The sequence below is a fragment of the Streptomyces sp. NPDC002324 genome, from assembly GCF_053593335.1.
This window is the reverse complement of the sequence record NZ_JBSFCF010000002.1, coordinates 449,462-678,945: the sequence shown is the minus strand read 5'-3', so window position 1 is coordinate 678,945 and position 229,484 is coordinate 449,462. Positions and strand designations below refer to the sequence as shown.

The window sequence follows — 229,484 nt, the reverse complement described above, 5'->3', positions numbered from 1 at the left end:
ACCCGGGAGCGGATCATCGAAGCCGCGCTGCACGTCCTCGAGACCGAGGGCATCGCGGCCCTGACGATCCGGCGCATCGCCACCGACGTCGAATATTCCGCGCCCGTCGTCTACCAGCACTTCGCCAACAAGGACGCGCTCGTACTGGAGCTGGTCGCGCACGGTCACCGCCTGATGCTGACCGAGTTCCGCCAAGCCGCGCAGGAGCCCGATACGGACCGGCGCATGACGCGCATCGCGTCGCAGTACGTCCGGTTCGCCGGCGAGCACCCTCACCTCTTCCAGGTCATGAACGACCCGATGGTCGACGCGGACGAACGCCGGCGCGTCGCGGGACCGGTCATCGACGTCCTCAAAGAGCTGCTCACCTCCTGGTCGGCTGCACACGACGTGGTCCTGGCCGATTTCGACCAGGCCTGTGAGATTCTCTGGGGCACGCTGTACGGCATCGCGTCGCTCAGTCACCTCGGCAGCGTCGGCGACGATCGCGCCCGCTACCTCGCCGAACAGGCGCTTCGCGCGATCCTCCTCGGCTGGCGAACCGAGACGTCGGCGAACGGTCGACCGGCGAGCAGCCAGGCGCTCTGACCGCTGTGGTTCGCCGGGTTCAGAGGGAGGACCGGAGTGTTCGTCGAGATCGTCTTCGGGGCTGCCGAGCGATCGTGACGACGTCGAGGAGGCTCTGGAGACGGAGTTCGAGCTCGACGGCGAGGTCACCGGCGCGGGCAGCGGCATGGGTCGTTGCCATCTTGACGTCGGGGTGGCCGGCGTCGGCGTTGCGCCAGCGGAGACAGGCGTGGAGGGCCCGGGTCTGTGTGGTGTGGTTGCGGTGGCTGGAGTTGGCGATGGTGCTGTCGCAACGGCCCGAAGTGGGCTTCGATCGGGTTGGCCCAGGACGCGTAGGTCGGCGTGAAGCACGGCTCGACCCTGTTCTTCTTCGCCCAGCGGCGGATGGTGTCGCCCTTGTGGGCCGCCAGGTTGTCCAGGATGACGCGGATCGGGGCGCCGTCCGGGCGAGCGGCCCGGATCGACCTGAGCGCGGCCAGGGTGTTCGCGGCGCCTTCTTGCGACGGTTGACGCCCCACAGGGTGACGTCGCCGATCGAGTAGCAGCCGTGGAATTACCTCACTCCGTGAGTGCGGTGGTACGTCGCGGGATGGCGCTCGCGGTGACCAGCAGCAGCCCAGCACGCGCCGGCGGCGGGCCGGATACCAGCGGGCCGAACTCGGGCCGGATACCAAGCGGGCCGAACTCGTCGAACGCGAACACCCGGTCAGGGAAGCGTTCCAGCACGTGCTCGATGCAGTCGAGCTTGGCGTCGCGCTCGGGGTCCGGTGACTCCTTCCAGGTCTTGGTGCGCCGGAAGGTGATGCCGCGGCGAGCGAGCAGGCACCGTCATGCCTCGCGGCCGATCCGGATCACGCGGCCGTGCACTTTCCGCAGGCAGGCGGCGAGTTTGCGGACGGACCAGCGGGTGAAGGGCCGGCCGAGCCTGGTGGGGCGGGTGGTGGCCGTCCGGATGACGAAGTCCTCGTCGTCAGGACTGAGCAGGCGGGGACGGCCTCCCGCCCGCTCCCGATCGGTCGATCCGCGCACACGGACAGGCTCTGCCACCCCACCCCAGCGGTCGGGCCGGACGTCAGTGCACATCCAACCGCCACGACCACCAACCCGGCGAACCTACGCGGTCAGAGCACTGGCGAGCCGGCGAACTCGGGGCCGATGCGACGGACTGTGCCCTTTGCGCACCCCTCGTTCATCTCCTCCGAGCGAGGTGGTTAGCATATGAGCGCCGCCTAGCTCGAAAGATAAATCTGTGACTGTCAACGAGGACTCGTTCACCCAATGGAAGAACCGCGAGGAGATCGCGGAGTCGATGATCCCGATCATCGGGAAGCTGCACCGTGAGCGGGACGTGACGGTCCTGCTGCACAGCCGCTCCTTGGTGAACAAGTCGGTGGTCAGCATTCTGAAGACCCACCGGTTCGCCCGCCAGATCGCCGGTGTGGAACTCTCGGTCACCGACACTCTGCCGTTCCTGGAGGCGCTCACCAGCCTCGACCTCGGCCCCTCCCAGATCGACATCGGCCTGCTCGCCGAGGCGCACCGGGTCGACGACCGGGGACTGTCGGTCGCGGAGTTCACGGCCGATGCCGTCGCCGGCGCGACGGGCGCCAACAAGATCGAGGGCGGCGAGGGACGCGACGTCGTCCTGTACGGCTTCGGCCGCATCGGCCGCCTCGTGGCCCGTCTGCTGATCGAGAAGGCCGGCTCCGGCAACGGTCTGCGGCTGCGCGCCATCGTGGTGCGCGGCGGGGGTGAGCGGGCCGGCGAGGACATCGTCAAGCGAGCGTCACTGCTGCGCCGGGACTCCATCCACGGCCAGTTCCAGGGCACGATCACCGTCGACGAGTCGACCAGCACGATCAACGCCAACGGCAACGAGATCAAGGTGATCTACGCCGGCGACCCGTCCGAGGTCGACTACACCGAGTACGGCATCAAGAACGCCATCCTCATCGACAACACCGGCAAGTGGCGCGACCGCGCGGGGCTGTCGAACCACCTGCGCCCCGGAATCGACAAGGTCGTGCTGACCGCGCCCGGCAAGGGCGACGTCCCGAACATCGTGCACGGCGTCAACCACCACACGATCAAGCCGGACGAGCGGATCCTGTCCTGCGCGTCCTGCACCACCAACGCGATCGTGCCGCCGCTGAAGGCGATGGCGGACGAGTTCGGTGTGCTGCGCGGTCACGTGGAGACCGTCCACTCGTTCACCAACGACCAGAACCTGCTGGACAATTACCACAAGTCGGACCGCCGGGGCCGTTCCGCGCCGCTCAACATGGTCATCACCGAGACGGGCGCCGCCTCGGCCGTCGCCAAGGCGCTGCCCGACCTGAAGGCGCCGATCACCGGCAGCTCGATCCGCGTGCCCGTCCCGAACGTCTCGATCGCGATCCTCAGTTTGCGTCTGGGCCGGGAGACCGACCGCGAGGAGGTCCTCGACCACCTCCGCGGCGTCTCGCTGACCTCGCCGCTCAAGCGGCAGATCGACTTCACCAACGCCCCCGACTCGGTCTCCAGCGACTTCATCGGCTCCCGCCACGCCTCCATCGTCGACGCGGGTGCCACCAAGGTCGACGGCGACAACGCGATCCTCTACCTCTGGTACGACAACGAGTTCGGCTACTCCTGCCAGGTCATCCGGGTCGTCCAGCACGTCTCCGGGGTGGAGTACCCGACGTACCCGTCCGCGGCGGTCTGATCCACCGGGCGGGCCCCTTCGCACCACGGGCCCCCCTCGCAGCACGGGCCGGGCAAATCATCCACTCGTCCGGCCCGTGCTGCGTCCATGGTGTGATGGCGCCGTGAGCCGAGCTTCCGAAGAGTCCAACCGCCGTCTGCTGCGGGCCCGGGACGCCATGGACCGGGCGTACGCGCAGCCGCTGGACGTGCCCACGCTGGCCCGGATCGCCCATGTCTCCGAGGCGCACTTCACCCGCACGTTCCGGGCCACGTTCGGCGAGACCCCGCACCGCTATCTGCAACGCCGCCGGGTGGAGCGAGCGATGTTCCTCCTGCGGGAGACCGACCGGGCCGTGACCGACATCTGCTTCGAGGTGGGCTTCGCCAGCCCGGGCACCTTCAGTCGGACGTTCCGCGACATCGTGGGCAGATCACCGCGGGAGTACCGCGGGGCGGCGGTGTCCGTGGCCGTACCGACGTGCTTCGCGAAGGCGTGGATGCGCCCGAGCGACTGAGCAGTTTCGGATAAGTTTCCGCCCGTCCGGCTCGCTAGCGTGGTCCCCATGTTCAACGCCATCACGCACTCGCAGATCTACGTCCTCGACCAGGACGACGCCCTCGACTTCTACGTCGGCAAGCTCGGCCTGGAGGTCCACACCGATGCCGACCTCGGCTTCATGCGCTGGCTGACCGTCCAGGTGCCCGGCCACCCGGAACGCCAGATCCTCCTGGAGAAGCCCGGCCCCCCGGCGCTCTCCGAGGAGACCGCGGCACAGGTCCGCGACCTCCTCACCAAGGGCGCCACGGGCGGCCATCTCATCTTCAGCACGGACGACTGCCGCAAGACGTACGAGACGCTGCGGGCCTGCGGTGTCGAGTTCACCGAGGAACCCACCGAGCGCCCGTACGGCATCGACTGCGGCCTGCGCGACCCCTTCGGCAACAGCATCCGCTTCACCCAGCCGACGGGCTGAGCACGGCCCGGCCACGCACGACGCCGGGGCATTGTCAGTGGTGGGAGGCAGGATGACTCCCATGACGACATCAGTTGCAGTGATCGTGGATGCCGCCGCCTACGCCCAGGCCGTCGAGGACGCGGTCCGGGCCTCGGCCGCCTATTACACCGGTGGCACGTCGGTGCTGGACGACGACACCTACGACCGGCTCGTGCGCGGCATCGCGGCTTGGGAGGCGGAGCACCCCGAGCAGGTCCTGCCGGAGTCGCCCACCGGGAAGGTGGCCGGCGGGGCCGTCGAGGGGGACGTGCCCCACACGATCGCGATGCTGAGCCTGGACAACGTGTTCTCCGCCGAGGAGTTCACGGCGTGGACGGCGTCGCTGGCCCGGCGGATCGGGCACGAGGTGGAGCGGTTCGGCGTGGAGCCGAAGCTCGACGGGCTGGCGGTCGCCGCCCGGTACACCCGGGGCCGGCTCACGCGGTTGATCACGCGTGGCGACGGGACGGCCGGGGAGGACGTCTCGCACGCCATCGGCACCATCGAAGGGCTGCCCGAGGAGCTGGCCGAGCCGGTGACGGTCGAGGTGCGGGGCGAAGTCCTCATGACGACCGCCCAGTTCGAGCACGCCAACGAGGTGCGCACCGCACACGGCGGACAGCCGTTCGCCAACCCGCGCAACGCGGCGGCGGGCACACTGCGCGCCAGGGAGCGGGCCTACACCGTGCCGATGACGTTCTTCGGGTACGGGCTGCTGGCACTGCCCGGCACCGACGCCGACTCCGCGGCGCGGCTGGCCGAGTCGGCCCACAGCGAGCTGATGGCGCGGGCCGCCGAACTGGGGGTCAACACCACCGCGAGCACGGCCGTGCCGGGTGTCACCGCCGCCACGGTCGAGGAGGTCCTGGACCGGGTGAAGGAGATCGCCGCGCTGCGGGCGGAGCTGCCGTTCGGGATCGACGGGATCGTGATCAGGGCCGACCTGGCCGCCGACCAGCGCGCCGCCGGATCCGGTTCACGCGCCCCGCGCTGGGCGATCGCCTACAAGCTGCCCGCCGTCGAGAAGATCACGCGGCTGCTGGAGGTGCAGTGGAACGTGGGCCGCACCGGCATCATCGCGCCGCGCGGAGTGCTGGAGCCCGTCGAGATCGACGGCTCCACCATCACGTACGCCACCCTTCACAACCCGGCCGACATCACCCGCCGCGACCTGCGCCTGGGCGACCATGTCATGGTGCACCGCGCCGGTGACGTCATTCCCCGTGTGGAGGCTCCCGTCGCCCATCTGCGCACCGGCGACGAACAACCCATCGTCTTCCCCGAGGTCTGTCCGAGATGCGGCTCCGGCATCGACAGGGGCGAACAGCGCTGGCGCTGCGAGAACGGCCGCAACTGCCATCTGGTGGCCTCCCTCTCGTACGCCGTGGGCCGCGACCAGCTCGACGTGGAGGGGCTCGGGCACACCCGGGTCGTCCAGCTCGTCGAGGCGGGCCTGGTCGCCGATCTCGCCGACCTGTTCGCCCTCACCCGGGAGCAGCTGCTGGGCCTGGACCGCATGGGCGAGACCAGCACCGACAACCTCCTCGCCGCGCTCGACACGGCCCGGGGGCGCCCGCTGTCCCGGGTGCTGTGCGCGCTGGGGGTGCGGGGCACCGGACGCTCCATGTCCCGCCGTATCGCCCGGTACTTCGCCACCATGGACGACATCCGCGCCGCGGACGCCGAGGCGATCCAGCGGGTCGAGGGCATCGGCACCGAGAAGGCCCCGGCCATCGTGGCCGAGCTGGTCGAACTCGCCCCGCTCATCGACAAGCTGGTGGCGGCCGGGGTGAACATGACGGAGCCGGGCGCGACTCCGCCCGCCCCGGCCGACGACACGGCCGCCCCGGAGGAGGCCGCCGAGTCCGCGGACGGGCCGCTCGCGGGGATGGCCGTGGTGGTCACGGGCGCGATGACCGGCGTACTGGAGAAGCTCAGCCGCAACCAGATGAACGAGCTCATCGAGCGTGCCGGAGGGCGCGCCTCCTCCAGTGTCTCCAAGAAGACCTCCCTGGTCGTCGCGGGGGAGAACGCCGGCTCCAAGCGTGCCAAGGCCGAGAGCCTCGGCATCCGGCTGGCCGGCCCGGACGAGTTCGCCGCTCTCGTCGCCGACTTCCTCGACTGACCGCCGCGGGCCGACCGCCGCCCGGATCAGAGCTGGATGATGACGAGGGCCGCGTCGTCGGTGGCGCCGGAGGGGAGGAGGTCGAGCAGGAGGGCGTCGGCGAGGGGCTCGGGGCCGGCCTCGCGGTGGCGCGTGAGCGCGTCGGCGAGGCGGGCGAGGCTGCGGTCGATGTCCTCGTCACGGCGTTCGACGAGACCGTCCGTGTAGAGGACGAGCAGGTCGCCGTCGGTGAAGGAGACGGTGGCTTCGGGGCGGAGCGTGTGTTCCGGGCGGGCGCCGAGCGGTGGATCGGTGGCCCCGTCGAGGAAGACGACCTGGCCGTCACGGCACACCAGCGCGGGCGGCAGATGCCCGGCGCTGCTGTAGGTGATCGTGCGGGTGTCCCAGTCGACGCAGGTCTGCACGGCGGTGGTGTTCTCGGCGCCGTCGACGGAGCGGGCGTACAGGCCGAGCGCGTCGAGTGCCTGGGCGGGGCCGTCCGCCACCAGGGACGCGGCGCTCAGCGCGCTGCGCAGCTTGCCCATGACGCAGGCGGCGGCCAGGCCGTGTCCGACCACGTCACCGACGGCGACACCGACGCGGTCGACGCCGGTCAGGTCGACCATGTCGTACCAGTCGCCGCACACGTTCAGCGCGTCGGTCGCCGGCTGGTAGCGCACCGCCGCGCGGTGGTGGCCGAGCGGGTTGGGCGCGGGCAGCATCGCCGTCTGCAGGGCGAGCGCGACCTCCCGTTCGTGGGCGTGCGCCTCACGCAGCCGCTCGTTGATCTCCTGCAGCTCCCGGGCGCGGGTGTACAGCTCGGCCTCCAGCACGCTGGCCCGGTCGCTCGGCGAGCGTTCACGGGCCCGGATCAGCTCGGTGACCTCCTCGACCTTGTGGATCAGGAGCACCACCTTCCCGTCGGGGCCGAGGATCGGCGCGTTCACCGGGCTCCAGTACCGCTCCTCCCACTCCCCCGGCCGCTCCACGGACTCCACGTCGTAGCGCTGCAGCGCCATCGCGTCCCGCTCACCGGTCTCCGCCACCCGGCGGAGGGAGGCGGCCAGATTGCGCATCCCGTTCGCGGACGGGTCGGTGGGGTTGTCGGGGAACACGTCGAAGAGGTACCGGCCGACCACCTGCTCGCGGGTGCGGCCCGACAGCCGCAGGAACTCCTCGTTCGCGTCCGCGTACACCAGCCCGGGTGTCAGCAGCGCCACCATGCCCGGCAGTGCCTGGAACACCGCCGCGTAGTCGTTCGCCGTCTCCGTCATGGTCGCCGCCTCAGCGTCCGTCGCCTTCCCGTGATCTCCACCATAGGAGCCCATGGCCGCCGGAGCGCGGTCCTGTTCCAGGAAAACGGGCAGGTCACGCACGCTTGTGCGATATAGGGACGCAGCGTCCGAGGACGGTCACCGTACGGCACGGAGCAGGATGTCCGCGGGAGCGGACCGACGCCGAGGCCCGCCGCGCCCGGACGCCCGCCTCGTCCATCGCGGCCGGCCGCTGCCCTGTCCTCCGCTCCCCGCCGGGATCGGCGAGGTCCACCGGCGCCTCGGCGAGCGGCCGCAGCGCCGCCTCCACCCGGGCGACCCGCCCCTCGGCCCCGGCCGGCCACTCCGTGGTGATCCCCCTTCCTCCACGGCATCGCTGCGGAGGGTGAGCGCGCCCGGCGACACGGCACCGACACCGGTGACTGGCCGGTAATACGTACCCCGGTTACGTAGGTCTACGGACGCGGCGGCACTCTCGCTTCGGTTGGCTTGCCGGACGCCGGAGGGATCGTCCCGCGGGCCTGCTCGCCGTCGGGGGCTCCCGGCACGTCGCGGGAGGCTCGTCGGGAGGGGCCCCGCGCCGATTGTCAGTGGCTGCCGCTAGCGTTCCGCACATGGTCGCACTCGGGCCGGGATTCCCCGGCTGAACTGTGCTTTCTTCCTGTGCAATTGACGCTAGGGGCTGGGGTTCGTGGGTTGGCTGGCAGCGGGCGACGGGTATGAAGTCGCTCTTGTGGAGGGGCGGGTGGCGGCGCGAGCCACCTCGGGCCGGGCGGCGGGACGGCAGTTGAAGTCGCTGCCGAAGGCGCTGAAGGACCACCCGGAGGTGGACCGGCTGCGGCGGTTCGCCGAATGGCTGGATCGGCACGCGGCGGCGTGCGTCACGCAGGTGGACGCCTGGATGGTGTCGTCACTGCCCGTGCCCACCGGTCTGCTGGCCCGGGTGTGGCCGGACGAGGCGTGGCAGGCCGCGCTGCGCGACCTCGCGATCGTCGGCGACGACCCGGACGAGGTCGGCTTCCTGCGGGGCGCCACCGACTCCGGGGAACTGCGGGTGGTGAACCTGGACGGTGAGACGGTCCGCCTCTCCCCGCGCACGGTCACCCTGCCGCACCCGGTGCTGCTGCCGGACCTCGACGACATCCGGGAGTTCGCGGCGGAACTGGGCATCGTCCAGCGCGTCGAGCAGATACACCGGGCCATCTGGCGGCGGCCGGACGGTCTCGCCGCCAAGGCCACCCAGGTCCGGGACTTCACCGGGGGCCGGTTCCGTTCCCGTTTCGCCCTCGCCGCCCGTGCCACCTCTCTCGGGTACCGCGTCTCCGGTGGTTACGCCACCGCCCGCGTCCGGGACGGCGAGCGCACCGTCGAGGCCTCCGTGTGGATCGGGGAGCCCTACTGGGACGACGAGGTGGACACCGGCAGCCTGACCTGGCAGGACCAGGACGGCCGCGCCCTGCCACTGGCCGAAGTGGGCCCGGTGGCGTGGTCGGAGGGGATGCGGATGGCCGCGGCGCTGTACGCCGGGCGCGTGATCGAGGAGGGCAAGGACGCATGAGCGGGGGGACAGCGGTGTCGTACGAGGACGTGCTGGCGGCGGGCGGGGTACTGCCGGCGGACACCGAGGGGGCCGGGGAGCGGGCGGTGCCGCTGACGGCGCGGACGTACCGTCATCCGGGTCTGGACGACCGGGTGGTGGTGCGGCTGGTCGCCGGGGAGCTGGGCGCGGCGGAGGATCTGGCCGCCGGGTTCCTCGGTCTGGAGCAGGACGCGGAGCCGGCGGTCGTGGGGCTGGGGCTGCGGCAGTCGCTGGGCTTCCCCGAGTGGGTGCTGGTGCATCACCCGGCGGACGGACACCACGCGCTGGGTGTCGTGCCGGACCTGGAGCGCGCGGCCCGGCAGGCGAAGACCAAGCCCAAGGCGGCCATGGACGCCTATGTGGAGCTGGGCGAGCGGCTCGCGGCGTCGGTGCCGCACTTCCTGCCCACGTTCTACGAACAGGCGGGGCGGGTGTTCCTCGCGGAGGAGAACGCCACGTACGCGGCCCAGTTGTTCACCCGCGCCCGCAAGGCCGAGGCGGAGCACGGGCTGGTCGTCGAGGAGGAGCGCCTCGACGCCGTGTTCCTGGAGTTCGCCCTGGCCGGCGCCCTCCCGGTGAAGGTCCTGTCGGCGTACGCGAAGGAGCTGGCCGCACGGGTACCGGCCGAGGAGGCGCTGCGGCGCTTCACCAAGCTGTGCCTGCGCCGCACGGCGGGCGGTCTGCCGCCGTCGGCGCAGATGGCGAACGACCTGCGCAGGCTGGCCCGCGCCGCCGGCCGCGACGCGGACCTGACCGAGCAGGACTACCTGGCCGAGCTGCTGGTCCTGCCGTCCACGCTGCGCGCGGCGGCGGGCTGGTGGAAGGGCCACCGCACGGCGCTCGTGGCACTGGCGGCGCGCGAGCCGAAGGTGCGCGGCACCCTGCTCGACACGCTTCCCTCGTCCTCCGACGACGACCTGCCCACGATGTGGCTGGACATCCTGGAGGTCTCCGGCGCCACGACCGCGCTGTGGGACGGTTCCCTGCCCGCGGAGCAGCGGCCGCACGACGGCACGGCGGGCTGGCTGGAGCGGTTCCTGGTGTTCCGGGAGCGCGCGCGGTCCTGGCGCGGCTCCACGCGGATGCCCGAGCTGTACCCGCTGGTGGAGCGGGCGGCGGACCAGCTGCGGAGCGAACTGACGGCTTCCGCACGCGAGTTGACGGTCACGCACGACATCGACCTGATGGACCTGTTGCTGTCCCTGGACGTGCCCGTGGCGGCCCCGGGGAAGGGCAACGCCCTCCCGCTGGAACAGTGGGCCCCGGGTGAGGGCCACCGCGAACTGCTGTCGCTGACCGCGGACTCCCGTTTCCACGACGCCTTCCGGCAGGGCGCGGACCGGTTCAGCGACGACGACTCCGGGCGGCGGGCGATCCGCGTGCTGGCCTCCTCGCCGGGCGGCCGCCCGCTGCTGGCGCGGTGGGTGAGCGAGGTCGTCCGGCGGTTCACCGCCGTGGGCCTGCCCCAGCTGCCCGACGCGCTCGCCCGGCTGAAGTGGCTGCCCGCCGAGGCGCTGGCGCTCGCCGAGGACGAGGTCCGCGCGGCCGTCGCCACCGACCTGGCACCGGTGCTGACGCGCACCCTGCGCGCCGGCCTCTTCGACGAACTGGGCTGGCCCGCCTGGGAGGACGCCACCGCCACCCTCGTCCCGAAGAACGACGTCGAGGACATCATCGTCGCCGACGCCTGGCCGCACCTCGTCGTCGCCGGCGCCGCCCAGGCCCGGGTGATCGGCGCGGAGGGCACGCTCCTCGCCCACGACCTGCGCATCCCGGCGAACGACAGCTGGGGCGACCCGGGCTTCCACCACGTGGACGGCGAACTGCTCGTCTACTGGCGGTCGCGCGACGACGGACTGCGCGGCTACTGGCACACCCGCGCCGACAGCCCCCGCACCATGGAGGGCCCGGGCGGCACCCGGGGCACCGAGATGGACTGGTACAAGGGCGACCTGAGGCTCACCCTGCCCCTGCCGGGCGGCGGCCGCACCACCGGCGCGGGCGTCCTGCACGCGGGGGACACCACCGTCCCCGAGGAGCGGTGGCTGATCTTCGACGGCGCGTCGTACTGGGTGTGGCACGCGGAGGGCGAGCAGGAGACCCACGGGTTCCACGAGTACGACCCGGCCACGAACACGCGCGGACGCATGAGCACGCCCGCGTTCCTCTCCGACGCGCTGCGTGACGCCCCCGAGGGCAGCACCTACGACAGCGGCTGGCTCGGCCCCTCCCCGACCGTCGGCCGTACGCCCGCCTCCGCTCCCGTGGACGGCGTGGTCGGCATCCGCACGGTCCGGTTGCCCGACGGCTCCTGGCGCACCCAGGACCTCGCCGGACACACCGTCACCCTGGCCGCCGAGCGGGGCCGGCCGTCGGCGCTCGTGGTGTTCCCGGGCGACGACCGGGCCCGTGCCGTCGTGCGCAACGGCTGGCAGCTGGAGATCGTCGACACCGACGGCGTCGTCACGTCCGTAGCGAAGACCGACCGTACGCCGGGAGTTTTCGGCGAGGGCACGCTGCTGCTGCCGCCGGTGCAGTTCTGGGAGTGCATGACCGCCCGCGACCCGGAGGGCTCCGCCGCACTGCGCCGCATCGACGGGGCGACCGCGGCGGCGCTGCTGACGGCCGCCGCCGAGAAGGACAAGGAGGCCCTGCCCGCCGCGATCCGCTCGCTCCTTCCGGTCACCCATGACGCGCTCGTCGCGGGTGTCGCGGGAGTCGTGCGTCACGCCGCCGGCCAGCAGGCCGTCCTCGACGGCGCGGCGGCGCGGCTCACCCGGGCGCTCGACGGAGGCCTGGAGGAGTCGGAGGGACCCGCCGGGCCGGCGGACACCGTGCTCCAGCAGGCCCTGAGCGGTGTCGGCGGGTCGGCCGGCTACTGGTGGAACCGTGACGACCAGGCCGACACCGTCTTCCGTGCCCTGCGCGCCCTGACCAGGGCCGCCGGGCATGCCGGGACCGCCGTGCCGCGGGAGCGCAGCGTACGCCTCCACCTCGACGGGACCGGGCTGCCGACCGGGCGCCCGGAGCTGTCGACGCTGATCGACCGGGTGGGTGCCTTGGCGTTCCGGGCCGCGGCCCTCACCACCACACGGGAGCACCGCGCGGTGCTGCGGACGCTGCTCGAACGACTCGACGCCCTCGGGCTGGGCAACGACGGCGCGTCCACCCGGTGGCGCGAGGTGACCCTCAGGCTGGGAGCCGACCAGCTGCGCACCCCGTCGGGCTCCTGGCGCGAGGGTTCGTGGGACGGACTTCTGCCCCTGGGCGGGGGCGCGTTCCTGGCGATCGTGGAGCACGGCTCGCCGGACGACGACGGCTGCGTCTTCCGGGGCTACTTCCACGACCCGGCGGAGCGGTTCGAGACCCCGGAACCGTACACACTCCAGAAGTCGGCCCCGCTGGGCGTCGCGGGGGACGCCCCCTGGATCGGCGGGTTCCTGGCGGAGCTCGCCGCGCGCGGACCGGCGCCCTGGGTCCCGGAGGCGGCCGAGGAGTTCGCCCGCCTGACCGGGGTCACCGAGACGGTGGCCCGGCTGATCGTGGCCGGTCTTCCGGGGGTCGACGTCCACCAGCGCACGTTCCTGACCACGGAGGCCCGCAACGCCCTCGGGGTCAAGGCCGCCCCCGCGGCCGTCGCCAAGGACGAGCTCCAGGGCGTCGACAACGCGGTCCGCGCGGCCGTGGTCGGCGCGCTGCTGCCCGACGACCCCGCCGGCCTGTGGACCGACGGGCCGAACGTGGCCGCCGCGGCCGAGCTGTGGAACAGCGAGGTCGGCAGGCGGACGGCCGTCCCCGAGGACGTGCTCGCCGACGCCCTGCGCGCGGTCAAGCACGCGCGATGGAACGTACGCGAGGCCCTGCCCGCCCTGCTGCACCCGGCAGGTGAGCCCCGGCTCAGCCAGGACCTGGAGTGGGCCGTCAAGGGCGACCGGGTCAGGCCGGTGACGGACGACGCGGTCGGGTTCACGGCGGACACGCTGGTCGGCTCGGTCGGGCTGGCCGCCTGGCTCGCCCACCGCCTGCCCGCCGGCGACCCGCTCCGGGCCGCGCTGCCCGCCGCGCTCACCGCCGTACGGGAGCGGCTCGCCCACCCCGGGCTGGTGCTCGACCTCGGGCAGTACATCAGCATCACCCAGTTCCGGAAGACGGCGGGCACCCCGACCGAGACCGGCCAGGGCTTCGAGCGGTACGGCGCCGTCGTCCTCGCCACCCACGACGACCAGCCGGCGCCGGGCATCCGGGTCGCGCTGCTCGACGAGGCCGGCCAGGACCCGTACCTGCCCGCGCTGCGCGTCGACAACCAGCGGCCCTACGCGGCCGAGGTGGCGCTGCGCCTGGCCCGTTCCGCCCCGTACGCGGCCCTGATGGCCGACCCGGGGGACCCGGTCGCGGGCGAGCTCGCCCAGGACGGCACCTGGTGGCCGCAGGACCCGAGTCGTTCGGTGCCCGAGCTGGTGACCGAGGTGGCGAAGGAGTACGGCATCGGCGAGGACGCGGCCACGCTCTATCTGATGCTGCTCGCCATGCCCGACCCCACCGACCGTACGACGGCCCGCTGGACGGGATGGAAGCCGGCCCGGCTCAGGGCGGCCCGTGCCGAGCTGGCCGCGGGCGAGCTGGTGGTGGAGGCCAGCCGGACCAGGGCCGGGCGTTCGCTCTTCCTGCCCGGCGCCTGGGTCGACCCGAAGGCACCGCGGCTGCCGCTGGAGCGTTGGAAGCTGCCGCTGTTCGGCGAGCTGATGACCGACGAGCACGCGACGTTCGGCGTGATCGTGCCGGCCGAACCGGCCGCCGAGCTGTACCGCAGGGCCTGGCAGCGCGTCCAGGACGGCGACGCGCCCCGGTTCGAGGAACTGAAGGTACGGCGGGGCCGCCGCCGCTGACCGAACCGGGGGCGCCCCCGCACCGGGCGCCCCCGGCACCCGTCCACCACAACGACCCACAGACCTGACGAGCAAGGACATTCATGACCCCGACCGACACGGCGACGGCCCTCCCGGCCCGGCAGACCCTGCCCGCCGAGGAACGCCACGCCACCGAACTCGACTTCCTCGCCGCCCACGACCAGGGCCCCCGCCCGCCCGGCTGGCGTCTGACCCCGCGTTCCGTGGTGACCTTCGTCTGCGGCAGCGGAGGCGACGCCCTGAAGCTGGCCGAGCCGCACGAGACGCTACCCGACAAGATGGTGATCGCCCCCAAGTTCGTCGGCGAACGCGCCCTGGTCGAGCGGTGCGTGGTGACCCTCGCCGGAGAGCGGGGCCTGCTGCTGGTCGGCGAGCCCGGTACGGCCAAGTCGATGCTCTCCGAGCTGCTGTCGGCCGCCGTGTGCGGCACCAGCGCGCTCACCGTGCAGGGCACCGCCGGCACCACCGAGGACGCCTTCCGCTACGGCTGGAACTACGCCCTGCTGCTCGCCCAGGGCCCGACCCCGCAGGCGCTGGTCGACTCGCCGGTGCTCGGGGCCATGCGTGCGGGCCGGGTGGCGCGGGTCGAGGAGATCACCCGCTGTCTGCCCGAGGTGCAGGACGCCCTGGTGTCGATCCTGTCCGACCGCCGGGTGAGCGTGCCCGAGCTGTCCGGGACGGACGACGCCCAGGTCCCGGCGGCGCCCGGGTTCACCGTCATCGCCACCGCCAACCTGCGCGACCGGGGTGTCTCGGAGATGTCGGCCGCGCTCAAGCGGCGCTTCAACTTCGAGACCGTGCACCCGATCGCGGACGTCGACGCCGAGACCGCCCTCGTCCGGCGGCAGGCGGAGGCGGCCGTTCAGCGGGCGGGCGCGGCCTTCGGCGTCGACGACGCCGTGCTCGACGTGCTGGTGACCGTCTTCCGTGATCTGCGCGCAGGGCGCTCCGCCGAGGGCTGGGACGTGGAGCGGCCCGGCACGGTGATGTCCACCGCCGAGGCCGTGCAGGTCGCGGCCTCGCTCGGGGTGGCCACCGCGTACCTGCCCGGTGGGGACGCCCTCGACCTCGTCCCCGGACACCTGCTGGGCGTGGTCCGCAAGGACGACCCGGCCGACCACGCCCGGCTGCTCGGCTACTGGGACGGCCCGGTGCGCCGCCGCGCCGAGGACGGCTCGGCGATGTGGCGCCGCCTCTGGGACCTGCGGGAGAACCTTCGGTGACGACCACTCAGGACCCGCGGGAGGCCGTCACGGCCCTCGCCGACTCCGCCGCGCCGTACCTGCTGGGGGTACGGCACCACAGCCCGGCCCTCGCCGCGGCCGTACCCGCCCTGCTGGACGCCTCCGGCGCCGAGGTCGTCTGTGTGGAGCTGCCGGCCGACTTCCAGCACTGGCTCCCCCACCTCGCCGCCCCCGGCACCCTGGCCCCGGTCGCCCTGGCCGGGGCGAGCGAGGGCGGACGGCTCGGCTTCTACCCGTTCGCCGACTTCTCCCCCGAACTCGCCGCGCTCCGCTGGGCGCGGGAGCGAGGGGTGGAGGTGGTGTGCTGCGACCTGCCGATGTCGGATCCTGCGTGGAGCGCGGACGGGTTCGGTGTGCGCGTGGGAGAGTCCGGTCCGGGCACGGACGGCCCGGCACCGGGCACCGACGGCCCGGCGTCGGACATGGGTGGGGCCAGGTCGGCGGCAGCGGGCCCGAGCCCGGCCACGGACACGCGGAGCGCGGTCGCCGAGGCCGCGCCCCTCGCCTCGCCCACCGCCTTCGCGGCCGCGCTCACCGCCGCCGGGACGGGCCGCGACGGCGACGACCTGTGGGACCGGTGCGTGGAGGTGCTCGCCCCCGGCTGCGCCCCCGAGGCGATCCGCCGTGCCGCCCTCGGCGTGGGGTGGGCGCTGCGCCGCGACGCCGAGTCGGCGGGCGGCGTGCCGTCGGTGGACCTGGCCCGCGAAACCCATATGCGGGACACGATCGCCCGCGCGGCGGCGGACGGCCGCCGGGTCGCGGCCGTGATCGGCGCGTTCCACGCCCCGGCGCTCACGGCCGCGTCCGCGACCGGCCCCGCCGAGGCGGAGAAGGGGGCGCGGACCCTGAGCACGACCGGAGCCGGGGCCACGGCGGGATCCCGGGGAGCGGGCCTCGACGCGGACCACCCGTCCGTCGTCACCTCCCTCGTTCCGTACGCCTTCGACCTGCTGGACTCCCGTTCCGGGTACCCGGCGGGCATCCGGGACCCGCGCTGGCAGCAGGCGGTCTTCACGGCCGCCGGTGATCCCGGGCAGCTGCGGGACGCCGCCGCGCGGGCGATCACCGATGTGTGCCGGGAGCTGCGCGCCGCCGGGCACACGGCGGGCACGGGCGAGGCCGCGGAAACCCTGCGGATGGCGTGCGACCTGGCCAGTATCCGGGGGCTCTCGGCCCCCGGCCGGGGCGAGGTCCTGGAGGCGCTGACGACCGTGATGGGCCAGGGCGAGCCGCTCGGCCGGGGCCGGGCTCTCGCCCGGGCCCTCGAAGTGGTCCTGGTCGGCACCGACCGGGGCCGGACCGCGCCGGGCACCCCGCGTTCCGGGCTCGGTCCCTCCGTGGAGGCGGAGCTGGCCGCGCTGCGGCTGCCCGGCCCGGACGACCCCGCCGCGCGCGAACTCCGCCTCGACCCGCTCCGCTCCGCGCTCGACAGCCGTCGCGAGACCCTGCTTCAGCGCCTGGCGGTGTGCGGCGCGGGCTACGGCGAGGCCGTGGAGGTGGCCGGCACGGGCGACGGGACGGCCCTCACGACCCGGTGGCGGCTGTCGTGGACGCCCGCCGTCCCCGTACGGCTCGACCTGGCCGGGATACGGGGCGTGACCTCGGCGCTGGCCGCCGAGGGCACCCTGCGGGAGACCTTCCGCCGGGAGTCGGCGGACGGCGGACCCACCTGCGCGCTGGTGCTCGCCGGGCTGCGCGCGGCGGCCCGCTGCGACCTGCCCGCGCTGGTCGCCGACCGGCTGGCCGACGCCGCCGCCGTACTCCCGGCGGCGGCCACCCTCCCCGAACTCCTCGAAGCGCTCGACCTGTTGGAGGCCCTGCGCCGGGGCCATCTGCCCGGCACCACCGCCGAGGGCAGGCGGTCGGCCGCCGAACTGGCCGTCGACCTCCTGGAGGCAGCCGTCCGCGCGCTGCCCGGCCTCGCGGGCAGCGACCAGCCGGAGGACGCGGCCGCGCTCGTCGCCCTCGCCTCGCGGGCCGGTGAACACCGCCTCGGCCTGCGCATGGACGACGCCCTGGGCACCCTCGCGCGCACCGGCTCCCCGCTGATCCAGGGCGCGGCGCTGGCCGCCCGCGTCCTGCTCGACCTCGACTCCGCCGACACCCTCGGGGCACGTGCCGCCGGCTGGATCGACACGGCCACCGGGCCCGACAGCCGGCTGGCGCTGGCCCGCCGCCTCAGCGGCCTGCTCAGCGGCGCGGCCCCGCTGCTGCAGTCCGCGCCGACCGCGCTGGACCCGCTGCTCGACCGTATCGACACGCTGACCGACCAGGGGTTTCTGGACCGGCTGCCCGCCCTGCGCGGCGGCTTCGACACGCTCACCCCGGCCGGCCGCGACCGCCTTCTCGCCACGGTCACCGAACGCCTCGGCGACCGCCTGGACCTGTCGCTCGGCGCCTCACCGGCACTCCTCGCCCTGTGGACGGCGGCGGACAGGGCGGGCCTTGCGGCCGTCGACTCGCTGCGGCTGACGGCCGGTACGGCCCCGGTGGGGGTGGTCGAGGACGCCGAGAGTGCCGCCGTCCCCCGCACCATCGCCGCCCCCGCCGACCCCGTGGTCACCGGGACCGCCGAAGCCGCGGTACCCACCCCCGCGGCGTCCGGCCTCCCGCACCTCACCCCCACCGACCGCTGGCGGCTGCTCCTCGGCCGGGAGAGCGAGAAGCTGCCGCGGGGTGCCCGCCGTTACGCGCACGCGCTGGACGAGCTGTACGGCACCGGCCGGGGCGAGGGTTCCTCCGATCTGGGACGGGAGGGCGGCCCGGGCCGGGCCGGCGGTCAGGACACGTCGTTCCCCACGGCCCGGGAGTGGGCCGAGGAGCTGGACGCGCTGTTCGGCGCGGAGGTCCGCGAGGAGGTGCTGGCACGGGCCGCCGACCAGGGCCGTACGGACGTCCTGGCCGAGCTGGACCCCAAGGCCGTGCGTCCTTCGGTCGACCTGCTGACCTCCGTGCTGTCCCTCGCCGGGGGAATGCCCGAGCAGCAACTGGCCAGGCTGCGCCCGCTGGTACGACGTCTGGTCGAGGAACTGGCGAAGGAACTCGCCACCCGCATGCGCCCCGCGCTGACGGGTCTGGCCACGCCGCGCCCGACCCGCCGCCCCGGCGGCCGGCTCGACCTGCCGCGCACCCTGCGGGCGAACCTGGCCCACACCCGCCGGACGGCGGACGGCCGGACCGTGGTGGTACCGGAGCGGCCGGTGTTCAGCACCCGGTCCCGCAAGGAGGCGGACTGGCGGCTGATCCTCGTCGTCGACGTGTCGGGGTCCATGGAGGCCTCGGTCATCTGGTCGGCGCTGACCGCTGCCGTGCTGGGCGGTGTGCCCACGCTGTCGACGCACTTCCTGGCCTTCTCGACCGACGTGATCGACCTGACCGACAGGGTCGACGACCCGTTGTCGCTGCTGCTGGAGGTGCGGGTCGGCGGCGGCACCCATATCGCGGCGGGGCTGGCCCACGCCCGTTCCCTGGTGACCGCGCCCAGCCGCACCCTGGTGGTGGTGGTGAGCGACTTCGAGGAGGGCTATCCGCTGGGCGGGCTCCTCGGCGAGGTACGGGCCCTCGCGGGTTCCGGGGTGCATCTGATGGGCTGCGCCGCCCTGGACGACACCGGCACCCCGCGCTACTCGGTGCCCGTCGCCCAGCAGCTCGTCGCGGCCGGGATGCCCGTCGCCGCCCTCAGCCCCCTCGCCCTCGCCCGCTGGGTGGGCGACCGCCTCCGCGGAGAGAGCCGATGAACGCCGAACTGCCCCCGGCGGCCCCCGATGTGGTCGCCGCCGCCGTCGAGAGTCTGACCTCACGGCTGCGCAAGAAGCTGGACGCCGCGATCGAGACGTACGCGGCGGTGCCGGTCACGACCGACGGCGGCGCCCTGCGCGTCCGCTGCGGCGAGGACGCCGAGGTGACGCTCACGCCCGGACCCTCCGGTGCGGTGACCGACGCCGAGGCAGCGGTGTGCAGCTGCCTGCTCGCACCCCGCTGTCTGCACCGCGCCGCCGTGCTGAGCGCCTGCCCGGTGGCCGACGCCACCGCCGACGGCCCGAGCGGGGAGACGGCCGGCGAAGTCACCGGAGCCACCGGCGCGGCCGACTCCGAAGCGACCGTGCCGGCCCGCGTCGCGGTCCCGCTGGGCACCGCGGACCCCGACGGCACCGAGGGCGGAGACAGCACGGTCCCGCCCCCCGCCCCCGAGGCCACGCCCCCCACCCCCGCCCAGGCCGCCGCCGCGGCCGGCCTCTGGGCCGCCACCGCGGCCGTGCTCGCCGCCGGGGTCCCGGCCGCGGGCGCGGTGCCCCAGGCGGAGTTGCTGCGGGCCGCGCACACCGCGCGGCTCGCGGGGCTGCACCGCGCCGAGGCGGCCGCGCTGCGGGTGGTGCGCGGGCTGCGCGGTGCCCGCGCCCGGCACGAGGGCCACCGGCTGGCCGACCTGGTCGCAGGCGTGCGCGAACTGCTGCTCACCACCAGCCTGTTGACGGCGGCGGATCCGGATCCGGCCCTCGTCGGCACGGCCCGCCGCGCCTACCGGCCGGGCGGCAGTCTGCGGGTGCACGGGGTGTGCCGGGAGCCGGTGATCTCGGCCACCGGTTACGGCGGAGTCGTCACCCATCTCGTCTCCGACGACGGGCGCTGGTTCTCGATCGCCGACGTCAAACCGGGCGGCCCGGCGCGCGCCCGGGGCGCCGGCACGGCCACCGTAGCCCTCGGCTCGGGCACCGTCGACCACGCCGGGCTCTCCCGTGGCGGGCTGCTGATCTCCGGGGCCACGCTCTCCCCGGACGGCCGCCTCGGCTCCGGCAAAGGTGTGCGTGCCACTCCGCTCACCGGCCTGTCCTGGACGTCGGGACCGCTCGCCGCCCTCTTCGCCCGCCCCTTGGCGGAGGCGGTGGCCGAACGGCTCACGGTCACCCCCGGCACGGATCCGGAGCAGGCCGAGCAGGCGGCCCGCAGGCTGATCGGCTGCGACCTGGTTCTCGTCGGCGCGGTCGGCGACCAGCTGCTCGCCCGCGAGGTGTCCCCCGTCGGGACATCGGCCGGTGAGGGCCTGCTCGTCCGGCTGACTCCGGCGAACAGCCATCCGGACCTCGCGCACACCGCCAACTTCCGTCAGCTCGCCGCCCGGCCCGGCCTGCGGCTGCGTGTGCTCGGCCGCCTCGAACCGGACCGCGCCGCCACGCTCCGCCCCCTCGCGATCGGCCCGGCTCCGGGCACGGAGGCCACCGTGCGGCTGCCGGACGACTGGCACGGCCACGCCGATCTGGGCTACGACCGTCTCCAGGGCGCGCACTTCCCGCCGCCGGACGCCCTTTCGGCCCCGGACGGCCTCGTCGGCGTCCCGGCCGACCCGCTCGCCGAGGCTCCGTTGTGGCGGCTGCGCCGACTGGTGGAGGTCGCCGTCTCCGGGGGCCGCCGCGCGGTGGCCGAGCCGGCCCGCGACGGCGACCGCGACGGAGCGGGCGCGGCCCTGCGACGGGGCGGCTTCCATGCGGCCGCGGGCCTGTCGGCCGCGCTCACCGCCGAGGCCGACCGCCGCTCCCGCGATGTCTTCGGCCGCATCACCGATCCCGACCCGGCCCCCTACGCCCGGGCCTGGCTCGCCACCGCGGTCTACCTGGCCGCCACCGAACGCGCCCTGATCCAGGCCACCTGGCAGCCGACCGCCCCCGGCTCCTGACCCCGTTCCGCCCCGCCCGACGCGCCCGTCCCGGTCCCCCGACCGGGACGGGCGCGTCGCTCAGACCCGGGCCGCCGGCCGCGGTACCGGTTCCTGCGCCTCCCCGTGGGGGGGTGGGCGGCCGGTGCTGGTGCAGGCTTGCCTCGAGAGCGTCGAGGGCCTGCCGGGCGGCCAGGATACGGACGCGGAGTTCGTCCTCGGGGGCAGTGGTCCGCCCTTCGCCGGCCAGGGGCGCCGGACCCGGTGTACCCAGCGCCTCTTCCTGCGCACGACCCCGTTCCGCCCGCGCACGCGCCCCCTCCTCCTCTTCCCGTTCCATCTCACGGGCCTCGTCGAGGGAGCTGATGACGACACCGATGAGGACGTTGACGAGGACGAAGGAGGCGAAGAGGACGTAGGAGGCGTAGTAGACGATGCTCCAGCGGGAGATCTCCAGGCCGGCGCGGACGGCGTCGCCGAGGCCGTCCAGGGTCATCAGGAGGAAGAGGGTGAGGACGGCGCGGCCGAGGGAGCCGAAGTGTTCGGGGTCGTGGTCGGCGAAGAACACCCAGCCGACCATGGCGTAGACGTACAGCAGCAGGGCGCCGACGAGGAGGAAGCTGAAGGTGCCGGGCAGGCTGCGGCCCACGGCGACCATGAAGACGCGCAACTGGGGCAGGAAGCGGGCGGTGCGCAGGACACGGGCCAGGCGCAGCAGCCGCAGGACGGTGCCGTTCTCGCGGGCGAAGGGGAGAAGCGCGGAGGCCACGACGGCCAGGTCGAACAGGTTCCACGGGTCGCGCAGGAAGTCGCGGGGGCGGTCGGCGTGCGCACAGGCACGCAGGAGTATCTCCGCGGTGAAGGCGACCAGGACGGCGTGCTCGGCGAGGCGTAACCACACACCCCAGCCCGCCACCAGCGCGCTGTACGTCTCCACGCCCAGCAGCGTCGCGTTGGCGAGGATCAGGGCGAACACGGTGACGCCGAACCAGCGGGCCTCCGTGACGGCGCGGGCCCATTCCGCGAGCGCCCGGCGCAGGGGCCGCCGGCTCGTGGGCGTGGGGTCGTGCGGGTCGTGCGGGTCGGTCATCCTGCTGTACCTGCTCCTTCGCGCAGCGCGATGTCCCGTCGGCCGCGATGGCCGGCGGGACAGTTCGAGCGATCATGCTCCAGGAGACTTCTACAGCACTGTCGATGCGCGGTGTGCCGGGACGGCCGGTCAGGCCGCCCGGGGTTGCAGATAGCGCGCCAGCAGGTCGTCCAGGGTGACCAGGCCGGCCAGGCGGCCCGTGTCGTCGTGGACGACGGCGAGGGTGGCGCGGTGCCGGCGCAGGACATCGATCGCGTCGGCCACGGTCGCCTCGTCCGGCAGCTCCGGTACGGGCCGGGCGAGGGCCCGTGCCGTGACCGTCCGGCCCCTCGTGCGGGCGACCAGGGCGTCACGGGCGTGGATCGAGCCGAGGACGGTGGTGTCCCCGGCGCGGACGAGGAGGCGGGTGCGGTCGTGCGCGGCGGCGGCGCGGAGTACGGCCTCGACGTCGGCGTCCGCGTCGACCGCGCTGATCTCGGCGGCCGGGATCACGAGGTCGCGGACCGGGGTCGCGGGCTCCGTCAGCGAGCGGGTGATCAGTGCGGAGTCGGTCGCGCTGATCAGGCCGAGGCGCTGCGACTCCTCGACGAGGTGCGTGAGCTGCTCGCGGTTGTGCACGGACGCCAGCTCGTCGCGCGGGGTGACCCTGCACAGTCGTACGAGGGCGTTGCTGACCCGGTTGAGCACCCCGATCAGCGGCCGTACGGCCCTGACCACGGCCCGGAAGGGCGGGGACAGCAGCATCGCGGAGCGCTCGGGGTGGGCGATGGCCCAGGACTTGGGGGCCATCTCACCGACCACCATGTGCAGGAACACCACGACGACCATGGCGACGGCGAACGCGACACCGTAGCTGAGGGCGCTGGGCAGGCCCAGGTCGTGCAGCAGGGGGTCGAGTTCGTGGGAGATGGCGGGCTTGGAGACGGAGCCTAGGCCCAGGGTGCAGACGGTGATGCCGAGTTGGGCGCCGGCCAGCATCAGGGACAGCTCGCGCATTCCGGCGAGGGCCGCCTTGGCGCCGCGCTGTCCGGTGGCCGCCGCCTGTTCCATGCGGTGGCGTCTGGCCGCGACGAGCGCGAACTCGGCGGCGACGAAGAACCCGCTGCCGATCAGCAGCAGGACGGTGACGAAGAGCGCCACGGGGAAGCTCATGCCTGTTCCTCCTCGCGCTCGCGCGCGGGCAGCCGCTCCAGGCGGACCCGGGCCGGTACGTGCCGGTCGAGCTTGGTGACGTCGATGACCACGCGCCCGCCCTCGGGCAGGTCCACGGCGAGCCGGTCGCCGATGGCGGGGAAGCGGCCGAGGCGGTCCACGACCAGTCCGGCGACGGTGTCGTAGTCCTCCTCCTCGGGCAGGTGCAGACCCGTGGCGTCGGCGACCTCGTCGAGGCGGCGCCCGGCGTCCACCAGCCAGCCCGTGCCGTCGGCGACGGCGAGTTCGGTGACGGTGTCGGACTCGTCGGCGATGTCGCCCACCAGCTCCTCGGCGATGTCCTCGTAGGTGACGATGCCGGCGACTCCGCCGTGCTCGTCCAGGACCACCGCGAACTCGTCGTCCTGCTCACGCATCCGGGTCACGGCGTCCGGCAGCGGCAGGGTGTCCGGCAGGAGCAGCGGGCGGCGGGCCAGGGCGCCCGCGGTGGTGGCGGTCAGGGGCCCGGCGGGCAGTCGCATCAGCTCGCGTACGCCGAGCACGCCGGTGACGTCGTCCGGGTGGTCGCCGAGCACCGGGTAGTTGGAGTGGCCGTGCTTCGCGATCAGTTCGACCGCCTCGGCGGCGGAGGCGCCCTCGCGGACGAAGACGGCGGTCACGCGCGGCACCATCACCTCGTCGAGGGTCCGCTCGGAGAACTCCAGGGCGTGGTCGAGCAGTTCGGCGGTGTCCCTCGGCAGTTCGCCCTGCTGGTGGGACTCACCGATGAGGTGGCCCAGCTCCTCCAGGGTCGCGCCGTGGTGCAGTTCCTCGACGGGCTCGATGCCCACCTTGCGCAGCAGCCGGTTGGCCACGCCGTCGAAGACGTGCACCACCGGGCCCACGACCTTCAGATAGGCGAGCGTGGAGGCGGCCAGCGACTTCGCGAGGCGCTCGGGGACGGCGAGCGCGAGGTTCTTCGGTGCCAGTTCGCCGAGCACCATCTGGACGACGGTGGCCGCCACGAAGGCCAGGACGACGGAGATCGGGCCGACCGCGCCCTGCGGGACACCGATGCCGGTCAGGGCCGGTTCGAGCAGCGCGGAGACGGACGGCTCTGCGATGAAGCCGACGACCAGGCCGGTGACGGTGATGCCCAGCTGGGCGCCGGACAGCATGAACGACAGCCGCTCCAGCACGGTCAGGGCGCGGGCGGCCCGCCGGTCGCCCGCCGCCGCGTCGCGCGCGAGCGCGAGCCGGTCGGCGGAGACGTACGCGAACTCCTGGGCGACGAAATAGCCCGTACCGGCGGTGAGGACGAGGACGGCCAGCAGCCCCAGTACAGCGTTCACGGCACTCATCGAGCACCACCCCGTCGCGTGCCGCGATCGCTTCGGTCAGCCGAGTTTCGGCGAGGTGGTCGGGGACTGTGCCCCGGGGAGTCCGTCGGTCTGGCGGACACGGGCTTGCTCCTTCAGTAGGTGTGCAGCACGTGAACGATTCTGACCCGATCCTCGTTCCCGACCGCGATCGCCCCCGACCGGCGCGGCGCTCCCCCGCTGCCTCAGGAGCCGCCGGCCCTGACCGGACCCTTCTCGTACGCGATGACGACGGCCTGGGCGCGGTCGCGCAGGCCGAGCCTGGAGAAGATGCGGGCCACGTGGGACTTCACGGTGGCCTCGCACGGACGGACAGATGGCAACTTAGGGCGACCTTACCGCGCTTCCCGGCCGGATCGAAGACCTCACGGCCGCCGGGGCGACAACGCACCCCTCACCCGGCCGGAAGTGCTCGCCGCAGGATCGCGTCCAGGTCGGCCGAGCCGGGAAGCGTGCCGTAGGTGTGCCCCCACTCACCGCCGAGCCGGGTCGCGCAGAACGCGTCGGCGACCGCGGGCGGGGCGTGCCGGACCAGCAGGGCGGCCTGCAAGGTGAGCGCCATGCGCTCCACCAGACGGCGGGCACCGGACGGGTCGGCCTCGCGGACCGCGTCCTTCAGCCGGGCGGCGGCCGCGTCGAGCCGGGCGTCCGCCCCGCGGGCCGGCGCGAGTTCGGCGAACAGTGCCTCCGCGGTGTCGGGCTCACGGGTCAACGCCCGTAGTACGTCGAGGGCGTTGACGTTCCCCGAGCCCTCCCAGATCGACAGCAGGGGTGCCTCGCGGTAGTGCCGGGGCATGCCTGAGTCTTCCACGTAGCCGTTGCCGCCCAGACACTCCAGCGCCTCGGCGGCGAAGGCCGGGCCCCGCTTGGTCACCCAGTACTTGCCGACGCCGGTGGCGATCCGGCGGAACATCCGCTCGCCCTCGTCCCCGCGCACCGACCGGTCGGCGGCGCCCGCCAGCCGCAGGGTGAGCGCCGTGGCCGCCTCGGACTCCAGCGCGAGATCGGCCAGGACGTTGCGCATCAGGGGCTGATCGAGGAGCCGCGCGCCGAAGGCGGAGCGGTGCCGCGTGTGGTGGCCCGCCTCGACGAGCGTCCTGCGCATCAGCGCCGCAGAGCCCATCACACAGTCCAGCCGGGTGCAGTTGACCATCTCGATGATGGTCTTGACCCCCTGCCCCTCGGGTCCGACCCGCCAGGCCACGGTGCCGTCGAACTCCGGCTCCGAGGACGCGTTGGAGCGGTTTCCCAGCTTGTCCTTGAGCCGCTGGATGCGGAAGGTGTTGCGGCTGCCGTCCGGCAGGACACGCGGCACCAGGAAACAGGTCAGCCCGGCCGGGGCCTGGGCCAGCACCAGGAACAGATCGCACATCGGCGCCGACGTGAACCACTTGTGCCCCCGCAGGGTGTACACCCCGGGCTCTGAACTCGCCGTCGCCGCCGTGGTGTTGGCCCTCACGTCGCTGCCGCCCTGTTTCTCGGTCATCCCCATCCCGGCGAGCAGCCCGCGCTTGCCGGTGGGCACACCCAGGCCCGGGTCGTACTCCCGGCCGGTCAGCAGCGGTTCGTACACGGCGGCCAGCTCCGGCTGCCGGCGCAGCGCGGGCACGACGGCGTACGTCATCGAGGTCGGGCAGGTGTGCCCGGCCTCGGTGTGGCCCCACACCAGCGCGCCCGCGATACGCGCGACATGGGCGCCGGGCCGGTCGTCCGCCCACGCGGCGCCCGCCAGGCCCTCGGTCACCGCGGTGCGCATCAGGTGGTGCCAGGCGGGGTGGAAGTCGACCTCGTCGACACGGTTGCCGTAGCGGTCGTGGGTGCGCAGCTCCGGCTCGTACCGGTTGGCCTGCTCGGCCCACTCCTGCGCCTCGGCGCCACCGGCGACGAGCCCCAGCCGCCGGACGTCCTTCTCGGCCCACTCCGCGCCCTCCCTGCGCAGCCCCTCCAACAGGGCCACGTCCTCGGAGGCGTCGTACGGGACGAGGGGCGGGGGCTGGTTGGTGACGTCGTGCGTGGCGTACTGCGGCTGCGTGTGCGCGCGTGTCGAGACCATGCGGCGAGTATTACACCATTGCTGCGGCTGTAGCTATGGCGTAATAAAGATCCGGTGCCCCGTACAGTACGGAGTCATGCAGACGAACGTGCCGGGGCGGCCCACCGAGCTGGAACTGCGGCCACTGTCCGCTCGGTCGGTCGTCCTCAGCCTGCTGCTGGGCATGCATCCGCCGGAGCTGCCCGTGAAGGATCTCGTGCGCCATGTGGAGCCCTTCGGGGTGGCCGGTTCCGCGCTGCGGGCCGCGCTCAGCCGGATGGTGTCGGCCGGGGACCTGCGGCGCGCGGACGCCGTCTACGGCCTCAGCGACCGGCTCCTGGACCGTCAGCGCCGCCAGGACGAGTCGGTGCACCCCGAGACCCGGCCCTGGAACGGCGACTGGGAGATGGTCGTCGTCACCACGACCGGCCGCCGCCCCGCCGACCGCGCCGACCTCCGCGCACGGCTGACCGCCCTCCGGCTCGCCGAGCTGCGGGAGGGCGTGTGGCTGCGCCCCGCCAACCTGCGACGAGCCCGGACACCGGAGTTCGGCCCGACGGTCGCGTACTTCACCGGCCGCCCGGAACAGCCGGCCGCGACCGCGACCGGCAACGACCCGAGGCCGGCCGACGGCCCGACCGCGCGGGACTCGGCGGCCGGGGCAGACCGCCCGACCGCCGGGGACCTGCCCGCCAGGCATCTCGCGGCGAGCCTGTGGCCACTAGAGGACTGGGCCGCCACCGCCGGGACCCTGCTCGCGCACATCGAGCGGACCCGCCGTCCCGCCGACCGCTTCACCGCCCTCGCGGCCGCCGTACGGCATCTGCTGGCCGACCCCGTGCTGCCCCCGGAACTCCTGCCGAAGGGCTGGCCCGGCCCCGAACTGCGGGCCGCGTACACGACGCATCGGCGAGAGCTGGTCGAGACGATCCTGGGGCACACCCCGGACCAGGAGCCGCGAGCCTGACCGCAGCCGACGGCCGATGACCGGCGAGCTGCGAGCTGCGAACAGCGATCAGGGCCGCCCCTCACCCCACCCCTGCGTCAGCCCCGCCCCTCGACCGCCCCCGCGATCAGCGCCACCAACTGCTCCCCCACCTGGTCGAGCGGCCGGGTGTTGCGCTTGGCGCGGCACATGGCGGTGGCGCCCTCGACCGAGGCCACGACCAGGGCGCCGAGGGCGGACGCCCGCTCCGGGTCGACGCCGTGCTCGCGCAGCGCGTCGGTGAGCAGTCGCTCCCAGCCGTCGAACGCCTCGGCGGCAGCGGTGAGGGCCGCCGGGATCTCACCGTCCGGTGGTTCCTCCACGGACACCGCGAGCACCGGGCAGCCGACACGGAAATCGCTGTCGACGACGATGCCGCGCCACAGCGCCAGGAACGCACGGACCCCCTCGACCGGCCCCTGCTTCAGCGCCTTGCCGAGGGCGCGGACGATGGCCGTGTCCGCGTACCGCACGGCCTCGGTGGCCAGTTGCGCCTTGCCGTCGGGGAAGTAGTGGTAGGTCGAGCCGAGCGGCGCCTTGGCGTGCTTAGCCAGGTTCCGGATGCTCGCGGCGTGCAGGCCGCGTCTGCTGATCAGGTCGGCCGCCCCGGCCACGATGCGTTCACGGGACGGCGTGCCGCCGTGGATCAAGACCGTGCTCCCCTCTGGTTATATCGCCTGTCATAGTCTAACGTGATCTCCGCTTATGGCGACCGTCATAGACCGTGCGCAGGTCGCCGATCCGCCTCCACGACCCGCACGCCCGAAGGGACCCCTCCATGCCGATGATCCGGCTCACCGCTCCCGCCGGTTCACTGACCGAGGAGGGCCGCGCGAGCGTCCAGCGCGAGCTGGCCGCCGCGATGCAGCGCTGGGAGGGTGCGCCCGATGCCCCCTTCTTCCGCGCCCAGGCGTGGAGCTATCTGATCGAGCTGCCCGAGGGGGCGCAGACCACGGCCGAGGACGACGCGCCGCGCTTCCTCGTGGAGGTGACGGTCCCACAGGGGGCACTGTCGGAGCGGCGCAGGGCCGGCCTGGTCGAAGAGGCCACCAAGATCGTCCTCGAAGCGGCCGGGCTCTCCCAGGACGACGCCATGCGCGTGTGGGTGCTGGTGAACGACCAGCCCGAGGGCACCTGGGGCGCGGGCGGTTCCCTCATCCGCTTCGCCGACCTCGTGGCCCTTGCCGAGAAGCAACGCGAAGGTGCGTGAACCGGGGCCGCGAACCGCGCCGGAGGCGGCTCCCTCGACCCGCGCTTCCCCGACCCGCGCCTCCTCGACCCGAGCTTCCGCGTCGACGCCAGCCCCTCCCCGCCCGAAGCCCCACCACCGCTCACCGATGTCCGACGGGGACCCGAGATGAACGCACCCCTCACCGGCCCGCCGCACGGCGGCGCCTCCCGGCCCACGGACGGAGAGCTGGAACACCGGCGGACTGCCACGGCCGAGCTGGGCCGTGAACTGCGGGCCCTGGTGGACGCGACCGTCCGTACGACTGCTTCGGCGGAGGTCCTGCACGGCGTGACGGACGGCGTCCGCCGTATCACCGGGCGGCTGACCGGCCGGCTGCGGACCAGGGCGGAGATCCCGGACCTGGACGAGTTCCCCGGCGGGACGAGGATGTTCAGCCCCGTCACCGGCCTCGGCAGTCCCCTCGCCCCGCCCGTGCGCGTGACACCGGCGGACGGTGGCGGCGTCCTCGGCCGGTGCACGCTCGGCATGGCGCACGAAGGACCGCCCGGCTACGCGCACGGCGGGGCGAGCGCGATGCTGCTCGACGAACTGATGGGCCGGGCCTGCGGCGCGGCCGGTCTGCACGGCATGACCGTCTCCCTCCAGGTCCACTACCACCGGCCCGTCCCCGTGGAGACGGCCCTGCGCCTGTTCGCCCGGGTCACGGGCACCGACGGCCGCAAGATCTTCGTGCACGGCTCGATCGACACCGAGCAGGACCGGTCCAGCCCAGCGGCCCCCGCCGTCACGGCGGACGGCGTCTTCGTCTCCCCCGACCCGGACCGCCTTCGCACCCTGTTCCCGCATCTGGGAGACACCCCGTGACGAACTCCCCGCGTGCGTGCCGTCCTTCGGACAGGCCGACGCACCCCTGTGACCCCTCGGTGATCAGCACGCCGTAGCCTCCCTGTCGGCCCGGGAGTCCACAGGATCGACGATCGATCAGGGGACGGCATACGTGACAGTGAGAGCGCGCTGCGGCTGCGGGGCGCCACCGACGACGTACTGGGCGCACAGGCCGCCGATTTCGAACGCCGGCTCACCCCCTGGTCGTACGACCCACGGGCCTCCTCACAGCTCGGCGCGGCGGTGGTGGCCACCCCCGGGCCGTAGGGCCGAGGCCGGTGACCTTGCCTCAGGCCGTGGGATCGAACCAGGTGACCGTGTCGGACATCGTCTGCTTGATGCGGAACAGCGCGAACTCGCTCAGGACCGGCAGGGCGTCCAGCGAGAACCAGCCGACCTCCAGGGACTCGTCGTCGTTGACGCGTGCCTCGCCGCCGACGGCACGGCAGTGGAAGGTGATGTCCATGTACTGGCAGACGTCCCCGTTGTCGTACCGCACAGGGTCCAGGGCCTGGACGAGGACGACCCGCTCGGCCACGCACCGGACCGCCGTCTCCTCGTAGACCTCCCGCACGGCGCAGGCCGCCGGTTGCTCCCCCGGGTCCGGGATGCCGCCGATGAGCGACCACTTGCCGTTGTCGGAACGGCGGCCCAGCAGCACTCTGCCCTCGTCGTCGAAGACGAGGGCGGTGACTCCGGGAAGCCAGAGCAGCTGGTTGCCGGCGGAAGCACGGAGTGTGCGGATGAAGTCAGGGGTAGCCATGGAGCCGACCCTAACGGGCCGGTTCCCTCACTCCCGCCGTTCCGCCACGCGCACACGAGGCGTACGGCTACACGCCACCGGCGCGCCTCCCGCGCACGCCCGCCGCGATCGCCCAGCCGAGCCCACCGGCCGCGACCAGCACCAGAAGCATCTCGGGCGCGATGCCGAGCTTGGTGGCGGGCGTCTCCGAGGAGCGCAGCGGCACCTTCTGCACCAGCGAGTCGGGGACGAACATGCCCGTCTTCTGGGTGATCCTGCCGTCCGGCATGATGATCGCACTGACGCCGCTGGTCACCGGCACGGTGACGGTACGGCTGTGCTCGACGGCGCGGACCCGGGACATGGCGAGCTGCTGGTAGGTCATCTCGCTGCGATCGAAGGTGGCGTTGTTGCTCGGCACCGAGATCAGCTGGGCGCCGTCGACGACCTCGGAGCGCACGGCCCAGTCGAAGGCCGCCTCGTAGCAGGTGACGAGACCGACCTTGGCCCCGTCCATGGTGAAGACACCTGGCTCGGTGCCCCGGCTGAAGTCCTGGCGGACCATGGACGTCCACTCGCTGTTGATGGCACCGATGAGCGACCGTAGGGGCAGGTACTCGCCGAACGGCTGGATCTGCCGCTTGTCGTACGTGTCGACGGGGCCCTTCTCGGGGTCCCAGAGGATCTGCTCGTTGTAGAGCCTGCCGTCCCGCTCGACGACACCACCGACGGAGATGGGGGCGCCGATGGCGGCGGCCGCCTTGTCGATCACCGCGCGGGCGTCGGAGTTGGCGAAGGGGTCGATGTCGGAGGAGTTCTCCGGCCAGAGCACGAAGTCGGGCCGGGCGACCTTGCCCGCCCGGACGTCGGCGGCCAGCCGCTCGGTCTCCTTGGCGTGGTAGTCGAGCACGGCCCGCCGCTGGGCGTTGAAGTCGAGCCCCAGGCGCGGCACGTTGCCCTGGATGACCGCCACCGTCGCGGTGCCGTCCTCCGCCGTGTCGCTCACCAGGGCGCGGGACGCGAGGGCGCCGGCCAGGGGGACGGCCACGGAGAGCGCGGCCACGGCCGCGGTGCCCCGGCGCAGGGCCGCACCGGTCCGGCGGTGGTGGACCACCAGCCGGACCGCTTCGTACAGGCCGAACCCGCACAGGACGACGGCGAAGCCGAGCACGGGGGTGCCGCCGAGCGCGGCCAGCGGCAGGAAGACGCCGTCCGCCTGACCGAAGGCGATCTTGCCCCAGGGGAAGCCGCTGAACGGGGCACGCGCGCGTGCCGCCTCACCGGCGACCCACACCGCGGCGGCCCACACCGGCCAGCCCGGCAGCTTCGACACGGCGGCGACACCCGCGCCGACGAGCGCCACGAACACCGCCTCGATCACGACGAGCGCGAGCCACGGTCCGGGGCCCACCTCCACACCGGTCCACACCAGCAGCGGGAGCAGGAAGCCGAGACCGAAGAGGTAGCCGAGACCGAGGCCCGCCTTCCAACCGCGTCCGCGCAGCACCCAGCCGAAGACCGCGAAGGCCGGCAGGGCCAGCCACCACAGGGTCCGGGGCGGGAAGCTGACGTAGAGCAGCACTCCGGAGAGCGCCGCGGCGGCGGCCGGAAGGAGCCGGCCGGCCCATCGGGAGACCCGGGAGACGGGCGCGGCCTGGGGTTCGAGCTGTTCCGGCTCGTCTACGGGAGTGGCGGTGACGGTCACTCGGGGAGTGTACGGCGCGTCACCCCGGCGCCGACAGCGCGGCCCGGGCGTCCGGGGTGAGGCTTTTGTCGTACCCCTGCCGCAACGTTCCTGCGCAACTCGTCCACAAACCGGCGCATCACCCGTTACGGTGTGCGCGAGCCTCTGACGTGCGGCCGGACCACATCCGGGCGGTCGAGGCCCGGCACAGGTGCGAGGCGTCGGGGGGCGACGGGTTGGGGTCCACGAGGACGCGGTCCGCTGCCGGAGCGGCGGCCGCGCACGAGAGACGGAACGTCTCCGATGTCACGGGTGTGCTCCTGCTCGGGGCGTGCGCCGCCTGGTCGCTGACCACGGCGGCGGCGCGGGGCGGCCGTCCGGAGGGCGTGCTGCTGGCGGTGCTCGCCGTGGCGGCCGGCTACGCGGCGGGCCGGATCTGCGGGGCGCTGCTGCCGGTGCTGGCACCGTCCGTCGGCGCGCTGGCCGGTTTCGGTCTGGCGGTCACCGCCCCGCACACCGGGGCGGCCTCGCCGCTGATCTCGCCGCTCGGGCACACCGGGGCGACAGCCGCGCTGCTGGCCCTGTCCGCGGGCGCCGCCTGCTGTGCCGCCTGGGCGGCCCGCTCCCCCAGGCGGCGGCTGGCCCTGCGGCTGCTGGCCTGCGGCATGGCGGTGACGGCGGCCGTGCTGGGCTCGACCACCGGCTTCGCCGCGTGCGTCGGGGTGCTGCTGTGCTCGCTCGCGGCGGCCCGGATGCGACACCGGGGCCTCGGACTCGCGGGGCTCGCGCTCGCCACGGCCCTGGTGACGGCGACGGTCTGGGCGACCGCCGAGAACGCGCTGCCGGCCGGACTGACCGACTCGCTGGAGGGGCAGCTCACCGGGCACCGAATCCTGCTGTGGCACGACGCGCTCGGCCTGGCCCACGACGAACCGCTGCTGGGCACGGGGCCGGGCCGCTTCGGGGAACTGAGCCCGACGGTCGCCCTGTCGCTGCCGTCCGACGACAAACCCCATTCGGCGCCGTTGCAGCTGGCGGCCGAGCAGGGGCTCGTCGGGGTCGCGCTGCTCGCCGCGGTGTTCGGCTGGATCCTGTACGTACTGTGGCGGGCCCCGCGCTCCACCCCGGTCGTCCTCACCGCCGGGGCGGCCCTGACCGCGCTGGCCGCGATCTCCTCGCTCGGCAACGCGCTGAGTTTCACGACGGTGACGGCGGGCGCGGGCCTGCTGGCGGGCATGGCGACGGCCCGGCCCCTGACCGACGAGGACGACGGCACCGGCCCGTCCGGCTCCGACGACCGCTAGCGCAGCGGCGGCCGGGACGAAGGTCGTCAGCGCGCGGCGCCGGACGCCTTCGGGCTCAGCCGGGCGCGAATGACACGCACGGCCGTCTCGGCGTTGTCCACGGTGATCGTGAAGGTGTGGCCGTCCCAGAGGCGCAGCACCACCGCCTCCCCCCGTCGCACGACGACGGCGGTGCCCTTCTCGGGCCGCCAGCGGTAGCCCCAGCCGCCCCACTGGTGGGGGGTGACACAGGCGGCGAAGTCGGCGTCGGCGACCTGGGACAGGGGGATGCGGCGACGGGGCACGCCGATGTGACCGCAGCGGACCTCCAGGCACTCGTCGTCGACCTTCACGGAGACGTGCACGAAGGCGAGCGTGCCGAAAAGGACGAGCAGTCCGGCCGCGATGCAGCCGACGACCGCCATGACGAGCGGGGCGGTACCGGACGTCCACGCCGAGTCGACGGCGAGTTCGATGCCCAGTGCCATGCAGGCGGCGCCGCCGAGTGCCAGCAGCCATTGGCCGCGGTTGGTCGCGCGGCCGGTCCATACCTCGGGGTGCGGGTCCGCGGGGGTACCCGTCTCGCCGTGGGGGTGGTCCCTCATGACTTTGAGACTACTCAGATTCCGCAGCGCGGGCACCTGGTCGCGGAGCGTCACTGCTCCGGGTGGACGGCCGGCACGGGAGCGGTCGTGCGGAGCAGACTGCCCTCCGCGTAGGCCAGCGCGGGGGCGGGCAGCGAGCCCTCACGGCCGCTGAGGATGACGGTCAGCGTCGACCCGGTCCAGTCGGCCTCGGGCTTCGGCAGCTCGCCGATGCGGCGCAGCGCCTGCGCGGCCACGGCGCCGGCGGAACCGTGCAGGACCAGCGGCGGCCGGCCGGGCTGCTGGACGGCCGCGCGAATGCGTTCGGCGACCAGCTCGTAATGGGTGCAGCCCAGGACGACGGTCGTCACGTCCTCGGGCGTGAGGGCGGCGGCCGCGGCGATCGCGGCGTCGATCGCCGCGTCGTCCGCGTGCTCCACTGCTTCGGCCAGGCCCCAGCAGGGCACTTCGGTCACCGCCACCCCGTCGGCGAACTCCTCGATGAGGCCGCGCTGGTAGGGGCTGCCGGTGGTGGCGGGCGTGGCCCAGATGGTGAAGGGGCCGCCGCCGGACGCGGCGGGCTTGATCGCCGGGACGGTGCCGATGACCGGCAGGCCGGGTTCGAGGAGAGCGCGCAGGGCGGGCAGGGCGTGCACGGACGCGGTGTTGCAGCCGACGATCAGGGCGTCGGGCCCGTGGGCGGCGGCGGCCGCCGCGACGGCGAGGGCACGTTCGGTGAGGTCCTGCGGAGTGCGCGGGCCCCAGGGCATGCCGTCGGGGTCGGAGGAGATCACGAGGTCCGCGTCGGGCCGCAGCCGCCGTACCGCGGCGGCGGCGGGGAGCAGACCGATACCGGAGTCCATGAGCGCGATCTTCACCCGGCCACGATAGACGATGGCCTCGGTACGGCCGCCGCCGTGGGGCAGACTGCGGACGTGAGCGCCATCGCGTGGACCGCCGCCGGATCACTCGCCGCCTGGTTGTGGCTGCTGCTCGGCCAGGGCTTCTTCTGGCGCACGGACGTGCGTCTGCCACCCCGCCGGGATCCCGACGACTGGCCGTACGTCTGCGTCGTCGTCCCCGCCCGCGACGAGGCTGCCGTGCTGCCCGAGAGCCTGCCGTCGCTGCTGGCCCAGGACTACCCCGGCCGGGCGGAGATCTTCCTGGTGGACGACGGCAGTTCGGACGGCACCGGTGACCTGGCCCGCGACCTGGCCCGACGGCACGGCGGACCGGCCCTGACGGTGTCCTCGCCCGGCGAGCCGCCCCCCGGCTGGACGGGCAAGCTCTGGGCCGTGCGGCACGGGATCGAGCTGGCACGCGCGCGGGGACCGGAGTTCCTGCTGCTGACGGACGCGGACATCGCGCATCGGCCGGACAGCCTGCGCGCACTGGTGGCGGCCGCGCGCACCGGCGGCTTCGACCTCGTCTCCCAGATGGCCCGGCTGCGCGCCGAGAGCCCGTGGGAACGGCTCGTCGTGCCGGCCTTCGTCTACTTCTTCGCCCAGCTGTACCCGTTCCGGCGGATCGGCGTACGGGGTTCGCGCACGGCGGCGGCGGCGGGTGGCTGTGTGCTGCTGAGCGCCGAGGCCGCCGAGCGGGCGCGGATCCCGGACGCGATCCGGCAGGCGGTCATCGACGACGTGGCCCTGGCCAGGGCGGTCAAGAGGAGCGGCGGCCGCATCTGGCTGGGGCTGGCGGAGCGGGTCGACAGCGTGCGGCCCTACCCCCGGCTGCGCGACCTGTGGCACATGATCGCGCGCAGCGCCTACGCCCAGCTCCTGCACAACCCGCTGCTGCTGGCCGGCACGGTCCTCGGCCTCACCCTGGTCTACCTGGTGCCGCCCGTCGCGCTCCTGACAGGGCTGCTCGCCCGGGACCCGGCCGCGGCGCTCCTCGGCGGGCTCGCCTGGCTGCTGATGACGGCGACGTACCTGCCGATGCTCCGTTATTACGGTCAGCCCCTGCGGCTCGCTCCGCTGCTGCCGTTCACCGCCTCGCTGTATCTGCTGATGACGGTGGACTCCGCGGTGCGGCACTACCAGGGGCGCGGCGCGGCCTGGAAGGGCCGCACCTACGCACGCCCGGACGCGGTCCCGGACGAGGGCTAGCCCCCGGTCCGCGCCCCTCCTCCGATGAGAGGGGCGCGATGGGGGCTATTTCCTGCCCGGGGTCCAGTTCATTCCCCACCCATAGGCGTAGTCGACCGTACGCTGCGGGCTCACGCCGCGTTCGGGGACGAGGTAGCGGGCCTCGCGCTGGACGATGAGGTCGCCGCCCTGGTTGGTGATGAGGGCGAGCGCGCAGACGGTGGAGGGGACCGTGCACTCGTCGAGGGAGAAGTCGATGGGTGCGCCGTGCTGCGGCTGGAGGGTGACCGTCGCGTGCAGGTCGGCGAAGGAGCGGGCGCCCTCGTAGATGGTGACGAAGATGAGGATGCGCCGGAAGTACTGCTTGTGGTCGAGGTTGACGGTGAGGTTCTCGCCGCTGCTGACGGCGCCGGTGCGGTCGTCGCCGTCCAGGTGGATGAAGGGCGGCTGATGCAGCGACCCGAAGGCGTTGCCGAGCGCCTGGACGACGCCCTTGCTGCCGTCGGACAGTTCGAACAGGGCGCACAGGTCGAGATCGAGGTCCGCGTGCATGGCGACGGCCCGGCCCAGTTTGCTGCCCCACCCCTTGAACTGCTTGCGCACCTCCCAGTTGAGGTTCACGCGCATGGCGCCGGATGTGCCGCCCTGCTTGGCCAGGGAGACCGCCGGGGCCTCCTTGGTGAGCGTCACCTTGGTGAGGCGGACCGGGGCGGGGGGCACGGTGGGAGGGGCGGGCGGCGGGGGCGGGGCGGTCGTCACCGGCGGCGGCACGGTGACGGCAGGAGCGACGGGCCTGGGCGCGGCCACGGGAGCGGGGGCCGCCGCCTGCTGCGGTTCGTCCACGCTGATGCCGAAGTCGGTGGCGAGCCCCTCCAGTCCGCTGCTGTAGCCCTGGCCGACGGCGCGGAACTTCCAGGCGCCCTGTCTGCGGTAGAACTCCCCGAGCACGAAAGCGGTTTCGGCGCCGGCGTCCGCGCTGTCGTAGCGCGCGATCTCGGTGCCCGCCCGCTCGTCGAGCACCCGGATGTGGAGCCCGGGCACCTGCCCGAAGGTGCCACCGTCCGCGGAGGCGGCCACCACCACGGTCTCGACGGCGGGCTCCACGCGCGCCAGGTCGACGACGAGCGACTCGGTCACCTGGCCGCCGGCGTCCCGCTTGCCCTCGTGCCGGACCGCGCCGGAGGAGTGCGCGGGCTGGTTGTAGAAGACGAAGTCGGCGTCCGAGCGCACCTTTCCACCGACGAGCAACAGCGCCGAGGCGTCCGTGTCGGGTACACCCGGTCCGGAGTGCCGGCCAAGTTCCACGCGCAGCGCGGTCGTCGGCACCGCGGTGTTCGATCCTTTCGGCATTGACATGTCCGCCCCCATCAGAAGGTCATCCAGAAGGTCGTCACCAGACCGCGTCACACGCGGACCGTCGGATCCGGCCGGATCCGTTGTGGGGGCCAAACCTATTCCCCCGGGGCCCGCAACCCCCAGAACCCGTACCGAAAGACCGGTGGCCAACCGCCGGTAACCCGCGAGGAACTCGCCCTTTACACGATCAGTACGCGCTTTGCTGCCCTTTTTCGCCGAGTTCGCTCGCATTGGGGGTCCGGCGTCACTGCCGACACGGAAAACAACCCTCTTATCGGTCTCCCCAACCAGCACATCGTGGGCTTAACTTATGTGCCATGACCTCCCCCCGCTCCACCTACGGCGGCGGTTACTACTCCGCCTCGTCCTTCGCGGACACCCCGATCTACGACTCTCTCGTCGCCGAGCGGGGAACTCCTCAGATCGCCCCGATCCGGGTACCCGCGCAGTACGACACCCCGGGCAGCAACCTGCCCGCACTGCCGTCGGCGCTGCCCGCGCTCCCGGCCGGTCCCTCCCAGTCCGCCTACGGCTATCCGCAGGCCCAGCAGCCCTCGCCGCTGCAGCAGGCACCCAACGCGTACATCCCGCAGCAGGTCGCGGGTCCGCGTGGCTATCCGGGCGCCCAGCCGCAGCAGCAGCAACAACGGCCCATGGCCGGATACGAGGCCATGCGCCCGGCGGCTCCGCGCCCGGCCCCGTCGGCCCCGTACCAGCAGGATCCCTACAACGGCCAGCAGTACCGGGGGTACTGAGGCACTCGGAACATTTCGCGTGGGGTTGTCACGATCTGCTGGCAGGATGGCCCCATGGGGAATCCGTCGCTGCACTCGATCCACGTCCACCCGCTGAAGGCGGCCCGGGGCTTCGCCCCCGACGAGGCCGTCGTGGAGCCCTGGGGGCTGGCGGGCGACCGTCGCTGGGTGCTGGTCGACGGCTCGGGCAAGGTCATCACTCAACGTCCGCATCCGCGTATGACGTTGGCCGCCGCCGGGCTGCTGCCCGGCGGCGGTCTCGTGCTGTCCGCGTCCGGCCGCGCGCCGCTCACCGTCCCCGTGCCCGAGCCCACCGGCGGCACGGTGACCGTGGAGATCTGGCGGGACAAGGTGGAGGCGGTGCCCGCCGACGCGGCGGCGCACGCCTGGTTCAGCGACCACCTGGGCGTGCCCGTACGGCTCGTGCACCTCGACGACCCGGCGACCCGCCGCCCGCTCGACCCCGAGTACGCCCGCCCCGGCGAGACCGTCAGCTTCGCCGACGGCTACCCGCTGCTGCTCACCACCCTCGCCTCGCTGGACGCGCTCAACGTGCTGGTCGCACGGGGCGACCACCCCGACGAGGGCCCGCTGCCCATGAGCCGCTTCCGGCCGAACGTGGTCGTCGACGGCTCGGACGCCTGGGCCGAGGACGACTGGCGGCGCGTCGCGATCGGCGAGGTGACCTTCCGGGTCGCCAAGATGTGCGGGCGGTGCGTGGTGACCACCACCGACCAGGACACCGGCGAGCGCGGACGCGAACCCTTGCGCACTCTCGCCCGTCACCGCCGGTTCGGCGACAAACTGGTCTTCGGGCAGAACCTCGTTCCGGAATCCGGCGGCACGGTACGGATCGGCGATCCGGTACGGGTACTCGAATAGGCAGTTCCCTCTCTTGCGGAACGGGCCTTGTCGAACTCCGGCGGCGGCCAACCCCCCTTCTCCTCTTGAAAATTCAATCTCCTACGATTCGGTTCACGTGTAGGGAACACACGCCCCGGGTCCGTCCGTTGGGTGTTTGTGAGAAGTTCATGAGAAGGCCCGGTGGGAGGGTGATGTCGCTCTCTCTCGACCGGGACCGCGCGTGGACGGCTCCGCCCCGGGTTATCACGGACGCGGAAGGGGGTGTGGCGCGGTGCGGGCAATCGGTGGACTACGGGCGTTCGTCGGGCTGTGGCGCTGGCGGCACAATCCGCTGCGGCGGGCGACCGATCTGGTCGAGGCGTGGCTGGCGTTCGCGGCCCTTCTGCTGATCGTCGTCGCCGCGCCCCTCATCGGCGCCGCCGCCGGGACCACCGCCCAGGGGGCGCTGCAGCAGTCCGTGCGCGACCAGCAGCAGAGCCGGCACCGGGTGACGGCCACCGTCGTCAAGAAGGTCGACGGCTCTCCGCTGGACCCCGATCCGGAGACCTCCACGACCCGCGACCGGCAGAGCCGCGTGGTCGCCGACTGGACCGGCCCGGACGGCACCGACCGGCACGGCACGGTCATGGCCAGTCTCAGGACCCCCCGGCCCGGCGACCACTTCACGCTGTGGACGGACGGCCGGGGCCGCATCGTCGGCCGTCCCCTGGACACGGCCACCGCGACGACCCACGCGGTGCTGGCCGGCTTCGGCGCCACCGTGCTCGCCGCGGGGCTCTTCGAGGGCGCCAGACGCCTGATCGTCTGGCGCATGGTCCGCCGCCGCTACGCCCGCTGGGACCAGGCATGGGACAAGGCGGGGCCGGACTGGGGCAGGACGGGCACGGGCAACTGACGGCGTTCCCACTCCGGTCAACTGCCCCTGCCCGCGCACGCTACGGTGGACCGACCAAGCAGCCGAACTGTTCGGCATCGACCCGCGTTCCACGAGGTGGGGGCACAGCAACGCCATGGCACAGGGCACGGTCCAGGTGACGCACACCGGTACATCGCGGTGGCGGCGCCGCACGGGTGAGTACGCATCGCTCGCCGCAGCCCTGGAGGCCGCGAGCGACGGCGACGTGCTCGTCGTCGCTCCCGGCACGTACCGGGAGAACCTCGTCGTGCGGCGCGGGGTCACGCTGCGCGGCCCGGAGGGTTCGCCCGGCTCGGTCCGCATCGCGCCCGTGGACGGGGTGCCGCTGACCGTGTCCGCCTCGGCCGTCGTACAGGACCTGCATGTGGAGGGCCAGGACGCGGCGGCGCCCGCGCTGCTCGTCGAGGACGGCACACCCGAGCTTCTGGACCTGCGGATCGTCACCCGCTCCGCGGCCGGCATCGAGGTGCGCGGCGGCGCCCGCCCCACGGTCCGGCGCTGCACGGTCGACAACCCGGCCGGTATCGGTATCGCCGTGGTCGACGGCGGCGGTGGCGTGTTCGAGGAGTGCGAGGTCGTCGCGGCCGGCCAGGCCGGTGTCGCGGTGCGCGGTGGCGGCCACCCGCGTCTGGAGCGCTGCCGGGTGCACCACACCTCGGGCTCGGGTCTGACGGCGACCGGGGAGAACTCCGCGCTGGAGGCCGTCGGTTGCGAGGTCTACGAGGTCCGCGGCAGCGGCGTGCAGATCACCGGCCGGGCCACGGCCCACCTCACCGACTGCGATGTGCACCGGACGACGGCCGACGGGATCACCCTCGACACGGACGCCGTGGTCACCCTCGCGGACTGCCGGATCCACGACATCCCGGAGAACGCGGTGGACCTCCGCTCGCGCTCCGTCCTCACCCTGACGCGCACGTCGGTGCGGCAGTTCGGGCGCAACGGACTGTCGGTGTGGGACCCGGGCACCCGCGTGGACGCCAACCAGTGCGAGATCTTCGACAGCACCGGTGACTACCCGGCCGTCTGGGTCAGCGACGGCGCGACGGCGGTACTGGAGTCCTGCCGCGTGCACGACGTGCCGGACGCGCTGTTCGTACTGGACCGGGGCTCGCGCGCGGACGTCGTCGACAGCGATCTGTCGCAGGTGCGGAACACGGCGGTGTCGGTGAGCGACGGGGCGACCGCGCAGCTCGACGACTGCCGGATCAGGGACGCCGCCACGGGCGCCTGGTTCCGCGACCACGGCAGCGGCGGCACCCTCAACGGCTGCACGGTCGACGGTACCCAGACCGGCGTGATCGTCACCAAGGGCGCCGACCCGACCATCGAACGCTGCACCGTCACCTCACCCGCCGAGGCCGGCTTCTACGTCTCGGCAGGGGGCCGCGGCAGCTTCCTCAACTGCCGGGTGACCGGCAGCGGCGGCTACGGCTTCCACATCATCGACGGCTGCCGGGCCACGCTGCGCAAGTGCCGCACGGAGCGCTGCGCGCGCGGCGGCTACGAGTTCGCGGAGGGCGGTCCCGCAACCGCGGGCGGCGGTCCGGTGGTCGAGGACTGCACCAGCGACGAGAGCGCGGGGGTCCGTCCCCCGGCCGCGCAGGAGACCGCCACGCAGACCACGGCCCCGTCGGCCGGCCTGCTGGGCTCGATCCCCGGTCAGCGCACCTCCGAGCAGCCGCCGGCCGTCGCCCCTCCCGTCATGGAGCCCGAGACCCCGGTACGGGCCTCCAAGGCCGTGCTCGGTGAGCTGGACGCGCTGGTCGGCCTGGACAGCGTCAAGCGCGAGGTCCGCGCCCTCACCGACATGATCGAGGTGGGCCGCCGCCGTCAGCAGGCCGGTCTCAAGGCGGCCTCCGTCAAACGGCACCTGGTGTTCACGGGCTCCCCCGGCACCGGCAAGACCACGGTCGCCCGTCTCTACGGCGAGATCCTGGCCTCGCTCGGTGTCCTGGAGAAGGGGCATCTGGTCGAGGTGTCCCGTGTCGACCTGGTCGGCGAGCACATCGGCTCCACCGCGATCCGCACCCAGGAGGCCTTCCAACGGGCGCATGGCGGTGTGCTGTTCATCGACGAGGCGTACGCGCTGTCGCCGGAGGACTCGGGGAGGGACTTCGGCAAGGAGGCCATCGACACGCTGGTGAAGCTGATGGAGGACCACCGGGACTCGGTGGTCGTGATCGTCGCGGGCTACACGGCCGAGATGGAGCGCTTCCTCACCGTCAACCCCGGTGTGGCGTCCCGCTTCTCCCGCACCATCACCTTCGACGACTACGTCCCCGACGAGCTGCTGCGCATCGTGGAGCAGCAGGCCGAGGAGCACGAGTACCGGCTGGCGCCGGGCACGGGCGAGGCCCTGCTCGACTACTTCACCGCGATCCCCAAGGGCGCGGCCTTCGGCAACGGCCGTACCGCCCGGCAGACCTTCGAGGCGATGGTCGAGCGGCACGCGAGCCGGGTGGCCCAGGTCGACGAACCGGACAAGGACGACCTGACGTTGCTCTACGCGGAGGATCTGCCGGAGCTGCCGTAGCGGGAGTCGTGGGGGCATGCCCCCGGGGGAGAACCCCACCACGGGGATGCTGTCCGCCGGATGGAACCGGAGTGATCCGCCGGACAGCATGATCCCCATGAGAACACGCACCCGACGAACCCTGGTCCTGACCCTCTCCGTCGCGGCGACCGCGACCGCGCTGACCGGCGTCACCGCCCCGGCGTCCGCCACCACGGCCCCCTCCTCCCCCACCCTCACCTGGCGCCCCTGCGAACGGCCCGACGGCCCCACCGGCCAGGAGTGCGCGCACATGCCCGTCCCGATCGACTACCGAGACCCGGACGGCCCGCACCTCACCCTCGCCGTCTCCCGGTTACGGGCCGAGAACCCCGAGGCGCGGCGGGGCACCCTGCTGGTGATCCCGGGCGGGCCGGGCGGCTCGGGTGTCAGGCGACTCACACAGAGGGGAGAGGCGCTGCGGCGGGAGCTCGGCGACACCTACGACATCGTCGGCCTGGACCCGCGCGGCACGGGCGGCAGCACGCGGGCGAGCTGTGGGCTCTCGGCCGACGACCGGCACCTGGTGACCCTGCGGTCCTGGCCGGCGGCCGACGGCGGCATCGCCGAGAACGTGGCGCGCTCCCGGCGTATCGCCGAGGCCTGCGCGACGAACGGCGGCGCGGTGCTGCGCAGCCTCAGCACCGCCAACGAGGTACGGGACATCGAGCGCCTCCGGCAGGCCCTGGGCGAGGAGCGGCTGTCGGCGTACGGGGTGTCGTACGGCACCTATGTGGGTGCCGTCTACGCGCAGAAGTACCCGGAGCGGACCGACCGCCTGGTGCTGGACAGCAATGACGACCCCGATCCCCGGCGGGTGGCGCGGGGGTGGCTGGCGAACATGGCGCGGGGCGCGGAGGACCGGTTCCCGGACTTCGCGGCCTTCGCCTCCGACCCCGCCCAGGAGCCGACGGGCCTGCGGCTCGCCGAACGCCCGGAGGATGTACGGCCGTTGTTCCTGTCCCTGGCGGCCGGCCTGGACCGTGCGCCCAGGGAGACGACCACCGAGGGCGTCCCCCTGACCGGCAACCGGCTGCGGCAGGTGATGCAGAACGCCCTGTACTCCGACGACTCGTTCGACGACCTGGCCCGGCTCCTCCAGCAGGTGCGGGACCCGAAGGCGACGCCGGTCCTGCCGCCCGACGTGGCCGGACCGCTGAGCGACGAGGAAGCGGCGGTGATCATGGCGGTGGTCTGCAACGACGTCCGCTGGCCGACCTCGGTGGGCGGACACGCGCGGGCGGTGGCCGACAGCCGGACGCGGTATCCGCTCACGGCCGGGATGCCGGTGAACATCACGCCGTGTTCCTTCTGGAAGGACCGCCCGGCGGAGCGGCCGACCCGGATCACCGACCGAGGACCGTCCAACATCCTCATGGTCCAGAACCGGCGGGACCCGGCCACCCCCTACTCCGGCGCCCTGAAGCTGCGGGCCGCGCTGGGCGAGCGGGCCCGGCTCGTCACGGTGGAGAGCGGCGGGCACGGCTCGTATCTGGGAACGGGCAACGCGTGCGGCGACCGTGCGGTGACGGCTTTCCTCCGCACGGGACAGCGGCCGGAGCGGGACGTCTCCTGCCCGGACGACTGAGCCGGGCCCGGCCCCGTGGGCCGTGGGCCGTGGGCCGTGGGCCGTGGGCCGTGGGCCGTGGGCCGTGGGCCGTGGGCCGTGGGCCGTGGGCCGTGGGCCGTGGGTCACGAATGCCGGGGCCCCGGCAGCTCCGGGCCGATGCGCGCGAGCAGTTCCTGGCGCTCGTGGGCGAAGGCCGGGTCCGCCTGGTAGTCGGAGTGGCCGAGGATCGGGGCGGGCAGGGGGTGGACGCCGGTGCGGCCGTAGGCGAGCGGGTCGGTGAGGGGTTCGGCGTCGACCTGCGGTCCGTTCCGGCTCGTCAGGCGTACGGGGCCGCCGATGGGGTCGGTGAGGCGGTACAGGTTGCGCCAGCAGTCGATCTCGCGGTGCAGGGAGGCCAGCGGCTCGGGGCCGAAGTGGGCGGGGAACCAGCGTCCGTAAAGGCGCTCCAGCGGGGAGCCGTAGGTGAGGAGCGCGACCCGTCCGCGCACCGACGGGGTCAGCTGCCAGGCCGCGGCCGCCGCGAGGACGCTGCCCTGGGAGTGGCCGGAGATGACGAGCCGGCCGCCTGTGGCGCGGGTCCAGGTGGCCATGCGCCAGGTCAGGTCGGGTACGGCCCGCTCGGCGTAGCAGGGTGGCGCGAACGGGTGCGCGGCGCGCGGCCAGAACGTGCCGACGTCCCAGAGGATGCCGATCGTGCGGCGCGCGGAGGCGTCCTTGTAGGCCCGCCGCCCCCAGGTGACGAACAGCAGGAAGCCCACACCGATCAGCCACGACCCCAGCGCCTGGGCGGCCTGGGCGGCGCCCGCGACGAAGTCGGAGGACCCGAGCGCCGCCCGGGCCGGTGTCTCGCCCGTCGCCAGGGCACCGGTCAGGGCGCCCGCGCCGAGCAGCAGGGTCACGGTGGAGGTGATGCCGACGAGGCGGGGCGCCCGGTCGGTGAGCGCGGCCATGGCCCGGGTGCGGGCGATACGGCGGGTGCGTCCCGCGTCCCGGGACTCGTGCTCCTCGCCGGGCCGCTCCTCGTGCGGCCGCTCCCGCGTCAGGTCGTACTCCCGCTCCACCGCCGCCGTCTCCGTCCTCCGCAGGACCCGGGTGCGGTGGGCCAGCCAGCCGAGGAGGCCGAGGACGACCAGGAGGAAGGGCGGGATGACGGAGGCCTGCCAGGTGAGAAGGACGGGCGGCCCGGGCAGGGCGTCGTCGGTGCCGCCCAGCCAGTCGGCGACACGCTGGGCGACCCCGGCGGACATCACACCGCCGAGCGCGCAGGCGAGCATCGCGACGGCGGGGCCGGCCAGACCGTACAGGGCGGTGCGCGAGTCGGGACGGGAGCGGTACAGGAGGTGCGCGACGACGCCGAGTGCGGAGACCAGCAGACCCTGCACCAGGGTGATACCGCCGAAGGTCATGTCACCCGGCAGCCGCCCCGCCGACCGCCAGCCGGGGCGTGACCACCCGGCGTACACCAGGGCGAGGACGAGCACGGCGATCGAGCAGCCCGGCAGACCGCGTACCAGCCGCTCGTCCAGGCGCTTGTCGAGGCGCCGCTCGCTGCGGCCCCGGCGGCACACCACCCACACCACGACGACGGCGAGCACGACGAGCGCCGCGTACAGCAGCCAGCCGAGCAGTTCCAGGACGGCGGGGCCGCCCGCCCGGCGGTCCTGGCGGGCGGCGGACGTGCCCACGGCCGCCGCCACGGTCAGGAAGCCGGCCGCCCCATGGGCGGCGCGCAGCCTGGCCACGAGACGGCGTCCGTACCAGAAGCCGGGCCGGCCCAGGGCGACGCGTGCCGTCTCCTCGGCCTCGGACGCGGTGCGCGGCGCCTTCTCGTCCTGCGGGCGGGCCTCCCCGTGCTCCATGGGGCGCTGGGACTCGTACTCGCTCCAGGTGCGGTGGGAGAGGTACCACAGCAGGCCGGTCAGGGCGGTGGGGACCAGGGCCGCCAGGGCGAGCCGGCGGCCGGGCAGGCTCCACCAGCCGTCGTCGGAGACGGCCGGGGAGAGAAAACCGAGCCAGGTGTGCGCCCGCGCACAGCCGCGTGCGCCCGCGCACTGCCAGGCGGTCAGGTCGAGCGCGACCTCGCAGGCGGCCGCGACGAGCAGGACGGTCAGCGTCAGGCCGGTCAGCCGGACCAGGAGGCCGTAGAGGCGGACGGTCCGGCGGCGGTCGCGGGCGCCGGGCCGCATCCAGTGGGCGAGGTTGACGACCATGAACGGCAGCAGTAACAGCCACAGCGCGCGGGAGCCGTCGCCGGAGGTGAGGTTGCACCAGACGTAGGCCTCGGGGACGGGCTCGCCCCTGCGGTCGGCGGGCCGTTCCTCCGCGTCGGCGTCGTCGATGCGCCGGAAGACGGCGGCCGTGTCGTCGCCGGTGATCCGGACCGTGCGCGGGTCGTCGAGCATGCGGTCGGGGCTGGTTCCCCCGACGCCGTGGACGAGGAGTTCGAGAGCGGGACCGTCCGGCGTCGACCGGCCCGGGTCGGGGCGCTGCTCCGCCTCGGCGGGATCCGGATGTTCCCTGGGTTCCGTATGTGCCGTATGTTCCCTCGCACGATCCACTGTTCCGCTTCCCCCGTGACGCGCCGCAAGGCAGGTGATGTGCAGGCACTGATGATCGCCGCTGAGGGGGCCTCGTACACCTGTGGTCACCGAATCTCCTCGATCCGTGTGATAGTGACGGGCGCGAGAAACGGTGCGTGACGTGCACGTGACTGTGCAGGTAGTGGCGTCGCCCGTGGTGGGGCGTGCGAATATGGGACGTCCTCGGGACCGGGGACGGGGGAATGTCCTCGTCGGAGGGGGTAAGGAAGGCGTGTCGGGAGTGATGGGGCGAGAGGACCGGAGCGGGCGTGAGTGAGAACCAGAACCTCCTCGCGGAGCAGCGCCGAGCCCTGATCCTCGACGAGGTACGACGGCGGGGCGGGGTCCGGGTCAACGAGCTGACCCGCAGACTCGGTGTGTCGGACATGACGGTGCGCCGCGATCTGGACGCACTCGCCCGCCAGGGCGCGGTGGAGAAGGTGCACGGCGGCGCGGTGCCGGTGGCCGAGGCGAGCACGCACGAGCCCGGTTTCGAGGCGAAGTCCGGGCTGGAGCTGAACGCCAAGGAGGATATCGCGCGGTCCGCCGCGGAGCTGGTCGCTCCGGGGTCGGCGATCGCCCTGTCGGGTGGTACGACGACGTACGCGCTGGCCCACCGGCTCGTGGACGTGCCGGATCTGACCGTGGTCACCAATTCGGTGCGGGTCGCGGACGTCTTCCACGCCGCGCAGCGCACGACGGGCCCCCGGCAGGGAGCGGCGACCGTGGTGCTGACGGGCGGGGTGCGGACGCCGTCCGACTCCCTGGTGGGGCCGGTGGCGGATCAGGCGATCGCGGCGCTCCACTTCGATGTGCTGTTCCTCGGGGTGCACGGGATATCGGTCGAGGCGGGTCTGTCCACGCCGAATCTGGCGGAGGCCGAGACCAACCGGCGGCTGGTGCAGTCGGCGCGGCGGGTCGTCGTGGTGGCCGACCACACCAAGTGGGGGACGGTGGGCCTGAGTTCGTTCGCGGCGCTGGAGCAGGTCGACACGCTGGTGACCGACGCGGGGCTGGCCGCGCAGGCGCGGGCCGAGATCGCGGAGCATCTGCGACGGCTGGTGGTGGCCGGGGAGGACTCCGACGACGGCGTGGACATCTGAGCGCCGTTTCAGCGGGTAGGGGCGCGCTGCGGGCTGTCGGCCGGTCGCGGTCGCGCGGGGGGCCGTAGATCGACACGGCTCCCGCCCGGAAGGGTCCGGCTCCCGCAGGGACGAGTCCGGGCTCCTGCCCGGAGGAATCTAGCGGGGAGCCGACCACACCCCGGTGCGCAGGAGTGACTCGATGGCCGCCGTGTAGGGCGCGATGTCCAGGCCCTGCTCCCGCAGCCAACCGTCCGAGTAGTACTTGTCGAGGTAGCGGTCGCCCGGGTCGCAGAGCAGGGTCACCACACTGCCCTGGCGGCCCTCCGCCACCATCTCGGCGATGATCTTGAGGGCGCTCCACAGGCCCGTCCCCGTGGAGCCGCCGGCCTTGCGGCCGATGGCCTGCTCCAGGGCGCGCACGGCGGCGACGCTGGCGGCGTCGGGGACCTTCATCATGCGGTCGACGGCGCCGGGGACGAAGCTGGGCTCCATCCGGGGGCGGCCGATGCCCTCGATGCGGGAGCCGCAGTCGCAGGTGACGTCGGGGTCGCCGGTCGTCCAGCCCTCGAAGAAGCAGGAGTTCTCGGGGTCGGCGACACAGATCCGGGTGTCGTACTGCATGTAGTGGACGTACCGGGCGATGGTCGCGGAGGTGCCTCCGGTGCCGGCGGTGGCGACGATCCAGGCGGGCTCGGGAAAACGCTCCAACTGGAGCTGGCGGAAGACGGATTCGGCGATGTTGTTGTTGCCGCGCCAGTCCGTGGCCCGCTCGGCGTAGGTGAACTGGTCCATGTAGTGGCCCCCGGTCTCCCCCGCGAGGCGGGCCGACTCCTCGTACATCTTCCGTGAGTCGTCCACGAAGTGGCAGCGACCGCCGTGGAATTCGATGAGGCGGATCTTCTCCGCGCTGGTCGTGCGGGGCATGACGGCGATGAAGGGGACGCCGATCAGTTTGGCGAAGTACGCCTCGGAGACGGCGGTGGAGCCGCTGGACGCCTCGATGACGGGGCGGCCCGGCCGGACCCAGCCGTTGCACAGTCCGTAGAGGAACAGGGAACGGGCGAGGCGGTGCTTGAGGCTGCCGGTGGGGTGGGTCGACTCGTCCTTGAGGTACAGGTCGATGCCCCAGGTCTCGGGCAGCGGGAAGCGCAGCAGATGGGTGTCGGCGGAGCGGTTGGCGTCGGCCTGAACCTTGCGCACGGCCTCTTTGAGCCAGCCGCGGTACCCGTCGTCGCTGTGATCGACGTCGAGGGTGGCGCCCGGACGGGTGGGGTGGGGGGTGCTCACGGCGTGCTCCTCACGCATTGCGCCGACGGCGGATCGCGGCGTCGGACACCCCGATGATAGACATCTTCCGCACGCCCCTCACCTGCATAAACATCCCTTTGGGCACCTCAAAGGCACTCCTGTGGCAGGGATGCGCGGGGCGCATGGGGGGCGCATGCCGCGCATGCGCCGGAACCCCGCCCCCGGTCCACCGTGCGCACTGGTGCTCGACCCGCAGGACGGGCAGACTTCACCGCACGGACCGAGCCGACGCGACCGGGGCCGTTCAGGGGAAGGCGACCTCGGGCACACTGGATCACGGTCCGCGACGGATCACACGACGACACAGGACAGCCGACGCGCACTAGGGGGCGGGATACATGGCCGAGCCGGAGTTCAGGGCCACGGGCGTCCGGATCGGGAAGAGGCTGCGGCAGCTCACCCGGGCGGGGCAGGTCCGGATCGAGGACGGCCGGCTGCAGTTGCTGACCAGCTACGGCAGCGAGATCGACAGCGCCCCGGTGCAGGCGGTGCGCGCCTCGAAGCCTTGGTTCGCCAACGAGGACCGGGCGTTGGCCGACGTCAACGGCACCCGTTACACGCTCACACTGAACGAGCACGACCCGGCTCCGGGGAAGCCAGGTCCACCCTCGGCGCGCCGGTTCATAGAGGCGGTACGCAGGGCCGCGGGGCGGGGCTGACGCAACGGTCCTGCGCGGCGACCCTGCGCGGCGGTCCTACGCGGCGGTCCTGCGCGGCGCGCTGTGGACATGGTCCTACGCAGCGGGCCTTCGCAGCCGGTCGGCGAATCGCGAGTTGCGGGACCGGGTCCCCTGGGCCACTCTGGTCTCACGTCACTCTGGGTTTACCGGCGATCACGCTGCGAACCAGCCCGCCGGCCACGTCAGCGGGCGGCGGCCGTGCGCAGCCACCCCACGAGCAGGCGGCAGCCCCGGCTACCGTCACCAGGCGGCAGTCTCAGGCGGCCGCACCACAGCAGGCGGCGTTTTTCGCCCAGCCACCTCGCTGGATCCGTACTCCGATCTTCTTCCGGACTCAACTTCGGGGAGTCGCAGCCGTGATCAGCCAGCAAAGCAGGCACTGCACGGTGGAGCTCCAAGCCCTGCCGTCGCGGATCGGACAGGTCCGCAGAATCGTATCTGCGCAATTGCGCTACTGGCATCTGGATCCGTTGATAGAGCGGGCCGCGCTCGGGGTGACCGAGCTGCTGTCCAACGTCCACCGGCACGCGGAGCCGGACAAGATGTGCACCGTGGAGATGGAGTTGCTCCTCGGCCGGCTCACGGTCTCGGTGCATGACAACGACCCCCGCCTCCCGGTCGTCCAGGACGCGGAACCCTTCGCCACCTGCGGCCGCGGTCTCGCGATGGTCGCCGCGGTGAGCGAGAGCTGGGGTGTGCGGCCGCACGGCGAGTCGGGGAAGGTCGTGTGGTTCACGCTGCCCGCGTCCTCGGCGGCGGTGCCGAAGATCTCGCCGTACGACGCCGGGCTGACGGTGGAGGCCGCCCAGCCCTGCGACACCGGGCAGCCGTACGACACCGGACGCAGGCCCGCCGCACGCGGGCGCAGGTCCGAACACGCTCCCGCCCGGTCGGCCGTCGCAGGCTGACCGGGCGGTGACCATTCCGCCGTACGTCTACGAGGCGCTCGAACGCCGACGACCAGGGTTCGAGCGTGGGCTGATCCCGCACCCGGCGCACTCCTCGCGCTTGCGAGGAGGGCGCCGGGCACCGTGCGGTGGGTCGGCCGTGTTCGCGACGCGGTGACCTTGGCGATCGCCGCACCTGAGCACTCCCGCACGCGACCGGCCGCCACGGAGCAGACAGTGGTGACGTTCCTGGCCCGATCGTGTCGCTGTCTGACCCGCCGACGACTTTCGGCCACGCGGGGATTGGCCAGAATGGGAACCGACAGGTCCCGGCACCCCGATCCGAGAAAAGGCCCCACCCATGGCACTGGAGATGCGCGACCGCTGCGAGCGCTGCGAAACAACGGCCCTGCCCACCGACGCCCCGGCCCGCATCTGCTCCTACGAGTGCACGTTCTGCGTGCCCTGCGGCGAGGTGATGGGCGAGATCTGCCCCAACTGTGGCGGGGAACTGGTGGCCAGACCTCGCCGCCTTACGGACGCGTAGGCGGGGACGTGGGGTGTCGCGGGGCACCACACCCGTGCCGCGGCCCAGCGCGACGAGGCCGCTCTCCTTCGGCAACCGGCCGCTGCGTGCCGCCCTCCGCCTCGACCTCGGTCTGCCGGCGTGCGCCGCACCCGTCGACGCCGAGGAGACGCCGGGCTGTGTCACCATCCTTGGGGTGATCGGGGGTGCAGGGGCGCCCGCACTTCCTGGTGAAGGCGACCGATGTGGAGCAGACGGAGGGGCACGCGGCGTGCGGCACGACGAAGGACCTCATACGCTGACGCGAACGGCGACGCGGACGGAGACGCTCCCCGAGTCCCACCCCTTGCCGAAGCGCCGAGTATCGGGCCAGATCATCGCTTTCGCCCTGGTCGGAGTGGTCAACACCGCGGTCTACTACGGCCTTTATCTGCTGTTCCTCCAGCGGCTTCCTTATCTGGCCGCGCATGTTCTCGCTTTCGCCCTGAGTATGACGGGCTCATTCTTCCTGAACGCGAGATTCACCTATCGCACCCGTCCGACCTGGCGTAAGTTCCTGCTGTTCCCGCTGACCAACGCCACCAACTTCCTGCTCACGACGGCGGGTGTCTATGTGATCGTGGACGTCCTGCACGCGGGCCACCGGTTCGCTCCCCTGCTCGCGTCGGGGGCGGCGATCCCGGTGACGTTCGTGGTCTCCCGATCGATCATGCTGCGGGGCACGGGCAGCGGCTGAGAGAGGCGTCAGACCAGCGCGCCCAGCGGATCGTCCAGCACCGGCTGCCACGCCAACTCGGCCGCGCCGACCAGGCTGTTGTGGTCCAGGGTGCAGGCGAGGATCGGAGGGACCCCGCTCTGCCGCCCCCACAGGCTGCGGTCGGCGACGACCGCGCGCAGCCGGTCGGGGTCGGCATCGAGGAGGGAGCGGTGCATGCCGCCGAGGATGATGCGGTCGGGGTTGAGGATGTTGACCAGGCCCGCGAGCCCGAGGCCGAGGCGGTCGATGAGGGCCTCGGCGGCCGTGCGGACGCCCGGGTCGGCGTACTGCGTGCGGATGAGTTCGTTGGCCTGCTGAAGCAGGGAGCCCTCGGGTCCGGGGTCGCGGCCGACGGCGCTGAGGAAGGCCCGCGGGTCGGCCTCGACGTCGAGGCAGCCGCGGCTGCCGCAGTGGCAGGGGCGACCCTCGGGATTGACGGTGAGGTGACCGACTTCGAGGGCCAGGCCCGAACTGCCCGTGTGCAGACGGCCGTCGAGGACCAGCGCACCGCCGACGCCCCGGTGCCCGGTCGCCACACACAGCAGTTCGCGGGAGCCCCGCCCGGCGCCGTGCCGGTGTTCGGCGAGGGCGGCGAGGTTGACGTCGTTGGCCGCGAACGCGGGCCCCTCGATACCGGCCGCACGGACCCGCTCGGCGAAGATCTCCCGGACGGGCGCCCCGGCCGGCCAGGCCAGGTGCAGCGGGTTCAGCGCCAGCCCCGCCGGTTCGGCGACCGCGGACGGCACGGCGAGGCCCGCCCCCACACACCGCCGGCCGGTCTCGCGCAGCAGGGCGGCGCCCGCGTCGACGACCGAGCCGAGCACCTTCGCCGGATCGGCGTCGACGATCTCGCAGGCGGGCGCGGTGGTGACGATCCGGCCGCCGAGACCGACCAGCGCGGCGCGCCAGCCGTCGGCATGGATCTGGGCGGCGAGCGCGACGGGCCCCTCCTCGGCGACCTCCAGACGGTGCGAGGGACGGCCCTGCGAACCGGCGGCGGCGCCCGGGTGCGCGTCGACGCGGATCAGGCCGAGCGCCTCCAGTTCGGCGGCGACGGCGCCCGCGGTGGCCCGGGTGACACCCAGTTCGGCGGTGAGCACGGCCCGGGTCGGCGCCCGCCCCGTGTGCACCAGCTCCAGCGCCGGACCGAGCGCGCCCCTCCCCCGGTCCAGCCGAGTGCGTGTCGTCGGTGTCCCTTCGCCCGCCGCCTTGGGGGCCGCCTTCCCGTCCATGAGGGGGAGTCTCCCATGATCCGCTCGGCATCGGCCCCCCGCGTGGCCTGCCGCCCGGCGCGCCTCGGGCCTCGGGCCTCGGGCCTCGGGCCTCGGGCCTCGGGCCTCGGGCCTCGGGCCTCACCGAAGCCGCCGACCCGCAGGGTGACGCTCAGCCGGCCGGCCGGACCAGGAGGGCCGGTTCTGCGGTCACATCTCCGCAGATGCTCCCGCGCAGGAGCCGGCAGGCTCAGAGGTCCGCGCAGATCTTCCGCGACTGTGCGATGTCCTTCTTGACCTGGGCGTCGAACTCGAAGACCACTTGCTGACGGCGGGAAGCGCGGCGGAGCGCGTCCGCAAGGGGCTGGTACACCCGGTCGGCCGCGGCTGCCGCCTCGGACAGCACCACGGCCCCGTTCCACCGGTAGAGCGCCACCTTGCCCTCGTCACCCTTGGCCGTGTACTTGGAGGCGTCGAAGCCGGCGAGGGCGGCGCACGCGCCCTGTGCGTCGGCCGCCGGACCCGAGCTGGGGCCCGTCTCGTCAGAGCCGGTCAGCGCCCAGGCCGTGCCGACACCGCCGCCCCCCAGCAGCAGACCGATCAGCAGTACGGCCACCAGCGGCCCTCTGCCGCCGACCGGCGGGGCGGTCGGCGGCGCGGGCGAGGGCGGCGAGGCCGGCGGTCGAGTGGGCTGCTGAGGCTGCATGCGCATGACCATAGCGGGCCGCACGGAAGCCCCACCGGCGATCTCGGCAACGCCTGAACTCAGATGCTGCTGCGAGGCGCCGCACGACGTGGATCCGGCGGTGCGATGTCGGTCGGGAGGTGCTCGGCGAGACCCCGGGCGCCTTCGAGAACACGTCATTGTGACGCTCCAACCTCTACGCAGACCCCCGCCTCGGCCTGAAAGCGGTTCGTCCCGCTGGATGACCAGCGGGACGAAGCGGCAAGCGGCAGTGCCCGGAATGCCCGACAGCGTCACGGGGAGACGGAGGGCCCCTTCGCGCACTGCGCATGCTCATGCGGAGGTCGCGTGCGCACGCGGCGCCGCCGTCACTACCGGGCGGCCTTCTTCGCGCCGGAGAACGCGGCGAACGCGCCGATGGCGAGGAAGAGGAAGGTCATCGCGTCGGCCGTCTCGCTCCAGCCCTCGGTCAGCACGTCGAAGTGCTCGGTGAAGAGTGTGGTCGCGGAGACGCCGAGCTCGTCGGCGCCGATCATCGCCATGCCGATGAGCTGGCCGAGGTAGACCGCGCCCAGCGACAGCAGGGCGCTGACCACGGGCAGGACCGGGTTGGTGCCACCGATCTTGCCCGCCGCGAAGCCGATGAGGAAGCCGACGCCGACGGCTGCGTAGCCGATCTCGTACTCGGTCGCGCCGACGATCGCGCCGTAGACACCAGCGGTGACCAGCGCCGTGACAACAGCCACGACCAGGCCCAGGGCGAAGTTGTTGCGGGCCGGCGCCGGCGCGGGTGCGAACGGGGCCTGAGGAGGCAGGGCGGAACCGGGCTGCTGGGCGAACGGGTTGCCCCCGTTGGGCTGTTGGGCGTAGGGGTTGCCGTCGGACGGCTGCTGGGCGTAAGGGTTGCCGTCGGACGGCGATGGCGCTGACTGGGTCATGACAGGATTCCCCCAATGGAACTGCTGCAACGAGTGGTGTGGTGTGTGCGCACGCGTGTGCGACAAGACGCCGAAGAGTAACAGGCGTGGCGGCCCTGTCCACCAGGGATTTCGAGGGTGATTTCGGGTGGGGCCCACGGGACCCGAAGTCACCGTCGGTGGGGCAGAGGCGCGAGCCGTGGCTCGGTTAGCCTGGGCGCACGATGAGCGACCGTATGACCGCGCCCTGGGGCGAGTACACCCTGACCCGTTTTCCCGAGGACCCCCGGGAGCCGCTGCGCGCCTGGGACGCGTCCGACGCGTATCTGCTGCGCCATCTCGCGGAGAGCGGGACGCCGCTGGACGGGGCGGTCGTGGTCGTCGGGGACCGCTGGGGTGCGCTGACCACGGCACTGGGGCGGTACGGGCCGACGCAGATCACCGACTCGTACCTGAGCCGGGAGGCGACGCGGGCGAATCTGGAGCGCGGTGGCGTCGGGGCGGACGCCGTGCGGCTGCTCACCACCCGGGACACGCCTCCGGACCGCGTCGACGTGCTGCTCGTCCGGATCCCCAAGAGCCTCGCGCTCCTGGAGGACCAGCTGCACCGGCTGGCGCCCGCCGTGCACGAGGGCACGGTCGTGATCGGCACCGGGATGGTCAAGGAGATCCACACCTCCACGCTCCGCCTCTTCGAGCGGATCCTCGGCCCCACCCGCACCTCGCTGGCCCGGCAGAAGGCACGGCTGATCTTCTGCACCCCGGACAAGGGCGTGCTCGCGGCTCGGGGCGGCGATCCGTGGCCGTACACCTATCGACTGCCGGACGACGTCGGTGTGCTGGCCGGGCGGACGGTCGTCAACCACGCGGGTGTGTTCTGCGCCGACCGGCTCGACATCGGCACCCGGTTCTTCCTGCGGCACCTGCCGAAGGACCCCGGCGGCGGCCGGGTCGTGGACCTGGGGTGCGGCAACGGTGTGGTCGGCACGGCGGTCGCCATGGCCGATCCGGGCGCCGAGGTGGTGTTCGTCGACGAGTCGTACCAGGCGGTGGCCTCGGCGGAGGCCACGTACCGCGCGAACCGGCCCGGCGCGGACGACAGGGCCGAGTTCCGGGTCGGCGACGGGCTGGAGGAGTTCCCACCGGGAAGCGTCGATCTCGTCCTCAACAACCCGCCCTTCCACTCCCACCAGGCGACGACCGACGCCACGGCCCGGCGGATGTTCGCCGGGGCGCGGCGGGCGCTGCGGCCGGGCGGTGAGCTGTGGGTGGTCGGCAACCGCCATCTGGGCTATCACGTGACGCTGCGACGGATCTTCGGCAACAGTGAAGTCGTCGCCGGTGACGCCAAGTTCGTGGTGCTGAAGGCGGTCAGGCGGGGCTAGCGGTCCCTGCCGGCGAAGGGACTCCTCGCAGGGCGCGCGGTGAGGCGCCCAGCTCCCGGCGGCAGGCCTTGTTGAAGGCCTGAAGGTCGGGGATGCCGACGGAGGCGGCCACGGCGGGGATGGAGAGGGTCGTGGCGCGCAGCAGATGGTGGGCGCGTTCGAGTCTGCGGCGGCGGATGTAGGCGACGACCGTACCGCCGGTCTCGGCGCGGAAGAGGCGGGTCAGGTGGTTGTGGGAGACCCCGGCCGCCCGGGCCACCTCGGGGATGGTGAGCGGCGCGGCCAGGTGGGCCTCGATGTGGGCGATGGCGGCGGTGACCGCCGGGTGCGGGCCGGGGCCCGGCGCGGCGGGCGGGGTCAGTGTGGCGACGCGCCACAGGGTGGTCCAGATCTCGGCCCGGGTACGGTCCGGCTCGCTCGGGGCCGCGGCCACCGCCCGTAGCAACAGGCCGGTGAGCACCGGGAGTTCGGGGCCGGCGTCCTGCACAACCGGTACCGTGCGGGGCGGTCCGGCGGGGGTGATGCGCAGATGGGCGAAGAGGTGTTCGGAGCGGCCCCGGTAGCGATAGCGGACCGTGGTGCCGGGCGGTACGAGGCTGACCCGGCCGGGGCGGATGGTGTGGACCGTGCCGTCGACGGTCAGTTCCCCTTCGTACTGGTAGAGGTGCAGCTGCCACAGCTCCGGCAGCCGGAACACGTCCGTGCGGCTCGCGACGCCGTGCACGCCGACACCGATGAGGGCGACGACCGGCGGCTCACCGAGGTGGATCTCCGTCTCCCGCATGACCGGAAAATACCAGTGACGGGCGTCACATTCGGCTCCCGGGCGCCACACTTCGCGGGACGGTCGCATTCCCCTGCGGAACGGACACGTGCGGGCTGTCCGGAAGGCGCCCGTACGGACCCCCGCGGGCTCGCGCCGCCCGGCGCGTGCGGGACGGCTACGCGGAGGGGACGGCTACGCGGAGGGGACGGCCTCTTCCGTGCGCAGGACGCGGATGAGGCGGGCCACCGTGTCCGCCATCGCCGCGCGGCCCGCGGTGAGGTACGGGCGCGGGTCCACCGCCTCGGGGCGGGCGTCGAGGTACTCCCGGATCGCGCCGGTCAGGGCGATGTTGAGCGCGGTGCCGATGTTGACCTTGGCGATGCCTCCCGCGACGGCCCGGCGCAGTTCGTCGTCCGGGACGCCGGAGGAGCCGTGCAGGACGAGGGGAACGTCGAGGGCGCCGGCCAGCCGTCGCAGGAGGACGTGGTCGAGGGCCGCGGTGCGGGTGGTCATCGCGTGCGAGCTGCCGATGGCGACGGCGAGCGCGTCCACGCCCGAGTCGGCAACGAAGGCCCGCGCCTCGTCGGGGTCGGTACGGGCTCCGGGTGCGTGCGCGTCGAGCGGCGCCGCGCCGTTCTTGCCGCCCACCTGCCCCAACTCCGCCTCGATCCACAGCCCTTGGACGTGCGCCCACTGCACGGCGGCGTGGGTCGCGGCCAGGTTGTCGAGGTAGGGCAGGCGCGACGCGTCGTACATCACGGAGCTGAAGCCGGCATCCGCCGCCCGGCGCAGCAGGTCCTTGCTCCGGACGTGGTCGAGGTGGAGCGCGACGGGCACGGCCGCCCGCTCGGCGGCGGCGGAAGCGGCGCGGGCCAGCGGGAGGAGGTCGCCGTCGTGGAACCTGACCGCGTTCTCGCTGACCTGGAGGACGACGGGCGCGGCGGCGGTCTCGGCGCCCGCGACGACCGCCTCGACGTGCTCCAGGGTGATGACGTTGAACGAGGCCACCGCGACGTGCGTGGCGGCGGCCCCGGTGATCAGTGCACCGGTCGTCGTGAGGGGCACGACTCCTCCTGTTTCAGCGGTCGTTCGGGTCGAGGATCACCGAGCGCGTGAGATGGCGCGGCCGGTCGGGGTCGAGGCCGCGGGCGGCGGCCACGGCGACGGCGAGCCGCTGGGCACGGACCAGTTCGGCGAGCGGGTCCAGCCCGCCCGGCACCCAGGTCCCGCCGGTCGCCCGCACCTGTTCGGCGAGCCCCTCGGGCGCCTCGCCGAACATCCAGGTCGCCGTGGACCGCGTGGTGACGCTGATCGGGCCGTGCCGGTACTCCATCGCCGGATACGCCTCGCTCCACGCCAGCGCGGCCTCACGCATTTTCAGCGCCGCCTCGTTCGCGAGGCCCACGGTCCACCCCCGGCCCAGAAAGGTGAACTGGGTGGCGGCGACGAGCCCTTCGGGCAGCGGTGCCGCCAGCGCGGCGCGCGCGTCGGCGACGGCCGCCTCGGGGTGCAGGCCGAGGTGGGCGCGCAGGAGGGTGAGGGCGGTCGTGGCGAAACGGGTCTGGACGACGGACTTCTCGTCGGCGAAGCCGAGGACCACGACGTCGTCCGCGGCCGCCATCACCGGGGTGGCCGGGTCGGCGGTGATCGCGGTCGTACGGGTACGACCCCGCAGCACACCCAGCAGGTCCAGCACCTCGGTGGTGGTGCCGGAGCGGGTGAGGGCGACGACGCGGTCGTAGGTCCGCCCCCGGGGGAACTCCGAGGCGGCGAAGGCGTCCGTCTCCCCCTGCCCGGCCCGCTCACGCAGGCGGGCGGCGGCCTGGGCCATGAAGTACGACGTCCCGCAGCCGACGATCGCCACCCGCTCGCCGGGCGCCGACAGGACCCCGGCGTGTTCCACCGCCTCGGCGGCGACGCGGGCCCAGCACTCGGGCTGGCTGTTCAGCTCGTCCTCGACGTGGGTCATGCGGTCAGCCTCCCCAGAAGGCATCCGGTCGATGCGTGTTCCTGCACGATATAGTCGACTTTCAAGCATCTTCAAGCAAGAGATGGCACCAGGAGCAGCAGCAGGAGGAGACCCCATGTCCCGCGACGCCCGCTGGCGGACGCTACTCGAACTGCTCGTCGAGCGGGGGCGGTTGGACGTCGAGGAGGCCGCCGCCGAGCTGGGCGTGTCCCCCGCGACGATCCGGCGCGACTTCGACGGGCTCGCGGAGCAGCAGATGCTGGTCCGCACCCGGGGCGGAGCGGTCGTGCACGGCGTCTCGTACGAGCTGCCGCTGCGCTACAAGACGGCGCGTCGGGCCACGGAGAAACAGCGGATCGCGAACGCGGTGGCGGACCTCGTCGCCCCCGGCGAGGCGGTGGGCCTGACCGGCGGCACGACCACCACCGAGGTCGCTCGGGCCCTGGCCGTACGGGGAGATCTGTCGTCCGGCGTGCCCGCCCTGACCGTCGTCACCAACGCGCTCAACATCGCGGGCGAGCTGGCCGTGCGGCCGCAGTTCAAGATCGTGGTGACGGGCGGGGTGGCCCGCGCCCAGTCGTACGAACTCGTCGGCCCGCTCGCCGACGGTGTGCTCGACCGGATCACCCTGGACGTGACGGTCCTCGGCGTGGTCGCCCTGGACGTCGTCCACGGTGCCGCCGCGCACGACGAGGCGGAGGCCGCCGTCAACCGGCTGCTCTGCGAGCGTGCCGAACGGGTCGTCGTCGCGGCCGACTCCAGCAAGCTGGGGCGCCGGGCCTTCGCCTGGATCTGCGCGACCGAGTCGGTGAACACGCTGGTCACGGACACGGGGGCGGCACCGGAGACGGTCCGGCGGTTCGAGGAGGCCGGGGTGCGGGTCGTCATCGCGTGAGTCCGGGGGCTGAGGCAAGGATCCTGGGGCCCGCCGGGGGTCGGGCCGGTCGGGTGGCAGGGGGTCGCCGCGCCTTGCCGGTCAGGTGGCCGGCGCCCTGCGTCGGCCCCGCAGCCAGGGCGCCGGCATTCCGCCCGCTTCAGGGTCGTGAGGACGAGGGCGATGCCGATCGACGCCCCCTCGTGCGTCCATGCGGAGCGGGTGACGAAAGGCCTGGGTCACCGCTGCTCAGTGGGAGTGGTCGGCCGTACTTTCGGGCGTCTCCTCGGGTGTCTCCTCGGGCACGTCAGCGGCACCCGTGCGGACCGTGAACGCCGCCGTGTGGACCTTTCCCTCGTGCTTGAAGTCGAGGAACAGGCGGTAGGCGCCGGCGCTCGGCGCGGTGGCGGTGAAGGACACGTCCGGGCCGGGTGCGGTGGTGCCGTCGCCGGGCTCGCCGCCCGGGTGCACATGCAGGTAGGCGAGGTCGCCGGAGCGCAGGGCGACCAGGTGGCCGTAGGCGCCGAGGTAGGGCTGGAGGTCGGTGACGGGCCTGCCGTCGCGGGAGATCTTGAGCCTGAGTTCGCTCGCGGCGCCCGGGCGCAGGCCGCCGTCCAGCTCGACCTCGTAGCCGTTGACCTCGGCGGTGTCGCTCGGCGCGGGCAGCTTGTGCGGCTTGTAGGCGCCCGAGACGGCGAGGTCGGCGCCGAGCGTGAGGTTCGCGGCGCCCTTGCCGGCCGGGGTGAAGTCGGCGAACACCCGGTAGCCGCCCGCCTCGGGCAGGTCGACGGGGGTGCTCCAGGTGCCGTCGGTCGCGCGGGTGGGGTGCAGATGGCGGTAGGTGACCAGGTCGCGTGAGGCGACGATGAGGTGGAGTTCCTTGTCATGCTCGCGCTGGTAGGCGGTGACGGCGCGGCCGTGCTTGTCCCGGACCACGAACCGCAGGTCGGTGCGCTGCCCGGCGGTGACGCCGGGCGTCCGCAGGTCGAGGGTGTGGCCCCCCGCGGAGATCTGCAGTCCGCCGGCCGCGGCCGGGGCGTCGCCGCCCCCGCCCTTTCCGGGCCCCGGCGACTGCTCGGTGTGACCGCCGTGGCGGCCGGGCGCGCTCTCATGGCTCCCGGCGCCCTCCGCGGCGTCCGGGACGACACGGTCGACACCCCTGCCCACGCCGTAGGCGGTGCCGAACGTGGCGGCCAGCGCGGCGGCGAACGCGGTGATCCTCAGTCCGGTGTTCATGGCCGTCTCCTTCGAGGGGCGGGTCTTCACACAGTTCACGATACCCCTGGGGGGTATCAAGTCAAGCGGCGGGAGCGACTTGCCATCCATACCCTCCAGGGGTATACAAGGACGGCGCACAGAATACCCCCACCCCGTATATGATCCACAAGCCGCCCAGCGGTACGAGGAGCAGCCATGACCATCACCAGGACCGGGGCCGCCGCCGAGGTGGAGCTGACCATCGGCGGCATGACCTGTGCCTCCTGCGCTGCCCGCGTCGAGAAGAAGCTGAACCGCATGGACGGCGTCACGGCCACGGTCAACTACGCCACCGAGAAGGCGAAGGTCAGCTACGCGGACGACGTCTCGGTGCGGGACCTGATCGCCACCGTCGAGGCGACGGGGTACACGGCACGGGAGCCCGCGCCGGCCCCGCGGGCCGAGCCCGGGAGCGCCGTAGAGGCGGAGGACGACGAGTTGCTGCCGCTCCGGCAGCGGCTGGTCACGGCGGTGGTCCTCGCCGTCCCCGTCATCGCGATGGCCATGATTCCCGCGCTGCAGTTCGCGTACTGGCAGTGGCTGTCCCTGACCCTCGCGGCCCCCGTGGTGACGTACGCCGGGTGGCCCTTCCACCGCGCGGCGTGGACGAACGCCCGGCACGGTGCCGCCACCATGGACACGCTGATCTCCCTCGGCACCCTGGCCGCGTTCGGCTGGTCACTGTGGGCGCTGTTCTTCGGGACGGCGGGCACGCCGGGCATGACACACCCCTTCGAGCTGACCATCGTCCGGGGTGACGGCGCCGGGAGCATCTATCTGGAGGCCGCGGCCGGGGTGACCGCCTTCCTCCTCGCCGGACGCTACTTCGAGGCCCGCTCCAAGCGGAAGGCCGGCGCGGCCCTGCGGGCCCTGCTGGAGCTGGGCGCGAAGGAGGTCACCGTCCTCACTCCCGACGGCGGCGAACGGACGGTCCCTGTAGCCGAGTTGACCGTCGGCGACCGCTTCCTCGTGCGCCCCGGCGAGAAGATCGCCACCGACGGGACGGTGGTGGAGGGTTCGTCCGCGGTGGACGCGTCCCTGCTGACCGGTGAGTCCGTGCCCGTGGAGGTCGTGGCCGGTGACCCGGTCACCGGTGCCACCGTCAACGCCGGCGGCCGTCTCGTCGTCGAGGCCGGCCGGGTCGGCGCCGACACCCGACTGGCCCGGATGGCGAAGCTGGTGGAGGACGCGCAGAACGGGAAGGCCTCGGCCCAGCGGCTCGCGGACCGGATCTCCGCCGTCTTCGTACCGGTCGTGATCGCCCTCGCCCTGGGCACCGCCGGTTTCTGGCTCGGCGACGGCGCCGGGCTCACGGCCGCCTTCACCGCCGCCGTCGCCGTACTGATCATCGCCTGCCCCTGCGCCCTGGGGCTCGCCACGCCGACCGCGCTGCTGGTCGGGACCGGGCGCGGCGCCCAACTGGGCATCCTGATCAAGGGGCCCGAGGTGCTGGAGTCCACGCGCGCGGTCGACACCGTCGTCCTCGACAAGACCGGCACCGTCACCACCGGCCGCATGACCCTGCTGGCCGTGCACCCCTCCGACGGCACCGACGAGGCCGAAGTCCTGCGGCTGGCGGGCGCGTTGGAACACGCCTCCGAACACCCGGTGGCCCGTGCCGTCGCAGAGGCGGCGCTGACCCGGATCGGCTCACTGCCCGCGCCGGAGGACTTCGCGAACGTACCCGGCCTCGGTGTGCAAGGGATCGTCGACGGCCACGCGGTCCTCGTCGGCCGTGAGCGGCTTCTCGCCGACTGGGCCATGGAACTGCCCGACACCCTGGCACGGGCTCGGGCACAGGTCGAGGCGTCCGGGCGTACGGCCGTCGTGGCCGCCTGGGACGGTGAGGCCCGCGCGGTCCTCGAAGTCGCCGACGCGGTGAAGGAGACCAGCGCGGAGGCGATCACCCGGCTGCGCGCGCTAGGCCTCAGGCCGATCCTGCTGACCGGCGACAACCGGGCCGTGGCCGAGTCCGTCGCCCGCGAGGTCGGTATCGCCGACGAGGACGTGATCGCGGAGGTGCTGCCGCAGGACAAGGTCGACGTCGTCAAGCGCCTGCAGGGCCAGGGCCGTTCGGTGGCGATGGTCGGCGACGGCGTCAACGACGCGGCCGCACTCGCCCGGGCCGACCTCGGGCTGGCGATGGGCACGGGCACCGACGCCGCGATCGAGGCCGGCGACCTGACCCTCGTACGAGGCGATCTGCGTGCGGCGGCCGACGCCATCCGCCTCGCCCGCCGCACGCTCGGCACCATCCGGACCAACCTGTTCTGGGCCTTCGCCTACAACGTGGCCGCCCTGCCGCTCGCCGCGGCCGGGCTGTTGAACCCGATGTTCGCCGGGGCCGCCATGGCCTTCTCCTCGGTCTTCGTCGTGGGAAACTCCCTGCGACTGCGGACGTTCCGAGCGGCCGGCTAGGCAACACGCCTTATGCATAAGGACAGTTGTCTCGTGCTCCGGCGGCCGCGAGCGAAAATGCCTTGACGGGCCCAGGAGGATGGCGATTCGCGACGCGATGTCGCCGCACGCGGCGGAAATGGTGTCGAATTCCTGGTTCGATCGACCGGCACGGGGCCGGGCGGGACGAGAGTCCTTTGCCCACGGACTTCTTTGCCCACGGACAACGCCGCCCACGGACTCCTTTCACCCGTCCGGAGCCCGGCCCACCGCATTCCCTCTCCGGACGCGCGCATTCCGTCGTCGCGGCGAATGGCGGCGATGAGGGATTCGACGCGGCCGGTCGCCCGGGACGGATCAGCCCACGCGCCGACCGGCCGTCGTGGAGCGGTGGGTGAGAGGTCCACGCAGGCCCAGATGGTCACGCAGCGTGGTCCCCGTGTAGGCGGTCCGGTAGACGCCGCGCTCCTGCAGTTCGGGGACGAGCAGGTCGACGATGTCGTCGAGGCCGTCGGGGATCAGGTACGGCGTGACGTTGAAACCGTCGACCGCGCCGTGCCGTACCCAGTGGGCGAACCGGTCCGCGAGGCCCGACGGAGTGCCGACGTGGCCGCGCTGCGGGCCGAGGGCGATGACGGTCTCACGCAGCGACCAGCCGCCCGCCTCGGCCTTCTCGCGCCACTCGGCGACCACCTCGCGCGGGTCGGCGATACGGCGGGCACCGAAGGAACCGTCGTTCTCGGCGATGACCGGATCCTCCTTCGGCAGCGGCCCGTCGGCGTCACGGTCGGACAGGTCGCGGTTCCACAGGAGCCCCGCGATGCCCAACGCGGTCGCGGGGGTGACCTGTTGGAGGCGGATCCAGCGCTTCTTCTCCTGTGCCTCCTCCTCCGTGGCCCCGATGATGATCTCCGTACCGGGGAGGATGCGCAGGTCGTCCCCGGGCCGGCCGGCGGCCACCAGACGGCGTCGGACGTCCTCGGCGAAGGCCAGCGCGTCGTCGAAGTCGTTGCCGTGCGCGGAGAAGATGACATCGGCGTTGCGGGCGGCGAAGTCCCGGCCCTCACCCGAGTCGCCGGCCTGGAAGATCACCGGGTGGCCCTGCGGGGAGCGCGGCAGGGTGGGCGCGAGGTCCACGTCGAACTGCGGCCCCCGGTGGCGCACCTGGCGGACGGATCCGGGCGCCGCCCAAGCTGAGGCACGGGGCGAGCCGGAGACGGCACCGTCCTTCCAGCCGTCCCAGAGGGCGCGCGCCACGGTGAGGAACTCCTCGGCGCGCGTGTACCGGTCGGCGTGGTCGAGGTAGCCGCCGCGGCGGAAGTTCTCCCCGGTCCAGGCGTTGTCCGTGGTCACCACGTTCCAGCCGGCGCGGCCCTCGGAGAGGAGGTCGAGGCCGGACAGCCGACGGGCGAGGTCGGGGGCCTCGTTGAAGGTGGTGTTGGAGGTGGAGACCAGACCGATCCGGTCGGTGACGGCGGCCAGGGCGGCGAGCTGGGTGATGGCGTCCGGGCGCCCCGCGACGTCGAGATCATGGATCCTCCCGTCGACCTCGCGCAGCCGCAGCCCCTCTCCGAGGAAGAAGGCGTCGAACAGGCCCCGTTCGGCGGTCCGGGCCACCTGCCGGAAGCTGGCCGGATCGATCTGGCTGCCGCTGGCCGGGTCCGACCAGATGGTCCAGTGGTTGACGCCCTGGAAGAAGACCCCGAGGTGCAACCGCGCGTCGGGGCGGGGGACGTCGAGCGCATCGGTGCGGGTCATCGGGTCCCCTCCCCGGCCTGGACCGCCGTGGTGGCGTAGCGGTTGGCGGGCCGCTCCAGGCCCAGGTGGGTGCGCAGGGAGGCGCCGGGCAACGGACGGACCGCGTACCGCCGTTCGAAGAGGTGAGGCAGTACCAGCCGGGACAGCTCCGGAATGTCCTCGTCCAGCACCAGCGGACGCAGTCGTACGCCGTCCACGACGCCCCGCAGCCGCTCCAGCAGCGCGGCGAGTCCGGCGGCGGAGCCGATGTGGCGCAGCCGTCCGCGATCGGTCCAGGGCGCGTGCTGTTCGAGGTCGGCGACGCGTTCCTCGGCCGTGGCGTGCGCGGTGTCGAGGGCGACCTCGATCTCGGCGAAGGTCCGGGGCGTCCCGGCGCCGGCGGCGGCCGTGGAGACGGCGCCGAGGTCACGGCCCGACACGAGAGCCACGTCGAGCTGCTCGGCGGGCACCGTGCCGGGCCGGCCGAGCACGACGACCTGCCCCTGCGGGGGACGCGGCACGATCGCCGGTCCCTTCACCGTGAAGGTGTCGCCGGTGAAGTCGACGTAGTGGAGCCGGTCGCGGTCGAGATACCGGCTGGTGGCCACGGAACGGATGACGGCGTCGTCCTCCCACGAGTCCCACAGCGCGCGTACCGCCTCGACGCCGTCACGGGATTCGCGGGCCCGGGCGGCGGCCCCGTCGACGAGGGGGCGGCCCCAGGCGCGTGCCGCCTCGGGTCGCGTCTCCTCGCCGACCACCCACCCGGCGCGCCCGACGGAGACGTGGTCGAGGGACGCCAACTGGCTGGAGACGTGGAACGGTTCGGCGTATGTGAGGGCCACGACCGGCGCGACACCGACGACGCTCGTGGAGGCGGCGATGAACGCGGCCCGCTCCACCGCGCCGATCCGGCCGACCGTGTCGGGGGCGGCGGCGGGCGGGAGGGCCCCGTCGTCGAGGGTGAGGAGGGTGAACCCGGCGTTCTCCGCCGCGGCGGCGACACGGGCCACCCGGCGCGGGGTCAGCAGATGGTCGGGAGAGTGCGCGGCGCGGCGCCAGGCCGCGGGATGGGAGCCGTCGCCGTCGAGTTCGACGGCGAGGCGCAGGGCGGGGCCGGACATGGGGTGTTCCTTCCGAGGGCACGACGAGACGGCCGGCCCGATGGCCGACGGGAGTCAGACGCGTGCGGAAGGACAGACGGCGGAGGCGGTACGGCAGTAGTCGACATGCCGCCGGGTGATCAGCCACGTACCCGCGCCGGCACCGTGCGGTGCCGCGTCACGTACGCGCATCAGGGCCTCCACCCGTCCAGTGGTTACCGCTTCAACCTATGCCGTCGGCCCGGGAAGGTGTCAAGGACATTAGTTGTACGCGCATGTGAAATGAGCGCACACGAAGGCCGGGACGGCGGCCTTGGGTGTCGCCCTCAAGGCAGCGGGGTGGGCCCGCCGCGGCCGGGGTCGTCCGAGCCGTACGCTCGTCGGGCCCGCGCGGCCGGGCGGATCGAGCCGCCCGGAGCGCGCCCCCGCCGCTCCCCGCGCCGAGGCGCGGGCGCGCATGTTCGTGCGGCGGTACGGCCTTCCATCCCGGCGCGCCCCCACTCTCACCGCGCCCGGGTCCGGAGACTCCCCCACCCCAGGCAAAGGCGCCGCGACCCGGCACACCTTGCCCCAACCCCGGCCCCCACTTAGCCTCATTTTGTGCCGCGAATAAACAAAACCCGAACGCACGGTGCCGTGCCGGGTCACGACAGCGACCTCGCGCGCCTCCGCGACCTCCGCACCCTCCGCATCGCCATCACCGCCTTCTTCGCCCTCGACGGCTTCGTCTTCGCCGGCTGGGTGGTCAGAATCCCCGCGATCAAGGAGCAGACGGGCGCGTCGCCCGGCGCGCTGGGGCTGGCGCTGCTCGGCGTGTCCGCAGGAGCGGTGATCACGATGATGCTCACCGGCCGGCTCTGCCGCCGCTTCGGCAGCCACCGGGTGACGGTCGCCTGTGCCGTCCTGCTGTCCCTCAGCGTGGCCCTGCCCCCGCTCACCCACTCGGCGCTCGCCCTGGGCGCGGTACTGCTGGTCTTCGGCGCGGCCTTCGGCGGGATCAACGTGGCCTTCAACAGCGCCGCCGTGGATCTGGTGGCCGCGCTGGGGCGGCCCGTCATGCCCAGTTTCCACGCCGCGTTCAGCCTCGGCGGCATGTTCGGGGCGGGGCTCGGCAGCCTGGTCGCGGGCTCCCTGTCGCCCACCGGTCATCTGCTCAGCATCACCGTGGCCGGTCTGCTGGTCACCGCCGTCGCCGCGCCCACCCTGCTGCGCCACACGCCCCCGGCGCCGCCGGCTCGCACCCCCGGGCAGGCGTCCCGCGAGGCCGAGCCCTACGACTCACCCGGCGCGGGCCGCCCCGACCGCCGTACGCGCGGCCCGGTCGTCGTCCTCGGCCTGATCGCCGGGTGCACGGCCTACGGCGAGGGGGCGCTCGCCGACTGGGGCGCCCTGCACCTGGAGGCGGATCTGGACGCCTCGCCCGGGGTCGCGGCGATCGGCTACTCGTGCTTCGCGCTGGCCATGACGATCGGCCGGCTCACCGGGACGACCCTCCTGGAACGCCTGGGCCGGACCACGGTGCTCGTGGCCGGTGGCGCGACCGCGACGGCCGGCATGCTGCTCGGCTCCCTCGCACCGGCCGTGTGGGCGACCCTGCTCGGCTTCGCCGTCACCGGTCTGGGCCTCGCCAACATCTTCCCCGTCGCCATCGAACGCGCCGGCGCGCTGGCCGGTCCCGGCGGAGTCGCCACGGCCTCCACCCTCGGGTATCTCGGCATGCTCCTCGGCCCGCCCGCGATCGGTTTCATGGCCGAATGGTTCTCCCTGCCCGCCGCGCTCACGAGCGTCGCGGTACTCGCCGCGTTCGCCTCCGCCATCGCGTTCAACACCCGCCACTCGGCCGCGAAATGACCACTCACCGTTGCCTCGTGACACCGCGCGGTGCATGAAGTCAGCCCTCCGAGAACACGAGGCAACCATTCAGTCGTTCGATTCGTATAACTCCCTGGAGGCACTGCGACCCGGCCGAACAGAGAGCGGCCGGAGCGTCACCATCCGCTTTTCCGGATGGTCCCGAACAAGGAGAAACGATGCGACTGTTCGTGCTCAACTATGCTCGCAACGCTGAGCAGTTGGAGTTCAGCGCTCCGTACACCTACGACTCCGGGCTGCAGTTGAACGTGCTCGCCGACGGGCGGATAGCCGCACATGACCAGGGCTTGATGCGGGAATTGGGGGCGACCACCTCCACGGCGGGATCGAAGACCCATTTCGACGACTGAACGCGGATTCGCGACAATGACGGTATTGATCCTCACCTGCGAACAGGATGTGACGGCGGATCTGGTCGTGGCTCGCCTCAACAGGACCGGCGTGCCGGTGGTCCGGCTCGACCCCGCCGACCTGCCCGGCGCGGTGGCGCTCTCCGGCGAGTACGTGCACGGCTCGTTCCGCGGGCAACTGTCCGTCGGCGGGCGCCTGGTGAGCATGACCGGGCTGCGGTCCGTCTGGCTGCGCCGGCCGGGCGTTCCCGCCGCCGGGGTCGCCGAGCCGTCCCCCTGGCTCACCGAGGAGTCCTCGCAGGCCCTGTACGGCATGCTGCGCGGCACGGGCGCCCGCTGGATGAACGACCCGGACGCGGCCCGCAGAGCCCGCCACAAGCCGTGGCAGCTCCGGCACGCGCAGCGCTGCGGGCTCCCCGTGCCGGCCACGCTGATCACCACGTTCCCGCAGGCCGCCCGTGACTTCGCCGAACGCTTCCCGGACCTGGTGGTGAAGCCCGTCTCCGGCACCCACCCGCAGGCGCCCGCCAGTACGGTCCCCACCAGCCGTGTCGCGCCCGGCACGGACTTCACCGCCGTCGCGTTCGGCCCGACGTTGCTGCAGCGCCGGATCGCCAAGACCGCCGACATCCGGCTCACCGTCGTCGGCGACCGCATGCTGGCCGCCCGCAAGACGGTCGCCCCGGACGCGCACCCCGACGAGGTGGACGTCCGCTTCGCCCCCTCCACCGCGCCCTGGCAGCCGGCCGAGGTCCCGGCGCGCACCGCCACGGCCGTACGGGCCTACCTGCGTGACGCCGAACTCGCCTACGGGGCCTTCGACTTCGCGGAGGACGCGGACGGAATCTGGTGGTTCCTGGAGTGCAACCAGTCCGGCCAGTTCGGGTTCGTGGAGATGGACACCGGCCAGCCGATCGCCCACAGCGTCGCCGAATGGCTGGCGCGGGAGGAACCGGGGGCGGGAGCGCGCCGCGACGACCGGATCCGGGCGGCACCCGGACACTCCGGATACGTCCCGGACGACCTGACGTCCCGGCCGACCCGTAGCTGAACCGAGGCGCCCGCCCCGGCCGGGGCGGGCGCCTCGCGCGTGTGGTCGTCCGGCAGACTCGCCCCATGGAGACCGCCGAACACATCAGGGCCCTGGACGAAGAGGGCCGACGTCTCGCCACGGCCGCCCGGAAGGCCGGTACGGACGCCGAGGTGCCGACCTGCCCCGAGTGGCGGGTGCGGGATCTGGTCCGCCACACGGGGGCCGTGCACCGCTGGGCCACGGCGTTCCTCGTCGACCGGCACCCGTCGCCCCGGCCCCTCACCGACGGCCCGGAGCTGGACGGTGCCCCTCTGCTGACCTGGTTCGAGGAGGGGCACCGTCGCCTCGTAGAGACGCTGCGCACCACGCCCGCCGACGCCGACTGCTGGGGTTTTCTGCCCGCGCCCTCCCCGCGGGCCTTCTGGGCGCGCCGGCAGGCCCACGAGACCGCCGTGCACCGTGCCGACGCCGAGTCCGCTCTGGGCGGCGAACTCGGCCTGCCCACCGTGGACTTCGCCGTGGACGGCATCGACGAACTGCTGCTCGGCTTCCACGCCCGCGGCAGAAGCGTGGCGCGCACCTCGGCGCCGCGCGTCCTGCGGGTGCGGGCCACCGACACGGACGCCGTCTGGACCGTACGGCTGTCCTCGGAGCCGCCCGTGGCGCGGCGCGCGGAAGCGACGGGGGCGGGTGACGCCGACTGCGAGATCGCGGGCCCGGCGCCCCACCTGTACCTGTCCCTGTGGAACCGGCTCGCCCTCCCCTCCGTCACCGGCGACCCCGCGCTCGCGCGGCTGTGGCGGGAAACCTCGGGTATCGACTGATCCCGGCCCGGCGGGTGCGCCCGCCGCCTTGTCGGCCGGGCCCGCCGCCACCACACTCGGCTCATGGGGAGACGAACGCAGGCCGAACGGGACGCGATGACCACGGAGATGGTCTTCGCGTTCTGCGCGGGGGCGGTGCTGGCGGGCGCGGCCTTCTTCGGCGTGACGGAGTTCCTGCCGCATGTCTTCGGCTCCCTGCGCGACCGGTGGAGCCTGCTCGGCCCCCTCGCGCTGACGGTGAGCGTGGTGGTGTTCGTCGCGGTCGTCACGATCGTGCTGACCCGCTTCCGCCACGCCACGCGACGGCGCCGGCAGGCCGTCGGCCCCCTCGACGCACGACTCCCCGCTCAGCCCAGCCAGCCCGGCCGCACCAACCCCGACTCGTAGGCCAGGACGACGAGTTGGGCGCGGTCGCGGGCGCCCAGCTTCACCATCGTCCGGCTCACATGCGTCTTGGCGGTCAGCGGGCTGACGACCAGACGCCGGGCGATCTCGTCATTGGTCAGTCCCATGCCGACCAGGGCCATCACCTCCCGCTCCCGCTCGGTGAGTCCGGCGAGGGAGGCGACGGCCGCCGGCTGCTTGGAACGGGCCGCGAACTCGGCGATCAGCCTCCGGGTCACCCCCGGCGACAGCAGCGCGTCCCCCTCCACCACCGCCCGTACCGCGCGCAGGAGTTCATCCGGCTCGGTGTCCTTGACGAGGAAACCCGACGCACCGGAACGGATCGCCTCGAACACGTACTCGTCGAGCTCGAAGGTGGTCAGCATGACGACCCTGACATGGGCGAGTTCCGGGTCGCCGGTGATGCGCCGGGTCGCGGCGAGCCCGTCGAGCACGGGCATCCGGATGTCCATCAGGACCACGTCGGGCAGGAGTTGACGCACCCCGCGCAGCGTCTGCGCGCCGTCGGCGGCCTCCCCGGCCACCTCGATGTCGGGCTGTGCGTCGAGCAGGGCCCTGAACCCGGCCCGCACCAGGGCCTGGTCGTCGGCCAGCAGTACGCGGATCACCGGTCCTCCTCGACCTCGCGGGACACCCGCAGCGGCAGTACGGCGAGCACCCGGAACCCTCCGTCGGGACGCGGCCCCGCCTCGATCGTGCCACCGAGCCCGGCGGCCCGCTCCCGCATTCCCACGAGTCCGTTGCCGCCGCCGCCCACGTCGGTGCCGGTCGCGGGCCCGTCGTCGTCGATCCGCAGCCGCAGTTCTCCGCCGCCGTGCTCGATGCGCAGGCGCGCCCGCCGTGATCCCGAGTGCCGTACGACGTTGGTGAGGGCCTCCTGGACGATGCGGAACGCGGCGAGATCGGTGCCCGGCGACAGCTCCGGCGCCGCGCCCTCGATCTCTACGGCCAGGCCCGCGCCCGCCGCCTGCTCGACGAGTTCGGGGAGACGGTCGAGGCCCGGGGCCGGGGCGCGCGGGGCGTCGCCGGGCGTCCGGAGGGTGTCGAGGACCTGGCGGACCTCGCCGAGGGCCTCCTTGCCCGCGGCCTTGATGGTGGTGAGGGCGGCGCGCGCCTGTTCCGGGTCGGAGTCCAGGAGCGCCAGACCCACGCCGGCCTGGACGTTGATCACCGAGATGCTGTGCGCGAGGACGTCGTGCAGTTCGCGGGCGATCCGCAGCCGTTCCTCGTCGACCCGCGTCCGCGCGGCCCGCGCACGCTCCTCCCGCTCCCGGGCCCACTGCTCGCGCCGGGTCCGGGCCAGCTCCGAGAGCGCCACGATCGCCACGACCCAGGCCACGACGACGATCTCCTGCCCCCAGCTCGCGGCGTCGTCCCCGCTCGGCGGCAGCCATCGGAACAGCCAGTGCGCCACCAGCACATGCCCCACCCACAGCGCCCCCATCGCCGTCCAGGCGGCCGTGCGGTGCCCGGCGACGATCGCGCTGAAGCAGCCGACGGCGACGGTGAGGAACACCGGCCCGTACGGATATCCGGCGCCCAGGTACACCATGGCGGTGGCCGCCGTCCCGAAGGCGACGAACACCGGCCACCGCCACCGGCCCAGCAGCAGGAGCACGCCCCCGAGCAGCAGGGCCCGCGCGAACACGTCGAGCGGGGCCCGCTCGTCCCGCTGGAGCTCGGCGGCCGCTGTCGAGCCGGCCATGACGAGGACGGCGACCGCCGCCGTGGAACGCCAGGGCAGGCGCCGGCGCGCGGCGTCGCCCTCCGGCCGGTTCCACCACGGGGGCCCGCCCCCCGTGCCACCGCCGCCACGGCGGCCCGCCCCGCCACGGCGGCCCGCCCCGCCACGGCGGCCCGCCCCGCGTCGGGGGGCCGCCCGCCTGCGCACTCTGCTCCGCCATGCCGGCCACGCTAGACGCCGCCCACCCGGCACGACGTCACCCGAGCGAGGTGATCACCCGTACTCCCGGCGAAGTACGCCCCACCGGTCCCGGGCCGGGGCGTCAGCGCGCCGGTGCCTCGGACTGCGGGAACACCAGGCCGACGTGGTGGGCGAGTTGGCCCGCCGCGTGCCGGAAGAACACCTCCCGGTCCTCCACCACCCGGTTGAACTGCCCGAACACCTCGAAGCTGATCAGCCCGAACAGCTGCGCCCACGCCCCGACCAGCACCGTGATCACCTCCGGCGGCAGGTCGGGCGCGAACTCCTCGGCGATCCGCCGCGCCTCGGGCCGCAGCTCGGCGGGCAGCTTCCACTGGGCCACACCCTTGGCCCGAAAGGCGTCCCGCACGATCCGGATCAGCAACTGCCCGACCCGGGAGGCGGCCGGCAGGGTCGCGTCGGGCGCCTTGTAGCCGGGCACGGGCGAACCGAAGATCAACGCGTACTCGTGCGGCCGTGCCAGCGCCCACTCCCGCACCCCCTCGCACACCGCGACCCACTGCCCCGCCGGGCTCTCGGCGGCGGCCCGCGCGTGCGCGGTCTCGGCGGCCTCGCCCACGGAGTCGAACGCGTCGATGATCAGAGCAGTGAGCAGCTCGTCGCGGCTCGGGAAGTAGCGGTACAGCGCGGAGGAGACCATGCCGAGTTCGCGTGCCACCGCGCGCAGGGACAGCTTGGCGGCGCCCTCGGCGGCGAGCTGTCTGCGCGCTTCGTCCTTGATGGCGGCGGTGACCTCGATCCGGGCGCGGGCGCGGGCTCCTCGTGCTGTGCTCATGTGAGGCAGTGTGCCACAGGGTGGAGCACTGCACACGTTTCAGAGCACCGCTCCGATGTTGGATCGGCGCTCACGTATGTGAGCGGGCGACACAAACGAGAGCACCGCTCTTGCTATGGAGCGCCGATCTCGTGCACACTGCTCTCAAGCGAGAGCAGTGCTCTCCATAACACGGGAGGACCCCCATGCCGTCGTCGACCCACTACATCCGGACCAATGCCTTCGACCGCGCGCTCAACGGCTTCATCGGCTGGCTCGCCCGCCGCGGCGTCAGCCTCCTCGGCACCGCCGAACTCTCCGTGCGCGGCCGTAAGAGCGGCGAGTGGCGCCGGCTCCCGGTCAACCCGTTGCCGTACGAGGGCGGCCCCTACCTGGTCTCGGCGCGCGGCCACTCCGAATGGGTGCGCAACATGCGGGCGGCCGGCGGCGGACAGCTCCAGGTGGGCCGCCGGACGCAGGAGTTCACTGCGGTCGAGCTGCCCGACGAGGAGAAGCCCGTCGTCCTGCGCACCTACCTCAAGAAGTGGGGCTGGGAGGTGGGCCGGTTCTTCGACGGCGTCAGCGCCGACTCCACCGACGAGGAACTGCTGGCCGCCGCGCCGAAGCACCCCGTCTTCCGGATCACCGTCCAGCGGTGACCGGGCGGGGTGCCGGTGGGCCACCGCGCGGGGTGCCGGCGGGCCACCGCGCGAGCCCAGGGCCCTACTTGTCGAACGCCGTCAGCGCGCGCTGGGCGATCGGGCGGTTGCGGACGATCTCGCCCAGGGAGGTCGACCCGCGGGTGATGTCCACGAAGGCCCGCCAGGCGGGCCGGAACCCGGTCAGCGCGGCGTGGAAGAGACCCGGCCGCCGCTCGAAGGCGACCAGCAGCCGCTTGCCGACGCTCATCTCGACGCCGAGCCCCGCCTTCACGGCGAACGCGTAGTTGAGGGCCTGGCGGCGGGTGTCGACCGCGTCGTGGGCCTCGGCGATCCGTACCGCCCACTCCCCCGCGAGCCGTCCCGAGCGCAGCGCGAAGGAGATGCCCTCCCGCGTCCACGGCTCCAGCAGTCCGGCCGCGTCCCCGCAGACCAGCACCCGCCCCCGCGAGAGCGGCGAGTCGTCGGCACGGCAGCGCGTCAGGTGCCCGGAGGAGACGCTCGGTTCGAAGCCGGCGAGGCCGAGCCGCCCGATGAAGTCCTCCAGATACCGCTTGGTGGCCGCGCCTTCACCGCGCGCCGAGATCACGCCCACCGTCAGCGTGTCGCCCTTGGGGAAGACCCACCCGTAACTGCCGGGCATCGGGCCCCAGTCGATGAGGACGCGCCCCTTCCAGTCCTCGGCGACGGTCTCCGGAACGGGGATCTCCGCCTCCAGGCCGAGGTCGACCTGTTCGAGCTTGACACCGACATGCGCCCCTATGCGGCTGGCGCTGCCGTCCGCCCCGACGACGGCCCGCGCGAACAGCGTCTCGCCGCCCTGCAGCACCACCGCGACCGTCCGCCGGTCCGGGACGGTCGAGCCGTGCTGCTCGACCCGGGTGACCGTGACACCCGTACGCAGTTCGGCGCCCGCCTTCTGGGCGTGCTCGACCAGTTGCTGGTCGAACTCGGGCCGGTTGATCAGGCCGAACAGCATCTGCTTGGACTTGCGCGTCCGGGCGTACCGTCCGTCGAGGGAGAAGGTGACCGCGTGCACCCGGTCCTTCAGGGGAAGCTCGAAACCGGGCGGCAGCGCGTCGCGCGAGGGGCCGATGATGCCGCCGCCGCAGGTTTTGTACCGCGGCAGCTCCGCCTTCTCCAGCAACAGGACGCTGCGTCCCGCGACCGCCGCCGCGTAGGCGGCCGAAGCCCCCGCGGGGCCCGCGCCCACCACGACGACGTCCCACACCCGCTGCGCGTCGTCCGCCGAAGACGCCGAAGAGTTCTCGCTGCTCACGATGGTCTGCTGCTCCCGATCCAGCCGCCTGCCGCACCTGTCCCACGCATCCTACGGCGGGTGACGCCGAGGACCGCTGTGGGAGGATCGGCAGCGCGTGCGCCCTACACCGACACTCCGGGCAAGCGCGTACGCAGCCACATGCCCACCAGGACAACGTCGCACCCACGAGGAGCGTGCCCATGCCGTCGAACCCGGTCGCCGAGACCGTCGCCTCGCTGATTCCCCGGGCGAAGGAGGAGCTCGCCGAACTGGTGGCCTTCAAGTCGGTGGCGGACTTCGACCAGTACCCGCGCGGCGAGAGCGAGGGCGCCGCGAACTGGGTCGCCGACGCGCTGCGCGCCGAGGGCTTCCAGGACGTCGCCCTGCTCGACACCCCCGACGGCACCCAGTCCGTGTACGGCTACCTGCCGGGGCCCGAGGGTGCGAAGACCGTGCTGCTCTACGCCCACTACGACGTCCAGCCGCCGCTGGACGAGGCCGCCTGGCAGTCCCCGCCGTTCGAGCTGACCGAGCGCGACGGCCGCTGGTACGGGCGGGGCGCCGCCGACTGCAAGGGCGGTGTGATCATGCACCTGCTCGCGCTGCGGGCGCTGAAGGCCAACGGCGGGGTGCCGGTCCACGTCAAGGTGATCGCCGAGGGCTCCGAGGAGATGGGCACGGGCGGACTCCAGCAGTACGCCGAGGCCCACCCCGAACTGCTCGCCGCCGACACCGTCGTCATCGGCGACGCGGGCAACTTCCGCGTCGGACTGCCGACGGTGACCACCTCCCTGCGCGGCATGATCGCGATGCGGGTGCGGATCGACGCCCTCGAGGGCAACCTGCACTCGGGCCAGTTCGGCGGCGCGGCCCCCGACGCGCTCGCCGCCCTGATCCGCGTCCTCGACTCGCTGCGCGCCGAGGACGGCACCACGACCGTCGACGGCCTCGCGGGCGAGGGCACGTGGGACGGACTGCGGTACCCCGAGGAGCGGTTCCGCGAGGACGCCCGGGTGCTCGACGGCGTGCGGCTGGTCGGCACCGGCTCGGTCGCCGACCGCATCTGGGCTCGCCCGTCCACCACCGTGCTCGGCATCGACGTACCGCCGGTGGTCGGCGCGACCCCGTCGATCCAGGCGAGCGCCCGCGCCCTGATCGGTCTGCGCGTCCCGCCGGGCGTGGACGTCGGGCAGGCGATCAAGCTGCTCGAAGCACACCTGGTGGCGCACACCCCGTGGGGCGCCCGCGTCACCTGCGAACCGATCGGCCACGGCCAGCCGTTCCGCGCCGACACCGCCAGCCCGGCGTACGAGGCGATGGCCTCGGCCATGGCCGAGGCCTACCCGGGCCAGGAGATGCAGTACGCGGGCCACGGCGGCTCCATCCCTCTGTGCAACACCCTCGCCGGCCTCTACCCCGACGCCGAGATCCTCCTGATCGGCCTCAGTGAGCCCGAAGCCCGGATCCACGCGGTCGACGAGAGCGTGTCCCCCGAGGAGCTGGAGCGCATGGCCGTGACGGAGGCGCTGTTCCTGCGCAACTACGCGGCGAACTGAGCGGCCGGGATCCGGCGCCGGTGCGTCTCCGCGCCCTTCGGGGGCGCGGAGACCTCCGCGCGACGACCCGGACAGCGGCGCATCCTCACACCGGCACACCGGCCTCCAGGTACAGTGCGGCGCCCCGCTCGCGCGCCCGCAGCGCCCAGCGCAGCCGCTCGTACCGGACGGGCGGCAGCAGATCCGCGGCCTCCTCCTCGGTCACGAACCGCCAGCCGCGCAGTTCGGGGCCGGGCAGCACCGGCCGCTGCGCACCGCTGACGTCGAGGCGGCCCCCGTCGAACAGCAGACGCAGTCCGCCGTATCCGGGCGGCCGGGGTGCCTCCCAGTCCACCACCAGCAGACGGGGCACCTCCTCCAGCCGTATCCCGGTCTCCTCCAGGACCTCACGCACACCCGCCCGCGCCGGCGCCTCTCCGGACTCCACGACACCGCCGGGGAACTCCCAGCCGGCCTTGTAGGTCGGGTCGACCAGCAGGACCCGGTCGTGCTCGTCGAACAGCAGGACCCCCGCGGCGACCGTCTCGGCGGTCGGCTCGGGGGTCTGCACGATGTCGCACGCGGGTACGTCGTCGGCGGCCACGGCGTCGGCGATGCGCCGCGCGGTCTCGTACGGGGTGAGGGCGCCGGTGTCGACGAGATGGGCATCCGCGGTGAGCCAGCCGCCCAGTGCCGCACGGTAGGGCGCGATGTGGTCGTACGCCCATTGCCGCAGCCGCATCTCGCCGTCGGGGAGGTCGTGCGGTATCTCCCGCCCGGCTATTCGCTCGCGCAGTATCGTTTCGGCCGGGGCCAGGAGCAGATGTCGTACGGCGATGCGGCGGGCGGCGAGGCCGCCGAAGATCTCGTCGCGATACTCCTGGCGGAGCAGGGTCATGGGGACCACGAGGGTGCCGCCCAGCTCGGCGAGGAGGGCGGCGGCGGTGTCGACCACGAGCCGTCGCCAGCTGGGCAGATCCTGGAAGTCGCCGACCTCGGCGAGGCGTTTGGCCGGCAGCATGTGCGTCAGTGCGCCGCCGATGACCTCGGGGTCGAAGAGCGTGCTGTTCGGGATCAGTTCGATCAGTTCCCGTGCGGTGGTGGTCTTCCCCGCACCGAACGCACCGTTGATCCAGACGATCACGGTTCCCCCTCTTCTGTTGACCCCCTGAGGCTTGCCCTCCACCCCGCCACGGAAACCAGCCGCTGATGAGGAGCCGAAATACGACGACGACGGGTCCCCGCCGAACGGGGGCCCGCCGCCTGCGACGCGAAAGGAGAGGCGGGGAGAACGACTGTTCTCCCTCGTGCGCTACAAGGCCGTCAGCCTTCCTTGCCGCCCTTGCCCTTCTGGTCCGCCAGGCCGCCCAGGGCGTCCTCGTCGACCGCCAGGCTCTCGCTGGAGACCGTCTTGCCGACCTTGCCGAGGGTGCCCTCGACGTCCAGTTTGCTCAGGCCGTCCGTCTTCCCGAGGGCGTCGGCGGCTTCGAGACCGTGCGACGGCGTGATGGCCGCGACGACGAAACCGGTGGCGAGGGAGGCGATGGCGAGCATGCTGCGCTTCTTCATGCCCTGCTCAACTGCGGAACGCCCCGAGGGGTCACGGCCGATTTCCCACGATCCGGCCCCGCCCACGGACGGCGGTGGGGGTCAGGCCACCCCGGCCACCCGGGTGCCCGCCCGGCCGGCCAGCGCCGCCGCGGCGGCCCCGACGAGGCCCGCGTCCGCGCCCATCACGGCGGGGGCGACGGTGAGGTGCTGGACGAAGGACAGGGTGGCGTAGTCCTTCAGGGCGGTGCGGAGGGGGGCGAAGAGGACGTCGCCGGCGTTCGCGACGCCGCCGCCGATGACGGCGATGTCGATCTCCACGAGGGTGGCGGTGGCGGCGATCCCCGCCGCGAGGGCCTGCGCGGCGCGTTCGAACGAGGCCACCGCGACCGGGTCGCCGGCCTGCGCGGCGGCGGCGACCGCCGCGGCCGAGGTGTCCCCGTCGGGACCGGGCCGCCAGCCGCGTTCCGCGGCGCGGCGGGCGATGTTGGGCCCGCTCGCGATGCGCTCGACGCAGCCGCGGGCACCGCACGGGCAGGCGTCGCCGTCGAGGTCGACGCTGATGTGCCCGATGTGGCCGGCGTTGCCGGTGGGGCCCGCGTGCAGTCTCCCGCCGAGGACGAGGCCGCCGCCGACGCCCGTCGACACGACCATGCACAGCGCGTTGTCGTGGCCGCGCGCCGCGCCCTGCCAGTGCTCGGCCGCCGTGATGGCCACACCGTCGCCGATCAGCTCGACGGGCAGCCCTCCGGTCGCCGCCCGGACCCGCTCGACGAGGGGGAAGCCGCGCCAGCCGTGGATGTTCACGGGGCTGACCGTGCCGGCCGAGGCGTCCACCGGCCCCGCGCTGCCGATCCCGACGGCCGCCGCCCCGCTCCACTGCGGCGCGGCCGTCAGCTCGCCGAGCACGCCCTCGACGGCCCGCATGACGGTGTCCGCGTCCTCCCGCGCGGGCGTCGGGCGCTGGGCGCGGACCACGATCCTGCCGCGGCCGTCGACCAGCGCCCCGGCGATCTTGGTGCCGCCGATGTCGAGCGCGGCCACGAGGTCGGTCTGCATCAGTGTCAGTTCTCCCGCTGCGAGTCTCCTACCGGGTGCCCGACAGAGCGACGCCCGGATCTCCGGCCGGAGATCCGGCAGCACGACGCTCGCCTGGTGGGGGGCGCCGGCCAGAGAATGCGATAGACAGTCTCCCCTGGGCATGACAACGTTGTCCAGGCCCTATGCTCGACGCCACATCCTCAACAGCCGCACAATTCCGACACGGCACCACCGACCACACCCGTGGACGACAGGACAGGACCGCGCACCGTGCCCGAGACCGCAGGCGGCATCGCCCGCCGCCCCGAGAACCGCTACGGAAACCGTCCCACGATGAAGGACGTCGCGGCCCGGGCCGGAGTGGGTCTCAAGACGGTCTCCCGGGTGGTGAACGGCGAGCCGGGCGTCACCCCGGACACCGAGCGGCGCGTCCAGGAGGCGATCGAGGCACTCGGCTTCCGGCGCAACGACAGCGCCCGGGTGCTGCGCAAGGGCCGTACGGCCAGCATCGGCCTGGTCCTGGAGGACCTCGCCGACCCGTTCTACGGTCCCCTCAGCCGGGCGGTGGAGGAGGTCTCCCGCGCCCACGGCTCGCTGCTGATCAACGGGTCGAGCGCCGAGGACCCGGACCGTGAGCAGGAGTTGGCGCTGGCGCTGTGCGCCCGTCGCGTCGACGGGCTCGTGATCATTCCGGCAGGTGACGACCACCGGTATCTGGAGCCCGAGATCAGGGCGGGCGTCGCCACGGTGTTCGTGGACCGTCCGGCCGGGCGGATCGACGCCGACGTCGTGCTGTCGGACAGCTTCGGCGGCGCCCGTGACGGCGTCGCCCACCTGATCGCCCACGGCCACCGCCGGATCGGCTTCATCGGCGACATGCCCCGGATCCACACCGCCGCCGAGCGGCTGCGTGGCTACCGGGCGGCCATGGAGGACGCGGGCATACAGGTGGAGGACGGGTGGATGTCGCTGGGCGTCACCGATCCGGAGCGGGTGCGCGGGGCGGCCGGGGAGATGCTGTCCGGCCCGTCGCCCGTCACGGCGGTCTTCGCGGGCAACAACCGGGTGACGGTGACGGTCGTACGGGTTCTCGCCGAGCACGCGCGTCCGGTCGCCCTCGTCGGCTTCGACGACTTCGAGCTGGCCGATCTGCTCCGGCCGGGCATCACGGTCGTCGCCCAGGACCCCGCCCGGCTGGGCCGCACCGCCGCCGAGCGCCTCTTCCGGCAGCTGGACGGCTCCCTCGTCGCCCCGGAACGCATCGAGCTGCCGACCAGGCTGATCGCCCGCGGTTCCGGCGAACTCCCGCCCGCGGACTGAGCGTTGACCGCCTCCGACTCCCGCGACCTCGAAGCGCTCGGCCTCGCCGTGGCGCCCCGCGAGGACCCGCTGAGCTACCCGGGCGCGTGGCCCGCCGAGTCCGGGCTGCTGGACGGCAACCGGATGCTGCCGCTGGACACGCTTGTCTTCGAGGACCGGATGCCCGTCCTCTCGGTCGGCTCCAACGCCTGCCCCGCGCAGCTGGTCCACAAGATGGCGGAACATGGTGTGCGGTGCCGGATCCCGATGGTCAGGGCCAGGGTCACGGACATCGGGATCGGCGTCTCCGCCCATGTCAGCCTCCTCGGCTATGTGTCCGCGTCGCCGTTCCACTCCCCCGGCTCGACCGCCGACCTGTTCCTCACCTGGCTCGACGAGGCGCAGCTCGCCGTGGTCGACGCGAGCGAGGGCGCCGACTCACCGACCGGCAACTTCCGCCGGGCCCTCCTGCCCGCCGCCGACTTCCGCGTCGAGCTGGAGTCGGGCGAGGTCCTCGACCACGCCTGGATCTACGTCAACCGGTGGGGCGTGCTGCGCGACGGCGGCCCCGGCCCGCGTCCCCACCCGGGCCGGCAGCGTCCGCTCATCGGCGAACTCCTGGCCGCCTCGGCCGAGTTGCGCGCGCTGTTCGGCACCACCCCGGACGAGTTCTGTGCCCGGGCGCGCGGCGACCGGGGCCGGTGCGTCCGGGGCAGGGAGCTGTTCGCCGAGCATAGGTGGACGACGGTGTCGGGCCTGGAACAGTACGTACGGCCGCACCCGGGGGCGTAGGAGTGCCGTGCCCGGCCCCGCTCTCAGCAGACCGGGAGGCCGGGCACCGGGGCGTCGTTGTCGCCGCCCTGCACGTAGACCACGCTGACGTAGACGTTCGTGTTGCCGCTGTCGTCGTCGGTCTTGGCCCACCACACGTTGGTCCATTCGCCGGAGGTCTCGCGGCGGCCCAGGTTCTGCTGGCAGAAGAAATAGTTGGTGCCCTGGTTGAGGACGCCGACCTCGGTGCCGGAGGCGGTGTAGGACTTGGCGGTCGTCCAGACGGTGCAGTTGTACTTGCCGCCGCCGATCGAGTGGCAGACCGGCGCCTCCTTGGTCGCCCCTCCGGAGGTCCCGCCGGTCGTACCCCCGCCGGTGGAGCCGCCCGCGGTCTCCGAACCACCCCCTGAGCCGCCGGTGGTACCGCCGGTGGTGCCGCCGCTGCCGTTCTTCGACGGGGAGGCGGACGCCTCGGTCTCCTTGTCGTCCGTGTCCTCGGTCTTCTCGCCCGGGCTCGCGGTCGCCTTGTCGTCCTTGCCCTTGTCCTTGGCGCCGGTGTCGTCGGAGAGGTCGACAGTGCCCCGGCTGCGGCCCGGGGAGGGGGTGCCGTCGGCCGGTGCGTCGGCGGAGGTCCGGGCGCCCTTCCTCGCGTCGTCGTCCCCGTTGAGCAGCGCGACGGTGACGCCGGAGGCGGCGAGGACGACGGTGACGGCCACGGCGGCGAGGAGGGCGCGCCCCTTGCGGGGGTCACGGCCGCCGGTCGCGGACACGGTGGTGACGGGTCCCGAGGCGGGTGGCGGCGTCCGCGAGGCGCCCACACCGGGCACGCCGACCTCCGCGGACGCGCCCGTGCCGGCCCCCGGGGCAGCGGGCTGCGGCGGGCCGAAGCCGGGGGTCGGGCCCGGCGCGCCGGCCCCACCCCCGGCCCCGGCGCCCGTGCCCGCGCCGGCCGTCGGCGGGCCGAAGCCCGGGGGCACCGACGGCATGCTCCGTTCGGTCTCCGCCCTCGGCCGGGGAGCCGGGCCGCCGCCCGCCCCCGCCGCCGGGGTTTCGGATCCGCCGGCGGCGGCCACGGCCTCCAGCAGGGCACGGGCCGCGTCGGCGTCCGGGCGCTGCTCCGGGCGCTTGTCCATCAGCTGCCGCAGCACGGGCCCGAGGGGTCCCGCCCGCCGGGGTTCGGGCAGCGCGTCGCTCACGATCGCGGTCAGCGTCGACCAGGTGGACGTGCGCCGGAACGGGGACGCGCCCTCGACGGCCGCGTACAGGGTGGCGCCGAGCGCCCAGACGTCGGAGGCGGGGCCGGGGTCGTTGCCCTGGGCCCGCTCGGGGGCCAGATAGTCGAGGGATCCGACGAGTTCGCCGCTGCGGGTGAGGTGGGTGGCGGAGCCGTCGCCCGGGTCCTCCATGGTGGCGATGCCGAAGTCGGTGAGGACGACGCGGCCCGAGCGGTCCAGGAGGATGTTGCCGGGCTTGACGTCGCGGTGCAGGACGCCGACCCGGTGGGCGGCGGCGAGGGCGTCCATGACCTTGGCGCCGATGGCGGCCGCCTCGCGCGCATCGAGCAGGCCCCGGTCGCGCAGGACGTCGTCCAGGGACGGCCCGTCGACCAGCTCCATGACGATCAGCGGGCGTCCGTCGACCTCGGCCACGTCGTGGACGGCGACGACTCCGGGGTGCCGGACGCGGGCGGCGGCCCGGGCCTCGCGCTGCATCCGCAGCCCGAGGTCGGCCAGTTCGGGCGCGCCCGCGTCCGTGTAGGTGCGCAGTTCCTTGAGGGCGACCTCTCGGTGGAGCACCTCGTCCACGGCCCGCCAGACGACACCCATGCCGCCGCGCCCGAGTTGCCCCACGATCCGGTACCGCCCGGCGAGAATCCGCCCGACACCGTCCGTCTGTTCGTTCGCCCCCGAAGACACCCGCGCCTCGCTCCTGTGACACACCGACGAATGGCGTACAGCCTAAGCGGTGCGCGGGCTCGCTCCGGACCAGCGGCAACGGCTGTCACAGGAACGCTACTTGGCCGCCTCGCGACCCGCCCCTACCGGCCGGACGAGAGGGCGGGATCGGCCCGCCGCGGCGCCGCGAAGCCCTCCAGGTCGGCACGGGTCAGACCGGTCGCCCCGGCCACCTCGCCGATGTCGAGGGCGCCGCAGTCCAGGCCCCGCAGCAGATAGCCGCTGAGGGCCTTGGCGGTAGCGGGCTCGTCCATCACGTCTCCGCCGGCCCGGTGGGCGTAGCGGGAGAGGCGGGCGGCGGCCTGCTCGTAGCCTTCGCGGTAGAAGGCGAAGACGGCCGCGTAGCGGGTGGGGATGTGGCCGGGGTGCATGTCCCAGCCCTGGTAGTAGGCACGGGCCAGGGCGCGGCGGGTGAGGCCGTAGTGCAGGCGCCAGGCGTCGTGGACCTGCTCGGTGGGGCCGACCGGCAGGACGTTGGTGGAGCCGTCGCAGACGCGTACGCCGGTGCCGGCCGCCGCGACCTGCATGATCGCCTTGGCGTGGTCGGCGGCGGGGTGGTCACTGGCCTGGTGGGCGGCGGAGACGCCGAGGCAGGCGCTGTAGTCGAAGGTGCCGTAGTGCAGGCCGGTGGCGCGGCCCTCGGCGGCGCCGATCATGCGGGCGACGGTGGCGGTGCCGTCGGCGGCCAGGATGGACTGGCTGGTCTCGATCTGGATCTCGAAGCCGATCCGGCCGGGCTCAAGGCCGCGCGCCTTCTCGAAGGCTTCGAGGAGCCGGACCATGGCGGTGACCTGCTCGGCGTAGGTCACCTTGGGCAGGGTCAGGACCAGTCCGTCGGGCAGGGGGCCGGCCGCCAGCAGGCCGCTGAGGAAGATGTCGAGGGTGCGGATGCCCCGCTCGCGCACCGGCGCCTCCATGCACTTCATGCGGATGCCCGTGTACGGGGCGGCCGTGCCCGTGGCGCAGGCCTCGGCGATCAGCCGGGCGGCGCGGGCGGCGGCCTCGTCCTCCTCGGCGTCCGGGCGCGGCCCGTAGCCGTCCTCGAAGTCGACGCGCAGGTCCTCGATCGGCTCGCGCTCCAGCTTGGCGCGGACGCGGTCGTACACCGGCTGCGCGAGGTCGTCGCCGAGGCCGAGGACGGCGGCGAAGGAGGCGGCGTCGGGGGCGTGCTCGTCGAGCGCGGCGAGGGCCCGGTCGCCCCAGGCGCGGACGGTGTCGGCGGCGAAGACGTCACCGGGTACGTAGACGGTGTGCACGGGCTGGCGGCTGCCCGGGTCGCCCGGGTAGCGGCGCTCCAGCTCCGCGTCGACGGGGGCGAGGGAGGCGCTGATCTCCTCGCTGACGGCGCCCGTGAGACTCGTCGCCACGTTCTCCTGCCGGCCCTGCCCCATCCCAAACCCTCCACTTTCCGCACTACGGAATCGGAAATCCGTATCCCGAAGCTAACTGTCGATCTTCACCCCGGTCAACACCGTCCCGACGTGTGATTCCCCATGTCGTCCCCCTGGTCACCGCCGACCCGGCCGCTTCTTACGTATTCATCGGGCAAGGTTCATCCTGACCCCAAGGGGAGGAGATCGCGTTGCCGAAAGAGGTCGGAGTGACGCGCCGCCAAGGACTCAGGTCCGCGGCGGCCGCCGCCATCGCCGTGCCGCTGCTGACCACGGCGGGCTCGTCACAGCCGGCGTCCGCCGGCGAGTACGCGGGCGCCCTGAACGTCATGACGTTCAACGTGCGCTTCGCGACCGTCGTCGACTCCACACCGCGCTGGGCGGTGCGCCGCCCGGTGATGAGGGAGCTGCTGCGCCGCGAGCGACCCCATGTCATCGGCACCCAGGAGGGGCTGTACCAGCAGCTGCGCATGATCGAGAAGGATCTCGGCGGGCACTACGACTGGATCGGCACGGGCCGGGGGGGTGGCAGCAAGGACGAGTTCATGGCGATCTTCTACGACACCCGCAGACTCGACCCGATCGAGTTCGACCACTTCTGGCTGTCCGACACCCCTTACACGATCGCCTCCAACACCTGGGGCGCGGACTGGCTGCGCATGGTGACCTGGGTCAAGTTCGCCGATCTCGCCGACGGGGGGCGGGAGTTCTACGTCCTCAACACCCATCTGGACAGCGTCAGCCAGTACGCGCGGGAGCGTTCGGCGAAGCTGGTCGGCGAGACGCTCGCCGGATGGGACCGCTCGGCGCCGGTCGTCGTCACCGGCGACTTCAACGCGGCTGCCCACGACAACCGGGTGTACGACCTGATGCTCGCGGGCGGACTCGTGGACGCCTGGGACGCGGCGGACTCGCGCAGTCCGGCGTACGGGACGTACCACGGCTACCGGGCGCTCAAGCCCGACGGGCGCCGCATCGACTGGATCCTGACCTCGCCCGGGGTGACCACGCACTGGGCGGCGATGAACACCTTCTCCGTCGACGGTCTGTACCCGAGCGACCATCTGCCGGTGCAGGCCTCGCTGACCCTCGGCTGACCCTGGGATGAGCCGAGGCCCCCGTGACCGCACAGATGCGGTCACGGGGGCCTCGGACGACTTCGGAGGTCAGCCCTTGCGGGCGTTGATCTCCTCGGTGAGCTGCGGGACGACGTCGAAGAGGTCGCCGACCACGCCGTAGTCGACGAGGTCGAAGATCGGGGCCTCGGCGTCCTTGTTGACGGCCACGATGGTCTTGGACGTCTGCATGCCGGCGCGGTGCTGGATGGCGCCGGAGATGCCGTTGGCGATGTACAGCTGCGGCGAGACGGACTTGCCGGTCTGGCCGACCTGGTTGGTGTGCGGGTACCAGCCGGCGTCCACGGCGGCGCGGGAGGCGCCCACGGCCGCGCCGAGGGAGTCGGCGAGGGACTCGATGAGCGCGAAGTTCTCGCTGCCGTTGACGCCACGGCCGCCGGAGACGACGATCGCGGCCTCGGTCAGCTCCGGACGTCCGGTCGACTCGCGCGGGGTGCGGCCGGTGACCTTGGTGCCGGTGGCCAGCGCGCCGAACGTCACCGCGAGGGCCTCGACCGCGCCCGCGGCCGGGGCGGCCTCGACGGCGGCGGAGTTGGGCTTGACGGTGATGACCGGGGTGCCCTTGGCGACCCGGGACTTGGTGGTGAAGGAGGCCGCGAACACCGACTGGGTGGCCACCGGGCCCTCGTCGGACGCTTCGAGGTCGACGGCGTCGGTGATGATGCCGGAACCGATGCGCAGCGCCAGGCGGGCGGCGATCTCCTTGCCCTCGGCGGAGGAGGGGACGAGAACGGCAGCCAGGGAGCCTGCGGCGGACACAGACTCGTACGCGGCCTGCAGCGCGTCGACCTTGGGGACGACGAGGTAGTCGGCGTACTCGGCGGCGTCGTGCGTGAGGACCTTGACCGCACCGTGCTCGGCGAGGGCGGCGGCCGTGTCGGCGGCACCGGAACCGAGGGCGACGGCGACGGGCTCGCCGATGCGGCGGGCCAGGGTCAGCAGCTCCAGGGTGGGCTTGCGGACGGCGCCGTCCACGTGGTCGACGTAGACGAGAACTTCAGCCATGGGATTGCTCTCCTGCGGATTGCGAAGGCTTGAGGGGCGGGGAGGGGCGGGCCTCAGCCGGGCCGTGGGCCGCGGCGGGCCGCAGGGGCTAGATGAACTTCTGGCCCGCGAGGAACTCGGCGAGCTGCTTGCCGCCCTCGCCCTCGTCCTTGACGATCGTTCCGGCGGTGCGCGCCGGGCGCTGGGCCGCGGAGTCGACAGCCGTCCAGGCGCCCTCCAGGCCGACCTCTTCGGCCTCGATGTCGAGGTCGGACAGGTCCCAGGACTGCACCGGCTTCTTCTTCGCCGCCATGATGCCCTTGAAGGACGGGTAACGCGCCTCGCCCGACTGGTCGGTGACCGAGACCACGGCCGGCAGGGAGGCCTGAAGCTGCTCGCTCGCGGCGTCGCCGTCACGGCGGCCCTTGACCGTGCCGTCCTCGACGGAGATCTCGGAGAGCAGCGTGACCTGCGGAACGCCCAGACGCTCGGCCAGCAGCGCCGGGACGACGCCCATCGTGCCGTCGGTGGAGGCCATGCCGGAGATCACCAGGTCGTAGCCGGCCTTCTCGATCGCCTTGGCCAGCACCAGCGAGGTGCCGAGGGCGTCGGTGCCGTGCAGGTCGTCGTCCTCGACGTGGATCGCCTTGTCCGCGCCCATCGACAGCGCCTTGCGCAGCGCGTCCTTGGCGTCCTCCGGGCCCACGGTCAGCACGGTGATCTCGGCGTCGTCGGCCTCGTCGGCGATCTGCAGCGCCTGCTCCACCGCGTACTCGTCCAGCTCGGAGAGCAGGCCGTCCACGTCGTCACGGTCGACGGTCAGGTCATCGGCGAAGTGCCGGTCGCCAGTGGCGTCGGGCACGTACTTCACAGTGACAACGATCCTCAAGCTCACGCCGGCTCTCCTACTGCATCGTCATTTCTGGGCTGCCTTCTTCCAGGCAGCATAGGCGCCTGAAGCGGCCGATCCCGATCGGGGCGACCTGCGCTCCGAGCAGAATATTACTCACCAGTACGACGCCTACGCTCCCGCATGTCGTGCCCGCTAAGCAAGCGCTTTGAACTGTGAGTTAGGCAACCCTGCGTAATCGCGCGGGACTCAGTCTCGCAGACCGCCGAAGCGGCCCTGGTGGTACAGCAGCGGCCGGCCGGCGCCCGAGGGATCGCCCACGACCACCTCGGCGAGGACGATCCGGTGATCCCCCGCCGGGACGCGCGCCACCACCCGGCAGACCAGCCAGGCGAGCACGTCGTCGAGAACGGGAACTCCTTCCGGGCCGCTACGCCATCCGGTGGGCGCCCCGAACCGGTCGGCGCCGCTGCGGGCGAAGGTGGCGGCCAGCTCCCGCTGATGCTCCCCGAGTATGTGCACGCCCACGTGCTCCGCCTCGGAGATCACGGGCCAGCTGGAGGCTCCGGTGCCGATGCCGAACGAGAGCAGCGGGGGCTCGGCGGAGACCGAGGTGAGCGAGGTGGCGGTGAAGCCGACCGGCCCTCCGCCGTCCCGCGCGGTGATCACGGCGACGCCCGCGGCGTGCCGCCGGAACACCGAGCGCAGGAGGTCGGGGGAGGCGAGGCGGGGCGAACGGAGGCCGGGGGTGGCCGTCATGGAGGTGTCCTTCTGCTCGGGTCGACGGGCTCGTGCGTGGCTGCTCACGGTCCCGGACAGCGCGAACTCGCCGTGCGGACCAGGTCCACGTGCACGCGCGCGAAGAGAAGGAGTTCTCGGGGCATCCGGCCAGGCTGACGACGGGTGAGGCCCCCAGTCAAGTGCGGGTCGGTGTGCGGCTTCACACGGCCTCACCGAGCGCGGCGATCACATCCGCCCGGCGCGGCTGGCCCGTTGCCCTGCGCACGATCCGGCCCTCCGCGTCGAGGACGAGCACGGTCGGCGTCTTGAGGATGTCCAGCCGGCGTACGAGGTCGAGGTGTTCCTCCGCGTCGATCTCCACATGGGCGACGCCGGGGACCATTCCGGCCACCTCGGTGAGCACCCTGCGGGTCGCCCGGCAGGGGGCGCAGAAGGCGCTGGAGAACTGCACGAGCGTGGCCCGTTCGCCGAGCCCCTCCCCCAACTCCGCCGCGTCGAGCCGCTTGTCACCGTCCCGCCCGCGCACCCTGACCCTCCCGCTCCGCCGCCGATGCAGCACTCCGTAGACGCTCGCCAACCCGAGCACCAGTCCGCACACCACAAGTCCGGTCACAGCGTGCTTCAGCGTTCACGAGACTGCAAAGATTCCCGGCCCCCGGAAGAGATTGGCCTGCGGAATGCTTGACGCATGGACATCGATGTGAGGGGGCCGCGCTTCGGGGCGGCCGTGACGACCGTGGTGCTGGCGTTCGTGCTGATCACCGGGAGCGTCTGGCTGCTGGCCTGGCAGACGTTCGCGTTCGCGCTGGGCGCGGCGGGCGGCGTGGGGCGCTCGCCGTACGGCTGGGTCTTCCGCACGCTGCTGCGGCCGAGGCTCGGAGCGCCGACGGAGTTCGAGGCGCCGCAGCCACCGCGGTTCGCGCAGGCGGTCGGGCTGGTCTTCGCCGCGGTGGGCCTGGTCGGTCTCACGGTGGGGCCCGCGTGGCTGGGCCTGGCGGCGACCGGCGCGGCGCTCGCGGCGGCCTTCCTCAACGCGGCCTTCGGGTACTGCCTGGGGTGCGAGATGTATCTGGTGGTCCGACGGGTGACCGTACGCGCCGGGTAAAGACCGGGTGGACGTCCGGTGGTCGGTCGTGTGTCCGACGTGACGAGAATCTCGCCTCCGGCGAGCGCCAAGACTGGCTACTCGTGCGTTCTTGGGGCACGATCTGCGGGATGCCGTAAACCTACGGCTGCGTAACTTCCCGCCGGGAGACCCCGTCCCAGGCAGAGAGAAGGGTCCACTCCGCCCATGGCAGAGCTTGTCTACCGTCCCGCGATCGGTCTCGCTCACACGTTGTTCAAGGCATGGGACCTGAAGATCGACTGCAAGGGGTCGGAGAACATCCCGCGCTCGGGCGGCGCGGTGCTGGTGAGCAATCACATCGGCTACCTGGACTTCATCTTCGACGGCTTGGCGGCTCTGCCACAGAAGCGGCTGGTGCGTTTCATGGCCAAGGAGTCGGTGTTCCGGCACAGGATCTCCGGTCCTCTGATGCGCAACATGCGGCACATCCCGGTGGACCGCAAGCAGGGCGAGGCGGCCTACGCGCACGCCCTGGACTCGCTGCGTTCCGGTGAGATCATCGGCGTCTTCCCCGAGGCCACCATCTCGCAGTCGTTCACGCTGAAGAGCTTCAAGTCGGGCGCCGCCCGCATGGCCCAGGAGGCGGGTGTCCCGCTGATCCCGATGGCCGTGTGGGGCACCCAGCGGCTGTGGACCAAGGGCCACCCGCGCAATTTCAAGCGCAGCCACATCCCGATCACCATCCGGGTGGGCGAGGCGATAGAGGCCTCCAAGGACAAGTACGCGGGCGCCATCACCCGTCAGCTCCGCGAGCGCGTCCAGGAGTTGCTGGAGGCGGCCCAGCGCGCCTACCCGGTCCGCCCCAAGGGCCCGGACGACACCTGGTGGATGCCGGCCCACCTCGGCGGCACGGCCCCGACGCCGGAGCAGGTCCGCGAGGCCGAGGCGCGCTGACCCGCCGTCACAGCGCCGCCGGAAGCGCCCTCCAGAGTTGTGCCCGGTCACGGGCGGCCCGGAGGGCGCCGAGCACGGCAGGATGCGGGGCGGCGTGGAGCACCGGGAGGTCCGACTCACCCGCCCCGGGATCCGGGACGAAGGCCAGGCACTCCCCCTCCAGCGAGAAGCGGGCGTCCACGCCGGGCTTGTTGCCCCGGGGGTCCTGGCGGTGCCAGGCGCCGTGGAAGCGCACGGCGACCAGGCCGTGGATCACGTGTCCGTCGCCGTCGTCGTGCGCCAGCCGCTGGTAGCAGAGCGCGGTAGGGATGTCCTCGGCACGCAACAGCGCGGCCAGGGCATGGGCCTTGGCGTAGCAGATCCCGGTGCGGTGTTCGAGGACGTCGGACGCGCGCCAGGTGACGCGCGGGTCGCCGGCGTCCTGGGAGTGCGTGATGGTGTCGCGGACGAACTCGAACGCCGCCCTTGCATAGCCATACGAGTCGTCCACCCCCTTGGCGAGCCGTTCGGCCGTATGCCGCACCCGCGGATGCTGATGGTCTATGACCTCGTCGGCGGCCAGATAAGCGGACAGGTCCGGGTTCTGCTGGATCAGTTCCATGCCCGCAGAGCATAGGAAAACGATCACCCGTGAGTCAATGACTTTTCGGGTGACCGTATATCTATGCAGTCCTCAGCGAGCCATCTCCTCCTTGAGCGCCGCCACGAACCCGTCCACGTCCTCCTCGGTGGTGTCGTAGGAGCACATCCAGCGGACGTCACCGGCGGCCTCGTCCCAGAAGTAGAAGCGGAAGCGCTTCTGGAGGCGTTCGCTGACGTCGTGCGGGAGGCGGGCGAAGACGGCATTGGCCTGCACCGGGTGGAGGATCTCCACCCCGTGGACGGCGCGGACGCCCTCGGCGAGCCGCTGGGCCATCTCGTTGGAGTGCCGGGCGTTGCGCAGCCAGAGGTCCTTCGCCAGCAGGGCCTCCAACTGTGCCGACACGAAGCGCATCTTGGAGGCGAGCTGCATGGACAGCTTGCGCAGGTGCTTCATGTGGCGGACGGCGTCCTGGTTGATGACGACCACGGCCTCACCGAACATCGCGCCGTTCTTGGTGCCGCCCAGCGAGAGCAGGTCGACGCCGACCGCGTTGGTGAACGTCCGCATGGGCACGTCCAGGGAGGCGGCGGCGTTGGCTATCCGGGAGCCGTCCAGGTGCACCTTCATGCCGTGCGCGTGGGCGTGCTCGCAGACCGCGCGGATCTCCTCGGGCGTGTAGAGCGTGCCGAGCTCGGTGCTCTGGGTGATCGAGACGACCTGCGGCATCGCACGGTGCTCGTCGTCCCAGCCGTACGCCTGCCGGTCGATCAGCTCGGGGGTGAGCTTGCCGTCGGGGGTGGGCACGGTGAGCAGCTTGAGGCCGCCCATGCGCTCCGGGGCGCCGCCCTCGTCGACGTGGATGTGCGCGCTCTCGGCGCAGATCACCGCGCCCCAGCGGTCGGTGACCGCCTGGAGCGCGACGACGTTGGCGCCGGTGCCGTTGAAGACCGGGAACGCCTCGGCGGTGGCGCCGAAGTGGCTGCGGACGATCCGCTGCAGGTTCTCGGTGTACTCGTCCTCGCCGTAGGCGACCTGGTGTCCGCCGTTGGCCAGTGCCAGGGCGGCGAACACCTCGGGGTGGACGCCCGCGTAGTTGTCGCTGGCGAAGCCGCGGACCTCCGGGTCGTGATGGCGTCGGGCGTCGGTCTTCGGAGGGTTCACGGCTTGTCGGTCAGCCACAGACGGTTTCCGTTCACTTCGGCGGCGGACTTCTCCCAGACGTCGGCGATGGCGTCGGCCAGCTCCTTGACGTCCGTGAAGCCCGCGAACTTCGCGTTGGGGCGGTCGGCGCGCATCGCGTCGTGCACCAGCGCCTTCACCACCAGGATCGCAGCCGCCGAGGTAGGCCCGTCCGGCCCGCCCGCCTTGCGGAAGAAGTCGGCGGTGGCGAGCGTCCACGCCTCGGCGGCGGCCTTGGCGGCGGCGTAGGCGGCGTTGCCCGCCGTGGGCTTGCTGGCGCCGGCCGCGCTGATCAGGACGTACCGGCCGCGCTCGCTGCGCTGCAGGGCCTCGTGGAAGGCGAGGGAGGTGTGCTGCACGGTGCGGATCAGCAGCATCTCCAGGAAGTCCCAGTCGTCGAGGCTGGTCCTGGTGAAGGTCTCGCTGCCGCGCCAGCCGCCGACGAGGTGGACCAGGCCGTCGACCCGGCCGAAGTCCTTCTCGATGCGGGTGGCCCAGTCACGGGTCGACTGGAGGTCCAGCAGATCGACCGTGTCGCCGACGACGGTGGCGCCGCCGTGGGCGTAGCGGGCCGCGTCGACGGCTTCGGAGAGCCGCTCGGGGTCGTTGTCGGAGCCGACGACGATCGCGCCCGCGTCGGCCAGCCGCAGCAGGGCCGCCCGGCCGGCGGGTCCGCCCGCGCCGGCCACCGCGATCACCGCGCCACTCAGTGCACCGTTGCCGTTCTGCATGGTCCTCGCCTCCTGAGCGGCGTCCGAGACGCCCGCGACTGCGGCGCTCACGCGGCGACCCGCTCGGCGTTCGCCGCGGTGATGCCCTTGGTGGAGGCGATCACGGTCTTCAGCTTCTTGGCGAGCGCCTCATAGAACATGCTGAGCGGAAACTCGTCCGGAAGCACGTCGTCGACGAGTTTCCGCGGCGGCTGCGTCAGATCCAGGGCGTCGGGGCCCTTGGCCCAGCGGGAGCCGGGGTGCGGGGCGAGGTACTCGGCGACCAGCTCGTATCCGGCGAACCAGTGGACGAGCTTCGGGCGGTCGATGCCGTCCCGGTAGAGCCGCTCGATGTCGGCGCAGAGCTGGTTGGTGACCTGCGGGGCGCGCTGCCAGTCGATGTGCAGCTTGTTGTCGGTCCAGCGGACCACGTCGTGCTTGTGCAGGTAGGCGAAGAGGAGCTGCCCGCCGAGGCCGTCGTAGTTGCGGACCCGCTCGCCGGTGACCGGGAAGCGGAACATGCGGTCGAAGAGCACCGCGTACTGCACGTCACGGGCCTGCGGGACCCCGTCGGCCTCCAGCTTCACGGCCTCCTTGAAGGCGGTGAGGTCGCAGCGCAGCTCCTCCAGGCCGTACATCCAGAACGGCTGGCGCTGCTTGATCATGAAGGGGTCGAAGGGCAGGTCGCCGTGGCTGTGGGTGCGGTCGTGGACCATGTCCCACAGGACGAAGGCCTCCTCGCAGCGCTTCTGGTCGTGGACCATCGCGGCCACGTCCTCGGGCAGTTCCAGGCCCAGGATGTCGACGGCGGCGTCGGTGACGCGGCGGAAGCGGGCGGCCTCGCGGTCGCAGAAGATGCCACCCCACGAGAAGCGGGCCGGGGCCTCGCGCACGGCGATGGTCTCCGGGAAGAGAACGGCCGAGTTGGTGTCGTAACCGGCGGTGAAGTCCTCGAAGGTGATGCCGCAGAACAGCGGGTTGTCGTACCGGGTGCGCTCCAGTTCGGCCAGCCAGTCGGGCCAGACCATGCGCAGCACGACCGCTTCGAGGTTGCGGTCGGGGTTGCCGTTCTGCGTGTACATCGGGAAGACGACCAGGTGCTGGAGGCCGTCCGCGCGGCTCGCGGCGGGCTGGAAGGCCAGCAGCGAGTCCAGGAAGTCGGGCACCTCGAAGCCGTCCTCGGCCCAGCGCCGCAGGTCCTTGACGAGCGCCTCGTGATAGGCGGCGTCGTGCGGCAGCAGCGGGGACAGCGCCTCCACGGCCCCGACGACCTCCTCGACCGCCTTCTCGGCGTCGCCCGCGGCGGGGGCGTGCTCGGCGTCGAAATCGATCGAGCCGTCCTTGGACTGCCAGGGCCGGATCCGCTCCACGGCATCCTTGAGCACGGGCCAGGCCGGGTGCTCCACCACCCTGCCGGCCGAAGGAACAACGCCCTCCGCAGCCATCTGCACAAGAATTTCCGTCATGACCCATCCTTCACGGGAGAACCTTTCGTAGTAACACCGTACGTAGCGAGGGTTCCTCACCGCAAGACCGATCTTGAGCGATCCAGCCGGAAATCTTCCCGCCACCCCTGGCACCTAACCGCTGAATCTCCTGCCACACGCGTCATGGGTCACACTTCGTGCGTCACGCTCCCCGTACGGAGGCACCCGGGGTCAACGCGCACCGGACTCGCCCACTCAGGGATGACCCGATCTCCGCGCGACGGTGCGCGACGGGTGCGGAAACGGTCCTGTTCTGCGACGTGACACGGCCCGGCACGGCGTGACACGACCCGAAAGGGCTCGTGCACATGCGGATGCATCGCACGGCGCAAGGACTACGCTGCGCCCCAGCCGCGTGCCGCCCCTCCCCCGGTCACGCGGGCCGAGCCGCCGTCGACGGAAGCGAGTCAACCTTGAACTTCCTCACCATCGGTCACCGCGGAGTCATGGGTGTCGAACCCGAGAACACCCTCCGTTCCTTCGTAGCCGCCGATCGCGCGGGCCTCGACGTCATCGAACTCGATCTGCATCTGAGCAAGGACGGCGCGCTCGTCGTCATGCACGACGCGGACGTGGACCGGACGACCGACGGCACGGGCCCGATCGCCGACAAGACCCTCGCCGAGCTGCGCGCCCTGGACGCCGGCCGCGGCGAGCGCGTCCCCACCTTCGAGGAGGTCCTGGACGCGGTGCGGGCGCCGCTCCAGGCCGAGATCAAGGACACGGCGGCGGCCCGCTCCCTCGCCGAGGTGATGCACCGGCGCGATCTGGTGGGGCGGGTCGAGGTGCTGTCCTTCCACGACGAGGCGGTCGCCGAGATCGCCCGGCTCGTGCCCGGCGTACGCACCGCGCTGGTCGCCAGCCGCTACGGCCCCGACGTGGTGGACAGAGCGGTGGCGGTGGGCGCCGCCACCCTCGTGCTGAACATCCGGCGGCTGACCCTGGAGGTCGTCGAGAAGGCCCGCAGGGCGAACCTGCGCATCATCGGCTGGGTGGTGAACACCCAGGACCACCTGCGTCTGGTCCGCGCGCTCCAGCTGGACGGCGCGACGACCGACTACCCGGACATCAAACGAACCGGCCGCTTCACGGCCTGAGGCTCAGCCGAGCTGCTTGACCAGCAGCTCGAACTGCAGATCCGCGCGCCGCGGCACACCGAACCGCTCGTCGCCGTACGGGAACGGGGTCATCCGGCCCGTACGGCGGTAGCCGCGCCGCTCGTACCAGGCGATGAGGTCGTTCCGTACGGAGATCACGGTCATGTGCATCTCCCGGGCGCCCCAGCTCTCGCGCGCGATGCGCTCCGCCTCGGCGATGATCACCTTGCCGAGGCCGCCGCCCTGCAGGACCGGGCTCACCGCGAACATCCCGAAGTAGGCGTTGTCGCCGCGGTGTTCGAGCTGGCAGCAGGCGACGACCGCGCCGTCCCGCTCGACGGTGAGCAGCCGGCTGTCGGGCGACTTGATGACCTGCAGCACGCCCTCGGGGTCGGTCCGCTGCCCTTCGAGGATGTCCGCCTCCGTGGTCCACCCGGCCCGGCTGGAGTCCCCGCGGTACGCCGACTCGATCAGCGCGACGAGGGCGTCCACGTCGCCGTCGGTGGCGTCACGGAAGGTCAGGCCGGTGGCGGCGGTGTCCATGGGCTGCTCCTGGCGGCTGTCTGGGGCTCGAACACGGAAGAGGATAACGGCGTCGCGCCCCGGCACGGGGACGGGGAAACCCCGCGGGAAGGCCCACCCGCCCGTACCCGCGCCCCCCATTCCAGCGCCTACCGTCGACGGCATGATCCACGTACTCAGCAGCCGCACCCTCCTGCGCCCCACCGACCCCGAGCGTTCCCGCGCCTTCTACGGCGAGCGGCTCGGACTCCCCGTGTACCGCGAGTTCGGCACGGGCGACCACCGGGGCGTCGTGTACTTCCTCGGCGGCGGCTTCCTGGAGGTCGCGGGCCGCTCCGAGACCCCGCCCTCGCCCGCGCTGAAGCTGTGGCTGCAGGTGGCGGACGTGACGGCGGCGCACGAGGAGCTGCTGGCGGCCGGGGTGGAGGTGCGGCGGCCCCCGGTGAAGGAGCCCTGGGGACTGATCGAGATGTGGATCGCCGACCCGGACGGCACGGAGATCGTGCTGGTGGAGATCCCGGCGGACCATCCGCTGCGGTACCGGCCGGGCAGCTGAGGCTCCGCACCCCGGTGGCCGGGGCCGGGGCTCGGGCATAGCGTGCCGGCAGGGGCCCCGGATCCCTCGCGGGAGGAACGCCATGAAGCTCGACGAGCCCGTCATCGGTGGACCCTGCTGGACCGAACTGGGGACCAGCGACCTGGAGTCGGCCAAGCGATTCTACACCGAACTGTTCGGCTGGCGTCCGCGGACCGATCCGCGCCAGGAGGCCGGCGGCTACAGCATCGCGCACCTCGGTGACGCGGCGGTCGCCGCCCTCGCACCGCTGTACCAGGAGTCGCAGCCGGTGGCCTGGAACGTGTCGTTCGCCGTGAGCGACGCGGACGCGGCGGTCCGGGACGTGCGGGCGGCGGGCGGGACCGTGGTGCTGGAGCCCATGGACGTCTTCGACATCGGGCGGTTCGCGGTGGCTTTCGACCCGGGTGGCGCGGCCTTCCAGCTGTGGCAGGCGCGCTCCTTCCCCGGTGCCGGGCTGTTCAACGCGCCCGGCGCGCTCGGCTGGGTCGAGCTGCTGACCCGTGCGCCGGAGCGGGTCAAGTCCTTCTACACGACCGTGTTCGGCTGGAGCGTGAACGCCGGCGAGCACTACACGCAGTGGGGCCTCGACGGCGCCGACTTCGGCGGCATGATCACAATGGAGGGCACGTTCCCGCCCGAGGTGCCCTCGCACTGGCTGCCGTACTTCGCCGTGGAGGACGTCGACGACTCCGCCCGCGTCGCCGTCGAGGCGGGCGGCACCCTGCTCATGGAGCCCACCACCGTGCCGGAGGGGCCCCGCATCGCGGTGCTGCGGGACCCCCAGGGGGCCGCGTTCGGCGTGGACCCGGCCGGCGAGGAGGGCTGAGGGAGGGCGTGCCGGGCGTCGCGACGCCGCGGAGACCCGTCAGAAGGGGCCTAGGCGCGCGGCAGGCCCAGCCGGCCCTCCAGCTGGATCAGCAACTCGCCCAGCAGCACGGAGAGTTCGCGGCGGTCGTCGGTGTCGACGCCGGAGAGCACGGCCTCCTCGTAGGCGAGCTGCTCGGGCATGACGCTGTCCACGAGGTCGCGGCCGGCCTCGGTGAGACGGACGTGGGCGACGCGGCGGTCCCGGGCGTCACCGCGGCGCTCGACCAGTTCGCGTTCCGTGAGCAGCTTGAGGCGTTTGGTGACGGCGGCTCCGGAGGCGTAGGTCTCGCGGGCGATCTCGCTGGGGGTCAGCTCGTGGCCGGTGCGGCGCAGGGTGCCGAGGACGTCGAACTCGGGGCGGGTGAGGCCGGCGCTGCGCAGGGGCGCGTCCTCGGCCTGTTGCAGGAGGGCGGCGCATCGGTTGACACGGCCGATGATCTCCATCGGTGCCGTGTCGAGCCCGGGATGGACCGTCTGCCACTGGCGCACCACCTTGGAGACCGTGTCCCCGAGTGCCGCGCCGCCGCCCGCCGCCGCCCGCCCGTCGCCTGCCGTCATGCCCGTGCGCCCTCCGCTGACTGGAACCGGTGCCGTCCTGCCGTCGCCGCGAGCGTACGGTGTCCGGCCTGCTCGGCGGGTGTCACCCGCTCCGTGGGCCGGGCGCGTCGCCCCCATTCGCCGATCGCGGTACCGGTGCGGGCGGCCGACGGCCCGTCCCGGCGCCGCACCCCCACGCGCTCCCCCGCGTACACCCTTGCGCTCGTATGCGCGCCATCGGGCCCGGGCATGCCCTGACCGACTGTCCGACCTCGCTCTCAGCACGGACCGACGTCGTCGAAGGGGGAGGTGCGCGGTGCACGGACCGGTGTCGTCCGGCTGGCTGCTGGTCGCGCTGTGCGCGGTGACCGGGGGGTACTGCCTGCTGCGGATGCGCAGTGCCGTCGAGGAGCAGCGCCTGGCCGCGGGGGGCGAGGCGCTGATGGGGTTCGGCATGGCCGCGATGGCCGTGCCCGCGGCGGTCGTGGCACCGCCGCGCTGGGCCTGGCTCGCCTATGCGGTCGTGTTCGGCGCGGCGGCGGTGCGCGCGCTGTGGTCGGCCCGCGCGAGCGCGCACCATCTGCACCATCTGGTGGGCGCGCTGGCGATGGTCTACATGGCCGGGGTGATGGTCGCCGCGCCGGGCGCGGGCCACGGCGGAGCGGGCCTGCCCCTGGTGACCGGGGTGCTGCTGGCGTACTTCGCCGGCTACGTGCTGTGGGCGGGCCTGCGGCTCATGCCGGTGCCCGTGGCGACGGGAGCGCGGGCCGGGGCGCCGGGGGCCATGGGCTGGGGCGACCGGCCGGAGCTGGCGCGGGCCTGCCGACTGTCCATGGGCATCGGGATGTTCGCGATGCTGCTGACGGTCTGAGCGGCGTCGGCGGCCGGGTGGGACAGCGGTTCGTCCGGTCGTGGGCCGTATCCGGCCGTGGGCTGCGTCACTTCGGTGGCGCCGCCCATGTCGCGGTGCACCGGACCGCTCATAGGCTGCGCCTCATGATGGTCCCCGCGGCGTTGTTGCTGCTCGGCGCCCTGATCGCCGTCGTCGCCCCGCGGCTGCTGGCCCGCGCCGACTGGCCGGACCGTGAACCGGTGGTCGCCCTGTGGGTGTGGCAGTGCGTGGTGGCGGCCGTGCTGCTGTGCTGCGTGCTGGCGATGGCTCTGAGCGCGGCGGCCGCCTGGGCCGCGGTGCGCGGGCGGGTGTTCGCGCCCGCGCCGGACGGGGTCGTGGAGGCGTACGCGCTGGGCGGCGGCAGCCGCTGGGCCGTGGGCACCGCCGTGGCGCTCGCCTGCGGGGGGCTGTGGACCGGGGCGATGCTGGTCCGCGAGATCGTCCGGGCCCGGCGGCAGCGGCACCGGCGTCATGCCGAACTCCGCCTGCGCGCACCCTTGTTGCCCGGCGAGGAGCCGGACGGCGACCGGCTCGTGGTGGTGGAGGGCGAGCGGCCGGACGCCTGGTGGCTGCCCGGTGCCGCGCCCCGACTGGTCATCACCACGGCCGCGTTGCGCCGGCTGGAGGAACGGCAGGTGGACGCGGTGGTGGCCCATGAGCAGGGGCACGCGCGGGCGCGCCACCACTGGCTGCTGCACTGTGCGGCGGCGCTCGCGGGCGGCTTCCCGCGGGTGCCGGTGTTCGCCGCGTTCCGGGACGAGATGCACCGGCTGGTCGAACTCGCCGCCGACGACACCGCCTCCCGGCGCCACGGCCGCCTCACCATCGCCCTCGCCCTCGTCGGCCTCAACGAGGACCGGGGCGTCTTCGGGCCCTGCCCGACCCCGGAGGACCATGTGCCGCGGCGGGTCGACCGGTTGCTCGCGCCGCCGCGGCGTCTCACCCCGGCGCGTCGGCTGCGGTTGACCGCGTGCGCCGCGCTGGTGCCGGTCGTGCCCGTGCTGGTGGCTTTCGTTCCCGCTTTGCGGGCACTCGGTAGGTCGTGACATGGCAAAGAGGAGATAAAGAGCAGCCCAAGGACAACGTGCGACGCGACGGCTTTGCTCCGGACGCGCCGCGTGACAGTGATCTCACGCCCCGGCGTTGGCCCCGGACCCCGCGAGTCGGCCAGGATCGCTGTATGCACACCCCCACCGTCGACGCGCCGCCCCACCGGCCGTCGGCCACCCGCACCGTCCGCGCCGCCGCGGCCTTCGCGGCCTCCTCCGTCCTGCTGCTCGTCCTGGTCGCGATCTCCTGGGCGCCGCTCATGTCGCTGGACGAGAGCATCGCGAACACCACCCACGGATGGGCTGTCGCGGACCCCGTCCTCACCCATGCGTTCCGCATCCTCACGGACTGGGTCTGGGACCCGGTGACGATGCGTCTGCTGGTCGCGGCCGCCGCGGTCTGGCTGGTGTGTCGCCACCGGGAATGGTGGCTCGCCCTCTGGCTGGCGATCACCTGCGCGGTGGGGACGGCACTGCAGCAGGGGCTGAAGGCGGCCGTCGGCCGGGAGCGGCCCGCGTGGCCCGACCCCGTCGACTCCGCGCACTACGCGGCGTACCCGTCGGGCCACGCCATGACGGCCACGGTCGTCCTCGGGCTGCTGGTGTGGCTCCTGCACCGCTACGGCGCCGACCGCGTCGTCATGCGGACCGCCGTGGCGGTGGCCGTGGTCTCCGTCGTCGGTGTCGGGCTGAGCCGGATCTGGCTGGGCGTGCACTGGGCGTCGGACGTGCTGGGCGGCTGGCTCCTGGGCGGCCTGACGATCGCGCTGGCGGTGCTGACGTACGAGAAGTGGCGGGCCCCGAGGCGTACTTGACCGGGCGCGGGCGGGCACGAAAGATCGACGGCATGACGGTCGAAGGGGTTCTGTTCGACTTCTCCGGAACTCTCTTCCGTGCGGAGTCCACCGAGTCCTGGCTCCGTGCGGTCCTGAGGGACGCCGGAATCGTCCTGCCCGAGTGGGAGGCGCTCCGGGCGGCCGAGGCCCTGGAGCGGGCCGGCGCGCTGCCGGGCGGGGCGTACCCGGCGCAGCCGCCGACGGGCGAGCCGGGTGAGCTGTGGGCGGCGCGGGACCGGAGCGCCGAGCAGCACCGGGCCGCCTTCACGGCTCTCTCCCGCCAAGTGCCCCTGCCCGACCCCGCGCTCCACGACGCGCTCTACGACCGCCATATGACGCCGTCGGCGTGGAGCCCCTACCCGGACGCCGCCGAGGTGCTGGCCGCCCTGGGGGAACGCGGGATCGCCGTCGGGGTGGTGAGCAACATCGGCTGGGATCTGCGGCCGGTCTTCCGGACGCACGGCCTCGACGCGTACGTCGGCACGTACGCGCTGTCGTACGAGCACGGCATCCAGAAGCCGGATCCGCGGCTCTTCGCGCTCGCCTGCGAGGCGCTCGGCGTGGACGCGCGGAAGACGGTGATGGTGGGCGACGACCGGCGGGCCGACGGCGGTGCGGCGGCTCTGGGATGCACGGTGCACTTCGTCGACCATCTGCCCGCCTGCGCACGGCCGGACGGGCTGCGGCCGGTGCTGGATCTGGTGGGCTGAGGGCCGTCGGGCCCGGTCGCCCGAGGCGGGCCGGACGGTCGAGTCCCCTTCGCCGACGGGCCGTTCACCGACGGGCTGTTCACCGACCGGCCGGGGCACCACCGCCGGACGTCCGTCCCGGACCGTCCCCCGTGCGGCCCGGGACGAACGACGGCCGGGCGGCGGCTCGCTGGGTCGCCACCCGGAAGCGCCGAGTATAGTTCGCCGGCCGTGAACCGACGCGGGAGTCGCGGGAGGTCCTCGCACGGCACCCCGGTCGGTCGGGCCCCGCCCGACGCGGTGTCCCGCCCGACGCGGTGTCCCGCCCGACGCGGTGTCCCGCCCGACGCGGTGTCCCGCCCGACGCGGTGTCCCGCCGGTCCCCGAAGGGTCCGGCGGGACGGATGACGGAGATCCGTCGCGGTGCTGCTACCGGGCGAAGTAGTCCGGCTGCGTCTGCACGTTGAGCTCGGACATGCTGACCTTCTGGGCAGGGTTCGTCCGCGGGTCGTCGAGCTTCAGGACGTCGAAGCCCTTCACCAGGTCGTTCGAGTAGATGTAACCGTTGTAGTAGTACGCCGACCACGAGCCGCCGCCCACCAGGGTGCTGGTGGAGATGGGACCGCGCTCGAAGTAGGCGATCTCCTCGGGCTTGGCGGAGTCGGTGAAGTCCCAGACGGAGACGCCGCCCTGGTACCACGCCTGGACCATGATGTCCTTGCCCTCGACCGGGATCAGCGAGCCGTTGTGGGCGACGCAGTTCTCGGTGTCCGCCTGGTGGCGGGGGATCTTGTAGTAGCTCTTGAAGACGAGCTTGCGCTCGTCGCCCTTGCCGGTGATCTCGTAGATGCCGTCGGCACCCCGGTTCGGCCCGATCGCCGTGTTGCAGGTGGCCGCGCCGCCGCCGCCCAGCTCGTCGGTGAAGACGACCTTGTCGGCGTCCTGGTTGAAGGTGGCCGAGTGCCAGAACGCGAAGTTCACGTTGTCCTGGACGCGGTCGATGACCTTCGGCTTCTTCGGGTTCTTGATGGAGAACAGGATGCCGTCACCCATGCACGCGCCGGCCGCCAGGTCCTTCGACGGCAGCACCGTGATGTCGTGGCAGCCGGTGGTCTTGGAGACACCGGGGTTCGTGGGCGAACCGGGGTTGCCGCCGCCGTCCGCGCCCTCACCGGGGAACAGGACCGGGAAGCCGACCACCTTCGCCCGCTCCGGGTGCTTGCGGGACACCTTGATGACCGAGATGCCGTCGTGCGGGGGCTGGCAGTCGGGGAACGCGGCGCTCGGCGAGTACGAGGAGACGTAGACATAGACGTTCTTGCCGTCGGGCACCAGCGTGTGGGTGTGCGAGCCGCAGGACGTCTCGACGGCGGCGACGTACTTCGGGTGCGCCTTGTCGCTGATGTCGAAGATCTTCATGCCCTCCCACGACGACTTCTCGGTCGCGGGCTGCGTGGTGCTGTTGCAGGAGTTGTCGCTGCGCGAGGAGTCGGTGGACAGGAACAGCAGGTCGCCGGAGACGGAGATGTCGTTCTGCGAGCCCGGGCACAGCACCTGGGCGACGGTCTTCGGCGCCTTCGGGTCGCTGATGTCGAAGACCCGGAAGCCGTCGTAGTTGCCGGCGAAGGCGTACTTGCCCTGGAAGGCGAGGTCCGAGTTGGTGCCCGGCAGCGCCTCCTTGGGGATGTTGGTCAGGTGCTGCATGTTGGCGGAGTGGACGATCTCGTCCTGGCCGGGTATCTCGCCCGCGGCTATCGCCGCCCGCGCCTCGGCGGCGTCGCTCTTGGAGACCTTCTCCCGCACGGCGGGCGCGTCCCCGGGGTCAGGAGTCGCGGCCGCCGGTCCGGCGGTGAGCAACGCGGCCAGGAGACCGGCCGCCGTCGCGGCGACCCCCAGACGTCTGCGCCGCGTCCGAAGGTTGTTCAACAGGGTCACTGTGTCCTCCCGTGTAGCCGTTCGCGGTCGAACGGTTCAGGCTCCTCCGAAGTATCGTCTTCATCATGCACAGATCAACAGACGGCAATGTACTTGTAACGAACAAATTTGATCACCGATCAGTGAAAGCGTGTGAGGAAAGTTCGTCAACACTCAAGAGGCGTACACCCGTTGCCGTGTCCCAGGAGGCCACTGTGCTCGTTCGCCGCCCATCCCGCGCGCCGCTGGTCACGGCCTCGCTGACGGCCGTTCTCCTGGCGCTCGCGGGGTGCGACTCGGGGTCCGGGGCGGACCCCGACGGTGGTTCCGCCCGGTCGAGCGGACCGGCGGTGATCGCCCCCGGAAAACCGGGTGAGGCGGCTCAAACCCTTTCGCCGGAAGAAGTTGAGAAGCAGCGGGCGGAGGATGACACTCCGAATTCAGCGGACTTCGACTACGCACGCATGATGATCGTGCACCACACCCAGGCCCTGGAGATGACCGAACTCGCCCCCGACCACGCGAAGTCGACCCAGGTGAAGCGGATCGCCGAACGCATCTCGGCCGCCCAGAAGCCCGAGATCGAGGCCATGGAGGGGTGGCTGAAGGTCAACGACGGTGACAAGCGGGAGACTTCGCACGACCACGACGCCATGCCCGGCATGGCGACCGAGGCCCAGATGAAGGAACTCGGCTCCCTCGACGGGGCGAAGTTCGACCGGCTCTTCCTGAAGCTGATGATCACCCATCACGAGGGGGCGATCACCATGGCCACGGACGTGAAGGCACAGGGCAACAACATCCTGGTCGAGGAGATGGCCGACGACGTGATCGCCCAGCAGGCCACGGAGATCAGCCGCATGCGCGACCTGACGACGTAGTCGGCGGCCCCTGCCGGTCCGGCGGCTCAGCGCCGGGCGTGGCGGGGGCCGAGCAGGCCCTCGTCGCGCGCCCCGGCGATCAGCCGGAGCGACTTGCGGCGGCTGTGCCCAGTCGCGTGCATCACGGCGAGGACCGGGTCGTGGCCGGACCGCTGCGCCGCGAGGTACTCCTCGGCCACCAGCCGCCGCCCCTCCACCCCGCGCGGCCACGCGGGCCTGGCCCGGCGCCCGGGTCCGTGCGAGGTTCCCGGCAGCCCCTCCTCGGGGTACTCGGGCGTGGTGCCGCACACCTCGAACAGCGGGCCCTCGATCCAGTCCGCCAGCTCCGTCAGGTCGTCCAGGGACAGCGGTGGCTGGGCACGCACGTCCTCCAGGGACAGGCGGCCCTCGCAGACCACGGCGAGCACCTCCACCGCGGCGCCGTCCGGGAAGGCCAGCCGCGCGTTGAACCATGCCGTGGCTCCGTCGTGCCCCTGCACCTCCCAGGCGGGCCGCACGCTCACGGCGCCGTCCTGCCAGTGGCGGTCGGAAAGATTGAGAATGGATGCTTCCAGCACATACGCAACGTAAGCGCATGATCACATTCACTGCGAATAGGCACGCATACCGGGGGCGTACGGCACCCCGACGGCGCAGCACCCCTGCCTCGCTTCCGCGCCCCTCCCCCGGCGGGCCGGGCGGTGCCATCCTGGAGACACCAGCGATCTCCTCGCGCAAAGGAGTTCCGCCGTGCTGCGTGTCGCCGTCATCGGTTCGGGGCCGAGCGGGTGCTACACCGCCCAGAGCCTCGTCCAGCAGGACCCGGACGTGCTCGTCGACGTACTGGACCGGCTGCCGTGCCCGTACGGCCTGGTGCGCTACGGGGTGGCGCCGGACCACGAGAAGATCAAGTCGCTGCAGAACAACCTGCGTGGCGTGCTGGAGCACGAGCGGGTGCGTTTCCTCGGCGGTGTCCGGGTGGGCCCGGACGGAGTGGGTACCGCCCGGCTGCGGGAGCTGTACCACGCGGTCGTGTACTGCGTGGGCGCCGCCGCCGACCGCCGGCTCGGCATCCCGGGCGAGGAGCTGCGCGGCAGTTGGTCGGCCACCGAGTTCGTCTCCTGGTACAGCGCGCATCCGGACGCGACGGCCCGCGCGTTCGACGGGCCCGCCCTCGGCGCGCGGACGGCCGTGGTCATCGGCGTCGGGAACGTCGCGGTGGACGTCACCCGCATGCTGGCACGCGGCGCGACCGAGCTGAGCCCCACCGACATGCCGCAGGCCGCGCTGGCCTCCCTCGCCGCCAGCGAGGTCACCCGCGTCCACATGGTGGGCCGCCGGGGCCCCTCGCACGCCCGATTCACCACCAAGGAGCTGCGCGAGCTGAGCACCCTCCCGGACACCCGGGTCGACGTCAACCCGGCCGAGCTGGAGCTGGACCCGGACTACGTCGACCCGTCCTCCCTCCCCGCCGCCCGGCGTCGCAACGTGGAGGTCCTGCGTGGCTGGGCCACCGCGCCGGCCCCCTCGGGCCGTCGCCGCATCCGGCTGCGCTTCTTCCTGCGCCCCGTGGAGATCCTCGCCGACGGCGACCGGGTCTGCGGCGTACGCCTGGAGCGCACCGCACCCGACGCTCACGGCGGCCTGACCGGCACCGGCCGCTACGAGGAGATCGAGGCACAGTTGGTCCTGCGCTCGGTCGGCTACCGGGGCGTCCCCCTCGACGGCCTCCCCTTCGACCCGGCCCACGGCACGGTCCCGCACAGCGCCGGGCGGGTGCTGCGCGACGGCCGGCCCTCTCCCGGCGAGTACGTGGCCGGCTGGATCAAGCGCGGCCCCACCGGAGTGATCGGCACCAACCGCCCCTGCGCCAAGGAGACGGCGACATCACTCCTCCAGGACGCGCCGGATCTGGCGGCCGGGCACGTGCCGGACGACCCGGTGGCAGCCCTGCGCGCGGAGGGGTGCGAGCCGGTCGAGTGGTGGGGCTGGCAGGCGATCGAGCGGGCCGAGGCGGCGCTCGGGGCCTCGCTGGGCAGAGGTGTGGTCAAGCTCCCCGACTGGGAGTCGCTCATGACGGCGGCCCGCACCGGCCGGCCCTGAGCGGCGCCGGCGCACACCGCCGTACGGCGGGGTCGGCCGCTCACCCCCGCTGGAGGAGTCGGGCCGGGACCGTCTCGGCCAGGATGCGGTAGCCCTCAGGGTTGAGGTGCAGCCAGTCGCCGTCGTGGAGGCCGGGCAGGAGCCGGCGGGGGTTCTGCGGGTCGCGGACCGCGCGGTCGAAGTCGATGACGGCGTCGAAGCGCCCGCTGGTGCGGATCCAGGTGTTGACGGCCTGCCGCGCGGCCTCGCGGTGTCCGGCGGTGTCGTCGTAGGGGGTGTTGCCGCCGAAGGGCAGGAGGGTCGCGCCGTGGACACGGATGCCCTGGGCGTGCGCGCGGACGACGATCTGCTCGTAGGCGGCGATCAGGTCGGCGGTGACGCGCTGCTGGGCGGCGGGGGTGGCCTCGGCGGTGCCGAGGTCGTTGACGCCCTCGAAGACGATCAGTTGCTCGACGGCGCTGTGCGCCAGGATGTCGCGGTCCAGGCGGGCGAGGGCGTTGGGGCCGAGGCCGTCGTTGAGGACGCGGTTGCCGCCGGCCGCCAGGTTCACCACGGCGAGGTGCCGGGTGCCGGGCCGCTGCTGGAGACGGTCGAAGAGCTGGTCGGGCCAGCGGTTGTTGCCGTTGGTGGTGGAGCCCCGGCCGTCGGTGAGCGAGTCGCCGAGGACGGCGACCGAGGTCGTGGCGGGCCGGGACAGCACCTCGATGTCGCTGAGCAGGTACCAGTGGTTGGTCGGGGTCGCGCCGGGGAGGTCCGTGTCCTCGGTGCGGTCGCCGTGATCGAGGTACGAGGTGGTGCGGGAGCCGGGGTGCGAGGTGAGGGCGAGCGAGGCCTGCCCCTCGGCCAGGTACGCGGTCACCGTGAGGACGGTGCCCGGCCGTAGCGTGAAGTCCAGCGGGTCCGAGACCACTTGGGCGCCGACCGGTACGGTCGTGGACTCCCGGCCGCTGAATGTCACGGTCCGGGAGGTGCCTGGTTCGATCGCCGCGACCCCGGCCCGCCCCTCCAACGGCAGGGCCACCGTCACGGCGGTCAGCGGCAGCGCGCTGCCGCCGAAGGCGTTGGAGAAGCGCAGCCGGACACGGTCGCCGCCGGTGGTGACCCGTACGGTCTGCCGCAGGGTGGTGTCGACCAGTACGGCCCGCTCCCCGGTGAACGGCGCCGGGGGCATGTTGCCCGGCTCGGTCAGTTGCGGCATGGCGGACCAGGTGTTCACCCAGTGCCGGGCGGACGACGCCGTCTCGCCCGTGCCGGCCCCCTCCGCCCGCCGGGGGCTCCCGACCAGGGCGACCACGGCGGACGACGCCACCACCAGGGCCAGGGCGAGGACGCAGGTGGCGAGCACGGTCACAAGCGGCGCCCGGCTCGACGACTCGACGGGCTGTGGGCTGCTGAGCGGTCGCAAGTGCGGTGCCTTTCTCGGAGGTCGGGCGGGGCGGACCGTGTCCGGGCGCGCACCGGGCGGGCGCCCGCCCGGAAAGGGCCGGCCGGAGCAGGGCACGAGGGATCGGGTCAGGGCAGGGCGGGTCGGGTCGGGTCGGGTCGGGTCGGGTCGGGTGACGTCACGTCACGTCAACCGCTCGTGCACGCAGCCCCGTTGAGCGAGAACGCAGAGGGCGCGGCGCTGTTGCCGGTGTGGTTGGCCTGGTAGCCGATGCTGACGCTCGCGCCGGGGGCGATCGCGGCGTTGTACGAGGCGTTGGTCGCGGTCACGGCGCCGCTCGTCGGGCTGTACGTGGCGCCCCAGCCGCCGGTGACGGTCTGTCCCGAGGGGAGGGTGAAGCCCAGCTTCCAGCCGTTGACCGCCGTCGTACCGGTGTTGGTGACGGTCACCGACGCGGTCAGGCCGGTGCTCCAGGCATTGGTGGTGACGGTCACCTTGCAGGGGTCGGCCGGAGGCTGGGGCGCGGGGCCGGAGCCGTTCAGGCCGAAGAAGGTGAGGACGCGCTCGGCCATGCCCCAGGCGTAGAGGTTGTGACCGGTGCCCTGGAGGCTGATGGCCTCGACGGGGGCGCGGTCACCGGTGCCGCCGTAGCGGGTGCGGGTCCAGCCGGACTGGGGCGAGTCGGTGGCCGACGGTGTCTGGCCGACGCCGTGCACATTGGTCCACTGCTTGATCTCCTCGCCGAAGTTCGGATAGCGCAGCACGTCGTCGGTGGTGCCGTGCCACAGCTGCATGCGCGGGCGGGGTCCGGTGTAGCCGGGGTGGGCCCCCCGGACGAGATCGCCCCAGGCCTGCGGAGTGCGGATGACGTTGCCGTTCGCGCAGTCGCTGTTCCACTCGGAGCCGTTGGTGGTGGCGAAGCAGGCGAAGGGCACGCCCGCGAAGGCGGCGCCGGCGGCGAACACGTCGGGGTAGTCGCCGAGGAGGACGTTGGTCATCATCGCGCCGGAGGAGATACCGGTGGCGAAGATCCTGCTGGTGTCGGCGCCGTAGGTGCGCACGGTCCAGTCGACCATGGACTTGATGCCCACGGGGTCGCTGCCGCCGCCGCGGGTCAGCGCCTGCGGGGAGGCGACGTCGAAGCACTTGCTGCTGCGGGTGACGGACGGGTACACGACGATGAACCCGTAACGGTCGGCCAGCGAGGCGTATTCGGTGCCGTTGTACATCGCCGGTCCCGAGCCGGTGCAGTAGTGCACGGCCACCACGATCGCCGGCTTCGTGGTGACACTGTCCGGCACGTACAGGTACATCTGCAGGTTGCTGGGATTCGTGCCGAAGCCCGTGATCTCGGTGAGCGCGGCCCGGGGAGCGGCCTCGGTCCTCGCGTCCGCCGCGGCGGCGGTGGGCGCGGTCAGCAGTGTGGCCGCGAGCAGCGGCACCAGGGCCGCCAGCAGCGTGAGGAGCACCGAGCGCGGCGATGTCCGTGCCCGGTCGTGGGGGGTGGGGGTCACGTCGTCGTGCCTTCCTGTGACGGAGATCGGCAGAAAGGAGGGGCGGTTCAAAGGAGGGGCGGTTCAGATGAGCGGATCAGCATCGTGACATGGGCATGGTGGCCATGGAAGCGCTCCCACACGTCGAAAGAATTCGCTCGCGCCACCCTGACGACTTCGCCCCGCGGTCGCGCCGGACATCGCGCGCCGCCCCCACCAGGCCCGACCCAATGTCTTTTGCGCAAAGCGTTGACTAGAAAGCGCTTGCCCTCTACGTTCCGTTCAGCAGTGTGAACCGGCGGCCGTACCCCCACCCCAGGGTCCGGGCCCGCCGGAGCAGGCCCATCTCCGGGAAATCGCTCCACCTGCACCATCGAGATCCATGCCGCATCCCTTTTGCTCGTGCGCGGCAATCAGAACAATGAATCTGATTCATGTACATGGCCCGACAGCATCTCCCCTGAAGGGACGCACCCGCATGCGTACCGTCCCCCCACGCACACAGGCGCAAAGATCGGCTCTGGTGGCCGCGGCGGCCGCCCTGGTGACGACCGCCACCCTCGCCCTGCCGCACTCCGCCGCCGCGGCGGAGACTTCCCCGGTCGGCTTCGGCGCCGGGACCACCGGTGGTGGCGGCGCCGCCCCTGTCACGGTCTCGACGCTCGCCGCGTTCAAGGCCGCCGTCACCGGCGACACGGCCAAGGTCGTCCGCGTGAGCGGCCTGATCTCGCTGAGCGGCCAGGTGGACCTCGGTTCCAACACCACGGTGCTCGGCGTGGGTTCGTCGTCCGGGTTCACCGGCGGCGGCCTGCGGATCAAGGAGAGGACCAACGTCGTCGTCCGCAACCTGAACATCAGCAAGCCGGTCGCGCCCGCCGACGGGATCACGGTCCAGGAGTCCACGAAGGTGTGGATCGACCACAACTCCTTCTCCGCGGACCGCACGCACGACAAGGACCACTACGACGGCCTGCTGGACATCAACCACGGCTCGGACAGCGTGACGGTGTCCTGGAACACTTTCAAGGAGCACTTCAAGGGCTCACTCGTCGGCCACAGCGACAAGAACGCCTCCGAGGACACCGGGCACCTGAAGGTGACGTACCACCACAACCATTTCAGCAACGTGTACTCGCGCATCCCCAGCCTGCGCTTCGGCACCGGGCACTTCTACAACAACTACGTGGACGGCGCCGAGACCGCCTGCCACTCGCGCATGGGCGCCCAGATGCTCGTGGAGAACAACGTCTTCCGCAACACGGGAGTCGCGGTCACCACGAACCGCAGCAGTGACGTGGACGGCTACGCGAACCTGCGCGGCAACGACCTCGGTGGGGCCGCCACCGAGATCTCCCGGGTGGGCAGCTTCACCGCCCCGCCCTACGGCTACACCGCCGAGCCCGCCTCCTCCGTCGTCGCCTCGGTGACGTCGGGCGCGGGCGCCGGGAAACTCTGAGCTCCACCACCCCCCATCCGCTCGGACAACAGAAGGAATCGGGACATGACTTCTGCAGCACGTCCGCGTGCCCGCACACGCGCGCTGACCGGCACGCTCGCCGCGTTCAGCCTCTCGTTTGGCATGATCATGACTAGCGGGGCCACTCCGGCGAACGCCGCCACCTGGCCGTCCGCCAACGGCAGTCAGCCGGTGTCCTCCACCATCTCGGTGTCGGGCACCAGGGACGGCGGCATGGTCCGCTACTACGGCAGCGGCGAGCTGGCCGGCGACGGCCAGGAGGAGGGCCAGGACCCGATCTTCAAGCTCGCGGCCGGCGCGACCCTGAAGAACGTCATCATCGGCGCGCCCGGCGCCGACGGCATCCACTGCGAGGGCAACTGCACACTGCAGAACGTCTGGTGGGAGGACGTCGGCGAGGACGCGGCGACCTTCCGCGGCGGCTCCACCTACACGGTGACCGGCGGCGGCGCCCGGAAGGCGGCGGACAAGGTCTTCCAGCACAACGGGCCCGGCACCCTGAACATCTCCAACTTCGCGGTCAGCGAGTTCAAGACGCTGTACCGCTCGTGCGGCGACTGTTCCACGCAGTACACCCGCAAGGTGAACCTCAACAACATCGAGGTCACCGGGACGGGCTCCACCGCGCGGCTCGTCGGCATCAACGTCAACCGGGGCGACGTGGCGACCCTGCGGAAGATCACGATCCTCAACGACAGCGGCCGCAAGGTCGTCCCGTGCCAGAAGTACAACAACAACACCGCCGTCGGTACGGGCCCCGACAGCACCAACTGCCTGTACGCCTCCTCGGACATCACCTACCGGTGAGACCGCTCCTCACCCATCGGTGAGTCCCCCGGCGGCCGGACGACGCCTTCCCCCACGGGTTTCGTCCGGCCGTCGGCCATGTGCGGGCCCCCCTGCCTGAAACGCCCGCCGGGGGGTGGCCGAGGCGGTCACCGTCACAGGTCCGCCCCGACCGCTCTCACCAGATCTTGCGCTCCCAGAGCGGGCCGATCCGCTCCCACTCCTCGTCCCACTGGTCCATCCGCCGCCGCTCCATCCGGCCCCGGACGAGCCGGCCGCCCACGACGGGCACGGCGGCCACGAACAGTCCCGCGAGAGTGCCGACGAGCGTGGCGCGCAGCCTGGCCTGGGCCTCACTGGCGGGCTTGGTGACCAGCAGGCCCTCGGCGTCCGTCCACACGGTGACCGGGGCGCCCATCAGGGTGGCGGGGTCGACCCGTGCCTGTCCCTCGTGGGCTGAACCGTCCGGGGCCGTCCAGCGGACTTTCGCCCAGACCTTCTCCGCGCCCGTGCCGCTCTGGCCGGAGGGCTCCGGCGCGTCCTCCGTGAGGACCGCGCCGACCGGGCGCCACTCGGCGCGCTGGCGGGCGAGACCGGACTCCACCGAGTCGGCGGTCATGAGGCCCGTCGTCACCCCGCCGAACAGCGTCAGGGCCCAGGTGATCAGCACGACCCAGGACTCCAGCCGGTCGCTGCGTCGTCTGAGCGGGTTGCGCCGCCATCGCCACAGCCACACCTTCGGACCACGGAATGCCACCATCGGAGGCACCCTCCCTCGCACACGCAGGACTGCCGGACCGCTCTCCCATACGGCGGCGGCCCGCCACCTGCTCATGCGACGTGGGTCACCCCACCCGGCCCGGCCGGTCCCCCGCCCCGCACACCACGTCCCTCCACGCCCGCTGACCTGCGGCGAAGGCGACTCAGGGGGTGACTGTCAGTGGCGGGGTGCAGACTGACCCATGGCTGAGACGACGACGTCCAGGAGGTGGCCGGGATGGCCGAGGTACTGCTCACCGTAGGCACGCGCAAGGGGCTGTTCATCGGGCGGCGGCGCGGTGACACCTGGCAGTTCGACGAGACACCGTACTTCAACGCGCAGGCCGTCTACGCGGTCGCCATCGACACCCGTACGGACACCCCGCGGCTCCTCGTCGGCGGCGACAGCGCCCACTGGGGCCCCTCCGTCTTCCACTCCGACGACCTCGGCCGCACCTGGACCGAGCCTGCCCGGCCCGCCGTCAAGTTCCCCCAGGACACCGGTGCCTCGCTGGAGCGCGTGTGGCAGCTGCACCCGTCGGCGGCGGAGCCGGACGTGGTGTACGCGGGCACGGAACCGGCCGCGCTCTACCGCTCCGAGGACCGGGGGGTGAGCTTCGACCTGGTGCGGCCGCTGTGGGAGCACCCCACGCGCGACAGGTGGGTGCCGGGCGGCGGTGGCGAGGGGCTGCACACGATCCTCACCGACCGGCGCGACCCGCGCGCGATGACCGTGGCCGTCTCCACCGCCGGGGTGTTCCGCACCGAGGACGGCGGCGCGAGCTGGTCGCCCTCCAACTCCGGCGTCTCGGCGGTGTTCCTGCCGGACCCGAATCCGGAGTTCGGCCAGTGCGTGCACAAGGTCACCCGGGACGCGGTGACCCCCGACCGGCTGTATCTGCAGAACCACTGGGGGGTGTACCGCAGCGACGACGGGGGCGCTCACTGGGAGGACATCGGCGAGGGCCTGCCCTCCACGTTCGGGTTCGCGGCCGTCGCCCACCCGCACCGCGGGGACACCGCCTACGTGTTCCCGATCACCGCCGACGCCGACCGTGTCCCGGCCGACCGCCGCTGCCGGGTCTACCGCACGGCGGACGCGGGCAAGAGCTGGGAGCCGCTGTCGGCGGGTCTGCCGGCCGAGGACCACTACGGCACGGTCCTGCGCGACGCGATGTGCACGGACGACGCGGACCCGGCAGGCGTCTACTTCGGCAACCGCAACGGCGAGGTGTACGCGTCGGCCGACGACGGCGACACCTGGCACCAGCTGATGTCGCACCTGCCGGACGTGCTGTGCGTGCGCGCGGCGGTCGTGGGCTGAGCGGCGGGGGGAGGGAAGGACGTGAAGAAGCAGATACGGCTGAGCGACGGGCGACGGTGACCGCGCGGTCCCGGTACGGCGCAGAGCCCGGACCACGTGTCGTGGTCCGGGCCCTGCCCCCGTGCGGTGCCGCCCTGCGGCGGCGGTGCGTCAGCGCTGTGCGGTGTCGTCGCCCGTCTGCCCGGCGTCCTCGGCCGTGCCGGCCTTCTCGCGCATCTTGCGCAGCAGCTCAGCCTTCTGGTCGGCGGCGACCTGGCGGTCGAGGTTGCGGTGCGGACCGTTGTTCTGCCGTTCGGCGCGGGACAGCTTCTTGCGCTGGCCGCCGCCCATGCCCACGGGGTTGTTGATGTTCTTGCTCATGGGTTCTCCCGGAATGATGCGAAGTGGTCTACGGATTCATCGGTGGGGGACGGGCGCGGCGACGTCTAGGGACGTCAGCAAGGGCCCATCACGCTCTCACTCGTAAATCGGCGTCTGGAAGAACATGACCATGACGGTACCCGGTTCCGTCGGGCCCGCACACCACGTTTTTCGCCGTCCGGCCTGTACGAGGGGTCGTGGTGAGTGTCCTCCGGCCCGGCGAGGACGGCAACGGGCGTCGCGTCGTCGACCACCCCTCTGGCGTCGAAGGCGCTCGACGACCGCGCGGCGGCCGACGGTCATGCCGACAGCGGCTACGCGGCACTGATCGAACAGTTCCACAAGCCCTCCGCCTGACGGACGCGTTCGTCCCAGCCACCGGTAGGGGTGCCCGGCCGCCTCGGCGGACACGGGTCCGGCGCGGAGGCCTGCGCGCCGCCCGCGCCGGGACCGCACCGCTCGTCCCTGAGGGAGGCCGAGCCGGACGCCAGGAACCGACGCGACCGGGTGCGGCGGGCGGCGGGCGCGGTACCACGAGCCCACCCCTCACACGGCCCGAGGACCGACCTCCGAGCCACGCACGCGCGCCGTGCCCTACGGCAGGCGCCAGTCCACGGGCTGTGCGCCCTGCCGCAGCAGCAGGTCGTTGGCCCGGCTGAACGGACGCGAACCGAAGAAACCCCGGTCGGCCGACATCGGGGACGGATGCGCGGACTCGATCGCCGGAAGCTCTCCCAGCAACGGCCGAAGATTGCGCGCGTCGCGGCCCCAGAGGATGGACACCAGCGGCTTCCCCCGCCCGGCCAGCGCCCGTATCGCCTGCTCGGTGACCTCCTCCCAGCCCTTTCCGCGGTGCGCCGCCGGCTTGCGCGGGGCCGTGGTGAGGGCCCTGTTGAGCAACAGGACGCCCTGCTGTGCCCACGGCGTCAGATCGCCGTTCGACGGTCTGGGCAGCCCGAGGTCGGAGTGCATCTCGCGGTAGATGTTCTCCAGACTGCCCGGCAGCGAACGCACCTCCGGTGAGACCGCGAAGCTCAACCCGATCGCCATGCCCGGTGTGGGATAGGGATCCTGACCGACGATCAGGACGCGGACGTCGTCGAAGGGCTGCTGGAAGGCCCGCAGGACGTTCGCCCCGGACGGCAGATAGGTCCGGCCCGCCGCTATCTCGGCCCGCAGGAAGTCCCCCATCCCGGCGATCCGTTCGGCCACCGGCTCAAGGGCCTTCGCCCAGCCCGCTTCAACAAGTTCATGCAAAGGTCGTGGTGCCACGGCGCGTCACTCTACTGGCACACACAGACACCCCGCATACCCCGGGAAGGCCCCCGCACCGCCCGCCCCGCAGGCGCTACTCTTCGTCGTCATCCAGATCTTCGAACCGGTCGAGCAGGTCACGCCGCCGGTCACCGGGAAGGAGGGGACTTGTCGCATCCAGTGCTCAGGCCGCTCCGCCGCCATGGTTCTCACCTACGGCCCACCCTTCGTCCCCTCTACACGGGCCTCACGATGTGGACGTGGCAGGGGGTGCTGCCGCTCGATGGGGCGCCGGCCCCCCAGAGCGGCGCTCCCGTGGACCGGCGACTGCCGTGACCGGCGCGGCGCATCCCGTCGTGCTCGCCGTGGACTCCGGCGGCTCCGGACTGCGGGCGGTCCTGGCCCGGGGCACCGAAGTGCTCGGAGAGCCGGTGGCCTCCGGGGAACCCGTGCGGACCGGGGAACGCGGGATCGACGCCGGGCATCTGCTGGAGCGGTTGCTGCCCATGGCCCGGCGGCTGATCGACGAGGCCGGGTGCGGCCGTCCGGTCGCCGTGGCCGTCGGGGCCGCCGGGTTCGCGACGCTCGGCGAGCGGTTGCGCGCGGAGCTGCCGTCGGCGCTGACGCGTGAGTTGGGGGTGCGGCGGATCGCGCTGGTGGCCGACGCGGTCGCCGCGTACACCGGCGCCCTCGGTGTGCGGCCGGGCGCGGTGATCGCGGCCGGTACCGGGCTGATCGCGATCGGCACGGACCTGGAGAGCTGGCGCCGGGCGGACGGCTGGGGCCATCTGCTCGGGGACTGCGGCGGCGGGGCGTGGATCGGGCGGGCCGGACTGGAGGCGGCGCTGCGGGCGTACGACGGGCGCAGCGGTGGTTCGGCGCGGCTGCTGGCGCGCGCCGAAAAGCGGTTCGGTCCGCTGGACGGACTTCCCGGGCTGCTCTACCCGAGGCCCGACCGCCCGGCGGTCCTCGCCTCCTTCGCGCCCGAGGTGGGCGCGTGCGCCGCGGACGATCCGGTGGCGGCGGACGTCCTGCGCGAGGCGGCCCGGCACATGGCCGACGCGGCGGCCGCCGTCTGCCCGGCGTCGGGCGAGCCCCGAGTGGCCCTGACCGGCGGCCTGTTCAAGCTGGGCGATCCGCTGCGCGTCCCGCTGGCGGCGGAGTTGGCGAAGCTGCTGCCGCATGCGCCGCTGGTGCCGGCGGAGGGAGATCCGCTGGTCGGAGCCGTGCGTATCGCGGGCGCGCTGGCGGGTGAGGGTCCGGGGTTGCCGTACGACGAGCGGATGTTGTACGTGGTGGCCGAAAAGTAGTCCCCGCAAAAGGGAGCAATCCAGCCTGTCGGACAAGCACCACCGTTCGCACCCAAGTACGGCCCTCGATAGATATATGCGGTAGTGATCGACCCTGATCGGCCCGTAACTCATCAGACAAATCAGGACGGATACCGCTCACCTGCACCCTCCCCGAACAGGGGAGCCCAAGAAGCCAGTAACATGCGGCGCCATGAGCTCCCCCACTGGGCCCGCGTCCGGCCTGCCAGTACGAATGCCGCGACCCCGCCAGCCCGGGCGGCACCGCCGCCCGGAGCCCCTGGCGGCTCCCGAGGGCGCGCCCGCGCTCGTCCTCGCGGTGCCCGGCACGCCCAGCGCCGCCACGCGCGGCCTCGCCGAGGAGGTCGTGAGCATCGCGCGCTCCGAGCTGCCCGGCCTCGACGCCCGTATCGGCTATGTCGACGGTGGCGCCGACGAGTTCCCCACGCTGCAGTCGGTGCTCGCCCGCGCCGCCGAGGAGCGCACGGCCCGTTACGAGCAGGCGCGTGCCGCCGGCCTGGACGTCAAGGAGCCGGAGGGCCTCGTCGCCGTCGTCGTGCCCCTGCTGGCCGGCCCGGACAGTGCCACCCTGCGCCAGGTCCGCCAGGCCGTCATGGAGAGCCGTATCGCGGCCGAGCTGACCGATGTCCTCGGCCCGCACCCGCTGCTCGCCGAGGCGCTGCACGTGCGCCTGTCCGAGGCCGGTCTGGCGCGTGCCGACCGGGCCCGGCTGTTCACCGTGGCCACCGCCGCGGACGGCATCGTCCTCGCCACCGTGGGCGGCGAGGAGGCCGTGCAGGCCGCCGGGATCACGGGCATGCTGCTGGCCGCGCGCCTCGCCGTGCCGGTGATGGCGGCCGCCCTGGACCAGGAGGGCTCCATCACCTCCGTGGCCGAGCAGCTGCGTTCCTCGGGCTCCCAGCAGCTGGCGCTCGCGCCCTACCTGATAGGGCCGGAGATCGACGCCGGTCTGATCGAGGCCGCCGCGAAGGAGGCGGGCTGCTCCGCCGCCGAGGCGCTCGGCCCCTACCCGGCGATCGGCAAGCTGGCGCTCGGCAAGTACACCACCGCGCTCGGCATCGCGCCGCAGCAGCCGCAGGGCATGCCGGTTCGCTGAGCCGGGTGCTCCGATCCCGGACCGCGACCCGTACGGCCGAGGGCCCGCTCCTCTCGCAGGAGCGGGCCCTCGGCCGTATCCGTGCCGGGTTGCCGTTCAGACGTCCAGGACGACACAGGACGCCGCCGGCACCTCGATCGAGCCGCCGCGCACCGGTGTGCCCGACTCCGGGTCCACCGTGAACCAGGTGACGTCGCCCGACCTCTCGTTGGCCACGTACAGCGTCCCGGCCGCGTGGGCGAGGGCGCGCGGCCAGTGGCCGCCGCAGGACACGGTCGCGACCAGGCGCGGCCCGGCGTCCTCGACGGCGAGCACCGACAGGACGTCCGCGCCCCGGGTGGCGGTCCACAGGAAACGCCCGTCGGGGGACACGACGATGCCCGAGGGATACGCGTCGCCCGCGGGGGCTTGCGGGAGCACCGATATCTCTCGCAGGGGTTCCAGCGGGCCGTCAGGGGCCTTCCAGCGGCACACGGTGACCGTGGCGGCGAGTTCGTTCAGGACGTACACGGACACCCCGTCCGGTCCGTCGGGTCCGCCCGGGTGGAGGGCGAGGTGGCGTGGTCCCGAGCCCGGCCGCAGGGCCGTCTCGTGGAGGACGACGGGGACGCCGTCCTCCAGCGCGCACACCCGCACCGAGTCCGTGCCGAGGTCGACGCCGAGGAAGTGGCGGCCGTCCGGGGCGGGCACCACCTGGTGGGCGTGCGGTGCCCGCCGGTGAAGCGGGTCCGGCCCCGATCCCCTGTGCCGGAGCGTTCCTGACGCCGAGGGGGCGAGGGTGCCGTCGGGGCGCAGGGGGACGGCGGTGACGCTGCCGGAGCCGTAGTCGGCGGTCAGCACGTGACCGGTGTGCAGACACAGGTGCGTGGGGCCGCCGCCCACCGTCACGGGCGGCCCGGTCAACTCGGGCTCTTCGCCCGTCACCCGGTAGGCGGCCACGGCACCCTCGGTTCGCTCGCTGACGGCGTAGAGGGTGCCACCGCCCGGTGCGAGGGCGAGGTAGGACGGGTCGGGAACGTCGTCCGCGCCGCCGAGGACGGTCAGGGCTCCGCTCTCCTCGTCCACGGCGGCGACGAGGACGCCCGGGCCGCCCGCCGAGGTGAACGACCCGATGTAGGCCCGTCGTGGCCGCTGTCCGCCCGTCGCCCGAGGCGCTGTCGTCACTGTCGTCCCCTCCCGCTCGCCCGGTGTGCCGGCAAACAGTAGCAGGAGGTCTAGACCAAAGTCTGTACGAGGGAGGAACCACGCAGCGGCGGGGCCAGGTCCGCGAGGGCGCGTTCCAGACCGTGGAGATGTGCGAGGGCCTGCTCCGCGCCGGGGTGACGGTCGGGGTGCGGGGCGCCGGCGTGCGCCGGGGCGGGGCGCTCGGGCAGCGCGCCGACCAGGGTCTCGACGGCCGATTCGACGCGGCGGCAGGCGGCTGTGAGGCGGGCTCCGTGGGAGGAGGCGCCCGGGCCGGCGTCGACGGCCAGGGGGTGTGCCGCGGGTGCCGTACGGGGTCCGCCGTGGTCGGCGCGGGCCGTGCGGGGAGCGTGGCGGACACCGTGCGTGCCGTGGGGGGCTCGCACGACCTCCCCGAGGCCTCGGGCCTCGCGGGCGCAGTCGTCGAGCAGGGCGAGCACCCGGCGGGCCCGTTCCTTGCGTCGACGCAACGGGTTGAGGGGGTGGACCAGGGGCGCGAGGGACAGCCGTACGCGCCCGAGGAGTGCCTCCAGCTCCGCCACGTGCGGGGCCGGGTCCGCGTCGGGGTCTCCCGCGAGGCTCCGGGCCGCCGTCGCGGTGCAGGCGTGCACCGCGTGCAGGGCGCGGCGCACCCACCGGTCGGTGACGGCGTGCGTGGTGACGGGGAGGACGAGCGCCACGGCGAGGGCGGCGCCGAGCGCGCCTACCCCGGTCTGCGCCAGGCGCAGGCCGAGGAGCGCGGGGTCCAGAACGCCGAGGAGACCGTAGAGCAGTGCCGCCATCACGGTGACGCAGAGCATCATCCAGGAGTACGACACGGCGGCGGTGTAGAAGATGCCGAACACGCAGACGGCGACCAGTGCGGCGGTGGGGGCCGGGGCGCCGTGGAGGGGGACGGCGACGAGCAGGCCGACGAGGATGCCGGTGACCGTGCCGACCAGGCGACGGAAACCGCGGACCAGGGTCTCGCCGCGCGAGGTGGTGTTCACGAAGATCCACCAGGCGGTGCCGACGGCCCAGTACCAGCGTTCCTGCGAGAGGACCTGCCCGACGGTCATCGCGAAGGCGCAGGCGGCGCTCGCCTGGAAGGCCTGCCGGGTGGTGGACCGGGCGAGTCCCCGGCCGTCGCCCGGGGCGGGGGAGGCCGGCGGCGGGAAGCGGCGCTCGATGCACCAGGCGCCGAAGCGCACGGCCGAGGAGGCCGTCAGCGCGAGGGTCATCGCCGTGTACAGCTCCGGCAGCTGGCCGGGGACGGCGTGCAGGAACTGGGTGACGAAGAAGGTCATGAAGGCGAAGATGCCGAGCGCGTGGCCGCGTGGCCCCCAGCGGCGGGCGTGGACGCCGCAGAAGATCACCACGAGCCAGACCGCGTCGCGCAGCGTCGGCAGGTCGTGCAGCACCGTCGCGAGAGCCAGGACCGGGAAGCCCACGGCGGGCAGCAGGGCGGTGGTGACCGCCTGACCGCGCACGGTGGGGTCGGCGACCGTGAAGAGGGCGAGGAGCGCCGTGAGCCCGGCCGTGATCGAGGCGGTCAGCGACAGCCCCGGCCGTCTCCGCCGCGGTCACCGCGAGACCGATGCCGAGCACCGCCCGCAGCGCGACCCGCAGCCTCATGCGCCCCGGGTCCGGAGCCATGAACATCCTCTTCACCGCCGGCCGCCCGTCCTCTCCTGTTCACTGAGGCCCCTGCGGGGCCTTCGAAGTCCGACCACGCCGTCACGGCATGGAAATGGCGCCGCGGGCACGGACCGGCCTCATTGCCGTCCTGCGCTGCGCGGCGCCATCGATGGTCATCAGGAAAGCACCAGAGGCCCGGTGGCTCAACCGGCGTCGTATGCACTGGGCCATTGGTACAGTCTGGCCACTTCACCCAGTGCCAGAGGGAGGCCAACGGACCATGGCGGTGGACGAGCTCGACACCCGCATCCTGCGGCTGCTCCTGGACCAGCCGCGCACCAGCGTGCGGGAGTGCGCCCGCGTCCTCGGCGTCGCCCGCGGCACGCTGCAGGCCCGCCTCGACCGGCTGGAACGCGACGGCGTGATCACGGGCACCAGCCCGTCCCTCTCCCCCGCCGCGCTCGGCCACCCCGTGCTGGCCTTCGTGCACATCGAGGTGACACAGGGGAACCTGGACGACGTCGGGGACGCGCTCGCGGGCGTACCGGAGATCGTCGAGGCGTTCTCGATCACCGGTGGGGGCGATCTCCTGACCCGGGTGGTGGCCCGGGACAACGCGCATCTGGAGGACGTCATCCAGTCGCTGATCAGCCTGCCGGGTGTCGTGCGCACCCGCACGGAGGTCGCGCTCAGGGAGCGCGTGCCCTACCGGCTTTCGCCGTTGGTGGAGTCGATCGGCGCGGCGGCGGGCCGGCCGGCGAGGAACTGACCGGCGGGCTGGTACCGGCCCGCTCCCGCGGAGGCCACCGATCCGACCGGGCGAGGCGTCGGGACGAGCGGGGCGGTGGGGTTGTGGGGTTGTTCTTCGGGTGCAGGTGAGTGGGGGCTGGTCGCGCAGTTCCCCGCGCCCCTGAAAAGCAGGGGCTGCGCCCCGTGCTTTTCAGGCCCGAAAGGCCTGGGCTTTCGGGCCCGCGGGGCCTGGTGCTCCTCAGGGGCGCGGGGAACTGCGCGACCAGCCCGGCCCAACCCGCACCCGACCCACGACCGAACCCACCCCCAGTCCGCCCGCGCCCCCACCCCTCACGTGTCGAAGTCGACCGTCAGCGTCTCCGACACCGCGTACGACTGGCAGGTCAGGACGTACCCCGCGGCCACCTCCGCCGGTTCGAGCGCGAAGTTGCGCCGCATGTCGGCCGTGCCGTCGGTGACCAGGGCCCGGCAGGTGCCGCAGACGCCCCCCTTGCAGGCGAAGGGCAGATCGGGGCGGGTGCGCTGGGCGCCGTCCAGGATGCTCCGTTCGCGGGAGAGCGCGGCCGTCGTGGAGCGGCCGTCGAGGGTGACCGTCACCTCGCTGACGGGCCCCTCGGCGACGGCCTCCTCGTGCCGGACCTCCCGCACGGGCTCGTCGTCGGCGTAGAACAGCTCCTGGTGGACCCGGTCCTCCGGCACCCCGAGCCCGGCCAGCACCCGCTGGGCGTCGCGGACCATGCCGTGCGGACCGCACAGCCACCAGTGGTCCGCGGTGCCGACGTCGACCAGGGAGCCGATCAGCGCCGAGAGGCGGTCGGCATCGAGGCGGCCCGAGAGCACCTCGGCCTCGCGGGGTTCACGGGAGAGGACGTGGGCGAGCTGGAAGCGGGCCGGGTACAGGTCCTTCAGGTCGGCCAGCTCGTCGGCGAACATCACCGTGCCGCTGCGGCGGTTGCCGTAGAAGAGGGTGACGGTCGAGGAGGGATCGGCGGCCAGTACGGACTCGGCGATGGAGACCATGGGCGTGATGCCGGAGCCCGCCGCGATCAGCACATGGTGGCCGGGGGTGCCGAGGTCGGGGGTGAAGAACCCGGTGGGGCCCATGACGTCGACGGTGTCACCGGGCCGTACGTCGTCCACGAGCCACGACGAGAACAGCCCGCCCGGCACGACCCGTACACCGATGCGCGGCGTCGTACCGGCCGGCGAACAGATCGAGTACGAGCGGCGCTCGTCGCGTCCGTCGATCTCGCGCCGCAGGGTCAGCGACTGTCCGGGCGCGAAGGCGAACTCCTGCGCCAGTTCCGCCGGGATCGCGAACCCGACGGCGACGGCGTCCTCGCAGAGCGGCTCCACGGAGGCGACCCGCAGGGCGTGGAAGGCCGGACGGCGGCGAGTGCGCGCGTGGACCGCCGGGGTGACGGAACCCGTCGGCACCGGCGAGGCCACCGCCCCGACCCGCGGGCCTCCCGTCTGTTCTTCCTTGAGGCCTTCCATCAGATCTCCTTGACGTGCTCGAACGGCTCGCGGCAGGCGCGGCAGCGCCACAGTGACTTGCAGGACGTGGCGGCGAAGCGCGAGGTCTCCTCGGTGTCCGCCGAGCCGCAGAGCGGGCAGGCGACCGTCCGCCGGACGGGTGACAGCAGGAGGGGGACCGGGCCTCGGGGCGCCGCGCCGGGTGGGGCGATGCCGTGTTCGGTGAGTTTGCGGCGGCCGGTGTCGGTGATCCAGTCGGTGGTCCACGGGGGGGTCAGAACCGTACGGATCTCCACCCGCGCGTATCCGGCGGCGCTCAGCCGGGCCGCCACGTCGGCGCGCATCTCGGCCATGGCCGGGCAGCCGGAGTAGGTCGGGGTCAGGCTCGCGACCACCGTGCCGTCCTCCGTCAGCTCGACGTCCCGCAGGACGCCGAGGTCGGCGAGGGTCAGCATGGGCAGCTCGGGGTCCGGAACCTGCCCGGCGATGTGCCGGGCGCGGCGCTCCTCGGTCGGCGTGATCACCATGTCGCCTCCGGATGGGCACGGGCCACGCTCTGCAACTCGGCCAGCAGCGGCGCCAGATGCTCGGTGTGGTCGCCGTCGCGGCCCGCGCCGGACAGCGGCCGGTACACCGGCATGGGCAGTCCGGCCGCCTCGGTGACCTGGCGGAGCACGTCGGCGACCTCCTCCCGTACGTCGTGCGCGGTGAACAACTCGCCGAAGTACGGGGCGGCCTGCTCCATCGCCCGCCGCATCCGCCGGTGCGACTCCTCGGTGCCGTCCCCCAGCCGCACGGCCCATTCGGCGGCGTACTGGCGGTGGTAGGTCAGCTCCTTGACGCCCTTCGCCGCGATCGCCGCGAGCACCGGGTCGGGGTGCTCGACCAGTTGCTCGAAGTGCGCGAGGCGCCAGCTGGACAGCACGAGCAGCCGGACGATCGAGAACGCGAAGTCTCCGCACGGGAGTTCGGCGAGGCGGACGTTGCGGAAGTCGCCTGCGTCCCGGAAGTAGGCGTACGCGTCCTCGTCGCGCCCGGTGCCGTCGGCCTGGCCCGCGCGGGAGTACAGCAGACGGGCCTGACCGAGGAGGTCGAGGCCGATGTTGGCGAGGGCGACCTCCTCCTCCAGTTCGGGCGCGCGGGTGGTCCACTCGGCGAGGCGCTGCGCGCTGACCAGGGCGTCGTCGCCCAACGCCACGCAGATGGCGGCCAGTTCACCGGCGTCCACACCCTCGGGCACCGTGGTGTCCACGCCGTGCAGCGGGTCCTCGAAGCCGGTGCCGTACGCCCAGCGCGCGTCGTCCTCGTGTCCCTCGGCGAGGGTCAGGTAGACGTGGTCGTCACTCATGCCCTGCTCCTCAGATGTGCGGGACGTCGTCGGGGATGTCATAGAACGTGGGATGGCGGTACACCTTGTCGGCGCTGGGCTCGAAGAAGGGGTCCTTCTCGTCGCGGGTGGAGGCGGCGATGTGCTCGGAGCGCACCACCCACAGGGAGACGCCCTCGTTGCGGCGGGTGTAGAGGTCGCGGGCGTGGGTGAGGGCCATCTGGTCGTCGGCGGCGTGCAGCGAGCCGACGTGGACGTGGTTGAGCCCGCGCTTGCCGCGCACGAAGACCTCGTACAGCGGCCAGTCGCCCTTGTCCGCGCGGGCCGTGCCCGCCTCGTTCGTACGGGCCGTGCCCGCGTCGTTCGTACGGACCGTGCCACCGTCGCCCGTACGGGCCGCGCCTTCGCCGCTCGTACCGGTCGTGCCGCCGTTCATGCCGCCGTCCCCTTCCGGGCTCGTTCGCTCTGCCTGGCCGCGTGGGCGGTGGCCGCCTCACGGACCCAGGCACCTTCCTCGTGGGCGGTCCGTCGCCGCTCCATCCGCCGCTCGTTGCACGGCCCGTCGCCGGTGATCACGCGCTTCAGCTCGGCCCAGTCGGGGGTGCCGAAGTCGTGACGGCCGCGCTCCTCGTTCCAGCGCAGCTCGGGGTCGGGCAGTGTCACGCCGAGCTTCTCCGCCTGCGGGACGGTCATGTCGACGAAGCGCTGCCGCAGCTCGTCGTTGCTGTGCCGCTTGATCTTCCAGGCCATGGACTGCGCGGAGTTGGGCGAGGCGTCGTCGGGCGGCCCGAACATCATCAGCGAGGGCCACCACCAGCGGTTCACCGCGTCCTGGACCATCTCGCGCTGGGCGTCGGTGCCACGCATCATCGTCAGCAGCAGCTCGTAGCCCTGCCGCTGGTGGAAGGACTCCTCCTTGCAGATCCGCACCATCGCGCGCGCGTACGGCCCGTAGGAACTGCGGCACAGCGGCACCTGGTTGCAGATCGCCGCGCCGTCCACGAACCAGCCGATCACCCCCACGTCGGCGAAGCTCTCCGTCGGGTAGTTGAAGATCGACGAGTACTTCTGGCGGCCCTCGATCAGCCGCCGGGTCAGGTCGGCACGGTCCGCGCCCAGGGTCTCGGCGGCCGAGTACAGGTACAGCCCGTGCCCCGCCTCGTCCTGGACCTTGGCGAAGAGGATCGCCTTGCGACGCAGCGAGGGCGCGCGGGTGATCCACTCGCCCTCCGGCTGCATGCCGATGATCTCCGAGTGCGCGTGCTGGGCGATCTGTCGGACGAGCGTCTTGCGGTAACCCTCGGGCATCCAGTCGCGCGGCTCGATCCGCTGGTCCCGCGCGATCGTCGCCTCGAAGTGCTCCAGCAACGCGTCCCGGGTGTCCGGGGCCTCTTCAGCGCCCTGGGGCGTCGCCCCGGTGGAGTCTGTCGTCGTCATCGATACCAGCTTCCCAACCGACCATTCGTTCGGGAACAGTGTGACGTGATTCGAGCGGGCAGGCAAGACCCGCTCGCCCCCTTCCCGCGATCAACGCGTTCTTGACAGGTCGGGACCACGCTGGATTTCATGGCGGTGACACACAGCAACCGAATGGTCGGTCGGCTCACGGGGCGGTGGGCACGAAGGAGTCGTGATGAGCACGATGAGCAGCAGCCTGGGCGAACCGCTCCCCCGCGACCTGCTGGACGAGGGCGAACGCCTCACCCCCGAGCAACTGCGGGAGCTGCAGCTCGACCGGCTGCGGGCGACCTTGCGGCACGCGTACGACCACGTCGAGCCGTACCGGAAGAAGTTCGACGCGGCCGGAGTCGGCCCCGACGACTGCCGCTCGCTCGACGACCTCGCCCGCTTCCCCTTCACCACGAAGGCCGATCTGCGGGACACCTACCCCTTCGGCATGTTCGCGGTACCCATGTCCGAGGTACGACGCGTGCACGCCTCCAGCGGCACCACCGGGCGCCCCACGGTCGTCGGCTACACGGAGAACGACCTGTCCCGATGGGCGGACGTGGTCGCCCGCTCGATCCGGGCCGCCGGGGGCCGCCCGGGGCACAAGGTGCACATCTCCTACGGCTACGGACTGTTCACCGGGGGCCTCGGCGCGCACTACGGGGCCGAGCGCGCCGGCTGCACGGTGATCCCGGCCTCCGGCGGCATGACCGCCCGCCAGGTCCAGCTCATCCAGGACTTCCGTCCCGAGATCATCATGGTGACCCCGTCCTACATGCTCACGCTGCTGGACGAGTTCGAGAAGCAGGGCGTCGACCCGCGCTCCACCTCACTGGAGGTGGGCATCTTCGGGGCCGAGCCGTGGACGGAGGAGATGCGCCGGGAGATCGAGGAGCGTGCGGGCCTCCACGCGGTCGACATATACGGCCTGTCGGAGGTGATGGGCCCGGGTGTCGCTCAGGAGTGCGTGGAGACCAAGGACGGCCTGCACATCTGGGAGGACCACTTCTACCCCGAGGTGGTCGACCCGCTCACCGACGCCGTCCTGTCCGAGGGTGAGGAGGGCGAGATCGTCTTCACCTCGCTCACCAAGGAGGCCCTGCCGATCATCCGGTACCGCACCCGCGACCTGACCCGGCTGCTGCCCGGCACCGCCCGCCCCGCGTTCCGCCGGATGCGCAAGGTCACCGGCCGCTGCGACGACATGATCATCCTGCGGGGGGTGAACGTGTTCCCCAGCCAGATCGAGGAGATCGTGCTGCGCACGCCCGACGTGGCCCCGCACTTCCAGGTCCTGCTGACCCGGCGGGGCCGCATGGACCACATGACGGTCCGGGTCGAGGCCCGGCCGGGCACGGGCGCCGACCGCCGGGAGTCGGCGGCCGCGGCGATCGCCCGGGCGGTCAAGGACGGGGTGGGCGTCACGGTGGAGGTGACGATCGTCGACCCGGAGACCCTGGAACGCTCGGTCGGCAAGCTCAAGCGGGTGAAGGACCTCCGCGAGCCCGGCGACTCGCCGGGCTGACGAATCCGAGCCGGGGGACAGGGGCGACGGGGTTGTGCGTTCGGGTGCGGGTAGGTGGGGGCTGGTCGCGCAGTTCCCCGCGCTCCTATAAGCACCAGGCCCTGCGGGCCTGAAGGACGACGGCCCTTCGGGCCCGAAAAACACGGGGCGCAGCCCCTGCTTTTCAGGGGCGCGGGGTACTGCGCGAGAAGCCCCACCGGACGCGCAGTTCGACCCACGACCGAACCCACCCCCGCCCCGCCCGACCCCCTCGCTCAAAGCCCCCGGTGCACCACACGCCCGCCCGTCACAGTCAACCGCACCGGTGCCTCGGCGACCTCGTCGGCCGGCGCTTCGACGGGGTCGACTCCCAGCGCGGTGAGGTCGGCCCGGAAGCCCACCGCGATACGGCCCGAGACCTCCGCCTCCCCCGCGGCCAGCGCCGCGTGACTCGTGCATCCTTCCAGCGCCTGCGTCCCGGTGAGCCCCGCCCCGCAGGACGCCGCGCCCCGCGGCTCGCGGGCCGTGGCCAGTACGGCCCGCGCGTCGTAGTGGGCGATGGGCCAGTCCGACCCGAGGGCGACGACCGCGCCGGCGTCCCGCAGATCGCGCATCCGCCAGGCCCGTACCGCACGCTCCGCGCCGAGCCGCAACGACCACTCGTCGGACAGGTCGGCCCGGGTGTAGTCGGTGTGCGGGGGCTGCATGGAGGCGATGACCCCCACCTCCGCGAACCGCGCCACCAGCTCGTCCGGCACCGACTCGATGTGCTCCACCCGGTGCGCGAGCCGCCCGCCGGGCCCCAGCGAGGCGACGGTGTCGAGGACGTGCCGCACGGCGGCGTCGCCGATCGCGTGGGTCGCCGTACGCACCCCCGCGCGGTGCAGGTGCCGTAGCGCGTCGCTGTAGGCGGCGGGGTCGGGCCAGAACGCGTCGGTGCCCTGGCCGTGGCAGTCGGGGTGGTCCAGCCAGGCGGTGCCGCCCTCCACGGTGCCGTCCATGAAGAACTTCGCGCCGCCGACCCGCCAGTGCCGTCCGCCCCTGCCCTGGAGCGCGACGAGTTCCGCGAGGTCGCCCGCGTCGGCGCCGGGCATGCACCAGGGTGCGAAGCGCAGCCGGAGCGGCAGTACCGACTCCTCGGCGACCGCGCCCACCAGGTCGAGGTCGCCGAGGTCCATCACATGGGCGCCGGTGAGGCCGGTGGCGGCCATCGCCCCGAGCAACTCGGCCAGCCGGGCGCGTCGTTCGGCGTACGAGGGCCGGGGCATGACGAGCTGGACGAGTTCCATCGCGGCGTGCTCGACGAGGTGGCCGGTGAGACGTCCGTCGGCGTCGACGGCGATGTGCGAGCGCTGTTCGAAGGCGCGCGGTCCGGTGATGTCGGCGGCCTTGAGGGCCGCCTCGCTGACGAGGGCCGAGTGGCCGTCGTACAGACGCAGGAACGCCGGGGCGCCGTCCAGGACGTCCTCGACGAGGGCGCGGTCGACTGTCCGGCCGGCGAAGACGTTGTGGTCCAGGCCGTAGCCGATGACCCAGCCGTCCACGCGCCGGCCCTCGGTGAGCGCGGCGCGCAGTCCGTCGAGGTCGGTCACGGCGGTGAGGTCGATGCCGGTGGCCATGTCCAGGCCCCACACGGGGTGGCTGTGGCTGTCCACCAGGCCCGGCACCAGTCGGCCGCCGCCCAGATCCACGCTCTCGGTGCCCGGTCCGCGCCAGTCCCGGACGTCCGCGTCCTCGCCGACGGCGGTGATCAGGCCGTCGTGTACGGCCACCGCGGTGGCGTACGGCCGCCGTGGGTCGAGGGTGCGGACGTGGGCGCCGGTGATGACGAGGTCGGCGGTGGGCATGGAGAGGTCTCCTGGCGGTGGTGAGGGGCGGCGGCGGTCGGCGCGGGGCGGGGCGGCGGGGTCAGTCGCCGGTGGCTGCCGGGGGTTCGGCGGCGAAGTTCGCGTAGACCTCTGGCCGGGCCCGGCGCAGCCACCGGGCGAGGACGAGGCCGATGACGAGGACCGTCGGGACGAGGGCCGCCAGGAAGGTGTTGACCGTGGTGGAGGCGCCGGTGAACTGGTCGAGATGGCTGACGACCAGGGCGATGGCGCCCGCCAGGAGCACCGCCGCGACCACGGGGGCGACGACCGTGCGAAGGACGCCCTCGGAGTGGGTGACCCGCCGGAAGTAGAAGGGCACGGCGAGCGCGGCGAGCAGTTGCAGCAGCATCAGGGCGAGCATGCCGGGGGTGTTCACCCACAGGAGCAGCTGCATGTACGGGTCGGCGCCGGCCGCGGCGAAGGACAGGACGACGATCGCGCCGAGCACGGTCTGGGCGATGCCCGCGACGTACGGGGAGCGGTGGCGCGGGTGGACGCGGGCCAGCGCTCTGGGGAGGATCCCCTCCTCGGCGAGGGCGAGCCCGTAGCGGTTGATGGCGTTGTGGAAGGCGAGCAGCGAGGCGAGGACGCTGGTGACGATGAGGACGCGCATCAGGTCGGCCGCCCACGGGCCGACGTAGGTGGTTATGGCGGAGAAGAACAGGTCCGCGGGGTTGGCGCCGGCCGCCGCGATGACCTGGGCGTCGCCGAAGGCCTGGATCACGGTCCACACGATGAAGGCGTAGAACAGACCGAGGAAGCCGATGGCGAGGTAGGTGGCGCGGGGCACGGTGCGGGCCGGTTCGCGGGCTTCGCGGCGGTAGATGACGGTCGACTCGAAGCCGGTGAACGCGGCGAACGCGAAGGCCAGGACGGCCACCATCCCGGAGACCATGACGTTGTCCGGGGCGAAGGAGGCGACGGAGAGGCCGTCGGCGCCGCCCTTGATCAGCACTCCCCCGGCGAGCAGCACCAGGATGCCGGTCTCGGCGACGAGCAGGACACCGAGGAGTCTGGCGCCGAAGTCGATGGACCGGTAGCCGGCCCAGCCGATGAGCAGCAGGCCCGCGAGGGAGACGGGAAGCCACGGGATGCGCGTGCCGAACAGGGCGTCGGCGGTGTCCCGGGTGGCGGTGCCGAGGAGACCGTAGACGCCGATCTCCATCCCGTTGTAGCCGACGAGCGCCAGGAGCGCGGCGCCGATGCCGGCCCGGCGGCCGAGACCCCGGGTGATGTACGCGTAGAAGGCGCCGGCGCTGCGGACGTGGCGGCTCATGGTGGTGAAGCCGACGGCGAAGACGGCGAGCGTGAGCCCCGCGAGGAGATAGCCGACGGGGGCGCCGATGCCGCCCATCAGGATGGCGAGCGGGGCGACGCCTGCCATCACCGTGAGCGGAGCGGCGGCCGAGACGACGAAGAAGGCGATGTCGGTGGTACCGAGGGTGCCGGAGCGCAGGGACGGCGCCGGAGCGCGAGACGTGCTTCCGGCCGGGACGGCGGCGGTCGCGTCGGGGGTGACGGTCATGGGGGAAAGCCCTTCTGCTGCGGGCGGGGAGACGGGGTGGCGGGCCGCGCGGGATGACCGGGGCCGTAAACCTAAAGGCTTTCGGTTTTGGCAATGTAGCCTTCACTCGGACTGCTGGGAAGACCCCCGGAGGGGACGGACAAGATGGGTAGGCCGCGCACACCCCTGCTCGACAGGGAGCGCATCACCACCACCGCGCTGGAACTTCTCGACGCGCAGGGCGAGTTCAGCGTGCCGCAGATCGCCCGGCGGCTCGGCGTGCAGACCGGTTCGGTGTACCACCACGTGGACGGCCGGGACGGCATCGTGGAACTGCTGCGGGAGCGTGTCGCGGCGGGCATCGACGCGGGTGCCCTCGACCTCCGGCCCTGGGACGAGGCCCTGGAGGCGTGGGCCCGCTCCTACCGCGCCGCCTTCGCGGCCCACCCCCGGGCCATCCCGCTGCTGATGACCTCACCGGTACGCGCCCCCCACGTCCTCGAACAGTACGAGCGCGCCGTCACCCTGCTCCTCCACGCGGGATTCCCCCTCCCGGACGTGATGCCGGTGCTGGTCGCGCTGGAGAACGTCGTCCTGGGCTCGGCGATGGACCTCGCCGCACCCGTGGCCATGTGGGAGATCACCGACGAGTCGACCGCTCCGCGCCTGGCCCGGGCCCTGGACGCGGTGGGAGACGGTCGCGCGGACGCCGCCTTCGAGTTCGCCCTCGACGGGTTCCTCGCACACTCCCGGCACAGGCTGCGGGCGGCCGCCGAGGTGTGACGGGACGCGTTCGGGGCCGGTCGCCGTACGGCGAAACTCCCGTGCGCCGCCTCGCGCACCTCTGCGATCATCCCGCAATGACGCAGAGCCTCGCATCGCTGGTCATCCGGCACACCCACCGCGTTCCCGCCCCCGAGGGGTCCGCCGGCGACGGCGCCGCGGCCGCGCGGCAGTTCGACGCAGCCCTCATGGGCGTGGGCTTCAAGCTCTCGGCCGAGCTGCTGGAGCGGCTGTCGGGCCTGTCCGGGGCCGCCGTGCTGCACACCGCCCGGCGGACGCTGCGCACCGTGCGCGAGATGGTGGGCGACCACGTCCGCCACAACTCCTACTTCATCGACTTCCCGGCGAACGTGCCGGACACCGAGGAGTTCTGGACGCGGTGCGTGGTGCGGGCCCTCGGCGACGAGAAGTCCCGCGAGAATGTGCTGACGCAGCTGGCGAACGGGGTGCTGGACCTGCTGAGCCTGCCCACGTACGGCCGCTACCAGCACACCTACGAGGAGATGCTGGCGGCGCAGGACGAGCTGATCGCCGCGGCCGGCGACCGGGTGACCGTCCTGCACGCCGGCCGCGACCTGGACTGCGAGCTCACCGACCTGTACCTGGCCCTCGCGGGCAGCACCACCCCGCTGGGCGAGGAGCACCTGCGTGATCTCGCGCTGCTCGCCGGGCGGTGCGCGCTCGGCCCCCGGCCGGAGCGAATCCCGGTGCGGGAGAACCGGGCGGTCGTCAACGAGGCACGTCTCGGCGTCGGCGCGGACCTCCTCCTGGACACCGTCACCGATGTACTGCGGCTGGCCTGCGCGTTGTCGGGCGGCGACGTGACGCTGCAGGAGCCGACCCGGTTCCGGGCCCTGTCGCGTCCGACGCGCCGGGCCCTGCTCGCGGGCCTGGACGCCGTGGTCGCGGCGAACCCCGCGAAGATCGCCGATGTGCACGCGCACCGCGAGCCTTTCAAGCGGCTCGGTGAGCGCCTCCACCCGCACGAGTACCCGCGCTGGCCGCACGCCGCCGAGGTGTTCGCCGTCGCGCGGGGCGAGAAGGAGGCGCGGTCCTTCGGCAGCCGTGCCGAGCAGCTGCTCGGCACGGGTGACGTGCCCGGCGCGGTGAAGCTGCTGGAGTCCGCGCCCGGCAGGCTGTTCCGCGCCCTGGACCTGCTGCTGCGGGTCGCCGCCGACCAGACGGAGCGGGACGCGGTGGTGGCCGCCGCGGTGCGGGCCGCGCCCGCGGTCTCCGGCCGGGTCGTGCTGTCGGTGCGCGAGCACTTCCACAACCGGGAGCGGGAGAGCGAGAAGCCGCGCATCTTCGTCAACCGCCGGGGCCGCGCCTGGGTGACCCCGGACCGGCGGCCACCCGTACCGGCCGCCGACCGCGACCGGCTCATCGCCGCCCTCGACGCCGAGATACGCCGCAGGCTTCCGGCGCCCGGCCGCCTGCTGGTCGACCCCGACATCCTCGACGTGGCGCTGCCGCTCAGCGGCCGGGCGACCTCCGCCGGGCTCGGGGTGCTGCCCCGGGGGTCGGTCTCGGCGGTCGAGGGCGAGCTGCTGCGGTTCTTCGTGTACTGGAAGGAGACCGAGCGGCGGACCGACTACGACCTGTCGGCACTGCTTCTCCGGTCCGACTACGACGTCGACGAGTGGCTGTCCTACACCTCTCTCACGGCCGTCGGGGGCGAGCACTCGGGCGATGTCACCGAAGCGCCCGAGGGGGCCTCGGAGTTCATCAACCTGTCCCTGGACCGGGTCCGGGCCGCCTATGTCGTGCCTCAGGTCAACATCTACGCGGGCGAGGGCTTCGAGGAGGTCGAGGAGTCGTTCTTCGGGTTCATGCTGCGGGACGGCGAGCAGAAGGGCCGGCCCTTCGAGCCGCGCACGGTGCGGATGAAGTCGGAGCTGCGCGGAGTCGGCCGGGTGGCGCTGCCGCTCGTGTTCCGGCGCGGGGACGACGGCCGGTGGGGCGCGAAGTGGCTGCACCTGTATCTGAAGGGCATCTCGGAGGCCAACCGGGTCGAGGAGAACCAGGTGTCGGTGTCCAAGGTGGTGCGTGCCGTCGTGGAGCGCGAGCAGCTGACGGTGGGCTATCTGATCGACCTGATGTCCGGCGGTGACACGGTCATGGACCTGTGGGACGGCCGGTCGGTCCCGGAGGAGCCCGTCACCTACCTCGGCCTCGAACGGCCCGAGGGACTGCACCCGGACTCCCGGGTCATCACCCTCGGAAATCTGCGCGACCTGATCCCGGGCTGAGTGCTAGCGTTGGCTGCGGCGAGGCCATGAAGGGGCTTCCTTCTCATTCACTCCAAATGATTCAAGTCCCTTCGCTCTCCTCGCCACCGACCTCGAACCGGGGGGCGCCCGCGCGGCGCCTCCCGGTTTTCGTGTGTCAGCGGCTCGCCCTGTCGGAAATAGGCACGACCTGGTCGCGGTGCCGCTGGTGGCGTCGCTCGCGGCGAGGCCATGAACGGGCTTCCTTCTCCTCCGCCGTGCGAGCGGCTCACATGTGACGAGCCCTTTCTCCCTCCTCGCCCTCGACGACTCTCCGGTCGGCGCCGCGCTCGTCGCGCGTGCGCCGGCCGAGCCGTCGTCCGGGCCTGTCCCGCGCAGCCACGGCCGCAACACCGGGAGCACCGGCAGCGGGAGGATTCGAGGTCGGCGGTGGGGCCTCCCACCCTGGCCACGCGGCCCGGAATTGCCGCTCCGGTGGTCCGGGCGCACGCTGGAACGAGGAGGGGGTGGCGGACAGTGGGCGCCGGAAGAAGGGCGCGTGGTCATGCCCTCGCTCAAGCATCTCGTCCGGGAGACCGGTCGCGTCGTGTGGTCATGGCCACCGGCGGGAGCGCGTCGCGGGCGGCGCGTCGCACGGCTTCTCAGGGCCGCGCTCAGTGCCAGCGCGGCCTTCCTGCCGATCGCCGCCGCACTGATCGCGCTCGCCGTGACGGGCGTGGTCCACGACCTGTCCGGGAAATGGTCCCTGGCGGAGTGGGTCGTACTCGTCCTGGCCGTACTGCTCGTCATGCTGGCCGTCAGCAGACGGCCGTCACGCCCCGTGCGGATCCTGTCGTTCAAGAACCTGGTCGCCGGGGACGACGTCGGCGAGCTGGACAAGGTGGCGGCGGGCTTCGCCGAACTGCTGCACAGCGAGATCGAGCGGATCTCCGAGCTGGTCAGACAGGAACCGTTCATCACACCCGCCGATGTGCTCAACCCGGCCGGTGAGCGGGGCGAGATGGTGCTGCGGTCGTCGACGCGGGTGCCCTTCAAGTCCGGGGTCGCGGCGACCGGACTGCACGGGGACATCAAGGAGACGGAGATCGGCACGGTCGCCCTGGGCCCGCTCCAGCTTCAGGTCGGCACACTGCTCACGCTCGTGGAGCGCACCTTCGGCCGCACCCTCCAGGGCTCGCTGGTGGAGGCCGACGGGGTCCTGCGGGTCGTCGCCTCGCAGTCCGGGCACGGCGGCCGCACCTGGTCCGCGCAGACGGACATCGTCTCCGGCGACGTACGCCGGGCCAGTGCGTCGCTCGCCCGTGAACTGGCCCACCGCATCGAACTGGAGCGGCCGGGAGCCGGGGAGTCGGGGGCCGACGTCGACAGTTTCCAGCGTCTGGTGGACGGGCTGGAGAGTTATCAGCTGTTTCAGCGGGAGGGACTGCTGCATCATCTCGACGCGGCGGAGGAACACTTCCGCGCCGCCCTCTCGCACAGCCCCGGCTACGCGGCCGCCTACCACAACCTGGGCCTCGTCTACCGTGAACAGCGCCGGATCCGCACCGACATCGGGCTGCGGGCGTCCACGGTGGTGCGCAGCGCGGCCACGCTGATGTGGCAGAAGGCGGTCGCCCTCGACCCGGCCCTCGCTCCCGCCCGGATCCAACTGGCCCGGGCGGCCCTCGAACAGGCGGAGCATCCGGACGTCGACGGGGCCAAGCGCGCCGAACTCCTCGACCAGGCCGCCCAGTCGGCCCGCAGTGCTCTGCGGCAGTCCTGCGGCGGCCACCCCATGGACGGGGCGCTCGCCGCGTACTGGCTCGGCGTGACGCTGCTGCAGCAGGAGGCGGAGCCGGGCCGGACGGCGGACTCGGCGCGGACGGAGGAGCCGATGGGCATGCCGGAGCCGGGGCGCGAGGGCGGGCCGTCGCCGAGCGGGGAGGCGGGACGGACGGCCGCGCGGCCCCAGGCCGACAGCAGGGTTCTGGAAGCCCTCCGCCTCTTCCACCGCACCGAGCGGGACCTCGTCGACGAACGGGCCCGCCGACTGGTCCTGGACGGCGACGAGACGGCGGTGCGGCCGTTGACGGAGCGGATCGCCCATGTGGTCGCCATGCGGTCCGAATGCTGGTTCCGGCTGGCCCGTGACGCGGACGACCGGTCGGGACGCCGCGCCCGCGGGAGGGCGGACCGATGCCTGCGTACGGCCATCCGCTGGGCCCCCGACATGGCCGAACTGTACGCGCTGCGGGGCCGCATGCTGCAGAAACACAACCGCGAGGGCGCGCTCTTCGCCTGCCTGGAGGCCATCCAGCGGGACCCGCAGAACCATCACGTCGCCGTACGCGACGTCGGTCTGTTCGCGGTCGGCTCACCGGACGCCGGAGACACGCACGAGCTGGCCACCGCCCTGTTCACCGTCGCCGCGCACCAGCATCCCGACGACGCGGAGGCCTGGCTCCTGCTGGCCGTCAACCAGATGTTCTGGCGGGGCGACAGCACGGCCGCCCGGGCTCTCGCGGGCATGGCGCTGGCCCTTGAGCCCTGCCGGGAGGACGTGCGCCGGGTCGTGAACGCGTACTGGCCGTCGACCGGCGACTCCGGCGGCGCCGACCGCAAGCCGTTCGTCCTGCGCTGGGCGCGGGCCTGGGCCCACGCCCGGGAGGCGCAGCAGCACTTCGACGAGGCCGGCCTGCGGGAGGCGCTGTCGGAGATCGAGTCGCTGCGGGGCGCGCCGGGGTCGTCCGCGCCCGAAGTGTCCCTGGCCGCACGGGAGATCGGGCTGCTGCACTGCGCGCTCGCCGGTCTGATCCGGCCCTCGGACCGGCAGCGCCGGCACTGGGCGGCGGCGGTGGAGGAGCTGACCCGGGCGGTCCGGGAGGGGCTGCCCGCCGGGCTGGAGACCCCGCCGCAGTGGAACGTCGAGCTGGGCGACGCGCACGCGGCCCTCGGCGACTCCCTGGCCGACGCGGAGCACCGCGCTCCGGCCGGTCCGAGCTACCGGGACGCGGTCGGGCAGTACGACCTCGTTCTCGATCGGCAGCCGAAGACGGTCTGTCCCCGGTACCGTTCGGGCCGCCGCGGCCAGGAGAGGCTGACCGTGCTGTCCGCCGAGCCGCCGGACCTGCCCACCCGGGCCCGGGCCCTGGCGGGGCGCGCGGCGGTGTTCGTACGGCAGGGGCGGACGAGCGAGGCGGTGCGGGACTGCCGGGACGCGTTGAAGCTGGCGCCCCTGTACGCGTATCCCCGCTTCACCCTGGCACGGCTGTACCGCGACCACCGGGCGCAGTACGACCTCGCCGAGCAGACGCTGTTGCGGCTGATCGAGCTGCTCCCGGCCGGGGAGCAGCGGGATCAGGCGCGTCTGGAACTGGCCGTCACCCATCGGGAGCAGGCGGAGACCTCGCAGGACGACGAGCGCGTGGAGCTGCTGGAGCGGGCTCGGGAGGAGCTGGTGGACGCGACGCGGGAGGCCTCGCTGAGCGCGGACCTGGAGGCCCGGATGCACGAGGAGCTGGCCAACGTCCTGGATCTGCTGGGCCGTTCGGACGACGCGATCGTCGCCCTGCGCTCGATCGGCGGCTCGGTCAGGCAGCCGGGCGCCGGTCGGCACCATGAGTGGATCGCCCATCTGATCGCCGGTCGTGAGCAGCCGTGGGAGGTGGAGCAGGAGCTTCTGGAGGCCCAGGACGCCTGCGCGGCCCGGCTGACCGCGTACCGCGGCACGGACGAGGAGGCTCCGCTGCGGGCCGCGCTGGTCATCCTGACGGCGCGGCTCGCCATGTTCTACGCGGAGCAGGGCATCCGGCTCGACGAGGCGCGTCTGCTGGCGGAGGGTGCGCTGAAGAGTGCGCGCCGCGTGCTGGAGCCGAGCCGGATGGCCGTGTGCGAGGACGCCTGCGGCTGGGTCGCCTTCCGGCAGGGACGCCTCGACGAGGCCGTCGACCTTCTGGAGGACGCCGTCGAACACTCCGGTGGCCACGCCCAGCAGTGGGCCCACCTCGCCCAGGCCCTGGAGGCCCGCGACGATCCCGAGGGCACCGAACACGCCCGCGACATCTGGCAGCAGATCGCCGAGCAGTTCCCCCACAGCGAGACGGCCGAACAGGCCCACCGCCACCTGGACCTGCTCGCCCAGGGCTGAGCGGCCTCGCCTCGTAGGAGGTGTCAGGGTTCCGAGGTCTCGGATTCGAGTGCGGCCCGGGTCGTCTCGCCGTACACCCCCGACTCGTCCTCCAGGAGGACGCGGGTCAGCTGGTAGCCGCGGACCGCACTCTGGACCTCGCGGTCGTAGTCGCCGTCCGCCTCGCCGTCGTAGAGGCCGAGCTGCCCCAGGCGGAGCTGGAGTTCGGTGACCTCCGCTCCCCGGTCGCCGAGGCCGAGGACGGGCGGCTTTCCGGCGGACGCGGTGGGTGCGGGGACGCCGGAGGCGGTGACGTCGCTGTCGGACGGGGTTCTGCTGGGGGTGCCGGAGCCGGTGGGGGTGGCCGGACTCTCGGTCGGGGTGGCTTCCGGCGAGGGGGACGAGCTCGCGGACGGGGACGCCGAGGACGAGGACACCGTGGGGGACGGGGGTGCCGAGGACGAGGGCTCCGCGCCGACCGCCGCCTCCGGGAGGTCGGCCCTGATGTCGCCGGGGCCCGAGCCGTCGCGGGAGGGAGCCTCGTAGGAGAAGAGGCCGCCGATGGTTCCCGCCGTCACGAGGACGGCGGCCGCCGCGGCGCCCACCCCGGCGGCCAGCAGCACGCGGCGCCGCCTCCGGTTGCCCCGGGCGGGGTCGACCGGAGGCTCCCCTTCTGAGGCCGGCGCGTGGTGGGGCTGGGTGGGGGTGATCGGCGCGTGGGGCGGCTCGGTGGGGGTGGTCGACGCCGGCGTGTCGCCGGCCGCCGGGGCGCCCGGCCGCGGTTCGTCCTCGCCGACCTTCACGAACGGTCGTATGCGGACCGGGTCGAAGTCCTCCGCGGCCTCCGCCTGTGCGTTACGGATGTCGCGGTGGGCGTCCGACGCCAGCCGGCCGCAGGAGCAGGCCGGGGTGCCGTCCGTCGCGCGGGGCGTACCGCACTGCGGGCAGGCACGGGCTGTCGGTTCACTCACGCGTGGTCCTCTTCGAGCGGCTTCCAGAGTTTAAACAGATCTTCTGCACAGAATCCCCAAGACTTGCTTGAATCTCAAACCATTCCCCGGCCAAGTTCCGTTCCGCGGACGCAAGTTCACGCAGGTCTTCATGTGACAGGGCTGGTGCGCGACCCGGTGCTCGGTGTGTCATGCCTCTGACATCAACCCGGCGTGCCGGAGCGGAAGGAACCCCGTGAGTCTGTCCCGTCCCCAACCCCGTCCTCGTTCGCGCCCCCGCGCGCACGCCCGCGCCCTGTGCGCGGCCGCCGCACTCGCCCTGGGCGTGCCCATGGCGTTCCCGGGTCCCGCCGCAGCCGCGGTGCCCGCGTACTCGGTCTATCTGCAGAACTCCGTCACCGGTCTCAACGCGGCGGACAGCGGCGGTACGGTCGTCGCGCACAACCCCAGGGGCAACGAGGACCACCAGCAGTGGACACCGGTCGCCGTCGGCGGCGGCCACCAGTTGCGCAACGCCGACGAGTCGGGGATCTGCCTCGGCCGCGACGGCACCTCGGCGGTGACGGCGGCCTGTGGCGCGGACGGCACCACCTGGACGGTCGCCGAGGCCGCGAGCGGCACGTACACGATCGGTGTGCCCGGCACCTCGCAGTACCTGACGGGCGTGTCCTCGGACTCCTCCCTGGTGCGGATCGGGTCGAACGGGGACCAGGCCCGCTGGTACCTCACGCCGGTCGCCCCCGCCACGTCGGCCATGCCGTCCCCCGACACCCGGACCCTCGACCAGGTCACGTTCCTCACCTCCCACAACGCCTTCGCCAACGGTGCGGACGGCGACTTCGCCTCGTTCCCGGTCAGCCTCTTCCCCAACCAGTCGCGCGGCGTGAGCCGCCAACTCACGGACGGCGTAAGGGGGTTCATGCTGGACGCGTACACCGTGTCGGGGCGGGCCGTGCTCTGTCACAACAGCTGTGACGGCGTCGGCAGTCCGGTTCCGCTCGCCACCGACCTCCAGCGCATGGTCGACTTCCTCAAGGCCAACCCGGGCCAGTTCGCCACCGTCTTCCTGGAGGACTACACATCCTCCGACGTGTTGAAGGCGTCGCTGGCCTCCGTCAGCGGTCTGTCCGACGTGCTGTACCGGCCCGACCAGGAGGGCGTGACGACCAGCGGCTGGCCGACCATGGCGGACCTCGCCGCCCGGGGCAAGCAACTGCTGGTCTTCAGCGACCGCACGCGCGCGAGCGACGTCTCCGCCGGTTACGCCACCCGCGACACCTTCGGGGTGATGTACCAGCGGGAGTGGACCGTGGAGAACTACTGGTCCATGGGCGGCGGGCTCGGCGGCTCCGACTGGTCCTGCTACAGCCGCTGGGGCACGAGCAGGCCCCTCACCACGGACTCGGCCGTCTTCCACCCACTGTTCGTCATGAACCACTTCCGCGACTACACCGTCAGCGGCACGGCCGAGACGGACAACGCCAAGCTGGGCAACCGCGCGCAGAACTTCTGCACCCCGGCCGCGCGCAAGAAGCCCAACTACCTCGCCGTCGACCGCTACGAGCTGGGCTCGCCGTCACCGCTCACGACGGTCGGGAACCTCAACACGTACGTCCTCGCGGCGGGCCGGTAGCCATCGTCCCGGCAGTCGGCGGTGCACCTGCGGACGGTCCTGAGCCGACCGTCGCCGGGACAGGTTCCGGACCGTCCTGCGGGGCATCGTGCGGATGCCCCGCAGGACGGGCAGATGGCTCCGGGACAGCTTCGCCCGCTCCCCGCCGCCCGCGATCAGGGCGTTGACGGACGCCATCGGGTCACCGCCGGCCGACCGCGCCACCAGCGCGCCGACCACGAGCGGAACGAGCACCACCGCGAGGGCCGAACCGGTGGCGGCGGCCGTCGCGGTGACGTTGCGGAGGGGGCGCGGGCGCGAGGGGGGCGTGTCCATGCAGACAGTGCACCAGCGGCCGCTGGTCCGGGACATCGGACCTCGTACTCAGTCGCCCCGGCCGACGTACTCAGGACCGCGTGTCCTCGGGCCCGCGTGTCCTCGGGCGTACTCCGGGCCCGCGCGTCCTCAGGCCGCCGCCACGGCCCCCTTCTCCTGCGGCTCTCGGTGGATCGGCGTCTGCGACCCGGTCAGCGGGACGCCCGTGCCGCCGCGCCGGGCCGCGACGATCTCCGCCGCGATGGACAGGGCCGTCTCCTCGGGCGTACGGGCCCCGAGGTCGAGCCCGATCGGGGACCTGAGCCGGGCCAGCTCCCGTTCGGTGAGGCCGGCTTCCCGCAGGCGGTGTTCACGGTCGGCGTGGGTGCGGCGGGAGCCCATCGCCCCCACGAACGCGACCGGCATCCGCAGGGCCACGGTCAGCAGCGGGATGTCGAACTTGGCGTCGTGGGTGAGCACGCACAGGACCGTGCGCCGGTCGGTCGCGGTGCGCCGCAGATAGCGGTGCGGCCAGTCCACCACGATGTCGTCGGCCTCGGGAAAACGGGCCCGCGTGGCGAAGACGGGGCGGGCGTCGCACACCGTGACGTGGTGGCCGAGGAACTTGCCCGCGCGCACCAGCGCCGCCGCGAAGTCGATCGCCCCGAACACGATCATGCGGGGTGGCGGCACCCGCGTCTCCACGAGGAGGGTGAGGCCGCCGGGGCAGTGCGATCCGTCCGCCGACAGCTCGACGGTGCCCGAGCGTCCGCCGTCCAGCATGGCCCGTGCCTCGGCGGCGGCCGTCCGGTCCAGGTCGGGGTGCCCGCCGAGACCGCCTTCGTGGCCGGACTCGGCCGTCCCGTCGTACGTCCGGTCGCCGGCCCCGTCGGCCCGTACGAGCAGGGCCTGTCCGAGGAGTTCGGCCGGTCCCCGGACGACGCGGGCGAGAGCCGTCCGCTCGCCCCGGGCGGCGGCCGAGAGGGCGGCGCGCAGCACGGCTAGGGCCGGCGACCCGGCGGTGACGGGGGTGACCAGGATGTCGATGACGCCGCCGCAGGTCAGGCCGACGGCGAACGCGTCCTCGTCGCTGTAGCCGAAGCGCCGCAGGACGGTCTCGCCGTCCGCCAGGGCCTGTCGGCACAGCTCGTACACCTCGCCCTCGACACAGCCGCCGGAGACCGAGCCCACGGCCGTGCCCCGGCTGTCGACGGCGAGGGCCGCGCCGGGGTCGCGCGGGGCGCTGCCGCTCACCGCCACGACGGTGGCGACGGCGAAGTCGCGGCCCTCCTCGGCCCACGCGCTCAGCTCGGTGGCCGCGTCAAGCATCCCGGCCCGCCGTCAGGACGCGATCGGGCCGGATGGGCAGATGGCGGTGACGTACGCCCGTGGCGTGCCGGACGGCGTTGGCGACGGCGGCGGCCGCGCCCACGATGCCGATCTCGCCGATGCCCTTGATGCCCACGGGGTCGTCGGGGTCGAGGTCCTCCACCCAGTCGGCCTCGACGGCGGGTACGTCGGCGTGCGCGGCCACGTGGTATCCGGCGAGGTCGGCGCCGTAGTGGCCGCCGGACGCCCGGTCGCGTAGCGCCTCCTCGTGCAGGGCCATGGAGATGCCCCAGATCATGCCGCCGACGAGCTGGCCGCGGGCGGTGAGCGGGTTGACGATCCTTCCGGCCGCGAAGATGCCGAGCATGCGGCGCACGCGGACCTCGCCGGTGGCGGGGTCCACGGCCACCTCGGCGAACTGGGCGCCGTAGGAGTGGCGTTCCTTCCGGGCGAGGGCGCCGATGGCGGCGGTGGTGTCGGAGCGGACGGTGATGCCCTCCGGCGGGATGTCGGCGCCGAGGGCGAGGCGTTCCCTGACGTCACGGGCCGCGAGGGTGACGGCCCAGGCCCAGGAACGGGTTCCCATGGAGCCGCCGGCGATCATGGCGGGTCCGAAGTCGCTGTCGCCGATCCGCACCCGGACCTGCTCCGGCGCGACCTCCAGCGCGTCGGCGGCGACCAGGGTGAGCGCGGTGCGGGCGCCGGTCCCGATGTCCGCCGCGTTGACCCGCACGGTGAAGGTGCCGTCGGCCTCGGCGGTCACGGCCGCCGTGGACGGTGCGGCACCCGCGCCGAAGGAGGCCGCCGCCGTGCCGGTGCCGAGCAGCCAGCGGCCCTCGCGGCGCACGCCCGGGCGTGGGTCGCGGTCGGCCCAGCCGAACCGGCGGGCTCCTTCGCTGAAGCAGGCGTGCAGGTTGCGGCCGGCGAACGGCAGCCCGGAGACGGGGCCGCGCTCGGGTTCGTTGCGGATCCGCAGCTCGATCGGGTCGATGCCCAGCTTCTCGGCGAGTTCGTCCATCGCCGACTCCAGCGCGAACGAGCCCGGTGCCTCGCCGGGCGCGCGCATCCAGGTGGGGGTCGGCACGTCGAGCCGTACCACCTTGCTGGCCGTGTGGTGGGCCTCGGCGGCGTACATGACGCGGGCCGGTCCGGCGGCCGGCTCGATGAACTCGTGCACGGTCGAGGTGAGGCTCTGCGAGCGGTGCTCCAGGGCGCGCAGCCGTCCGTCGGCGTCGGCGCCGAGCCGGACCCGCTGGGCGGTCGGGCTGCGGTAGCCGGCCAGGGAGAACATCTGACGCCGGGTCATGACCACCCGGACCGGGCGCTGCAGGACGGTCGCGGCCATGACGGCGGCGACCTGGTGCGCGCGGACGCCCTTGCTGCCGAAGCCGCCGCCGACGTGCTCGGAGCGCACCCGTACCGAGGCGGGGTCGAGGGAGAACAGGTTGGCGAGTTCGCCCGCGACCCACATGGTGCCCTGGTTGGAGTCGAGGACGTCGAGCCGGCCGCCGTCCCAGCGGGCCGTCACCGCGTGCGGCTCCATCGGGTTGTGGTGTTCCTCGGGGGTCGTGTACTCGGCGTCCACGACCACGGCGGAGGCGGCGAGTTCGCCCTCCAGGTCACCCTTCTCGATCACCGCGGGGCCGAAGGCGTCCAGCGCGTAGGCGTCCGGGTGGTCGGCGGCGAACGCGATGTCGTGCGTCTGCTGTTCATAGTGCACGACCAGCGCCTCGGCGGCCTCCCTGGCCTGCTCGGAGGTCTCGGCGACGACGAGCGCCACCGGCCAGCCCCGGTGCGGCACCCGGTCGTGCTGGAAGACGGCGGTGGTCGGGTCGGGCTTCGACCCCATGAGACCCGTGTAGTCGGTGTCGAGGCGCGGGGCGTTCTCGTGCGTCAGGACGGCGAGCACGCCCGGCATGCCGAGCACGTCGGCGGTCTCGATCGAGCGGATCCGGCCGCGGGCCACCGTGGACAGCGCGAGCCAGCCGTGGACGAGCCCGGTGAAGGGGATCTCCCCGGCGTAGCGGGCGGCGCCGGTGACCTTGTCGCGGCCTTCGACGCGGGTGTGCGCGGTACCGACGGCGCCCTGGCGTGCGGTCGGGGCGGTGGTCATCGGGAGGCCTCCTCGGTGAGTTCGGACAGGACGGCCACGACGAGGTTGCGCATGAGCGTCACCTTGTACCCGTTGTGCGGCAGCGGTGCGGCGGCGGCCAGTTCGGCGTCGGCGGCGGCCGCGAAGGACTCGGCGGTGGCCGGGGCCCCGGTCAGCACACGCTCGGCCGTGCGGGCCCGCCACGGCCGGGACGCGACCGCCCCGAGGGCCAGCCGTACCTCGTGCACGACGCCGTCGCGGACCTCGACCGCGGCGGCGATCGAGCCGATGGCGAAGGCGTACGAGGCGCGTTCGCGGACCTTGCGGTAGCGGGAGTGCGCGGCGACGGGGGCGGGTGGCAGGACGACGCCGGTGATCAGGGCTCCCGGCGGCAGGGCCGTCTCGACGTGCGGAGTGTCGCCCACCGGGAGGTAGAAGTCGGCGAGCGGCGACTCGCCGCGCCCGTCGGCCGTCTCGTACGTCACCACGGCGTCGAAGGCGGCCAGGGCCACACCCATGTCGGACGGGTGGGTGGCCACGCAGTGCCCGGAGGCGCCGAGGATCGCGTGGTTGTGGTGCTCGCCCTCGATCGCGGGGCAGCCGCTGCCGGGCAGGCGCTTGTTGCAGGGCTGGGTCACGTCGGCGAAGTACCCGCAGCGGGTGCGCTGCAGGAGGTTGCCGCCGACGGTGGCCATGTTGCGCAGCTGCCCGGACGCGCCGGCCAGCACCGCCTGGGCCAACGCCGGGTAGCGGCGGCGGACTTCGGGGTGCGCGGCGAGGTCGCTGTTGGTGACGGTCGCGCCGACGCGCAGTCCGCCGTCCTCGGTGGACTCGATCCTGTCGAGGGGGAGTTCGCGGACGTCGACGAGCCGGGCGGGCCGCTCGACGCCGGTCTTCATCAGGTCGACGAGGTTGGTGCCGCCGCCGAGGAAGCGGGCCTCGGGGTCGGCGCCGAGCAGGGCGACCGCGCCGGAGACGTCGTACGCCCGCTGGTAGTCGAACTCCTTCACGCCACGGTCTCCTTGGTGTTCGCGGTGCTGTCGGCGGCGGCGCGGGCGACGGCCTCGACGATCGACACGTAGGCGCCGCAGCGGCACAGGTTGCCGCTCATCCGCTCGCGGATCTCCGCGGGCGTCAGCGGTGGCGGTCCGGCCTCCGGGCGTACGTCGTCGGTGGCGGCGCTGGGCCAGCCCGCCGCGTGTTCCTCGATGACCGCGATGGCCGAGCAGATCTGGCCCGGGGTGCAGTAGCCGCACTGGAAGCCGTCGAGATCGAGGAAGGCCTGCTGCACGGGGGGCAGTTCGTCCCCGTCGGCGACGCCCTCGATGGTGGTGATCTCGCGGCCCTCGGCCGCGACCGCCAGCTGAAGGCAGGAGACGCTCCGGCGTCCGTCGACGAGGAGGGTGCAGGCACCGCACTGTCCCTGGTCGCAGCCCTTCTTCGTGCCGGTCATGTCGAGGCGCTCGCGCAGGGCGTCGAGCAGGGTGGTGCGGTGGTCCACGGAGAGCGTGTGCTTCTCGCCGTTGATGTTCAGGGTGATGGCGCTGTACGTCGAGGAGGTGGCTGGGGACATGATCAGCCTTCTTTCGCGTATCCGGAGCATGTCGGAGGGACTCGCTCCGGCAGGCGGTCGAGTCATGGATAGGGACAGCGGGGGTGCCCACGCCGGCCTTGCCGACGCTACGATGACACAAACGGACAGCTGTCCTCTCCGGAAAAACCTAATGGACAGCTGTCCGCTTAACAAGAACGGGTTTCGGCCAGGACCCGGAAGGAGGTGCTGTGGAGCGGAAGAAGGATGCTCCTCTGCGCTCGGACGCCCAGCGCAACCGTGAGCGCATCCTGGCGGTCGCCCTGACCGAACTGACGCGCAGCGCGGACGCGCCGTTGAGCGGGATAGCCAAAAAGGCGTGCGTCGGACAGGGCACGTTCTACCGGCACTTCCCCACCCGCGAGGCCCTGGTCCTGGAGATCTACCGGCACGAGATGCGGCAGGTCGCCGACTCCGCCGTCGAACTGCTCGCCACGCGCGCGCCGGACCGGGCGCTGCGCGAGTGGATGGACCGGTTCGCCCGGTTCGCCATGACCAAGGCCGGCCTCGCGGACGCGATCCGCCAGGCCACCAGCCGCCGCGACGGCCCCGACCGGCCGACCCACACGCCCGTGAGCGAAGCCGCCGAACTCCTGCTCCGCGCGGGCGAGAAGGCCGGTACCGTCCGCCCCGGAGTCACCGCGGACGACTTCTTCCTCGCGATCGCCGGCCTCTGGCAGCTCGACCCCCAGACCGACTGGCAGCCACGCGCCACCCGCCTCCTCGACCTGGTCATGGACGGGCTGCGCACGGGAGCCGCGAGCCCGGGGCGTTGAGCGCGGCCCGGTTCACCCGGCCGACGCACGCGACGGTGACGCCGACGGACCTCCGCCGGGGTGGCGGCTCTCGGGTGGGCGAGGTGGGGGGCGGGGATGAGCCGTCCGCTGCGCCGGCTACGGCTCCGGGTGACAGCGCATGTGCTCGCGAAAGGACCGGGCACGGCGCTCCGGGCGCCGGCGCACGTGCTCGCGAAGGACCGGGCACCGCCGAGCGGCGCGCTCCGTCGGAGCGGCGCCGCACCGCTCGCGGAACACAGGAACAGGACTCCGCAGCCCCGGCGCCGGCCACCCTGGCTGCGGACGGCAACGGCGACGGCGACGGGCGGCCATGCCGGGGGCGCTCGCGAGGGACGGGGGCGCCGAAGCACCGTGCTCCGTCGCAGCCGCGCCGCTCGCGGGCCGCAGCAACACGGACGCCGCAACCCGGCCGCCGGCCACCCCGCCCGCGACGGCGACGGCGACGGCGACGGCTACGGCTACGGCTACGGCTACGGCTACGGCTACGGCTACGGCTACGGCTACGGCTACGGCTACGGCGACGGACAGCCACTTCGGCGCTCACGGACCGCAGCAACACGGACGCCGGAATACGGCCGTTCACCGCCGAGCCCTCAGCAAGCGAGACCGCGTGGGCGCGCACGAACGAACCCAGCCGCCCAGAGCCGGAATCCCTCAGAACCGCGCCCCCACGTCCGCGCCACCCGCCGGTCGCAGGAACGGTGACGTCGGGATCGAGCCGTCCGCCGCCCTGGTGCCGGTGATCGTCGTCGCGTCCGTGCTCGTGAAGGACCAGGTGCCGCCGAGGTTCCAGGAGTTGCCGCTGCCGCCGGAGTTCGAGCCCAGCGAGACGTTCGTGCCGTTGGCGACCGCGAGGTTCCTGGTCAGTGTGCCGTCGGCGTCGGCGAAGTCGAACCCGGTGCCCTTGTTGCGCCACGCCGTGCAGCGCTCGGCCAGCAGCGCGCCGGGGTTGGCGTTGTCGATGAACCCGCCCGCGGAGTTGTCCCACGCCGCGCTGTTGCGCACGACGTGCCCCGCGGGCAGGTCCTCGTCACCACCGCCGCCGAGCTTGAAGCCGTTTCCGTCACCGGTGTAGTCCGGCAGGCTCCAGCGGTTGTAGCCGTTGCCGTGGGCGACGCTTCCCTCGACCGTCACCGGCGAGAGGAACTCCCAGAAGTCCAGCCCGTCGTCGGCGTTGTTCCACAGCCGGGCCCCGCGCACGGCGTTGCCCGTCCCGGAACCCTCCTTGATCGCCAGGCCGTCGGCGCTCTCACCGTTCTTGCGCGGATCCCGGTTGCCGTAACTGTCCAGGTTGATGATCTGGTTGGCACTCGACGCACCCTGGAGGTGCAGGCCGGACTCGTAGTTGTTGCGCGTGACCAGCCGCTCGAAGACGTTGCCACTGGTGTCCACGCCGAAGATCCCGTACGGCCCGTTGGCGATCTCCAGTCCGCTCAGCCGCCAGTACTCCCCCTCGATGTGGATCGCGCCCCGCTGGGCCCGGGGGATGCTGGAGCCGACCGCGCCGGGGGTGTACGGCATCCCCTCGCCGTCGATGACGACCCGCTCGCCGTTGTAGTTGCCGAGCCGGATGGGCTGGCTCGCCGTACCGCTCTTGAGCAACTGGATGCTCGTCGTCGGCGCATAGGTCCCGCCCCGGATCAGGATCGAGTCGCCCGCCTGCGCCAGGTCCACCGCCCGCTGGATGGTCCGCAACGGGGCCGCCAGGGTGCCGGCGTTGCCGTCGTTGCCGTTGGTCGCCACGTAGATGTTGCCGACGGCGTGCGCGGCCGGGGCGGACAGGGCGAGCAGGCCGCCGGCCAGGACGCTCAACAGGCTTACGCACGCGGTGAATCGCTGTGGACGCATGGTTCGTCTCCCGGGCAACCGAAGGGGAAAGCGCTTTCCGAGCCCGGACGCTAGGGCCGTTGTCCCGAGCACGTCAATAACCATGCACATGATCGACGTTCTCATTCTTGAACAGAGCGAGGGTCGGAACGCGGCATCACGATCGACGCGAACCACGGCGGAAGATGTGCACGCAGCCGTCTTGACGTGTAAATGACAACGATGGCATGTTCACCTGGGAGCGCTCCCATCTCACGTCAGGGAAGGGACCATCCATGCGCAGTACCCCACACTCCCCCTTACGGCACGTGCCGCTTCTCGGCCTGTTGGCCGCCCTGCTCGCCTCCCTCGCACTGACCCTCGCACCGCCCGCCGCGGCCGGACCGGCGACCGCCGACATCACGGCGGCCCCGGTACGCGTCATGCCGCTCGGCGACTCGATCACGGGTTCGCCCGGCTGCTGGCGGGCGGTGCTGTGGAACCGTCTGCGGAACGCCGGCTACACCGACCTCGACTTCGTCGGCACGCTCGGCACGCAGGGCTGCGGGCAGGAGCACGACGGCGACAACGAGGGCCACGGCGGCGAGCTGGTGACCAACGTCGCCGACCAGAACCTGCTGCCCGCCCGGCTGTCGGCGACGCGCCCGGACATCGTTGTCATGCACTTCGGCACGAACGACGTGTGGAGCAGCATCGCCCCGGACCGCATCCTCGCCGCGTACACCAAGCTCGTCGGCCAGATGCGGGCCTCCAACCCGCACATGCGGATCCTCGTCGCGCAGCTCATCCCCATGAATCCCGGCAGCTGCCCGGGCTGCGCGCAGCGTGTCGTGGACTTCGACGCGCTGATCCCCGCCTGGGCCCGGGCGACGAGCACCGTCGACTCACCCGTGACCGTGGTCGACCAGTGGACCGGGTTCAGCACGGCCACCGACACCTACGACGGCGTGCACCCGAACTCCGCCGGCGACGACAAGATCGCCGCCCGCTGGTATCCGGCGCTGAGCGCGGTACTGGACGCGGGTGTGCCGGGTGATCCGGGCGATCCCGGTGATCCCGGCGATCCGGGTGGCGGCCGGCCCACGTGCGGCGCGGTCTTCCGGGCCACCAACGTCTGGCAGGGCGGCTATCAGGGCGAGGTGACGGTGGCGAACACGTCCACGTCCGCCGTCGCGGGCTGGACCGTGACGGTCGTACCAGCCGGCGGCGCCCGTCTCACCCAGGTCTGGAACGGGACCTCTGCCACGGCGGCCGACGGCACGGTCACGGTCACCAACGCCTCGTGGAACGGCACGCTCGCGCCGGGCACGAGCGCCACGTTCGGGTTCGTCGCCACGACGCCCACGACGGCCGGGACGCCGTCGGCGACGGTCGGCTGCACGGCACGGGCGACGGCCACCTCGTAACCATCGGCCGACCAGCGACAGCCACCGACGGATCACCGGGCCGACCGCCGCGGACCACCGGCCGACCACTGACCCACGACCGGCATCGGCATCGGCACCGGCCGACCCCCGAGGCGCTCTCCCCTCCCCCACCTCCCCCACTTCCTCCACCCCCTCCCTGGAGCCGCCATGAGATCCCGTAGGCGCACGACCGCCCCCGCCCGCGTCCCCCGTGCGGCCACCCTCGCCGCCGCCCTCCTCGGCCTGTTGCTCCCCCTATTGGTCCTCGGCACGCCGGCGCACGCGACGCCGTCCGGATTCCGTATCGAGAACGGCCGGCTGCTGGAGCGCTCCGGCAACGACTTCGTGATGCGCGGCGTGAACCACGCCCACACCTGGTACGCCGACCGGATCGGCTCGCTCGCCCACATCAAGGCCAAGGGCGCCAACACCGTCCGCGTGGTCTTCTCCAGCGGGGACCGGTGGACCCGCAACGACACGGCCGACGTGGCGAACGTCGTGACGCAGTGCAAGCGGAACCGGCTCATCTGCGTCCTGGAGGTGCACGACACCACGGGCTACGGCGAGCAGAGCGGGGCGGTCACGCTCTCCCGGGCCGCCGACTACTGGATCGAGGTGCAGAGCGCGCTGACGGGCCAGGAGGACCACGTCATCGTCAACATCGGCAACGAGCCGTACGGCAACAACGACTACGCGGGCTGGACGGCGGACACCAAGGCCGCGATCCAGAAGCTGCGCGCCGCCGGGTTCGACCACACGATCATGGTCGACGCCCCCAACTGGGGCCAGGACTGGGCGTTCACGATGCGCGACAACGCGGCCTCCGTCTTCGCCGCCGACCCGGACGCCAACACGATCTTCTCCATCCACATGTACGGCGTCTTCGACACGGCGGCGGAGGTGAACGACTACCTCAACCGGTTCGTGCAGGCCAAGCTGCCCATCGTGATCGGCGAGTTCGGGCACGACCACTCGGACGGCAACCCCGACGAGGACGCCATCCTCGCCACCGCCCAGCGCCTCGGCCTCGGTTACCTCGGCTGGTCCTGGAGCGGCAACGGCGGCGGTGTCGAGTACCTGGACATGGTCACCGGCTTCGACCCGAACCGGCTGACCGGCTGGGGGCAGCGCCTCTTCAACGGCGCGAACGGTATCGCCGCCACGTCCGAGGAGGCCGCGATCTACGCCTCCTCCGGCGGCGACACCACTCCCCCGACGGTCCCGGGCACCCCGACCGCCTCCGCGGTGACCTCCTCGTCCGCCACCCTGACCTGGTCCGCCGCCACCGACGCGAGCGGCGTCACCGGCTACGACGTGGTCCGGGTCAACGGCACCGCCGAGACCGCGGCGACCACCACGACCGGCACCTCCGCCACGCTCACCGGGCTGACCCCCGCCACGTCCCACACCTTCGCCGTGTACGCGCGCGACGCGGCCGGCAACCGCTCGGCACGCTCGGGAACGGTGAACGTCACGACCGCCTCCGGCGGTTCCACGGCGGCCTGTGCCGTCGGCTACCGGGTGACCGGCGAGTGGTCCGGCGGGTTCCAGGGCGAGATCGTCATCCGCAACACCGGCGCCTCGGCCGTCAACGGCTGGACCCTGCGCTGGACCTTCCCCGACAGCCAGCGCGTCCTGAGCCTGTGGGGCGGTACGGCGGCCCAGTCCGGCGCGACCGTCACCGTCACCGCCGCCTCGTACACCGCGAACATCCCGGCCGCGGGATCGGCCACCCTCGGCTTCACGGCGAGCCGTGGCAGCACCAACCCGGCGCCCACCGCGTTCACGCTCAACGGGGCTGCCTGCTCGACGACTTGACCCCGGTGACCACTGCCCCGCCGGGCCCGGCCGCTCAGCCCGGGCCCGGCCCAACCCCGCCCTTCAGCCGCTCCAGGTCGGAGGGCCGGACCTGGATGGCCAGGACGGCGATCAGGGCGGCGACGACGGTGAAGATCGCGGCCATGACGAAGGCGGCCGAGACGCCCGCGGTGAGCACCTCGTCGGACCAGGGCGGCGGGAGCTGCCCGGTCTGTTCGAACCGCAGGCGCTCGGCCGGGGTCGCCTGCGACAGGAAGTCCGGGATCTGCTCGGCCGCCTCGTTGGTGCTGGCCGTGCCGTACATCGTGACGAGGATGGACAGGCCGAGCGAACCCCCCACCTGCTGGGTGGCGTTGAGGAGTCCGGAGGCCGCGCCGGTCTCGGCGTTCGGTACGTCGGAGAGCGCCATCAGGGTCAGCGAGACGAACTCCATGCCCATGCCGAGGCTGAAGACGAGCATCGGGCCGAGGACGCTGCCGGCGTAGGTGGAGTGGACATCGGTCAGGGTCAGCCAGCCGAGGCCGGCCGCCGCGAGGATCGCGCCCCCCACCATGAACGGTTTGGGTCCGTACACGGGCAGGAACCGCGAGGCCAGCCCGGCGCCGACCGCGATGACGGCGCTGACCGGCAGGAACGCGAGCCCGGTGGCCAACGGGCTGAAGCCCAGCACGTTCTGGGTGAACAGCGTGAGGAAGAAGAACATGCCGAAGATCGCGGCCGCCAGGCACAGCATGATGCCGTACGTTCCCGCGCGGTTACGGTCGGCGAACATGTGCAGAGGCGTGATCGGCTGCCGGGAGCGTTTCTCCACCAGCACGAACGCCACCAGGAGCACGACGGCCCCGGCGAACGAGGCCAGCGTGAGCGGGTCCCGCCAGCCCTCCTGCGCCGCCCGGATGAAGCCGTACACCAGGCACACCATGCCCAGGGTGGAGGTCAGGGCGCCGGTGATGTCGAAGTGCCCGGGGGTGCGCTCGGACTCCTTGATCCAGCGCGGTGTCGCCAGCACGATCAGCAGTCCGATGGGCACGTTGACGAACAGCACCCACCGCCAGTTCAGCCACTCCACGAGGACGCCGCCGGCGAGCAGCCCGATCGCGCCGCCGCCCGCCGAGACCGCCGCGAACACCCCGAACGCCCGGTTGCGTTCCGGTCCTTCACGGAAGGTCGTACTGATCAGGGCGAGGGAGGTCGGGGACGCGATGGCGCCGCCGACACCCTGGAGGGCGCGGGCGGCGAGGAGTTGGACCTCGTTCTGGGCGAGGCCGCCGAGGAGCGAGGCCAGCACGAACAGCAGCACGCCGAAGATGAAGACCCGGCGCCGGCCGAGGATGTCACCGGCCCGGCCGCCGAGCAGCAACAGTCCGCCGAAGGTCAGCGTGTACGCGTTGACCACCCAGGCGAGGCTCGTCGTCGAGAAGTCCAGCGAACGCTGGATGTCCGGCAGGGCGATGTTCACGATGGTGATGTCCAGCACCACCATCAGCTGACACGAGGCGATGACGAACAGTGCCATCGCACTCCCGCCACCACCCGATTCCCGGGTGGTGGTGCGAGCTGGGGAAGTCGGCTGAGGATTGCTCATGGCATTTCGCAAAGGCAGGGTCCGGTGAACGGTTCCGTCCACCGCCGCGTTCACTGTTCGACCGTACGCCGGTGCCCCGGGGGTCACCACTCGGGCGTCGGCGGCTGCTCGCGCGCGGCGGACCCGGAAAAACAGGTGCGGAATCGGGCGGGGTGGCGTTACGGTCCCCGCGATGACTACTCACTCCATCGACAGAATGGGGGTCCCGTCCGAGCAAGGTGAGTGCTGATGCTCACTGATGCTTCGCACGGGGATTCCCGCCTTTCCTTCTGGTTGCGCGTGCGCGAGTTCGCCGTGCCACCCTCCATGGTCGAGACCGCGACCGCCCGCCGTGCCGTCGGCGACTGGGCCGGCGCGTGCGCCGCCGCGGGCGTCGACGTCGACCTCGACCTGCGTGCCCTGGCGCGCGACCAGGGCCGGGAGTTGGCGTCCCGAGTCCGGGCCGATCTCCGGCACCTGGCACCGGACCTGCTGCGCTGGCACATGCCGAGGATCGCTCCCGACGGGCTGCTGCGACCGGGCCTGACCCTGACACTGGCCCGGTACCGGGTGGCCGGGCGTGACGGCCCGTCCTCCGTACACCTCGTGGTCCGGACCCCGCCCGCCTGGGCGGACGCCGGGCAGCGGATCAGTCTCGCGGTGTGGGACGGGTCCCGCTCCGACCTCGGTGCCCGCGTTCATCCGCATCCGCGACCCGGTCGCCGGTACCGGCTCGATCTGCACCGCCACCTGTGGGACGCGCGCAGGGTGGCCGAGCTGCGCGGTCGTTCCGGAGCGGACCGGCCGCCGGGGCCGCGCCCGCCGGGGCCGGATGTGGGGGGAACACCGGCCGCGGAACTCGGCTGCGCCGTCGAACGGTGGGCGGACGAGGCGGCGATCGTGCTGCGCGCCGAGGGGCGGTCCGCGGGGACCGTTCTCGTACGGTGCGGCGCCCGGGGCCGACTGCTCCTGGACCTTGCCCTGGGCCCGGACCCTGACCGGGACCTTGCCCCGGGCCGGGGCACGGGAGCGGGTGAGGGGCCGGACGTCGACGTCCGCGCGGGTCTCGGCGACGGCGGGTCGCTCTCGCGCTCGCTGCGGATCACGGCCGCGTCCGGCGCCGACGGAGCTTTCACCTCGTTGCCGGTCCTGCCCGACGCCGCGACCTGGACGCTGCCCGACCTGGAGCTGCTCCGTGCGGGCGCGCTCGATGCCGGGCGGCTGCATCCGCTGGTCGCGTCGGCGCTCGTACCGGATCACGTTCGGTCCGGGCACGGCGAGGCTCCGGATTGTGCGGGCCGGGCGCGCATCGTGGAGTGCCGGGGAGAGCGACACCGGATCGGACTCGTCGGCGGGTCGCTGGTGGCCCTGGACCATGGCCCGGCCGAGATTCGGCGGGAGGAACTGCTGGTCCGACTGACCGGGACTCCCCTCCCCTGTCTACGGGCCATCGACGAGGCACACCGTCGCCCGGACTGTCTGTCCGGCGTGCGCGAACGCCTGGACCACGGGGACATCGCCGGTGCGCTGTCCGTCGTCGAGGGGCTCCTCGGCCCCGAGGCGGTTCTGCGCGACGGCCCGCTGCGGGACGAGCTGGAGTCGGCCGCGCGACGGCGGATCGTCTACGGCCTGTACCGGTCCGGTCTCGCCGATCGCCTCCCCCGAGGCGCACGCGCCGAGACCGGCCGCCGCCCTCCCCGCCGGCGCCGCCCCCGCACCGCGTCCTTCTTCTGACCGGGGCCCGTGGCCCACTCCTGCTCCCGGGCCGCACCCACCGAATGCTTCGAGCCCCCTACACCCCCAAGGTGACCCCATATGCCCACATGCACGCCGTTCGCCCTGCCCACCACCGTCTCCGATCCCCCCGCCCCCGGTCACCTCACGCAACTCGACGTCGCGGCGGACCTGTTGAGCCTGTTGCGGACCACGACGACCGAACCGCGCCCCGACGCCCAGCTGGAGGCACTGACGCTGGCCGTCGCCGCCGACCTGCCCGTACTGCTGTGGGGTGAGCCGGGGATCGGCAAGACCGCGGCGCTGACACAGCTCGCCGCCGCCCTGGACCTTCCGCTGACGACCGTGATCGCCAGCGTGCACGAGCCGTCCGACTTCTCGGGGCTGCCGATCGTGGGAGACGACCCGGCCGAGCAGGGAGTGCCGATGGCCCCGCCGGACTGGGCGGTGCGGCTGGTGCGCGCGGGCCGGGGGCTGCTGTTCCTGGACGAGCTGTCGACCGCGCCGCCCGCCGTCCAGGCCGCGCTGCTGCGACTGGTGCTGGAACGGAGGATCGGCGCGCTGCAACTGCCGCCCCGCGTACGGATCGTGGCCGCCGCCAACCCCCGGTCCTCGGCGGCCGACGGGTGGGAGCTGAGTCCGCCGCTGGCCAACCGGTTCGTACATCTGCAGTGGACGCACGACCACGAGGTCGTCGTCCGGGGGCTCGGGGGGACCTGGCCGCGGGCCACCCTGCCGCGGCTCGCGCCGGAGCGGCTGCCGGAGGCGGTGGACTTCGCCCGGCGCGCGGTGTGCGCGCTGCTGGCCGCACGGCCCAAGCTCGTGCATCAGCTGCCCTCCAGCGAGAGCCGCCGGGGCGGGGCGTGGCCGTCGCCCCGGAGCTGGGAGATGACGCTGCATCTGATCGCCTTCGCGACCGCCGCCGATGTGTCGCGCGAAGTGCTCTCCCAGCTGGTGCGGGGCACCGTGGGCGACGGTCCGGGTCTGGAGCTGCTGGCCTCTCTGGACCGGCTGGACCTGCCGGATCCGGAGACGCTGCTCGCCGACCCGGCGGGGGCGGACCTGCCCGAGCGGGGAGATCTGCGGCAGGCGGTGCTCGACGGCGTGGTGGCGGCGGTCCGGACCCGCCCGGAGAAGGACCGCTGGGACGCGGCGTGGGCACTGCTGGTGCGGGCGCTGGAGACCGGGGCTCCGGATCTGGTGGTCGTCCCCGCGACCACTCTCGCGTCACTGCGCCGCGACGACTGGGACGTGCCGTCGGCGATCGAGAACCTGGTCGGCGTGGTCACCCTGTCCCGGCGTGCGGACGAGGCAGCCGCCCGCGCCAAGAAGGCGAACGGGGCCCACCGTTGAGCGCCGACACGAGTGAGGGGGCGACCAGGGACGGGGGTTCGGTGGCCGGCGACACGGGTGCGGGCGGCGGTGGCACGGGGGCGGGGACGAGCACCGGCGGCGATACGACGAACACCGGCACGGGCGTGCGGGCAACGACCGCCACCGGTGCGGCGCGCACCGGCGGCGCCACGACCCGGCGTTCCGCGCACGGCCCCGGCGCGGCCGGCCCGCGGGTGCTCGACTTCGACAAGCTCTACGCCGCCCGGCTGCAGGCGGCTCGGGCCCGCCCCTATCTGGCGTCGGCGTTGTTCGCGCTGCACGTCGTCGAGTGCCGGCGGGTGCCCACCATAGGGGTCGACCGGTACTGGCGGTGTTACGTCTCCCCGGACTTCGTGGACCGCAGGCCGGTCGAGGAGCTGGCCGGGGTGTGGGTGCACGAGGTGTCGCATCTTCTCCGCGACCATCACGGGCGCAGCGACCGGGTCGCCGCGGAGCGGGGGCTGTCCGGCCCCGGGGAGCGGCTGCGGATGAACATCGCCGCCGACTGCGAGATCAACGACGACGCGTTCGGCGACGGACTGGTCAAGCCCGAGGGCGTCGTCGATCCGGCGCTCCTCAGGCTGCCCGAGGGACAGCTGATGGAAGACTACCTGCGCCGGTTCCAGTTGGGCCCGCGGACGGGCGAGTTCGCGTGGCTCGACTGCGGCAGTGGCGCCGACGGTCTGGAACGGGAGTGGGAGCTGGGGGCGGACGGGGCGCACGGCCTGAGCGAGCAGGAACGGGACGCGGTCCGGTTCCGGGTGGCGCAGGGCATCACCGGCCGGCCGGGTTCGGCGTCGGCGGGCTGGAAGCGCTGGGCGGAGGAGGCGTTCCATCCGCCCCAGCCGTGGCGGGAGTTGCTGGGCGCGGCGGTCCGGTCGGCGGCGTCCGCGCCCGGCGCGGGGGAGGACTACAGCTACGGCCGGCCGTCGCGGCGCTCGGCCGGCGTGCCCGGCACCGTGCTGCCGAGCCTGCGTCGCCGGCCGCCCCATGTCTCGGTGATCATCGACACCTCGGGATCGGTGAGCGACACGGAACTGGGCAGCGCGCTCCTGGAGGTCGCGGCGATCTCCCGTGCGGTGGGTGGCCGACGGGACCCCGTCACCGTCGTCCCGTGCGACGCGGCGGCCCGGATCGCCCATCCGCTGTGCAAGGCGGAGGGCATTCCCCTGTTGGGCGGCGGCGGTACGAACCTGCGCGCGGGATTCACCAGGGCGCTCCGCAGCCACCCCAGGCCCGACGTCATCGTGGCCCTCACCGACGGGCAGACCCCCTGGCCGGCCTCCCGGCCACCGTGCCGGACCGTGGTCGGCCTCTTCCCCCGGCATTCCCGACGCACCACATGGAGCGAGGACGACCCCGACTACGTACCGCACTCGCCCCCGGCCTGGGCCCGCGTGGTCGAGATCGGATGATCCCCTACCCCGACCGCCACCTGCCGCACCGCACCGACCTCACACATGACAATGAAAACGATTATCGATAAGGTGAGCATGTCAAGCCGGGCGCCTCCTCTGCCGGAGGCGTCGTCGGGCTGCCCTCACGCCTGAACGCACCGCACGAAAAGGGGAGCTGTGGCTCATCTGTTGGTGGTCGAGAGCTGGGTCGGATCGATGAGCAGACTGCTGCCACGGGCCATCCGTGAAGGCGGACACGAGTTCACGTTCCTCACCCGCGACCTGCACCACTACCTGCGCTCGGCCCCCGAGGGCACGGCTCATCCGCTGCTCGGCGCGCGGAACGTGGTCACGGCCGACACCAACGACCTCGACGCCCTCCTCCCGGAGGCGGCGCGTCTGCACGCGGTGTTCGGCTTCGACGGGGTGATCTCCTCCTGCGACTACTACCTGCCGACGGTCGCCCGGATCGCCGGCCACCTCGGACTCCCGGGGCCCGGCCCGCAGGCCGTCGCGGACGCCTGCCGCAAGGACGCCACCCGCCGCGTCCTCGCCGAGGCAGACGTGCCCGGCCCCCGATTCGCCCTCCACGAGGAGTGGGCCGACATCGCCCGCGCGGCCCGGGAGATCGGCTATCCGCTGGTCGTGAAGCCGGTCGACCTGTGCGCGGGCATGTACGTACGGCGTGTGGACGACGAGACGGAACTGGCCGCCGCGGTAGCCGCGTTGGCGGATTTTCCGCTGAACGCGCGCGGGCAGCGCCGGGTGCCCGCCGTCCTCCTCGAAGAGTTGCTGACCGGCCCCGAGGTGAGCGTCGAGACCGTGTCGCACGCGGGGGCCGTGCACGTCGTGGGGGTGACCGACAAGAGCGTCGGCGGGGCGCCCGCGTTCATCGAGACCGGGCACATGTTCCCCGCCGCCCTGACGGGCGCCGACGCCGCGGCCGCCGAGCAGACCGCGCTGAACGCCCTCAAGGCACTCGGGCTGACCGACGGCGTCGTGGCCCACACCGAGATCAAGCTGACCCCGGCCGGTCCGCGCGTCGTCGAGGTCAACCCCCGGCCCGCCGGGAACCGCATCACCGAGCTGATCCGCCATGTCACCGGCGTCGACCTCGCCGCGGCCGCCGTGGAGGTCGCCCTCGGCCGTGCACCCGACCTGCGGCGCCGGGAGACCGGACTGCGCAGCGCCGCCGTCGGCTTCCTCGTACCGAACACCTCGGGCACCCTCGAAGCACTGGACGGCGGCCGGCTCGCCGACCGGGCCGGTGTGCTGGAGGTGCGGCTCGCCGAACCCGGCCGACAGGTCAGAGCGGCCGGCAGCAACAACGAGTATCTCGGCCATGTCATGGTGGGCGACCCGGCCGGGCCGGGCGCCCGCGAGCAGGTCGATGCGCTGTTGGCCGAGCTACGCGACGGGCTGGTGATCCGGTGACCGCCGTCGCGTCGGCGGCCGGGGCCGCCACGACGTACGAGAACCTGCTGGATCGTGCTCTCGCGGGTGAACTCGGCCCGGATCCACGGACGTTGCGCGTCGCGGTGGCGTTCGTGACGCGGCAGGCGGTGCGGCACGACGGACGGGGCACCGGCTACCGGAACGAGGTGCTCAGCCTGCGGCTCGCCGGTGCCGTGGGGTCCTGCGCGGTCGAACCCGGCGCCCTGCCGGACGCGGCGGTCGACACTTGCGCCGGCGCCGATGTCGCCCGGCTCCTCGCGCATCCGCTCCTCCCGGTGCGGGTCGCCGCACTGGACGCCTATCTGATGCACGTCCGCCCGCACACACCGGAACACGGGGCACACCCCTACCCCCTGCCGGCCGGTACCTCGCTGGAGAAGTCACGGGCGCGGGCGCGGGCCGTCGTCGAACTGCTCGATCTGCCGGCGGGCGCCACGGTGCTCGTGGTCGGGGTCGTCAACTCCCTGCTTGAGGCCCTGCGTTCGCGCGGACTCCGCTCTGTGCCGTGCGACCTCAAGGGCGGCGTCACGGAGTGGGGGGAGCCGGTCGTCACCGACGCGCTCGCGGCCGTCGGCTCCTGTGACGCGCTGCTGGTCTCCGGGATGACCCTGGGCAACGGGAGCTTCGAGCCGCTGCGGCGGCACGCCCTGTCGCGGGGCAAGCAATTGGTGATGTTCGCGCAGACCGGCAGTGCGGTGCTGCCCCGGTTCCTCGGTCACGGGGTGAGCGCGGTGTGCGCGGAGCCGTACCCCTTCTTCTGGCTGGACGCGGGACCGGGCACCCTGCACCGCTACGGCGCGGACGGCACGGACACCGGCTCGGGTTCGTGTCCGGATTCGGGAGACCGCCCATGACGTCGACGACCGTCCTGCGTACCGTGGCCCGCCCGGAGTTGCTGTCCCTCGTCGGGCGGACGCCCCTGGCGCGCATCACCGCCGACCTGCCGGGCCCGCAGCCGGGGTTCTGGGCCAAGCTGGAAGGACTCGCCGCCGGCGGTATGAAGGCACGGGCCGCCGTGTCCATGCTGCTGGGCGCCCGGGAGCGCGGTGAACTGCGGCCCGGCGCACCCGTGGTGGAATCGACCTCCGGCACGCTGGGCATCGGGCTGGCCTTCGCCGGACAGGCGCTCGGCCATCCGGTCGTCCTGGTCGGCGACAGCGAACTGGAGCCGTCCATGCGGCAGTTGCTGCGCTCCCACGGCGTCCGGCTGGAGCTGGTGGACCGCCCGGCGGCCGTCGGCGGCTGGCAGGCGGCCCGCCTCGCGCGGCTGCGGGAGCTGCTCGCCGTACTGCCCGGGGCGTACTGGCCCGACCAGTACAACAACCCCGACAACACCGCCGGATACGCCTCGCTCGCCGCCGAGATCGCCGTCCAGCTCGACCACGTGGACGTCCTGGTGTGCAGCGTCGGCACCGGCGGCCACAGCGCGGGCATCATCGGCCCGCTGCGGCGGCACTGGCCCGCGCTGCGCCTCGTCGGCGTCGACTCCACCGGCTCGACGATCTTCGGCCAGCCGGCCCGGCCGAGGCTGATGCGCGGCCTGGGCAGCAGCATCCACCCGCGCAACGTCGCCTACGACGCCTTCGACGAGGTCCACTGGGTCGGTCCGGCCGAGGCCGTCGACAGCTGCCGTCGCCTCGCGCGGGGCAGCTTCGTCAGCGGCGGCTGGAGCACCGGCGCGGTCGCGCTGGTCGCCGCCTGGGCGGCCCGCGTCCACCCGGGCGCCGTCGTCGCCACCGTCTTCCCGGACGGCCCGCACCGCTACCTCGGCAGCGTCTACGACGACGACTTCGCCACCGCCCACGGCATCGACCCGGCCTCCGCCGCCGTCCGCCCCGTCGAGATCCCGCATCCCGGCGCGGCCGAGGCCGTCGGCTGGGTCCGGTGCGGCAGGGTCCGCGACCCCCTTGAGGTCCCCCGTCCGGAAGAGAGACTGTGAAGGTCACCCGGCGCACCGTACGCCTCGCACTCGCCGAGCCGTTGCGCATCTCCCGCTCCACCATGTCCGCGCGCGACGCGGTGTGGCTGACCGTCGAGGACGACGACGGACGGCGCGGCCACGGCGAGGCCGTCACCAGCGTCTACTACGGCCTCGACGCCGACACCCTGGGACGGCTGTTCGCGGACGCCGCCGCCGGCCTCGGCCGCTTCCGCGATCCGGAGAGCGCGCTGGAGGCGCTGCGCGCCGGCGAGTGGGCCGCTCCCCCGCAGACCGCGCCGGCCGTGACCGCCGCCGTCGGCGCCGCGCTCCTCGATCTGGTCGGCAAGCGGGCGGACAGCCCCGTCCACCGTCTGCTGGGCGCCCCGTCCGCGCCGGTGGCCGCGACCGCCCGGACCATCGGCATCACCTCGCCGTCGCGCGCCGGGGCCGAGGCACGCCGCCTGGCCGCGAGCGGCTTCGAGATCGTCAAGGTGAAGGCCGGCGCCCCGGACCCGGAGGAGGACATCGAGCGCGTCCGGGCCGTCCGGACCGCCGCGCCCCGCGCCCGGCTGCTCCTGGACCCCAACGGCGCCTGGACGTCGGCGCAGGCCGAGGCCCTGCTGCCGCGCTTCGCGGACCTCGGGGTGGAGGCCGTCGAACAGCCCCTCGTGCCCGGCGATCCGGAGGCGCTGGCCGCCCTCGCGGAGCGCTCTCCGCTGCCCGTCATCGCCGACGAGGACGCCGTGGGCGTCGAGGACGTGCGGCGGCTGGCGGGACGGGTGCACGGCGTCAACGTCAAGCTCGCCAAGTGCGGCGGCGTCCACGCGGCCCTGCGCATCGCCGAGGCGATCGAGGGCAGCGGCACCGAGCTGATGCTCGGCTGCCTCACCGCCAGCACCCTCGGTCTCGCGCCCGCCGTCCACCTCGCCGACCGGGCCCGCTGGGTGGACCTCGACGGACACCTCCTGCTCGCCGCCGACCCCTGGACCGGAATCGGCGGCACCGACGGCTTCGTACGCACAACCAACCTGCCGGGGCTGGGAGTTCGGCTCCGCGCCACCGACAAGGGCGCCGAAGCGGACGGACGACGCGACGGAACGGGGGAGATACGCCGTGCAGACGTGGCATGAGATACGCCGCTTCCCGTTCGCCGTCCGACTCCTCCTGGTCAACCAGCTCGGCGTGAACATCGGCTTCTACCTCCTGATCCCCTACCTCGCCACCCACCTCACCGAGAACCTGGGCATGTCGGCGGCCGTCGTCGGGATCGTTCTGGGGGTCCGAAACCTCAGCCAGCAGGGCCTGTTCCTCATCGGCGGCTCCGCCTCGGACCGGCTCGGCGCGCGGGGCGTGATCATCGCCGGCTGTGCGCTGCGGACCGTCGGGTTCGCGCTGTTCGCCCTCGGTGACGGACTGCCCGTGCTGCTCGCCGCCTCGGTGCTCAGCGGGCTCGCCGGGGCGCTGTTCAACCCGGCGGTGCGGGCGTATCTGTCGCAGGAGTCCGGGGAGCGCAAGGCGGAGGCGTTCGCGCTGTTCAACGTCTTCGCGACGACGGGCGCCCTGATCGGTCCGCTGCTGGGCGGTGCGCTGCTGCTCGTGGACTTCCGCACGTCCGCGCTGACCGCCGCCGGGATCTTCGCGGCCCTCACCGTCGCGCAGGCCCTCGTCCTGCCCGCCCGGAAGGTCGAGCCGAGCGGCGGCGGAGTCCTCGGGGACTGGCGGGAGGTACTCGGCAACCGTGCCTTCCTGGCGTTCGCGCTCGCCATGGTCGGCATGTTCACCCTGGAGAACCAGCTGTACCTGCTGCTGCCCGCCGGGGCCCGGGAGGCCACCGGCTGGGACGGCGCGGCCGGACTCGTCCTCCTCGTCGGTACGCTCGCCAACCTCGCGCTCCAGCTGCGCATCACCCGATCGCTCAAGTCGCGCGGGGACAGGGCACGTTGGATCGGTGTGGGGCTCGCCGTGACGGGCCTGGCGTTCCTGCCACCGGCCGTGGCGACCGGTCTCGGGGCCTCGGGATGGCCGGCCGCCGTGTCCGTCCTGCTCGGAGCACTGCTCCTCCACCTCGGCCTCATGGTCGCCTCGCCGTTCGTGATGGAGCTGATCCCCCGCTTCGGACGCCCGGAACTGACCGGCACGTACTTCGGGATCTTCTACGTCGTCTCCGGCATCGCCGCGGCCGTCGGCAACGCCGCCGTCGGGTGGGCCATGGACGCCGGCGGACACGGCGGCCACGCCTGGCTGCCCTGGGCGTGCTGCGCCGCGTTCGGCCTCGTCTCGGCGGCCGGCGTCGGCCGGCTGCGCCGGCTGGGGGCCCTGCCCCCGAGCCCGTCGGCCACCGCCCCCGCTCCGGCCGGTGAGAGGAGCAGCGCATGACGGACGGCAACCTCCTCACCGACAACCCCGAGCTGTACGAGGCCCGCTTCCCCGATCCCGGGCGGCTGGCCGGGCGCTGGGCCGAGGACTGTCTGCGGCGCCACGGAGCCGGGCCGCGCGTCCTGGACATGGGCTGCGGCACCGGGCGCGACGCGGCCCACCTGCACCACGCCGGCCGTACGGTGACCGGGGCCGACCTGTCCGAGGCGATGCTCGCCCACGCCCGTGCCCTGCATCCCGGGCCGGCGTACGTGCGGGCCGATCTGCGCGGCTTCGACCTGGGCCGGTCCGCCTTCGACGCGGTCGTCTGCCTGGACAGCTCGCTCCTGTACTGCCACACCGCCGACCAGCTCGACGGTTTCCTCACCTCCTGCCGCCGGGCACTGTCGGCCGGTGGGCTGCTGGTCGCGGAGATGCGCAACGGCGCCTACTTCCTGGGCCGCACCGACCTGCTCGACACCCAGGCCGTCCACGCCTTCACCTGGCAGGGCACCGCCTACCGGTCCACCACCACCCTCACCGTGGACCGCACCGCCCAGCTGCTGCGCCGTACCCGTGTCTGGACTTCGGACGACGGCACGGCGCCGGCCGAACAGCGGTCCGCCTGGCGGCTGTTGTTCCCGCAGGAGCTGCGCCACGTCCTCACCACGCACGGCTTCGAGGTGCTCGAACTGCATGACGGGCCGGGTCCGCGCACCGAACCACCCTGGCAGGACGGCCGGTTGCCCGGCAGCACGGCGGACGCCGACCGGCTGCACGTCGTCGCCCGGCTCTCCGCCACCCACTGACCCCTCCTCCACCCCATCACACCCAAGGAACCCTCATGCACGACGAACGTTTCCCCGGCCTGCGCCGACGCGGCTTCCTCGCCGCCACAGGAGCCGCGACAGGTGCCGTCGCACTGGGCGCGCTCGCCCTGACGGGATGCGGCGCCGACGGCGGTACGGACGCCGAGGCGGGCGGCGGTGACGGCAGGCCGAAGCGCGGCGGGCGGCTGCGCGCCGCGTTCGCGGGCGGCGGCGCCGGTGAGACCCTCGACCCGCACATGGCCGGCCTCTTCGCCGATGTCGCCCGAGCCAAGGCCCTGTTCGACAAGCTCGCCGACTACGGCGCCGACCTGTCGGCGCGGCCGCGCCTCGCGGTGAAATGGGAGGCGAACAAGGCCTTGGACCGCTGGCGGGTCACCCTCCGCGAGGCCACCTTCCACGACGGGCGGCCGGTCACCGCGAAGGACGTGCTGTTCAGCTACCGCCGAATCGCCGATCCCGAGAAGGCGTTCCGCGCGAAGGCGTCCCTGGAGCCCATCGACCTCGACGCGAGCCGGGCGACCGGTGAGCGGGCCGTCGAGTTCGTGCTGAAGCGGCCGACCGCCGAATTCCCCAACGTGCTGGCGGCGTTCGGCGCGTACATCGTCCCCGAGAACACCGCCGACGCCGACTTCGACAAGAAGCCCATCGGCTCCGGCCCCTTCCGCTTCGTGTCCTTCGCCCCCGGCCGCTCGGCCGTCTTCCGCCGCCACGACGGCTACTGGGAGGGTGCCCCGCACCTCGACGAACTCGAATTCGTCGTCGCCAACGAGGAGTCGGCCCGGGTCAACGCGCTCCTCGGCGGTCAGGTCGAGTACGCCCACGAACTGAACCCCGCCACCGCCCGCGCCCACGAGGGCAAGGGACAGATCGAGATCGTCCGGCTGCGCAACAGCGCCATGCAGGCGTTCTGCATGAAGACCGACCGGGCACCCTTCGACGACAAGCGGGTGCGGGAGGCGTTCTTCCTGATCGCCGACCGTCAGGAACTCGTCGACGGCGCCCTGTCGGGCGCGGGCGTCGTCGGCAACGACCTGTTCGGCAAGGGCTACGAGTACTACGCCGCCGGCCTCCCGCAGCGCGAGCAGGACCTCGACCGGGCCCGCGCACTGCTGAAGCGGGCCGGCGCCGAGAAGCTGAAGGTCACCCTGGACACCTCGGCCGTGGCCGCCGGATTCACCGAGGCGGCCGGCATCTTCCGCGACCAGGCCGCGAAGGCGGGCGTCACGGTCGACGTCAGGATGGGCAGCAAGGACTCGTACTGGAGCGACATCCTCGACTCCGGCACCCTCTCCTGCTACCGCTCCGGCGCCATGCCCATCGAGGCGCACATCTCGCAGCGGCTGCTCACCGACTCCACCACCAATGCCACCCACTGGCGCCACAAGGACTTCGACGCGCTGTACCGGCAGGCGCAGTCCACCCGGGACAAGACGGAGCGAACGGCGGTCTTCGAGCGGATGCAGCGCCGGCTGTACGCCGAAGGCGGCTTCCTGATCTGGGGGTTCGCCGACTGGATCATCGCAACGGGCAGGACGGTGAAGGGTGTGGAGACCGAGGCCCCCGCCAACACCCTCGACTGGGCCCGCTTCGACAGGGTGTGGCTGGCGTGACGACGAGCGCCCCGAAGGGGCGCGGGGAACCGCGCGACCAGCCACGACGGCGCAGAACTCGCCCGACGCCCCCTCTCCCCTTCGTGGCCCGGCGCCTCCTGCTCGGCGCAGCTCAGACCGTGGCCGTCGTGCTGCTGGTCTTCACGCTCACCGAGGCGTTGCCGGGCGACGCCGCGGTCGCCGTGGCCGGCGACCAGCCCGACCCGGAGCGCATCGCCGCCATCCGCGAGGCGATGCACCTGGACCGGCCGGTGCACGAGCGGCTGGCCGACTGGGCGCTCGGCCTGCCGCACGGCGACTTCGGCACCTCCCTCACCTCCGGCCGCCCGGTCGGCCGGTACATCGCCGACGGCTTCGGCCCGACCCTGCTGCTCGCCGCGCTCACCGTGGCCCTGCTCGTGCCGATCGGCTTCGGGCTGGGCGTGCTGGCCGCCCGGCACGAGGGCGGGCCCGTCGACCGGGTGGTCAGCTCCGTGACGCTCGCCGTGTACGCGGTCCCCGAGTTCGCCCTCGGGGTGCTGCTGGTGACGGTCTTCGCGCTGCGGCTGGGCTGGCTGCCGCCGACCGCCGTCGGCTACGGCACCGACCTGCTCGCCCACCCGGCCGCGCTCGTCCTGCCCGTCCTCGTGCTGCTCTCCCGGCCGGTCTGCTCCCTCGCCCGCCTGGTCCGCGCCGGCATGGTCGACGCCCTCGCCTCCCCGTTCGTCGCCCACGCCCGCCGCTGCGGCGTCCCGGGCGCCCGCGTCCGCTACGCCCACGCGCTCCCCCACGCCCTCGCCCCCGCGGCCCAGCAACTCGCCCGCACGGTGGACTGGCTGCTGTGCGGTGTCATCGTCGTGGAGGCCCTCTTCGTGATCCCCGGACTCGGCACCGTCCTCCTGAACGCCGTCGCCGAACGCGATGTCCCCGTCGTCCAGGGCCTCGCGGTGGTCTTCGGCGTCCTGACGGTCGTCCTCAACCTGGGCGCGGACGTGGTGGCCCGGCGCCTGGCCCCCCGGGCGGGGGTGGCGGCATGACGCCGGGCACGGACCCCGGCGCGGGTGTCGTCCCCCGCGCCCGGCGGCGTACGGGCCGGTTCGCGCTCGGCGTCGCGGTCATCGCCGTCCCCCTCGTCCTCGCCCTCCTCGGACCGGTGTTCGCGGGAGAGCCGGGGGCACGGGCCACGTCCTTCACGCTCGGCGGCGGACACCGGCTCGGCACGGACTTCGTGGGCCGGGACGTGTGGCAGCAGGTGCTGTACGGAGGCCGGCCGGTCGTGCTGACCGCGCTCGGCGCCGGCGCGCTCGCCTATCTCGTCGCCCTGCCGGTCGGTCTGCTCGCGGCGCTGACGCACCGCCGCCGGCTGGAGGAGCTGCTCATGCGGCCCCTGGACGTCCTGATCGCCGTCCCGTCGCTGCTGCTGATCCTGCTGGTCGCGTCCGTGTTCACCCCCGGAGCCGTCGGCCTCGCCCTCCTCGTCGCACTGGTCAACGTGCCGGACGCCGCCCGCCTCGTGCGCGCCGCCGCCACCGAGGCCGCCGCCCGGCCGGTCGTCGAGGCGCTCCGCCTCCAGGGCGAGACCTGGTGGCGTACCGCTGTCGGCTATGTGGGCCGCAGCATCCTGCGCACCCTCGGAGCCGACGCCGGCACCCGGCTCACCGGTGTCCTGTACCTGGTCGCCACGGCCGCGTTCCTCGGTGTCGGGGTGGCCCCGGACGCAGCCGACTGGGCGGTCATGGTCGACCGCAACCGTACGGGTCTGTTCGTGCAGCCGTGGGCCGTGGTCGTCCCCGCCCTGCTGATCGTCGCGCTGACCACGGGCACGAACCTCCTCTTCGACGCGGCGCTGGAGAAGCCGGGTGGGCGCGCCGGGCGCCGTGAGCGCGGCCGGGTTCCGGCACCGGCTCGCCTACGGAAGGAACGACGCTCGTGACGCGGTACGCCGACGGAACCAGCCGGTTCGCCCCGGCCCCCCTCGCCGAGATCACCGGCCTACGGGTAGAGGTGGGCGGACGGGCGATCGTCGACGGGGTGGATCTGCGGGTGCTGCCCGGCCGGATCACCGCGCTGGTGGGCGCCTCGGGCAGCGGGAAGACGACCACCGGACTGGCGCTGCTCGGCGAGTACCCGGCCGGCGCGCGCGTCACGGGCGAGGTCCGCCTGGCGACCGCCGGTCCGGTCGGATACGTGCCCCAGCATCCGGCGGCCGTGCTCAACCCCGCCCGCCGGATCAGCGCCCTGCTCACCGACATCGCCCGCGCCCAGGTGCGCCCGCTCCCCCGGCGCACCCGCCGGGCAGCCGCCCGGGAGCGCGTCCTGCGCGCCCTGGCGGACGCGCAACTCCCCGACGGGGCCGTTCTGTTGCGCCGCTACCCGCACCAGCTCTCCGGCGGCCAGCAGCAACGCGTCGTCCTCGCCCAGGCCCTCCTGCTCGGGGCCCGGGTCGTCGTCGCCGACGAACCGACCACCGGCCAGGACACGTTGACCAAACGCCTGGTCGTCGAACAACTGGCGGCGGTCGCGGCGCGCGGCATCGCGGTCGTCCTGCTGAGCCACGACCTCGACGTCGTACGGGCGCTGGCCGACGAGGTCCACGTCATGCGTGCGGGACGGGTCGTGGAGTCGGGTCCCACCGAGCGGGTGTGGGAGGCACCCCGGCACGAGTGGACCCGGCAGCTCCTGTCCGCGCGAGCGTGGTTCCCGGAAGCAATGGCGGCGCCCCGGGCGGGCGAGGGCACGGCCCCGGGCGCGGACTCCCGCGCCCCGAACGCACGGCCAGCCGACGCGCCCGTGCTGCGGGTCCGCGATCTCACCGCCCGTCACCGCGACGGCTCGCGAGGCACGACGGCCACCGTGCACGTCGGCGAACTCGCCCTGTACTCAGGTGAGTTGCTGGCCGTCGTGGGCCGGTCGGGCAGCGGCAAGACCACGCTCGCCCGCTGTCTCGCCGGGCTCCACCGGGACCTCGACGGCGAGATCCTCCTCGACGGCGGCCCGCTGCCGCGCAGCCTGCGCGATCGCGGCCGGGCGCAGCTGGCGGCGGTGCAGTACGTCTTCCAGGACGCCCGCGCCGCCTTCGACGAGCACCGGCCGGTACTGCCCCAGATCGCCCGCACGGCGGTCCGGCTGCGCGGAGTGGACTCCGGGGCCGCCGAGACGCAGGCGCTGGCGACCACGGCAGGTCTCGGTCTGCCACCGGAACTGGTGCGCCGTCGCCCCGCCCAGCTCTCGGGCGGCGAACTCCAGCGGGCCGCCCTGGCCCGCGCCCTCCTCGCCCGTCCTCGCGTCCTGATCTGCGACGAGATCACCTCGGGCCTGGACGTCGTCACCCGGCGCGGCATCCTCGACGTCCTCATGGGCCTGCCCGGTGACGGCGAACGTGCCGGTCCGGCTCTCGTCCTGATCACCCACGACCTGGACACCGCCGCCGTCGCCCACCGCATCGCGGTCATGGACGCCGGGCACATGGTCGAACAGGGCCCCGCCCGACAGCTCCTCACCGCCCCGCGGCACCCGTTCACGGCCCGACTGGTGGCCGCGGCACGCTGGTCGCCCGAGGCCGCGCGCTGACACCCGGCACCGGCACGCGGACGCGCGCCGTGCCGAGGGCTCACCCGCGACGCACCGCCGCCCCGCGCCCTGGCCCCGTTCGCTCCGGGAACAGGGCCGGCTTCGTTCGCGGCATCGCGCCCGGCCGGCCGCCGGACCGCCACCCCCTGGGCCGCGAGCTCTCACTCCGCCCCTGAGCCGCGTCACGGCCCACACTCGGCCTGCCGCGTGGGCGAGTTCCGGCGGGCGGCCGCCGTTCCGGTCGGGACCGGGGTTCCGGTCGACCGGGACGGCGCCCGCCCCCGCAGGGTTCAGACGATCTCGACCAGCAGGTCGCCGCCCTCCACCTGCTGGATCTTGTTGATGGCCAGACGGGACACCCGTCCCGCCTTCGGGACGGTGATGGTGGCCTCCATCTTCATCGCCTCGATGGTGGCGACCGTCGCGCCCGCCGCGACCTCGTCGCCCTCGGCGACCGCGAGCGTGACCACGCCCGCGAACGGGGCGGCGACATGGCCGGGGTTCGAGCGATCGGCCTTCTCGGTGACGGGGATGTCGGAGGAGGCGGCCCTGTCACGGATCTGGATCGGCCGGAGCTGGCCGTTCAGGGTGGACATCACCGTGCGCATCCCGCGTTCGTCGGCCTCACCGACGGCCTCCAGGCCGATGAGGAGCCGCACACCGGGCTCCAGGTCGACGGCGTACTCCTTGCCGGGGCCGAGACCGTAGAAGAAGTCCTTGCTGTCGAGGACGCTGGTGTCGCCGTAGGTCTGGCGGTGGGTCTCGAACTCGCGGGTCGGGCCGGGGAACAGCAGCCGGTTGAGGGTGGCGCGGCGGTCCTTCTGCAGCCCGTCACGTTCCTCGGCGTTCAGGTCCTGGACGGGCTTGGCGTCGGCGCGGCCCTGGAGGGCCTTGCTGCGGAACGGCTCGGGCCAGCCTCCGGGCGGGGTGCCCAGCTCGCCGCGGAGGAAGCCGATGACGGAGTCGGGGATGTCGAACCGGTCCGGCGTGGCCTCGAAGTCGGCCGGGGTCACTCCGGCGCCGACGAGGTGCAGGGCGAGGTCGCCGACCACCTTGGAGGAGGGGGTGACCTTCACCAGGTGCCCGAGGATGCGGTCGGCGGCGGTGTACATCGCCTCGATGTCCTCGAAGCGGTCGCCGAGGCCGAGCGCGACCGCCTGGGTGCGCAGGTTGGAGAGCTGGCCGCCGGGGATCTCGTGGTCGTAGACCCGGCCGGTCGGGGAGGCGAGGCCGGCCTCGAAGGGGGCGTAGATGCGGCGGACGCTCTCCCAGTAGGGCTCCAGGTCGCCGACGGCCTGGAGGTCGAGGCCGGTGGGGCGGTCGGAGTAGTCGGTCGCGGCGACGATCGCCGACAGCGACGGCTGCGAGGTGGTGCCCGCCATGGACGCCACGGCCCCGTCGACGGCGTCGGCGCCGGCCTGGATCGCGGCGAGGTAGGTGGCGAGCTGGCCGCCCGCGGTGTCGTGGGTGTGGATGTGCACCGGCAGATCGAACTCGCGGCGCAGGGCGGTCACGAGCGTGGTGGCGGCGGGGGCGCGCAGCAGGCCGGCCATGTCCTTGACGGCCAGGACGTGGGCGCCCGCCTCGACGATCTGCTCGGCCAGCCGGAGGTAGTAGTCGAGGGTGTAGAGCTGCTCCGCGGGGTTCGATAGGTCGGAGGTGTAGCAGAGGGCGACCTCGGCGACGGCCGTTCCGGTGGCCCGTACGGCGTCGATGGCGGGCCGCATCTGGCCCACGTCGTTGAGCGCGTCGAAGATCCGGAAGATGTCGATGCCGGTCTCGGTGGCCTCCTGGACGAAGGCGTCGGTCACCTCGGTGGGGTACGGCGTGTAGCCGACGGTGTTGCGGCCGCGCAGCAGCATCTGGAGGCAGATGTTGGGGGCGGCGGCGCGGAAGGCGGCCAGGCGCTCCCAGGGGTCCTCGGCGAGGAATCGGAGGGCGACGTCGTAGGTGGCGCCGCCCCAGCACTCCAGGGAGAGCAGCTGCGGGAGGGTCCGGGCCACCACGGGGGCGACGGCGAGCATGTCCTTGGTGCGGACCCGGGTGGCGAGCAGCGACTGGTGGGCGTCCCGGAAGGTGGTGTCGGTGACGCCGATGGTCGGCGACGCGCGCAGCCAGCGGGCGAAGCCCTCCGGGCCGAGTTCGACGAGCTTCTGCTTCGATCCGGCCGGGGGCTCGGCCGCGGCGGGCGTGGGCCTCGGCAGCTTGGTCGCCGGGTCGACGAGGTCGGGTCGCGGGCCGTTCGGCTTGTTCACGGTCACGTCGGCCAGATAGGTGAGCAGCTTGGTGCCCCGGTCCGCCGAGTGGCGGGAGGTGAGCAGGTGCGGGCGCTGCTCGATGAACGACGTGGTGACGTTGCCGGACTGGAAGTCGGGGTCGTCGAGGACGGCCTGCAGGAACGGGATGTTGGTGGAGACGCCCCGGATGCGGAACTCGGCGACCGCGCGGCGGGCCCGGTTGACGGCGGTGGTGAAGTCCCGGCCCCGGCAGGTCAGTTTGACCAGCATGGAGTCGAAGTGGGCGCTGATGTCCGTACCGGCGTGGGTGGTGCCGCCGTCGAGGCGGATGCCGGAGCCGCCGGGCGAGCGGTAGGCGCTGATGCGGCCGGTGTCGGGGCGGAAGCCGTTGGCGGGGTCCTCGGTGGTGATACGGCACTGGAGGGCGGCGCCGCGCAGGGTGACGGTCTCCTGGGACAGCCCGAGGTCGGCGAGGGTGGCCCCGGCGGCGATCCGCAGCTGGGACTGGACGAGGTCGACGTCGGTGACCTCCTCGGTGACCGTGTGCTCGACCTGGATGCGGGGGTTCATCTCGATGAAGACGTGGTTGCCGTCGCGGTCGAGGAGGAACTCGACGGTGCCCGCGTTGCGGTAGCCGATCTCGCGGGCGAAGCGTACGGCGTCGGCGCAGATCCGGTCCCGCAGGGCCGGGTCGAGGTTCGGGGCCGGGGCCAGCTCGATGACCTTCTGGTGGCGCCGCTGCACCGAACAGTCGCGTTCGAAGAGGTGGATGACGTCGCCGTGGCCGTCGGCGAGGATCTGCACCTCGATGTGGCGGGGCTCGACGACGGCCTTCTCCAGGAAGACGGTGGGGTCGCCGAACGCGGAGGCGGCCTCGCGGGACGCCGCCTCGATGGACTCTCGCAGCGTGGCGGGGTCCTCGACCCGGCGCATGCCGCGTCCGCCGCCGCCGGCGACGGCCTTGACGAAGACGGGGAAGCCGATGCCGTCGGCGGCGCGGACCAGTTCGTCGACGTCGGTGGAGGGCTCGGAGGAGCCGAGGACCGGTACGCCGGCGGCGCGGGCGGCGGCCACCGCGCGCGCCTTGTTGCCCGTCAGCTCCAGGATGTGCGCGCTGGGGCCGACGAACGTGATGCCGGCCTCCTCGCACGCCCGGGCCAGTTCGGGGTTCTCGGACAGGAACCCGTAGCCCGGGTAGACGGCGTCGGCGCCGGCCAGGCGGGCGGCGCGCATGATCTCCTCGACGGAGAGGTAGGCCCGCACGGGGTGGCCCGGTTCGCCGATCTCATAGGCCTCGTCGGCCTTGAGCCGGTGCAGCGAGTTGCGATCCTCGTGGGGGAAGACGGCGACCGTCCGCGCGCCCACTTCATAGCCTGCGCGGAACGCGCGGATCGCGATCTCGCCGCGGTTGGCGACCAGTACCTTGCGGAGCATTCCGGATCCCTTCGGCCTGCCTGGTGAGGAACACCATGGTCGCGGCTATGCGGCCGACGTGCCATGAGAGTCCCGTCACTGACAGGTGATCGGAGGTCTGACCCACGTGACAGGGCCTGGTCAGCTCTCCACCGTGAACTGGCTGCCCGTCTTCTCGCCGTCGTCGGTGACCGCCGCGGCCACACAGCGCAAGACGCGCAGTCCCTCGTCCCACTGCGCGGCCGACGGCGGGATGATGTCGACGTTCCACTCCTTGGCGACATCACGGCCGCCGGCGGTCATCGTCGCGGCCATGACCTTCTGCGAGCACAGCGCCTTGACGTCCGGGTGCTTGATCAGGTCACGTGCGTTGTTCGTCATGCCGTCCTTCGGCAGCGGGGCGATCGCGAAGGTCTCCCAGACGTGCTTGGTCCGGCAGTCGGCACGGCTGACGGTGACGATGCCGGAGATGTCGACGATGCCGCTCCAGCACTCCGGACCTGCGACGCATCGGCCGCCCACCCCGTCGACATCCGTCGCGGGGCAGTTCTCCGCCGTGGTCGCCACACCGAACCCCGAGGCCCCCTCGCCCTCCGCGGTGGCGTCGGCGGACGGCGAGGCGGTGGCGGAGGAGCCACCCGCCCCGGCGTCGGGCTCGTCGCCCTTCTGGTACGTCACCACGGTGACCGAGACACTCACGGAGACGGCCACGGCCGCGAGCACGGCGATCACCGCCGGCCGGCGCCGCGCCGCCCTCCGCCCGCCGTTGCCGTCACCACCGTCGGGTCCGGGTACCACGGTCGTACCGCCGCCGCCGGGCGGCACGGCCCCGTACGGCGGCATCGTCGTGGGCGGGGCGCCCCGGTACGGGGGCGCGGTCGTGGGCGGCGCGCCCGGGCGCGACGGCACCGTCGTCATGCCGGGCGCCGGACCGAACCCGCCGCCGCCTTCCGCTCCCCCGCCGCCGCCTCGCAGGTCCACGGTGTCGAGGTCGACCGCGGCGAGCGCGTCGCGGAAGGCGCCCGCGTCGGACAGGCGGCCGGCCGGGTCGGGCGCGAGGGCGTGCCGGAGTGCGGCGTTGAGGGCGGGCGGCAGTCCGGGGAGGTCGGCGTAGGGCCAGGTGTGGCGCACGATCAGTTCGGCGAGGCTGAGCTGGGTGCCGTCCTCCGGGTGGTGCGGCGGGCGGCCGCACAGCAGGGCGTGGACGGTCGCGGCCAGGGAGTACACGTCGCCCGCCGGGCTGGGTTCCGCCATGTGGAAGGCCTCGGGCGGCGCGTACGCCGGGGTCAACGCCTCGCGGGTGACGGACAGTTCGCGTCCCGGGCGGGGCATGGCGGCGAGGCCGAAGTCGGTGAGGGCGACGCCTCCGTACCGGTTGACCATGACGTTGCCGGGCTTGATGTCGCGGTGCAGCACTCCGGCGGCGTGGGCGGCGGCCACCGCGTCGGCGAGGCCCACGCCGATGTCACGCGCCTCCTTGAGCGGAAACGCGCCCTGCCGGTGCAGCCGGTCGCCGAGGGAGCCGCCGGGGCACAGTTCCAGCACCATGTAGGGGCGGTCGTCGGGGAGGACCCCGGCGTCGTACACCGGGACCACGTGGGGGTGTCCGGACAACTGTCCGGCGGCCGTGACCTCGCGCAGGAAGCGCTGTCGGTCGCGTGGTGTGGACAGCACCCTGCTGTCCACCTTCAGCGCGACCTCCCGGCCCACCGCCAGTTGCCGGGCCCGGTACACCGTGGCGAATCCGCCCCGGCCCAGGATGTCCTGGATCTCGTAACCGGGCAGGTCCGTTCTTTCGGGCCCCATGGTGCCGTACCCCCAGCGCGCAGCCCCGGTCAGGACGTCCGGCCGAGGTGAGGCGAGACTCTAGCCGAGCCCGGTGACACCGGGGCGGGGGGTTCGTCCACGTGCGCGGAGGGCCGGTCGAACGACACATCCGCCCTATTAAAACGTTTCATTCCCCAGGCATTCACTGCCGCCCCACCTATTGACCGGATTCGACGCGGAACTCTAACCTCCGGGCAATCGCGTTGAAACCTTTCACGACCCCATCCTCGGCAACCGGCCCCTCGACCGAAGGTACGCACCATGGCGCAGGACTTCTCCCGGCGAAGACTCCTCCGGTTCAGCGGCGTCACGGCGGCCTCCGTCGTCCTGGCCGGGCCCCGGACCTTCGCCGCCGCCGACCCGCTGGACATGGCCGTGACCGCGGAGGAGGCGCTCGTGCCGACCGGGATGCTCACCGACCTGCTGCCGCGGGCGCTCGGCACGGACGCCGGGCGCCACCCCCGCTTCAGCTGGCAGGTGCCGGACTTCCGCGAGGGCACCGTGCAGCGCGCCTACCAGCTCCAAGTGGCGACCACCCCGGGCGGATTCGAGGACGACGAGCTGCTCCTGTGGGACTCCGGCAAGCGGGACTCCGCCGACTCCACGGCCGTGCCGTACGGCGGGCCGGCGCTGAAGCCCCGTACGGCCTACTGGTGGCGGGTCAGAAGCTGGAGCAACAAGCGCTCCGCGTGGTCGGAGCCCGTCCTGCTGGCCACGTCGGTCGAGGACGAGTGGGAGGCGAAGCCCCTCTGGGCGCCCGCCGGGCCGGTGATGACCGACGGCACCCTCACCGTCCGTGTGAAGATCACCGCCGTGGCGGCCGGGCTGTGGTTCCGGGCCGCGAGCACCTCCGGCAACTACATGTGGCAGCTGCGCGCGGGCACCACCGGCGTGCTGCGCAAGCACGTCTGCGTGAACGGCACCTACACCGTGCTCGGCGAGGTGCGGCTGCCGTTCGCGGTCACCGCCGGGGAGTGGGTGGACCTGGGCGTCACCATGACGGGCGCCACCTTCACCACCACCGTGAACGGCACTGTCGTGGACACCACCACCGACAGCCGCTACGCCTCCGGCAACGTCGGCCTGCGCAACGGCGGCACCGAGTCGCAGACCTACGACCGGATCACCTTCACCGCCGCCGACGGCACGGTCCTGCTCGACGACGACTTCGCCTCCGACAAGGGCACCTTCGCCACCGGCACGGTCTCCGGCGGTGTCCTCACCTTCCCCACCGGCGCGTCCTCGCTGTCCTCCTACGGCGCCGACGACACGTGGGCGCTGCTGCGCCACGAGTACGACACGAGGGCCGGCAAGGAGATAGCCGCCGCGATCCTCTACGTCGCGGCCACCTCCCCCGACCCGGCCCGGCAGTACGTCGCGAAGGTCTGGAGCAACGGCACGACCGTCGGGTACGCCTCCGTCCGCTCCGGCACCGGCACCGCCTACCAGGCCTTCGACGTGACCTCCACGCTGCGGGCGGACGGGAGGGCCAACGCGCTGGCAGCGCTGTGCTGGACCACCTCGCAGCAGAAGTTCCTGGCCCAGCTGGAGATCACGTACACGGACGGAAGCCGGTCCACCGTCGCCTCCGGCGACCACTGGAAGGCCCGCCGCCAGGCCGGTCTGCTGCCCTCCAAGGGGAGCGCGGGCAGCAGCTACTTCACCGTCCCGCAGGAGTACTGGGACCTGCGCCGCGAGCCGGTGGGCTGGACGAAGCCCGGCTTCGACGACGGCGACTGGCTCAAGCCGGCGGTCCGCACCGCGATCGGTGATCTCGTGCCCGCGCTGATCGAGGCGATCCGCCCGCACGAGGTCACCCCCGCCTCCGTCACCCGCGTCGCCGACGGCCGCTGGCTGGTCGACCTCGGCCGGGAGATCGTCGGCGGACTCGCCCTGCAGATCACGGGCAGCGCGGGCGACACCGTCGAGGTGCGGCTCGGCGAGGAGCTGAACACCGACGGCACGGTCAGGTACCAGCTGCGCGCCACCAACACCTACCGCGAGGTGTGGACGCTGCGCGACGGCGAGCAGCGCTTCGAGCACTGGGGCTACCGCGGCTTCCGCTGGGCCGAACTGCGCACCACGCTCGACCTGTCGAAGGCGGTCGTCACCGGTCGCTCCTGGAAGCTCGACTGGGACGACTCGCACGCCTCGTTCCGCAGCTCCGACGCCGACCTGGACCGGGTCTGGGAGCTGTGCCGCTACTCCATCGAGGCCACCCGCGGCGACCTCTACACGGACACGCCCACCCGCGAACGCGGCCCGTACGAGGGCGACGCGCTGATCAACCAGCTCTCCGAGTACGGCGTCCAGCGCTCCTACGCCCTGGCCCGCTGGTCGAACGACTACCTGGTCCGCAAGGGCACCTGGCCCACCGAGTACCGGCTGATGTGCGCGATCTCCGCCTGGGAGGACTATCTCGCCACCGGCGACGACCGGCAGCTCGCCAAGGACTACGACCTGCTGACCGCCAAGAACCTCACCTCGTACCTGGATTCCGCGGGGCTGGTCCGCAAGACGCCCGGCAACACCAGTCAGGACCTCGGCGACCTGGTCGACTGGCCCGCCGCCAGCCGGGACGGCTATGTGTTCACCAACGTCAACACGGTCGTCAACGCCTTCCAGTACGCGGCCTTCGCGGCACTGGCCGAGTGCGCGGCGGCCCTCGGCGAGGACGCCGACGCGACCACCCTGCGCGGCCGGGCCGACACCCTCGCCAAGGCGATGCGCTCCACCCTCCTCGACAGCGCGGGCGGGCGCTTCCTCGACGGCGTCGGCACCACCCACAGCGCCCAGCACGCGACCGCCTTCCCGGTGGCCCTCGGTGTCGCGGACGGCCTGGACGAGGCGGTGCTGGCCAGGCTGGGTGACACCCTCGCGGCCGGCGGCATGAAGGTGAGCGTGTACGGGGCGCAGTTCCTGCTCGACGCGCTGTTCCGGCTGGGCCGCTCCGACGCCGCCCTCGCCCTGCTCACCTCCACGGCGACCAACTCGTGGCTGCACATGCTGGACGCGCTCAAGGCCACCGTCGTCACGGAGGCGTGGGACCCCGCGCTGAAGTCCAACATGACGCTCTCCCACGCCTGGGCGTCCGCGCCCGCCAATGCCGTGGCCCGGCACATCCTCGGCGTGCAGGTCAGCGAGCCCGGCGCGGCCGGGTTTCGGATCCGGCCGAGGACCGGGTCGCTGACCGAGGTCGACGGCACGGTGCCCTCCCTGCGCGGGCCGGTGTCGGTCCGGGTGCGCCGCTCCGCGGACACGCACACCACCCTGGTGACATTGCCGCCCAACTCCCAGGCCGTACTGGAGGTGGAGATCGGGGACGCCTCCCCCAGGGCGTACCGGGTGAAGGCGGCCACACCGCGCGGCGAGGGCAGCGCGAAGGTCGAGTCGTTCACCGACCTCACGGGCACGGTGCTGCGGATCGGCCTGATCGGTTCGGGGACGACGGAGGTGCGGCGGAAGACCTCGTGAGCAGAGCTCGTGAGCGTTTTCACCGGGTGGAAGTGACCGATTACCCGGAACGCGAGCCCCCGCTGAGCTAGCCTCAGCATTCTTGGGGGCGAACTGACGTACGCCAAAAGTCATTTCGGGGGTGTTGTGTCAGACCAGCGGCCGGTTCCGCCATCGTCGACGGCGGACAGGGCTCCGGCGCTGCGGCAGGCGGGTGCCCTGCCGCTGCGCCCCGGCGACCCGGACCGGATCGGCCCCTATGTGCCGCTCGGACTGCTCGGCAGCGGCGGCATGGGGCGCGTCTATCTGGCGCGCCCCGCCGACGCCGGGCCCGACCTCGTCGCGGTGAAGGTGATCAGGCCCGAGTACGCGGAGGACGTCCGGTTCCGCCGCCGCTTCGAGCAGGAGGCGGCGGTGCACAGCCGGATCCGCACGCCGGGCATGCCGCGGCTGGCCGGCACGGGATTCCGGGACGAACTGCTGTGGATGGCCACGGAGTATCTGCCGGGGCTCGACCTGTCGGCCGCCGTGGACGAGGACGGCCCTCTGTCGGCCGCCGCCGTGCGGCGGCTGGTGGCGGAGCTGGGGCGGGCGCTCGCCGACCTGTCCGCCGCGGGGATCGTGCACCGGGACCTCAAGCCGTCCAACGTCCTGCTGTCCGCCCAGGGCGCGCACGTCATCGACTTCGGCATCGCCAAGGCCGCCGACGCGAGCGCGATCACCGGCACGGGCAACCGGGTCGGCACACCGGCCTACATGTCGCCGGAGTATCTGCGGACCGGCGAGTGCGACACGGCCTCGGACGTGTTCTCCCTGGCCTGCACGCTGGTCTTCGCGACGATCGGCAGAGCCCCGTTCGGCGACGGCACCGGCGTCGACGTCATGCACCGGGTGGCGTTCGAGGAACCCAACCCGGACGTGCTCGCGGAAATCGCGGACGCCGACCCCTCTCTCGCCGCCCTGCTCTCCGCCTGCCTGGCCAAGGAGCCCGGCCGACGGCCGACGCCGGGGCAGCTGATCGAGGCGGCCGCCTCCGAGTCCTGGGGCGCCGAAGCGGTCGCGTACGACTTCCCCGACGCCGGGGCGGCCGGTGAGGCCGAGCCGTCCGGGACGTTCGACTGGCCCGAACCGCTGGCCGCCCGCGTGCTCGCCCGGCAGCGGGCGTGCGAGACGCTGCGCCGCGTCCCCCTCGAACAGCCCGGTCCCGGACCGGTGGCGAAGCCGTCGGTGGCCGTCGCGGCCGGCGCCTCGCCGGGTCCGCCCCCCGAGGACGCCTCGGCCCAGCCGTTACGGCCCACGCCGTCCCGCGGCCGGGCCCGCCGCAGGCGGGTGCTGATCGGCGCCGCCGGTCTGGCCGCGTGCCTGGCGGCCGCCGGGGTCGTCCTCACCCTGCTGAGCCCCGTCACGACCGAGGCTTCGCCGCGCGAGGGTACGACGACGTCCGCCGACGCCCGGCCCGGCGACTCCGTGTCGCTGCCGCCGTCCAAGGGCTCCGGCCGTACGGGCGCCGCCCCGGACGGCGGATCGGGGTCCTCGGAGGTGTCCGGCAAGTCCGGCGAGGACGAGCGGGCCTCGGCCGACGGCACCCCGCGCGCCGACTCGTCCGCCTCCGGTTCCGGGAGCGGCGCCGACGACGACCCGGGAACCGATGCCTCCGCGCCCGCCCCGAACAGCAGCGCGCCCACCGAGCCCTCGCCGACCCCGAGCGAGGTGGCCACCGAACCCGGGTCCCCGGCCTGGCTCACGGACTGCACGTACTACTACGGCAACGGACGCACGAAACTGGGAGACAGCAACAAGCGCGTCCGACAGGCACAGTGCATGCTGTCCAAACGTGGCTACGGCCTCGGACCCGGCGGCGTCAGCGGCACGTTCGACGACGGGACGAAGGCCGCGGTGGAGAGCTTCCAGCGCGACAAGGGGCTGCTGGTCATCGACGGCGTCATACGACCGCGGGTCTGGCAGGCGCTGCGCTCGACGGAGTGAGCCGACCGGTGGCGGGGGCGGGCCGCGAAACCGGGCCGCTCAGTCGACGAACAGCCCGCGTTCCGCGGCCCGCGCGTCGAACTCCTCCAGCCGGGCCTGGGCCTGCGGGAGGGCGTCGCACATCGCTTCCAGGAGCACCTGGCCCAGCAGCATGGGCGCGCCGACGGTGTCGAACACCAGGCCGGTGCCCACGGCGGCGGGGAGCAGGACGTCGCTGTGGGCGGCGACGGGGGCGAAGGTGCCGTCGGCGACGGTCACCACCGTGAGCCCGGCGGCACGGGCGTGGGCGAGGGCGTCGAGAAGTTCGCGCGGATGGCGGGGCAGCGCGAAGCACAGCAGCGCGCTCGCCCCGGCCTGCCGGGCCGCGTCGATGCGGTCCGCGAGCAGGGAGCCGCCCTCGTCGAGCAGCCGTACGTCGGTGTGGACCTTCGCCGCGAAGTAGGCGAAGCCCCGCGCCTGGGCGGCGGAGGCGCGCAGCCCGAGCACCGGCAGCGGCCGGGAGACGGCCAGCAGACGGCCCGCGCGCTGAACGGGTCCGGGATCCGTGAGCAGGGACGCCAGCTGCCGCAGGTTGTCCATCTCGGCCTGCACGGCCCGTTGGTAGGGATTGGCGGGCCGGCCGTCGACGTCGTGCCCGGCGGGTGCGACCGCCCGCAGCCGGTCGCGCAGGGCCGGGTAGCCGTCGAAGCCGAGGGCGACCGCGAAGCGGGTCACCGAGGGCTGGCTGACGCCGGCCAGCCGGGCCAGTTCCACGCTCGACAGGTAGGGCGTGTCCGCCGCCTGCCGGACCAGGCAGTGCGCGATACGGCGCTGTGTCGGGGTGAGCCGGCGCCCCTCGAACAGCTGCTGCAGCCGCGCCGCCGCGCCGGTTCCGCCGTGTTTCCCGGTGCCGGTTCCGCCAGGTCCCTCGGTGTCGACAGCGTCCGTCATCGGGTCTCCCGGCCGGTCGTCGTGTGCGGAGCCCTCCCCTGCCCGGCGGGGACGTCGATGCGTGGTGCCGGGCAGGGGCGGGGGCGGACGGTGTGGGCGTGGCCGAGGACCCTCAGCCCGCGAGGCCGGTGGAGGTCAGCCAGTCCTTGGCGACGGTGTCGGCGTCCTCCTTGTCGTTGACGAGCTTCTTCATCATCTCCAGCAGGTCACCGGTGGTGAGCTTGGCGGAGACCGCGTTGAGCGCGTCCTTCGCCTTGTCGTTCACCGCGTCCTTGTAGACGAGGGGCGTGACGTTCTGCGAGGCGAAGAGGTTCTTCGGGTCCTCCAGGACCACCAGCTTGTCCGCGACGATGGCGGGGTCGGTGGTGTAGAGGTTGGCGGCCTGCACCTTGCCGTCCTTGAGCAGCTTCACCAGGGTGGTCTGGGCGCCCGCGTCGAGCGGCTGGAACTTCCCGAACTCGATGCCGTAGACCTTCTTCAGGCCCACGCCGCCCTGGACGCGGGTCTTGAACTCCGACCCGGCCCCGAGCGTCATGTCCCCGGCGACCGGCTTGAGGTCGGCGAGGGTCTTGAGCTTGTACTTGGCCGCGGTCTCGGCGGTGACCGTCACCGAGTCCTTGTCCTCGGCCGCTGCGGAGTCGAGGATCTCCACCGACGAGGGGAGCTTCTCCTGCAGTTCGGCGTTGATGTCCTCGGTGCTGGTCGCGGTGCTGTTCTTGTCGACCGCGACCGTCAGCAGGGCGCCGTTGTACTCGGGCAGGACGCCGATGCCGCCCTTGACCACCTGGTCGTAGTAGACCTCGCGGGCGCCGATGTCGAACTTCCGGGTCACCTTCAGGCCCTTGTCCTCCAGGGCCTGTGCGTAGATCTCGGCGAGCAGCTGGTTCTCGGGGAAGTTGGCCGAGCCGACGACGATGGCGTTGCCCCCGCCGCCACCGCTGTCGCCCGCCAGCGGGTTGTCGTCGCTGTCACCGCCACCGCCGCAGGCGGTCAGGGTGAGCGCGGTGATGAGGCCGAAGGCGGCGCCTCGGTACATGCCTCGCATGGGTCGTTCCTCTCTCGGAGCCCGGAAGCTCGAAAACTCAAGATCAGGTCAGGATCGGGTTCGGGATCAAGGTCAGGATTCGGTGTGCGGTGTCGGGGTTCAGGACTTGCCCGCCGTGGCCCTCAGCCCCGGTGAGACGACCACGCGTCGCAGCGCGGTGAACCCCAGCTGCACGACGAGCGCGAGGGCGACGACGACCGTGGAGCCGCCGATGACCAACTCGTAGTCGTTGCGGGAGAGTCCGTCGACGATGTAGCGGCCCAGGCCGCCGAGGCCCGGGTAGGCGGCGACGGTCGCTGTGGCCACGACCTGGATCGCGGCGACCCGCAGTCCGAGGAGGATCAGCGGCAGCGCCATCGGCACCTCGACGCGGGTCAGGATCTCCCACTCGGTCATGCCGACCCCGCGCGCGGCGTCCCGGGTGGCGGGGTCCACGCCCCGTACCCCTTCGAAGGTGTTGATGAGGATCGGCGGCACCGCGAGCGCGATCAGGGCGACCAGGACGGGGGCGGTGCTGAGCCCGGCGAGGGTGACCACGAGGACGACCAGGCCGAAGGTCGGGATCGCGCGGGCGAGGTTCGCCACGGTGGCCACGGCGAAGGCGCCACGGCCGGTGTGCCCGACGAGCAGACCGAACGCCAGCCCGACGACGGCGGCGAACAGCAACGACAGCCCGCTGTAGGTGAGATGCTCCAGCAGCCGCCGCGGGATGCCCTCGTCGCCGTGCCACTGTGCCGAGGACGTCAGCCAGTCCCCCACGAGCCGCATCTGGTTCAGGAAGTCGTTCATGCCGACGTCACCTTGTTCCGGGACCACGGGGTGAGCAGCCGCTGCGCGAGGACCAGCAACGCGTCGGTGGCGAGGGCGAGCAGCATGATCAGGACGATCGCGGTGACGATCGGGGTGGGGAAGTCGAGCTGGAGGCCGCGGGTGATGTAGTAGCCGAGGCCGCCCTGCCCGATCAGCTGGCCGACGGCGACGAGGCTGATGGAGGAGACGGCGGCGACGCGTACGCCGGCGATGACGACGGGTACGGCGATCGGCAACTCGACCTGGACGACACGGCGTACGGCGCCGAAGCCCATCGCGGTGGCCGCGAGCCGTACCGGTTCGGGGACGGAGGCGAGGCCGTCGACCACGTTGGGGATCAGGACGGACAGGGTGTAGAGCGTCAGCGGGATCATCACCGTCCGTTCGGTCAGCCCGGTGTAGCGGACGAAGACCATGAACAGGGCGAGGGACGGGATCGAGTACAGGATGTTGGACACGGTCAGCACCGGCGGGTAGAGCCAGCGGAAACGGTGGCACAGGATGCCGAGCGGCACGGAGACGAGCAGCCCGAACAGCACCGGCAGCAGGCCGAGTCTGAGGTGGATGCCGGTGTATTCGGCGAGTTCGGCGGTGTGATCGGCGATCCACCCCCACCGGACCAGCGGTTCGCCGTCACTCATCGCTCACCGCCGCGCGGGTGTCGGCGGGGGCCGTCTTGCCGACGGACGCCCTGGACGCGGCCTCGGCCGCCTCCGCGGCGGTGACCGCGCCGGCGGACAGTTCGTACGCGTCCGCGACGCCGACGACCGCGCCCCCCGCGTCGACGGCCACCGCGAGGCGGGCGGGTGACAGGAGGGCCGAGTCGAGGGCGGCGCGGGCCGAGTCGCCGTCGAGGCCGAAGGTGTGGCCGAGGGGGGCCAGGGACACGTCCGCGAGGGTGCCGGTGGCCGGCAGCGCGTCGGCCGCGGCCCAGCCGAGCGGCCGTCGGGCCTCGTCGACGACGAGCACCCAGGGGGCGTCCGCCCTCCGTGCCTCGGCCACGGACGAGGTGACCGGCAGCACCGGGCCGTCGCGCAGGGGCAGTTCGGCCGCGTCGACGAACGAGAGCCTGCGGATGCCCCGGTCCTGTCCCACGAAGTCGGCCACGAACTCGTCGGCGGGACGGGCGAGCAGCCGCTCGGGGCTGTCGAACTGGGCCAGCTTGCCGCCGGTGCGGAACACGGCGATGTTGTCGCCGAGTCTGATCGCCTCGTCGATGTCATGGGTGACGAACACGATGGTCTTGTGCAGCTCCTTCTGCAGCCGGATGAACTCGGCCTGCAGCTCCGCCCGTACGATCGGGTCGACCGCGCTGAACGGTTCGTCCATCAGCAGCACCGGCGGGTCGGCGCCCAGTGCCCTGGCCACGCCGACCCGCTGCTGCTGCCCGCCGGAGAGCTGGTTCGGGTAACGCTTGGCCATCTCGGCGGGCAGGCCGACCAGTTCGAGCAGTTCCGCCGCCCGGGCCCGCGCCTTCCTCCGGCCCCACCCCAGCAGCAGCGGAACGGTGGCTATGTTGTCCAGGATGGTGCGGTGCGGGAAGAGTCCCGCGTGCTGAATCACATAGCCGATGCCCCGGCGCAACTCGGGCGCGTTGACCTCCCGGATGTCGCGGCCGCGCAGGCTCACCGTGCCGGCGGTCGGCTCCACCATGCGGTTGATCATGCGCAGGGTGGTGGTCTTGCCGCAGCCGGAAGGACCGACCAGGACCGTGATGCCACCCTCGGCCAACTCCAGGGACAGATCGTCCACCGCTGTCGTGCCGTTCGGATATTTCTTGCTCACCGCGTCGAATCTGATCAAGACTGCCCCTTACCCGACTGCATATGGTCATGCAGAGTTGTCGGTGACTGAATGACAGTCAATGGAATTCCGTGAACGGCACGTTACGTTCACACCAAGCCATCCCCAAGGCGCCCGGATTGCCGCCATACGCGAACTTTGGTCCTCTTGATAATGAGGCGGGCGAGTGAGGGGAGACACCTGATGCGGGGCGTGACGGGGACACGGGGCGACGAGCGGGCGGCCTCCGGCGCGCGTAGGGTCCGGGGACGAGGTCCTGCGTTCCTGCGGCGCGCGATCAGGGAAGTTCTCTCCCGCCCGGACGACGGCCGTGCGGGATGGACGTGGAGACGGTGTGTCGCGCCATCCTGGACAACGACGGCGTCCGGAGCGGACCGCGCGCCCTGACCGGGGAGGCGTCGACCATGGCGGAAGGAGCGGCATGACCAACTGCGACGTGCACCAGCACCTGTGGACCCCCTCGCTGGTGACGGCCCTGCGGTCCCGCCGCGAACCGCCGTACCTGGACGGCTGGACCCTGTTCCTCGACGGCGAGCCGCCCTACGGCATCCCGCCCGCCGACCACGACATCGCCCTCCGTACGGAACTCGCCGGCACCGACGGCCTCGGCCGGGCCCTGATCTCGCTCTCCTCGCCGATCGGCGTGGAGTGGCTGCCCGCGACCGAGGCGCGCCCCCTGCTCGACGCCTACCACGAGGGCTCGGCCGCGCTCCCCGAACCGTTCGGCGCGTGGGCCGCCGCCTGCGTGCGGGACATCGACGCCAAGGCGACGGCCCAGGACCTCGACCGGGGCTTCGTCGGCCTCCAGCTCCCGGCGGACGCCCTCGGGGACGCGGCCGGCTACGCGCGCTGCGCCCCGCTCCTGGACCTCCTCGAAGAACGCGGCCTCCCGCTGTTCGTCCACCCCGGGCCCGCGCCCGGCGGCGCCGAGGGGCCCGGCTGGTGGCCCGCCATGGTCCCCTACGTCCAGCAGATGCACTCGGCCTGGTTCGCCTTCCGCGCCTTCGGCCGGCCCCGTCACCCCCGGCTGCGGGTGTGCTTCGCCCTGCTGGCCGGGCTCGCCCCGCTGCACGGCGAGCGTTTCGCCGCGCGGAGCGGCGGGGCCGACGCCGGGGCGGACCCGGACGTCTTCGTCGAGACGTCCTCCTACGGTCCGACGGCCGTCGAGGCCGTGGTCCGCGCCCTCGGCGTTCGGGCCGTCGTCCAGGGCTCCGACCGCCCCTACGCCGCACTCCCGCAGCAGCCCGGCTTCGGGCTGGGCGGGGCGGCGGCGTACGCGTTCCGCATCGCCAACCCCCGGCGGCTGCTCACCGGAGAGGGCGGCTGACCCGGTGGGCGTCGGTCAACGGCCGGAGCGGATCAGTCCCCTGAGATAGCGCCAGAGCGAGGAGCGCTGCCGGGCGGACACGTCCGGCGTCACCGTCCCCGCCGGGTCCCCAGCGCCGGTCCCGGCCGCCGCCGAGTACACCGGCGGCCGCTGCTCCTCCGTCGGCACCAGTTCGTAGCGCACGGGCAGCGAGCGCAGGCCCCGCATGAAGGGCGAGGAACGCCAGGGCAGTTGGTCGACGGGCAGCGCGAGGTCCAGGTGGGCGAACCGCTCGAACAGCCGGCCCACCCCGACGGCGGCGACCGTGGAGGCGAGTTCGCGAGCCGGGCACTGGCGCGGGCCCGCGCCCCAGGACAGGTGCGCCCGGGTGCTGACGGTGGTACTGGATGCGACGTGGCCGGCGAAGAGCGGGTCGGCGTGCGCCGCGGCGGAGGAGACCCAGACCGGGTCGCCCGCGCGGATCGTGTAGTTGCCGAGCCGGGTGTCCTTGGCCGCGAACCTCGGCACGAAGTTCACCAGCGGCGGCTTGCGCATGACCACCCGGTTCATGGCCTCCCGGACCATGCCGGCGGAGAGGCTCGCCCGCACGCTGTCCTCGCCCGAGAGAACCTCGACGACCGTGTTGGAGATGAGGATGCCGACGTGGTCGGACGTCATGCCCAGCAGCATGAACAGCTCACGGGCCAACTGGTCGAGCGAGAGGTCGGGATGGGCGGCCAGCAGGTAGGAGGGGAAGTCCTCGCCCGGCGTCTTCAGCTTCAGCTCCGCCAGCTCAGCCAGCGCGCCCAGCAGCCGGTCCAGGGCGGGCCCGGCGTCCGGGCCCGCGTCCAGGACCCGCCACATGTCCATCAGGGCGTCGTCGCCCTGGGAGCCGGGGAAGCCGAGCAGATGGCTGGCCACCATCAGCGGCAGGGGCCGTGAGAACTGCGCGGACAGGTCCGCCAGTCCCGTGCCGCCAGCCTCGCCCAGCAGCGTGATCAGCTCGTCGGCGTAGGCGGTCACGGCCGTCTTCAGCCGCTTCGTCTGGGGGTTGCGCGGGTCCTGGAAGGGCTTGAGCGCCTGGTCCCACGCCGTCCGCAGCGACCGGTAGCCGGGGCCGCCCTGGATCAGCACGTGGTTGACCTCCAGGGAGGGGCCCAGCGGCCAGTCGGCCGGTACCCTGCCCTCGGTCCTGGCCCGCCAGTTCTCCAGCCCCTTGGGCCAGCCCGCGTCGTCCTGGAGCACCTGGAGCGACTCCCGGTAGCCGAGCACCAGCCAGGCGGGTACGCCCAGCAGGTCGACCGGCGCGACCGCGCCGTGCCGCTGCCGCAGCCGCTCGTACACCAGGGAGGGGCGCGTCTCGTAGTCCCGGGTCAGCAGCGGTTCGGCAGACATCGCCTCCAGCCCCGCGCCGTCCAGTTCCACGGACACACCCTCGCCCGACCGGATTTCCCTCATCATGCCGCCCGCCCCTCCGACACTCCCCGTACCGGCCCACCTTCAGCCGGTAGCCGGAACGTGGGGACCCTACCCCAGGGTCACTTCCGGGGGAACGCCGGGCATCACCACTCACAGCTTCACACCGGTGACGCACCGCCCCGCAGCCGGTGGCGCCACGGTCACCCGTCACCTCCCGGCACGGGCCGCCTCGACGAACTCCCTGATCAGAGCGGGGTCCTTGACGCCTCGGCGCTGTTCCACGCCGCTGGAGACGTCGACACCGAAGGGGTCGGTCGCGGCGACGGCGTCGCGCACGTTCTCCGGGGTGAGACCGCCGGCGAGGAGCCACCTCTCCCCGGCGGCCGCCTGCGGTCCGCGCGCCCAGTCCCAGGCGATGCCCGAGCCGGGGACGGGCGCGTCGAGGAGGAGCATGTCCTCGCCGAACTCCCCGCAGCGCGGCACCGAGTCACCGAACGCGGCGGCGCGGATCAGGGTCCGGCCGTCGGCCGCCAGGGCCTCGTAGTAGGCGCGGTCGTCGGGGCCGTGCAGCTGGATCGCCCGGATGCCCGACTCCTCGGCCAGGGCCCGCACGTCGTCGAGGGGCTCCTGACGGAAGACGCCGACCGTCAGGACGTGCTCCGGTACGCGGCGGCCCAGCCGGGCGGCGGTGGCGGCGTCGATCCGGCGGGGGCTGGCCGAGAAGACGAAGCCGATGGCGTCGGCGCCCGCCTCCACGGCGGTGTCGACGTCCTGCTCGGTGCTCAGGCCGCAGATCTTGATGAAGAGGGAGTCACTGGAGTTGCTCACGCCCCCAGCCTGCCGCATCGGCGGCGGCGCGGGCACGGCGACCACCCCGTGCCGCCCCGGGCTCGGTCAGCGCCAGGCTCCCGACAGGCGCCGGGTGACGACCGCGCTGAGCGTGCGTACGCCCCGCGTGGAGCCCGGGTCGATGCCGGTGAGCTCCCGCACCCGGCGCAACCGGTAGTCCAGGGTGCGGGAGTGGACGTTGAGGGCGGTCGCCGTGTTGCCGCGGTGCATGTCGTGGCGGTAGTACGCGTCGAGGGTGATCAGCAGGTCCGGGCCGGAGTCCAGCCGGCGGGCCAGTGCGCGCAGCCACGCGTCGACGAACGGCATGTCCGCGACGGCGAGTTCGACGAAGACGTCGGCCAGGGTGTACGGCCGCGGCCGGCCGGAGGCGGGCCGCGGCGGGGCCGTCCGGCTGATTCGCCGCGCCCTGTCCAGGGCGTCGCCCGGCTCGGCCGACGGGGCGACGGCGGTGCCGACGGCGCAGGGGCGGCCGAGGGCGAGGGCGAAGTCCCGCACGACATCCGGCAGATGGTCGGGGACGAGGTCGGGCAGGAGGTCGGGAACGGTGGGCGGCGCCATGTCCTCCTTCGCCGCCGTGTCCGTGGGCAGGGGCACCAGCGCGATCAGCTCACCGCTTCCGTCGTCGGCCCTCGGACCCCACATGACGGGCGTGCGGTGAGCCTTCACGAGGGTCTCGATCTCGTTTTCCAGGAATCGGTCGACAAGGGGGGCGTCGGCCAGCCGGAACACCGTCACTGCGCAGTATTCGGGCAGTTCCATGTCGACGGCGACAGCGAGTTCCGACGCTATCGGATCGCCGTTCAGTAATGACCGGGTCAGCAGGGCGACCTGCTCGGTGTACGGCATTCGGCGGCGCAGTACGCGCACGAATCCCTCGCGGTAGGCGCCGATGCCCCGCTCGCCCTGCGGGGCGAACCAGGTCATCATCCGCATGAGTTCGTCGACGCCGCCGCGCTGGGCCTCGGTCGCCTCGTTGATCTCGCGCAGCATGAGCGCGGTGTGCACCCGCAGCACCTGCTGCCGCGCGTCGAGCGACATCCCTGCGCTCGCCCGCGACTCTCCCATGGACGCGATGCAACCAAGATCACTTTCGGTCAACTCGCTTGTGTGCGGCGAGAGTTCGACCGTGCGCCGCCGCAGCCACAGCGCGTGTTCCAGCGTCTCGCCCCGGGCCCTGGGGTCCCTTTCCAGGAACCCCAGCTCCGGTATCTCGCGCGTGTACGTCTCTACCTCGCGGCGGGCGTTGGTCGACGCCCGGCGGGCCAGTTCGGCGAAGAGGCTCCCCATGCAGGCGAGCATGTCAGGCCGGGCGAACGGGCCGACAGACGACTTCCGGACGGCGTTCGTCACTCCTCATAAAACGGCGGCAAGTATGCCCACAGGGTTTTTGTCACAGTGCGCAAATTTCCCGGATCGGGGCGTTCCCCTCCCGCCTTCCGCTTGTGCAGGAGTCGTAAAGCGGCCTTAATGAGAACCGCGTACGGGCCCGTGGGGGAAGAGCGGGGCAACTATTCCGGGGCGACTCCGGAAGCTCGGCAATCAGTACGGGCCCGGGTACGAAATTCCTCAGCCGGGCGCCCCGCAGTTGCGCCCGCTCGAACGGGAGGGTAACCCGATGGAAGCAGGCACGAGAAAGAGAATCACGGCGGCGCTGGCGGTCGTGGTCACGTCGACGGCGCTCATGCTCGGCATGCCGGGCAGCGCTTCGGCCGCCCCCGCCGCCGTCCCCAGCCTGCGCGCGTTCGGGATCAGCGGCGACGGCACGCTCATGGCCACGTTCACCACGGACCGGCCGGACGTGCTCAACTGGGTGCGGGCCATCACCGGCCTCAGCGGCGACACGGCCCTGGTCGGCATCGACTTCCGGGTACAGGACGGACTGCTGTACGGAGTCGGCAACAAGGGCGGCATCTACACGATCAAGATCCCGACGGGCACCACGGACGTCCAGGTCACCAAGGTGTCCCAGCTCCAGTACGCGCTGACCGGCTCACAGTTCGGCGTGGACTTCAATCCGGCCGCCGACCGTCTCCGCGTGATCAGCGACAACGGCCAGAACCTGCGCCACAACCTGGGCGACCACACGACCATCCAGGACGTGAACCTCACCACCCCGCCGGTCGAGGGCACGACGAAGGGGGTCACCGCCGCCGCGTACACGAACAACGACCTCAACGGGGCGACGGCGACCACGCTGTTCGACATCAACACCAACAGCGACCAGGTCGTCATCCAGTCCCCGGCCAACAACGGCACGCTCGCCCCGACCGGCAGCCTCGGCCTCGACGCCCAGCTCAAGGCCGGCATGGACATCTACAGCACCCTGAGCGGCGGCAGGACGGTCGACAACGCCGCCTTCGCCTCCCTCACCCCGTACGGCGCCAGTACCCCCTCGCTGTACAGCGTCAACGTCTTCACCGGCGAGGCGTCCCTCATCAAGCAGTTCCCGCTGAACATCACGGACCTGGCCATCAGCCTCACCGGCTCCTGACCCCGCTTCGACCCCACCCTCGCCGCGGCCCGGCCACCACCCGGCCGCGGCGAGTCCGCGTCCCGGTCTCCCCGATGCTTCTACACGCCTGTAAAGGGCGATCGTCGCCCTTCAACGGCACACGTACGTACAGAAGTTGCGGAGTGGACGCCACGATGGTGTTCAAACGACTGCCCGGTTCGTTCGGCGTGAGCGGCCCCACTTCTGGGGGCGGTGACACCGACTTCGAGGTCGAGCACCTCACCCTGGAGCTGGTGGCGCGGGTGAGGCCGAGCACGAGGAGGGCGAGAGCGAGAGGGCCGTCGTCTTCGACCGGACCACGGTGGCCGGCGGCTTCCGCCTCGCCGAGGGTGAGATGTGCGCGAGGTCCCGTTCGTCCCACCCTGCCGTGGAGACCCCGGTCACCGAGCTGCACGGCCAGGCCCTCGGCGACGTGCACGGCGTCCGTACCGAACCGGCCGTCGCCGGTCCGAGGGACAAGGGCGACCTCGACCAACTGAGCGTCACGGCGCTGCCCGCGCAGGAGGCCGAGCGCGAAGCGCTCGGCCGACTCGGCTTCTTCACCGTCCCCCACGAGGAGATCGCCCACCGGGACTGGAACGCCCTGGTCGACGGCTGGATCGGGCAACTGGCCGAGCACCGCACCATCGCCGGCTCCAAGGACGAGGAGGACGAGGAGGACGAGGAAGAGGAGGCGGGCTGACGGAGGGCTGACCGGTCTACGGACCGGTCACCGCATCTTCTCCAGGTCGAGGTCCGACCCGACGACCAGGGTCACCACTCCCGCGGCGGCGTCCGCGGACCGGGTGGCCCTGGTGTCCGGCAGCCGGGAGGCGAGCACCTTCGCCTCCTTGGTGAGACCGTCCGGGTAGGCGACCGTGGTGGCATCGGTGTTCTCGGGCGCGTTGCCCGTGCCGACGACGGTGAACCCGGCCACGCGCAGCTTCTCGGCGACGGCGGCCGCGCGGCCGGAGACCCCGGTGCCGTTGAGGACCCGCACGCGCACGGTGGACGCGTAGATCAGGTCGTTCTTGGCCTGTGCCTGCAACCGCTTCTTGTCCACCTCCTTGTCGTTGGCGAGGGAGGTGAACAGGTCGGCGGCCTGCGGGTACTGCCAGACGACGTTGGCCCTGTCGGCGGGGACGTCGGCCTCGCGCGGGTAGTTGGGGACGGTCAGGAAGGTCAGCCGGTCGCTCGGGATGCCCTTCAGCTCGGAGGCGAGATCGTAGATGGGGTCGATGCCGTCGAGATCCTCGTCCGTGGTCAGGGACTTGGTGGCGGACTGCAGGAAGCCGTAGAGCGCCGAGGGGCTCGTCAGCTTGGACTTGGCCTTCGCGGCCAGGGTCTCCATGAACTCCTGCTGGCGGCTGATGCGTCCGATGTCGGAGCCGTCTCCCACCGCGTAGCGGGTCCGCACATAGCCGAGCGCCTTCTCGCCCCCGACGGTCTGGCAGCCCGCCTCCATGTCGAGGAGGGCGTCCTCGTCGTGGATGGCCCGCTCGGGACAGACCTCTATGCCGTCCAGGGCGTCGACCATCCCCTTGAAGCCCTGGAAGTCGATGGACATGAAGTTGTCGATGCGCAGGCCGGTGTTGTCCTCGACCGTCTTGATCGAGCAGGCGGCGGCGCCGGCCACCTCACCGCCCGAACCGCCGATCGCGAACGCCTCGTTGATCTTCGCCAGATGCGGACCGGAGGTGCCGCCGTCACCCTTCTCGCACGCCGATATCTCGACCCATGAGTCACGCGGGAAGGAAACCACGGTGGCCCACTCGCGGTTCGCGGGCAGGTGCAGCACCATCAGCGTGTCCGACTGCATGGTGGTCAGGTCCTTGCCGTACTTCGCGTTCGCCCCGTCACGGCTGTCCGAGCCGACGACCATGATGTTCTTCGAGCCCGGACTGAGGTTGGCCGGCCGGTCCCCGCCGAGCTTGCCGTCGATGTCGGCGCCCTTGATGTTGTTGTCCAGGTCGTTGTAGACCCAGGCACCGACGCCTCCGGCACCGAGGACGAGCACGGCCGTGGTGCCCGCGAACCAGCTCACCGCCCGGCCCCGGCGCGTCAGCCGCGTCCCCCCGCCTCCGGCACCCGCGCGCCGCCTTCCCGTACCGCTCACCGGCCTTCCCCCGCCTCGGCCGCATCCGGCCGGTCGACTGCCCCCTGGACGTCCGGGACGTGTGATCACCGAACCCGCAGGACTCTACATGCATGTAGATATACGGATCGGTGCCACACACGTCTCATCACGCCCCACGGTCACGAACGTCACAGAGGCGTCGCAGCGTACAGAATGAGGGCCATCGACACGGCCGAGTTCGCCGATGACATCGCCTAGAGCGCTGCTCCGACGGCCGCGCCCCACGAGGCCGGCCCCACCGAGGTGAACACCGGCGGCCGGCTGCGGGCCACGGGCGCGGGGGCCCGGCAGCGCCGCCACCCGGCGCTGCACCGGCCCCGACGCCGCGAAGCCGGCGAGCGTCGCCACCGGCGAACCGGCCGACACGAGCGCGGCCTTGCCGATCGCGCGCGCCACGACCCGGCGGCTGCCGACCGTGTGCGCCGCGTCCTCGTCCGCCCGGCGCTCCGCCGTGTACGACACGGTTGTCCGCAGGGGCCGCAGGAACGGGTTGGCGCGCGCGGCCGGCCGGACGGCCGGCAGCAACCGGTGGTGCCGGGCGGCGAGATGGGCCCGCTCGTGGGCGAACAGCGCCCGCCGCTCGGCCGGTTCGAGGCAGGCCGGCAGGGCCGTGGTCACCACCACCCGGTCGCGCCGGCCCCTCGGCAGCGCGTACGCGTAGGGCGCCGTGTCAAACAGGACGGCCACCTCGGTGTCGGGCGGCCCGGCCAGGGCCCGGTGGGCGCGGCGGCGTGTCCGCCGGTGCCCCCACAGCGTGCGGCCGCAGGCCGACAGGACGGCGAGGAGCACCGGGACGGCCGGCCGGCCGGCGATCTCGTCGTAGGGGACCGCCGCGCGCACCTCGGGGTCGGACCAGCCGTCGGGCAGCGGGTTGCCGGGCAGTTGGGCCGTGCCGACGACCATCAGCAGGCCGAGGCAGACCGTGCTGCACAACGCCGTCACCACGGCCACGCCGGTCAGCAGCCGGGTGGCGGTGCGCGGATGCAGCCGCTGCTCGGCCGGCCGGGCGATCGGCCGCGCGGTGACCGGCAGGACCAGTGGCAGGAAGACGAAGACCCCCAGGCGGCTTCAGTCGTCCCCTTCGGCCCTCGCCCGCCCGAGCAGCTCGCGCAGCAGGCGCTCGTCGCCCGGCTCCAGGGAGGTGACGAAGCTGGCCAGTACGGCCTCGCGGTCGCTCTCGCCGTCGAGGACCCTGCGCATCCGGTGCGCGGCCAGGCCCGCCTGGTCGGAGGCCGGGGTCCACACGAAGGAACGGCCGGAGCGCTCCCGGGTCACCGCGCCCTTGGCGAGCAGCCGGGTCAGGATCGTGATCACCGTCGTGTAGGCGAGATCACCGCCGAGGCGTTCCTGCACCCACCCCGCGCTCTCGGGGGCGCGCGCCTCGCGCAGGGCGGACAGGACAAGCGCCTCCAGCTCACCCTGCCCCCGCCGCCGGGGACGCTGCTGGTCCGTCACGCCCTGCCTCCTCGCCGCCGGCCGATCGATCGATCCGCGTCGCGTTCTCTACAGAATTGTAGAAGGAGGATTGCCGAAACACCTGCACTCTCCTTCTACAGTGCTGTAGATTTCAGATCGCGGCAGTGCGCCGGGGCATCGGGCGGTGCCGCGGGATCCGCAGATCGTCAAGACCTCCGAGTTCTCAAGAAGGAGTCCACCGTGGGAGTTTCCCTGTCCAAGGGCGGCAACGTCTCGCTCAGCAAGGCCGCACCGGGCCTGACGGCCGTCCTGGTCGGCCTGGGCTGGGACGTGCGCACGACCACCGGCACCGACTACGACCTCGACGCGTCGGCGCTGCTGCTCGACGCCTCCGGCAAGGTGCTCTCCGACGGGCATTTCGTCTTCTACAACAACCTCACCAGCCCGGACGGTTCGGTCGAGCACACCGGCGACAACCTCACCGGCGAGGGCGAGGGCGACGACGAGTCGGTCAAGGTGAACCTCGCGGCCGTGCCCGCCGAGGTCGACCGAATCGTCTTCCCGGTCTCGATCCACGACGCCGCGAACCGGGGCCAGAGCTTCGGCCAGGTCCGCAACGCCTTCATCCGCGTGGTCAACCAGGCGGGTGGCACCGAGATCGCCCGCTACGACCTGTCCGAGGACGCCTCCACCGAGACGGCGATGGTCTTCGGCGAGCTGTACCGCAACGGCGCCGAGTGGAAGTTCCGCGCCGTCGGCCAGGGTTACGCCTCCGGGCTGGCCGGGATCGCCGCCGACTTCGGCGTCAACGTCTGAGGAGGCCGGGGTGACGGGGCCGTATCCCCCGACCGGCCTCCGCCCCGAGGACGGGGCGGAGTTCGAGGCCGTGCTGTGCCGGGCGCTGGGCACCCCGGAGATCCGGGACGCGCTGCGCGCCGACCCCGGCGGCCTGGCCGAACGGCGGCTGCGGGTCCGGGCGTCGGCGGACGCGGACGCGATCGTGGCGGCGGCGCGGGATGAGTACCGCGCGTATCTCACCGCACTCGCGTCCGCCGCCGACAGGGATGCGAACGGGGCCGGCCCTGGCGAACAGCGGCCCGCCGACGCCGGGTTGCTGCCGCTGCTGGCGGTGCTCACACCGTCGCTGGCCGCATGCTCCGCCGCGGTCGTCCTCGTCCTCGGCTGCCTCCTGCGACTGATCGGCGTGCGGGGCGCGCTGCCCGGCTCACTCCTCGCCGCCGGATGGACACTCGCGCTCTTCGCGGTCACGAGTGCCCTCGTCGCCTTCGCCGCTCTGCTCCGCACGGCGCTGCGCGGCCCCCGCGGCCCGGCGGAACCCGCTCGGCCGGAACAGGCGCGACTGGTGTGGCAGCAGGCCCTGTTGCACCGCGGCATGCTGCCACACCTGCGTCGCTGCCTCCGGGAGGACCCCTCCCTCAGCGAGGCGAGTCCTCCTAGTCGTCCCGCTTGACCACGCACAGGGCCCAGATGATGAACGCCGAGAAGGCGATCATCACGATGGACCAGACGGGGTAGTACGGCAGGGACAGGAAGTTGGCGATGATGATGAGCCCGGCGATGGCGACGCCGGCGACGCGGGCCCACAGGGACGCCTGGAACAGGCCCAGGCTGACGAGGACGGCCACGGCACCGAGGGCGAGGTGGACCCAGCCCCAGCCGGTGAGGTCGAACTCGAAGACGTAGTTGCGGGTCGAGACGAAGACCTCGTCCTCGGCGATGGCCATGATGCCCCGGCAGATGCCGAGGACACCCGCGATCATCAGCATGATGGCCGCGAAGACCGTCAGTCCCTCAGCGAAGGGATGCGACCGCTTGGTCGCGTGCATGTGCCCGGAGTGTGTGGCGGTCATACCGCTGCCTCCATTCGGTTTCGTGCGGTTGCGTGCGGTGTCGCAGGGGCCTCAGCGCGCGGCGGCGGACGGGCCGGTGCCCGTTCCCGCCGAGGCGCCGTGGCCGCTGAGAACCAGTTCCTTGGCGCGGCGGAACTCGTCGTCCGAGATGTCGCCGCGCGAACGGATCTCGGACAGCCTGGCGAGTTCGTCGACACTGCTGGGCTGTCCGCCGCCGCCCTTGGCCGTCTCCCGGATGTAGGAGTCGAAGGCCGCCTGCTGCGCACGCGCCTGGGCCACCTCGCGGCTGCCCATGTTCTTGCCGCGGGCGATCACGTAGACGAACACACCCAGGAACGGCAGGAGGATCGTGAGAACCAGCCAGCCCGTCTTGGCCCACCCGCTCATGTCGTCGTCGCGGAAGATGTCGACCACGACCCGGAAGAGCAGCACGAACCACATGATCCACAGGAACAGCAGCAGCATGGACCAGAAGACGCTCAGCAGCGGATAGTCGTACGCGAGGTACGTCTGACCACTCATGTCTCTCCTCCGTTCCGGACGTTCGCCCGGCAGGTCCGCCCCGCCGTCCTCGGCGCGCCCACGGCACCGCACTCGGCGCCGATCTCAGGGTGCCCGGCGTGAGGGCGGACGGCCTCACCCCGGGAGGGTGAGACCGGCTTCCTCGGGGGCCGGGTCCGCCGCGGCGGCGACCATCGCCACCAGCGCCAGCACGACCACGACCAGGACGGCGACGAGGACGACCGCGCCGACCGTCGGGTGGTTCCACAGGATGAGGGCCAGGGCACCCGCCCCGAGGACGATGCCGTTGGTCCACCGGGGATGGGCGGCCAGCAGGCGTCCGGCCCGCCCGGTGCTCAGCCCGGCACTGCGCAGCGCCCGCCCGGCCGCCGTGGTGCCGTGCCCGGCCAGGGCCCGCACCCGGCGGGCGCCCCGTCCGGGGCCGTAGAGATAGGCGGCGAGGGCCGTGGCCAGGAAGACCACGAGGAGCGTGCGAGCGCTGTCGCGCAGGAAGCGCAGGAAGGTGTCGAAGATGGCTCCGGCGGCGTCCGGTGGCAGCGTCGCGGACGGTACGGCGTCCAGATAGACACGCCGGACGACGGCCAGCGCGACGAGCAGGACCGCCATCATCACACTGATGCCGAGTGCCGTGATCAGCACCATCACCCGGTGGCCGGGCGCGGTCCACACCGCCAGGGCGGCGAGTGCGACGGTGATGACGGGCAGCCAGGTGCCGAGGATGTTCAGCAGCCGCATGGCGTCCTGCGCCTTGCCCAGTTCGTCCGTGTGGAACAGCGTGACCGTCCGGTTGCTGTCGGGGATGGCGGCGGCCTTGTCGAAGCCCGCGTCGACGAGCCGCTGGCGTACCTCGTCCACGACGGCGCCGACGTCGAGCTGGATCGTGTCGCCGGTGGCCCGCAGGGCGCCCTCCCGCTCGCCGGTGAGCATGTGCACCACCGCGGCGTGCGCCTGCCGGTTCGAGGCCTCCCAGGTCTGCCGGAAGATCTCGCTCTCCACGACCCGGGTGACACTGCGGTCGACGACCGTACGGACCACGGAGCGCAACGGGCCGTCGAGGGACCCGGCCCCCGCCACGACCTGCGCCGGCGCGCCGTTGTCGGCGAGCACCTTGGTGAGGGCGTCCGTCACCGCCTTGACGTCCACCTTCTTGACCACCTCGTCGGTCAGCCGGTCGATCACGACCTGCTGGACGGCCGGGTCGGACGCCAGCGGGGCGACCGTCTCGACATAGCGGTCGGTGTCGGCCACCGTCTCGTTCACCCAGGCCGCGACGACGGCGAGGGGAGCCAGGAGCAGGGTCACCACCAGCAGCACGGCGGCGCCCGCCTTGCGCAGCCGCCGGTGCCGTACGCCCGCGTGCCGGCGCAGCCGCTCGTACTCGGCGCGCTCCTCGGCACTCAGCACATGACCGGTGCCGTCTCCGCTCCCGCCTTCCGAAGGCGTCGGTACGGAATCCTTGCCCATGGTCATGACTCCACCTCCTCCTCGGTCACGCGGGCGGTCCGGCGGTCGCTCGGTGCCCGCCCGTCAGGCCCGCCCGGTGCAGGGCGGCCCGCCAGGCGAGGGCGACCGCCGCCTCGGCCAGGCCGAGCAGCACGAGCCACAGGCCGAGCAGCCGGGTCAGCGCCGTGGCCGACTCGGTCGGCAGGGCCAGCACCACGATCCCCGCGACGATGCCGAGCACCGCGGTGACGAGGACGAACCCGCGGTGGGGAAGGTCCTTGGCCGCGAGGGCGGTGTGCAGGGTGAGGATGCCGCTCGCCAGCCAGACGATCCCGACGATCAGGGAGAGCGCGGCGATCGTCTGCAGCGGGTTCCGCAGGCACAGCACCCCGGCCAGGACGCACAGCAGCGCCAGGAGCAGCCCGGACAGCCGCTCACCCGCTTCCTCCCGGGCGAAGACGCCGACGAACCGGAACACGCCGATCGCCAGCAGGTACAGGCCGATGAGGACCGCGAGGACGTGCAGGGTCTCGTCCGGCCAGACCAGGACGATGACGCCCGGGACCAGCGTGGCCAGTGCCGCGCCGAGGATCCAGGTCCAGGACCGGCCGACCCGCCCCAGCGTCTCCGCCGGGTCGCCCGGGGCGCCGGGTGCCGCCCCACGGGGTGGGGCGGCCGTTCCACCGGGCCGGTCGGCGGTTCCGCCGGGCCCGGAGCCCGTCCCGGCACGCGGTGCCGGGACGGGCTCCGGGTCAGATGACTCGGTCATGGCTCCTCCTCGCGGCCGAGCGGCCGTTTCGGCACCGTCGGCGCGCGACGGTGTGCGGTGACCTCAGGGGGCCAGCGTCCCCGCGCCCGCACCCCGGCCGGATCACCCTCGGCGGGTGATCCCCGCGAATCGGAGGCAGGATGAGGTGGGAGCTACGCCCGTCCGGCGGTTCAGGAGGTGTGGGTCATGACCGTATCGAGCGCATTCACGGCATCACTGTCCGTGACCGAGCGGGCGGAGTACGGCCGGAACGCGCGCAAGCGCGCCTCGCGCTCGTGCCACGGCTGGTTCGAGGCGGACGCGGACGCCGGACGGACCGACCCGATCGAGGTGATCGAGCGTCAATCGGCCACCCGCATCAAGGAGTTGGTCCCGATCCGCTACGGCCGCATGCTCGAATCCCCGTTCCGCTTCTACCGGGGCGCGGCGGCCATCATGGCGTCGGACCTCGGGCCCCTGCCGAACAGCGGCCTCACGGTGCAGCTCTGCGGCGACGCCCACCTGCTCAACTTCCGGCTGCTCGCCTCGCCCGAACGCCATCTCGTGTTCGACATCAACGACTTCGACGAGACGCTGGCCGGGCCGTTCGAGTGGGATGTGAAACGGCTGGCGGCCAGCTTCGTGATCGCGGGCCGGGCCAACGGCTTCTCCACCCACGAGCAGAACAAGGCGGTGCGGACCTGTGTGAAGGCGTACCGGCGGCGGATGCGCGACTTCGCCGGCATGCCCACCCTGGACATCTGGTACGCGCAGGACGACGCCGACCGGCTGCGGGAACTGATGGCCTCCTCGATGGACAGGCGGAGCAGACGCCGGACCGCCGAGGCGGCCACGAAGGCCCGGACGCGCACCCACCTCCAGGCCTTCGAGAAGCTCACCCGGATCACGGCCGAGGGACGGCTGATCACCCCCGACCCGCCGCTGATCACCCCCCTGAGGGACCTGCTGGCGGACCCTTCCGGGGACGGGCAGGAGAAGGAGCTCCAGAACGTCCTGGACCAGTACGTACGGACCCTGTCGTCGGAACGCCGGCATCTGCTGCGCCACTACCGCGTCGTCGACATGGCCCGGAAGGTGGTGGGCGTCGGCAGCGTCGGGACGCGCTGCTGGATCATCCTCCTGCTCGGCCGGGACGACACCGACCCGCTGTTGCTCCAGGCCAAGGAGGCGCAGCAGTCCGTCCTCTCCGCCCAGCTCGGCGGCGACCGCTGGGACAACCAGGGCCGTCGGGTGGTGGCGGGGCAGCGGCTGATCCAGACGACCAGTGACATCTTCCTGGGCTGGACCCACGTCGTCGGTCTCGACGGGCGCGAACGGGACTTCTATGTACGGCAGTTGCGCGACTGGAAGGGCATCGCGCGGCCCGAGACCTGGGATCCCGGCATGCTGCGGCTCTTCGCACGGGTGTGCGGGGCCAGCCTGGCGCGGGCCCACGCCCGCTCCGGCGACCCGGTCGCCATCGCCGCCTACCTGGGCGGCAGCGACCGCTTCGACCGCGCGCTCGCCGAGTTCGCGCAGTCCTACGCCGACCGCAACGAGCGGGACTTCGACGTGCTCCGCGTCGCCGCGCACACGGGCAGGGTCCACGCGGAGAGCCTCTGACGGGACGCGGAGAGCCTCTCGGCTCTGCCGTACGCCCGCTTCGGCTCGCTCCGGCTCGCTCCGGCTCGCGTCTCACTCCAGATCGCGTCTCACTCCGGATCGCGTCCGTTTTACTCCGGCTCACTCCGGCAGCTGGCGCATCTCCAGGACCCGTAGGCCCAGGGACTGGCAGCGGGCCAGCAGGCCGTAGAGATGCGCCTCGTCGATCACGTGTCCGAACAGGACGGTGTGGCCGGACATCTCCACGTGGTCCAGCTCGGGGAAGGCGCCGGTCAGCGCCTTCGACAACCGTCCGTCGACACGTATCTCGTAGCGCATGAGCGGTCCCCATGGCCGGTGGCGGGCGGGCTGCGCCCCTTCTCCTGCGATCGTGCGTCCCGGAGCGTCGGCCGGGCCTCACCCCGGGCAGGTGAGAGTCAGTGGGTCAGATAGAGCTTGAACGCGATGATCAGAAGACCGAGCACCAGATTGACCGAGGCTGTCACGGCGACCAGACCCCATGAGGCGTCGGCCCGGCGGGCAGCCGCCGCGGACCAGCCCACCTGTCCCGCCACCGCCACCGCGATCGCCAGCCAGAGCGCGCCCGGCACATCGAGGCCGAGGACGCCACTGAGGGCCACGGCGGCGGCCGGTGGAACGGCGGCGTTGACGATCGGCCACTCGTCACGGCACACCTCCAGCACGATCCGGTGATCCAGCCCCCGCCGCGACAGCCGGGCCCCGAACAGCTGGGCGTGCACGTGCGCGATCCAGAACACGAGGCCGGTGAGCAGCAGCAGGAGGACGATCTCCAGGCGGGGATAGGACCCCAGGGTGCCGACCCCGATGAGCACGGAGGCCGCGAGCATGGATCCGTAGACCCCACCGGTGTAGTCGGTACGGGCCCGGCGCGGGGCGCCGCGCTCGTCACGGGTCGAGGCGGATGCGGGCCCGGTCGCGGACATCGTCCCGGTCTCCTCTCGGTGGCGGGTGGTTCACGCGTGTCTCGGTGGCAGGTGGTTCGCGCGTGTCTCGGTGGCAGGTGGTTCACGCGTGCGAGTCGCCGTCCTCGGTGGCGGACTCAGCCGTCCTGGTGGCGATCTCGGTCGCCGTCCCGGCGGGTCGAGCCGGGTGCCGCCGCCGGGGTGCGTCCGGGGCCGCCGCCCGTGCCCGGCGGTGGCGTAGGTGGCGTACGGTCCTTGCGTCCGGTCGGCAGCCGTGGGGTGGCCAGGAACGCCGCGAGGGTGATGCCGCCGGTGGCGAGGATGGCCGCCTTGAGGCCGTTCAGCTGGGCCGACGCGTAGGAGTCGGCGAGTGCGTCGACCTCGGACGGCGGCAGCCCGGCGTCCTCGGCCGCCGTACGCACCTGCTCGGTGGGGACGAAGCTGATCCCGGCCTGCAGCGCGACACTCGTCTGCTGCCTCGTCTCCTGCGACAGCCTCGGGTCGTCCTCCACCTGCGCGGTGAAGGCATGGGCGAGGGAGCCGATGAGCAGCGATCCGATGAGCGCGGTGCCCAGGGCGGACCCCAGGTTCTGGGCCGTGAACTGCAGCCCGCCGACCTCGCTGCGCTCCTCCTCCCCCGCGCTGGACTGCACGACGTTGCCGAGCTGTGAGGCGAGCAGTCCCATGCCCACGCCGAGCAGGCCCATGGCCAGGGCGAACTGGGTGTCGTCGATGACGGGGTCGATGGTGGCCAGCAGCCACACGATGGCCACCGCCAGGGTCGCCAGGGCCAGCCGCACCACCCGGCGCGGGCCCGCCCTGCGGCCCAGTCGGGAGGCGACCAGGGACGCGGCCAGCATGGTGATGGACACCGGGAGCAGCCGCAGCCCGGTCTGGAAGGCGTCGAAGCCCTGCACGACCTGCAGATAGAGCGGGATGGTGAAGAACAGCCCGAGCAGGATGAGGTTCTGGCACAGCAGGGCCGACAACCCGCTGCGCAGCGCGGGCCTGCGCAGCAGGGGCAGGTGGACGAGGGGGTCGGTGCCGTGGGCGGTCCGCCGGTGCTCCCAGTGCGCGAAGGCGGCCAGCACGAGCGCTCCGGCGCCGATGACGAACAGGGTCGGGGCGAAGCCCATGACGGTGAAGGGCGGGTTGCGGGGCTGCACCCAGCCCCAGGTGCTGCTCTGCAGCACACCGAGCACGCCCAGCGCGAGTCCGGCCGCCGACAGCGCGGCGCCCACGCCGTCCATCGCGGGACGCGGGCCGGTCCGCGGCGCCTCGGTGATCGCGCGGCGGAAGCACAGGACGGCGACGACGACCACGACCTCGCCGGCGAAGACCAGCCGCCAGGTGAGGTACGTCGTCACCCAGCCGCCCAGCAGCGGGCCGACGGCGATGCCCGCGCCGGCCAGACCGCCGATGACGCCGTAGGCGACGGCCCGGTCGCGGCCCCGGTAGGACTCGGCGACGAGCGCGGCCATGGCCGGCAGCACCATGGCCGCGCCGAGTCCCTCGATGACCGACCAGCCGAGCCCGAGGACCCACAGCGTGGGCGCGACGGCGGTCAGGGCCGAGCCGATGCCGTAGACCACGAGGCCGAGGAAGAAGAGCCGACGGCGGCCGAGGATGTCGCCGAACCTCCCCCCGATCAGCATGAAGGCGGCCATGACCAGCGCGTACAGCGTGATCACGCCCTGGATGGCGGTGACCTCGGTGTCGAAGTCCTCGACCAGCTGGCTGATGGAGACGTTCATGACGGACGTGTCCAGAACCATCAGGAATTGCGCTGTCCCCAGAACGATCAGAGCCCGCCAGTGCTTCACGGTGTTCTCCTCGCCGAGTAGGCCGGTAACGCCACCGCCGCCGCCCGGACGGCGATCGAATCGCCATCTCCATCGCAGCTCAGAAGCGCTGCCCGCGCCTCACCCGCCACGGGCGAGGCAAGCGCTTCGCGACCGGTGACCACGGCCCGTCGGAGCCGCGGGCAGGTACCGGGAGCGGCATCTGGCCCGCCCGGCGCACCGCCTCGACATCGACCGCGGTCAGCTCTGGGGAGAAACCATGCTGCGTCCACACCCGCGGGAATCGCGCTTCCCACTCGAAGAAGAGCAACGCACAGGTCAAGTCCGAACACCCGGCACAGTCGGCTCGCTCCACCTGACGATGCCGGCAGACGCGACAGCTCCGAGGCGTACGTCCGTGAGCGGGGAACCGTCCGCTCACCCTCCTCCAGCTCACGTGATCACGAAACGGACGCCCGACGACCACGCCGACGCCCTGGGCTCGCCCGGCCCGGCAACGCGGGCGAGAGCCCACAGCAACCGGCCGCTCGGATCCATCGGCCTCATGCAGAACCTTCGGCAGCCCCGGGGCGCGTTCGGCGAGCTGATGGATGACCGCGCTGGTGCAGGCGTAGGCGGTGGACTCGCTGATCCCGAATACGGCAGGACGGATGACCGACGAGGCCCCCGAGCAGTGTGGTGGAGACGTCAGACATCTCGATCAACAGCTCGGGAGCTCCGCTCGTTGCGCTTCGTGGACCGTCACCTGATCGGTGACCGACGCGAAGATGCTCAGTGCTTGAAAACGTCCTTCGCCTTCTCCTTGGCCTGACGGGCCGCACCCTTCGATTTCGTGGCCTGCCCCTCGGCCGCCATCCGCTCGTTGCCCACGGTACCGCCGACCGCCTCCTTGGCCTTTCCCGTGGCCTCTTCCCTCTTGCCCTTCGCCTTTTGCCCTCCGGCCATTGCCGTTCACACTCCCAGCTCCGTGGTAGATCATTTTCATATGTCGAGTGCCCCATGGGGCGGTGAAACGGGGTGGCGATCGATCTGTGATCTGCCCAGGTCCCGCTCGACGGTGTCAGGATCGGTGCCGATGCGCCGGGCGGACGCGTCGGTGACCTCGGTCAGGCCGTTTGGTCGATCAGGGTGACCGTCGGTGGCCTCGCCCGTCGTGGCGAGTCCTCGGAGCGTGCCGATCCCCACGGTGACGGGTTCCTGGACGCCCACGGAGACGATCAGGATTCGCAGCGAGACACGCACGAGGTCGAGCAGGTCGACGAGGGCCGCCTGGCGCTGCGCCGGCGGCTCGGCCCCGGGCAGCTGCACCATGGCGTTCATGGCGCCAAGGACCCGGTGACGTCGATCCGTACGTCGGGGCGGGCCATGGACAGCGTGGACGCGGCGTGATGGCCCGGCGCACGACCGCTACCAGTAGTGCCGACGTCCACCGACGGCGTGCCCCACCGATCCCAGGATCCACAGAATGATGCCGACGACGACCAGGATGATCCCGATGGTCCACAGGATGCCGAGGCCGGCCACCAAGCCGACAACGAGGAGAATGACTCCGAGGACAATCATGGGGGCCTCCGATGTGAGCCAGGTTCCCCCTCCTCTCAGGATAGCTCCGTCCGATCCCGTGGTGGTGACGTCGCAGGTCGGCAGCACTCTTCGCCCCCCGGGGGCCGGTGAGACCGCGCCCAGGCCGTGACCGGGGCCGATCCGCACCGACACCCTCAGTTCCGGGGCAACAGGGTTCCCAGTGGCCCGAGGTCGAGATTGAGATCCTCCGGACGCACTCCGTGCTGCTCGCAGAGTTCTGTCATCCGCTGGTCGAGCAGCATCAACGTGGTACCGATCTCTTCAGTCTGTTCATCGCTGAGATCGCCCTGCTCGACACGGCGAATCGCCTGGCGCTCCATAAGCTGCCGGAGGAGTTCGACCACGGTGAGAACCAAGGTGACGAGGTCACGTCCCACCTGGTCGGAGTCCAGATCGAGCCGGGAGCCGGTCACAGCGGGCCTCCATCCGCCCAGGGCGCCGGGACGCGTTCACTGACGGACGACAGCAGGGCATGGAGCGACAGTCGTACCAGCGGAACGTCGGCGATGGCGATGACCAGGTCGCCGCTGATCACTACGCCGGTCGCCAGGACACGGTCCAGCAGGTCGACGAGCGGCACCCCGATGGGACCATCCAGGGGCCCGGGGTTGTCCCAGGGCACCACGTCATGCGTCACGGTCTACACCTCGCCGACGAATGAATAGGGCACCCACGGCCCTGACAGTTCGATCTGCGCCCCGGTCCGTTCCCCCAGCACCTGTGCCAGCAGGGTGAGCTCGTCGGCGCGGTGTTCTGCCACCAGATAGGTCGCGTTGAGGACCTGGACCCGCTGTTCCCCGGAAGGCTGGGGGCCATGCAGCCGCAGCCTTCGGGACGCTGTGGCGAGGCTGCGGACCTCGGCATCCACTGCTTCCGCAGCCTGCAGCGCCTCGTCCTGACGCCGCTCGCGGCGCAGCTGCGCGCCCCGCTTGCGGTCCAGGTAGGCGAGGCCGGCTCCGGGCGCCGGGCGAGACCGGTCGGTCGGCGTGGTGCCGCGGTTCGCATCGTCCTGCGGGCAGGGCGGCGCGTACACCTTCACGCCCCATTCGACGTGGTGCGCAATGCGTTTGAGAGCTGCGTGGAACCGGTCCGCCTCGTTGGCCAGCGTGTCCCGCGCGCTCTCCTCACTCTGGTAGAGCGTGGCCATCGGCAGGGGAACCGTGGGGCAGCATGCGGCGGCCGCGGAGACGACATCGTGGTGGGCGCGTGCGTATCGCTCCAGTTCCCGCTGGTCGCTCAGGCGTGCCTGCAAGGCTTCGTTGGTGAAGTCGCGTGCTCGGACGGTCTGGACGATCGCTGTCAGTGTCTCCAGCGGCGTCTCCAGCGGCAGTGTGCTCACAGGCGCCTCGTCGGTGACACCTGGCAGCCCGGCAACGGCTGACGGGTCCGGGTTCCGGCAGACAGCGAACACATAGGTGGCGTTGGCGTCCGAACGCTCAGGGCCGCGCTCCGTCATGTGCCTCGGTTCTCCTCAGTCCTGGCGGGGGGTATCGCTGCGGGGTCACCGCTTGGGCAACGCGTCCTTCGTGTGGGTTTCGAGCGCCTCCAACCGCTCACGCAAGGCGCGGTTCTCTTCCTGCAGAGCGCTGCGGGAAGCGCGCGAGCTGAGTGCCGGATCGGTTTCCCACCAGTCGATTCCGGCCTTCTTCGCGGTATCCACAGACGCCACGAACAGGCGGAGCCGGATGGTGAGCAGCTCGATGTCAAGGAGGTCGATCTTGATATCCCCGGCGATCACGATCCCTTTGTCGAGAACGCGTTCGAGGATGTCGGCGAGGTTGGTGGTCTGGGGGCCGGAGACAGGATAGGACCTCTCCCGGAAGTCGACATCAGACACGCTGCCGCCTGTGTCCTCGTCGCTTCCCGGACGCGGATGCGTCCTCGTCCTCTTCGTCGTCCTCCGCCTCCTCCTCCGCTTCTTCCTCTTCCTCTCCCTCTCCCTCGTCCTCGTCCTCGTCCTCGTAGGCGCCTTCCGGTTCGCCTTCGTCCTCCGCCTCCTCGTCCTCCTCGTCCTCCTCGTCCTCCTCGTCCTCGTAGGCGCCTTCGGCTTCGTCTTCGTCCTCGTGTGCGGAATCGGCGCCGCCCCCTGCATCACCTTCGCCTGCACCCTCGGGCTCCTCGCCTTCGGATTCCTCCTGCTCGGCCTCCTCTTCCTCCATGGCGTCCTCGTGGGACACGACGACTTCACCGTCACGGATTTCACCGCGCCAGCCCTCGGGTTCCTCCTCGGTGAGGGTGACGTACCGCTGGAAGTTCTTGAAGTCCAGCCGCATGCGGCGCCCTTGGGCTCGCCACAGGTTGCCCGTCTTCTCGAAGAACCCGGCCGGGTAGTACTCCACGACCAGAACGATGCGAGTCAAGGTGGGCGCCAGTTCATGGAAGCTGACCGCGCCGCGGGTGGTTCCCTTGGCGCCTTCGGAGGTCCAGACGATCCGGTCGTCGGGAATCTGTTCCTGAACGGTCGCTTTGAAACTGCGTGAGGAAGGGCCGACCTTGACCTTCCAGTCGCTCCCCATCTCGTCGCTCTTCGAGACGCCTTGAACGCCCTTCGCGAAGCTGCTGAACTGGTCGTACTGCGTCCAGTAGTCGTAAGCGTCGCGCAGCGGAACCCCCACATCCAAGACCTCGATGATGTTCATGACCTTGCCGCCGCCGGATTTACGTTTCCCTTTCCCCCCACCGAAGGCTTCCTTGGCCTTCCCCACGACGCTGTCCTTGACGCCCTTGGCCTTTTCCGAAACGAATGCCTTCAGCGGGGAGTCGCCCTTGAGGATGCGGGAGCCGATCGCGGGAAGCGAGCCACCGTTCTCGGCCGCGTCCGAAAGCTTTCCGGTGACGTCGGTGAGTTTGTCACCCGCCTTCTCGGCGAGATTCTCCACTTGTGCGGTGAGGAAGTTGGACAGCTCTTCGCGGAGCCGGTCCATACCCGATGCTTCCTCTGTCTCCGTGGGCTGGTCTGTCTCCGTCTTGGTCATGACCGGCTACCTCCGACGATCGGCGCGCTTGGACGCTGCTCGCTTCGACGACGTCGTCTTCCTGGCCGCGGACTTCTTGGCGGGAGCGGACTTCTTCGCCGCCGTCTTCTTGGCGGGAGCGGACTTCTTCGCCGCCGTCTTCCTCGCGGGAGCGGCCTTCTTGGCGGGCGCCTTCCTTGCCGCCGTCTTCTTGGCGGGAGCGGACTTCTTCGCAGCCGTCTTCCTGGCCGGCTCAGCCTTCCGCGGCGCGGACTTGGCCGTCCGAGCCCTCTTCTCCCCTTGGGCGGAAGCAGCCTTCTTGCGTGCGGCCGGTGAGGGTGCCCTGCGGGACCGAGCCGATCGCGGAGCACCACGGCGCCGCTGCTGCGGTGCCTCTTCCTGCTCTACCTCTTCTTCTTCGCCCTCGCCCTCATCCTCGTATTCGTCCTCCGGCTGGTCCTCCTCCTCTTCCTCGGCCTGGTCCTCTTCATACTCGGCCTCAGGCTCTTCCTCCTCCGGCTCTTCCTCGTCCTCTTCCTCCTCCGGCTCTCCCTCCTCCGGCTCTTCCTCGTCCTCTTCCTCGTACTCCGCTTCCTCGTCTTCCGGCGCGTTCTCCTCCTCGTCCTCGTCCGCCTTCTCTCCGAGCCGGGCCGTGCGGTCGCTGATGGCGTCGGCAAGCGTGCTCATGCCCCGGTCGGCAGCGGCAGTCACCGCCTTGCGGCCCGCTTCGAGGACTTCCCCTCGCAGCTGCTCCTGCAGCTCGGCAATCTGCGGAATCTCCCCCAGCCTGCGCATCCCTTCGGCCGCGAGCTGACGAGGTTCAAGGCCGAATCGCCGACCAGCCAGATAGGTCGCGACGGACAGGGCAAGCCGGCCCTTCTTCGTCCGGCCCAGCACATAGCCACCCACTACAGCGGCTGCGAGCGTCACCTTTTCCTTGTCATCCATGAGTGCGTCACCTTCGATCGTTCGGCGCAGGGCAGACCCGCGTGGCATGCAGACGGTCGAGCAGCCGCTCCTCTTCGCGTTCGAACTCCTCCAGACTGATGTCTCCGTCTTCGAATTCACGGTTCAGCAGAGCCAGTTGGGCACGGAGCACTTCGGGGTCGTGCAACTCGCGCTCAGCCGCGTCATCGAGTTTCTCCGCCACCCAGATCACGCCGCGGACCGGTGCGATGGGGAGCGTGAGCAGTCCAGTGATCAGTCCCATGTCAGACTCCGGCGGTCCGCGCATGAGCGCCTTCAGCGGAGACGAAGCTGTAGCAGGGCAACGGGCCCGCGAGACGCAGGTCGACACGTTCGCGGTGCGTCTCGGCGAATTGCTCTGCCACGCTTCGGAAGTCGTCGCTGTCGCCGCGACCGACGAGGAACGACATGTTCAGCACACATCCCTGAACTCTGGGCCCCGAGGCAACCGCGCGGGCCCTGGGTGTGAGCTCGTTCAACAGTCTCCGACCGGCGTCGGCGGCCCTGCCCTCCAGAGCGACCGCCACCGCTTCACCCAGTCGGAGGTTGGCTTCGTAACCGGGCCGGCGACGCGCCTCGTCCCGCAGCCGTAGCAGTTTCCTGTCGTCCGCGACGAGGCTTCTCAGGGCGTTCTGGGCCGGGAACGCCTTGACGTTGACCTCGATCCCGTCGGAGAGATGTTCCAGGGCAACCATGTGAGCCGCCTCGCCGGCTGCCAACTGCCCCCGCACCGTCTTCTCGTCCGGTGCGACCATCCCGAACCGCATGGGCAGAACGGGACCCTGCTCCGAAAGGCGCATCAACAGATTCTGGTGCGCCAGAAGATCGCGCCGTCTGGCACGGAGCTTCGGGGGAGCCTCACTGACGACGGCGGCGACCCGCCCGTGCCGGATGGTCCGGAGCGGGGCGGCCGGGCTGCCCACGCCGCCCATGTCCGTCGGCACAGGGCTCCCCGCCCGGATGATCGCGTAGACGTACACACCGTCGGCTGTCACGACTCATGCCTCCACGGGTCGTCGTCGGCTCGTACCGCCACGGGTGGGAGCACGCCGCTTCCTCGGCCTTTCCTGCTGCGCTTCCTCGTCGTCCTCAGGCTCGTCGGAGTCGTCGTCGTCACGGACCCCGACCGCCTTGCGCACGGTGTCGCCCACGTTCTCCGCGGCCTTGCGGACCTTGCGCTTACCGATGGACTTGGCAGCCCTTCCGCTGAACAGCTCGGGAACGGTGGTGCTGCTGGGGTCACGCTCCAGGTCCAGTCGGTTGCACGCCTCGGCGAACCTCAGGTACGTGTCCACACTCGCCACGACGATGCGCGCGTCTATCTTGAGGATCTCGATGCCGACCAGGGAGACCCGGACGAACACGTCGATCACCATGCCCCGATCAAGGATGAGTTCCAGTACGTCGTACAACGTGCCGGCGCGCGGTGGGCAGGCCACTACCTCATCGGAGTAGGTGGTCGCGGGCATGGGGCGTCCTTTCGCTGGTCAGGCAATCCTGGGATCACTCATCGGCGGAACCTCGCCGATAGCGGCGGACCCTGCAGTACTCCAGGAGTTCGCCGTCCTGATCGAGCTGCACCTCGTACGAGGCGAGGAGGCTCGTCGTGTCCGGAATCCGGGGCAGCTCAAGGACGTCCACGACGACGCACCAACCTTCGTCGAGACGTCTCACCGCTGATACGCCCTCCGTGGGATGGTCGATCAGCCCCTCCAGGCTCCGGCAGGCAGCACGCGCGGCATGTTCCGCTCCCCGCACGGATGCCGTGCGGCGAGCTGCTGTCGTCGAGGATTTCCCGGCGCGCGGCCGACGTTCTTCTGCCATGAATACAAGTCTGATCGGTATCGGATGACGCGCACCTTGAGCGGACCAGACGGGCGCACATGCCGGGACGCCCTGCTGCCCCCCGATCGATCCCTCGGTGAGGTCGCGGATGACCGCGCTCAAGCCTCCACAGGTCTTCGAGGCCGAGCCGCGGCGTCGCCGCCATCTCGACGGCGTGCGCGCCGAAGCGGCCCACGCGCGCTCCCGACCGGCCCGCTGACTGGATGATCCCGATACTCCACAGGAGGGAGGTACAAGCCGGGTTTCCCCTCATGCGAGGGTAGGTCGGACCGCATATGGTCCCGCGTCAGTGGCGTCGAAAGCCGCACGGGCGATCGACCACGCCATGCGAACCGAGGGCACCCGGCCCGGCACGGCCACCACCCCATCGACCCAGCGAGAGAAGCGAGTGGCCGCTCCGGTGGCGCAGGGCGACCAGCAACCAGCAACCAGCAACCAGCAACCAGCAACCAGCAACCAGCGAATCGTCTCCGCACTGTCGCCCTCCGCGCGCACGGTGGAGTTCCGCGACAAGAACATCCTGGCCAAGCCGGCCTTCGGACGCCGGGCCCGGATCGTGCGATGCCTGGCGTGCCCCGGCAAGGGCGACGACGCGCCGCCACGCGTCGGGGGCAGCGCCACCGGTGGCGTTGACGACGTGGCGCTCCGTGGCGCCCCGATCGACCCCACGCTCAAGGCGGCCACGCCCGAGGCGGTTTCCTCCGTCTACTGGGAGCTGCACACCACCAAACGCGACCAGGGCGAGATCGTCTACAGGGGCTGAGGACGCGTCGGCCCCCGCGTCGGCCTTCGGTCGAGGCATCCGCTCCGGTACGACAGGGGCACGGCGCATGGCTGGTCACAGCAGACGGCGGCGTCACAGCAGATGGAGTTCGCGGGCGCGGCGTACGGCGTCGTTGCGGCGGTTGACGGCCAGTTTCCGGAAGACGCTCTTGAGGTGGGTCTTGACGGTGTTCACCGACACGCACAGGTCGGCGGCGATCTCGTCGGTCGACATCATCCGGTCCAGGCGCCGCAGTACATCGCGCTCGCGTCCGCTCAGGTCCTCCACCACCGGTGGCCGGTCCTCGGAACCGGGTGCCCCGGGGTGCGGGGCGGGGCCCGGGGTGAGCCAGCCTGCCGCGAGCCCCTTCAACGGAGGGGTGTCGAGGACGGGTCGGAGCCATCCGCCGGCTTCGGCGAAGGGACGGCGCAGCCGCTCGCGCCGGGCCTCGTGGAGGGCCTGGGCGACGAGCCGGCGCACGGCGGCCCGGTCTCCCGCCGCATGTGCGGCCTCCGCGCGGACCAGCAGGGCCCGTACGGTCACCGCGGGCCCGGTACGGCTCTCGGGCAGCACCCCGTCCAGCAGGTCGAGCGCGGCGAGGGGCGTGCCCGCGGCCAGCCGGGCCCGTGCCTCCCCCACGGCGCAGACCGGCTGGCGGCCGGGTACGGCGTGCAGCAGTGCGGCGGCCTCCTCGGGCCGGCCCCGGGCGAGGTGGACGGCGGAGGCGACCAGGGCGGTGTGTCCCCGCGCCCAGGGCGAGGCCACGTCGGCGACCACGGCCGGTTCGACGGCCGCCAGGGCTCCGCGCGTGTCCCCGCGGGCCAGCAGCAGACGGGCGGTGGCGATGGCCCGGCCGGCCTCGGTGACCGGATCCCGCATGGTGGGAGGGGCGTCCGCCACGGCGTCGAGGTGGGCGCGGGCCAGCAGCAGTTCGTCGCGGTCGACGGCGACCGCGGCCAGGACCAGCCGTGCGATGCCGAAGCCGGAGGGCCGCGGCAGGCTGTACCGCTCGGAGAGGGTCAGCGCCGCCATGGCCTTGCGTTCGGCTCTGCCGAGCCAGCCGTTCAGATAGTCGATGAGGGCCAGCCGCCCGAGACAGTCCTCGCGAGGCAGTGCCGTCGACGCGTCCCCGGAGCCGTCGGCGACCAGGGCCAGCGCGGCGCGTGCCTCCTCGAAGCGCCCGGCCCACAGTCGCGTCGAGCCCAGGTGGGCCAGGAGCAGGGCCGTGAGTTCGGGGTGCGCGTCCAGAAGGTGGTCGGGGACCTGTTCGCGCAGTCTCTCGGCCGTCCCGGCCACCAGCTCCGCCCTGCCCGGTGAGCCGGTCAGCCGGGCGGCCAGCGCCTCCAGCAGCAGACAGCTCAGCCGGGCCGCCGCCGGACCGGGTTCGCCCTCGCCCCTGTCCTCCTCCCCCGCCAGTCCCCGCTCCGCGTGCCGCAGGTGGCTCAGGCCCCGGTCGAGTTCGCACCGGGAGAGTTCACGGGCCGCCCGTACGAGGTGCGCGGCGGGGCTCGTCGCCTCGGGGCCCATGTGGGAGAACAGCTCGGTCAGGTCGTCGGAGCGCAGCCCCGTGAACAGCTGGCCGATGGCGAGGTCGTCGACGAGGGCTCCGGCCGTGAACTCCCAGTCGCCTGCGGCGGCCCCGTGTCCGAGCGCCTCGGCGAGCAGTCCCGAGCGGCGCAGCCAGTCGGCGGCGCGCCGGTGGAGCACGGGTTCCAGGCCGGGCCGGCGCATCCGCAGATGGGCACGGAGGATCTCCCCGAACAGCGGGTGGAGCCGGTACCAGGCGTGCCCGAGGTCCTCGACGAACGCGTTCCCGCGGTGCAGCTCCGCCAGGATGGCGGCGGCGTCCCCGCGTTCCGTCAGCGCGTCCGCCAGCTCGGGGCGGATCCGCTCCAGGACGCTGACCCGCAGGAGGAGATCCTGTGTCTCGGGGGTCTGCCGCTGGAGCACCTCCGCGAGCAGGAAGTCGGCGACGGCGGTGCGTTCGGCCTCGAACCGCTTCAGATACGTCTCCGGGTCCGGGCTCTCCCGCGCGGCGAGCGCGCTCAGCCGCAGACCGGCCGCCCAGCCCCGGGTGCGTTCCACGAGCGCCCGCGCGACCGGCACCGTGAGCCGCAGGCCGTGCAGGTCCAGCAGGACGGAAGCCTCCTCGGGCGTGAAGGCCAGCTCGGCGTTCCTGATCTCCGTCAGGTCGCCTGCCGTCCGGTGGCGGTGCAGGGGCAGCAACGGTTCGGTGCGGGTGACGAGAATCAGACGCAGGCCGCCCGCCGCGTGGTGGAGCGTGAACTCCAGCTGGTCCGCTATCTCCGGGTCGGTCACCCGGTCGAACTCGTCGAGCACCATGATCACGGGCCGCTCCCGGCCGCCCAGCTCCGCGGCGAGCCTCGTCAGCAGCGTACGGTCGACACGGCCGGCGTCGGCCGGGCAGCCGATCTCGGGCGACAGGGGCACACCGGCGGCGCGCAGTGCCTGCAGGACGTACGCCCAGAACATGCCGGGGCCCTGGTCCCCGGCCTCGGTGGTGAGCCAGGCGATCGGCGGCTCCCGCCGCGCGGCCCAGTCGGCGACCAGCAGGGTCTTGCCGGCGCCGGCGGCCCCGTTGACCACGGTCAGCGGCGTGGTCAGGGCCCGGTCGAGGTGGTCGACCAGGCGGCCCCGCCGGAGGAAGGTGGTGGGCCTGGCCGGTACGGCGAACCGGGTGCGCAGGAAAGGGTCGCCCCGGGGGTCGGCGCACGGGGGCACGAACCCCGAACCGCTCTCCCCGGACCTTGCCATGGTTTCCACCACCACCGGCCGTCGGAACTTGGGCAGCGCTTTTTGTCCACAACAGCATCCCAGTGTTCCCTCGCGACCGCGCGCCACGTCGTGCGAGCCGCCTCGCGGCCCCCGCCCACCGACGACGCCACGGTGGCCGCACGAGACGTACGGCCGCGGACGGGCTCCCGTCAGTGCGACTCCCGGCTCACCTCGGAGCCGCTGGAGCCGATGAGGAAGTCGAGGTCGGCTCCGGTGTCGGCCTGCAGGACATGGTCGACGTAGAGGCGTTCCCAGCCGCGCCGGGGTGCGGCGAAGCCGTCGACCGTGGCCCGGCTCGGCTCGCGGCGGGCTAGTTCTTCGGCGGGTACGTCGACGTCGATGCGGCGGGCCTCGACGTCGAGGGTGATGAGGTCGCCGGTGCGGACGAGGGCGAGGGGGCCGCCGGCGGCGGCCTCCGGGGCGACGTGCAGGACGACCGTGCCGTACGCGGTGCCGCTCATCCGGCCGTCGCAGACACGGACCATGTCCCGGACGCCCTGTTCGAGGAGCTTCTTCGGCAGCGGCATGTTGGAGACCTCGGGCATGCCCGGATAGCCCTTGGGGCCGCAGCCGCGCAGGACGAGGACGGAGTCGGCGTCGACGTCGAGGCCGGGGTCGTCGATGCGGGCGTGGAAGTCCTCGACGGAGTCGAAGACGACGGCCCGGCCCTGGTGCCGGAGCAGGTGCGGAGAGGCGGCGGCCGGTTTGACGAGGGCGCCGTCGGGGGCGAGGTTGCCGCGCAGCACGGCGATGCCGCCCTCGGCGACCAGCGGTTCGGCGCGCGGGCGGATGACCTCGGCGTCCCAGATGGGGGTCTCGTCGAGGAAGGCGACCAGCGGTTCGCCGGTGACGGTCAGCGCCTCGGGGTCGAGCAGGTCACGGACCTCCCGTAGGACGGCGAGCAGCCCGCCGGCGCGGTGGAGGTCCTCCATCAGGAAGCGGCCGGCCGGCTGGAGGTCCACCAGGACCGGCACCCGGGAGCCGATCCGGTCGAAGTCGTCGAGCGACAGCTCGACGCCCAGCCGGCCGGCGATGGCGAGGAGATGGACGACGGCGTTGGTGGAACCCCCGATCGCGGCCAGCGCCACGATGGCGTTGTGGAAGGAGGCCCTGGTCAGGAAGGTGCCCGGCCGCCGGTCGGCGCCCACCATGTCCACGGCCAGCCGGCCGGTCCGGTGCGCGGCCGCCAACAGCCGGCTGTCGGGTGCGGGTGTCCCCGCCACGCCGGGGAGCACCGTGCCCAGCGCCTCGGCGACCAGCGCCATCGTCGACGCCGTCCCCATCGTGTTGCAGTGCCCCCGGCTGCGGATCATCGACGACTCGGAGCGGGTGAACTGCTCCTGGGAGAGCGTGCCCGCCCGCACCTCCTCCGACAGCTGCCACACCCCGGTGCCGCAGCCCAGCAGGCCACCGCGGAAGGTGCCGTTGAGCATCGGCCCGCCGGGGACCACGACCGCCGGGAGGTCCACCGACGCGGCGGCCATCAGCAGCGACGGGATCGTCTTGTCGCAGCCCCCGAGCAGTACGACGCCGTCGATGGGGTTCGCGCGCAGCATCTCCTCCGTGGCCATCGCGGCCATGTTCCGCCAGAGCATCGCGGTGGGCCGCACGTTCGTCTCGCCCAGCGACACCACCGGCAGGTCCAGCGGGATGCCGCCGGCCTCGTACACACCGTTGCGCACCGAGGCCGCCACCTCGTCCAGGTGGGCGTTGCAGGGGGTCAGATCGGAGGCGGTGTTGGCGATGGCGATCTGCGGCCGGCCGGTGAAGGCGTCGTCCGGCACGCCCCGCCGCATCCACGCCCGGTGGATGTAGGCGTTGCGGTCCTGTCCCCCGTACCACTGCGCACTGCGGAGCGTCACGCCGAGCCCCTTCCGATTATCGGTACGGCGGTCTACAGTCCGGAACGCGATGAAGCATACGCAGCCGTACGAAGGATCGACAGACCTCGGTGAGGACGACCCGACGGGCGCCGTGAGCAGCCGGCTCGTGGGGTCGGACCGGGTGCTGGCGGTCCTCAGGGAACTGGCCCGGTACCCCGACGGGGTGGGTCTCGACGAGCTGACACGGGTGATCGGCAGCCCCAAGCCGACCGTGCACCGGGCGCTCGGCGCGCTGCGCCGGGCCGGGCTCGCGGACCAGGACGCGCGCGGCCGCTACGGGCTCGGCGACGAGTTCCTGCGCATGGCCTTCGCCCATCACGAGGCGCGGCCCGAGCACATCCGGGTCCGGCCGGTGCTCGAAGCGCTGGCGCACCGGTTCGGCGAGACCGCGCACTACGCGGTGCTCGACGGTCACGAGGTCGTGTACCGGGCCAAGGTCGATCCGCCCGCGGGCGCCGTCCGGCTGACGTCGACGATCGGCGGCCGTAACCCCGCCCACACCACCGCCGTCGGAAGAGTGCTGCTCAGCGGGAGGCTGGGCACCCCGGAGGAGGTCGAGACGTGGCTCGGCGGCGCGCCCCCGGCAGGTCGTACGCCCTGGGCGCCGCGCGCGGCGGCCGAACTGCACCGCGCGCTGGACTCCACCCGTGCACGCGGCTACGGCGTGGACGACCAGGAGACCGATCCCGGGGTCAACTGCCTCGCCCTGCCCGTGTTCCTCACCTCGCCGACGGCCCCGTCCGGAGCGGTGAGCGTCAGCGCGCTGGCCTACCGGACGCCCCTGACGGCGCTGGTCGCCGCGCTGGACGAGATCCGCGCGCTCCTCGGTCGCCTCGGTGAGCCGCACCGGTGACCCACGAGCCTCGACAGCAACCCGCCCCGGTCCTGGAGACAGAGCTGTGAACCTCATGCGCGCGTTCGTCCTCACCGCCCCCGGCGCGTACGAGGTCCAGGAGCTCCCGGCACCGGTGGCCGGGCCCGGCGAGGTCGTGGTCGACGTCGAGCGGGTCGGGGTGTGCGGCACCGACATGGAGTTCTTCACCGGCACGATGGCCTACCTGCACCAGGGGCACGCCGCGTACCCGATGCGGCTCGGCCACGAGTGGGCGGGGCGGGTGTCGGCGGCCGGCGACGGTGTCGACCCGGGCTGGGTCGGCCGACGCGTCATGGGCGACACGATGCTCGGCTGCGGCGGCTGCCGCCGCTGTCTGCGGGGCGACCAGCATGTGTGCGAGCGGCGCCGGGAGGTCGGCATCCGCGGGGGCCGTGCGGGAGCGCTGGCCGAGCGGCTGGCCGTACCGGTCTCCTCCCTGCACGGCCTGCCCGACTCGGTGGACGCCGTGCTCGGCGCGCTCGTGGAGCCGGGAGGCAACGCCCTGCGCGCCGCGGAGGCCGCCGCGACCCGTGCGGGGGACCGCGCGCTGGTCCTGGGGCCGGGGACGATCGGGCTGCTGGTCGCGCTGTTCCTGCGGGCCGCCGGCACGGAGGTGCACCTCATGGGCCGGACCGAGGACTCGCTCGCCTTCGCCCGGAGCCTGGGCTTCCCGCACACCTGGACGGAGGAATCCGTCCCGGACCTGCCCTTCGACGCGGTCCTCGACGCGACGAACGCCGCCGAACTGCCGGGGGTCGCGGTGGAGTTGGTGGAGCCCGGCGGACGGGTCGTGTACATCGGGCTGGCCGCCGAACCCAGCCGGATCGACACCCGCGCGCTCGTCCTCAAGGACGTCACGGCCGTCGGCGTCCTCTCCGCCTCCCCCGGCCTGGACGCGACGATCCGCGCGTACGCCACCGGCACGGTCGACCCCCGCCCGCTCGTCGCCGCCACGGTGAGCCTCGACGAGGCCGGCCCGGTCCTCGCCGGTGAACGTCCGGCCGGGGCGGGCCCCGGCCCGAAGATCCACGTCGACCCCGCGCCACGAGCGCGCTGACCCCGCCCGGCCGACCCTTCGGGACCGGGCGCGGCGGCCTCGGCAGAGCCTGCGCACCGGCGCCGCCTCCCCGGACGGTCGGGCCGAGCGCACGCGCCGGCGCGATCGGCTCGCCGGGCACTCGCCAAGGGTGATCGGCGGGCCCTGCCTCTCCGGATCGGCGGGGCGCCTGCCGTCCCGGACCGGGCCCGGCTTACCGTACGGGGAGATCACGATCTGCCCGGGAGTCCGCATGGCCGGTAGTCGCCGGAAGAGGTCCGCCGGGGCCGTCGATGCCTTCGACGCCATCGAGCCGCCCCGCAACGCCGAACTGATCCTCGGCGTGCTGGCGGTGACGGCCCTGGTGGAGGCGCTCGGTGTGCTGTCGCGATCCGAGGTGTGGCTCCTCGGACTGCTGGTGTTCCTGCCGGGGACGGCGTCGGCGCTGTGCACGGTCCGGCAGACGGCGTTCGTCGCCGCGTGGACCACGCTCGTCGTCACCACCACGGCCGTGGTGCGCAACGTCGACGCGGACCGCTGGCTCGACCGGCTCCTGCTGGTGCTGCTGACCCTCACCCTGGGCGTCGCCTCGGTGTACGCCTGTCACCGGCGGATCAGGCGTGAGGCGGAGATGTTCCGGCTGCGTTCCACGGCCGCGGCCATGCAGCGGCACATCCTGCACCCCCTCCCCCTGCTGACCGACGACGTCCTGGTCAACGGCGTGTACGAGCCCCTCCAGGAGGACCGCCTCGTCGGCGGCGACATCTACGACGTCGTCGCCTCGTCCTGGGGGACCCGGGTGCTGATCGGCGACGTGCAGGGCAAGGGCCTGGCCGCCGTGGGCGCCGCGTTCGCCGTCATCGGCGCCTTCCGTGAGGCGGCCCACCGCGAGCCCACGCTCACCGCGCTCGCCGACGCCCTGGACGCGGCCGTGGTCCGCCACAACTCCTACGCCGAGAACACCGGCGACGACGAGCGCTTCGTCACCGCCCTCGTGATCGGCGTCGACGCGCTCACCGAGGAGGCGCAGGCCGTCAACTGCGGGCACATCCCCCCGCATGTCGTGCACGAGGGCAGGGTCATCACCGCCGAACTGGACTCCGGTGTCCCGCTCGGTCTGGCCGAGCTGGCGCTCGAACCCACCACCGTGGGCTGGTTCCCCTTCCCGGAGGGCGCCACGCTGGTGCTGAGCACCGACGGTCTCACCGAGACCCGTGCCGCCGACGGCTCGTTCTATCCGGTCGACGAACGCCTCGCGGAGCACCTCGCCCTCTCCCCCACCGACCTGCCCCGGGCCCTGTACGAGGACGCCCGCGCGTACGCGGGCAGCGGCGGCCCGCACGACGACGTCGCCGTCCTGACGGTCCGCCGGTCACCACGTCGCTGAACGAGCACCGAAAAGGATTTCCGCAGCAGGGATGGGCGCGAGTGACGCCTGCGTGTCCTGAATTTGCTCGGTCCCGGAACTCGCCTCTCTCCCGGCTCCCTTGACACTTCAACAGGGCGCTCCTACGTTGCGAAAACGTTTCAGGTCGTTTTCCGCACCCCCCGGTTCACGCGCACATGTTGTCAACGGGACAGGGAGCATCCGATGAGAAGACCGCACGTCCTCCTGCCACGACGCCGACGCACGAGGTGTCTCCTCGTCGCCCTGGCCCTGGCGGCATGTTCCGTCGTCGCCGCTCCCCCGGCCGCCGCGGCGCAGACCATCGGGTACCCCGGCTTCAGCGGGCCCGCGATCCCGGCACCGCCCGTCGCGCACACGCCCGGCGACATGATGAAGGCCATCTACGACGCGGAGAGTTCGGGCACCGACTTCTGGATGGACCGTCTGCTGGCCCGCTCCGGCAACGACCCCGCCGGGCCCTGGCTGATGAGCCGCGGCCGGGCGTTCTTCATGAAGGAGCACAACCCCGCCCAGCTCGGTTTCGGCGGCAGGGCGGCCTACTGGGAGAGCATCGACGACCGCGCTGCCTACACCGTGGCGGTCACCCCGGGCACCTTCACCGAGCAGGTCGCCCAGCGCCGGCAGACGCCCAGCCACTGGAAGAGCGTGCACACCAGCGGCTCGATCACCATCGACCAGACGAAGTTCGTCACCGACGGCAACGTCGCCGTGACCAACCTGGCCATCAAGAACAACGGCTCCGCCTCCACGACGCTCCGGTTACGGGCGACCTCGCCGTACGCCACCTCCGGCACCGGCAGCGAACTGACCGGCCAGGTCAACGCCTACAACAACCTCACGACCCTCCGCCCCCGCCTCACCGGCGACGGTTTCGCCGTCACCGGCGGCGGCCTCGACCGGTCCGTGACGATCGCGGCCGGTGCCACGGTGACGGCCAAGGTGGTCATGGGTTTCGTCACCGACGAGATCCCGCAGTCGCTGACCGAGTACAACGCCTACGCGGGCTACTCGCCCCCGACCGCGTTCGCCACCCACGTCAAGGCCTACAACCTGTGGTGGGCGCAGAACGTGCCGTACATCGACGTGCCCGAGCCGGCCATCAAGAAGAACATCTACTACCGCTGGTGGCTGATGCGCTTCAACAGCCTCGACGCGGACATCCCCGGGCAGACCTTCCAGTTCCCGACCTCCACCGAGGGCGTCCTCGGCTACAACAACGCGATCGCGCTCACCCAGCCGATGCACATCGACGACCTCAAGTACCTGCGCAACCCGGCCTACGCGTACGGGGACTGGCTGAGTGTGGGGCAGACCTCCAAGAACGGCCGTTTCCTCGACAATCCCGGTGACCCGGAGAACTGGTCCAACAGCTACACGCAGTACATCGCCGAGGCGGCCTGGAAGAGCTACCAGATCCACGGCGGCCAGCCGGGCATCGCGGGGAACCTGGCCCGCTACGCCGAGGGCGACATCAAGGGACAGCTCGCGCACTACGACCACGACGGCAACAAGCTCATCGAGTACGACTGGGGCGCCCTGACCGGCAACGACGCCGACGCGGTCTCCTTCCACTGGAAGCCCGGCACCATGGACCGCGCCGAGTCCGCCTACCAGTACAGCGGCGCCCTCGCCGCCGCCCAGGCCTACGAGGCGACCGGCAACACGGCCAAGGCCGGCGAGATGCGTACGCTCGCGAGCCAGATCAAGGACGCGATCGTCGACGTCCTGTGGAACCCGAACCGGCAGCTGTTCGAGCACCGGCTCAAGTCGACGAACGAGTGGGTGCCCTGGAAGGAGATCAACAACTACTACCCCTTCTCGGTCGGAGCCGTCCCGAACACCGCCACGTACCGGCAGGCGCTGCGGCTCTACGACGACCCGGCGCAGTACCCGATCTTCCCCTTCTACACCGCCAACCAGGTCGACAAGAAGGCGGCGGCCGACGCCGGGGAGCCGGGCTCCAACAACTTCTCCACGATCAACTCGACCGTGCAGTTCCGGCTGTACTCGTCGGTGCTGCGCAACTACCCCAACTCCTGGATGAACGCGGCCGACTACAAGAAGCTCCTCTACTGAACACCTGGGCGCAGTACGTCGGCGGCAACACCCAGTGGCCGGACGCCAACGAGTTCTGGGCGGACTGGAACGGCACCAGCGTCAACTACCGCTCCTGGATCCACCACAACATCCTCGGCAGCAGCAACTGGACCGTCATCGAGGACGTCGCCGGGCTGCGTCCGCGCAACGACGCGAAGGTCGAGCTGTCACCCATCGACATCGGCTGGAGCCACTTCACCGTCAACAACCTCCGCTACCGGGGCGCCGACCTGTCCGTCGTCTGGGACGACCCGGCAGACAGCGTGGTGCGCTACCCCGGCATTCCCGAGGGCTACTCGGTCTACGTCGACGGCGACCGCGTCGCCACCGTCAGCTCGCTGGTGCCCCTGACCTGGGACCCGGCGACGGGGGACGTCACCACGAGCGGCATGGTCAGCCATCACGTGGCCAAGTCCGGCCTGAAGGCCCCCAACCAGGTCGTGCAGGACAGCCCGCAGATGGTCGACATGCTCGCCAAGGCCGGCGTCGACCTGACCGCGGACCTCACCAACCTCGCCGCCGGCGCGACCGCGACCGCCTCCCACACCGGCTCCGGCAGCACGGTGGCCGGCGCGGTCGACGGCTACCCCACCAACGAACCGTTCTGGGGCGCGGGCGGCTCGGCCAACAGCCAGGACTGGTACGAGCTGAACTTCGGCACCGCGCGCACCCTCAACGAGGTCCGGCTGCACTTCAAGGACAGCCGCCCGGCGAGCACCACCTACCGGGCGCCCTCGGCGTACACCGTCCAGTACCACAACGGCAGTTCCTGGGTGAACGTCCCCGACCAGACGAAGAGTCCGGCGGCGCCACGGGCCAACTACAACCGGGTGCAGTTCCCCTCGCTCAGTGCCCAGCGCATACGCGTGCTGGCCACCAACGCCTCCGGGGCGAAGACGGGCCTGACCGAGGTCAAGGTCTTCAACCGGGGCGGGGTCCAGCCGCCGGGCAACCTGGCCGTGTCGGCCACGGCGTCGGCGTCGTACACCTCGTCCTGGGAGAGCGTCGCCGCCGTCAACGACGGGGTAGATCCGCCGTCGTCCAACGACACCGTGAACCCTCGCTGGGGGACCTGGCCGGAGACGGGCCGGCAGTGGGCGGAGCTGACCTGGCCGTCCGCGAAGACCCTGAACAAGGCCGACGTGTACTTCTTCGACGACGACCAGGGCATCGACATGCCCGCCTCGTGGAAGCTCCAGTACTGGAACGGCAGCGGGTACGTCGACGTACCGGGAGCCGGGTCCTATCCCCTGGCCAAGAACCAGTACAACACCGTCACCTTCAACGCCACGAGCACCACCCGGCTACGGGTGCTGCTCACCGGCAACGGCACGAACTCCGTCGGACTCCTCGAAGCAAAGGTGTACGGACCGTGATCCGACCCAGACTCCTGTCCGCGTTCCTCGCATCGGTCTCCATGGCGGTCGCCTTCCTGGTGGCCCCGCAGCCCGCTGTCGCCGCCGTCGCCTTCAGCTCGACGGGGGTGAACCAGACCGGCGGCAACTGCCTGGAACTGCCGGGCGGTTCGTCGGCCAACGGCACACAGCTGCGGGCCTCCGCCTGCGCCGGCGGGGCGAACCAGAGCCTGTCCTTCACCCTGGTGACGGGGACGGCCGACGTCTACACGATCACCACCGGCTCCGGGCAGTGCGTCGATGTGTCCGGCGCCTCCACGGCGGACAACGCCGCCGTCATCCAATGGCCTTGTCACGGCGCGGCGAACCAGCGGTGGCGGCTGGCTCCGCTGTCGGTCGCCGGCACGGACAAGACCTTCAACCTGGTCTCCGTCGGCTCCGGCAAGTGCGTCACGCCGAGCGGCGGTTCGTCGGCCTCGGGCACCGTTCTGGTGCAGCTGCCGTGCGCCTCCGCGAACGGCCGGGTGTGGCGGCTGCCCGGCTTCACCGGCGGCGGCACGGCCCCGAAGACGTTCACCAACCCCCTCGCCCAGCGCGGCCCCGACCCCTGGCTGACCTACCACGACGGCTTCTACTACCTCGCCACCACGACCTGGAACTCGACGGTCACCATGCGCAGGTCGAGCACTCTGGCAGGGCTCGCCACCGCGAGCGAACAGGTGATCTTCAACCTGACCCGGCCCAACGGGGCGGGCACCATGTGGGCCCCGGAGTTCCACCTCCTGGACGGCCCGAACGGCAAGCGCTGGTACTTCTACTACACGGCCGGCCGGGAGCCGTTCGACCTGGGCACCCAGCGGATCCACGTCCTGGAGAGCGCCGGCCAGGACCCGATGGGCCCGTACAGCTTCAAGGCCGACCTGCTCGACCCGACGCAGGACAACACCTGGGAGCTGGACCCGGGCATCCTGCAACTCGACGGCAGGCTGTACCTGTTGGGCACGTTCTACAACGGCTCGCAGCCCATGTTCATCCGCCCGCTGTCGAACCCGTGGACCGCGAGCGGCACCCGGCGGGTGCTGTCCACCCCGACCTACGGCTGGGAGACGGTGGGCGGCGCGGTGAACGAGGGCGCCGAGGTCCTGCAGCGGGGCGGGAGGACGTTCATCGTCTACTCGGCCAGCCACTGCTCGACGCCCGACTACAAGCTCGGCATGCTCACCTACAACGGCGGCGACCCGCTCAGCTCATCCTCGTGGGTCAAGTCGCCGAACCCGGTGTTCCAGCGGTCCAACGCCAATGGCGTCTACGGCCCCGGTCACAACGGGTTCTTCAAGTCGCCCGACGGGACGGAGGACTGGATGGTCTACCACGCCAACAGCTCCGCCTCCGGGGGCTGCGACATGAACCGGTCGACCCGGGCGCAGAAGTTCACCTGGAACGCCGACGGCACCCCGAACTTCGGCACCCCGGCCTCCCTCGGCGTCACCTTGACCGCACCATCGGGCGAATAATCGTACCGTTTCCCCCCGATCGTCCCAAACCGCTTGCCCGGTGCGGGACCCCTGCCCATCCTTGAGCGGTGATTGATGAGCAGGCGCACACCGGACCCGACCTCCCGACGACACTGCGCAAGCTGGTCGACGAACTGGGCCGGGTCCGGGCGCTCGGGCTGCTGCGGCTGCACGAGGCGGAGCTGGAGACGCTGTCCGCGTGCGTCGCGGGCCGGCCGCCCGGCACGGATGTGGCGGCCGCTCCGGGCGACCGCGCACAGCCGGAGGCAGTCGAGCGCCTGCTGCACGCCGTGCTGCTGGGCCTCGACGGGGAGTTGCTGCGCGACGCGGCCCTGCACTCGTTCGGTTTCGCCCCCGGAACCCGCGATCTGTCGGGCAAGGAGCGCCGGGAGCGGGCGGCCCATGTCTACCGGGTGGGGGCGGAGCGGTTCCGCAAGCACCAGGAGAAGCTGATGCTCCAGCAGGTGGCCCGCGCCGTCCTGAACTTCGGGGGCCACGAGCCGATACCCGTCCCCCCGGACTCCCGGGAGGGGTCCGGGGACGGTGTCCGGGGGAGCGCCGTCGCCCCCGTCCGCGCGGGACGCCATGTGTTACGGACCGCGTTCTCCCACGGGGACGTCCTGCTCACCCTGCATGTGGCACCCATCGAGCTGGTGTCGGGGGTGGACGTCCTGGTCTCCTCGGAGAACATCTACTTCGAGATGTCGAAGACGTTCCGGCGCACGGTCTCCGGGAGCCTGCGGCGGGCGGGGGCCACCAAGGACGCCGTCGGACGGATCACGGACGATGTGATAGCCCGCCAACTCGCGGACTGGGTGCGGAATTTCGGGGTTCCCGGACTCCCCGTGGCGGCGGGCACGGTCGCCGTCACCTCGCCCGGGGCCCTGGCGGCGCAGGGGGTGCGGCGGATCCTGCACGCGGCGGTCGCCACACCCTCGGCGACCGGCGACGGGTACGAGACCGCGCCCGCGGCCGTCGCGGCGGCCGTGCGGCGCGTCTTCCAGCTGGCGGCGGCCGAACGGCGTTCGGGCCGCGTGCCGCTGCGGTCCGTCGCGCTCCCTCTGCTCGGTGCGGGCCGGGGCGGTCTCGACGCGCGGACCAGTGCCGAGACCGTCGTCGGAACGCTGGAGCAGGTGCTCAGGGACGACCCCGACTGGTCGGTGCATCTGGTGACGCGGAATCCGCTCAGTGCCCGTGCGGTGCTCGACGTGCTGAGCGACCGGCGGCCCTGAGATTCCGGTGCGCGCCGTACGACACGGAAGAGCACGGTATTCGAATTCGCTCGCCCCGTGGAACTCGAATACCGTGCTGTATTCCTGCCGCATTCCCCCGTCTTTCCCCGCGGCCTTTCGAGCAGAAGTATGCACGAGCGGCGGCCGGCATCGGAACCCGTTCCACCGATCCCCGGGGGAAATCCGGAAAGCTACCGGTTCCCGCCCGGAAAACACCCCGGACGGGGCCCTGCGAGCGAGGGCGCGGGCGGTGTCAGGACCCGATACCCGGCAGGTGTTCCACCGATCCGATCTCGACGTGGTACTCCCGCAGGGTCTCGGACAGCCAGCGCAGACCGTCCTCGTCGTCGAGGGCCCTCGGCGGCTCGTCGGTCACCGTGAGCAGGTCGCTCTCGGCGGCGGCGCCGAACAGGACCAGGGACTCGTGGGGGCCGTCCAGGCGCGAGCGCCAGACGAAGCCGTCCGCCCAGTTGGCCTCGGCCCGCAGCCAGTGCCCCCAGCGCCGGGTGAAGGCGTACTCCGTCGGATCGGACTCCACCAGCCACCAGTCGCTCTGCTGCACGGCGTTGAGGTGGAGAATGCTGCACAGGGAGACCAGCTCGACGTCACGGGTGAGCCGCACCTGGGACAGCAGCCTGCCCTCCAGTTCCTTCCGCGGCAGCACCCGGGAGTTGCCGAGGCCGTCGAAGCGCAGGGTGCGGACGAACTTCTCGATGATCGCGGTCTCGGGCCTGGGGGCGGCGTACAGATACGCGTAGGCGTCGTTCGGGGTGCTGTCGAAGCGGCCGCCGCCGAAGTGGTGGTCCTGCGGCTTCGGGTTGAAGCGGTCCGCCGCGCGGTGCCGCGCGTGCACCCGGTAGAACACCTCGCCCGCCCTGCGGACCACCTTGCGGGCGTCGGCCGTGCCCTTCTCGGGGAGTTTCGCTCCACGGGCCATGTCAGTCGTCCTCCCCCACCACGCTCGCGGCGGCGAGCAGTTGATCGTCCAGCCCCGCGCCGAGCAGCGTCGCCGGCACGGCGTCCAGCCACGGATTGGGCCCCAGCCACCAGTCGGCCACACCCCAGGGGTCGGCCGCCGCGCCCAGCATCGCGTTGATGGCGAGCACCAGGGTCCGGGGGCGGCCCTCCCCGTCGAACTGGAACGCGGGCAGCACCTCGGGCCCCTGGGCCGCGCGGAGCCGGATGAGTTCGGGCTGTTCGGGCGCGACGCCGAAGATCTCCGTCAGTTCCATGTCCGTCAGGGCGGGTTCGGCCAGCAGCCGGTCGCGGGCCGAGGCCCACCGCGCCTCGGTCCGCGGTGGGCCGCCCGGGGTCGGCGCGGGTCCGGCCGGAGAGCCCGGGGCGCGGGCCTCGCCGGACGAGGCGCCCGCGACGCCTGGGCCGCCTGGGGCACCTGGGCCGCCTGGCGCGAAGCGTTCCAGCAGGACGTCGTGCGGCGGTCGACGGGTGAGCGACGAGGAGGTGTAGCGCCGCCCCACCGCGCTCCCCTCGTCGTCCGGCAGGGCCGCGCGCAGATGCGCGGCGACGGCGCGTGCGATGCCCCACGCCCGCTGCTCGCCGCCGCCCTCGGCGACGAGGTCGAGCAGAACGTCGAGCTGTTCCCGGTCGGCCGGGGAGAGTTTTTCCCGGATCGACTGCGGTTCCGACACGAGCGCCGCGATTAGTTGCTGCTCGTACTCGTCCATGTTCCCCTCCTGCGATCCGGAATCCGGATTACGGCCGTACGCTAGTGAGCTACGATCCGATTGGCAATTCAGGGGCCGGGACGCTCATTCCCGGGCGCGGGCGGGGGGTTTTCGTGTACACCGAGAATCAGGGTTTCGATGATCGCTCCGATGAATCCGGGATGACGGATCGTTTCGCACGGATCGACGCCGTCGTACAACTCCTCGAAGCCGCCGAGGACGCCCTGGACCAGGAGGACGGGGGGCACCTCGTGGACCTCGTCGACGAGGTGGAGCGGATGCTGGCGGAGCTGTCCGGCACCCCCACCGGCCCGGCCGAACGGCGTCTGCTGCTGGGCATGTCCGCCGACGCGGCCCGCCTCCGCTACGCCCACGGCCAGGCACCGCGGGACCTCGACAACACGATCGCGCGGCTGGAGACCGTCCACTCGCTGACGGTCGAGGCGTGCACGTCCCCGGGGCCGGAGACGCCGCCCGACCACGACGACCTGGTCCTGGTCCGCCGCGAGCTCGCCCTCGACCTCGCGGAACGCTGGCGCACGAGCGAGGACGGCCCCCGGCGGTCGGCCGACGCCGACCGGGTCGTCGACCTGCTCGGCCCGATCCTCGACGGACCGGACGCCCAGTGTCTGCCGGATCCCGCGCAGTGCCGCGCGGTGCTGGGCCTGGTCCTCTCCGACCGTTGCAGGTGCGCCGAACACGACACCCCCGAACGGCTCGCGGACCGCCACGCGGCCGTCGGACATCTGCGGACGGCGCACGACAGCGACGACCTCGACCCGGACCTGCGCCCCGCCGTGGCCTTCGACCTCGCGTTACTGTCCTACCTCGAACTGGGCGACCGCTACCGGGACTCCGCCCACCCGGCCGGGTCCCCGGACCCCGCCTCGGAGTTCGGGGCCCTGCTGACCGTCCTGCGGCCGCTCCTGGCCGACCATGGCCCGGCAGGCGCCGACGCGGCCGAGCTGGGCGCGGACGTGTGCGACGCGCTCACCCGGTACGACAGTGGTCAACGGGCCCAGGCCACCGTCGTGGACTGGTACCGGACGGCCCTCGCCCACCCCGCGCTGCCGGAGGAGGCCGCCCTCCGGATCACGACGAACCTGGGGCTCGCCCTCGCGGAACGCTCCGAGCGCAATCGGAAGGCCCGGCATCCCCACGACCCCGCCCCGGCCACCGACCGCGCCGAGGCGATGGTCCTGTGGGAGGAGGCACGGACCCGGTTCTCCTCCGCCGCGCACCCGGAGGGCCCCGGGCCGGCCCCGGACGCCGCCGAGGCCCAGCAGGGTCTGGTGGCCTGCCTGGCGGGGATCGTCGACCTGCTCTGGATCGACCTGTCGGACGGACTGCTGGACGAGGACGGCACCGGCCGTCTCACCGCCCGGGCCCGCGAACTCGCCTCCCTCATCGGCCCGGACGACACCGACCGGGCCGAACTGGTGCTGAGGACCGCGATCGCCCTGACCCGCCGGGTGATCGACCGCGGCACCCCCGCCTCGTACGCCCTCAGCGGCAACGCCCTCGTGACCGGCGTCGCCGATCCGGCTCTGGCCCTGGACCGCACGCTGCCCCGCGTGGTGGCGGAACTCCGCGAGGCCATCGACCTCCTGCGCACGGGCACCGGTCTCTACCACCACGAGGACGATCTGCATCTGGGCGCCCAGTGTCTGCTGGGCGTCGCGCTGCTCCTCGACTTCGCGTGCGCGCTGCCCCAGGTCCGGCACGCGTCCCTCCGCGACGCCCTGCGCATCCTGCGTGTGGTCCTGGAACGCGCGCCCGCCGACAGCGAGTTCCGCGACGAGTACCTCCACGGGTCCTTCCTGACCGCGATGCTGTACCGCGTCTGGTACACCGACCCGTTCGCCGTCCCCGAGGGCCCCGGCGGGCGACCGCTTCCGGACGTCAGCGGGTTCCCCACCGTCGAGGACGATCTGCACCTGCTGGCCGGGCTGCTGGACGCGGCCGCCCTGGAACGGGAGCCGCACTTCGTCTTCGTGTCCGTCATGGTGAACTTCCTGCGGTCACCGGACGGCAGGCCCTCGACGGCCGACTGCCGTACCTGGTCGGACCAGTTGCTGCGGGCCGCCCCGCTGCTCGAACCCGAGGCATGGGCGCTCAGGGCCATGATGCTGGCGGTCGCGGGCACGCTGGGACTCGTCCTCGTCAAGGAGGGCGAGGCCACAGGGGCGGACCGGGCCGCCGCCACGGCCGCCCTGCGTGAGGCGCAGGGCATGCTGCCGCCCGGCTCAGAGCTGCGCCGGCACATCGACGAGGTGGTGCGGCAGGGCGCGGTGGCCGACTTCCGGGCTCTGCTGGCCACTCTCTTCCCGGCCGCGGCGAACCGTCACCGGACGGCCGG

The 229,484-nt window shown here is 72.6% G+C and carries 195 protein-coding genes and 5 pseudogenes (2 of these 200 running past the window's edge); 94 read left to right on the top strand and 106 right to left on the bottom strand.

Annotated features, from left to right (window positions below):
• Positions 1–588 carry the 3' portion of a TetR/AcrR family transcriptional regulator gene (locus tag ACWCRJ_RS06030; protein WP_450938123.1) on the top strand. The gene continues 39 nt to the left of window position 1, outside the view, so only the last 588 of its 627 coding nucleotides appear in the window; its start codon lies beyond the left edge, outside the window; it ends in the stop codon at positions 586–588.
• Between the two features lie 133 nt (positions 589–721).
• Here the strand turns inward: ACWCRJ_RS06030 and ACWCRJ_RS06025 are convergent.
• Positions 722–1,581, bottom strand: a pseudogene (locus tag ACWCRJ_RS06025) (IS630 family transposase); the annotation flags it as partial.
• A 235-nt stretch (positions 1,582–1,816) separates the two neighbouring features.
• On the opposite strand from ACWCRJ_RS06025, the gene ACWCRJ_RS06020 reads away from it, so the two are divergent.
• The 4 genes from ACWCRJ_RS06020 (at position 1,817) to ligA (ending at position 6,372) form a co-directional block, all read left to right on the top strand.
• A complete protein-coding gene (locus ACWCRJ_RS06020; RefSeq protein ID WP_450938122.1) occupies positions 1,817–3,271 on the top strand; it encodes a glyceraldehyde-3-phosphate dehydrogenase in 1,455 nt (484 codons plus the stop codon).
• 103 nt (positions 3,272–3,374) lie between these two features.
• Positions 3,375–3,767 (top strand): helix-turn-helix domain-containing protein, encoded by a 393-nt coding sequence (locus ACWCRJ_RS06015; protein ID WP_450938121.1) that lies wholly within the window; start codon positions 3,375–3,377, stop codon positions 3,765–3,767.
• A gap of 48 nt (positions 3,768–3,815) precedes the next feature.
• The gene (locus ACWCRJ_RS06010; protein WP_450938120.1) at positions 3,816–4,226 is read left to right on the top strand and encodes a VOC family protein; all 411 of its coding nucleotides are present in this window, start codon (positions 3,816–3,818) and stop codon (positions 4,224–4,226) included.
• Positions 4,227–4,278: 52 nt separating this feature from the next.
• Positions 4,279–6,372 (top strand): NAD-dependent DNA ligase LigA, encoded by a 2,094-nt coding sequence (gene ligA, locus ACWCRJ_RS06005; protein ID WP_450938119.1) that lies wholly within the window; start codon positions 4,279–4,281, stop codon positions 6,370–6,372.
• A gap of 26 nt (positions 6,373–6,398) precedes the next feature.
• Here ligA and ACWCRJ_RS06000 read toward each other — a convergent pair whose 3' ends face one another.
• Entirely contained in the window at positions 6,399–7,625 is a 1,227-nt protein-coding gene (locus ACWCRJ_RS06000) for a PP2C family protein-serine/threonine phosphatase (RefSeq protein WP_450938169.1), read from the bottom strand.
• Positions 7,626–8,316: 691 nt separating this feature from the next.
• Here ACWCRJ_RS06000 and ACWCRJ_RS05995 point away from each other — a divergent pair.
• The 5 genes from ACWCRJ_RS05995 to ACWCRJ_RS05975 all read left to right on the top strand — a co-directional run bounded on the left by ACWCRJ_RS05995 (position 8,317) and on the right by ACWCRJ_RS05975 (position 21,026).
• The gene (locus tag ACWCRJ_RS05995) at positions 8,317–9,183 is read left to right on the top strand and encodes a DUF4132 domain-containing protein (RefSeq protein ID WP_046915394.1); all 867 of its coding nucleotides are present in this window, start codon (positions 8,317–8,319) and stop codon (positions 9,181–9,183) included.
• Positions 9,180–14,090, top strand: a complete 4,911-nt coding sequence (locus tag ACWCRJ_RS05990) for a DNA-binding protein (protein ID WP_450938118.1) — start codon at positions 9,180–9,182, stop codon at positions 14,088–14,090. Before ACWCRJ_RS05995 ends, ACWCRJ_RS05990 begins: the two co-directional genes overlap by 4 nt.
• Before the next feature lie 83 nt (positions 14,091–14,173).
• Positions 14,174–15,334 carry an ATP-binding protein gene (locus ACWCRJ_RS05985; RefSeq protein ID WP_450938117.1) on the top strand — a complete coding sequence of 387 codons (1,161 nt, stop codon included), beginning with the start codon at positions 14,174–14,176 and terminating at the stop codon, positions 15,332–15,334.
• Entirely contained in the window at positions 15,331–19,092 is a 3,762-nt protein-coding gene (locus ACWCRJ_RS05980) for a DUF5682 family protein (RefSeq protein WP_450938116.1), read from the top strand. Before ACWCRJ_RS05985 ends, ACWCRJ_RS05980 begins: the two co-directional genes overlap by 4 nt.
• The gene (locus ACWCRJ_RS05975) at positions 19,089–21,026 is read left to right on the top strand and encodes a hypothetical protein (protein WP_450938115.1); all 1,938 of its coding nucleotides are present in this window, start codon (positions 19,089–19,091) and stop codon (positions 21,024–21,026) included. The genes ACWCRJ_RS05980 and ACWCRJ_RS05975 overlap by 4 nt, the downstream gene beginning before the upstream one ends.
• A gap of 94 nt (positions 21,027–21,120) precedes the next feature.
• Here the strand turns inward: ACWCRJ_RS05975 and ACWCRJ_RS05970 are convergent.
• The 5 genes and pseudogenes from ACWCRJ_RS05970 to ACWCRJ_RS05950 all read right to left on the bottom strand — a co-directional run.
• Positions 21,121–22,095 (bottom strand): annotated as a pseudogene (locus ACWCRJ_RS05970) (ion transporter); the annotation flags it as partial.
• Between the two features lie 129 nt (positions 22,096–22,224).
• Positions 22,225–23,247 carry a hemolysin family protein gene (locus tag ACWCRJ_RS05965; protein WP_450938114.1) on the bottom strand — a complete coding sequence of 341 codons (1,023 nt, stop codon included), beginning with the start codon at positions 23,245–23,247 and terminating at the stop codon, positions 22,225–22,227.
• Positions 23,244–24,587: a hemolysin family protein gene (locus tag ACWCRJ_RS05960; RefSeq protein WP_450938113.1), complete on the bottom strand. Its 1,344-nt coding sequence runs from the start codon at positions 24,585–24,587 to the stop codon at positions 23,244–23,246. Before ACWCRJ_RS05960 ends, ACWCRJ_RS05965 begins: the two co-directional genes overlap by 4 nt.
• A 203-nt stretch (positions 24,588–24,790) precedes the next feature.
• Complete coding sequence (locus ACWCRJ_RS05955) at positions 24,791–24,898, bottom strand: hypothetical protein (protein WP_450938112.1); 108 nt, start codon at positions 24,896–24,898, stop codon at positions 24,791–24,793.
• Between the two features lie 101 nt (positions 24,899–24,999).
• Positions 25,000–26,658, bottom strand: a complete 1,659-nt coding sequence (locus ACWCRJ_RS05950) for an acyl-CoA dehydrogenase family protein (RefSeq protein WP_450938111.1) — start codon at positions 26,656–26,658, stop codon at positions 25,000–25,002.
• Between the two features lie 76 nt (positions 26,659–26,734).
• Here ACWCRJ_RS05950 and ACWCRJ_RS05945 point away from each other — a divergent pair, with 76 nt between their 5' ends.
• The gene (locus ACWCRJ_RS05945; protein WP_450938110.1) at positions 26,735–27,604 is read left to right on the top strand and encodes a PaaX family transcriptional regulator C-terminal domain-containing protein; all 870 of its coding nucleotides are present in this window, start codon (positions 26,735–26,737) and stop codon (positions 27,602–27,604) included.
• A 77-nt stretch (positions 27,605–27,681) separates the two neighbouring features.
• Here ACWCRJ_RS05945 and ACWCRJ_RS05940 read toward each other — a convergent pair whose 3' ends face one another.
• Positions 27,682–28,272, bottom strand: a complete 591-nt coding sequence (locus tag ACWCRJ_RS05940) for a TetR/AcrR family transcriptional regulator (protein ID WP_450938109.1) — start codon at positions 28,270–28,272, stop codon at positions 27,682–27,684.
• A gap of 128 nt (positions 28,273–28,400) precedes the next feature.
• Here ACWCRJ_RS05940 and ACWCRJ_RS05935 point away from each other — a divergent pair, with 128 nt between their 5' ends.
• Together ACWCRJ_RS05935 and ACWCRJ_RS05930 are read left to right on the top strand one after the other, a co-directional pair.
• The gene (locus ACWCRJ_RS05935; protein ID WP_450938108.1) at positions 28,401–28,832 is read left to right on the top strand and encodes a tautomerase family protein; all 432 of its coding nucleotides are present in this window, start codon (positions 28,401–28,403) and stop codon (positions 28,830–28,832) included.
• Positions 28,833–28,979: 147 nt separating this feature from the next.
• A complete protein-coding gene (locus ACWCRJ_RS05930) occupies positions 28,980–29,678 on the top strand; it encodes a PaaI family thioesterase (protein WP_450938107.1) in 699 nt (232 codons plus the stop codon).
• A gap of 310 nt (positions 29,679–29,988) precedes the next feature.
• On the opposite strand, the gene ACWCRJ_RS05925 is transcribed toward ACWCRJ_RS05930, so the two are convergent.
• Entirely contained in the window at positions 29,989–30,462 is a 474-nt protein-coding gene (locus tag ACWCRJ_RS05925; protein ID WP_450938106.1) for an NUDIX hydrolase, read from the bottom strand.
• Positions 30,463–30,529: 67 nt separating this feature from the next.
• On the bottom strand, positions 30,530–32,146 hold the full coding sequence (lnt, locus tag ACWCRJ_RS05920; protein WP_450938105.1) for an apolipoprotein N-acyltransferase: 1,617 nt from the start codon (positions 32,144–32,146) through the stop codon (positions 30,530–30,532).
• Positions 32,147–32,439: 293 nt separating this feature from the next.
• Between lnt and ACWCRJ_RS05915 the strand changes: the two genes are divergently transcribed.
• Positions 32,440–33,429 carry an O-antigen ligase family protein gene (locus tag ACWCRJ_RS05915; RefSeq protein ID WP_450938168.1) on the top strand — a complete coding sequence of 330 codons (990 nt, stop codon included), beginning with the start codon at positions 32,440–32,442 and terminating at the stop codon, positions 33,427–33,429.
• 26 nt (positions 33,430–33,455) lie between these two features.
• On the opposite strand, the gene ACWCRJ_RS05910 is transcribed toward ACWCRJ_RS05915, so the two are convergent.
• Entirely contained in the window at positions 33,456–34,013 is a 558-nt protein-coding gene (locus ACWCRJ_RS05910; protein WP_450938104.1) for a hypothetical protein, read from the bottom strand.
• A gap of 50 nt (positions 34,014–34,063) precedes the next feature.
• A complete protein-coding gene (locus ACWCRJ_RS05905) occupies positions 34,064–34,870 on the bottom strand; it encodes a glutamate racemase (protein ID WP_450938103.1) in 807 nt (268 codons plus the stop codon).
• Positions 34,871–34,927: 57 nt separating this feature from the next.
• Here ACWCRJ_RS05905 and ACWCRJ_RS05900 point away from each other — a divergent pair, with 57 nt between their 5' ends.
• Positions 34,928–36,103, top strand: coding sequence for a glycosyltransferase (locus ACWCRJ_RS05900; protein WP_450938102.1), 1,176 nt, complete (start codon positions 34,928–34,930; stop codon positions 36,101–36,103).
• A gap of 45 nt (positions 36,104–36,148) precedes the next feature.
• Here ACWCRJ_RS05900 and ACWCRJ_RS05895 read toward each other — a convergent pair whose 3' ends face one another.
• Positions 36,149–37,438 carry a TerD family protein gene (locus ACWCRJ_RS05895; RefSeq protein WP_450938101.1) on the bottom strand — a complete coding sequence of 430 codons (1,290 nt, stop codon included), beginning with the start codon at positions 37,436–37,438 and terminating at the stop codon, positions 36,149–36,151.
• A gap of 317 nt (positions 37,439–37,755) precedes the next feature.
• Here ACWCRJ_RS05895 and ACWCRJ_RS05890 point away from each other — a divergent pair, with 317 nt between their 5' ends.
• The 5 genes from ACWCRJ_RS05890 (at position 37,756) to ACWCRJ_RS05870 (ending at position 44,115) form a co-directional block, all read left to right on the top strand.
• On the top strand, positions 37,756–38,193 hold the full coding sequence (locus tag ACWCRJ_RS05890) for a DUF6643 family protein (protein WP_005474730.1): 438 nt from the start codon (positions 37,756–37,758) through the stop codon (positions 38,191–38,193).
• A 54-nt stretch (positions 38,194–38,247) separates the two neighbouring features.
• The gene (locus ACWCRJ_RS05885; RefSeq protein ID WP_450938100.1) at positions 38,248–39,075 is read left to right on the top strand and encodes an MOSC domain-containing protein; all 828 of its coding nucleotides are present in this window, start codon (positions 38,248–38,250) and stop codon (positions 39,073–39,075) included.
• A gap of 253 nt (positions 39,076–39,328) precedes the next feature.
• Positions 39,329–39,952 carry an Rv1733c family protein gene (locus tag ACWCRJ_RS05880; protein WP_450938099.1) on the top strand — a complete coding sequence of 208 codons (624 nt, stop codon included), beginning with the start codon at positions 39,329–39,331 and terminating at the stop codon, positions 39,950–39,952.
• A gap of 115 nt (positions 39,953–40,067) precedes the next feature.
• A complete protein-coding gene (locus tag ACWCRJ_RS05875) occupies positions 40,068–42,509 on the top strand; it encodes a right-handed parallel beta-helix repeat-containing protein (protein ID WP_450938098.1) in 2,442 nt (813 codons plus the stop codon).
• A gap of 97 nt (positions 42,510–42,606) precedes the next feature.
• The gene (locus ACWCRJ_RS05870; RefSeq protein ID WP_450938097.1) at positions 42,607–44,115 is read left to right on the top strand and encodes an alpha/beta hydrolase; all 1,509 of its coding nucleotides are present in this window, start codon (positions 42,607–42,609) and stop codon (positions 44,113–44,115) included.
• A 104-nt stretch (positions 44,116–44,219) separates the two neighbouring features.
• Here ACWCRJ_RS05870 and ACWCRJ_RS05865 read toward each other — a convergent pair whose 3' ends face one another.
• The gene (locus tag ACWCRJ_RS05865) at positions 44,220–46,655 is read right to left on the bottom strand and encodes a hypothetical protein (RefSeq protein WP_450938096.1); all 2,436 of its coding nucleotides are present in this window, start codon (positions 46,653–46,655) and stop codon (positions 44,220–44,222) included.
• A 290-nt stretch (positions 46,656–46,945) separates the two neighbouring features.
• Here ACWCRJ_RS05865 and ACWCRJ_RS05860 point away from each other — a divergent pair, with 290 nt between their 5' ends.
• On the top strand, positions 46,946–47,779 hold the full coding sequence (locus ACWCRJ_RS05860) for a DeoR/GlpR family DNA-binding transcription regulator (protein ID WP_005474744.1): 834 nt from the start codon (positions 46,946–46,948) through the stop codon (positions 47,777–47,779).
• Between the two features lie 138 nt (positions 47,780–47,917).
• Here the strand turns inward: ACWCRJ_RS05860 and ACWCRJ_RS05855 are convergent, their stop codons facing one another.
• Complete coding sequence (locus ACWCRJ_RS05855) at positions 47,918–49,048, bottom strand: PLP-dependent cysteine synthase family protein (protein WP_450938095.1); 1,131 nt, start codon at positions 49,046–49,048, stop codon at positions 47,918–47,920.
• A gap of 359 nt (positions 49,049–49,407) precedes the next feature.
• On the opposite strand from ACWCRJ_RS05855, the gene ACWCRJ_RS05850 reads away from it, so the two are divergent.
• The 4 genes from ACWCRJ_RS05850 to ACWCRJ_RS05835 all read left to right on the top strand — a co-directional run bounded on the left by ACWCRJ_RS05850 (position 49,408) and on the right by ACWCRJ_RS05835 (position 51,898).
• On the top strand, positions 49,408–49,728 hold the full coding sequence (locus tag ACWCRJ_RS05850) for a hypothetical protein (protein ID WP_005474746.1): 321 nt from the start codon (positions 49,408–49,410) through the stop codon (positions 49,726–49,728).
• 377 nt (positions 49,729–50,105) lie between these two features.
• The gene (locus tag ACWCRJ_RS05845) at positions 50,106–50,657 is read left to right on the top strand and encodes an ATP-binding protein (RefSeq protein ID WP_450938094.1); all 552 of its coding nucleotides are present in this window, start codon (positions 50,106–50,108) and stop codon (positions 50,655–50,657) included.
• Between the two features lie 340 nt (positions 50,658–50,997).
• Positions 50,998–51,183: a DUF1272 domain-containing protein gene (locus ACWCRJ_RS05840; protein ID WP_450938093.1), complete on the top strand. Its 186-nt coding sequence runs from the start codon at positions 50,998–51,000 to the stop codon at positions 51,181–51,183.
• Positions 51,184–51,508: 325 nt separating this feature from the next.
• A complete protein-coding gene (locus tag ACWCRJ_RS05835) occupies positions 51,509–51,898 on the top strand; it encodes a GtrA family protein (protein WP_450938167.1) in 390 nt (129 codons plus the stop codon).
• An 8-nt stretch (positions 51,899–51,906) separates the two neighbouring features.
• On the opposite strand, the gene ACWCRJ_RS05830 is transcribed toward ACWCRJ_RS05835, so the two are convergent.
• From ACWCRJ_RS05830 to ACWCRJ_RS05820, 3 genes are all read right to left on the bottom strand, one after another.
• Positions 51,907–53,151, bottom strand: a complete 1,245-nt coding sequence (locus ACWCRJ_RS05830; protein WP_046917941.1) for an ROK family protein — start codon at positions 53,149–53,151, stop codon at positions 51,907–51,909.
• A gap of 229 nt (positions 53,152–53,380) precedes the next feature.
• Positions 53,381–53,836 carry a hypothetical protein gene (locus ACWCRJ_RS05825; RefSeq protein WP_450938092.1) on the bottom strand — a complete coding sequence of 152 codons (456 nt, stop codon included), beginning with the start codon at positions 53,834–53,836 and terminating at the stop codon, positions 53,381–53,383.
• A 350-nt stretch (positions 53,837–54,186) separates the two neighbouring features.
• Positions 54,187–54,753: a hypothetical protein gene (locus tag ACWCRJ_RS05820; RefSeq protein ID WP_450938091.1), complete on the bottom strand. Its 567-nt coding sequence runs from the start codon at positions 54,751–54,753 to the stop codon at positions 54,187–54,189.
• Positions 54,754–54,956: 203 nt separating this feature from the next.
• On the opposite strand from ACWCRJ_RS05820, the gene ACWCRJ_RS05815 reads away from it, so the two are divergent.
• Positions 54,957–56,117, top strand: a complete 1,161-nt coding sequence (locus ACWCRJ_RS05815) for a methyltransferase (protein WP_450938090.1) — start codon at positions 54,957–54,959, stop codon at positions 56,115–56,117.
• On the opposite strand, the gene ACWCRJ_RS05810 is transcribed toward ACWCRJ_RS05815, so the two are convergent.
• From ACWCRJ_RS05810 to ACWCRJ_RS05800, 3 genes are all read right to left on the bottom strand, one after another.
• Positions 56,104–56,901, bottom strand: coding sequence for a helix-turn-helix domain-containing protein (locus tag ACWCRJ_RS05810; protein ID WP_450938089.1), 798 nt, complete (start codon positions 56,899–56,901; stop codon positions 56,104–56,106). The two genes, ACWCRJ_RS05815 and ACWCRJ_RS05810, sit on opposite strands and share 14 nt — an antisense overlap.
• Positions 56,902–57,075: 174 nt before the next feature.
• On the bottom strand, positions 57,076–57,948 hold the full coding sequence (locus ACWCRJ_RS05805) for a class II fructose-bisphosphate aldolase (RefSeq protein WP_450938088.1): 873 nt from the start codon (positions 57,946–57,948) through the stop codon (positions 57,076–57,078).
• A 13-nt stretch (positions 57,949–57,961) separates the two neighbouring features.
• Complete coding sequence (locus ACWCRJ_RS05800) at positions 57,962–58,852, bottom strand: SIS domain-containing protein (protein WP_450938087.1); 891 nt, start codon at positions 58,850–58,852, stop codon at positions 57,962–57,964.
• A gap of 115 nt (positions 58,853–58,967) precedes the next feature.
• Between ACWCRJ_RS05800 and ACWCRJ_RS05795 the strand changes: the two genes are divergently transcribed.
• Complete coding sequence (locus ACWCRJ_RS05795) at positions 58,968–59,747, top strand: DeoR/GlpR family DNA-binding transcription regulator (RefSeq protein WP_450938086.1); 780 nt, start codon at positions 58,968–58,970, stop codon at positions 59,745–59,747.
• Positions 59,748–59,975: 228 nt separating this feature from the next.
• Here the strand turns inward: ACWCRJ_RS05795 and ACWCRJ_RS05790 are convergent, their stop codons facing one another.
• Positions 59,976–60,962 (bottom strand): hypothetical protein, encoded by a 987-nt coding sequence (locus ACWCRJ_RS05790; protein ID WP_450938085.1) that lies wholly within the window; start codon positions 60,960–60,962, stop codon positions 59,976–59,978.
• Positions 60,963–61,139: 177 nt separating this feature from the next.
• On the opposite strand from ACWCRJ_RS05790, the gene ACWCRJ_RS05785 reads away from it, so the two are divergent.
• Positions 61,140–63,401: a heavy metal translocating P-type ATPase gene (locus ACWCRJ_RS05785; protein ID WP_450938084.1), complete on the top strand. Its 2,262-nt coding sequence runs from the start codon at positions 61,140–61,142 to the stop codon at positions 63,399–63,401.
• Between the two features lie 336 nt (positions 63,402–63,737).
• On the opposite strand, the gene ACWCRJ_RS05780 is transcribed toward ACWCRJ_RS05785, so the two are convergent.
• From ACWCRJ_RS05780 to ACWCRJ_RS05770, 3 genes are read right to left on the bottom strand one after another with little or no spacing between them, the layout of a single operon-like run.
• Entirely contained in the window at positions 63,738–65,138 is a 1,401-nt protein-coding gene (locus ACWCRJ_RS05780; RefSeq protein WP_450938083.1) for an NtaA/DmoA family FMN-dependent monooxygenase, read from the bottom strand.
• On the bottom strand, positions 65,135–66,241 hold the full coding sequence (locus ACWCRJ_RS05775; RefSeq protein ID WP_450938082.1) for an LLM class flavin-dependent oxidoreductase: 1,107 nt from the start codon (positions 66,239–66,241) through the stop codon (positions 65,135–65,137). Before ACWCRJ_RS05775 ends, ACWCRJ_RS05780 begins: the two co-directional genes overlap by 4 nt.
• Positions 66,242–66,295: 54 nt before the next feature.
• On the bottom strand, positions 66,296–66,412 hold the full coding sequence (locus ACWCRJ_RS05770; RefSeq protein ID WP_371582610.1) for a putative leader peptide: 117 nt from the start codon (positions 66,410–66,412) through the stop codon (positions 66,296–66,298).
• A 444-nt stretch (positions 66,413–66,856) separates the two neighbouring features.
• Here ACWCRJ_RS05770 and ACWCRJ_RS05765 point away from each other — a divergent pair, with 444 nt between their 5' ends.
• The 5 genes from ACWCRJ_RS05765 (at position 66,857) to ACWCRJ_RS05745 (ending at position 70,686) form a co-directional block, all read left to right on the top strand.
• Entirely contained in the window at positions 66,857–68,071 is a 1,215-nt protein-coding gene (locus ACWCRJ_RS05765; protein WP_450938081.1) for an MFS transporter, read from the top strand.
• A 179-nt stretch (positions 68,072–68,250) separates the two neighbouring features.
• Positions 68,251–68,442, top strand: coding sequence for a putative ATP-grasp-modified RiPP (tgmA, locus tag ACWCRJ_RS05760; RefSeq protein WP_450938080.1), 192 nt, complete (start codon positions 68,251–68,253; stop codon positions 68,440–68,442).
• 16 nt (positions 68,443–68,458) lie between these two features.
• Positions 68,459–69,493: an ATP-grasp ribosomal peptide maturase gene (tgmB, locus tag ACWCRJ_RS05755; RefSeq protein ID WP_450938079.1), complete on the top strand. Its 1,035-nt coding sequence runs from the start codon at positions 68,459–68,461 to the stop codon at positions 69,491–69,493.
• Between the two features lie 65 nt (positions 69,494–69,558).
• Positions 69,559–70,299, top strand: a complete 741-nt coding sequence (locus tag ACWCRJ_RS05750; RefSeq protein ID WP_450938078.1) for a maleylpyruvate isomerase family mycothiol-dependent enzyme — start codon at positions 69,559–69,561, stop codon at positions 70,297–70,299.
• 63 nt (positions 70,300–70,362) lie between these two features.
• Positions 70,363–70,686, top strand: coding sequence for a DUF6332 family protein (locus ACWCRJ_RS05745; RefSeq protein ID WP_450938077.1), 324 nt, complete (start codon positions 70,363–70,365; stop codon positions 70,684–70,686).
• On the opposite strand, the gene ACWCRJ_RS05740 is transcribed toward ACWCRJ_RS05745, so the two are convergent.
• From ACWCRJ_RS05740 to ACWCRJ_RS05730, 3 genes are all read right to left on the bottom strand, one after another.
• The gene (locus ACWCRJ_RS05740; protein WP_450938076.1) at positions 70,647–71,312 is read right to left on the bottom strand and encodes a response regulator; all 666 of its coding nucleotides are present in this window, start codon (positions 71,310–71,312) and stop codon (positions 70,647–70,649) included. The genes ACWCRJ_RS05745 and ACWCRJ_RS05740 overlap by 40 nt on opposite strands.
• Positions 71,309–72,409 (bottom strand): sensor histidine kinase, encoded by a 1,101-nt coding sequence (locus ACWCRJ_RS05735; RefSeq protein WP_450938075.1) that lies wholly within the window; start codon positions 72,407–72,409, stop codon positions 71,309–71,311. The genes ACWCRJ_RS05740 and ACWCRJ_RS05735 overlap by 4 nt, the downstream gene beginning before the upstream one ends.
• A 301-nt stretch (positions 72,410–72,710) precedes the next feature.
• Entirely contained in the window at positions 72,711–73,424 is a 714-nt protein-coding gene (locus tag ACWCRJ_RS05730; RefSeq protein ID WP_450938074.1) for a TetR/AcrR family transcriptional regulator, read from the bottom strand.
• A 185-nt stretch (positions 73,425–73,609) separates the two neighbouring features.
• On the opposite strand from ACWCRJ_RS05730, the gene ACWCRJ_RS05725 reads away from it, so the two are divergent.
• Positions 73,610–74,062, top strand: a complete 453-nt coding sequence (locus ACWCRJ_RS05725) for a nitroreductase family deazaflavin-dependent oxidoreductase (RefSeq protein ID WP_450938073.1) — start codon at positions 73,610–73,612, stop codon at positions 74,060–74,062.
• 64 nt (positions 74,063–74,126) lie between these two features.
• Here the strand turns inward: ACWCRJ_RS05725 and ACWCRJ_RS05720 are convergent, their stop codons facing one another.
• Positions 74,127–75,341, bottom strand: coding sequence for a geranylgeranyl reductase family protein (locus tag ACWCRJ_RS05720; RefSeq protein WP_450938072.1), 1,215 nt, complete (start codon positions 75,339–75,341; stop codon positions 74,127–74,129).
• A gap of 182 nt (positions 75,342–75,523) precedes the next feature.
• Between ACWCRJ_RS05720 and ACWCRJ_RS05715 the strand changes: the two genes are divergently transcribed.
• Positions 75,524–76,879, top strand: a complete 1,356-nt coding sequence (locus ACWCRJ_RS05715; RefSeq protein WP_450938071.1) for a M20/M25/M40 family metallo-hydrolase — start codon at positions 75,524–75,526, stop codon at positions 76,877–76,879.
• An 85-nt stretch (positions 76,880–76,964) separates the two neighbouring features.
• On the opposite strand, the gene ACWCRJ_RS05710 is transcribed toward ACWCRJ_RS05715, so the two are convergent.
• The 3 genes from ACWCRJ_RS05710 to ACWCRJ_RS05700 all read right to left on the bottom strand — a co-directional run bounded on the left by ACWCRJ_RS05710 (position 76,965) and on the right by ACWCRJ_RS05700 (position 79,465).
• Positions 76,965–78,002, bottom strand: coding sequence for an NUDIX hydrolase (locus ACWCRJ_RS05710; RefSeq protein ID WP_450938070.1), 1,038 nt, complete (start codon positions 78,000–78,002; stop codon positions 76,965–76,967).
• A gap of 179 nt (positions 78,003–78,181) precedes the next feature.
• The gene (locus tag ACWCRJ_RS05705; protein ID WP_097250906.1) at positions 78,182–78,427 is read right to left on the bottom strand and encodes a hypothetical protein; all 246 of its coding nucleotides are present in this window, start codon (positions 78,425–78,427) and stop codon (positions 78,182–78,184) included.
• An 81-nt stretch (positions 78,428–78,508) separates the two neighbouring features.
• Complete coding sequence (locus ACWCRJ_RS05700) at positions 78,509–79,465, bottom strand: ROK family protein (protein WP_450938069.1); 957 nt, start codon at positions 79,463–79,465, stop codon at positions 78,509–78,511.
• Positions 79,466–79,717: 252 nt separating this feature from the next.
• Here ACWCRJ_RS05700 and ACWCRJ_RS05695 point away from each other — a divergent pair, with 252 nt between their 5' ends.
• Entirely contained in the window at positions 79,718–80,767 is a 1,050-nt protein-coding gene (locus tag ACWCRJ_RS05695) for a LacI family DNA-binding transcriptional regulator (protein ID WP_450938068.1), read from the top strand.
• Positions 80,768–80,770: 3 nt separating this feature from the next.
• Positions 80,771–81,538: a hypothetical protein gene (locus ACWCRJ_RS05690; RefSeq protein WP_450938067.1), complete on the top strand. Its 768-nt coding sequence runs from the start codon at positions 80,771–80,773 to the stop codon at positions 81,536–81,538.
• A gap of 23 nt (positions 81,539–81,561) precedes the next feature.
• On the opposite strand, the gene ACWCRJ_RS05685 is transcribed toward ACWCRJ_RS05690, so the two are convergent.
• Both ACWCRJ_RS05685 and ACWCRJ_RS05680 read right to left on the bottom strand, forming a co-directional pair.
• Positions 81,562–83,433, bottom strand: a complete 1,872-nt coding sequence (locus ACWCRJ_RS05685; RefSeq protein WP_450938066.1) for a serine/threonine-protein kinase — start codon at positions 83,431–83,433, stop codon at positions 81,562–81,564.
• Positions 83,434–83,555: 122 nt separating this feature from the next.
• Positions 83,556–84,863, bottom strand: a complete 1,308-nt coding sequence (locus tag ACWCRJ_RS05680) for a DUF6986 family protein (protein WP_450938065.1) — start codon at positions 84,861–84,863, stop codon at positions 83,556–83,558.
• Positions 84,864–85,054: 191 nt separating this feature from the next.
• Between ACWCRJ_RS05680 and ACWCRJ_RS05675 the strand changes: the two genes are divergently transcribed.
• Positions 85,055–85,960, top strand: coding sequence for an endonuclease/exonuclease/phosphatase family protein (locus ACWCRJ_RS05675; RefSeq protein ID WP_450938064.1), 906 nt, complete (start codon positions 85,055–85,057; stop codon positions 85,958–85,960).
• A 69-nt stretch (positions 85,961–86,029) separates the two neighbouring features.
• Here the strand turns inward: ACWCRJ_RS05675 and ACWCRJ_RS05670 are convergent, their stop codons facing one another.
• The 4 genes from ACWCRJ_RS05670 to ACWCRJ_RS05655 all read right to left on the bottom strand — a co-directional run bounded on the left by ACWCRJ_RS05670 (position 86,030) and on the right by ACWCRJ_RS05655 (position 89,187).
• The gene (locus ACWCRJ_RS05670; protein ID WP_450938063.1) at positions 86,030–87,004 is read right to left on the bottom strand and encodes an electron transfer flavoprotein subunit alpha/FixB family protein; all 975 of its coding nucleotides are present in this window, start codon (positions 87,002–87,004) and stop codon (positions 86,030–86,032) included.
• Positions 87,005–87,092: 88 nt separating this feature from the next.
• Positions 87,093–87,878, bottom strand: coding sequence for an electron transfer flavoprotein subunit beta/FixA family protein (locus ACWCRJ_RS05665; RefSeq protein WP_028796744.1), 786 nt, complete (start codon positions 87,876–87,878; stop codon positions 87,093–87,095).
• Between the two features lie 204 nt (positions 87,879–88,082).
• Positions 88,083–88,592, bottom strand: coding sequence for a flavin reductase family protein (locus ACWCRJ_RS05660; RefSeq protein ID WP_020114614.1), 510 nt, complete (start codon positions 88,590–88,592; stop codon positions 88,083–88,085).
• A 181-nt stretch (positions 88,593–88,773) separates the two neighbouring features.
• Positions 88,774–89,187, bottom strand: a complete 414-nt coding sequence (locus ACWCRJ_RS05655) for a TlpA family protein disulfide reductase (protein WP_450938062.1) — start codon at positions 89,185–89,187, stop codon at positions 88,774–88,776.
• 75 nt (positions 89,188–89,262) lie between these two features.
• On the opposite strand from ACWCRJ_RS05655, the gene ACWCRJ_RS05650 reads away from it, so the two are divergent.
• Both ACWCRJ_RS05650 and ACWCRJ_RS05645 read left to right on the top strand, forming a co-directional pair.
• Positions 89,263–89,679, top strand: coding sequence for a DUF4395 domain-containing protein (locus ACWCRJ_RS05650; RefSeq protein WP_450938061.1), 417 nt, complete (start codon positions 89,263–89,265; stop codon positions 89,677–89,679).
• Positions 89,680–89,865: 186 nt separating this feature from the next.
• The gene (locus ACWCRJ_RS05645) at positions 89,866–90,594 is read left to right on the top strand and encodes a lysophospholipid acyltransferase family protein (protein ID WP_381369004.1); all 729 of its coding nucleotides are present in this window, start codon (positions 89,866–89,868) and stop codon (positions 90,592–90,594) included.
• Positions 90,595–90,601: 7 nt separating this feature from the next.
• Here the strand turns inward: ACWCRJ_RS05645 and ACWCRJ_RS05640 are convergent, their stop codons facing one another.
• From ACWCRJ_RS05640 to ACWCRJ_RS05625, 4 genes are all read right to left on the bottom strand, one after another.
• The gene (locus ACWCRJ_RS05640) at positions 90,602–91,195 is read right to left on the bottom strand and encodes a transglutaminase domain-containing protein (protein WP_450938060.1); all 594 of its coding nucleotides are present in this window, start codon (positions 91,193–91,195) and stop codon (positions 90,602–90,604) included.
• 72 nt (positions 91,196–91,267) lie between these two features.
• Positions 91,268–92,338, bottom strand: a complete 1,071-nt coding sequence (locus ACWCRJ_RS05635) for a threonine aldolase family protein (RefSeq protein WP_450938059.1) — start codon at positions 92,336–92,338, stop codon at positions 91,268–91,270.
• Complete coding sequence (locus ACWCRJ_RS05630; protein ID WP_450938166.1) at positions 92,335–93,087, bottom strand: SDR family NAD(P)-dependent oxidoreductase; 753 nt, start codon at positions 93,085–93,087, stop codon at positions 92,335–92,337. Before ACWCRJ_RS05630 ends, ACWCRJ_RS05635 begins: the two co-directional genes overlap by 4 nt.
• A 47-nt stretch (positions 93,088–93,134) precedes the next feature.
• Positions 93,135–94,532, bottom strand: a complete 1,398-nt coding sequence (locus ACWCRJ_RS05625; RefSeq protein WP_450938058.1) for a DUF6421 family protein — start codon at positions 94,530–94,532, stop codon at positions 93,135–93,137.
• Positions 94,533–94,966: 434 nt separating this feature from the next.
• On the opposite strand from ACWCRJ_RS05625, the gene ACWCRJ_RS05620 reads away from it, so the two are divergent.
• Positions 94,967–95,650: a glycerophosphodiester phosphodiesterase gene (locus ACWCRJ_RS05620; protein WP_450938057.1), complete on the top strand. Its 684-nt coding sequence runs from the start codon at positions 94,967–94,969 to the stop codon at positions 95,648–95,650.
• A gap of 3 nt (positions 95,651–95,653) precedes the next feature.
• On the opposite strand, the gene ACWCRJ_RS05615 is transcribed toward ACWCRJ_RS05620, so the two are convergent.
• Entirely contained in the window at positions 95,654–96,193 is a 540-nt protein-coding gene (locus ACWCRJ_RS05615) for a GNAT family N-acetyltransferase (RefSeq protein ID WP_450938056.1), read from the bottom strand.
• A 142-nt stretch (positions 96,194–96,335) separates the two neighbouring features.
• Here ACWCRJ_RS05615 and ACWCRJ_RS05610 point away from each other — a divergent pair, with 142 nt between their 5' ends.
• Positions 96,336–96,728 carry a VOC family protein gene (locus ACWCRJ_RS05610; RefSeq protein WP_450938055.1) on the top strand — a complete coding sequence of 131 codons (393 nt, stop codon included), beginning with the start codon at positions 96,336–96,338 and terminating at the stop codon, positions 96,726–96,728.
• An 82-nt stretch (positions 96,729–96,810) separates the two neighbouring features.
• A complete protein-coding gene (locus ACWCRJ_RS05605; RefSeq protein WP_450938054.1) occupies positions 96,811–97,575 on the top strand; it encodes a VOC family protein in 765 nt (254 codons plus the stop codon).
• 50 nt (positions 97,576–97,625) lie between these two features.
• Here the strand turns inward: ACWCRJ_RS05605 and ACWCRJ_RS05600 are convergent, their stop codons facing one another.
• The gene (locus ACWCRJ_RS05600) at positions 97,626–98,174 is read right to left on the bottom strand and encodes a MarR family winged helix-turn-helix transcriptional regulator (protein ID WP_450938053.1); all 549 of its coding nucleotides are present in this window, start codon (positions 98,172–98,174) and stop codon (positions 97,626–97,628) included.
• Positions 98,175–98,469: 295 nt separating this feature from the next.
• Here ACWCRJ_RS05600 and ACWCRJ_RS05595 point away from each other — a divergent pair, with 295 nt between their 5' ends.
• The 4 genes from ACWCRJ_RS05595 to ACWCRJ_RS05580 all read left to right on the top strand — a co-directional run bounded on the left by ACWCRJ_RS05595 (position 98,470) and on the right by ACWCRJ_RS05580 (position 101,640).
• Positions 98,470–99,024, top strand: coding sequence for a DUF5134 domain-containing protein (locus tag ACWCRJ_RS05595; RefSeq protein WP_450938052.1), 555 nt, complete (start codon positions 98,470–98,472; stop codon positions 99,022–99,024).
• Positions 99,025–99,149: 125 nt separating this feature from the next.
• Entirely contained in the window at positions 99,150–100,091 is a 942-nt protein-coding gene (locus ACWCRJ_RS05590) for a M56 family metallopeptidase (protein WP_450938051.1), read from the top strand.
• 134 nt (positions 100,092–100,225) lie between these two features.
• Positions 100,226–100,909: a phosphatase PAP2 family protein gene (locus ACWCRJ_RS05585; RefSeq protein ID WP_450938050.1), complete on the top strand. Its 684-nt coding sequence runs from the start codon at positions 100,226–100,228 to the stop codon at positions 100,907–100,909.
• Positions 100,910–100,941: 32 nt separating this feature from the next.
• Positions 100,942–101,640, top strand: a complete 699-nt coding sequence (locus tag ACWCRJ_RS05580) for an HAD family hydrolase (RefSeq protein WP_450938049.1) — start codon at positions 100,942–100,944, stop codon at positions 101,638–101,640.
• A 408-nt stretch (positions 101,641–102,048) separates the two neighbouring features.
• On the opposite strand, the gene ACWCRJ_RS05575 is transcribed toward ACWCRJ_RS05580, so the two are convergent.
• Positions 102,049–103,554, bottom strand: coding sequence for an LVIVD repeat-containing protein (locus ACWCRJ_RS05575; RefSeq protein WP_450938048.1), 1,506 nt, complete (start codon positions 103,552–103,554; stop codon positions 102,049–102,051).
• A 194-nt stretch (positions 103,555–103,748) separates the two neighbouring features.
• Between ACWCRJ_RS05575 and ACWCRJ_RS05570 the strand changes: the two genes are divergently transcribed.
• Positions 103,749–104,414, top strand: coding sequence for a DUF305 domain-containing protein (locus ACWCRJ_RS05570; RefSeq protein ID WP_450938047.1), 666 nt, complete (start codon positions 103,749–103,751; stop codon positions 104,412–104,414).
• 26 nt (positions 104,415–104,440) lie between these two features.
• Here ACWCRJ_RS05570 and ACWCRJ_RS05565 read toward each other — a convergent pair whose 3' ends face one another.
• A complete protein-coding gene (locus ACWCRJ_RS05565) occupies positions 104,441–104,971 on the bottom strand; it encodes a DUF6214 family protein (RefSeq protein ID WP_450938046.1) in 531 nt (176 codons plus the stop codon).
• Between the two features lie 172 nt (positions 104,972–105,143).
• On the opposite strand from ACWCRJ_RS05565, the gene ACWCRJ_RS05560 reads away from it, so the two are divergent.
• On the top strand, positions 105,144–106,496 hold the full coding sequence (locus ACWCRJ_RS05560) for an FAD-dependent oxidoreductase (RefSeq protein ID WP_450938045.1): 1,353 nt from the start codon (positions 105,144–105,146) through the stop codon (positions 106,494–106,496).
• Between the two features lie 40 nt (positions 106,497–106,536).
• Here the strand turns inward: ACWCRJ_RS05560 and ACWCRJ_RS05555 are convergent, their stop codons facing one another.
• Together ACWCRJ_RS05555 and ACWCRJ_RS05550 are read right to left on the bottom strand one after the other, a co-directional pair.
• Positions 106,537–107,841, bottom strand: a complete 1,305-nt coding sequence (locus tag ACWCRJ_RS05555) for an SGNH/GDSL hydrolase family protein (RefSeq protein ID WP_450938165.1) — start codon at positions 107,839–107,841, stop codon at positions 106,537–106,539.
• A gap of 227 nt (positions 107,842–108,068) precedes the next feature.
• Positions 108,069–109,394, bottom strand: a complete 1,326-nt coding sequence (locus ACWCRJ_RS05550) for an extracellular catalytic domain type 1 short-chain-length polyhydroxyalkanoate depolymerase (RefSeq protein ID WP_450938044.1) — start codon at positions 109,392–109,394, stop codon at positions 108,069–108,071.
• Between the two features lie 457 nt (positions 109,395–109,851).
• Here ACWCRJ_RS05550 and ACWCRJ_RS05545 point away from each other — a divergent pair, with 457 nt between their 5' ends.
• Both ACWCRJ_RS05545 and ACWCRJ_RS05540 read left to right on the top strand, forming a co-directional pair.
• Positions 109,852–110,829, top strand: a complete 978-nt coding sequence (locus tag ACWCRJ_RS05545) for a pectate lyase family protein (RefSeq protein ID WP_450938043.1) — start codon at positions 109,852–109,854, stop codon at positions 110,827–110,829.
• A 45-nt stretch (positions 110,830–110,874) separates the two neighbouring features.
• Positions 110,875–111,657, top strand: coding sequence for a pectate lyase (locus tag ACWCRJ_RS05540; protein WP_450938042.1), 783 nt, complete (start codon positions 110,875–110,877; stop codon positions 111,655–111,657).
• Positions 111,658–111,814: 157 nt separating this feature from the next.
• Here ACWCRJ_RS05540 and ACWCRJ_RS05535 read toward each other — a convergent pair whose 3' ends face one another.
• Positions 111,815–112,396 carry an Rv1733c family protein gene (locus tag ACWCRJ_RS05535; protein WP_450938041.1) on the bottom strand — a complete coding sequence of 194 codons (582 nt, stop codon included), beginning with the start codon at positions 112,394–112,396 and terminating at the stop codon, positions 111,815–111,817.
• Between the two features lie 237 nt (positions 112,397–112,633).
• Between ACWCRJ_RS05535 and ACWCRJ_RS05530 the strand changes: the two genes are divergently transcribed.
• Positions 112,634–113,719 (top strand): WD40/YVTN/BNR-like repeat-containing protein, encoded by a 1,086-nt coding sequence (locus tag ACWCRJ_RS05530; RefSeq protein ID WP_450938040.1) that lies wholly within the window; start codon positions 112,634–112,636, stop codon positions 113,717–113,719.
• A gap of 150 nt (positions 113,720–113,869) precedes the next feature.
• Here ACWCRJ_RS05530 and ACWCRJ_RS05525 read toward each other — a convergent pair whose 3' ends face one another.
• Positions 113,870–114,079: a DUF6243 family protein gene (locus ACWCRJ_RS05525; RefSeq protein ID WP_046918376.1), complete on the bottom strand. Its 210-nt coding sequence runs from the start codon at positions 114,077–114,079 to the stop codon at positions 113,870–113,872.
• A gap of 204 nt (positions 114,080–114,283) precedes the next feature.
• On the opposite strand from ACWCRJ_RS05525, the gene ACWCRJ_RS05520 reads away from it, so the two are divergent.
• Complete coding sequence (locus tag ACWCRJ_RS05520) at positions 114,284–114,436, top strand: hypothetical protein (protein WP_450938039.1); 153 nt, start codon at positions 114,284–114,286, stop codon at positions 114,434–114,436.
• A gap of 237 nt (positions 114,437–114,673) precedes the next feature.
• Here the strand turns inward: ACWCRJ_RS05520 and ACWCRJ_RS05515 are convergent, their stop codons facing one another.
• Positions 114,674–115,351 (bottom strand): uracil-DNA glycosylase, encoded by a 678-nt coding sequence (locus ACWCRJ_RS05515; protein WP_059080573.1) that lies wholly within the window; start codon positions 115,349–115,351, stop codon positions 114,674–114,676.
• Between the two features lie 314 nt (positions 115,352–115,665).
• On the opposite strand from ACWCRJ_RS05515, the gene ACWCRJ_RS05510 reads away from it, so the two are divergent.
• Positions 115,666–116,643 carry an N-acetylglucosamine kinase gene (locus ACWCRJ_RS05510; protein WP_450938038.1) on the top strand — a complete coding sequence of 326 codons (978 nt, stop codon included), beginning with the start codon at positions 115,666–115,668 and terminating at the stop codon, positions 116,641–116,643.
• A gap of 193 nt (positions 116,644–116,836) precedes the next feature.
• Positions 116,837–117,760, top strand: a complete 924-nt coding sequence (locus ACWCRJ_RS05505; RefSeq protein WP_086022912.1) for a sirohydrochlorin chelatase — start codon at positions 116,837–116,839, stop codon at positions 117,758–117,760.
• Between the two features lie 96 nt (positions 117,761–117,856).
• Here the strand turns inward: ACWCRJ_RS05505 and ACWCRJ_RS05500 are convergent, their stop codons facing one another.
• Positions 117,857–118,924 carry a lactonase family protein gene (locus ACWCRJ_RS05500; protein WP_450938037.1) on the bottom strand — a complete coding sequence of 356 codons (1,068 nt, stop codon included), beginning with the start codon at positions 118,922–118,924 and terminating at the stop codon, positions 117,857–117,859.
• A gap of 50 nt (positions 118,925–118,974) precedes the next feature.
• Positions 118,975–120,583, bottom strand: a pseudogene (locus tag ACWCRJ_RS05495) (FUSC family protein).
• 256 nt (positions 120,584–120,839) lie between these two features.
• Here ACWCRJ_RS05495 and ACWCRJ_RS05490 point away from each other — a divergent pair.
• Positions 120,840–121,328: an Lrp/AsnC family transcriptional regulator gene (locus tag ACWCRJ_RS05490; protein ID WP_450938036.1), complete on the top strand. Its 489-nt coding sequence runs from the start codon at positions 120,840–120,842 to the stop codon at positions 121,326–121,328.
• Positions 121,329–121,639: 311 nt separating this feature from the next.
• Here ACWCRJ_RS05490 and paaE read toward each other — a convergent pair whose 3' ends face one another.
• The 5 genes from paaE to paaA form a co-directional block, all read right to left on the bottom strand.
• Entirely contained in the window at positions 121,640–122,806 is a 1,167-nt protein-coding gene (gene paaE / locus ACWCRJ_RS05485; protein ID WP_450938035.1) for a 1,2-phenylacetyl-CoA epoxidase subunit PaaE, read from the bottom strand.
• Positions 122,806–123,312, bottom strand: coding sequence for a 1,2-phenylacetyl-CoA epoxidase subunit PaaD (gene paaD, locus ACWCRJ_RS05480; protein WP_450938034.1), 507 nt, complete (start codon positions 123,310–123,312; stop codon positions 122,806–122,808). Before paaD ends, paaE begins: the two co-directional genes overlap by 1 nt.
• A complete protein-coding gene (paaC, locus tag ACWCRJ_RS05475) occupies positions 123,306–124,133 on the bottom strand; it encodes a 1,2-phenylacetyl-CoA epoxidase subunit PaaC (protein WP_450938033.1) in 828 nt (275 codons plus the stop codon). Before paaC ends, paaD begins: the two co-directional genes overlap by 7 nt.
• Positions 124,134–124,143: 10 nt before the next feature.
• Entirely contained in the window at positions 124,144–124,410 is a 267-nt protein-coding gene (gene paaB / locus ACWCRJ_RS05470) for a 1,2-phenylacetyl-CoA epoxidase subunit PaaB (RefSeq protein ID WP_028796737.1), read from the bottom strand.
• A 134-nt stretch (positions 124,411–124,544) separates the two neighbouring features.
• Positions 124,545–125,549, bottom strand: coding sequence for a 1,2-phenylacetyl-CoA epoxidase subunit PaaA (gene paaA / locus ACWCRJ_RS05465; protein WP_450938032.1), 1,005 nt, complete (start codon positions 125,547–125,549; stop codon positions 124,545–124,547).
• A 205-nt stretch (positions 125,550–125,754) separates the two neighbouring features.
• Here paaA and paaK point away from each other — a divergent pair, with 205 nt between their 5' ends.
• A complete protein-coding gene (gene paaK, locus ACWCRJ_RS05460) occupies positions 125,755–127,086 on the top strand; it encodes a phenylacetate--CoA ligase PaaK (protein ID WP_450938164.1) in 1,332 nt (443 codons plus the stop codon).
• Between the two features lie 254 nt (positions 127,087–127,340).
• On the opposite strand, the gene ACWCRJ_RS05455 is transcribed toward paaK, so the two are convergent.
• Both ACWCRJ_RS05455 and ACWCRJ_RS05450 read right to left on the bottom strand, forming a co-directional pair.
• Complete coding sequence (locus ACWCRJ_RS05455; RefSeq protein WP_450938031.1) at positions 127,341–128,912, bottom strand: amidohydrolase; 1,572 nt, start codon at positions 128,910–128,912, stop codon at positions 127,341–127,343.
• A gap of 61 nt (positions 128,913–128,973) precedes the next feature.
• Complete coding sequence (locus tag ACWCRJ_RS05450) at positions 128,974–130,458, bottom strand: APC family permease (RefSeq protein WP_450938030.1); 1,485 nt, start codon at positions 130,456–130,458, stop codon at positions 128,974–128,976.
• A gap of 144 nt (positions 130,459–130,602) precedes the next feature.
• On the opposite strand from ACWCRJ_RS05450, the gene ACWCRJ_RS05445 reads away from it, so the two are divergent.
• From ACWCRJ_RS05445 to ACWCRJ_RS05435, 3 genes are all read left to right on the top strand, one after another.
• The gene (locus tag ACWCRJ_RS05445) at positions 130,603–131,220 is read left to right on the top strand and encodes a TetR/AcrR family transcriptional regulator (protein ID WP_450938029.1); all 618 of its coding nucleotides are present in this window, start codon (positions 130,603–130,605) and stop codon (positions 131,218–131,220) included.
• A gap of 77 nt (positions 131,221–131,297) precedes the next feature.
• Entirely contained in the window at positions 131,298–133,469 is a 2,172-nt protein-coding gene (locus tag ACWCRJ_RS05440) for a TerD family protein (protein WP_450938028.1), read from the top strand.
• A 523-nt stretch (positions 133,470–133,992) separates the two neighbouring features.
• Positions 133,993–137,574 carry a tetratricopeptide repeat protein gene (locus tag ACWCRJ_RS05435; protein ID WP_450938027.1) on the top strand — a complete coding sequence of 1,194 codons (3,582 nt, stop codon included), beginning with the start codon at positions 133,993–133,995 and terminating at the stop codon, positions 137,572–137,574.
• A gap of 23 nt (positions 137,575–137,597) precedes the next feature.
• Here ACWCRJ_RS05435 and ACWCRJ_RS05430 read toward each other — a convergent pair whose 3' ends face one another.
• Positions 137,598–138,524 carry a peptidoglycan-binding domain-containing protein gene (locus tag ACWCRJ_RS05430; RefSeq protein ID WP_450938026.1) on the bottom strand — a complete coding sequence of 309 codons (927 nt, stop codon included), beginning with the start codon at positions 138,522–138,524 and terminating at the stop codon, positions 137,598–137,600.
• 214 nt (positions 138,525–138,738) lie between these two features.
• Between ACWCRJ_RS05430 and ACWCRJ_RS05425 the strand changes: the two genes are divergently transcribed.
• Positions 138,739–140,136, top strand: a complete 1,398-nt coding sequence (locus ACWCRJ_RS05425; RefSeq protein WP_450938025.1) for a phospholipase — start codon at positions 138,739–138,741, stop codon at positions 140,134–140,136.
• On the opposite strand, the gene ACWCRJ_RS05420 is transcribed toward ACWCRJ_RS05425, so the two are convergent.
• From ACWCRJ_RS05420 to ACWCRJ_RS05400, 5 genes are all read right to left on the bottom strand, one after another.
• Positions 140,080–140,451 carry a hypothetical protein gene (locus ACWCRJ_RS05420; RefSeq protein ID WP_450938024.1) on the bottom strand — a complete coding sequence of 124 codons (372 nt, stop codon included), beginning with the start codon at positions 140,449–140,451 and terminating at the stop codon, positions 140,080–140,082. The two genes, ACWCRJ_RS05425 and ACWCRJ_RS05420, sit on opposite strands and share 57 nt — an antisense overlap.
• A gap of 129 nt (positions 140,452–140,580) precedes the next feature.
• Positions 140,581–141,759: an XdhC family protein gene (locus ACWCRJ_RS05415; protein WP_450938023.1), complete on the bottom strand. Its 1,179-nt coding sequence runs from the start codon at positions 141,757–141,759 to the stop codon at positions 140,581–140,583.
• A complete protein-coding gene (locus ACWCRJ_RS05410; RefSeq protein ID WP_450938022.1) occupies positions 141,752–143,872 on the bottom strand; it encodes a xanthine dehydrogenase family protein molybdopterin-binding subunit in 2,121 nt (706 codons plus the stop codon). The genes ACWCRJ_RS05415 and ACWCRJ_RS05410 overlap by 8 nt, the downstream gene beginning before the upstream one ends.
• Positions 143,869–144,861 (bottom strand): FAD binding domain-containing protein, encoded by a 993-nt coding sequence (locus tag ACWCRJ_RS05405; RefSeq protein WP_450938021.1) that lies wholly within the window; start codon positions 144,859–144,861, stop codon positions 143,869–143,871. The genes ACWCRJ_RS05410 and ACWCRJ_RS05405 overlap by 4 nt, the downstream gene beginning before the upstream one ends.
• A complete protein-coding gene (locus tag ACWCRJ_RS05400) occupies positions 144,858–145,424 on the bottom strand; it encodes a (2Fe-2S)-binding protein (protein ID WP_450938020.1) in 567 nt (188 codons plus the stop codon). The genes ACWCRJ_RS05405 and ACWCRJ_RS05400 overlap by 4 nt, the downstream gene beginning before the upstream one ends.
• Before the next feature lie 209 nt (positions 145,425–145,633).
• Between ACWCRJ_RS05400 and ACWCRJ_RS05395 the strand changes: the two genes are divergently transcribed.
• Positions 145,634–146,218: a TetR/AcrR family transcriptional regulator gene (locus ACWCRJ_RS05395; protein ID WP_450938019.1), complete on the top strand. Its 585-nt coding sequence runs from the start codon at positions 145,634–145,636 to the stop codon at positions 146,216–146,218.
• 675 nt (positions 146,219–146,893) lie between these two features.
• Here the strand turns inward: ACWCRJ_RS05395 and ACWCRJ_RS05390 are convergent.
• Positions 146,894–148,087 (bottom strand): right-handed parallel beta-helix repeat-containing protein, encoded by a 1,194-nt coding sequence (locus ACWCRJ_RS05390; RefSeq protein ID WP_450938018.1) that lies wholly within the window; start codon positions 148,085–148,087, stop codon positions 146,894–146,896.
• Positions 148,088–148,341: 254 nt separating this feature from the next.
• On the opposite strand from ACWCRJ_RS05390, the gene ACWCRJ_RS05385 reads away from it, so the two are divergent.
• Both ACWCRJ_RS05385 and ACWCRJ_RS05380 read left to right on the top strand, forming a co-directional pair.
• Positions 148,342–149,472 carry a GDSL-type esterase/lipase family protein gene (locus tag ACWCRJ_RS05385; protein ID WP_450938017.1) on the top strand — a complete coding sequence of 377 codons (1,131 nt, stop codon included), beginning with the start codon at positions 148,342–148,344 and terminating at the stop codon, positions 149,470–149,472.
• A gap of 168 nt (positions 149,473–149,640) precedes the next feature.
• Positions 149,641–151,290: a cellulase family glycosylhydrolase gene (locus ACWCRJ_RS05380; protein ID WP_450938016.1), complete on the top strand. Its 1,650-nt coding sequence runs from the start codon at positions 149,641–149,643 to the stop codon at positions 151,288–151,290.
• A 34-nt stretch (positions 151,291–151,324) separates the two neighbouring features.
• On the opposite strand, the gene ACWCRJ_RS05375 is transcribed toward ACWCRJ_RS05380, so the two are convergent.
• Positions 151,325–152,806 (bottom strand): MFS transporter, encoded by a 1,482-nt coding sequence (locus tag ACWCRJ_RS05375; protein ID WP_450938015.1) that lies wholly within the window; start codon positions 152,804–152,806, stop codon positions 151,325–151,327.
• Between the two features lie 297 nt (positions 152,807–153,103).
• Here ACWCRJ_RS05375 and ACWCRJ_RS05370 point away from each other — a divergent pair, with 297 nt between their 5' ends.
• The 13 genes from ACWCRJ_RS05370 (at position 153,104) to ACWCRJ_RS05310 (ending at position 169,079) form a co-directional block, all read left to right on the top strand.
• On the top strand, positions 153,104–154,588 hold the full coding sequence (locus ACWCRJ_RS05370) for a hypothetical protein (protein WP_450938014.1): 1,485 nt from the start codon (positions 153,104–153,106) through the stop codon (positions 154,586–154,588).
• Between the two features lie 81 nt (positions 154,589–154,669).
• Complete coding sequence (locus ACWCRJ_RS05365) at positions 154,670–155,941, top strand: AAA family ATPase (protein WP_450938013.1); 1,272 nt, start codon at positions 154,670–154,672, stop codon at positions 155,939–155,941.
• Between the two features lie 215 nt (positions 155,942–156,156).
• Entirely contained in the window at positions 156,157–157,377 is a 1,221-nt protein-coding gene (locus tag ACWCRJ_RS05360; RefSeq protein WP_450938163.1) for a vWA domain-containing protein, read from the top strand.
• A gap of 159 nt (positions 157,378–157,536) precedes the next feature.
• Positions 157,537–158,793, top strand: a complete 1,257-nt coding sequence (locus tag ACWCRJ_RS05355; RefSeq protein WP_450938012.1) for an ATP-grasp domain-containing protein — start codon at positions 157,537–157,539, stop codon at positions 158,791–158,793.
• Positions 158,790–159,668 carry a Rossmann-like domain-containing protein gene (locus tag ACWCRJ_RS05350; RefSeq protein WP_450938011.1) on the top strand — a complete coding sequence of 293 codons (879 nt, stop codon included), beginning with the start codon at positions 158,790–158,792 and terminating at the stop codon, positions 159,666–159,668. The genes ACWCRJ_RS05355 and ACWCRJ_RS05350 overlap by 4 nt, the downstream gene beginning before the upstream one ends.
• Positions 159,665–160,753, top strand: coding sequence for a PLP-dependent cysteine synthase family protein (locus tag ACWCRJ_RS05345; RefSeq protein WP_450938010.1), 1,089 nt, complete (start codon positions 159,665–159,667; stop codon positions 160,751–160,753). Before ACWCRJ_RS05350 ends, ACWCRJ_RS05345 begins: the two co-directional genes overlap by 4 nt.
• Positions 160,750–161,865, top strand: coding sequence for a mandelate racemase/muconate lactonizing enzyme family protein (locus tag ACWCRJ_RS05340; RefSeq protein ID WP_450938009.1), 1,116 nt, complete (start codon positions 160,750–160,752; stop codon positions 161,863–161,865). The genes ACWCRJ_RS05345 and ACWCRJ_RS05340 overlap by 4 nt, the downstream gene beginning before the upstream one ends.
• Positions 161,849–163,111, top strand: a complete 1,263-nt coding sequence (locus tag ACWCRJ_RS05335; protein WP_450938008.1) for an MFS transporter — start codon at positions 161,849–161,851, stop codon at positions 163,109–163,111. Before ACWCRJ_RS05340 ends, ACWCRJ_RS05335 begins: the two co-directional genes overlap by 17 nt.
• Positions 163,108–163,899: a class I SAM-dependent DNA methyltransferase gene (locus tag ACWCRJ_RS05330; protein ID WP_450938007.1), complete on the top strand. Its 792-nt coding sequence runs from the start codon at positions 163,108–163,110 to the stop codon at positions 163,897–163,899. Before ACWCRJ_RS05335 ends, ACWCRJ_RS05330 begins: the two co-directional genes overlap by 4 nt.
• Before the next feature lie 35 nt (positions 163,900–163,934).
• Positions 163,935–165,530 carry an ABC transporter substrate-binding protein gene (locus tag ACWCRJ_RS05325; RefSeq protein ID WP_450938006.1) on the top strand — a complete coding sequence of 532 codons (1,596 nt, stop codon included), beginning with the start codon at positions 163,935–163,937 and terminating at the stop codon, positions 165,528–165,530.
• Positions 165,531–165,613: 83 nt separating this feature from the next.
• The gene (locus ACWCRJ_RS05320; protein WP_450938162.1) at positions 165,614–166,546 is read left to right on the top strand and encodes an ABC transporter permease; all 933 of its coding nucleotides are present in this window, start codon (positions 165,614–165,616) and stop codon (positions 166,544–166,546) included.
• Positions 166,543–167,442: an ABC transporter permease gene (locus tag ACWCRJ_RS05315; RefSeq protein ID WP_450938005.1), complete on the top strand. Its 900-nt coding sequence runs from the start codon at positions 166,543–166,545 to the stop codon at positions 167,440–167,442. The genes ACWCRJ_RS05320 and ACWCRJ_RS05315 overlap by 4 nt, the downstream gene beginning before the upstream one ends.
• Positions 167,439–169,079, top strand: coding sequence for an ABC transporter ATP-binding protein (locus ACWCRJ_RS05310; RefSeq protein ID WP_450938004.1), 1,641 nt, complete (start codon positions 167,439–167,441; stop codon positions 169,077–169,079). Before ACWCRJ_RS05315 ends, ACWCRJ_RS05310 begins: the two co-directional genes overlap by 4 nt.
• A gap of 290 nt (positions 169,080–169,369) precedes the next feature.
• On the opposite strand, the gene ACWCRJ_RS05305 is transcribed toward ACWCRJ_RS05310, so the two are convergent.
• Together ACWCRJ_RS05305 and ACWCRJ_RS05300 are read right to left on the bottom strand one after the other, a co-directional pair.
• A complete protein-coding gene (locus ACWCRJ_RS05305; protein WP_450938003.1) occupies positions 169,370–172,750 on the bottom strand; it encodes a pyruvate carboxylase in 3,381 nt (1,126 codons plus the stop codon).
• Between the two features lie 120 nt (positions 172,751–172,870).
• A complete protein-coding gene (locus tag ACWCRJ_RS05300) occupies positions 172,871–174,535 on the bottom strand; it encodes a serine/threonine-protein kinase (protein WP_450938002.1) in 1,665 nt (554 codons plus the stop codon).
• Positions 174,536–174,817: 282 nt separating this feature from the next.
• On the opposite strand from ACWCRJ_RS05300, the gene ACWCRJ_RS05295 reads away from it, so the two are divergent.
• A complete protein-coding gene (locus ACWCRJ_RS05295; protein ID WP_450938001.1) occupies positions 174,818–178,030 on the top strand; it encodes a family 78 glycoside hydrolase catalytic domain in 3,213 nt (1,070 codons plus the stop codon).
• Positions 178,031–178,156: 126 nt separating this feature from the next.
• The gene (locus tag ACWCRJ_RS05290) at positions 178,157–179,995 is read left to right on the top strand and encodes a protein kinase domain-containing protein (protein WP_450938000.1); all 1,839 of its coding nucleotides are present in this window, start codon (positions 178,157–178,159) and stop codon (positions 179,993–179,995) included.
• Between the two features lie 39 nt (positions 179,996–180,034).
• Here ACWCRJ_RS05290 and ACWCRJ_RS05285 read toward each other — a convergent pair whose 3' ends face one another.
• The 5 genes from ACWCRJ_RS05285 to ACWCRJ_RS05265 form a co-directional block, all read right to left on the bottom strand.
• Positions 180,035–180,925: a MurR/RpiR family transcriptional regulator gene (locus ACWCRJ_RS05285; RefSeq protein ID WP_450937999.1), complete on the bottom strand. Its 891-nt coding sequence runs from the start codon at positions 180,923–180,925 to the stop codon at positions 180,035–180,037.
• A gap of 112 nt (positions 180,926–181,037) precedes the next feature.
• Entirely contained in the window at positions 181,038–181,961 is a 924-nt protein-coding gene (locus tag ACWCRJ_RS05280) for an ABC transporter substrate-binding protein (RefSeq protein WP_450938161.1), read from the bottom strand.
• A gap of 108 nt (positions 181,962–182,069) precedes the next feature.
• A complete protein-coding gene (locus ACWCRJ_RS05275; RefSeq protein WP_450937998.1) occupies positions 182,070–182,759 on the bottom strand; it encodes an ABC transporter permease in 690 nt (229 codons plus the stop codon).
• Positions 182,756–183,421, bottom strand: coding sequence for an ABC transporter permease (locus tag ACWCRJ_RS05270; RefSeq protein WP_450937997.1), 666 nt, complete (start codon positions 183,419–183,421; stop codon positions 182,756–182,758). Before ACWCRJ_RS05270 ends, ACWCRJ_RS05275 begins: the two co-directional genes overlap by 4 nt.
• A complete protein-coding gene (locus ACWCRJ_RS05265) occupies positions 183,414–184,583 on the bottom strand; it encodes an ABC transporter ATP-binding protein (RefSeq protein WP_450937996.1) in 1,170 nt (389 codons plus the stop codon). Before ACWCRJ_RS05265 ends, ACWCRJ_RS05270 begins: the two co-directional genes overlap by 8 nt.
• A gap of 421 nt (positions 184,584–185,004) precedes the next feature.
• Here ACWCRJ_RS05265 and ACWCRJ_RS05260 point away from each other — a divergent pair, with 421 nt between their 5' ends.
• On the top strand, positions 185,005–185,910 hold the full coding sequence (locus tag ACWCRJ_RS05260) for an amidohydrolase family protein (protein ID WP_450937995.1): 906 nt from the start codon (positions 185,005–185,007) through the stop codon (positions 185,908–185,910).
• A gap of 15 nt (positions 185,911–185,925) precedes the next feature.
• On the opposite strand, the gene ACWCRJ_RS05255 is transcribed toward ACWCRJ_RS05260, so the two are convergent.
• The 3 genes from ACWCRJ_RS05255 to ACWCRJ_RS05245 all read right to left on the bottom strand — a co-directional run bounded on the left by ACWCRJ_RS05255 (position 185,926) and on the right by ACWCRJ_RS05245 (position 189,444).
• Positions 185,926–187,350 (bottom strand): cytochrome P450, encoded by a 1,425-nt coding sequence (locus ACWCRJ_RS05255; RefSeq protein WP_450937994.1) that lies wholly within the window; start codon positions 187,348–187,350, stop codon positions 185,926–185,928.
• Between the two features lie 165 nt (positions 187,351–187,515).
• A complete protein-coding gene (locus ACWCRJ_RS05250; RefSeq protein WP_450938160.1) occupies positions 187,516–188,154 on the bottom strand; it encodes a phosphoribosylanthranilate isomerase in 639 nt (212 codons plus the stop codon).
• Between the two features lie 48 nt (positions 188,155–188,202).
• The gene (locus ACWCRJ_RS05245; protein ID WP_450937993.1) at positions 188,203–189,444 is read right to left on the bottom strand and encodes a PucR family transcriptional regulator; all 1,242 of its coding nucleotides are present in this window, start codon (positions 189,442–189,444) and stop codon (positions 188,203–188,205) included.
• 328 nt (positions 189,445–189,772) lie between these two features.
• Here ACWCRJ_RS05245 and ACWCRJ_RS05240 point away from each other — a divergent pair, with 328 nt between their 5' ends.
• Both ACWCRJ_RS05240 and ACWCRJ_RS05235 read left to right on the top strand, forming a co-directional pair.
• The gene (locus ACWCRJ_RS05240) at positions 189,773–190,648 is read left to right on the top strand and encodes a DUF4394 domain-containing protein (protein WP_450937992.1); all 876 of its coding nucleotides are present in this window, start codon (positions 189,773–189,775) and stop codon (positions 190,646–190,648) included.
• 155 nt (positions 190,649–190,803) lie between these two features.
• A pseudogene (locus tag ACWCRJ_RS05235) lies at positions 190,804–191,306 on the top strand (sporulation protein); the annotation flags it as partial.
• Between the two features lie 72 nt (positions 191,307–191,378).
• On the opposite strand, the gene ACWCRJ_RS05230 reads toward ACWCRJ_RS05235, so the two are convergent.
• The 3 genes and pseudogenes from ACWCRJ_RS05230 to ACWCRJ_RS05220 form a co-directional block, all read right to left on the bottom strand.
• Entirely contained in the window at positions 191,379–192,764 is a 1,386-nt protein-coding gene (locus tag ACWCRJ_RS05230) for an LCP family protein (RefSeq protein WP_450937991.1), read from the bottom strand.
• A 149-nt stretch (positions 192,765–192,913) separates the two neighbouring features.
• Positions 192,914–193,847, bottom strand: a pseudogene (locus ACWCRJ_RS05225) (M56 family metallopeptidase).
• 6 nt (positions 193,848–193,853) lie between these two features.
• On the bottom strand, positions 193,854–194,240 hold the full coding sequence (locus ACWCRJ_RS05220) for a BlaI/MecI/CopY family transcriptional regulator (RefSeq protein ID WP_450937990.1): 387 nt from the start codon (positions 194,238–194,240) through the stop codon (positions 193,854–193,856).
• A 201-nt stretch (positions 194,241–194,441) separates the two neighbouring features.
• On the opposite strand from ACWCRJ_RS05220, the gene ACWCRJ_RS05215 reads away from it, so the two are divergent.
• Both ACWCRJ_RS05215 and ACWCRJ_RS05210 read left to right on the top strand, forming a co-directional pair.
• On the top strand, positions 194,442–195,017 hold the full coding sequence (locus ACWCRJ_RS05215) for a TerD family protein (protein ID WP_020114594.1): 576 nt from the start codon (positions 194,442–194,444) through the stop codon (positions 195,015–195,017).
• A gap of 10 nt (positions 195,018–195,027) precedes the next feature.
• Complete coding sequence (locus tag ACWCRJ_RS05210; RefSeq protein ID WP_450937989.1) at positions 195,028–195,672, top strand: hypothetical protein; 645 nt, start codon at positions 195,028–195,030, stop codon at positions 195,670–195,672.
• Here the strand turns inward: ACWCRJ_RS05210 and ACWCRJ_RS05205 are convergent.
• The 4 genes from ACWCRJ_RS05205 to ACWCRJ_RS05190 all read right to left on the bottom strand — a co-directional run bounded on the left by ACWCRJ_RS05205 (position 195,656) and on the right by ACWCRJ_RS05190 (position 198,806).
• The gene (locus ACWCRJ_RS05205; RefSeq protein WP_020114593.1) at positions 195,656–196,072 is read right to left on the bottom strand and encodes a DUF7144 family membrane protein; all 417 of its coding nucleotides are present in this window, start codon (positions 196,070–196,072) and stop codon (positions 195,656–195,658) included. The two genes, ACWCRJ_RS05210 and ACWCRJ_RS05205, sit on opposite strands and share 17 nt — an antisense overlap.
• Before the next feature lie 51 nt (positions 196,073–196,123).
• Positions 196,124–196,594 carry an SHOCT domain-containing protein gene (locus ACWCRJ_RS05200; protein WP_450937988.1) on the bottom strand — a complete coding sequence of 157 codons (471 nt, stop codon included), beginning with the start codon at positions 196,592–196,594 and terminating at the stop codon, positions 196,124–196,126.
• Positions 196,595–196,708: 114 nt separating this feature from the next.
• Positions 196,709–198,058: a hypothetical protein gene (locus ACWCRJ_RS05195; protein WP_450938159.1), complete on the bottom strand. Its 1,350-nt coding sequence runs from the start codon at positions 198,056–198,058 to the stop codon at positions 196,709–196,711.
• Positions 198,059–198,083: 25 nt separating this feature from the next.
• Entirely contained in the window at positions 198,084–198,806 is a 723-nt protein-coding gene (locus ACWCRJ_RS05190; protein ID WP_450937987.1) for an HdeD family acid-resistance protein, read from the bottom strand.
• Between the two features lie 186 nt (positions 198,807–198,992).
• Here ACWCRJ_RS05190 and ACWCRJ_RS05185 point away from each other — a divergent pair, with 186 nt between their 5' ends.
• Positions 198,993–200,408, top strand: a complete 1,416-nt coding sequence (locus ACWCRJ_RS05185; protein ID WP_450937986.1) for a DUF2252 domain-containing protein — start codon at positions 198,993–198,995, stop codon at positions 200,406–200,408.
• 120 nt (positions 200,409–200,528) lie between these two features.
• Here ACWCRJ_RS05185 and ACWCRJ_RS05180 read toward each other — a convergent pair whose 3' ends face one another.
• The 16 genes from ACWCRJ_RS05180 to ACWCRJ_RS05105 form a co-directional block, all read right to left on the bottom strand.
• Complete coding sequence (locus ACWCRJ_RS05180; protein WP_381197484.1) at positions 200,529–200,726, bottom strand: hypothetical protein; 198 nt, start codon at positions 200,724–200,726, stop codon at positions 200,529–200,531.
• Between the two features lie 98 nt (positions 200,727–200,824).
• On the bottom strand, positions 200,825–201,352 hold the full coding sequence (locus tag ACWCRJ_RS05175; protein WP_450937985.1) for a hypothetical protein: 528 nt from the start codon (positions 201,350–201,352) through the stop codon (positions 200,825–200,827).
• A gap of 116 nt (positions 201,353–201,468) precedes the next feature.
• Entirely contained in the window at positions 201,469–203,154 is a 1,686-nt protein-coding gene (locus tag ACWCRJ_RS05170) for an MFS transporter (protein WP_450937984.1), read from the bottom strand.
• Positions 203,155–203,904: 750 nt separating this feature from the next.
• Positions 203,905–204,078: a CsbD family protein gene (locus ACWCRJ_RS05165; RefSeq protein WP_450937983.1), complete on the bottom strand. Its 174-nt coding sequence runs from the start codon at positions 204,076–204,078 to the stop codon at positions 203,905–203,907.
• Positions 204,079–204,114: 36 nt separating this feature from the next.
• A complete protein-coding gene (locus tag ACWCRJ_RS05160; protein WP_450937982.1) occupies positions 204,115–204,453 on the bottom strand; it encodes a hypothetical protein in 339 nt (112 codons plus the stop codon).
• Between the two features lie 87 nt (positions 204,454–204,540).
• A complete protein-coding gene (locus ACWCRJ_RS05155; protein WP_450937981.1) occupies positions 204,541–204,696 on the bottom strand; it encodes a DUF6131 family protein in 156 nt (51 codons plus the stop codon).
• A 155-nt stretch (positions 204,697–204,851) separates the two neighbouring features.
• Positions 204,852–205,130 carry a gas vesicle protein K gene (locus ACWCRJ_RS05150; RefSeq protein WP_450937980.1) on the bottom strand — a complete coding sequence of 93 codons (279 nt, stop codon included), beginning with the start codon at positions 205,128–205,130 and terminating at the stop codon, positions 204,852–204,854.
• Positions 205,127–205,354 carry a gas vesicle protein gene (locus ACWCRJ_RS05145; protein ID WP_189713850.1) on the bottom strand — a complete coding sequence of 76 codons (228 nt, stop codon included), beginning with the start codon at positions 205,352–205,354 and terminating at the stop codon, positions 205,127–205,129. Before ACWCRJ_RS05145 ends, ACWCRJ_RS05150 begins: the two co-directional genes overlap by 4 nt.
• A gap of 3 nt (positions 205,355–205,357) precedes the next feature.
• Positions 205,358–206,173: a GvpL/GvpF family gas vesicle protein gene (locus tag ACWCRJ_RS05140; protein ID WP_450937979.1), complete on the bottom strand. Its 816-nt coding sequence runs from the start codon at positions 206,171–206,173 to the stop codon at positions 205,358–205,360.
• Between the two features lie 45 nt (positions 206,174–206,218).
• Entirely contained in the window at positions 206,219–206,554 is a 336-nt protein-coding gene (locus ACWCRJ_RS05135; RefSeq protein WP_381193993.1) for a gas vesicle protein, read from the bottom strand.
• Positions 206,547–207,692: an SRPBCC family protein gene (locus ACWCRJ_RS05130; RefSeq protein WP_450937978.1), complete on the bottom strand. Its 1,146-nt coding sequence runs from the start codon at positions 207,690–207,692 to the stop codon at positions 206,547–206,549. The genes ACWCRJ_RS05135 and ACWCRJ_RS05130 overlap by 8 nt, the downstream gene beginning before the upstream one ends.
• Positions 207,693–207,698: 6 nt before the next feature.
• Positions 207,699–208,619 (bottom strand): histone protein, encoded by a 921-nt coding sequence (locus ACWCRJ_RS05125; RefSeq protein ID WP_450937977.1) that lies wholly within the window; start codon positions 208,617–208,619, stop codon positions 207,699–207,701.
• A 7-nt stretch (positions 208,620–208,626) separates the two neighbouring features.
• A complete protein-coding gene (locus ACWCRJ_RS05120) occupies positions 208,627–208,881 on the bottom strand; it encodes a gas vesicle protein GvpG (protein WP_381193985.1) in 255 nt (84 codons plus the stop codon).
• A 1-nt stretch (position 208,882) separates the two neighbouring features.
• On the bottom strand, positions 208,883–209,632 hold the full coding sequence (locus tag ACWCRJ_RS05115) for a GvpL/GvpF family gas vesicle protein (protein WP_450937976.1): 750 nt from the start codon (positions 209,630–209,632) through the stop codon (positions 208,883–208,885).
• Between the two features lie 3 nt (positions 209,633–209,635).
• The gene (gene gvpJ, locus ACWCRJ_RS05110; protein ID WP_450937975.1) at positions 209,636–210,106 is read right to left on the bottom strand and encodes a gas vesicle protein GvpJ; all 471 of its coding nucleotides are present in this window, start codon (positions 210,104–210,106) and stop codon (positions 209,636–209,638) included.
• A gap of 34 nt (positions 210,107–210,140) precedes the next feature.
• Positions 210,141–210,461 carry a gas vesicle protein GvpO gene (locus ACWCRJ_RS05105; RefSeq protein WP_450937974.1) on the bottom strand — a complete coding sequence of 107 codons (321 nt, stop codon included), beginning with the start codon at positions 210,459–210,461 and terminating at the stop codon, positions 210,141–210,143.
• Between the two features lie 310 nt (positions 210,462–210,771).
• Here ACWCRJ_RS05105 and ACWCRJ_RS05100 point away from each other — a divergent pair, with 310 nt between their 5' ends.
• Entirely contained in the window at positions 210,772–211,245 is a 474-nt protein-coding gene (locus ACWCRJ_RS05100) for a hypothetical protein (RefSeq protein ID WP_450937973.1), read from the top strand.
• Between the two features lie 93 nt (positions 211,246–211,338).
• On the opposite strand, the gene ACWCRJ_RS05095 is transcribed toward ACWCRJ_RS05100, so the two are convergent.
• Together ACWCRJ_RS05095 and ACWCRJ_RS05090 are read right to left on the bottom strand one after the other, a co-directional pair.
• Complete coding sequence (locus tag ACWCRJ_RS05095; RefSeq protein WP_450937972.1) at positions 211,339–214,020, bottom strand: LuxR C-terminal-related transcriptional regulator; 2,682 nt, start codon at positions 214,018–214,020, stop codon at positions 211,339–211,341.
• Positions 214,021–214,190: 170 nt separating this feature from the next.
• A complete protein-coding gene (locus tag ACWCRJ_RS05090; protein ID WP_450937971.1) occupies positions 214,191–215,903 on the bottom strand; it encodes an IlvD/Edd family dehydratase in 1,713 nt (570 codons plus the stop codon).
• A gap of 49 nt (positions 215,904–215,952) precedes the next feature.
• On the opposite strand from ACWCRJ_RS05090, the gene ACWCRJ_RS05085 reads away from it, so the two are divergent.
• From ACWCRJ_RS05085 to ACWCRJ_RS05070, 4 genes are all read left to right on the top strand, one after another.
• A complete protein-coding gene (locus ACWCRJ_RS05085; RefSeq protein ID WP_450937970.1) occupies positions 215,953–216,777 on the top strand; it encodes an IclR family transcriptional regulator in 825 nt (274 codons plus the stop codon).
• Between the two features lie 55 nt (positions 216,778–216,832).
• Complete coding sequence (locus ACWCRJ_RS05080; protein WP_450938158.1) at positions 216,833–217,855, top strand: zinc-dependent alcohol dehydrogenase; 1,023 nt, start codon at positions 216,833–216,835, stop codon at positions 217,853–217,855.
• Between the two features lie 232 nt (positions 217,856–218,087).
• Entirely contained in the window at positions 218,088–219,221 is a 1,134-nt protein-coding gene (locus ACWCRJ_RS05075; RefSeq protein ID WP_450937969.1) for a PP2C family protein-serine/threonine phosphatase, read from the top strand.
• A 204-nt stretch (positions 219,222–219,425) separates the two neighbouring features.
• Entirely contained in the window at positions 219,426–221,318 is a 1,893-nt protein-coding gene (locus tag ACWCRJ_RS05070) for an MGH1-like glycoside hydrolase domain-containing protein (RefSeq protein WP_450937968.1), read from the top strand.
• Positions 221,319–221,403: 85 nt separating this feature from the next.
• Here the strand turns inward: ACWCRJ_RS05070 and ACWCRJ_RS05065 are convergent, their stop codons facing one another.
• The gene (locus tag ACWCRJ_RS05065) at positions 221,404–221,538 is read right to left on the bottom strand and encodes a hypothetical protein (RefSeq protein ID WP_450937967.1); all 135 of its coding nucleotides are present in this window, start codon (positions 221,536–221,538) and stop codon (positions 221,404–221,406) included.
• A gap of 64 nt (positions 221,539–221,602) precedes the next feature.
• Here ACWCRJ_RS05065 and ACWCRJ_RS05060 point away from each other — a divergent pair, with 64 nt between their 5' ends.
• The 3 genes from ACWCRJ_RS05060 (at position 221,603) to ACWCRJ_RS05050 (ending at position 225,440) form a co-directional block, all read left to right on the top strand.
• Positions 221,603–222,715 (top strand): discoidin domain-containing protein, encoded by a 1,113-nt coding sequence (locus tag ACWCRJ_RS05060; protein WP_450937966.1) that lies wholly within the window; start codon positions 221,603–221,605, stop codon positions 222,713–222,715.
• Positions 222,712–224,208 carry a family 43 glycosylhydrolase gene (locus tag ACWCRJ_RS05055; protein ID WP_450937965.1) on the top strand — a complete coding sequence of 499 codons (1,497 nt, stop codon included), beginning with the start codon at positions 222,712–222,714 and terminating at the stop codon, positions 224,206–224,208. The genes ACWCRJ_RS05060 and ACWCRJ_RS05055 overlap by 4 nt, the downstream gene beginning before the upstream one ends.
• Before the next feature lie 68 nt (positions 224,209–224,276).
• Positions 224,277–225,440, top strand: a complete 1,164-nt coding sequence (locus ACWCRJ_RS05050; RefSeq protein ID WP_450937964.1) for a macro domain-containing protein — start codon at positions 224,277–224,279, stop codon at positions 225,438–225,440.
• 253 nt (positions 225,441–225,693) lie between these two features.
• On the opposite strand, the gene ACWCRJ_RS05045 is transcribed toward ACWCRJ_RS05050, so the two are convergent.
• Both ACWCRJ_RS05045 and ACWCRJ_RS05040 read right to left on the bottom strand, forming a co-directional pair.
• Positions 225,694–226,377, bottom strand: coding sequence for an RES family NAD+ phosphorylase (locus ACWCRJ_RS05045; protein ID WP_450937963.1), 684 nt, complete (start codon positions 226,375–226,377; stop codon positions 225,694–225,696).
• Position 226,378: 1 nt separating this feature from the next.
• Positions 226,379–227,125 (bottom strand): DUF3168 domain-containing protein, encoded by a 747-nt coding sequence (locus ACWCRJ_RS05040; RefSeq protein WP_450937962.1) that lies wholly within the window; start codon positions 227,123–227,125, stop codon positions 226,379–226,381.
• A gap of 161 nt (positions 227,126–227,286) precedes the next feature.
• Between ACWCRJ_RS05040 and ACWCRJ_RS05035 the strand changes: the two genes are divergently transcribed.
• Positions 227,287–229,484 carry the beginning of a CHAT domain-containing protein gene (locus tag ACWCRJ_RS05035; protein WP_450937961.1) on the top strand. It continues 2,950 nt past the right edge of the window, so only the first 2,198 of its 5,148 coding nucleotides appear in the window; it begins with the start codon at positions 227,287–227,289; its stop codon lies off the right edge, out of view.

Coding starts and splice junctions, on each gene's coding strand:
- ACWCRJ_RS06010 (WP_450938120.1), top strand. CDS start 3,816: ATGTTCAACGCCATCACGCACTCGCAGATCTACGTCCTCGACCAGGAC.
- ligA (WP_450938119.1), top strand. CDS start 4,279: ATGACTCCCATGACGACATCAGTTGCAGTGATCGTGGATGCCGCCGCC.
- ACWCRJ_RS06000 (WP_450938169.1), bottom strand. CDS start 7,625: ATGACGGAGACGGCGAACGACTACGCGGCGGTGTTCCAGGCACTGCCG.
- ACWCRJ_RS05990 (WP_450938118.1), top strand. CDS start 9,180: ATGAGCGGGGGGACAGCGGTGTCGTACGAGGACGTGCTGGCGGCGGGC.
- ACWCRJ_RS05985 (WP_450938117.1), top strand. CDS start 14,174: ATGACCCCGACCGACACGGCGACGGCCCTCCCGGCCCGGCAGACCCTG.
- ACWCRJ_RS05975 (WP_450938115.1), top strand. CDS start 19,089: ATGAACGCCGAACTGCCCCCGGCGGCCCCCGATGTGGTCGCCGCCGCC.
- ACWCRJ_RS05965 (WP_450938114.1), bottom strand. CDS start 23,247: ATGAGCTTCCCCGTGGCGCTCTTCGTCACCGTCCTGCTGCTGATCGGC.
- ACWCRJ_RS05960 (WP_450938113.1), bottom strand. CDS start 24,587: ATGAGTGCCGTGAACGCTGTACTGGGGCTGCTGGCCGTCCTCGTCCTC.
- ACWCRJ_RS05950 (WP_450938111.1), bottom strand. CDS start 26,658: ATGGTCTCGACACGCGCGCACACGCAGCCGCAGTACGCCACGCACGAC.
- ACWCRJ_RS05945 (WP_450938110.1), top strand. CDS start 26,735: ATGCAGACGAACGTGCCGGGGCGGCCCACCGAGCTGGAACTGCGGCCA.
- ACWCRJ_RS05935 (WP_450938108.1), top strand. CDS start 28,401: ATGCCGATGATCCGGCTCACCGCTCCCGCCGGTTCACTGACCGAGGAG.
- ACWCRJ_RS05930 (WP_450938107.1), top strand. CDS start 28,980: ATGAACGCACCCCTCACCGGCCCGCCGCACGGCGGCGCCTCCCGGCCC.
- ACWCRJ_RS05925 (WP_450938106.1), bottom strand. CDS start 30,462: ATGGCTACCCCTGACTTCATCCGCACACTCCGTGCTTCCGCCGGCAAC.
- ACWCRJ_RS05910 (WP_450938104.1), bottom strand. CDS start 34,013: ATGAGGGACCACCCCCACGGCGAGACGGGTACCCCCGCGGACCCGCAC.
- ACWCRJ_RS05895 (WP_450938101.1), bottom strand. CDS start 37,438: ATGTCAATGCCGAAAGGATCGAACACCGCGGTGCCGACGACCGCGCTG.
- ACWCRJ_RS05890 (WP_005474730.1), top strand. CDS start 37,756: ATGACCTCCCCCCGCTCCACCTACGGCGGCGGTTACTACTCCGCCTCG.
- ACWCRJ_RS05885 (WP_450938100.1), top strand. CDS start 38,248: ATGGGGAATCCGTCGCTGCACTCGATCCACGTCCACCCGCTGAAGGCG.
- ACWCRJ_RS05875 (WP_450938098.1), top strand. CDS start 40,068: ATGGCACAGGGCACGGTCCAGGTGACGCACACCGGTACATCGCGGTGG.
- ACWCRJ_RS05870 (WP_450938097.1), top strand. CDS start 42,607: ATGAGAACACGCACCCGACGAACCCTGGTCCTGACCCTCTCCGTCGCG.
- ACWCRJ_RS05850 (WP_005474746.1), top strand. CDS start 49,408: ATGGCCGAGCCGGAGTTCAGGGCCACGGGCGTCCGGATCGGGAAGAGG.
- ACWCRJ_RS05840 (WP_450938093.1), top strand. CDS start 50,998: ATGGCACTGGAGATGCGCGACCGCTGCGAGCGCTGCGAAACAACGGCC.
- ACWCRJ_RS05830 (WP_046917941.1), bottom strand. CDS start 53,151: ATGGACGGGAAGGCGGCCCCCAAGGCGGCGGGCGAAGGGACACCGACG.
- ACWCRJ_RS05825 (WP_450938092.1), bottom strand. CDS start 53,836: ATGCAGCCTCAGCAGCCCACTCGACCGCCGGCCTCGCCGCCCTCGCCC.
- ACWCRJ_RS05820 (WP_450938091.1), bottom strand. CDS start 54,753: ATGACCCAGTCAGCGCCATCGCCGTCCGACGGCAACCCTTACGCCCAG.
- ACWCRJ_RS05815 (WP_450938090.1), top strand. CDS start 54,957: ATGAGCGACCGTATGACCGCGCCCTGGGGCGAGTACACCCTGACCCGT.
- ACWCRJ_RS05810 (WP_450938089.1), bottom strand. CDS start 56,901: ATGCGGGAGACGGAGATCCACCTCGGTGAGCCGCCGGTCGTCGCCCTC.
- ACWCRJ_RS05800 (WP_450938087.1), bottom strand. CDS start 58,852: ATGACCCACGTCGAGGACGAGCTGAACAGCCAGCCCGAGTGCTGGGCC.
- ACWCRJ_RS05795 (WP_450938086.1), top strand. CDS start 58,968: ATGTCCCGCGACGCCCGCTGGCGGACGCTACTCGAACTGCTCGTCGAG.
- ACWCRJ_RS05790 (WP_450938085.1), bottom strand. CDS start 60,962: ATGAACACCGGACTGAGGATCACCGCGTTCGCCGCCGCGCTGGCCGCC.
- ACWCRJ_RS05785 (WP_450938084.1), top strand. CDS start 61,140: ATGACCATCACCAGGACCGGGGCCGCCGCCGAGGTGGAGCTGACCATC.
- ACWCRJ_RS05780 (WP_450938083.1), bottom strand. CDS start 65,138: ATGACCCGCACCGATGCGCTCGACGTCCCCCGCCCCGACGCGCGGTTG.
- ACWCRJ_RS05775 (WP_450938082.1), bottom strand. CDS start 66,241: ATGTCCGGCCCCGCCCTGCGCCTCGCCGTCGAACTCGACGGCGACGGC.
- ACWCRJ_RS05770 (WP_371582610.1), bottom strand. CDS start 66,412: ATGCGCGTACGTGACGCGGCACCGCACGGTGCCGGCGCGGGTACGTGG.
- tgmA (WP_450938080.1), top strand. CDS start 68,251: ATGCGACTGTTCGTGCTCAACTATGCTCGCAACGCTGAGCAGTTGGAG.
- tgmB (WP_450938079.1), top strand. CDS start 68,459: ATGACGGTATTGATCCTCACCTGCGAACAGGATGTGACGGCGGATCTG.
- ACWCRJ_RS05750 (WP_450938078.1), top strand. CDS start 69,559: ATGGAGACCGCCGAACACATCAGGGCCCTGGACGAAGAGGGCCGACGT.
- ACWCRJ_RS05745 (WP_450938077.1), top strand. CDS start 70,363: ATGGGGAGACGAACGCAGGCCGAACGGGACGCGATGACCACGGAGATG.
- ACWCRJ_RS05735 (WP_450938075.1), bottom strand. CDS start 72,409: ATGGCCGGCTCGACAGCGGCCGCCGAGCTCCAGCGGGACGAGCGGGCC.
- ACWCRJ_RS05730 (WP_450938074.1), bottom strand. CDS start 73,424: ATGAGCACAGCACGAGGAGCCCGCGCCCGCGCCCGGATCGAGGTCACC.
- ACWCRJ_RS05725 (WP_450938073.1), top strand. CDS start 73,610: ATGCCGTCGTCGACCCACTACATCCGGACCAATGCCTTCGACCGCGCG.
- ACWCRJ_RS05715 (WP_450938071.1), top strand. CDS start 75,524: ATGCCGTCGAACCCGGTCGCCGAGACCGTCGCCTCGCTGATTCCCCGG.
- ACWCRJ_RS05705 (WP_097250906.1), bottom strand. CDS start 78,427: ATGAAGAAGCGCAGCATGCTCGCCATCGCCTCCCTCGCCACCGGTTTC.
- ACWCRJ_RS05700 (WP_450938069.1), bottom strand. CDS start 79,465: ATGCAGACCGACCTCGTGGCCGCGCTCGACATCGGCGGCACCAAGATC.
- ACWCRJ_RS05680 (WP_450938065.1), bottom strand. CDS start 84,863: ATGGGGCAGGGCCGGCAGGAGAACGTGGCGACGAGTCTCACGGGCGCC.
- ACWCRJ_RS05670 (WP_450938063.1), bottom strand. CDS start 87,004: ATGGCTGAAGTTCTCGTCTACGTCGACCACGTGGACGGCGCCGTCCGC.
- ACWCRJ_RS05660 (WP_020114614.1), bottom strand. CDS start 88,592: ATGACGGCCACCCCCGGCCTCCGTTCGCCCCGCCTCGCCTCCCCCGAC.
- ACWCRJ_RS05650 (WP_450938061.1), top strand. CDS start 89,263: ATGGACATCGATGTGAGGGGGCCGCGCTTCGGGGCGGCCGTGACGACC.
- ACWCRJ_RS05645 (WP_381369004.1), top strand. CDS start 89,866: ATGGCAGAGCTTGTCTACCGTCCCGCGATCGGTCTCGCTCACACGTTG.
- ACWCRJ_RS05640 (WP_450938060.1), bottom strand. CDS start 91,195: ATGGAACTGATCCAGCAGAACCCGGACCTGTCCGCTTATCTGGCCGCC.
- ACWCRJ_RS05630 (WP_450938166.1), bottom strand. CDS start 93,087: ATGCAGAACGGCAACGGTGCACTGAGTGGCGCGGTGATCGCGGTGGCC.
- ACWCRJ_RS05625 (WP_450938058.1), bottom strand. CDS start 94,532: ATGACGGAAATTCTTGTGCAGATGGCTGCGGAGGGCGTTGTTCCTTCG.
- ACWCRJ_RS05615 (WP_450938056.1), bottom strand. CDS start 96,193: ATGGACACCGCCGCCACCGGCCTGACCTTCCGTGACGCCACCGACGGC.
- ACWCRJ_RS05610 (WP_450938055.1), top strand. CDS start 96,336: ATGATCCACGTACTCAGCAGCCGCACCCTCCTGCGCCCCACCGACCCC.
- ACWCRJ_RS05605 (WP_450938054.1), top strand. CDS start 96,811: ATGAAGCTCGACGAGCCCGTCATCGGTGGACCCTGCTGGACCGAACTG.
- ACWCRJ_RS05600 (WP_450938053.1), bottom strand. CDS start 98,174: ATGACGGCAGGCGACGGGCGGGCGGCGGCGGGCGGCGGCGCGGCACTC.
- ACWCRJ_RS05590 (WP_450938051.1), top strand. CDS start 99,150: ATGATGGTCCCCGCGGCGTTGTTGCTGCTCGGCGCCCTGATCGCCGTC.
- ACWCRJ_RS05585 (WP_450938050.1), top strand. CDS start 100,226: ATGCACACCCCCACCGTCGACGCGCCGCCCCACCGGCCGTCGGCCACC.
- ACWCRJ_RS05580 (WP_450938049.1), top strand. CDS start 100,942: ATGACGGTCGAAGGGGTTCTGTTCGACTTCTCCGGAACTCTCTTCCGT.
- ACWCRJ_RS05545 (WP_450938043.1), top strand. CDS start 109,852: ATGCGTACCGTCCCCCCACGCACACAGGCGCAAAGATCGGCTCTGGTG.
- ACWCRJ_RS05540 (WP_450938042.1), top strand. CDS start 110,875: ATGACTTCTGCAGCACGTCCGCGTGCCCGCACACGCGCGCTGACCGGC.
- ACWCRJ_RS05535 (WP_450938041.1), bottom strand. CDS start 112,396: ATGGTGGCATTCCGTGGTCCGAAGGTGTGGCTGTGGCGATGGCGGCGC.
- ACWCRJ_RS05530 (WP_450938040.1), top strand. CDS start 112,634: ATGGCCGAGGTACTGCTCACCGTAGGCACGCGCAAGGGGCTGTTCATC.
- ACWCRJ_RS05525 (WP_046918376.1), bottom strand. CDS start 114,079: ATGAGCAAGAACATCAACAACCCCGTGGGCATGGGCGGCGGCCAGCGC.
- ACWCRJ_RS05505 (WP_086022912.1), top strand. CDS start 116,837: ATGAGCTCCCCCACTGGGCCCGCGTCCGGCCTGCCAGTACGAATGCCG.
- ACWCRJ_RS05490 (WP_450938036.1), top strand. CDS start 120,840: ATGGCGGTGGACGAGCTCGACACCCGCATCCTGCGGCTGCTCCTGGAC.
- paaE (WP_450938035.1), bottom strand. CDS start 122,806: ATGGAAGGCCTCAAGGAAGAACAGACGGGAGGCCCGCGGGTCGGGGCG.
- paaD (WP_450938034.1), bottom strand. CDS start 123,312: ATGGTGATCACGCCGACCGAGGAGCGCCGCGCCCGGCACATCGCCGGG.
- paaC (WP_450938033.1), bottom strand. CDS start 124,133: ATGAGTGACGACCACGTCTACCTGACCCTCGCCGAGGGACACGAGGAC.
- paaA (WP_450938032.1), bottom strand. CDS start 125,549: ATGACGACGACAGACTCCACCGGGGCGACGCCCCAGGGCGCTGAAGAG.
- paaK (WP_450938164.1), top strand. CDS start 125,755: ATGAGCAGCAGCCTGGGCGAACCGCTCCCCCGCGACCTGCTGGACGAG.
- ACWCRJ_RS05455 (WP_450938031.1), bottom strand. CDS start 128,912: ATGCCCACCGCCGACCTCGTCATCACCGGCGCCCACGTCCGCACCCTC.
- ACWCRJ_RS05450 (WP_450938030.1), bottom strand. CDS start 130,458: ATGACCGTCACCCCCGACGCGACCGCCGCCGTCCCGGCCGGAAGCACG.
- ACWCRJ_RS05445 (WP_450938029.1), top strand. CDS start 130,603: ATGGGTAGGCCGCGCACACCCCTGCTCGACAGGGAGCGCATCACCACC.
- ACWCRJ_RS05440 (WP_450938028.1), top strand. CDS start 131,298: ATGACGCAGAGCCTCGCATCGCTGGTCATCCGGCACACCCACCGCGTT.
- ACWCRJ_RS05435 (WP_450938027.1), top strand. CDS start 133,993: ATGCCCTCGCTCAAGCATCTCGTCCGGGAGACCGGTCGCGTCGTGTGG.
- ACWCRJ_RS05420 (WP_450938024.1), bottom strand. CDS start 140,451: ATGGACACGCCCCCCTCGCGCCCGCGCCCCCTCCGCAACGTCACCGCG.
- ACWCRJ_RS05415 (WP_450938023.1), bottom strand. CDS start 141,759: ATGCTTGACGCGGCCACCGAGCTGAGCGCGTGGGCCGAGGAGGGCCGC.
- ACWCRJ_RS05410 (WP_450938022.1), bottom strand. CDS start 143,872: ATGACCACCGCCCCGACCGCACGCCAGGGCGCCGTCGGTACCGCGCAC.
- ACWCRJ_RS05400 (WP_450938020.1), bottom strand. CDS start 145,424: ATGTCCCCAGCCACCTCCTCGACGTACAGCGCCATCACCCTGAACATC.
- ACWCRJ_RS05390 (WP_450938018.1), bottom strand. CDS start 148,087: ATGCGTCCACAGCGATTCACCGCGTGCGTAAGCCTGTTGAGCGTCCTG.
- ACWCRJ_RS05385 (WP_450938017.1), top strand. CDS start 148,342: ATGCGCAGTACCCCACACTCCCCCTTACGGCACGTGCCGCTTCTCGGC.
- ACWCRJ_RS05380 (WP_450938016.1), top strand. CDS start 149,641: ATGAGATCCCGTAGGCGCACGACCGCCCCCGCCCGCGTCCCCCGTGCG.
- ACWCRJ_RS05375 (WP_450938015.1), bottom strand. CDS start 152,806: ATGGCACTGTTCGTCATCGCCTCGTGTCAGCTGATGGTGGTGCTGGAC.
- ACWCRJ_RS05370 (WP_450938014.1), top strand. CDS start 153,104: ATGCTCACTGATGCTTCGCACGGGGATTCCCGCCTTTCCTTCTGGTTG.
- ACWCRJ_RS05365 (WP_450938013.1), top strand. CDS start 154,670: ATGCCCACATGCACGCCGTTCGCCCTGCCCACCACCGTCTCCGATCCC.
- ACWCRJ_RS05345 (WP_450938010.1), top strand. CDS start 159,665: ATGACGTCGACGACCGTCCTGCGTACCGTGGCCCGCCCGGAGTTGCTG.
- ACWCRJ_RS05330 (WP_450938007.1), top strand. CDS start 163,108: ATGACGGACGGCAACCTCCTCACCGACAACCCCGAGCTGTACGAGGCC.
- ACWCRJ_RS05325 (WP_450938006.1), top strand. CDS start 163,935: ATGCACGACGAACGTTTCCCCGGCCTGCGCCGACGCGGCTTCCTCGCC.
- ACWCRJ_RS05315 (WP_450938005.1), top strand. CDS start 166,543: ATGACGCCGGGCACGGACCCCGGCGCGGGTGTCGTCCCCCGCGCCCGG.
- ACWCRJ_RS05305 (WP_450938003.1), bottom strand. CDS start 172,750: ATGCTCCGCAAGGTACTGGTCGCCAACCGCGGCGAGATCGCGATCCGC.
- ACWCRJ_RS05300 (WP_450938002.1), bottom strand. CDS start 174,535: ATGGGGCCCGAAAGAACGGACCTGCCCGGTTACGAGATCCAGGACATC.
- ACWCRJ_RS05295 (WP_450938001.1), top strand. CDS start 174,818: ATGGCGCAGGACTTCTCCCGGCGAAGACTCCTCCGGTTCAGCGGCGTC.
- ACWCRJ_RS05285 (WP_450937999.1), bottom strand. CDS start 180,925: ATGACGGACGCTGTCGACACCGAGGGACCTGGCGGAACCGGCACCGGG.
- ACWCRJ_RS05280 (WP_450938161.1), bottom strand. CDS start 181,961: ATGTACCGAGGCGCCGCCTTCGGCCTCATCACCGCGCTCACCCTGACC.
- ACWCRJ_RS05275 (WP_450937998.1), bottom strand. CDS start 182,759: ATGAACGACTTCCTGAACCAGATGCGGCTCGTGGGGGACTGGCTGACG.
- ACWCRJ_RS05270 (WP_450937997.1), bottom strand. CDS start 183,421: ATGAGTGACGGCGAACCGCTGGTCCGGTGGGGGTGGATCGCCGATCAC.
- ACWCRJ_RS05260 (WP_450937995.1), top strand. CDS start 185,005: ATGACCAACTGCGACGTGCACCAGCACCTGTGGACCCCCTCGCTGGTG.
- ACWCRJ_RS05255 (WP_450937994.1), bottom strand. CDS start 187,350: ATGATGAGGGAAATCCGGTCGGGCGAGGGTGTGTCCGTGGAACTGGAC.
- ACWCRJ_RS05250 (WP_450938160.1), bottom strand. CDS start 188,154: ATGCGGCAGGCTGGGGGCGTGAGCAACTCCAGTGACTCCCTCTTCATC.
- ACWCRJ_RS05245 (WP_450937993.1), bottom strand. CDS start 189,444: ATGGGGAGCCTCTTCGCCGAACTGGCCCGCCGGGCGTCGACCAACGCC.
- ACWCRJ_RS05240 (WP_450937992.1), top strand. CDS start 189,773: ATGGAAGCAGGCACGAGAAAGAGAATCACGGCGGCGCTGGCGGTCGTG.
- ACWCRJ_RS05205 (WP_020114593.1), bottom strand. CDS start 196,072: ATGACCGCCACACACTCCGGGCACATGCACGCGACCAAGCGGTCGCAT.
- ACWCRJ_RS05200 (WP_450937988.1), bottom strand. CDS start 196,594: ATGAGTGGTCAGACGTACCTCGCGTACGACTATCCGCTGCTGAGCGTC.
- ACWCRJ_RS05195 (WP_450938159.1), bottom strand. CDS start 198,058: ATGGGCAAGGATTCCGTACCGACGCCTTCGGAAGGCGGGAGCGGAGAC.
- ACWCRJ_RS05190 (WP_450937987.1), bottom strand. CDS start 198,806: ATGACCGAGTCATCTGACCCGGAGCCCGTCCCGGCACCGCGTGCCGGG.
- ACWCRJ_RS05185 (WP_450937986.1), top strand. CDS start 198,993: ATGACCGTATCGAGCGCATTCACGGCATCACTGTCCGTGACCGAGCGG.
- ACWCRJ_RS05180 (WP_381197484.1), bottom strand. CDS start 200,726: ATGCGCTACGAGATACGTGTCGACGGACGGTTGTCGAAGGCGCTGACC.
- ACWCRJ_RS05175 (WP_450937985.1), bottom strand. CDS start 201,352: ATGTCCGCGACCGGGCCCGCATCCGCCTCGACCCGTGACGAGCGCGGC.
- ACWCRJ_RS05165 (WP_450937983.1), bottom strand. CDS start 204,078: ATGGCCGGAGGGCAAAAGGCGAAGGGCAAGAGGGAAGAGGCCACGGGA.
- ACWCRJ_RS05160 (WP_450937982.1), bottom strand. CDS start 204,453: ATGAACGCCATGGTGCAGCTGCCCGGGGCCGAGCCGCCGGCGCAGCGC.
- ACWCRJ_RS05155 (WP_450937981.1), bottom strand. CDS start 204,696: ATGATTGTCCTCGGAGTCATTCTCCTCGTTGTCGGCTTGGTGGCCGGC.
- ACWCRJ_RS05140 (WP_450937979.1), bottom strand. CDS start 206,173: ATGACGGAGCGCGGCCCTGAGCGTTCGGACGCCAACGCCACCTATGTG.
- ACWCRJ_RS05130 (WP_450937978.1), bottom strand. CDS start 207,692: ATGACCAAGACGGAGACAGACCAGCCCACGGAGACAGAGGAAGCATCG.
- ACWCRJ_RS05125 (WP_450937977.1), bottom strand. CDS start 208,619: ATGGATGACAAGGAAAAGGTGACGCTCGCAGCCGCTGTAGTGGGTGGC.
- ACWCRJ_RS05120 (WP_381193985.1), bottom strand. CDS start 208,881: ATGGGACTGATCACTGGACTGCTCACGCTCCCCATCGCACCGGTCCGC.
- gvpJ (WP_450937975.1), bottom strand. CDS start 210,106: ATGCCCGCGACCACCTACTCCGATGAGGTAGTGGCCTGCCCACCGCGC.
- ACWCRJ_RS05105 (WP_450937974.1), bottom strand. CDS start 210,461: ATGGCAGAAGAACGTCGGCCGCGCGCCGGGAAATCCTCGACGACAGCA.
- ACWCRJ_RS05095 (WP_450937972.1), bottom strand. CDS start 214,020: ATGGCAAGGTCCGGGGAGAGCGGTTCGGGGTTCGTGCCCCCGTGCGCC.
- ACWCRJ_RS05085 (WP_450937970.1), top strand. CDS start 215,953: ATGAAGCATACGCAGCCGTACGAAGGATCGACAGACCTCGGTGAGGAC.
- ACWCRJ_RS05080 (WP_450938158.1), top strand. CDS start 216,833: ATGCGCGCGTTCGTCCTCACCGCCCCCGGCGCGTACGAGGTCCAGGAG.
- ACWCRJ_RS05075 (WP_450937969.1), top strand. CDS start 218,088: ATGGCCGGTAGTCGCCGGAAGAGGTCCGCCGGGGCCGTCGATGCCTTC.
- ACWCRJ_RS05070 (WP_450937968.1), top strand. CDS start 219,426: ATGAGAAGACCGCACGTCCTCCTGCCACGACGCCGACGCACGAGGTGT.
- ACWCRJ_RS05045 (WP_450937963.1), bottom strand. CDS start 226,377: ATGGCCCGTGGAGCGAAACTCCCCGAGAAGGGCACGGCCGACGCCCGC.
- ACWCRJ_RS05040 (WP_450937962.1), bottom strand. CDS start 227,125: ATGGACGAGTACGAGCAGCAACTAATCGCGGCGCTCGTGTCGGAACCG.